This is a genomic window from Clostridium kluyveri (genome assembly GCF_001902295.1).
GTDB classification, from domain to species: Bacteria; Bacillota; Clostridia; order Clostridiales; family Clostridiaceae; genus Clostridium_B; species Clostridium_B kluyveri_B.
In genome coordinates, this window is record NZ_CP018335.1 from 1 (window position 1) to 230686 (window position 230686).

Consider the following 230686-nt stretch of genomic DNA (forward strand, 5'->3'; position numbering starts at 1 on the left):
ATGAATGCCCATCCAAAAGAAATATGGGAACAATGCTTAAACATAATAAAAGGTGAGACTACTGAAGTAAGCTTTAATACGTGGATCAAAAGTATTACTCCTATATCTATTGAAAATGATACATTTATGTTAACTGTACCAAATGACCTTACCAAAGGTATACTAAGCAATAAATATACTGATTTAATAATTAGGGCGCTGCAGATGGTTACTTCACAAAAATACAATGTTAAATTTTTAATTTCATCTGAATTACCCGAAGAATTTTTAACTTTAGATACTATAAATGAACAAAATATAAAAGGTTCAATAATAGTAACAGATGAAATGTCAGCTATGTTAAACCCAAAATATACTTTCACCTCATTTGTCATAGGTAACAGTAACAGATTTGCCCATGCAGCATCTCTTGCTGTAGCAGAATCACCAGCAAAAGCATATAATCCTTTATTTATATATGGAGGTGTAGGTTTAGGTAAAACCCATCTAATGCACGCTATAGGACATCACATATTGCATAATAATACTAGCTGTAAAGTAGTATATGTTTCTTCTGAAAAATTCACTAATGAATTAATAAATTCTATAAAAGATGATAAAAATGTTGAATTTAGAAGCAAATATAGAAACATAGATGTTTTACTTATAGATGATATTCAATTTATAGCTGGTAAAGAAAGAACTCAGGAAGAATTTTTTCACACTTTCAATGCACTATATGAAGCTAACAAACAAATAATTCTATCAAGTGATAGACCCCCAAAGGAAATACCTACACTGGAAGACAGACTTAGATCTAGATTTGAATGGGGGCTTATAGCTGATATCCAACCCCCTGACTTTGAAACAAGAATGGCTATATTAAAAAAGAAAGCTGATGTTGAAAAATTAAATATTCCAAACGAGGTAATGGCATACATAGCAACAAAAATCAAATCAAATATACGGGAACTAGAGGGAGCTTTAATACGAATAGTTGCCTTTTCATCACTTACAAATAAAGAAATAAGTGTAGATTTGGCAATAGAAGCACTAAAAGATATAATATCAAGTGGACAGTCAAAACAAGTTACAATAGAATTAATACAAGATGTAGTATCTAACTATTATAATTTGAAAGTATCTGATTTTAAATCATCAAGGAGAACCAGAAATGTGGCTTTTCCAAGACAAATAGCTATGTATTTGTGTAGAAAACTTACAGATATGTCCCTACCTAAAATAGGAGAAGAATTCGGTGGAAGAGATCACACAACTGTAATACATGCTTATGAAAAGATATCCAATAATTTAAAAAAAGATGAAAGTCTTAAAAATGCTGTGAATGATCTAACTAAAAGATTAGATCAACAATAATTATTAACACACATTGTTGATAACTATGTTAATATTAAATAAAAAAGATATTACACTTATTATTTTTTTTTAATAATGTGGATAATGTGGATAATATAAATTTTATCCACTTACTTATCCACACTTATTTTTTATTCTTTTTTAAGTTATATCAACGTTTTTAAGACTTATCAACATATCCACAGCCCCTACTACTACTACTACTAGATATAATTATCTATCTATATAAATAATACTAACAAAAAAGGAGGTACTTAGATGAAATTCCTATGTACAAAAAACAAATTACAAGAATCCATATTTACGGTTCAAAAAGCAATAACTGGTAAATCCAGTATGCCCGTATTAAATGGCATACTTTTAGAAGCTCATAACGATACAATAAAACTAACGGGTTCTGATATAGACTTGAGTATAATAACAACCATACAAGCAGAAGTACAAGAAGAAGGATCCATAGTAATTGATTCTAGAATATTTGGAGATATCATACGAAAATTACCAAACGATAATATATATATATCCACAACTGAGAATAACTCTGTAGAAATATTATGCCAAAAATCAAAATTTAATATTATTCACATGAATGCAGAAGATTTTCCTGAAATACCTAACATAAACGAAAATATATTTTTTTCTATACCTCAAAATACATTAAAAAATATGATAAAAAGTACTATATTTGCTACAGCACAGGATGAGGCAAGACCTATACTTACAGGTATTTTATTTGAAATTAAAAATAAAAAATTAAATCTAGTAGCTTTAGATGGATATAGATTAGCTTTAAAATCTGAATTTTTAGATAATGAAAATGTAATAAATGCTGTTATTCCAGGAAAAACGTTAAATGAAGTTTCAAAGATTTTAGATGATGATAATGAAAGCGTAAATATAACTTTCACTCCCAATCACATATTATTTAATTTAATAAATACAAAAGTTATATCCAGACTGTTACAAGGAGAATTTATAAAATATAATTCTATAATTCCTGAAGAATATAGTCTTAGAGTAACAGCTAATAAAAGTGAATTGTTAGATTGTATTGAAAGAGCCTCATTAATGGCCAAGGACAGTAATACAAATTTAATAAAGCTAAAAATAGAACAGAATAATATGATTATAACTTCTAATTCTCAGATAGGAATGGTTAGGGAAGAGCTAAACATACTGTTAGAGGGAGATACACTTCAAATTGCATTTAATTCAAAATATTTGATAGATGTACTTAAGATAATGGAAGATGAGGAAATTGTGATGGAATTTTCAGGTAGTGTAAGCCCTTGTATTATAAAAAACAGCAAAAAAAATAATTGTATTTACTTAGTACTGCCAGTTAGGCTATTAAATAATTAAAAATAAATAAATTGGAGATAATGTAAAATGGATGAAATTAAAATTAATACAGATACAATAAAGCTGGATTCTTTTTTAAAATGGTGTGGAGCAGTTTCCCAAGGATCTGAAGCCAAGATATTTATAAAAGACGGTATGGTAAAAGTAAATGGAGAAATAGAAACAAGGAGGGGACGAAAGTTATTTAAAGGCTATATAGTTGAATTTGGAGTAAATACGTATAAAATTATATAATTTATTATATATAAACATTAAGAATTTATTATTAATTGTCAAATATACATTTGTGATATAATTATAAATAGGTGTTTTTGATGTATATAAAATATTTAAAACTAATCAATTTTAGAAATTACAAAGAGTTAGATATAGAGTTTGATAAAAATGTAAATATATTCGTAGGAGATAATGCACAGGGAAAGACAAATATATTGGAAAGTATGTATTACTGCAGTATAGGTAAATCACCCAGAACAAGCAAGGATAAAGAATTAATAAATTGGGACAATAAAGAGTCATACATAAAAGTCCACATATTAAAGAAATCATTTAACAAGAAAATAGAAATAAAAATATTTAAAGAAGGTAAAAAAGGAATAAATATAAACTCTATAAAAGTAAGTAAATTATCTGAGCTCATGGGAGTTCTTAATGTAGTTATGTTTTCACCGGAAGATTTAAAAATAATAAAGGAATCTCCTGTTTATAGAAGAAAATTTTTAGATATTGAACTTTGTAAATTCAGTAAAAAATATTATTATAGCTTAGTTCAATATAATAAAGTATTAACTGCGAGAAATATTATTCTTAAAAAGTGGAACAAAGGTAATTATATAGATATTCTTCAGGTATATGATAAACAATTAGCAAAGTATGGTGAAGTTATAATAAAACTTAGAAATGAGTATTTAAAAAAACTTAGTGAAAAAGGAAAAGTTATTCACAGTGACATAACTTCTGGAATTGAAAATATAGAATTTAGATATATAACATGTTTAACAAATTTTGATAATATAGAAGATAATCTATTTGAAATTTTGGAATTTAATAGAAAAAAAGATATATATAAAGGCATTACACTCTATGGACCCCATAGAGATGATTTTATTGTGAATATAAATGGAATTAATGTCAGAAATTTTGGTTCTCAGGGACAGCAAAGAACTTCAATATTAACTATGAAATTTGCTTCTCTTGAAATAATAAAAGAAATTATAGGAGAATATCCTGTATTGCTTTTAGACGATGTTTTATCCGAATTGGATAAAAATAGGCAAAAATATATATTAAGTTCTATAAAGGAAATACAAACATTTATAACTTGTACTGAAATTGGTGATATAAAAAAAAATATAATAGATGAAGCTCAATTATTTATTGTAAAAAAAGGAAAAGTTAGCAGAATTTAATTTTGAAAGGAGATTACTCATGTTTCTACACTTAGGCGAAAATATAGTTGTTCCAATAAAAGATGTAATTGGTATATTTAATGTTGAGACTTCAACATATAGCTCTGATACGACTCAATTTTTAAGGATGGCTGAAGAAGATGGATTTATACAAAAGATTACAAATGATAAACCTAAATCTTTTATTATTGCAGAAGTAAATAAAAAAAGTAAAATTTACTTGTCACCTATATCTTCATCCACATTGACTAAGAGATCGGAAATTCTATACTATGAACTTTAAGATAAGATAAGGAGGATAGGTATGCCACAAGAAAAAAAACAGACTTATGATGAAAATCAAATACAGATATTAGAAGGATTAGAGGCAGTTAGAAAAAGACCGGGTATGTATATTGGAAGTACCAGTTTAAGAGGACTTCATCACCTAGTATATGAAATAGTAGATAATAGCATTGATGAAGCATTAGCAGGATATTGCGATAAAATAGATGTGGTTATACATGAGGATAACTCTGTAACAGTCGCAGACAACGGTAGAGGAATGCCGGTTGGTATACACCATAAAATAAAGAAACCTACAGTAGAAGTAATAATGACAATATTACATGCAGGTGGAAAGTTCGGCGGTGGTGGCTATAAGGTTTCAGGTGGCCTTCATGGAGTTGGTGCATCTGTAGTAAATGCTTTATCTGAAATTTGTGAAGTTGAAGTAAAAAGAGAAAAACATATATGGAAACAGGTATTTAAGAGAGGTAAGGTAGCTACAGGATTAGAAATAATAGGGGATAGTGAAGAACATGGAACAAAAACATACTTCAAGCCAGATAAAGAAATATTTGATGAAGTAGATTTCGATTATGATATGCTTTCTCAAAGACTCAGAGAACTGGCATTTTTGAATAAAGGTATAGCCATAACCTTAAAAGATGAAAGAAGTGGTAAAGGAGAACTATTTCACTATGAAGGAGGAATAAAATCTTTTGTAACCTACCTTAATAGAAATAAACAAACAATTCACAAAGAGCCAATATATGTAGAAGGCATTAAAGGTGATTACTCTGTAGAAATTGCTTTTCAATACAATAATGGATATTCTGAAAATATTTTTTCTTTTGCAAATAATATAGATACAATAGAGGGGGGAACTCATCTAGCAGGGTTTAAATCCGCCTTAACAAGAGTTTTTAACGATTATGCAAAAAAATTTAACATATTGAAAGAAAATGATAAAAATTTATCAGGAGAGGATATAAGAGAAGGTATTACTGCAGTAATATCTATAAAACTTGTAGATCCTCAATTTGAAGGCCAAACTAAAACAAAACTTGGAAATAGTGAAGTTAGGGGTATAGTTGATAATATAATGGCAGAATCTTTAAGCGATTTTTTACAAGAGAATCCTCAAGCTGCAAAAATTATAATCGATAAATCACTGGTTGCGTCACGTGCAAGAGAGGCAGCGAGGAAAGCAAGAGAACTTACAAGACGTAAAACTGTACTTGAAAATACATCTCTTCCAGGAAAACTTGCAGATTGCTCATCTAAAGATCCATCTGAATGTGAAGTATATTTAGTTGAGGGAGATTCAGCAGGTGGATCAGCCAAACAGGGTAGGGATAGAAGATTTCAAGCTATACTTCCTCTGAGGGGTAAAATAATGAATGTAGAAAAGCAAAGACTTGATAAAATACTGGGATATGAAGAAATAAGAGCTATGATAACGGCATTTGGAGCAGGAATAGGAAAAGATTTTGATATTAGTAAGATAAGATACAATAAGATAATAATAATGACAGATGCGGATGTAGATGGTGCACATATAAGAACATTACTGCTCACCTTTTTTTATAGATATATGAGAGAACTTGTTGAAAAATGTCATGTTTATATAGCTCAACCACCTCTATACAAAGTAGCTAAAAATAAAAAAGACTATTATGCTTACTCAGATAAAGAATTGGAAATATTACTTAATGAAATAGGAGGAAAAAATAGTAATGTAAATATACAAAGATATAAAGGACTTGGAGAAATGGATTCTGAACAGCTATGGGATACTACTATGAATCCAGAAACAAGAACTTTAATACAAGTTAATGTGGAAGATACAATTGTTGCAGATGAAATTTTTACTATACTTATGGGTGACAAAGTAGAACCTCGTAAAGATTTTATAATAGAAAATGCAAAGAAAGTTGTTAACTTAGATATATAGTAAAGAGGTGTAATTGATGTTTGATGAAGGAAAAGTTTTACCGATAGACATAAGTCAAGAGATGAAAAAAAGTTATATAGATTATGCGATGAGTGTTATTGTCAGTCGTGCACTTCCAGATGTACGTGATGGGTTAAAACCAGTTCATAGAAGAATATTATATTCTATGTATGAACTGGGAATTACTCCTGAAAAAGGATATAGGAAATGTGCAAGAATTGTAGGAGATGTTTTAGGTAAATACCATCCACATGGAGATTCATCTGTTTATGATGCTCTTGTTAGAATGGCTCAGGACTTTTCTATTAGATATACTTTAGTTGATGGTCATGGAAATTTTGGCTCTGTAGATGGAGATAGCGCTGCAGCTATGAGATATACAGAAGCCAAAATGGATAAAATAACTGTTGAAATGTTAAGGGGAATAAATAAAAATACAGTAGACTTTATTCCAAATTTCGATGGTGAGGAAAAGGAACCAGTGGTTTTACCTTCAAGATTTCCAAATTTACTTGTAAATGGTTCTGCAGGAATAGCAGTAGGTATGGCTACCAATATACCACCACATAATCTTGTTGAAGTTATAAATGGGGTTATAATGATAATAGAGAATCCAGAAGTTACTATTTACGAACTTATGACATCTATAAAAGGACCTGATTTTCCAACAGCGGGAATAATAGTTGGTACATCTGGCATAAAAAGTGCTTATGAAACCGGAAGAGGAAAAATAATAGTAAGGGCTAAAACTGAAATTCAAGAAGAAAAAGGCAAAAATAGAATAGTAATAACTGAGATTCCATACCAGGTAAATAAATCTAAACTTATAGAAAATATGGCGGATTTAGTTAAAAATAAAAGAATAGATGGTATATCAGATATTAGAGATGAATCAGATAGAGATGGAATGAGAATTGTTGTAGAATTAAAAAGAGATGCCAATGCTAATATAACTTTAAATCAGTTGTATAAACATACAAGAATGCAGGATACTTTTGGAGTTATAATGCTAACACTTGTGGATAATGAGCCTAAAGTTTTAAATTTGAAACAGATGCTTGTACATTATTTGAAATTTCAAGAAGAGATTTTGACCAGAAGGACTAAATTTGAATTAGATAAAGCAGAAGCAAGAGCTCACATTCTCGAAGGGTTAAGAATAGCATTGGACTATATTGATGAGGTAATAAATCTAATAAGATCATCTAAAACTACAGAAATCGCACGAAATGGTTTAATAGATAAATTTAATCTTTCTGAAAAACAGGCACAGGCTATTTTGGATATGAGACTTCAAAGGCTTACAGGACTTGAAAGAGAAAAAATTGAAAATGAATATAATGAACTAATGGATATAATAAAACACCTTAAGGAAATATTAGAGAATAAATCAATTCTATTAAATATGATTAAGGATGAATTAATCGAAATAAGAGATAAATATGGTGATGAAAGAAGAACTGAAATACAAATAAGTAATGATGATATAAATATTGAGGATCTTATCGAAGAAGAAGAAGTGGTTATAACTTTAACTCATGCAGGATACATAAAAAGAATTTCTGCAGATACTTATTCTTCTCAGAGAAGAGGTGGAAAGGGAATACAAGCCATGACTACAAAAGAAGATGATTTTGTAGAGCATATATTTATTACTTCCACTCACAGTCATATTTTATTTTTTACCAATAAGGGGAAAGTATACAAATTAAAAGGTTATGAAATTCCTGATGCAGGTAGGACAGCTAAAGGTACTAATCTGGTTAATCTGTTGCCTTTGGATGGAGATGATCAAATTCAAGCAGTTATATCTTTTAAAGAGATTGATGATGATAATTATTTTATAATGGCTACTAAACAGGGATTAGTTAAAAAGACTGAAATAAATCAATATGCATCTATAAGGAAAAATGGGTTAAATGCTATAAATTTAAGAGATGGAGATGAACTTATAGGTGTTAAAATGACTACGGGTGATAGTGAAGTGTTAATTTTCACTAAAAATGGATACGCTATAAGATTTAGTGAAAAAGATGTAAGGCCCACTGGAAGAAATACGACAGGAGTTAAAGCTATAACCTTAAGAAAAAAAGATATTGCTGTTGCCATGGATATTGCAAGTAATGATGAAGATATTTTGGTAGTTAGTGAAAATGGATTCGGAAAAAGAACTCCAGTAACTGAATATACTATTCATAAAAGAGGCGGAAAAGGAATTATAACCTATAAATCTACGGAAAAAACAGGCTTAATAGTAGGTGCTAGAGTTGTAAAAGATGAGGATGAGATGATGCTCATAAATAGTAGTAATGTAGCTATAAGGCTTAATGTATCTGATATTTCTACTACTAGTAGAAATGCTATGGGAGTCACCCTCATGCGTACAGAAGAGGAACAAAGAGTTGTAGCTATAGCTAAAATAAATTGTACTGAATAATAGATTTAGTTATTAAGAATTGTTTTAAATAAAATCAAGGATGTCTTTTTCTGGATGAAGTTCCTAGATATTCTTGATTTTAGACATTTTACTGCAAAAATTGAAAAATAAAAAAATTATTTGTCTATATGTAAAAAAAATATTTTAAAATGTATTGACGACATTAAATTTAAATGATAGAATGTAAAAGTCGCAAGGGGTTGTAACAGTTTTACTTGCAAAGATTCACTACATTTAATAGTACTTAAATGGCGTTACAACATAATGTAAAAAATATTGATCCTTGAAAATTAAACAGAATAAGGAAGATAGGTAAACTTATTTATTAAGAATAAACCAGCAATTCTTTTGAGCTGCGAAAGCAGTAAAGAGAGTAATTTCGTAATGTAGTATATTCAAGCAGTATTCTGCTGAAAGAGATATACTAAAATTGCTAGTAGCGAGTACAGCGAGGAAAAGGCTGAATGAGGAGCGGAACTTACTTATGTAATTGAGCACCGGAATGAGGCATATGAGGTCGCTGGGCGAAGCTAATGGTAATTTTAAAGATGAGTCAAAAACTTTTAAATTAAGAGTTTGATCCTGGCTCAGGACGAACGCTGGCGGCGTGCCTAACACATGCAAGTCGAGCGAAGAAGTCCCTTCGGGGATGGATTAGCGGCGGACGGGTGAGTAACACGTGGGTAACCTGGCTCAAAGAGGGGGATAGCCTCCCGAAAGGGAGATTAATACCGCATAAAAGGTAAATATCGCATGGTAAATACCTTAAAGGAGAAATCCGCTTTGAGATGGGCCCGCGTCGCATTAGCTAGTTGGAGGGATAAAAGCCCCCCAAGGCGACGATGCGTAGCCGACCTGAGAGGGTGAACGGCCACATTGGAACTGAGATACGGTCCAGACTCCTACGGGAGGCAGCAGTGGGGAATATTGCACAATGGGGGAAACCCTGATGCAGCAACGCCGCGTGAGTGAAGAAGGTTTTCGGATCGTAAAGCTCTGTCATCCGGGACGATAATGACGGTACCGGAAGAGGAAGCCACGGCTAACTACGTGCCAGCAGCCGCGGTAATACGTAGGTGGCGAGCGTTGTCCGGAATTACTGGGCGTAAAGGGTGTGCAGGCGGATATTTAAGTGAGATGTGAAAGACCCGGGCTTAACCCGGGCAGTGCATTTCAAACTGGATATCTAGAGTGCAGGAGAGGAGAATGGAATTCCTAGTGTAGCGGTGAAATGCGTAGAGATTAGGAAGAACACCAGTGGCGAAGGCGATTCTCTGGACTGTAACTGACGCTGAGGCACGAAAGCGTGGGTAGCAAACAGGATTAGATACCCTGGTAGTCCACGCCGTAAACGATGAGTACTAGGTGTAGGGGGTATCGACCCCCCCTGTGCCGCAGTAAACACAATAAGTACTCCGCCTGGGAAGTACGATCGCAAGATTAAAACTCAAAGGAATTGACGGGGACCCGCACAAGCAGCGGAGCATGTGGTTTAATTCGAAGCAACGCGAAGAACCTTACCTGGACTTGACATCCCCTGAATAACTCGTAATGGAGGAAGCCCTTCGGGGCAGGGAGACAGGTGGTGCATGGTTGTCGTCAGCTCGTGTCGTGAGATGTTAGGTTAAGTCCTGCAACGAGCGCAACCCCTGTCGTTAGTTGCCATCACGTAAAGGTGGGCACCCTAACGAGACTGCCGCGGTTAACGTGGAGGAAGGTGGGGATGACGTCAAATCATCATGCCCCTTATGTCCAGGGCAACACACGTGCTACAATGGGCAGAACAGAGAGAAGCAATACCGCGAGGAGGAGCAAATCTCAAAAACTGCCCCCAGTTCGGATTGCAGGCTGAAACCCGCCTGCATGAAGTTGGAGTTGCTAGTAATCGCGAATCAGCATGTCGCGGTGAATACGTTCCCGGGTCTTGTACACACCGCCCGTCACACCATGAGAGCTGGCAACACCCGAAGTCCGTAGTCTAACCAAAAGGAGGACGCGGCCGAAGGTGGGGTTAGTGATTGGGGTGAAGTCGTAACAAGGTAGCCGTAGGAGAACCTGCGGCTGGATCACCTCCTTTCTAAGGAGTCGAAAGGCTGGGAAATAACCTGCCTTAAAAGCTGGAATTTGAGATAAATAAGTTACCCTTTATTCTGTTTAATTTTGAGGGATCATAGTAAGTTGGCAATGAAAGTTGACAACTAAAAGCTAGATTCCGCTTTCATTTTAGGGTGTAAGTTTTAGATAAGCACTGTAGGTTGAAAGAAATTGTCCTTTGAAAATTGCACAGTAAATAAAAGAAGTAAAGCTAAGGTTAGAAATAACCTTTGTAGTATTAAGTATAATTAAAGTTATGCTTATAGATAGGTTATAACAAACAGTTATAATAATTAACTAAGGATAAAAATTGATAATAACGAGTACAGCAAGGAAAAGGCCGAAGGAGGAGCAGAATTTACTTATGTAAATGAGCACCACAGTGAGGCATTTGACGCAGTTGTACAAAATTAGTAGCAATTTTTAAAAGAAAATTAGTGATAACGAGCAGAGCGAGGAAAGACTTGAGTGAGGAGCAGAGTTTACTTGTGTAAATGAGCACCGCAGGGAAAGGCTTGACGAAGCTGTGCGAAGTTAGCAGTAATTTTCGGTAACAAGGTCAAGCTACAAAGGGCGCATGGAGGATGCCTTGGCACCAGGAGCCGAAGAAGGACGTGATAAGCTGCGAAAAGCTCTGGGTAGGCGCAAATAGCCAGAGAACCAGAGATGTCCGAATGGGGAAACCCACCTATAAAACAATAGGTACTGCATGCTGAATATATAGGCATGGAGGGGAAAACCCGGGGAACTGAAACATCTAAGTACCCGGAGGAAGAGAAAGAAAAATCGATTTTCTAAGTAGCGGCGAGCGAAAGGGAAAGAGCCCAAACCGGAAACTTGTTTCCGGGGTAGAGGTCAGGTAATAAAAAATGTGGAAGCTTAATTGAATTCAACTGGAAAGTTGGGCCGCAGAAGGTAAAAGCCCTGTAAGTGAAAAGCAGAAACAAAAAAACCTGTACCGGAGTACCACGAGACACGAGAAACCTTGTGGGAAGCAGGGAGGACCACCTCCCAAGGCTAAATACTACCTGGTGACCGATAGAGGAGGAGTACCGTGAGGGAAAGGTGAAAAGAACCCCGGGAGGGGAGTGAAATAGAACCTGAAACCGTGTGTCCACAAACAGTCGAAGTACGTTAAAGTACGACGGCGTGCTTTTTGTAGAACGAGCCAGCGAGTTACGGTATGCAGCAAGGTTAAGTACTTAAGGTACGGAGCCGAAGGGAAACCGAGTCTGAAAAGGGCGGGGAGTTGTATGCCGTAGACCCGAAACCGGGTGACCTATCCATGGCCAGGTTGAAGCGGAAGTAAAATTTCGTGGAGGACCGAACCACGTTGGTGTTGAAAAACCATGGGATGAGCTGTGGATAGCGGAGAAATTCCAATCGAACTCGGAGATAGCTGGTTCTCCTCGAAATAGCTTTAGGGCTAGCGTCGGGAGTGAGTAATGGAGGTAGAGCACTGACTGGGGTAGGGGCTGACAACAGTTACCGAACCTTATCAAACTCCGAATGCCATATACTTGAATCCCGGCAGTCAGACTGCGAATGATAAGATCCGTAGTCAAAAGGGAAAAAGCCCAGACCAACAGCTAAGGTCCCGAAGTGTAAGTTAAGTGGAAAAGGATGTGTGATTTCGAAGACAACTAGGATGTTGGCTTAGAAGCAGCCATACATTTAAAGAGTGCGTAATAGCTCACTAGTCAAGAGGTCATGCGCCGAAGATGTCCGGGGCTAAAACTTACCACCGAAGCTATGGGCCTGAAAGGGCGGTAGAGGAGCATGCTGCACAGGCAGAAGCCATACCGGAAGGAATGGTGGACAGTGCAGGAGAGAGAATGCTGGCATAAGTAGCGAGAAATAAGTGAGAATCTTATTGGTCGAAAACCTAAGGTTTCCTGGGGAAGGTTCGTCCGCCCAGGGTAAGTCGGGACCTAAGCCGAGGCCGAAAGGCGTAGGCGATGGACAACCGGTTGAGATTCCGGTACCACATTTTTGCGAAAAAGAACAGAAGGGATGACGCAGAAGGATAGGATGTGCACACGAATGGATGTGTGTCCAAGGAGTGAGGGAGGACATAAAGGAAAAACCGTATGTCCGATAATCCTGGGCTTTGAAGGGGAGTCCGCAAGGACGAGTATCTGATTTCACACTGCCAAGAAAAGTCTCTATGGAGCAGGAGTGTGCCCGTACCGCAAACCGACACAGGTAGGTGAGGAGAGAATCCTAAGACCATCGGAAGAATTGTTGTTAAGGAACTCGGCAAATTGACTCCGTAACTTAGGGAAAAGGAGTGCCTCGAAAGAGGCCGCAGAGAAAAGGCCCAAGCAACTGTTTATCAAAAACACAGGTCTCTGCTAAAGCGAAAGCTGAAGTATAGGGGCTGACGCCTGCCCGGTGCTGGAAGGTTAAGGGGACTGCTTAGCGTAAGCGAAGGCAAGAACTTAAGCCCCAGTAAACGGCGGCCGTAACTATAACGGTCCTAAGGTAGCGAAATTCCTTGTCGGGTAAGTTCCGACCCGCACGAATGGCGTAATGATTTGGGCACTGTCTCAACAACAAATCCGGCGAAATTGAAGTGCAAGTGAAGATGCTTGCTACCCGCGATTGGACGGAAAGACCCCGTAGAGCTTTACTGCAGTTTATCACTGAATTTTGGTATTGCCTGTACAGGATAGGTGGGAGGCAGAGAAGGAAGTGCGCCAGCATTTCTGGAGTCAACGTTGGGATACCACCCTGGCAGTACTGGAATTCTAACCGGAGTGCATGAAACTGGACACGGGACAATGATAGGCGGGCAGTTTGACTGGGGCGGTCGCCTCCAAAAGAGTAACGGAGGCGTACAAAGGTTCCCTCAGAAGGGTTGGAAATTCTTCGGAGAGTGCAAAGGCAAAAGGGAGCTTGACTGCGACACACACAGGTGGAGCAGGGACGAAAGTCGGGCTTAGTGATCCGGTGGTACCTCGTGGGAGGGCCATCGCTCAACGGATAAAAGCTACCTCGGGGATAACAGGCTGATCTCCCCCAAGAGTTCACATCGACGGGGAGGTTTGGCACCTCGATGTCGGCTCGTCGCATCCTGGGGCTGGAGTAGGTCCCAAGGGTTGGGCTGTTCGCCCATTAAAGCGGCACGCGAGCTGGGTTCAGAACGTCGTGAGACAGTTCGGTCCCTATCCGTCGCGGGCGTAGGAAATTTGAGGGGAGCTGTCCCTAGTACGAGAGGACCGGGATGGACTGACCGCTGGTGAACCAGTTGTTCCGCCAGGAGCACAGCTGGGTAGCTAAGTCGGGAAGGGATAAACGCTGAAAGCATCTAAGTGTGAAGCCCACCCCAAGACAAGATTTCCCATGGCGAAAGCCAGTAAGACCCCTCCGAGAAGAGGAGGAGATAGGTCAGGGGTGTAAGCATGGCAACATGTTAAGCTGACTGATACTAATAGGTCGAGGGCTTGACCAAATAATATTTACTGTGCAATTTTCAGGGGATAAAGTCTTCTGAACAAGAGAATACAAATCTGGTGGCAATAACGTGGAGGCAACACCCCTTACCATTTCGAACAGGAAGGTTAAGTTCCACAGTGCCCATGGTACTGCAGGGGAGGCCCTGTGGGAGAGCAGGTCGCTGCCGGATAAAGAATAAGGATCTTTAGCTCAGTTGGTTAGAGCAACCGGCTCATAACCGGTTGGTCCGGGGTTCGAGTCCCTGAAGGTCCACCATATGGGGGTATAGCTCAGCTGGGAGAGCATCTGCCTTGCACGCAGAGGGTCAAGAGTTCGAATCTCTTTATCTCCACCAAGAAAAGAACTACATAGTAGATGTAGTTCTTTTCTTTATATCTTAATTTTTAATATATACTGTCTACTCTGCATTTGAAGGGAGATGAACACATATATTTTATAGAATAAAACAGTTTTATTGGGCTATTACGTCTAAGGTTAATGAAAATGATATTAAATTTGTAACAAATATTTTGAATGTAAAAGAATTAGAATTATTTAACAAATTATCTATACAAGAACAGAAACATTCTATAAAAGTGGCATATGATATAAAATTTTTTTGTAAAGAAAATAATGAAATTGATATGGATTTATTATTGAAAGCGGCACTTCTACATGACATAGGCAAGATATATAGAAAACTGAATTTGATAGATAAATCTATAATAGTATTATTGAATAGTATATCTAAAGGAAAAATAAAAAGTTTTTTTAAAAATGAAAAAATAAATGTATATTATAATCATGGTAGAATTGGAAGAGAATTATTGGAAAGAATAAAATGTGATAAAAAATTACTTTATTTAGTAGAGCATCATCATAATTTTGAAATATACAATAATCTGGAATTAAATACACTTAGATTTTATGATAAAAAAAATTAAATTATAGTAGATACACTTTGACCTTACTTGGGAATCGTTTGATATAATTAAATAAATTGTTCATATATGGAAAAGTATTTAAGTTTTTATTATATAATGTTAGAATATAAGTAAGATCATTATTTATATTTTGGAGTATAGTATTGGAGGTTATAATGAATTCTAAAGAAAGAAGAATATATATTAGAGAAATTTTAGAGAAAAGTGATATGCCTCAAAAAGGTCATATTTTATCCGAAAAGTTAGGTGTTACCAGACAGATAATAGTTAAAGATATAGCTATTCTAAGAGCAGAAGGCACAGATATAATAGCAACTCCAGAGGGATATTTAATTCCAAAATCCGAAAAAAATTTAGTAAAACAGGTAATAGCAGTTTCTCATAAAACCACTGAAATAGAGGATGAACTTAAAGCTATAGTTAAATTTGGCGGTAAAGTTCAAGATGTAATAGTGGAACATTCTATTTATGGAGAAATAAAAGCCATGCTTATGATAAAGACCTTATATGATATAGAAAATTTTATGAATAAGGTGAAAGAACATAGGGCAGAACCGCTGCTTATATTAACAGGAGGAGTTCATTTACATACTATAGTGGCAGAAAATTATGATATACTTGAAAATATAAAAGGTGAATTAAAAAATAAAAATTATATAATCTATGATTAAATTATATCGATTATATTTATAAAAAAGAGGTGATATTGTGAAGAGGAAAATGCTGTGGAGTAGTTTAATAGTAATTTTATTTGTATGTATTTTATTTTTGAATAAAATTGTAGATTTCATAATCAATGTAGAATGGTATAAAGAAGTGGGATATTTAACGGTTTATTTTACAAAGCTTATAGCCATATGTAAACTTATGATACCTTTATTTATAATAATTTATATAAGTATAGTACTTTATTGGAGAAGTTTAAGGTTAAGTATTATAAAGTATAGAAGGGCTTTTGAAGTAAATAATAATAAAGTTAAAAATGAAAAAAGGATATTTATTATTGTAAATTTTATTGTGTCATTTTTATTTTCCTATGCATTTGCAGCGACTTATTGGTATAGAATTTTACAATTTAATAATTCCGTTCCTTTTAATATTAAAGATCCAATTTTAAATTTAGATGTATCTTTTTATATATTTAAATTGCCACTTATACAATCCTTACATAGTATGATTTTAAGTCTAATAATTTTTTTAGGATTGATAACTCTAGTTACCTATTTTATATTAAGTGTCAAAGATAAGGTAATATGGAGAAATTTTAAAAAGGATTCCGGTAAAATAGATATTTTAAATAGTGGGATAACCAGGTTCGCTGGGAAACAGTTAGCAGTTTTAGCTGCACTTGTAATGATTTGTGTATCCATAGGATATATTTTAAAATGTATTGGACTTGTATATAGCCAAAAAGGTGTAACTTTTGGTGCAGGCTATACAGATGCTCATGTAAGTTTATTATTATATAAGATAATAGCAGCAGCATCAATTATTTCAGCTGTAATTATATTTATAAGTATACTTGTAAGTAAAGTTAAACCTATAATAGTATCCATAACTGTAATAGTAGCCTTAATTTTAATTAAAAGTTTGTCTTATACTGTAGTTCAAAATTTTATTGTAAAATCTAATCAAAAAACATTAGAGCAACCTTATATAAAATATAATATTGATTATACTCGTAAAGCATTTAATATTGAAAATATTGATGCTAATCCTTTTCAAGTTAAAGATAATTTAACTTCACAGGATATAGATAACAATATGGATACAATAAATAATATAAGGATAAATTCTTTTGAGCCTACTTTAGAATTTTACAATCAGGTTCAAATAATAAGATATTATTATAAATTTAATAATATTGACGTGGATAGATATAATATAAATGGAAAATTCAATCAGATATTTATAGGTACTAGAGAAATAAATACTAAAGCTATAGATCCTAATACCTGGCAAAATAGACATCTTATATATACCCATGGTTATGGCATAGTAATGAATAAAGTTAATTCTGTAACTTCAGAAGGACAACCTAATTTTGTTATAAAAGATATGCCTCCTCAAAACTCTACAGATATAAAGCTTGATAATGCAAGAATATATTTTGGTGAAAAAACTGATGATTATGCTATAGTTGATACCAAGTTAAAGGAGTTTGATTATCCAAAAGGCAGTGAAAATGCAACTAATAATTATGATGGTAGTGCAGGAATAAAATTAGGATTTATTAATAGAATATTGTTTGCAATAAATCAAAAAGATATAAACTTTCTTTTATCTCGTGACATATTAAAAGAAAGTAAAATATTAATAAATAGAAGTATAAAGGATAGAGTAAGTAAAATCGCACCATTTTTAAATTATGATTCGGATCCTTATATAGTTATGAGTGGCGGTAAACTTTATTGGATATTAGATGGATATACTGTTTCAGATAGGTATCCTTTCGCACAACCACAAAATAATTTAAATTATATAAGAAATTCTGTGAAAGTTACTGTAGATGCTGAAAATGGAAATGTTAATTTCTATATAATGGATAAGAGTGATCCTATAGTACAGAGCTATGCCAAGATATTTCCAGATTTATTTAAAGATATGAATAAATTATCACCGGATATAGTTCAACATTTTAAATATCCAAAAGATTTATTTAATATTCAATGCAGTGTACTTGGGAAGTATCATGTAACAGATCCTGGGGTATTTTATAGTGGTGAAGATCTATGGGAAGTAGCTAAAAATCAAAAGCAAGTCAGTGGGGAAAAATATTCAATGGATTCTTCATATATGGTTATGAAACTTCCAAATGAGCAGAAAGAGGAAATGATATTATTACAGTATTTTAACATGAGAGATAAAGATAATATGGTAGCATTGTTTGGCGTTAGAATGGATGGGGAAAATTACGGGAAGATGGTTCTCTATAAATTTCCTGCAGAAAAAACTGTATATAGTCCTTATTTATTTAAGCAAAAGCTAAATCAAGATACTACAATATCTAGTCAGTTATCTCTTTGGAATAAAGATGGTTCTGAAGTTCAATTTGGTGACACCATAATAGTTCCTATTAATCAATCTCTTGTTTATGTGGAGCCTATGTATTTAAGAGCTAGTGGAAAAGAAGGCATACCAGAGATGAAAAGAGTTATAGTATCTTATAGTGATAAAATGGTATTAGCTGAAAGTATAGATGATGCACTGCAGCAGATATTCAGTTATAAACAAGATTACAATCAGGAAAATTCCAGTGAATCTCAAATAGAAACGCCTTCTTATGATATTAATGCAGAAAAGTTAAAAGAGGCGAAAAGTTTGTATGAGCAGGCATTGGAAGCTCAGAAAAATGGGGATTGGTCAAAGTATGGAGAAAATATTAAAAAACTTGGTGATATAATAGATTCGTTACAAAAATAAAAGATGTAAAATTAAATAATCTTGTTTTTGTTGAAGGGAAGATTTAATATGGATTATGATGTACTTATATTAGGCGGTGGAATAGTAGGATGTGCGGTTTCATATGAACTTTCGAAATATAACTTAAATATAGCATTGATTGAGAAAGATTATGATATAGCAGATGACGTAGCTTTAATAGATTCTTCTATAGTTTACGATGGACTAGAATGTGAGGATACTCTATTATCAAAATTAGAACTCATGGGGAATAAAATTATGCCTGAACTTGCCTCCAAGTTTAATATATTCTTTAAAAAAAAGGGATATTTATTATTAGCAGACAGCAGAAAAAGTGAAGAAAAATTAGTTAAGATGTATGATACAGCGTTAAATAGGGGTATAGAAAATATATATTTACTCAATAATTCTAAAGATATATATAATTTAGAACCAAGTTTAAATAGAAATATAAGAAAGGCTATTTATTCTAAAAATACAGCAGTTATTTCACCATATGACTTAGCAATTTCATATGGTGAGATTGCTTTTGATAATGGTGTGAATTTTAAATTAGGAGAAGAAGTCTTAGATATAAAAAATATATCTAAGGGATTTAGAGTAATAACTAATAAGAATAAATTTACTTGTAATATGGTTGTAAATACTACTCCAAGAGAAAGTTATAGCATAGATAAGGAAAATAAATTTAATAAAAAAAAGAAGTATTTAAAATATTTTCTTTTGGAAGAAAACTCATCTAAAGCATATAAAAATATCATATCTGTTATTGGAGAAAATGATGAAAAAATATACACTATTCCTACTAAAGAAAATGGGATATTAATAGTTTTAAAGAACAATAGAAAAATAAGTAATGAAGAGGGATTAAGGAAAATTAAATATTTTATAAAAAATGTATCAGAGAAGAATATAATACCATTTTATGAATCTACATTTTATGATGATTTTTTAATTATAGATGATAGTCTAATTGATAAAGGCTATATTAGGATATTTGGAAAACATTATGGTCAAGTTACCATGACTCCGGCGATTACAAATATAGTATGTGAAACTATAGTTAGTAATTTGAACTGTGTTTTAAAAAAAGATTTTATAGATAAAAGAAGAGAAGTCTATAAATTTAGGGATCTCTTAAATATAGACAGACAAAATATAATAAATTTGGATAAAAAGTATGGGAAAATAATATGTTATTGCAAGAAAATTACAGAAGGTGAAATTATAGATTCCATAAGGAGACCTCTTGGAGCACGTACTATAGAGGGAATAAGGCGAAGGACAAATGCTACTTTTGGAAATTGTAAAGGATCTCAATGCCTTTGTAAAGTTGCATCAATTTTGGCCAGAGAGATAAACAAAGATATGACAGATATACTTAAGGATTCTAAAGATTCTAATATCATATTGGGTAGAATAAAAGAATTTGACGAGATGTGATCAGGAGGAATTATAAATTGGTTAAAGAAGTAATTTGTAGTGAGTGCAATGAAAAGTTTGATATAAATGATGATTTAAAAATCAATAATCATTTATATAGTGAAAAGGACAATCTCACCAAATTAAATATTTATAGTGAATGTGGCATATTTACCACTATTGTTAGAATAAAGGGTTCAAATTATAATGTAGTACCAGTAAAGAGTTCCAGACCTTTAAATAAGAATTTATGGGTAGAATGTTCAAAGGTTTTAAGTAGGATACATGTTGGAGCACCTATAAAAATGGGAGATATAATTTGTAAGAATATATTAAATACTGGAGTTGATATAATCTGCACTAAAAGTATTGATAAAAGAAAGTAATAAATTTTTAGTTTTTACTTTATTATTTTCTACATGTTGGTTATAATAAATGATGGATATGTAGTTATATATCAATATTAGACTAATTTTGTGTAATCTAAAAATAAAATTAACTGATAAATAGATTATTAGCTTTATATAATTATTTAGGGGAGTCAGTGTTTTGGTGTAAGTTGATATAATGATATTGTTAATTTGTCTTTGAAATATTAATAAATCATATTATATCGTCATAATCTTTGAGAATAATCATTAAGTGGTTATTGGGTAATTGGAGTGTCAACACGGAGTCTTTGGTCCTTGAGAGGTATAAGGCTCCATTTGTTTTGAATAGAAAAATAGAAATTATGCATAAACTAAGGAGGATTAACTATGTTAGATTTAAAAAGGATAAGAAATAATCCAGAAGAAATAAAAAAACAACTTTTAAATAGGGGAGAAGATTTTGAACTGTCAATTATTGATGAAGTAGTATCTTTAGATGAAAAAAGAAGAAAAATTTTAGTTGAAGTAGAAGCTTTAAAAAATAAAAGAAATCAAGATTCTGGAGAAATAGCTAAAATAAAAAGATCTGGTGGAAATGCAGATACTTTAGTTGTAGAAATGAAACAAGTTTCAGATAATATAAAACAATACGATATTCAGCTATCAGAAATAAATGATAAAATAGAGTACATAATGCTTAGAATACCTAATATTCCAAATCCAGCAGTTCCAGAAGGAAAGCTAGATGAAGATAATGTAGAAATTAGACGATGGATGGAACCTACTAAATTTAAATTTCAACCTAAAGCTCACTGGGATATAGGTACGAATCTTAATATACTTGACTTTGAAAGAGGAGGAAAAGTAGCAGGCTCTAGGTTTACTTTTTATAGGGGGTTAGGAGCAAGACTTGAAAGAGCTATTGTATCTTATTATTTGGATTTTCATACTGAAAAACACGGATATGAAGAGATATTGCCACCTTATATGGTAAATAGAACCAGCATGATTGGTACAGGACAACTTCCAAAGTTTGAAGAAGATGCTTTTAGGGTAGCAAATAATGATTTTTTCTTAATTCCAACTGCAGAAGTGCCAGTAACTAATTTTTATAGAAATGAGGTATTAAAAGGAGAAGATCTTCCAATAAAACATGTTGCATATAGTGCATGTTTTAGAGCTGAAGCAGGTTCAGCAGGAAGAGATACTAGAGGAATTATAAGACAGCATCAATTCAACAAGGTTGAACTTGTTAAATTTGCAAAGCCTGAACAATCTTATGATGAACTTGAGAAATTAACTAATGATGCGGAAGATGTACTTAAAGGATTAAAAATTCCCTATAGAGTAGTTAAGATATGTAAGGGGGATCTTGGATTTACAGCTGCCCTTAAGTATGATATAGAAGTTTGGATGCCAAGTTACAATAGATATGTAGAAATATCAAGCTGTAGTAATTTTGAAGATTTTCAAGCAAGACGAGTTAATATTAAATACAAGGAAACTCCAAAAGACAAACCCAAATATATTCATACATTAAATGGTTCTGGAGTAGCTATAGGGAGAACTGTAGCAGCTGTTTTAGAGAATTATCAACAGGATGATGGAAGTGTATTGATTCCTGAAGTATTAAAACCATATATGGGTGGAAGAGAAGTAATAAAATAGTTTTCATAAAAATTGAATTTACCTAAGGGGTAGTTAGTTCACACACTAACTTCATCAAAATGGAGATAAGAAGTGTTACATACTAAGGTCCAGATGGAAAAGGCATTTGTTGTGAATAAATTTCATCTGGACCTGAAAATGAAAATAGTTTGAGGGTATAAAACTTTTCCTCATTTTTAATGGAAAGTCTATTGACAGCTAAAAAACTTCATGTTATAGTATTTAAGGTGAACGAAAGAATATCATGCAGCATTAATCAATAGAGGTTATTATAACTTAAAGATAACTGTGGAAAGATGGTCGAGTTGGTTTAAGGCACCGGTCTTGAAAACCGGCGTACGGGTGACCGTACCAAGGGTTCGAATCCCTTTCTTTCCGCCACTAATATATTTAAATGGTAGGACATGGAGAAATACTCAAGTGGCCGAAGAGGCGCCCCTGCTAAGGGCGTAGGTCGGGTGACCGGCGCGAGGGTTCAAATCCCTCTTTCTCCGCCATGATATTTATTAAGATGTGTTAAGCTTCAAGAATAGCTTAAAATCAAGGATTTAGGAAATTTGAGTTTCAATAAGAGTTATTAAAATGCAATATAATTGTAGCAAAATAGAAGCAATCAATCTAAGAAGTTATCCAGTAAGTTGGCAACTTCTTTTTTCTTTGTCTCAGATACATGTACATAAGTTTTTCTTGTGATGTTTATGTCTATATGACCTAATAAAGCCTGTATCACATTTTTTGTATTTTTCAGGACTTTCAATTTTATTTTTTAAAAATTCTTTATGCATAGATTTTAATAAAGGAATTATTTTTCTAGAAATAGTACATATCTAACCTCATCATTTTTAGTTTCCGCAAGTATTTTTTTATAGCCTATAACTTTATTATTCTCATATATGGCTTGTTTGCTATAAGTTTTATTGATATATATGGTATTATTTTTAAAATTAATTTTATGCCATTCTTCACCTTCTCTTAATCCCCCCATGCACGGCGGTCGGATAAAGGCGTAGGTGTATAGAAAACGGTTGCACAATTTCGAAGCCGACTGATTTTCGCATCTTTTTCAAGTTGTAAATTGTAAAAGTATACCTTGGCTGTCTATGAAAGAATTGCATTTCACATGTCAGTCCTTTATATTAGTATGGGAAATAGATTAAAGCCTATATTAATAAAACCTTAAGGTTTTCATAAGAAAATTATTATGATATAAATTTTTGTTTTGCAGTATTATAATAATAATGAGTGCTTAATCAGGAAGAAGGGATAGAACTTATGAGTATGAATATTTTGGTTGTAGACGATGAGCAGTCCATAGCGGACCTAATTGAAGTTTATTTAAAAAATGAAGGTTTTACAATATACAAATTTTATAACGGTCAAGATGCGTTCCGGTGTGTTGAGTCGGAACAGTTAGAGCTTGCGATACTTGATATCATGCTGCCGGATATTGATGGCTTTACTCTCTGCCAGAAAATTAGGGAAAATCATAATTTTCCTGTTATCATGCTGACTGCTAAAGAAGAAGAAATTGATAAAATTACCGGATTGACACTAGGTGCGGATGATTACATAACAAAACCGTTTCGGCCTTTGGAGCTTGTTGCCCGTGTCAAGGCGCAGCTCCGGAGATTTACCAAATATAATTATGCGGAGCCAAACCAGGAAGAACACTTGATTGCCTTTTCCGGATTGATATTGGACATGGGTACCCATGAATGTACGCTGAATGAGAAAAAGATATCTCTCACTCCTAAAGAGTTTTCAATTCTTTGGGCCCTTTGCTCCAATCGCGGACGGGTGGTAAGTTCGGAAGAATTGTTCCATGAGGTATGGGGAGATAAGTATTTTACTAACAGCAATAATACAGTAATGGTTCATATCCGTCACTTAAGAGAAAAAATGCACGACAGCGCGGAACATCCTAAATATATCAAAACGGTATGGGGGGTTGGCTATAAAATTGAAAAGTAAGAGAGATAAAAGAAGGAATGATTATACAAAATTAAAAAGGAAAGTATTTTCTCAAATGCTTCTTATTACAGTTGCCGCCGCTGTGACTGTTTATCTATTGCGCCATATCCTGCGTGGACAGATCGGAGATCGTATCGTTCGATTTTTAGTCAACGCTTTTAAATTTAAAGATTCGGAAGCGCAGACAATCTATCAGTTGGTGATTCGCAACAATATGGACATGATCCTTTTTGTTGTAATCCTAATATTTTTAGTTATCCTTTTTCGATTTTCTGTTTCTTGGTTTACTAAATATTTCGATGAGGTCAGTGCCGGAATGGATAAACTTGCTGAGGAATCTGATGAAAAAATTACATTATCACCGGAATTGGATTTTATGGAAAATAAGCTTAATCAGATAAAAAACAACTTGGAAAAGCAAGAAAAAGCTGCCCTTAATGCCGAGCAGCGCAAGAATGATTTGGTAGTTTACCTGGCTCATGATATAAAGACACCTCTGACCTCCGTTATAGGATACTTAAGTCTTCTGGATGAAGCTCCTGATATGCCTCCGGAACAGAAGGCAAAATATGTGGGTATTACCTTGGAAAAAGCTTATCGATTAGAGCAGCTTATAAATGAGTTTTTTGAGATCACAAGATTTAATCTTCAAACGATTGTTTTGAATAAAGTAAAAATCAATCTACTGTTCATGCTCCAGCAGATGGCGGACGAATTCTATCCAATGCTGACTCCACAGGAAAAGCAGGTGTCCGTCAATGTGCCTGACGGACTCACTCTGTGGGGAGATGCAGATAAACTGGCCCGTGTGTTCAATAACATTCTGAAAAATGCGATAGCCTATAGCTATGAAAACAGCGTCATTGACATTTCTGCTAAGCAGCAGGACAAAAATATTATTATAACTTTTACGAATCAAGGTAATCCTATCCCACGACAAAAACTGGAAACAATATTTGAGAAATTTTTTCGGCTGGACACATCCCGTTCTACCAATACAGGCGGTGCCGGGCTTGGACTAGCTATTGCCAAAGAAATCGTAAACGCGCATGGAGGCAATATTTTCGTGCAAAGTAATACAGAAAAGACAGTTTTTACTGTGGTGCTTCCACAAAAGCAAGAAAAGGATAGGTTATCTGCTTAAGTCAGATAGCTTGTCCTCTTATAAATAAAGATCTTCTGCAATTTGTAATATACAATTTATATATTAACTTTAATTTTAAGTACGAATTGCAGTAAAGATATTAAAAATGGGTAAAACACAAAGAGCATACTGGTGAATGCTGTTTTCAATAACACTTCATACTTTTTCCAAATACATGGAAGCATAAATTCAAGAGGTATAAAAAGCAATATATTTTCTATGTATGAGCGAATACCAGTAAAACTTAGCATAACAGTAAGGTAGTACACAAAGATATATACGATTATAATATGTTCAATTGACAGTTTATAGCCAATCTTTTTGCTTTGAGAGGTCAGTGTATATGGTATGGAATCAAGAATAGCAAAGAACATGTATGTCATAGTGAAACTCCAGATACCAAGATAAGAAAATCTTAAGAAGTTCATAAGAAGTTCATAAGATGGAATTCCAACATAGCTCTTTTTTCTGTGGTTAAATAATATCAGTACAGAATAAGGAGCTGTTTTATTATGGTACGAAAAGTAGAAAAGAAAAACTCAGGAATATGCATATTTGTAACATTTCTATTGATGGCTGTCATTACCGCTAGTGTTTATAAATCCATCATTACCCCGGAAAACCAACATATTTTAAAGATAGAACCGGATTCAACTGTCTCTATATCTCCCGATAAGCTGAACAGCTCCAATGTGATTCTGATCCGTTTAAAAGATCATGCTATCCTAATGCAAAAAAATAGCGAAGAAAAAATCTATCCTGCTTCTTTGACTAAAATTATGACGGCCATTGTTGCAATAGAAAATTTACCTAACCTGAAGGAAGAAATAAGACTTACCAATTCCACATTTCAGGGGCTGTACGAAGCAGATGCATCAATGACAGGTTTTCAGCCGGGTGAGAAGGTAAGTGCTATTGACCTTTTATATGGAGCACTGCTTCCAAGTGGGGCAGAGTCTTGTATTGGGCTTGCAAATCAAATTGTGGGTTCGGAGCAGGGATTCGTAAAGATGATGAATCAAAAGGCGGTAGAGCTTGGTATGGATAACACTCATTTTGAAAATGTGACAGGGCTTCATAATGAAAATCATTATACAACAGTCAAGGATCTGGCTATTCTTCTAAGCTATGCATTGCAAAATGATACTTTCAGGGAGATTTTTACTTCGTACCGTCACTCCACGCAACCTACGAATAAGCACCCTGACGGGATAACCTTTTATAGTACCATGTTTGAAGAACTCAACAATCAAAACATTATTGATGGGGAAATTTTAGGAGGAAAAACTGGATATACCGATGAAGCCGGTCTATGTCTTGCGAGTCTCGCCAAAGTGGGTAGGCAAGAGTATATTCTGATTTCAGCTGGTGCGAAAGGGGATCACCATTCAGAACAGTATAATATTACTGATGCATTAGCTGTATACAACAGTATGGGAAAATAATAAGTTCTTCATAAGAATTTATTAAAATTTAATATATGTTACATGTATTAAATTAAGTTCATTAAGGTAACTATTCAACAGTAATATGCATTAAAGGTTATTGGGAATGTAGTATTAATTGTAGTAAAATAAACACAAAAGTTATAAATTAAGAACTTAATCTATTATTTTATGCTATATTTTTATAAATTATCCACAGGTTATTCACATTATCCACAATATTCCATTAGCTAAAATTTTAAAATAACTTTAGAAATAAGTTTTTAAGCAGTAAAAAGAAGTAAAATAATATACTTATATCTCTTAAATTATAAGATTTAAAGATTAAGTGAAGAAACGGGGAAATATCATAGAATGAACGGTAAAAAAATACAGTGCTATAAATGTAAATATTATTACATTACATGGGATATAAAGTTTCCTTACGGATGCAAATTATATAAAGTAAAATCTAAGCAAGTTCCATCTATAATTGTTTTTAAATCTATAGGAACAGTGTGTGATAAATTTGTGAAGAAGTTATGATAAAAATATGAAATTCAAAATATCTTTATATTCAGAATGTGCAATTTTTGATAGGTTGATGCTCGTATATTAAATAAAAATTACATTTATTGGTTGTAAACCATTTACTTTAGCTCCATATTTCACAAAGGATATATTACTTCAGCAAGGATAAAATATTAATGAATTGAAAATATGTACTTATAGGAGGTAATACTTATTATGGGTTTATTTAACAATGTTTTGGGAAATAACAATGATAATAAGAAAAGTGAAGATGAAGGAAGACTTACACTTCATAAGGAAGAACTTGATATAAACAAAAACAAGATTAGAAAAGGTGAAGTTGAACTAAGTAAAGAAATTGTTGAAGAACAAAAAACAGTTGATGTTCCAGTTACTCATGAAGAAGTTGTTATCGAAAGAAGAGCAGTAGATAATCAAACCAGCGATACACCTATTGATGATAAAGAAACCATACGTATTCCGGTCAGTGAAGAACAGGTCAATGTGGATAAACATACTGTGGTGACTGGAGAAGTATCTGCCCATAAACGTGAAGTTGGAGAAACAAGGCGAGTAGATGAGAAACTAAAAAGAGAAGAAGCTCGTATAAACACGAATGGTAATGCGGATATAGTGGATGACAATACAGATAATGGCTTCCGTTAGAAAATTCATAAAATAAATTTAAAAACACCTCTCAAATTATATGTCAGATTTATGAGGTGTTTTTTAGACCATCTACGAGAAACCAATAGAAAATTGAAAAATCATTTTGTATTGAAAAACCATATGTAGAGATATAAATATTTATTATGTTATATATGATGGGGTAAGTATTAGAACTACTTGCTTATAAATAATAGAATTCTATGAAAATAGAAGTAAATAAAAGATAATTTTAAGTTATTGATATAGGAGGATAGAACATGTTAAACAAATATGTGCCTAGTATAGAAAGTGTTCAAACAGTTTCAAATAAGATTCCTCATAATGTAGACAGTAGTGTAAATATGCAACTTGGCAAGGAACAAATGGAAATATCTAAGGACAAAATAAAAACTGGTGAGGTATCCATTCGCAAGGAAGTCTCAACTGAAGAAAAAAATATTACTGTACCTGTGAAACGGGAGGAACTTGTTATTGAAAAGACTGTTTTTGATTCCCAATTTCATGATAAATCAGATGTTCATACTGAAACTATTCGAATACCTATTAGTGAAGAACGTATCGATATATATAAACAGCCAGTAACTTTAGAAGATGTTTCAGTTAGTAATCATCAATATAATCAGGTGAAGTATGTAACTGAAACACTAAGAAAGGAAGTGCCTCACATTAGTACTAAGGCGGAAGAAAAAATTGTGGATTATGAAAGCAATGAATAATTCTTGTACTTATTTTCTAAACCTAAAATAAGCACCCTAGATGACGAGTGCTTATTTTTAACAATATTATTTTTTTCACTTATTATTAATTATTGATTTAATCATAGCTCGATTATTTATCTCAAAAGCATAATCTGGTTGATATAACTTGTACTCTTCATCTCTAAAAAACTTTTCAAATTCTTTAAAAATTTTATCTTGATCAAATCCTAATGTGAATAATTTAAGTACAAAATTTCTGGTTTTATTTGCGGCTTCAATGCATTTTTCCCAATATGTAGGCGTTTCACTTTTATCAACCAAGCCAAAGTGAGGAGATATAATGTATCGTGGATTCGCTTTTCGGCATTTATTGATGGAGTCTATTGTTTGTTTATAACTAATTATAAATGCAGAATTAATTTTTCCTGACTTATTCATACATCCAGTTGTTTCGCTTGGAAAGATAACCTCATTATTAACTAGAAATGATAATGAACACTTTGTATGACCAGGCGTTTCTAATACATTAATACTTATATTACCTAAATTTAATGAATCTCCCTCTGAGATTTTATGATCTACTTTCATTAAAGTATCATCATAGTCTATTAATTGGCTGGATCCATAATATAGCGCAGACTGATTGTTTAGCTCTTTAATTGTTTTTAACGCACTTTTTTTATTTAAAATATTTTGTGCATGTTCTGCTGCCATCACTTTAACATCAGGCCATATTTTTCTTAAGTATGGTACTGCACTAATATGATCGTAATGGGAGTGACTAAGAAGTATATAGTCTAACTTTCTTTCATCATTAAGCACTTGCTGAATATTTCCTATAAGGCTAGAAGCGCAATACGCCATTCCGCAATCAATTAATGCTGTTTTGTTTTTTCCAAGTATCAAAAATGCAGTGCTGCTACCTTTCCCGCTTGTTACGTTTATTATATTCTTCATTATTTAATCAGCTTTAAAAAATCTATAAGAACCTAAATAAATACATAAAGATTATAGATTTAATTCATACACTCAATATTGCTATTAGTGTACATAATAACATTTCTCTATAATGTCATACCGCAAGCTGACGGTACTTTTGCCACTTCCCTTCTAAAATTAAGCAACTAATTTCCCATTTTGAAAATATAGAGTAGTTACTTTATTTATATTCTTATAATTCAATTGTTGATTTTGTTTATATCTATTAAGGATATTTATTGTAGAATTGGAAACAGAACTTGTAATAATTGCAATAATCACAGCAGAACTTAATAAACTTAATACAACCTTAAATTTATTTTCTCTTTTATCACTATTTTGTTTTTCCATTTAAATCATCCTTTTATAATTCTAAATTCCATCTTAAAAATAAAAAAGATGGCAGTATATGCCACTATATTAATATATAAGAGGAATTATCTACAATTAATAGTTCCTCTATTGTAATTTAAATTTAAATATTGAATATTAATTTTAATGTCACTTTTTCACCGACTCTAATATTAAATGAAGAAATGAGTAATTCTTTTATTACTTCTTTTTTATTGTCGCATAATTCATTGACTATTGTTTCTCATTGATTAAGGTTGAGAAAAAGTTTTTAAAAAATGCCTTATACCGCCTTCACCTATATTGATTTTCCCATATTCTTCTTTCTTAAGTCTTCTAGCTATTTCATTGTTAGATATGCCTAAAATCTTCCAATAAAGTATGTTGTTTTTCTGAGCTAAAAGCTTAGAATCAAATTTTTCACCTTGCCTTTTATGTATATCCCCCTTATTCAGCTCTTTTTTTAAGTTTTCATTTTCAACTTGTAATTTCATATTTTCACGTCTAAGATGTTGCATTTGTTCATCTAGAGTGTTATACATACTTGTAAACTCAATTATGGCATTTTTATACTGATTAATTACATCATTAATGGCTCTGCGTATACCCACAATTTTTGAATCTTTTAGAAGCTTTTTTAATACTATCAGTTTATTTTCTATTCCATTTATTTCAAGAGCAGGTTTGTCTTTCCTCTCTTTGTCTTTCCAATATATAACCACTCAAAAATCACCTTTTTTCTCGTATTTTAAGCTTATACTACGAATTTTTTATTATATTATAATACCTTATATAAGATAAGTAAAGTATAGAAAATATTTAAAAAATAAGCACCAGTTTTACCTAATGCTTAAATCATTTTGTAATTTTAAATTTTGGTTCAGGTATGTATAATTCTTAACATTATAGGGCTTCCTTTTTCTATTTTTGATATCTGTGATTGACTTAATCCTGAAATTTCTGCTAGTTTATATTGAGATATGTTTTTCTTTGTTCGTAAAAACTTAAGTCTATTTAGTATTATCTTATCTCCTCCTTTAATTCTATTATATAATTATATAAATAAGCAATTGATTATATAATAGAATTAAATTTACAGTTTATTTTAAATTATCTTTCTATATCTTTAAAATACTTGAAGTAATTCTATTTTAGAATTATAATTCTATTAAGAAGGAGGTATTATCATTTTGGACATTGGAGACAGAATAAAAAAAATAAGAGAAGAAAAAGGGCTTTCAACTTATAAACTCGCAGACATAATAAGTAATAATGGTTTTAAAATAAGTCAATCAGCAATTAGTAAAATAGAAAATGGAAATAAAAAACTGGATATAGATACAATTAAAGAAATTAGTAAAGCGCTTGGAGTTCCTGTTACTGAATTGATAGAAAATAGCGAAATATTTGGCAGAAGATTAGGTCAGTTAATAAAAGATAGAAATACAAACAGAGATAATTTAGCTAAATCCATAGGAATTTCAATAGAAGAAATCTTACAATTTGAGGGTGGAAAAGAACCAGATATCACTACATTAAATAAAATAGCTATGTTTTTTGATGTTACAACGAATTACCTTATTGGTAAGAGCAATTTTCAAACCTGAACCGATAAAAATTTAATAGAATTTGCTGAGAATAGAATTAAATTAGGATGTTTTAATACTTCTAGAGAAACAGATATAATGCAGGCATATAACACCGAAGTAAAAAAAATAATAGATGAGCGTACCTCTAAATTAAATGAGGTTTTAAATAGCTATTATAAATCCCACATAAAAGTTAATCATGATGAAGTATTTGGAGTTTTAATAGATGTTATTTCTAACTTAATTCACTTTACAGACTTCATTGTGAAACTATCAAAGGATAGAAATTTTAAATATTCTGTAGGATATAATTTAATGGGAGAAGATATACAAAATGGTATTATAAGTCCAGATGAGAACGGTGAAGAACTTTTTAGGTTTTTTGAAAAGATAGAAGCTATACCATATATTAGTGAAAAGATTTCTTCAATGTTAAGAGAACTTGAAAATGAATATAGTAGAAGATTTCATAATAATGCAAGCATATTTTTTGAATACCAAAGACTCCATAAAAAGTGATATTAGAATTCCATGATACCATAATTAAAAGTAGTTACTATGGAATTATTTGAAGTAACTACACCATAAAACCAAATAAAAGGTTATTATAAATTATTTTATAAGGAGGAATAAACTATGTTACCTGAATCTAAAAAGTATACTTATGATGAGTTTTTACAGTTAACCAAAGATACGGAAAGAACTGAATTTATAGATGGTGAAATATATATGCTTGCATCACCAACGCCAGAGCATCAAAGAATATCAGGAAATATATTTTTTCAACTGAAAAATTATTTTAAAAATAAAGAATGTGAACCTTTCGCCGCTCCTTTGGATATAGTTTTAGAAAATGATAGCGGAGATAAAACCGACATAGTTCAACCGGACTTAATGGTAATTTGTGATAAATCAAAGTTTACCAGCAGCAATTACAAAGGTATTCCCACTTTGATAATTGAAATTCTTTCTCCTTCAACCGCTGCAAAAGATACCATTAAAAAGATGGATTTATACATGAGATTTAAATTAGCTGAATACTGGATTGTACGGCCTAAAAGTAAGACAGTTGATATATACGTGTATGATGAGAATTTAAGAGCTTATACGGAACCTATGGCTTATTCAAAGGATGATGTGGTTAAGTCCAGTATATTTAAAGATTTATCTATTAAACTGGAAAATATATTCTAGTAAAAGGGAGGTAATATTCAATGGACAACACAGCTAAGAACAAAACATACACTTATGCTGACTATATGAATTACCCTGAAAATGAACGTATTGAACTTATAGAAGGTAAAATATATGCTATGTCTCCAGCTCCATCAAGAATACATCAAGAATTAATTTCTGAATTAATAACTATATTTAATAATTACATTAAATCCAATAATGGTAATTGCAAGGTATATCCTTCACCTTTTGATGTATTTCTCACAGATGATAAAAGTCTTGATAACTGTAAGAACATTGTCCAGCCTGACATATCGATAATATGTGATAAAACTAAATTAAATGATAAAGGATGTATAGGCGCTCCTGATATGATAATAGAGATAGTATCACCCCATAATCCATCTAATGACTATGTAAGGAAACTAGGACTATATGAACACTTTAAAGTAAAAGAATACTGGATAATAAATCCTATGAATAAATCCATATTAATTTATAGACTTAATGATACAATGCACTATGCCGCTCCTGAAACTTATAATTTCACAGATACAATAAAAGTTGGGATATATGACAGTTTAGAAATTGACTTTAATACTTTAGATGTGTAGGTACTTTATAATATTTCATAGTAACCACAATATATGAATGAAGGATGGTGGATGTTATGCCAACTAAAAAAGCAAACGGAGAGGGGTCTATACAAAAATATTATAAAAATGGTGAATTTAAAGCCTGGAGATGTACTATTACTATTGGTAGGGATGATATGGGAAAACTCAAAAGGAAGTCCTTTTATGGTAAAACCAAACTTGATGCTATAAAAAAGAAAGATGAAGCAGTAAAAGAACATTATATAATATTTAATCCATGTGACAATGTTACTCTTCCAAAACTCCCACCTAAGAAAGAAATTCAAATATTCACTGTTGAGGAGGAAATAACCTTTATAAAATCTTTAATTAACCACAGAAATAGAGCATTATTTATATTAGTCCTTGGGACTGGGTTAAGGATTGGTGAAGTAGTTGCCCTTAAATGGTCCGATATAAATTTTAAGAATTGTGAGCTTAAAGTTCAGAGGACATTTAAAAGAGTTCATTTGATAAACAATGAATCATCTTCTAATAAAACTGCAATAATAGAACAACAGCCTAAAACTGTAAATAGTATCAGAACTGTAAATATCCCCTCAAATATTATAGAAGAATTGAGAAGGCACAAAACAAGGCAGCTTGAAGAAAAATTAAAAGCTGGTGAAACCTATATAGATAATAACCTAGTATTCCCCAATGAAATAGGCCAACCTACAGATACAAGAAATTTAACTAGAAGTTATGCCAGGGCACTAAAGAAAGCTAACATACCTTATAAAAATTTTCATGCCATGAGACACACCTTTGCCACCAGATTATTTGAAAGAAAAGTAGACCTACCTGCTGTTCAAAAACTTCTTGGTCATAGTAGCATTAAAATTACAAGTGATATTTACACGCATGTATTGCCTGATGTAAAAGTAAAAGCAGTTGATACATTAAATGATTTATTCGCAGATTTGTAAAAGAGGTTGTTCAACATATAAAAATTATACGCGGTAAAGGAGAGTTTAAATGATACTAAGTGGAAAAGAAATAAAGAATAAATTAGGCAAGGAAATTATAATAGAACCTTTTAATGAAAAACAACTCAATCCTAATAGCTATAATTTAAGGCTTCATAATAAATTACTTGTTTATGAAGAAAATATTCTTGATATGAAAAAAGTTAACTCTGCAAGAGAGATTATAATACCTAATGAAGGATTCTTACTAGAACCTAATAAGCTTTATTTAGGTAGAACGCTAGAATACACAGAAACTGATAAATATGTTCCTATGGTTGAGGGTAGAAGCTCTGTAGGAAGATTAGGTTTATTTATACATGTTACTGCTGGATTTGGAGATATTGGTTTTAAAGGGTATTGGACCTTAGAAATGTTCTGTATACAACCAATAAAAATATATCCAAACGTTGAAATATGTCAAACTTACTACCATGCAATAGAAGGAGAATATGATAGATATAAAAGTGAAAAATATCAAAACAACAAAGGTATTCAACCTAGCTTATTATATAAAGATTTTTTAAAATAAAAGGTTGTAATTAAATAATTTTCCCAAATAATACTTTTTAAATAATTTAACTTTCTTATAAAACTACCCTATGAACTCATAGGGTAGTTTTATATTTATCACTTTTTATTGTGTTACTGGTTGTGTTATCTTAAAAAAACTTCTGTGGGTTGTGTTATTTTGCATTAAAAAAGACCTTTATATGTTAGTAAAAGTCTTGATATTGGTGCATCAGAGAGGACTTGAACCCCCGGCACGCTGGGACGTAATAAACAATTTTACATAGTTCCTCACTATCCCTAAACCCTGTTATACTGTCATTTTATTTCTCGTCTTGTCCCTTATTATACCTTTTTATTCTATCCTATAAGGGGTAAAAAAGGGGGTAAAAATTCTTGCAAGTAATTATTCATATTTTATAATCTCTATATATGTACACATTAAATTATGTGCATCTGTGCAAGATATACAATATAAAAACATGAACTTTGTAAAAACATCTGTACTATCTGTACTGATCCCCTTAAACCCTTCATATAAAAGGAAAGTACAGATATTTTATGTGTACTTTCAATCTGTACTATGTGTACTATCTGTACTTTTGTGGTATAATATTGTAAATATATTGAGAATATTATAAAAAATATTATTTTACATAGAAATAAAAAGATTACAAGGAGCGATCTAATTAGATAAAACTTAATAAGCAAGAAAAATATTAAAGGAGGTGTGACATTGGATCAACTTTTAACCAAAAAGGATCTCGCTAAGAGATGGCAAATATCAACGGCAACTATAGACAGGTATATACAGGACAAAATATTAGTTCCAGTCAAAGGTATCACAGTAATAAGATTTAATCCGCAGTATATTAGAGAACTTGAAGGAACAAAGCTTGAAAAGTTTTCACCAGTAGAAAGAAGAAGACTGGAGAGAGAGCTGGAAGACCTTAAACGAGAGAATGAAATATTAAAAGGAGTTATAGCTAGGATTCAATCAATAACATCAGAATCTATGTATCTAATGTCTAAGGAGCCACCATTTCAGGTATAAAAAGAGAGCTTTAAAATATAAAGCTCCTTACTTATTTATGAATAACATTAAATATCTTCTCAATGTTGCTTCAAATACTCAATTATGCCTTTTCTGAAATCATTCATTGTATAAAATACTTGCTTTGAAATCTCCTCCATATGAGATTTATTTAATGATCCATCAGTATTATTTGCATTGACCTCCATTTCATATGAAAAATCACCCAATGATTTTCTAAGAGCCTTATCCAAATCATTAATATTCATTTTTAATCCCCCTAATTATTTTCATTATAGTTATCTTTAGTATAGGCAGTAATTTTTAAATCTGATTTATAACCTTCTAAATCGTCTATATCTGTTATATAGTATTTTTTACCATTATACTCTATGATACAATCCAGATCTATATCATTACGCCAGTTTATTTTAAATACAGCTTGCACTTCAGTATTTGCAATAATTGCCTGTTGAGTCTCTTTTGTAGTTGCATGTCTATAATATGCCCATATATTTTTAACTAAATAATCAAGTTTTTTATCAGTTTCTCCTAATTCATTCTCATATTCTACATAATGTAATATATTAATTTTCCTATTTTTCATATCATTCATATTTACCACATCCTTATTGTATAGCCCTTAAAAATTCCTCATAATGTTCAAATAGTCCAGTATAGGCATCTAGCATTGAAGCCATACCATCTATTCTCATTTTAGCCGATTGATTTTTGATAGGTACTATATTACCATTTCTGTCTGTTTCAACTCCTGTGTTAGTTAAACACCATTTTAGCATTGGATTATTATTATAATTAATTTTCTTGGCTTGTAAATCTGCCCCCATCATTTGCATTGGTAATGACAGGGTCTTAGCTCCTTGAATACATCTTTCCATTTTGAAGCCATTATTTTTCATTTCTTCAACCCAGTATTTAGCTGAATAACTGTCATAATATATCCATAATGGAGTTATTTCCTTTTCGTTTAACATTTCAAGAAACCACGCTGTAACATCCCTATAATCAATACTGTTACCCTCGCATAGTCTTAATAAGCCACGTTCAAGCCATTTATCATATGGTATTTTATCCTCATAAACTCTTTTATTAAAACTCTCTTTAGGGAGCCAATACATTTGTGTTATATATCTCTTTTGAGTTTCGGCATCCATCAGTAACAATGTTGCTGCTGTTAAATCTGTGGTAATACTGAGGTCTGCCCCTCCTATAGCATAGGAATTACAGAAGTTATTTATATTAAAAGTTTCCTCATTGTTTATAGCATCAAATGTAAGCCATGCAGTTGATACAGTACACCTTATATTAAAATCTTTTGTGAGAATACCAGAAACATCCTTAGGGTTATTCTTTGCTCTATCAACTTTTATTTCTAAATCATCAAGCTTTTTAATATTTCCTAATCCTGGGTTAGCCTTTGGCCAACATTCTGGATTTCTCCATTCTTCTTTACTGTCAAGTTCATAAAGAATAGGTAAAAAGGTATCATCTTCGAAATTTCCATCAACTACATTGCAAGCATATTCATACATATCATCAAAAATATTCTCTCGCACTGTTCCTGCTGTGGTTATCATAATCAATAATGGTTCCCGCCTTGCACTTTGAGACTGTTTCATAACTTCATATAAGTTCCTATCTTTAATACTGTGTAATTCATCTATAATGACGCATTGAGAATTTAATCCATCAAGTGTATCTGAATTTTTACCTAATGCCTGAAATTTTGACATTGTAAGGGGGAAGTATAAATCTGTCTTACGTTTCTTTAGATGTTTTGATAAATATGGACTTTGATTTACCATATTTAAAGTTTCGTCAAAACATATCTTAGCTTGGTCTTTTTTACTTGCACATGAGTACACCTCTGCCCCTGCTTCACCGTCTGCAACTAACATATATAACGCTATGGCTGATAACATTACCGTTTTACCATTCTTCCTACTCACATAAAACATACTTTCTCTATAACGCCTTAAACCTGTATTTTTATCAATAAATCCAAATAGAGCCGATATAAAAGCTTTCTGGAATAGCTCTAATATTACCGATTTTCCTGCCCATTCACCTTTTGAATGTTTACAAAACTTTTCTATAAATTCTATAGGCCTATTAGCTTTATTTTCATCAAATATATATTTATTAGGGTTGTCAATATCATCAACCAGCCTTTTATATTCCTTTTCTATCCTTTTAGATACAATATATTTTCCTGATTTAATTCCTTTGTAGTATTCTTTTATATAGTTCATATAATCACTTCGTTTTTATAAAATCTATTAATTCATCTTTTGATTTATTATCGTCTTTAGGAAGTAAATCAATAATTTGTTTATATATTAGGCTGTATCTCTGGATAGTAGTATTATAAGCCTTTAATGAAGGATTTTCCCTTAAAAACTCTTGTTTACCTTGTTTAAACATTGCAGTAGGGCCTTTTGTGTCAACTTCATTTTTTAATGTTTCTAATGTCCGTTGCATAAATTCAAGTTCATTATATAAGCTCTCTGCAATAACTTTTTTATCTCTTGGTAATTTTCCTAATATAGCTTTAACTTTTTTCATATCTTTAGAAATATCTATAACTTTCGTTTTTTCCATGAAACTTCACCTTTCTTTAAATGATATTTAATACTGCTTTATATATTTTCCCACCCTTAATATAAAATCAATGGGAGGGGTTTAGAAATGGCGGGCATATGGTCTTAGCCACAGCGTTGTTTTTCGGTCTATTGGGGGGACTTTATAAGGTTTCCATTTTCATCAAATATAGTTTCCTTAGTGGTTACTTGATGATTTCTATTGTGTATCTTATTATGACATTCTATACACAAGGCTTCTAGGTTATCCCAATTCAATGTTATTTCTGGATTATTTATATTTCTGGGATTTATAAATTTTTTATGATGAACTATCGTTGCAGACCTTCCGCATCTCTCACATATACAGTATTTACTCTTTATATACCCCTTTCTACACTTAATCCATTCTTTACTTTGATAAAAACTCTTAGCATATTCTTTACTCATTGTCCATACTTCTTCCTATTGCCTGTAATGCAACCAATAATGAATCAATAGCATTTCTCAACTTATCTGTATCCTTGTCTTTAGGTTGAAACCATAACTGTAATATAAATGATGCTGCGCTCTTTGCTAATGGGTGTATAGTTGCATCATCTATCCACGTTCTACCTGTAGTAGCCTCTAAGTATGGTGGTATAGCATCTATCAATGGTTGCACTATATTAACATCAAGGTCATTCCCATCAACCCTTAATATGTCATGTGCTTCTGGTATGGTAAGTATATTCATACATATTCACCTCTTTAATTAAAGGGGTTGCGTATAATACGCATACCCCTATCTTTTACATTTGACTTGCCATTACTGCTAATTCACTAATTGTCTTTGCAATTTTAAGATACTCGTCAATTGCAACTGGCTTACCTTCTAATTTCTTTTGCCTTTTTTGTAATTCTTCTATTTGTTCATTAATAACTTTTATATAATCCATTATTTATACCTCCTAAATTATTCATACTTTGTAAGTTTTAAAAATGCTTCTGGTACTATTGGCTTACAGTCAGCTATTGCCAGTGCCCTGTAATCTATAAGCCCGGATTTAAAGCTTGATTCTCTGCTTACCTCAAGTAATATACCTTCTGGTATGTTATATCCCATATAATTAAAATCTCCTAATAGTATGGTATCATCTGGTATATTGTCGTCTACGATTATTGGCTTCCCTAGAATAAACCCTATTTGCTGCTGTTGAGGATCTGCTATAAATAAAGGTCTCTTGTTATCATCAGTCAAACTGTATATAAGATTATATAGACTAGCATTATTCATACCAAACTTTGCGTTAACTCCATATCCTCTTTTTAACATTCCCAGTATCTTAGTGAAATCTGTATATGCTGGCTTATCTGTATATGTGAGACTATTACTTGTATCCCATGTAATGCCTGATAATATTCCGGTACCTTGCCCTGAACCTGTACCACTTACTATAGCTTCGTTTATAGTATCAATAACACAATTATTAAGTTCTGTTTCAAGATAATTTTCAAAGGCTCCTAAACTCATTTTATTTGCTACTGCTGACATACTGAATATCTTTATTATTTCATATGCTGAAAAACTGACTGATGCAGTATCTACGGTTTCACTTTCAACATCTGCACCCTCTATATGCCAATTAGCCTTTGAACTCGGTGTACCCACTGGCACTTTTAAATTACTTGGTATATTGAAGTTCCTACAAGCTGATATTAGTCCACCCTGTTTTCTTGCCTTTTCAATAATCTCATTTAATGTCTGTGTTGGTAATACTGCTGCTGAATTAGTCATTGTTGAAAAACTACTGGCTCTTTTTTCTATTCTTGCACGGTCATATATATTTTTTTCAGTTTCAGTTAACTTCTGCCCTAACATTGACTTGAAAAAAGCACTTCTATATTCTTTTGTTTTAAATAAGTCCGTTCCTTCTGGAATATCAACACCTTTATTGAATTCCATCCCTGTTATAGGATTAAATCCTTTATTTGATTTACTTCTTTTCTCAATAATATTTTCTTTGGCCTGCTTCAATCCATCAAGTTCAATATTTAATGCTTCTATATTGGCATCCGGATCACTGTCTATCAATTTTCCTATTTCTAATGCTCGTGTTTCAATTTCCTTAATATCCTTGGCTCTATAATGATTAAATGCTTCTTGAATTGTTTTAAATTCCATTTTAAATTCTCCTTATCCTATTATTGATTTCAAATTTTTTTCTATAAAGCTTTGTCTTTCTTTTTCGGTTTTAAACATTAATTTTTCTTCATTACTTCCCATTACAAATCGTATTGTATATATACCCATATTAGGAATAATAATTTTATCTACACGATCTAAATTTATAAAACGACTTTCTTTAATTTTCAAAAACATTTATTTACCTCTTTTCAAAATTTGATTTACCTTAATTTTCAATTCTTTTCTCTTTGGATCTTTAAGTTTATTCCATGTACCCTCTATCTGAGACCTTGCTTCTACACTTGTCTGCGGATATGCTGGGAATGGAGTTAAACTTACTTCATACAATCTTTCAATTTTATTTATTGTTCTTGTATTGGTTTCAGGATCATATTCATCTCCACCCTTTGGTACTTTAAAAGCAAAACTCATACCTGATAAGTCCTGTCTTTTAACTGCTGCATATATTTCTTTTCCTGTTTCTGTATCAGGTAAAGATGCTCTCATATTTATTCCATTAGGTGTTTTTTCTAATTTCATAGTCCTAGGTGTTCTTGCCAGTGGCACTTTGCTTAAATCATGGTTATACAGTAAATGAGTATCATTTAGGTCTGTATCTGCCAATGCTGACCTTTTAATAATCTCTGTATAATCCCCAAAAATATCATGTATTGTAGTAGGTATATCAAATACTATTGGTGTACCCACTAAAGTAAGACCTTCATCTGCCGAATCAGTCCTTATCTGTGCTGTTCTGATTTCCTTCATCTGGATTTTTACCTCCCATCTGATATTTATTAACAATATTTGTATCAGCCACATTCAAAGTCTGTAATCTCCTGTCACCATCTTCAATTCCAGGTAAATTCAATATCTCAAGTGCCTGATTTATTGTAAGTAGACCTAGTGGCATCAATTCTTTAAGTGCTGTTATCTTAGTTGTATTTGATGTGAATTGTAATTTATCAGATTCAAGCAATATTGAATTTCCAAAGGACTGTTCACGTTGAGTAAATAATTTCCCTGTAAGCTCTAGGCTCATTTGAGTTGATAAAGGTTCTATTGTGCTTTCATAAAATGCTGACCATTCATCCTCCGTATATGTGCAGTTTATAATACTTTCACTTACACCTAGATAACTGTATATTCTATTTTTAATTGCATCCAATTGTTGTCCATTTATAAGTACAGGTTTATTTTCTATTGGTTGGTAATCCATTTTAGTATCTAATGCAGCAATACCACCATTATTTTCAATACTTAAATAATCTTTTATAAAGTCTTCTTTTGCCTCTTTCAGCTTTTCACTAGATAGAACTTGATTGTATTTCAGTAATCCACGTATTTGTGCTGAAGTCTTAATTGAATTCTCCATACCTTGATTTTGAGTATGTGCTAAATCCAGAGTTGGCATTATTGCTTTGTTATCATCGCCTAGCAGATCATTTGAGTTATAGAATCTTCTTAATAAAACCACTTGACTATATTCCACTATGAATTCTCTGCCCTTTAAAAATAGGAACTTACAATATAATGTCCCTGTTACATCTATAACAAATTCCATACTTAACGGTGATAGTGGATATATACCTGAAAGATTGCCTTTACCATCTAATGACAGATATGCAAATGAATTATTATATAAAAAATAATGTGTTGCCATTTTATAAAGGAAATCATAGGTGTTCATATATGGATTAGGTCTTGTCTGTAATATATAATTTAATGTGGAATCTCCATCTTTTCTCTGTCCTGATTGGGTAATTACATGAGTAGGAACTAATTTCGCAAAATTCTTTGCTATAGCATCAACGCCACTTCTATATAAATCATTTGAATAGGCATCTCCTGAAAATGGTGTAAATATTGGTGGACTGCCATTCATGACATCAATTCTTTGAATATTTGACTTATTTGCAGGGCTTTTATTTCTATTGAATAATTTATCTAATATATTCATTAAAATCTCCTTTCAAAATATAAAAGCACAGGAAAAATGGTTCTCCAGCTTTGGAGTTTCATAACTTTCCCGTGCCTTTTACAGCTTCCACTATTTTTAGTGGGGTACTTCCTATATTTAACTATAGTGTTATTGTACCATATCACTAATACTATGGCAACCCTACCCTTATAAATCATCCTTTTTTATTTGGGTGTATGGTGTAGGTGTATCCTTTATTGGTGTAACCTTACAATCTAATATCTACACCCTGCCGTATAGTACCATATTTATTCCTCTTCTTTGATATTCCTAGTAGTAAAGCTATATCTTTAAATTCTAGTGAAAACTTAGTATTAGAAATATTACTTCCATTCCAAACATTAAAAGATTGTACTAGTTGTTTATTGCTTATAGATAAATCTCTTTGTAATATGCACTTCTCTTCTATAAATAGTTCTATAGAATTGTCATTCTTTTTGGATTGTTTTGCCTTCCTTTCCCAATAAGCCTCATTGTATCTCAGTACTTTATCCTTATTTTTAGCTCTCCATCTCCTGTTATAAGCATTAAATTGTTCTTTATGCTGTCTTCGGTACTCTCTCTGATATGCTGCTTTGGCTTTTCTTGCTTCATCACTTAAATGCATGTACTCACACTCCTGGAATTATATGAATAATTTTTCTCTTGAATTTGATTTTTTACTTAAAAGGAAGTAAACTTTAATTGCATGTGATAACCTTACTTCCTTTGGTAAGCAAGGTTTTATTTATTTAAGAGGTCCATTCTTATATGTTTGTGTGGACCTTCTTTTTTATATTCTTTTGGCTCTTTTTTGAATTTAAAACCACTTTTTATAAGTGCTAAAAGTTTATCTCTCTCCTGTTCCGTAGAATATGAAATTTTTAATTTAATCATGGTCATTTTCCTCCAAAAACATCCATATAACTAATATTTTCTACTTCTTTTAGAAAACTTAAATTAGTAAATCCTGCCACTACACCCTTTTTAAAATAATATTCTGCTTCTAAACAAGTCATTTCCGTAACTTTAGAATCAAATTCATCCAATAAATTTTGACATTCTTTTGGAAGCTGATTGCGTAAGGTATGGTACATTTCATCACGTTCAGAAGTTAATTGATCCCATTTATCAATATTCTTTATATCAGTTATATCTTCTGAAATATGCTCAAATTCATTTCTTATAGCCCCATCAACAACATTCTTCAACGTTCTTTCTTTAATTTCAATTACATCATTATTTTTCATAATTTATTTATTCCTCCTTGACATTTGCTGCTAAAAGAAGTAAATTAAAACTGTGGGGTTTGCTTCTTTCGGCAAACTTATTTTTTTATTTAAATTCTTATTCTGGCCTTTATTCCTTCATTAAGTGGAATATTTTCTTCATCATAATTATAGAAATAATATCCACCATACTTGGAGCTATGCTCTATTCTTCCATCTTCCCACACACCATATTTAGTATTGTAAATCTCTAATGGGTATCCACATGTCAATTCCACATCATTTAACATATATCTACTACTAGAATTTAATTGCAAATAACCCTGTTCTGTTTCCTTTGAATAATGCTCTATATCCCTTATAAAGTCTCCCATATCTTCAAGCACTTTTTCCAATGCCATGTATGCTTTGCCATCTTCAAAACTTTTTACTTCAGACCTTCCATATATTCCTTTAAGTTGTATTAAAGCATTTTCAGCTATTGCCATTGCCCTTAAATAGTCTTTATTCATAACTTACCTCCTTCAAATGGATTTATATTGTCATTAACTTCTTCAAAGTCAATAATTTCTATATCAAGCCAATATCTTAGACTGTTACTTACTTTGTCTTTTACTCCAAAGCTCTTAAACTGTCTTCCAAATTGTACCTTATTCATTGGCGTAATTTCATTTAGATAACACCAGTTAAGATAACATTTATATACATCATCTTTTAAAATCCTAGTGCCTTTTGTAGATGATATTTCTATCTTGGATTTAAAGAAAGAGTATGCACTGTCAACCTCCTGTCTGTATTCTTCCATTTCCTGTTCTGATACTTCACTTGTTGTAACTTTCCACTTATTAGCCTTAACTCTTTGCAACCCTTCATAGCTCCACATAAAAACAATATCTAATTCATTGGCAATAATTCTATCTGAAATACCTGTATCTTTAACCTTATCCCTTACCCTTTCTGAAACTTCTTTCTCTGTTCCAAAAGATACATTGAAAGGTATAATCACAGGCCGCCTGAAAAATCCCGTAGATTTATCTGCTGCACTTGGCATCCTGTTTAATCCGAAAAACATAGTCATATTGAATCCCATTCTAACTAAATCTTTATTTTTCCTATTTACCAATACAGGTTCCCCGCAACACATAGATTTAAAAAATTTATGCACTGTTTTTCCTGAGAGTTCGTCATCCCTTACTGAATTTATATGTTTTCCCTCGGCCATAGATATTACAAAAGGCTCTCCAAAATCACCTAGTCCGATAGTACAAATATATCTATTATCATTTATTAGAGCTTCCTGTATATCAAATGCGGCACTTTTTCCATTGCTGCCTTCACCTTTATATATGAAACACTGCTGTACTTCTCTGCTGTGGGGAGATAGCATAAGTCCCCATGATTCTTGAAGTGTTATTATGCTGCCTTCATCCAGTGTACTTTCTAAAAACTTTTTAAATTCTGAATTATTAAACTGATCTTTCCAATCTTCTATATAGTTAGCCTGAAATTGAATTTCTAGCTTATATTTAGGGTTGTGAGGTAATAACTGTCCTGTTTCTATGTCAATTACACCATTAAGGCAGTTAATATATCTTTTTTCATCATGGATATTCCTTGCATCCTCACTATTTAACATTAATAATTCTGCAAAGTTTTTTGACCTTGTAACTGTCTTATCCTTGTTATTTATTGCATACTTGAAAAACATTCTCTGGACTTCTCTTAGCTCCATATAGTCGTAAAATCCTTTTTTGGCATTATATAAGTACCATAGATTACCCTTTGTATAACTTGGCTGTTCCTTAATTATATGTTGAACTAAACTCCAGTTATCAATATTACCTTTACTGTCACAATAGGGAGGAAAAGCATATTTAAGAATACTGTCAACTTTTTTTTCTACTTCCTCATTACTTAATGGTGGAATAAACCAACTCCTATTGTATGTGATTGTATGGGGCAATAGAGCTTCCTTAGTTCTCATATTAGGGTTATTTTTAATCATTGAACCTAGCCAACTTATCAGTGTTGTATCTCTATCTCCTTCATTTACAGGTCTATAATATTTACTTTTTGACATAATAGTGGCTCCATCAAAAGACTTATCAGATATGGCATTTATGTTCCTTTGTTGCACTTTATCCAGTTCTATTAGTTTTTCAAATAGCACCTGCGGTATATCCTGAATAGTTTGTTTTAATGCTTTATACCCTCTAACTTCATCATCAATTTTTACCTTGCTATCAGGTACTACTATTAAACCACCATCAGTTCTTATGTCCACACCTGGTATATAATTGGCTCTACTTTTCAATCCTTCTCTATAATTGAAATATAAATGAGTACCGCCTCTAGGGGTTATAACCTTAAAAGTATTAGTTATAATATCCTTTTGCTCTGTAGGGAAATCTTTTATAAAATCATTAAAGCTATCATATCCATTAATATTACTATGGTTGCAATCAATGTCTATAACAATGATGCCGCTATCCTTACCACATATTAATGACATTCCTGTTAAACTGCCACCTTTTATTTCCCCATTTACCTCTCTCTTATATATAGATTCTAAAACTTCAAGCTCCTTGATATTCTTAATCCAAAAATCCTTATTCTTCCACGGGAATACTGGAATCTTAGAATAATTTACAAGAGGAACTGCTGGAAATAAATTTTTCTCTATTGTTGAAGTAAATTCTTTCCCTGTCACCTCGTTTTCACCTACTTTTATTACATTCCTTATCTGCCCATTTTTGAAGTAACTCGGCATTTACAAAATATTTTGTACCTATTTTAAAGGCTGGAAAATCCTTTCTCTTCAATAAATCTTGATACATTGTGTTTCGGCCAACTCCTAAGAGTTCCATAGTTTCTATTGGAGTAACTAATATAACCTTTTTATTATCATGCTTCAATTTATCAGCAATTTTATAATCTTCCATTAGTCTAAATCCCCCTTATCAAGTAAATTCTTTTTTTGTTTCAGCAGTTCAGTAAGTGCTTTTTGATGTATCGCTTTATCTTTAGGACTATCTTTAGGTATAATTGTCTTTAGAGCCTTTATAGCTCTATCTAGCTTCCTTAAGTCATTTGGTGGTATAAATTCTAGCATCTTACCCCATCTCCTTTTTAAAATTAAGCCGCTATGTCTTTAGCAAATACCTTATTAAATCTATTTCTTAAATTTGTAAATCTAATCTTACAAGTATTCTTAATCATTACTTTCCTAGATTTATAATCCATGTTGTTTAAAATCAAACTGCCATTTAATATCTGTAACTCTAATAGAGCTTTATTACACTCCAACTGTAAGTTATCTCTAGTTGCATCCTTCTGATCTACCTCTAAAATAGTTTTTAGTTTCTTAGCACTATATCCCAATAAAGCTCTATTTATCATATTTGCTTCATTGCTATATACATAATTTGGAGCTTTTTTAACATCTGGGTGATTTTCTAAGTAATTAGCATCAATAACTTTACACATTTCCTTATATCCCTGTTTTTGAGGAAATCTTAATTTTTCCCATTCAATACCGTCTTTAGTGGCTTTCTCTAACTTAATGAAATAATCACAAACTAAATCTCCATAAACTGTATTTTCTCTCATTGCAATTTTCTTAGCACAATTAAGGGTTAGGGTATAATCAACTTGTGGCCTTTTTAAATTTCCAACCTCGACAAATCTGTCGACCTTAGAAAAATCTTCATTTTCCTTATAATTTTGATTTAACAATTTTCGTTCTATCCATTTATTAAATTCCCTGTGAGGTTTCGCTAATTCTTCCCATAACGTCCTAGCGTTAACACAAGCTCCTTCTCTATCTTCAATCATTATTGATGGAAATTTTCTTTGTGCCTCTATAACTAACTTAGTATCAGTTTCATTCATTCCTAAATTATTCTTTAAAAAACTCATTGTAAATTTTTTCATTACTTTATCCCTCCTTTTCTTCATCATTGAAAAATAGTTCTTTTGGATCTATGTCAAGTTGTTTGCAAATTTTTTTCATTACTTTAACACTTGGATATTTACTTCCATTTTCTATTTGATAGTAGTATGATTCTGATATTCCTATGTCTTTTGAAATTGTAAATACCGATATTCTTTTTTCTATTCTTTTAATTTTTAATTTTGAATATTTCATTTCACCACCTCTTTACACTTATAGTATACTATTTTATGATATTAGTGCAATGGGCAAATACCGCGATAATTGGTGGTTATATTTAATTATGTATCGTATACTTTATTTTTCATACTATTATACTATAGGTGCAATTTTTGTAATTATAATGTATAATAATATTGGAGGTTGAAGTCATGATTAATACGAAACTTATAAAAGATATAAGAGAATCTGCAAAAATGTCTATAAAGCAACTAGCTGATCATACAAAGCTCAGTACATCATATTTATATCAAGTTGAACGTGGAGATAAAGAGCCATCTTTAAGTGCATTAAATAAAATATCGAAAGCCCTTAATACACCAACTAGTGCCTTTTTAGGTAACCATGAGGCGGTAAATAATTTTTTTATTAACAGAGTAGATCCTAAAAAAAATAAATCAACTTATGTTCACAATCTGGAGCATTACCATAAAGTATTTCCTGGTGCCAAAGACTTAAGTGACATAATGGATAGAATTAAATCTGGTGATGAAGTTCTACCAGATGAAATAATGGCCATATATAATAAATACAGATTACTTTTACATGAGAATAATCCCAGACTCATATTTGAAGAACTATTAAAAAGTATGAAATATGATGTAAATAATATTGATATCACTTACTTATATGATAAGATAAGAGAACAAATTAGATTGGAAATTAAATTTATGGAAGATAGAAATAGAAACGCCATTAATAACACTAATTCTAATGATAATTAATCTAAAGTACAGAATGTGTACTGTTATAAATTCAATCTGTACTGCCTTTAAACCCTTGAAAATACTCAATTAGTACAGATAGTACACATAGTACAGATAAAAAAACAAAAATAAAAAATACACTTGCACATCTTGCACACTGCACATAATTCATTTTGGAAGGAGAAAAGCTATGGCTAAAACTACATACAGAAAAAGAAAAATCAATGGCAAGGAATACTACTTTTACAGGTTAAGACATAAGAATTTAAAAAAGCCTAAAGACATGTATGGCACCACTGTTAAGGAGCTTAATACTAAAATAAAAAGTGCTGTAAATGAGCTTGATAATGGTATTACTGATAATAGAGAATACTTTGGAGCCTTTATAAAGGAATGGCTGTATAATACACATCTAGTAAACAAAAAGCCCTCTACTAGAGAGAGGTATGACAGTGTATTCAGAAATTATATTGATGACAGTCCTATATATGATATTAAATTAAAGGACTTAACCCCATTAGATATACAGGACTATTATAAAAAGCTGGTGGCAGCGGGGAAAAGTATAGCAGCCATAAAGAACCTTCATAAGTTAATAGCTCCTGCAATCAGATACGCCTATGATAGTAATAAAATTGTAAAAGACTTTTCAAGAGCCATAGTATTACCACAGGACAATGAGCAAAAGAAATTGAATAAAATTAATGATGTAAGGCCATTTACTATAGATGAACAAATGAAATTTATCAAGGCCATAGAAGGAGAGCCTTTGGAGATGCTTTTTCTTACCGCCATTGATACTGGACTAAGGCAAGGAGAATTATTTGCTCTTACCTGGAAGGATATAGATTTTAATAATTCATGTATTAGAGTGAATAAGTCTTTTAAAAGCATCAGGAATATTGATAGCGGGACATATGAAAGTATTACCCAGACACCTAAAACCATCAATGCTATTAGAGTAGTACCTATACCAGAACATTTAATACCTAAATTAAAACAGTACAAATTACAGCAAAAGAAATTGAAATTCAAATTAGCTAATTTATATGAAGATAATAACCTCGTGTTCTGTAATGAGTTTGGCAAGCATTTGGATAGCAGCAATGTTCGTAAAAAGTTAAAGAAAATACTTGAAAGCATTGGCCTTCCAGATAGGAGATTTCACGATTTAAGACATACCTTTGCCACTAGATTATTTGAATTAGGTGAAAATCCTAAAACAGTACAGGAGTTACTCGGACATGGTAATATTTCCATAACTTTAGATACATATACTCATGTATTAGCTGATATGAAAGTAAAGGCAGTATCAAAATTGAATGATTTATATTCAAGTATGAGGGAAAAATAACCCTCTATTTTTTTATTTTATAAAAATCTATAAGGGGTAAAAAAAGGGGTAAAATTTAATTTAAAGACAAAATAATAACCGTTGAAACTTAGTGTTTCCAACGGTTTCTGGTGCATCAGAGAGGACTTGAACCCCCGGCACGCTGGAACGACCACATACAAAAAATAACTTCAGATAATTTTGCATATCTGTTGATAGTACTTAATTTAATGTATTTATTTGACTATAAAATATAATAAATATTGATATGTATATATAACTAATGTGTTAAAAATGTGTTAAACAAATAAGTCATTTAATGTCTCCACAGTATCCATTTTTTGCTTAGGCATAACGTGAGTATATATATCAGCTGTTATAGAACTACGACTATGGCCAAGAAGTCTTTGAACAGTTTCTAATCTATTATTACGCTCAAATAGTTTAGTTGCGTATGTATGTCTCAAACAGTGAAAATTACGATAAGGAATATTAGCCTTTTTTAAAGCACGTGAATAAGCTCTAATCAAATTTCTTGAATCTATAGTGCCTCCTGTTGATGTTGCAAAAACATAATTGTTATCAATATATGAGTCGCCAGCAAGTAATTTTTCTTCTTTCTGTTGTATTTTATGCCTTTTTAATGCAGGGATTAATTTTGAAGGTATTGGAACAGTTCTTATGCTACTTTGTGATTTAGGAGTTTGCTCTATAGTTTTATATGTTCTAACATTATCAGATTCTATCATGCTAACTTTTTTGAGAGATGTTTTTACGTGGAGCTCCATTTTATCCATGTCAATATTGTACCATTTTAAAGCCAGTAATTCTCCTTGCCTCAATCCTGTACCGAGATCAAGTAAAAATAAGGCTTTCAGTCGATTATTATTTAAGGAATCTTTAAATTTTATAATCTCATCATCTGTAAAGACTTGTATTTCTCGTTTTTGTACGTCTTTTTTACCAGGGATAGATAATCTATAACAGGGATTCTTAGCAATATAGCCCTCATCTACAGCATAATTTAAAAATTCTCTCAGTAATTTATTGAGATTTTTAATGACATTACTGCTTTTACCTGACTTGTACAATTTATTATAATATCTTTGAAGTTGTATACTTTGCAAATTGCAAATTTTAACACCATAGATATTATTATTTTTAATATAATTTCTATATATTCCTTCGTATCTTTCAAAAGTAGATGGTTTCAATTGATCTTTCATTACTTCAAATAACCACAGATGCATTAAATTTCCAAAACCTACATCTTGAAAATTTACAGCAAGTCCATTCTTTATACCATTTAAATATTCATCTTTCTTGTCTTCAGCCTCTTTTTTTGTTTTCCCATAGAATTGTTTTCGTATTACTTTTCCATTCCCGTCACGTCCTACTACGGCTGTAACTCTGTAATATTCAGAACCATTAATTTTAGTATTAGTTTTTCTTGCCATTTAAAATCCTCCTTAAACATAAAATTATACTGAAAGGAGCCTTAAAGCCCCTTTGATTAATCATTATTCTTTAAAGTGTGATAAATCTTTTTCAGTAACCTTTTCAATCGCCTATTTTTTTCAGTTAGTTTTTCTATTTTATTTTGTAGTGCTAATTCTCTGTTATTAAATTCTCCTTCCATACTTAGTTCCCCCTTGCCTTTTATTAATAATATGCCTTTTGTACAGAACATCCGTTCTAATTCGTTACTACCATATTACCATAAAATTGTTAGCATATCCACTTTTCTTAAAGTTTCCCTCACTATCTGAGAGGCCTCCTTTATTATTAAATTTAAACAGTGCACCTTTTATTGCCTATATTATAACCCGATTCTTGTTTGCGGGCAGCGTAATTTAGGACAATCGTATGTCAATATTTGAAGTTTTCCAGCATTTTAATATTTGTTTCGACATTTAATATATTGTACTATGTAATAAATGTCAAAACAAAGGTGGGAAATAATTAAAAATGATGCTTTTTATAAAACAATACAGAGAAGACAAAAATATTGATTTAAGAAGTCTTGCCATTCAAGCAAATTGTTCATATAGTTATTTAAACCAATTGGAAAACAATATAAAAAAGAATCCAGGATTAGATATACTTGTTAGAGTAGGATATGCCCTCCAGGTATGCCCTATAAGATTATTAGGAGGTTGCTATGGGGGCTACTGTAATCCTAAATGCTATTATTATAAATCTTATTATATCATACCTTAATCATGACGTCATAACGGTATGATGTTTTACCTCCATTCTTTAAAATTGGGATGAGGTGTTGTTTATGAATGAAAAGACGACAATATACTTAGAACCTGATTTGAAAAAGGCTGTTAGAATAGAGCTTGTTAGAGATGGGGAAAATCAAAGTTTGAGTAATTTAATAAACCAGTTATTATACAAATGGCTATCTGAAAAAGAAAAAAATGATTTCTAAATAAAAAATAAAGCCTAAATAATATAAAAGGCTTTATTTTTTCTAGCTTTGCTCATTGTTAGATTGTTTATCGATTAGAGCATTAAAATTAATAGGAGGTAGAACTATTGGAGGGATTTCTGCTTGAACTGTTATGTTTGTAACTAAGCTTCTTAAATATGGGAATAATATTGCTAAAGATTGTTTTATAAAGAATTTTTCATTTTCTTTGTCGTTAGGCTCCATACTAAAAATACCGCACAATGATACATTAATGGTCAGTGCATCATCTTTTTTATCAGCTATTTCTATTTTAATAGTAACTTTAGTTTTTGAATTATTTTCAGAATGTGCAGTTTCATATCCAACTTTGACCTGAAATTTTGAATTTTTTTCAGAATAATTATCGCTTCTGTTAAATGAAATATTTGGAACATATATTTTATGCAATTTTAATTTACATTTATCAGTACCAGCTTGTACATTTTCCATTATGCAGCATCCTCTTCCTTATTATAAATATAATAAACGTCATAGCTTTCAAGTTCTAATAATTTATTTAATTCTGTTGACTTAATAGTTTCAAAAAAAAGCATATTTCCAGATTGTGAAACTGCTCCTGAAAATTTTTCATTTACAGTTTCAGAATTAGTTATGCACCCGCAAAATATAGGTTCTCTAGCGTCATCGTCCAAATCATAATCATATAAGCAAACTTTTCCGATACTGCCAGGTGCATAATTGGTAACTCTTATACCATCTTCTTCATAATGTTTAATTACCTCATCATCAGTCATAGATTCTAGTTTATCTAATAATATTTTTAGCATTTCATTTTTATCCATAATTTGATCCTCCTTTTTGAACTTTTATAGAATTTTTGTCTATCAAGTTATTATTCCTAGCACATAATATAGTACAATTTGGTATTTCAGAGTTAGGGACTCCCTTATCTTCTAAAACAGATATATATCTCTGTTGCTTTGATGCTAAAAATCCAAGTGTATCACAAATATCATTAATTACCTGGCAATCAAATTTAATTTTATTTGTTTCTATGTCTATGCCTCTTTTTTTAGTATCTTCTACCTTTTTATGTCTATATTCATGGTATAAATCTCTCAAGATTTCATTATCAAAATCTAATATTTTGTTGCTATCAATAGTTATAACAGATTTTAATATTCTATAAAATTTAAAATGCTTATAATTTTTTGTCCATTTATGTGCATTAGTAATTGCTTTATTTTTATTTTTATCTATAAAAAAATATATCCCAGTGCCCAACCATTCATTATCGTTACTACTAAGATTAAAATTCTTAAATTTTAATATGCACTGAGCTCCTTCATAATCGGTTCCATGGTATCCAATAAAAGTTCTTTTTTCATTATCCATGTATATTCAATCCTATCTGAAATCATTACCAATTTATTTAAATTTATACAAACCATAACTTGTAGTTCATAAATGCTTGTCCTCAATGCTTTCTTGAATAATATAAGTCTTTTACTAATATGTTATATTTATTTTGATGTACCTATATTTATCTTATTGTGTATATATTTATCTTATTGTAACTAATATTATATATTTAAATAATGCAAATGGCAAAGTTAATATATAGCAAACTTTGCCATGAAATCGTAACCATTCTTAAAAATGCATAAAAAACAATAGCTTAGGATAGTTTTTTACTATTCTAAGCTATTATTCATCTTCATCCTCTTCAAAAAGTTCTATCATCTTTAAGATTTTCTTTCTTTTGCTCGGAGAAATGTTTTTCATTTTATCCTTTAGTTCTTCAAATTCTTGTTCTAATTTGTCTACTTCATCCATTTCAGAGGAATCTTTTTTAGTGGGGTTATATTTATCTGTAGGTTCTTTTACAGTAATGTTTTCATCTTCATCAAAAAAATCATTTACTGATACATCTAAAGCGTTAGCAAGTTTTTGGAGTGTTCTAATTGTTGGACCTGCATTTTTGCCACTCAATATATCATGCAATGTAGAATGAGCCAATCCAGATTCTTTTGCTAACTTGTATTTAGACCAACCTTTAGCATCTATTATTTTTATGATTTTATATTTATTAAACATTTTTAAACCTCTATGAAATATATTTCGTTATATCTACATAATATACAAAATATTTCGTAATGTCAAGATAATGGTGGAAATATTGAGAAAATTAGAGATATATTCACTTGATATGATTATTTAACGAAATATAAAAATTGATTATTACGTTAAATAATCGTATTATAGAAATAACGAAATATGTAGTAAAAAACGATATAAAAATTTAAGAAAGCAAGTATAAAAAGATTTAACAGGATATCGGGTGTTCGTGGATAGGTTATTGGTATCATTCCTCACTATCTATGCGTTGCACCTTCTATGGTACACAAAGATGAATTCCCATAGCTTGGCTCATAATTGTCCATGTAGGAGTTCCTATGAATTTACCCGATTCGATTTCATAAATTGCTTTATGAATGGGCAGTAAACTACCAACGACCTGAGTTGATGCATTATTTGGTGAATATCCCATCATTTTTTTAATTCCTGCTACTGGTGAAACCACTCCCTTTACCAAATTGTCATTTGTTATTTTAGTAATTTGAGTAAATGCGTTAAGTCCGTTAGGTACAGGGTTTAATTTTGGTAATGCTACTACATTATTAGCAAGAGCTGCACTCATACTTGTTATCGTAATGACTTTTTATTCATTACTTCTACATGTTGCCATGTAGCTCAGCATATTTCTTTATCCTGTTAAATCTATATAAATTTTACCATACGAAAAGTGTTATATCAATACAACGGAAGGAAGCGAAAAATATGCTAGGAGATAACATAAAAAAAATAGCTGAAAGTAAAAACATGACAATATATCAAGTTATGAAAAAAAGTAAAGTTTCAGCTGGACAACTTTATGACATTGTAAATAATAAACAAACAAACCCAACAGTAAACACAGTTAGAAAAATAGCTAAAAGCTTAGAAGTATCAATAAGCAAATTGCTGGAATCGGATGGAGTAAAGGAGGTCGTGTGATGGATGAATACGATAGTTTTTTCCGTTATATGCTACATTAATGTAATCATATTCGGACATATCCTGTATTTCTTCATCAACATACGTTAAAGGTCTCCTTTGATGTAATAAACCAGATTCAGTTATATCAGTCCATTTACCTAACAAGTTAGCATAAACACGTTTCACAGAATCACCTCCCTTACTTGAAACTATCTATAAAGATCTTAAGAGCTTCAAGTTGGGAAGGAGTTAAATCTTTTGCACTGTTTAAAAGTTCTTTGAGTTCAGAAGTAAGAACTACATGTTCTGAATCGTCATTAAAAAATTCAGGGATAGTAATATGGAATATATTACATAACTTAAATAAATTATCCATAGAACATTTCTTGGTATTATTTTCTAATCCCGAAATGAAACTTTGGTGAACATCCATTTTACACCCAAGTTCTTTGGTAGTTAATTTATTTAATTTACGTAATTCACGAATTCGACCGCCAATATCAAACATAATTAAAGACTCCCTTTATAACCTTTAGGTAATTATATAATATATTTTATTTTTACATAATTCAAGTTATATAAAAAATATTACCTATGGGTATAAAAAAGTACTTGACGTTATTACCTTAAAGTAATAAGATTATATTAAATTAATGACTAGGAGGTATTAAAAATGCTCAGAGAAATAGTTGATGAACTTACTTCCATAAGAATAAAAAACAAAATAACAATGGATGAACTTTCTTTAAGATCAGGAGTAAGTCAAAAACATATTAGCAATATAGAGAACCATAGAGCCACTCCTACAATTGAAACTTTGAATAAGATAGCCAATGGCTTAGGAGTGGACATTCAACTGAAAATTAGTAATCACATCCCACGAAATCAAAAAGAAGTAGTGTAAATACTTCATACATTAATTCTACTACCAAAAGAAGGTGAAATAAATGGTACAAGAGTACAGAAATATCTACCAAATAGCGAGGGAAAGTGCAGGTTTTACCCAAGAAAAATCATCAGAGTTAATGGACATATCTGTGGATAGCCTTAGGGCCTATGAAGGTGGCAAGAGAATACCTCCAGACAAAGTGGTTATCAAGATGATAGAAATTTACAACACACAGTATTTGGCATATCAACATCTAAAGACGAGTGCAGAGGTAGGGCAAAAGTATTTACCTCATATTGAAATCACAGATTTATCAACTGCTATTTTGAATTTACAGACACAAGTAGGAGACTACATCAATTGTGAAAAACTACTTATTAGGATTTGCTCTGACGGAAAAGTAAGCAAGGATGAAGAATGTGATTTTGAAAGAATAGCTAAAGAACTTAATGATGTGGTTGAAGCAATTTATGCTTTTAAATTTGCAAAACAAAAATCTGAATAGAAAGGAGGGACAACCATGGAAATGCCGCAGAATGTTAATTTCAAAGAAATAATTAAGGATGCTATAAAGGAAGCTTTAAATGAAATTAGCAAGCCCACGTTAACACTAGATGAATGTAAGGAGTACTCAGGGATAGGGCGGAACAAACTAATGGAGCTTGTGTACGCTGAAAATTCTGATTTTCCGTACTTTAGAAATGGCGTTAAGATTTTAGTGAATAAAAAGAAGCTAGATTTATGGTTAGAGAGAGTTGCAGAAGAAAACAGAGCTTTATAGGAAAGGAGCGAAAAACATGCTTGAAATGCCGCAGAATATAAAACAAAAGCTAAGGAATTTAAATTTAGTGTGTTTAAAGGTCAATAACTTAGAAAAGCAGCTAGAAAAGGATTTTATGAGTTTTGGTGTAAATCCAGATGTTTTAAGAGGTGTTGGAAATGCAAAAGTCAGGACAGAAGCTTTTTCAGGCATAGTCAACTGCTCTGGAGACATAGAAGAAAACATAAAAGAAATTGAAAAAGTGTTTTTGTACTATGTTGGGAAGCAAAAATAAAAAACGAAAGGATGATCTAAGTTGGCAAAATACACGTTGACAGTTAAAAATAGTGTATTTGCAGGAGCACAGGTAACACGCAAGGAATTGGCTCAAACTATTATTCAGGAACTATGTTACCCGCATGAAAATATTGATTACTATACTAATAATTTAGGGAATTTACCCCTAGATGAATATTCAGAGGAATTGAAGAATATGGAACGACCATGTAGGAGGAGAAGGAGGTAAGAAGGATGGCAAAGACTTATAGTTTATCAGAAGCAATACAAATGTTGGAGAAAAATCATAAATTGGAGTTTAAACAGTATACGGATGTGGATGGAGTTGTTTTTCTTAAATTAAACGATAGAGGTTGGTTAGTTAGTAGGAACGCTCATGGAGATGAAATAATTATTGATATAGAAGGAAAATGGGAATTAGTTCAGAAACCAGTAACTTTTATGGAAGCTTTAGAGAGTGGGAAATGGGTTAAAGTTGAGCATGAGATTATACAACCAGAAAGATTCCTGAGTGACTATGGAGATACAACACATTGGAACTCAATAGATCATTTGTTATATCTCTTATCTAATGTTTTGGGTACAGCAGAATTGAGAGAAGTCATTTTAGAGGGCAAATGGTATATAAAGGAGGATTAAGGATGAATGATTTTAACGAGGTATTATTGGAATCTATAAAGTACAATCCAGACATAAAGGTTAAGGTGGAGCACCCTTTAATACAGAAAGAAGGGCTAAAAAATATATTTGATGGCTATATGATGTTTTCATGTATCATGTATAATTTAAGTCTTTGCTTCAAGAATGAGCAACTAGCAGAGATAATCAAAAACGGACAATGGTATTTGAAAATTTAGGAAGGGAGGTAAAGTAAATGTTTAATGCCGAGGAAGTTAAAGGATTTAACAAATTAAGTAATGCAGACAAGGACCTGTTCACAAGATTCTGTAAAAAGTTTTATGATGCATGGGAATATCCAGAGAAGCATAAACCGGTAAAAGTGCAAAAAATGAAGGGGTATTTGAAGGTGACTTTGATTGATGGTGTGTGGCTACACATTACAAAGAATTGTGAGTGGTATTAGGTATGGAGAGGGAGAGGAGGAGGAAAGTAAATGAGTAAATTAAACGGAAGCATGAAATCATTGGAAAAAGTATGTAAACCTGTAGTGGATTATATCAGAGATAACTATAACCCACACGTTACAGTGGTTATTACAGATAGCCAAATCAAGTTACTGGAAGACAAGATGAGTATACCGATAGAAAGTGATGGAAGGGAGGATGAAGATGTTTAACCAGAGATACAGAGCATATTTAAAAGCCACAGGTACAGACCCAAGCAAGGTAAGGGGATACCAATATATGGCGTGGCTTGAAGATATGTGGGATGAATTTTGGAAAGAGAAAGGCATAAAAGCAGATTTTGACTTTAACGGAGAACATAATAACGCATTTGATAATTGGCTGGAAGAGAAAGTTGGGAAGGAGGAAGCTAAATGCTAAATGTAATAATCCCAGAGGACAACATAAAGTTGGACAAACAGATTGCGGCTCTTGAATGGCAATTGAAGTACGACATCAGAGAGAAGGATAAGGAAATCCATCAGGCAGCTTATAACAGGCTGGTTGAGGAAAGGGAGAGGAGGAAGAGGAATGAGTTGTAGTTGTGCAAGGGTAACAGATGAATGGCATGGATGGGCATGTACTATTACTGGAGGTGCTTGTGAATTTTTTATGCCTGATAGTAAATTATGTGCTGAACTATTTGGAGAGGGACCAGATGCAAATAATAAGGAGGATGAAAATTAAATGAATGGATATTTACAGTGCTTGATAGACCAGTATGGAAAACTTGCTAAAAAAGCTCTGATACCTACAGAGAGGACTATTTACATTAAGGTTGTGACAGATTTAGTTGGATTACAGAACTTTTGTAAAAGCGAAGGTGAAACTGTAGCTGAAGATACTCCAAAGAAACATATGGTTGCCGAGTTTGTTGGTACAATGCCGGACTTAATGGAGTATTTGAAGAATCTAAATTCTAAGGGAGGCCAATAGATGCGAGATAAGGAGTTTATGAAGCTGCAGAAAGAAAACAAGAAGCTTAGGGAACTTTTAAGAGAAGGTATTCAACTTGCGGAAGTTTGCGTGGAAAAGGTTAAGTGTCAGGAGGATGTGTGCAAGCCGTTGGAGATTAAGAAGGGTTAGGAGGTGGAAAGAAAGTGAATTGTAACACCTGTAACCATTTAAAGGACAACCTGGAATATGACTATTATAAAAATTACCCAGCAGACTTATGCTACTGTGACATAGAAAGTGAATTTTGGGAAGGGGATATATCAGCAGCATTAGGAAGCCCAATCGACTGTCCAGATTATAAGGAAAGAAGGTGAGTAACATGGATGCACTTACAGTAAAGAAACTTAGAGAGTGCGAACTGGATAACAACGGGGAACTTTACGATCCGTTATCTGGAGAGACTTTTAAAGATATTGATGCACTGACGGATGAGGAAGTAAAAATATTTATGGAGGGATAGAATATGTGGATTAGAAGCCAGAACAGGAAAAGACTTGTAAATGTTGGGATGCTGGATATTTGTGATACTAGAATTTTCGTTAGTGAATTGCCAGGCCAAATCCCAAAATCGGGTATTTGTATTGGAAAGTATGAGAGCGAAGAAAAAGCAGTTAAGGTATTGGATGCAATACAAAAACATGTTGAATTGATAGAACATAATAGAATGTTTATTAATCAACCAGAAGAACAATACAATTATGAGTATTATATTTTTGAAATGCCAGAGAAATAAAAAAAGCCCTCGCCAAAGGGCACAAAATTAAAACTTCGTTATCCCCATTCTACCGCAGAATGGGGGAAAAATCAAATATGGGAGGAATTAAAATGGCAAAATTTGATATTAATGAATCTATAGAGGCTCAAGCAAAATTATGTGAAGATAAAGACTATCCACATTTTGCACCAAGTTCAGGAAAATGCTGGTGTTGTAATCAAAATATCTACGAACAAATTGGCTGGAAGCGTGATGAATTTGGTGATGGAATAAGAGTTGATTTAGAAAAGGCTGATTTTAAAACAGGGATATCCACTGAAAAGGCCGGTAAAGAACTTATAACAGGTTGTCCACATTGTAATAGGACTTATTGTGATTAGGAGGTAGAACATGAGTAAAACAATAGTTTTAGAAAAACTGACTCTTAAGAATTTCAAAGGTATCAAGGACTTAACAATAGATTTTTCAAACATAACCAACATCTACGGTGACAATGCCACAGGAAAGACTACGATATTTGATGCCTTTACATGGCTTTTGTTTAACAAAGACAGCCAGGATATAAGCAAATTTGATGTACAACCACTTGATGGGGACAATAAAGTAGTTCATAGGGTTGATACGGAAGTGGAAGCAGTACTTGAGATAAATGGTGTGAACATGTTGTTAAGGAAACTCTTGAAAGAAAAGTGGGTTAAACCAAAGGGAAAAACTGAATCAGAGTTTCAGGGTGCCACTGCTTCTTACTATATTGATGATGTACCCAAGAAAGAGAAAGAGTATAAGAAGAAAATAAATGAAATCATCCAGGAGGATATATTTAAGCTCCTGACAAATCCAATGCATTTCTCAACTAAAATGACATGGCAGGAAAGAAAAAATATACTCATGGGAATGATAGGTGAAATTACAGATCAGAATGTTATTGATTCAAAGGGAAAATTGAAACCTCTGGAAGAACTTCTTGTAAACAAGGATATAGATGAACTTAAAAAAAGCATAAATGCATCAAGAAAGAAATTGATCAAGGACAAGGAGTCAATACCTCCTAGAGTTGACGAACTTAGAAAAAGTATAAGAAAAGAAGATATTGACTTTAAAGCCTTGGAGTTTAGAAAACGTGGAATAGTTGCAGGAATGAAAAGTGTGGAGGAGCAGCTCCTTGATAAGACAAAACTTGATGATGAACTATTTATGAAGAAAGATAAACTTTATGGACTTAAATCCAAATTAAAAGATATTGAACATGAGGAAGTTGAAAAGGCCGAAAGTGGAAGAGATAAAATAGCCCAGGATATAAGCAGCTTGAATGGGGAAATAGCTGAACTCAAGTTTGATATTAAATCCCTTGAAATGGAGAAAAACAACAACCTTAAAATAGCCAGCAACTTAGAAGTAGAAGTTAAGAATTTAAGGGACAAGTGGTATGAGGAAGATGCAAAAGTTTTTGAACTTCCAGAAGATGCACGTATATGTCCTACCTGCCACCGTCCTTTTGACGAGGAGGATATTGAAAGCCACAGGCAAGAGATGGAGGGGAACTTTAAACAGAATAAGTCCAAAATCTTGAAAAGTATAAAAGCTCAAGGTTTAGAAAAATCTAATGAACTTGAAAAGTATAAAGAGAGAGTATTGAATAATGAAACTGCCCTGAAAAATGCTAGGGATTCTCTGGAAAAGCTCAATAATGAAAAAGATAAACTTCAATCTGAAATAGATAACTTCAAGGTGACCATAGACCTTGATAGTAATATGGAATATCAGGAGATATTAAAACAGGTGGAAGACCTTGAAATGGAACTCTCAAAACCAGTGGAACGGGATACCCAGATAAGAGAACTTAAAGAGAGAAAAGAAAGTATAGAAAAAGAACTTGAGGAGGTCAACTACAAGCTGGGATACAGGGAAATGAATGATAGAACAAATGCCAGGATTGAGGAACTTTTGAACAAAGAAAAAGAGCTAAGCCAGCAGATTGCCAACTTGGATAAAAAAGAATCTCTGTGTGATGAATTCATAAAAACCAAGGTTGAACTTATGGAATCAAGTATTAATTCTAAATTCAAATATGTTAAGTTCAGATTCTTTAAAACCTTGGTTAATGGAGGGATTGAAGAGGGCTGTGAACCCCTTGTAGATGGAGTTCCATTTTCTACGAACTTGAATTCAGGTGCCAGAATTAATGCCGGTATAGATATTATAAACACCTTGTCTCAGCACTACGGAATTAATGCACCAATATTTATAGATAACAGGGAAAGCACCACAAAACTTATAGATGTAGAGAGTCAAGTAGTCAATCTAGTGGTAAGCAAGTCAGATAAAAAATTAAGAATTGAAAATGGTGAACTTGTGGAGGAAAAGCAGCTTGCAAGTTAAATTGAGAATAAGGGAAGGTGATATAAATGGAAAATAAAAGCACTGCAATAACACTAGCCAAAGAGGATGCCCTAAATCAGATAACGGAAAAGATAGGGGAACTTAGAAAAAATAATGATATAGCATTTCCTCCTAATTATTCAGTTGCCAATGCCCTAAACAGTGCATGGCTCCAACTTCAGGAAGTCAAGGACAAGAGCAATAAACCGGCACTTGAGGTATGTACCAAAAATTCAATTATAGGTTCTCTTTATGATATGTGCCTGCAGGGACTGACACCTGCTAAAAAACAATGCTATTTTATAGTCTACGGAAACCAGCTGCAGCTTATGAGAAGTTATATGGGAACTGTAGCAGTAACAAAGAGATTAAAAGGTGTTAAAGATATAAAAGCTTATTGCATTTACGAGGGTGATGAATTTGAACAGACATATGATCTGGATACAGCAACTTTAAAGATTAGTAAATTCAATCCCAAGTTTGAAAATATAGATACAAATAAAATCAAAGGTGCCTTTGCAGTAGTAATCGGAGAGAATGGTCCCATCCATGTAGAGGTAATGAATATCGACCAGATTAGAAAAGCATGGGGACAGGGTATTGCCTATAAAAGTGGAAAATCTACAGCCCATAATAATTTTACAGATGAAATGGCAAAGAAATCGGTGATAAACAGGGCTTGCAAGATGTATGCAAATACTTCTGACGACAGTGACCTTTTGATTGAAGCTTTTAACAATACGGACAAGACCTATGATGAGGAGAGCATGGTAGGTAATGTTGAATATGAAGTTAAGGAAGAGATAAAGGAAAAGGCCAATAAGAAGTCTATAGATATAAAGGCTTCTGAGGAAAAGACGGAAAAGCAGAATGTAATTGATGTGGAGCCTGAGAAGGTGGAAGAAAAACATAATTCAACCCCTACAGAACAAACTGAAACGGAAGGGCCAGGATTTTGATGAAGCTCACAGTATTGGGGAGTGGTAGCAGTGGTAACTGCTATCTACTCCAGAATAAAGACGAAATCTTAATTGTAGAATGTGGATTGTCCTATAAGACTATTTTAAAAGGACTGGATTTTAATTTGATGAATGTTGTAGGGTGTTTGGTCACCCATTGTCATAAGGATCATTCTAAGGCTATAAAGGAGTTTATCAATAACGGAATAGATGTTTACAGCAGCAGTGGAACATTAAAGGCAGTAGATGCTGGGGATTATAGAGCACAAGTAATTGAATCTGAAAATCAGGTTTCTATAGGGTATTTTACTATACTTCCCTTTGAAACTGAACATGATGCAGTAGAGCCTTTAGGGTTTCTTATACAACATAGTGATATGGGTAAACTGCTCTTTATTACAGATAGTTACTACTGCCAGTATAACTTTACAGGACTTAATCACATTATGATTGAGTGCAACTACAGTATGGATATTGTAAATGAAAACTTTGAAAAGGGATTAATACATCCTGTGCTTAGAAACAGGCTTTTGAAATCTCATTTTAGCCTGGAGAATGTAAAAGAATTTTTAAAGGTCACTGATTTAAGTCAGGTTAAAGATATTGTGCTTTTACATCTTAGTGATAGCAATAGTAATGCTGCACAGTTTCAAGAAGAGATAGAAAGGCTTACAGGAAAGCCTACCTATATTGCGGATAAAGGTTTGAAGATAGATTTATTTTAAGGAGTATTGGATTATGGGAGAAGGCAAAGGATGGATAAGTGTACACAGAAAAATTCAATACAGTTGGTTATGGCAAGAGAAGCCTTTTTCTAAAGGCCAGGCTTGGATTGACCTTCTCCTGTCAGCCAACCATAAGGATAAGAAAACTTTACTTGGTAGTGAATTAATAAATGTAAAAAGAGGAAGTTTTATAACGTCACAAAAAAAATTAATGGAAAGATGGGGGTGGGGTACAGAAAAAACTAGAAGGTTTTTAAAGCTCCTTGCTACCGAAGAAATGATAAAATTATCAACTGATAAAAGAAAAACTATGATTACAGTAGTGAATTATGAAGAGTACCAAAATCAGAACGGTTTAAATGAAGATATATCAACGAGTTCCGCCGATAACCAGAACGATAATGGATTACAAACAGATTACAAACAGAATGATAATGGATTACAAACAGAGACAAACAATAATGATAATAAAGATAATAATATTACTACTACTGAAAAAGAGCCATGGGAAATAGCATTAAAATATTTTTGCCAAAAATCAGGAAAGCTGGATCTGAATTTAAAACCTCGTGAACTAGAAGCCGCCCAGAAGATTTGTAATGAGGTGCCGTCCCTCAATACAGTTCTAAGAGGTATAGATCAAGCCTTTGATAGATTCAAGCCAGATACTGAGAATGATAAAATAAACTCTTTTTGCTACTGCATAGGCATTATAAAAGATTTATGGAAACGTGAAAATATCAAGAATGGGGGTAAAAGTCATGATAGAGACCCAAAACAAGAAAATACAGAAAAGGGGATCGACAGCTCCGGGATTGGTTTCCACTTCTGAAACAGAACTAGACAATTGTCCTGTTTGTGGTGAACCTACAGGAAAAGTGGTCAGGCTAATGGGGAGAAATTATATAGTCCCAAGGATGTGTAAGTGTAAAAAAGAAGCCTTTGAAGAAAACGAGCGTATATCTCAAGCCAGAGAAAAGCAGATTAGGCTTGAGAGAATATTTAATAACAGCTTAATGACCAGGGAGTTTAGGGAGTTCACCTTTGAAAGCTGGGACCATACTTTGGGCAATGAGAGCATGTATGAACTAGGAATAAAGTATGTGAAATGTTTCAAAGAAAAAGCCTTGAAAGAAAACGTAGGCCTGCTTATTTACGGAAAGCCAGGTAACGGAAAAACATTTTTATCGGGGTGTATTGCTAATACACTTATAAAACAGTTTATACCTGTGGTTTGTGTTTCTGCTATTGGAATTTTGGAGAGGATAAAGAGCAGTTTCAGAAGCTACGGTGATGAAGGAGTGCAAAACATACTCAATTGCTTGGATAACGCAGATTTGGTGATTATTGACGATATAGGAGTTGAAAATAATACGGATTGGTCCAGAGCTACCATGTATCAAATATTGGATTCAAGATACAGGAAGAAAAAACCATTAATTATAACGTCAAATCTGTCAATGAATCAGCTTAAGAGAAGATATGACAGGGACTGTGAATATGATATTGGCAGAACTGCAGATAGATTAATCCATGATATGTGTTCCCCTATTGAAAATACAGGTTCAAGTATACGGATAAAGAATGGGATTAGAAAAACCCAGATACTCAGAGATATACTAAACAGTTAGAAAGTAAGGAGGAATAATGTGAAACTTAAGAATTTAAGCAACATAAAGTGGATTGGTGGCAAACATGGAAAGGAAGAACGGTACCTGGAACTTATGCCTAAACATAAAATATTTGCGGACTGTACTTTTGGAAGTGGAGCTGTGACTTTTTACAAGAGTGTCAAGTCTCCGGCCAAAATAACAGTTGTCAATGATAAAAATGACGAGCTTATAAACTACATGCTTGTTTTAAGGGATAGACCGGAAGAATTATTCCATGCATGTGATGGGCTGCCATACAGTGAAGCACTTTATAAAAAATATAAATGGGACCCTCTACCTGAGGATAGTTTAGAAAGAGCTGTCAGGTTTTTTTACAAGATGCGGTTGACATTCTCAGGAGGAGGCCACAAATACAGGAATGGATTAGGGCTTTCAAAGACTCAAGACAAGGCTGGGACTTATAGGTCTGCAGTTAACTTAATACCTAAGATGGCCCAAATAATCAAGACATGGAATATACTCTGCAGGGATTTTCAGGAGGTAATTGATTTCTACGATACGGAAGATACATTGTTCTTCCTAGACCCTCCCTATGTGGGATATGAAAATATTTATGCGGGTGGATTTCAACCAGAGGACCATTTGAGGCTAAGAAGGAGACTTGAAAAAATAAAGGGAAAAGCCATGGTCTGCTACTATCCGGATCCGTTGATTGATGAATTATATTATGACTGGCACAGGGTTGAATACAATACAGCTTCACAGATTGAGGTTAGAAGTGATGGAGATAAGTGTCCGATCCGGACTGAATTAATTCTCATGAACTATAAACCTCAGGTAGAGGAACAGATGAAAATTGTTTGATTGAGGTGATAAAAATGGCAGTTGCATTCGAAAGAAAAAAAGAAACCCTGGACTTTGTAAGAGATAACTGGGAAATCATGTACAAAAAGGACATAGCAAAGAAATTGGGCTGTAGTGCTTCAACCGTGAGCATAATAGGAACGGAATTGGGGTTGCCTATTCAGGGTAGGTCGAAGGAATCATTCTATCGCATAGATAGCATCAAGAGGATGAAAAATGATTTTAGACTGGGGGAGAAAATAACTTTAAGAGTAAGTTATGGTAAGGGTAGACGCAAAATCGTAAAAGGTATTGTGACCGATAAGACAGACTATTTGGTGCTGGTAAAGTGGAAAAAGTATGGAGAAGATAGGCGTGAAAGTTTTAGATATGATGAGTTCTGTGTGGGAGAAGTGCAGGTTGTTTCGCGAAATGAAAAATATATGACAGAAAGTTTGTGAGAAAATGAAGCAGATTAGTATACTGGATGAAATTATAGTAGATAATTTCGCTGGAGGTGGCGGAGCATCAACTGGAATAGAGATGGCCACCGGGCATAGCGTAGAGATTGCAATTAACCATGATCCTGCAGCAATAGCCATGCATAAAGTGAATCATCCTCAGACAGAACATTATTGTGAATCTGTTTGGGAAGTTGATCCGGTGAAAGCTGTAAGAGGTAGAAGAGTTGGTTTAGCTTGGTTTAGTCCCGATTGTAAGCATTTTTCAAAGGCAAAAGGAGGAAAACCATGTGATAAAAAAATAAGAGGTTTAGCATGGATTGTACTGAAATGGGCTGCTCTAGTCAGGCCACGGGTGATTATGCTTGAAAATGTAGAGGAGTTTCAGACTTGGGGACCTTTGAACAGAAGAAGGCATCCTATAAAAAATAAAAAGGGAGAAACTTATTGGAAATGGAGAAAGCAACTTGAAGCCTTAGGATATAAAGTTGATTCAAGAGAATTGATTGCAGCTGACTATGGAACTCCAACAAAGAGAAAGCGTTTTTTTATGGTTGCAAGATGTGATGGTCAACCTATTATATGGCCTAAGAAAACTCATGGAGATAGAAATAGTGAGGAAGTTAAAAACGGAATACTAAAGCCGTATGTTCCAGCAGCTGAGGTTATTGATTGGAGTATCCCTTGCAAAAGCATATTTGGTAGAAAAAAGCCACTTGTGAAAAATACTATGAAACGCATAGCAAGAGGAATACAAAAGTTTGTAATTGAAAATCCTGAGCCGTTTATAATGCAAATTGGTCAAACTGGATTCACGAAAGATAGAAATAAATCAATTCATGAGCCGTTAACAACTATAGTAAGTAAGGCAGAACATTGTTTAGTAACACCTTACTTAATTCAATATCATTCAGAAACCACTAAAGATGGAGTAAGAGGACAATCTATTAAAGAGCCAATTATGACATTAGATAGTTCACCCAGATATGGATTAGTAAGTGCGTTTATTATACAGATGAATAAAAATATGATAGGAACAGATATGAAAGAACCTATTAATACCATTGTTGCAGGACCAGGACACATGGGAGAAGTAAGAGCTTTCTTGATTAAGTATTATGGTCAAGGTGTGGGGCAGGATATTAATGAACCATTAGATACTATAGTCAGTAAAGATAGATTTGGATTAGTTACAATTTATGGACAAGATTATCAAATAGCTGATATTGGAATGAGAATGCTAGAGCCTCATGAACTATTTGTAGCTCAAGGGTTTCCAAGTAACTATATTATAGATCATGATTATGAAGGGAAAAGATATCCGAAAACAGCTCAAGTAGCACGTTGTGGCAATGCAGTACCTCCACCCTTTGCAGAAGCACTGGTAAGAGCAAATCTTCCAGAGTTATGCGAAGGCAATGGAAGGTTTAGAGAAGTAGGTTAATACGTGATGCAAACTTAATTTATATAAATAACAGCCAATTTAAGCCATAGGTATAGCAAATCTCAAAGAAGAGGGGACAAGTAGTATAATTAATCGTCTTGAAATTAGGATGGGTTTAAAAGGACTATATTAGAGTTTTAGAATATTAGTGTAGTAGGTGAGAAAGATGAAAAAGAAAAGTCCTAAGATGTGCAATCATTACTGGAAAAGTGTTGGTAAAACTAGGTCGGGTGGAATTATTAAAAGATGTTTGATATGCGGTGAATATTGCATTGTTAAATAAAAAGGAGTGAATATTAATGAGCTATAAAGAAAAGTGCTTTGGATATTTTAGCAGTAACAAAGGACAAGAAAAAGGAGATTTATTAAAAGGTGCAGTTAGTAAATTTGGAATAACTAGGTTGACAGCAGAGAACTATTACTCCAGGTGGAAAGCTCAAAATCCAAGTTCCGTTGATGAGGTGGCAGAAAAGGCAGTAGATTATATTTTTGGAGAAGGTGAAGGGGAAGAAATAGAAAAGAAAAAACCAAGTTTAACAGATGAGATGATACTTGAGGAATTAAATAAAATTGGGTTCAGTTATCTTTCGATAAGTACTAATATGATTAAATGCATTGCAAATAAATTTAACTTGGAAGAACATACTGCAAAATTTAGGTTGGAGGAATTGGCTAAGAAAAGAAAAGTTAAAAAAGAGGAGGTGAAACCGAAGCTATCGGGGGATGAAATAAATGAGTTATGTGAAAATACGGAGTTTGAAAAAGAGACTGTTGCTGTGGACGATAAGCCGGCGAAGCCAGCCGATAAACCCTCGAAGGACTGCGAAGAATCGGCGAAAGATGTTAATAAAAAATTTGGGCAAAGACTGAAAATAGCGTTGCTCCAAGGGAAGGTAATGAGTTATGAAATTCAAGAGGGTGGATTTCTTTTAAGGCAAAAATCTTATATTAATAGCATACCAGTAGATTTCAAGGATATTGATGATTTTATTGCAGAACTTAGGGAGCTTAAGGAAGTGATGGCATGATTTTAGCAATAGATCCGGGTAATAGAGAAAGTGCCTATGTGGTGATGGATTATAATTTAAAGCCTATAGAGTTTGGAAAGTTTGGAAATGAAGATGTTAGGCAGGAATTGAGAAGAAATATTAAAAAATATGGACATGAATTAAGAATAGCAATAGAAATGGTAGCAAGTTATGGTATGGCTGTGGGGCGTGAAGTATTTGAAACCTGCGTATGGATTGGCAGATTTACTGAGATGGTAGAACAATTCAACATGAATACAAATTATATATATCGTAAAGATGAAAAGCTGAATTTGTGCAATTCTCAGAGAGCAAATGATAGTACTATAACACAAGCTCTAGTGGATAGATTTGCATATGGAACACGGAACCATGGCAAGGGCACGAAAAAGGCTCCAGGGTGGTTTTATGGATTTAAGAAAGACATATGGCAGGCTTATGCAGTGGGAGTTACTTATTTTGATTTGTATTTGGCTAGAGATGGAATATGGGAGAGGAGGGCAAAGTAAATGCAAAATAATGATAAGAACAGTGTTAATAATGTCGATACTAGCAGTCCAATATTTAAAAAAATACTTAGTCAGCTGGATGTAAGAATAAAGGCTATAATGGATAAAGTTTATGACAATAAGGACTTTCAAAGTGGAGATATAACTTTAAAGATAACATTAGGTACAGTAACCAATGCAAAAGAATTTGTGGTGATGAAGGAAGGCAGATTAATTAATAAGGAATACGAATATAAAAGCTTAGATATAAAACATGCCATTACGACAACACTAAAACAAACAGATAAAACTGATGGAGAATATATAGGGCAAAAAGAATTAATTAAAAATAGTGACGGGGATTTTATAGAAGTTCCAATTAAAGATGGGCAAATGAATATGTTTGATAGATAAGAAGGTGGTTAATATGCTTGATACTGCAACGGTAACATTGTCATATAAGGAATTTCAAGAGTTAATAAATAAGAATAATGAAGCAGAATGTTATAGGCAAAAAGTTCATGCTTTAAGAAAAAAACTAGAAAGTAGAGACGAAAGAAAAGCGTTAGATAGTATAGTAGATATCTTATTTAAGGCTAATGATAGTAAAACAGCTAAAGAGAAACAAGCTTATATTAGAGAATGTTTGGAAATATATTGTAAGACGTTTGATATATCCATAGAGGAATTACTTAGATAAAGAGGGTGAATACATTGAAACTAAAGCTAATGGTGCTTAGGAAGCTGATAGACCGAAGAGGAAATAAGATAGACAATCGTACAATGTCTTGGCAGGATTGGAAGGATAAAGTTTTAGAGGAAGCAGGAGAGCTGTGTGAGGCTCTCTCCTCTGGAGATAAGAAAAAGATAATGGAAGAGGTGCTGGATGTTATTCAAGTGGGTATTGGGATTCTGGCCAAGCTTTTTAGAGAGAATTTTGACATAGTTCAGGGATTTCACAGGCACAACAAAAAGTTGGTTGACAGAGGCTGTGAGGCTTGCGGGGAAGTTGGGGCTAATGTGTGTAGGAAGTAGAATGTAAAGTGATAATATTATGTATTTGAAAGAAGGGATTAAATATGACTAACTATGAATGCTATTTTGGATCACCGGAAAGGGCATTAGATTCTTTAACTCTACTTCTTGAATTTCCAGATCATCCAAGGCAAGAGGTAAGAGAATTCCAAAAAGAAGTTAAAGAAATGGGAGCAGCTAGATGGCTGGAAAGTGAATGTATAAATCAAAGGTGGTGGAAAAATACACCATTTATAAAAAATAAATAGTTCGTAATCCAAAGACTTTGTAATAAACTCAAATACCAGGGATTTAATAACCCCTGGTACAAAGAGTAACTATTCGAAAGTAAAAAATAAATATGGAGATTAAAATAATGCTTTATGAATAGTATGTCCTGAATTGGATTTATTATACAGGGAATTTGATATAAATTATAGATTAATTGAAATTTCAAGCAGAATTAAACACCGGGGATTATCCATCCCCGGTATAATGAAAAAAATGATGGCTATATTCAGGAGTAAATGCAAAATATAAAAATATTCATACGAAAGAGGTTTCGCATGAATAGGGTATGTAAAATTAGGTTTATTATACTGGAAATTTAAAGAAGGTGAGTAGATGGAGCATTTAATAAAATTAGGTTATACGTTCATAGGAGTATGGGTTCTGTTGAGTATAGTTGGGATAATAGGCTTTTATATAGTTGTTAGGAATTGCAAGAAGGAAAGTGCTAAGAGTTATAAGAATCTTAAAAAGGAGTGGGACAGGCATGGGAGGTAAATAAGTTAAGGAGGAATAGCTTATGTGCCAATATTGTGACGGTGAATATGGAAAAGGTATTCTTGTAAATAAAAGCCCTGACAGTAAAAAAACACAACCTAATGAAGCTGTAATATTTCAACTGAAAGGTGATAAACCCAGAATAGTATTATTTAGGCATAGACTTGCACAAGGACATTTTAAGATAAAGTATTGTCCTATATGCGGTAGAAAGTTAGTTTAAAAGTGAATGGGCATGGAGGGATTGTATGGAAGTAATGGCAGAACGTAAACATATAGATTTAACCAAACACTGTAAAGTGAGATATGTAGAAAGAGTGAAAGGTATAACTGGTAACTTTGCTGTCCAGGAATATGTAGCAGCCAATAATGAAAGGATAATACAGGATGTAAATAAGATATTTACTTATTCTGATTTCTTGACAGAAGACCAAATAGGAGGAGATAAAACCACCAAAAGGTTTTATATAAAAGATGATATACTCCTTGTTTTGAGGAGTGATGAATCGGCAATAATTACCTTGATTAAAGTTGACTTTGGTTTTCCAGTAAAAACTAATAGAAATATTGTTAAGGACCTTCTGGTGGAAATAAATTTATTGAAAGAAGATTTAGAGGAAAATGAAAGGTCCATAGTCGATTATGTAAATGCCAGAACTCTGGAAAGGGAAAGGTATTTTGATAAAATCCAACTGCTGCAAGAAGAAATTAATTCTCTTAACCTGACCATAAAACAGATTGATGTTGATATAGAGAAAAAGAAAGAGAGCACCAAGGTTTCAAAACTTAAATTAAAAGAATATGTCAATATGATTTGTAATTCTAGGGCTTTTAAGGATGATTTGAAGCAGATGGGTAAGTAGAGGCGTAACATAATCAACAATAAGATTTTAGGGGAGGAATTAAATAATGGATGAAATGAAATTCATTGAGATGGAAGAAAAACTCCGGAACTATTTTAATAAGGATAAGAAAATTAGTGTACTGAATAAAAAGTTAGAAGTTTTAAAAAGTCAGATAGATGTAATAGAGTACAAACTTAAGAATGTTGCAGTAGACCTCCCCGAAGAATCACGTTCAATGGTATATGAAGAAAGAGTCCAGACAAGTCCTACAGGTGAAAGTTATGCCGAGAGGACTTTGCTGCGTATAACGGATAAATTGATTAAGGAGCAGTCATGGAAGAGAGAACAGGTTGCAAATATAGAGGAAACTTTAAGGAATATGGAAGCAGATAATGCTGTTATTGAAGCTAATATTAAAGATTTAAGAATTGAGGACCAGGAGTTTTTGAAATATAAGTATAAGTACAAGAAAACAGATTTGCAGGTTGGAGTAAAATTTAATATGTCTCCAGGGGGAGTTACAAAGAGAAGGCATAGGTTGATTGAGAATATAGTTAACTGGGATATGTGGATTAGTGCCTAATTACTAAGTCGACATAGTTATTAAAATTTATAAAACAATTATTATATGTATAAGAATAAAAATAATTTACAATACTAATTTTATAAATATTTTTATGTTAGGAGGTTATATAAATGGGGAACACCACAAAAACGCCATTAGTTGCATCAGAAATATCAGGTATTTGGAACTCTTATATGGCTGGAAATCTAGTTGGACGCATAGTTAGATATTTTTCCAACAGAGTTGATGATGATGAAATTCGTGATATTTTACAGTATGCTCTAAATTTATTTAATCAGCGTATTGAAGTATTAACTAATTTATTTAATCAAGAGAAACTACCTTTACCAGAAGGTATTACAGACAGCGATATTGATGTAAATGCTCCACGTTTATTTTCTGACACTCTCTACTTGCAGTATATAGCATATGAGGCAAAATCAGCAGTGCGTAGCTATAGTGTGATTTTAGGTCATGTGACACGTCCTGATATTAGAGATTATTTCTCAAAATGCATTCAAGAAAGTACTGACGTCTATAACAGGGCGGCAGAACTGGGCTTATCAAAGGGTATTTTTATTAAAGCACCTCGGATAGAAGTACCTAAAAAAGTTGAATATATAAAAAGTAAAAGTTTTATTTTAGATAGTTTTGGAAAGAAGAGAGCTTTACTTGCAGATGAAATAACGGACATTGTTTCTATCACCAATGATACCGTGATAAGAAGAGCTTTACTAGTTGGTTTTAATCAAGTGTGTAAAGACAAAAAAGTTTGTAATTATATATCAAGAGTTATAAATCTTGCAACTAAACAAAATGATGGTTTTAATTCATTCTTAGTAGATGAAGTTATTCCAATTGGAAGCTCTTCGGATTCATATGTAACTGACTCAACAATTTCACCATTTTCAGAGAAACTTATGTTAAGTAAAGTTTCTCTAATGTATAGGTTAAAGATAGGTAGTATAGGGCTAGCATTGGCAAATATAATGAGAAGTGACTTGAAGGCTACATATAGAAAATATTTAGATGAAGCTATGGAGTATTCTAAAGATGGTGTAAATATCATGATTGATAATGAATGGTTTGAACAGCCCCCACAGGCAATAAACCATGAAAATTTGGTAGGAGTTTGATATAGGAAAATGTAGTAAATATAAATATTAGTATGGTATATTCAGATTACAATGAAATTTTATAAATTATAATGTCTGTATTGATACTAAGAACTAAATGATTTTTTAAATACTGTATTATTCAAAACTGAATTTTACAGTGTCTTTATACTTGTAAAACAGAAATATTAGGAATTATTCAGGAATTAAGGTGGAATTAAACAGGAATTAAAATGGAATTAGATTGGAATTAAAATATTGAAAAAATGTAGTATAATAGTTATAATGAGAATGTCAGGGATTATACTGATAGTAACTTATAATAAATCTTTCAATTTACTTATGCCTCTAGCCCCGAGGTTAAATAGGGCTGCCAATGCGGGAAACTGCAAATAAAAATTATACTATATATGTGTATATATCGGAAATAAGCACTGGTAGGAACTAGTGCTTATTCTTATTTGAAATTTGTACCGGTTTACACTTAGTACATTTATGGAGTTTTCAATACTCTTTTAATACCAATCCCAATACCATTCGTAATAGCATGGGTAAGGTGGGTAAGGTCTGCATCTTCTACGTCTACGTCTTCTACGTCTACGTCTTCTACGCCTGCGCCCTCTTTGTCTATAAAAGTCATCATCATCAAAATCATCGTCATCAAAATCATCATCTATATCTGAGTCTAAATATTCATCGTCTATTGATCGATTATAAGGTGTTGATAAGTATGGACAATATATAGGAGCGTTAAAGTCATAGGAATTTTCAACTGTTTTGTTATTTTTGTTGTCACTAGAGTTGCTAATACTCATGAAGTACCTCCGAAAATTTATTTACAATGCATACTATGAGTAAAATATCAAATCTGTGAATAAGAGTTAAGAATTATTAGAAGGTGTATAAATATTAAAATTAGAGCATATATATAAATATAAGTGTAACTAAACTCCGGATAGTTACTTGCTATGAGTATATCTGTTTAACATATCTCCTTTTTACACTAATATTTAAATTTCAAATATACTCTTTTTACGTAAAAAAGAAATAGGTGATGGATATGAAGATAAGAGACATTATAGAAGAAAAGCTTAATCAGGATAAAAAACTAAATAAAGATAAATTAAGGAGAGGCGAATACCTCTCCTTTTCTGATATAGAAAAATTAATGCGGCATGAGTGTTACAGGAGGGTTAAGGGTGCTGTTAGGAGGATGAGGTAGTAATGGAAATAATACAGGGAATTATAGAAATAATTGACACTAGATGGATGAAGTGATATACTTACTAAGTTACGCAAACGTAATTACTTAGAAAATCGTGTGGAATAAAAGTTTCTGCATAATGAGGATGAAATCATGAATATGGTCTTTATGCTTGTGGTTGTAGGGCATGTAAAATATAAATGCAACTACCATTAAATTTTTAGATATCTATTAATTTAGATATCTATATTTTTATATAGAAATAAATCTTATAAGTTGATACATCCTATTATATGGTAAGAGGTGATTTACTTGGGACGTAGAAATAATAAAGGGAAGAATAAAGAATTAACTGATTTTAGTTATTTACTTAATAAAGATGAAAAGAAGAATGATAATAATAAAATAGAAAAGGGCGATAAAAAGGACGATTAATTTCGTTCTTTTCTTATGTCCAAAACAAAACGAATAGGCAGGTGGTGACAATGTAGAGATGGCAGATAAGGAAACCGTAAGAAAAGAGTATGAAACTGGAAAGTATACTTTTAAGCAGCTGGCAAATAAATTTAATATAAGCCAGGGAACTATAAAAAGTTGGGCTAAGAGGGATAAAGATAATGGACAACCATGGAAAAAGGTTGCAACCAAAACAAAAAACCAAAACAAAAAGGTTGCAACCAAAAAAGAAGTTGCAGAGAAAGAAAAAGAGCCTGTTTTTGAGGAAGTTGAGGAGGTATTAAATAACCCTGAACTTACCGATAAACAAAGGCTTTTTTGTATTTATTACTCCAAACGATTTAATGCCACCAAGGCCTATCAGAAAGCATATGGATGTGATTATATAACTGCTAATACCAATGGACCTCGGTTGCTTGTAAATGCTTGTATAAAAGAAGAAGTACAAAAATTAAAACAAGGGAAACTTAACAGGGCAATGCTAAGTCCAGATGATATATTTCAGAAGTATTTAGATATAGCTTTTAGTAATGTGACCGACTATATTTCATTTGGACAAAAAACTATGACTATGAGAGATAAGAAAACAGGAGAGCCTTTATTGGATAATGAAGGCAATAAAATAGAATATCAATACAGCTATGTTGACTTTAAAGAATCCGACCAGGTAGATGGCTCCTTAATAAGTGAAGTTAAGCAGGGCAAGGATGGCGTAAGTATAAAACTCCATGATGCAATGAAAGCCCTTGACTGGCTGTCAAAGCATATGGATATGGCAACAGAAGAACAGAGGTTGAGAATGGAAAAACTTAGGGCTGAGATTGAGAAGGCTAAAGGTGATGGTGAACATGATGAAGCTAAGACATGGGCTGATAAAGTTCAAGAAATAGCATCAAAGAGGCGTGGCCAAGATGGATAATGGACTTATAACTCTACTTGATAATTATTGGGATAATCCTGTATGGTTCGCTGAGGATATGCTTAAATTCCATGCTGACAAATGGCAGTCTGACGTACTTATGGCACTGGCCGGCAATCCAAAAGTAAGTGTAAGGTCAGGACAAGGAGTAGGAAAAACAGGACTTGAGAGTATAGCTGTTACCTGGTATTTATGTACAAGACCATTCCCAAAAGTTATAGCTACAGCACCTACAAGACAACAGTTGTATGATGTGCTTTGGGCAGAAATATCAAAGTGGCTATCTGGAAGTATGGTTGATAGATTACTCCAGTGGACCAAAACAAAAGTATATATGAAAGGTTATGAGGAAAGATGGTGGGCTACTGCAAGAACTGCTGTAAAACCTGAAAACATGCAGGGATTTCATGAGGATTATATGCTCTTTGTTGTTGATGAAGCTTCTGGTGTTTCTGATCCAATTATGGAAGCTATACTTGGTACTCTTTCAGGATATGAAAATAAACTTCTCATGTGTGGAAACCCTACTAGAACCAGTGGAACATTTTACGACAGCCATAACAGAGACAGGGATTTATACAGGACTTTTAAAGTATCATCCTTAGATAGCCCTAGAACCTCTCAGGATAACATTGAAATGCTTAAAAGAAAGTATCTTGAAGATTCTGATGTGTACAGAGTCAGGGTGCTTGGAGAATTTCCAAAGGGTGAATCTGATGCACTTATTCCACTTGAATATGCTGAAACTGCTACAAGTACAAAGGTGAGTATAAAAGACTGTTTTACTTTTAACCTAGGAGCCGATATTGCCAGGTTTGGTAATGATAATACTGTTTTGGCTCCACGAATAGGGAACAGGGTATTTCAACTAAAGGAATATAGCAAGAAAGATACTATGGAAACCAGTGGGAACATATTGAGAACTGTAGATAATTTTAAGAATGAATACCACCAGATTAATAAAGTTAGAATTAAGATTGATGATGATGGATTAGGTGGAGGAGTAACTGATAGGCTAAATGAAGTTATAAGACAAGAAAGGCTTGGTTATGAGGTTATTCCTATTAAAAATGGTGCAAAGGCAGATGATGATGAACATTATTCAGATAAATCTGCAGAGATGTGGGGAAATATGAGAGATATTCTTGAAGAGAATTTTACTAATTTTGTACAAGGAAGAACTCCTACTATAGAGCTTCCTAACAATGAGAAATTAATTAAGCAGCTGTCAAATAGAAAATACAAGATTGACTCAAAAGGCAGGATAGATCTTGAACAAAAGGAGCAGATGAAAAAGAGGATAGGAGAATCTCCTGACTGTGCAGATGCAGTAATATATTCATTCGCTGAAAATGGCAATAGTGATTTATCTTTGTTGAAAGGGGTGAGAATATGGGGTTAAAGTCTTTTATTAAAAGTGTAAAATTGAAACTGCTGAATCCGAAGGGTGAGCAGATGCGTATATCTGGTGGAGCTGCTACATCAACATATCAATTGGATAGTTCACAGGTGGATTATGAACTTGCAAGGCAATTATATCAGAATAATAATGACGACTATAAATTGGGTGCTCCTTTTGTAAGACCTATAATAAATTCCACTGTAGGTTTTATGGGGGTGCCTCATTTTGATTGTGAAGATGATGCAGCTCAAGAAATACTGGATAGTTTTGCACTTGATAATACATCTAATATGCTTAAGACCCATACTGATGCCTTGAAGCTTGGGGATAGTTACGTATGGATTACAAGGGAAGAGGCTGTAAATCCACTATACCCCGATAAACCTAATAGATTGGTTTATAATTTTATCCCTCCAGAGCAAATTAAGGATATATTACTTGATCCAACTACCGGAGAACCAACCGCATATATTTTAAAAAGCCACCAGGAATGGCAGGATATAGAGAGCAATAAATTTAAATGTGATATTAATCAAGCCATAACAGCAACGGAGAGGACGATACAAATAACAGGAGATACTCCAGAAGGAATACAAGCAGGTACAATACCTAATCCTTGGGGTTTTGTCCCTATAATCCATTTTAAAAATGAACCTGATGAAACACTAAAGTATGGGCAGAGTGATATTGAGCCTATAGAACCGTTACTAAAAGCCTATCATGATGTTATGCTCCATGCATTAAAAGGAAGTAAGATGCACAGTACACCTAAGCTGAAATTGAAACTTAAAGATGTAAAAAAATTTCTTGCTAATAACTTTGGTATAGAAGATCCGGAAAAGTTTTCAAAAGATGGTGGAAAAATAAACTTAAATGGTAATGAAGTTTTATTTATGACAAGTGATGAAGATGCAAGTTTTGTAGAGGTTAATAGTGCCACAGGTGATGCAAAGGTACTCTTAAGCCTCTTATTTTATTGTATTGTTGATGTTAGTGAAGTCCCTGAATTTGTATTTGGGGTACATACTCCAAGTGCTCTTGCCAGTGTAAAAGAGCAGATGCCTATAATGGCCAATAAGATAAGGCGTAAAAGAGAACAATTCACAGAGCAATGGCGTATGCTTGCAAGAATGGTACTTATAATGTTTGCTCAATCTACGGGTGGTAGTTTTGCAAGTTATGATGTTACCTTAGGATGGGATGAAGTCACTCCTAAGGATAATAAGGAAAGTGCTGAAACTCTTAACTATATTGCAACTGCACTTGAAACTGCACTTACAGGAGGATTTATTTCTGTTGAGTCTGCTGCTAATTTCCTTTCAGGATATGTTGATACCATGAGTGATTACATATCTAGTGATGAGGGGATAGTTGGAGAGAGAGAAAAGATTATTAAAGACAAGATGCTTAATTTCAGGATGCAGGATTCAGGCGGCCTTGAGGATGAAAAGAAAAAACTTGATGTTGAGATAAATAATTCAAGTACTCAGGAGGGTACTGTAGATGAGTAAGGAAATAGACGAGCTTAAAAAGATAGCAGGCGATTACAAGACATGGGCACTTAAAGCTAGAAGTAAGTATATAGACCTGAGACTTAACAATGAAACTGAAATAAGAGCATTGTATGTAAGACTTGTCCATGATATATCTAATGAGCTTAAAAAAGAAGGTACCTCTAAGATTAGGAGAAGACAACTGGAAACTCTCATTACTGCTCTTAAGAAACAGCAGGATAAACTGGAAGGCCAGCTCACTATGAATCTTGAAAAATATATCAAGGCAAATGCAGAAGCAGCTACAAAATATGCAAAGGCGATAGATATTAAAGTAGTTCAGGAAGCTGGAGTATCTAAGGTATCTACATCCAAGGTTAGGGAACTGTATTTCAGTTCCAACCAAAGAGCTATTGAAGCATGTTGGGCAAGGTTACATAAGGGATTATATCTTTCAGACAGGATATGGACAAAGTCAAAGAGATACAGGGAGAATATAACTGAGATAATCCAGAGTGCAGTAGCCGAGGGGCAAGATTGTGTAAAGACTGCCAGGATGCTTGAGAAGTATGTGAGAACTGGCAAAAAAACATTGGCAAAGCAATATCCTAACATGATGAAAAGAATGGGAAACAGGGTACCAGAGGATATATGTTATGAATCTCTAAGACTTGCAAGAACTGAAATGACTGCTGCATATGGCGAGGCTACAATTCAAAGTGCTATGGTAAGTCCTTCATGCAGTGGAGTAAAGTTTATATTATCAGGTTCTCACCCTAAGTATGATATATGTGACCATATATGCGGTATTGATGATTATGGACTTGGAATTGGTTGTTATCCAGTTGATAAAGCTCCTGCATATCCTTTTCACCCGAATTGCCTTTGCGTAACACTTACAATAAATGAAAACCCCAGTGATTTTGTTGACAGGCTTAAAAGGTGGAATAAGAATCCAGGAAGTGAACCGGGACTTGAGCAGTGGTATCAGAATATTTATAAGAAATCTTCTATGTATATTGATGATATTAGCAAAATACCTTATAATGGTATTAAGAGAGTAGATAGCAAAGGTAAGATTCCGGCAGAAACTACACCTAATTCTGTTATAGATAAATTAGGTAAAGATGGCAAAGTTAATAATAGAACTATATATGATAATGAAGGTAAAATGAAAACACAAATAAATCCAACCAATCATGGAAATCCCAAGATGCACCCATATGGTAAAAATGGAGAACATGCGCATGATATCATCTGGGAGAATGGTAAGATAGTCGGAAGACATGCGAGAGAATTAACCGAAAAGGAAAGAAAAATTCACAAAGATATATTGGAGTGATGTTTATGAATGCACAATCAATTAAAGATTTAATATTGTCACTAACACAGGATATAGAGTTTAGTTATAATAATGTGAATGGTTCAATTATTCCATTAAGTCATGACAATATTTCAATGTCGTATGGTGACGTTAATAAAGGTTACAATGACGTAGATATACTGTTAACAGATCCATTCTTTAATGGGAAATCTCTAAGTGAGATTATTAAAGAAATAGAAATTATTTAGGGAGCACTTACTAAGTAAAAAATAGTGAGTGCTTTTATTGTGCTTAAAATTAAGGGAGGGATTGTGTTGAATATACCTGGTAAAATTAAAATTGGTGGCATGATTTTTTCAGTAGCTTTAATTGATAATCTTATGAGAAATGGTTCAAGTTCGGGAAGAAGCTGTGGGAATTCACAAGAAATACAGATAGATAAAAGTGCATCACGTCAGTATAAGGAAACTACATTTATACATGAGGTTCTTCACCAAATTAATTTTGTTTACAATATTGGTTTAGAGCATAAACAAATTTATGATTTAGAAGCAGGAATTTATGCTTTTATCAAGGATAATCCAAGTGTATTCAATGAGAAATTGACTCAGAGTAATATATGCGCTGATGTAAAAATAGATGATGATGTCTTTGTAGATGATTTAGTCGATAAAGCTATTAATAAATTTGCTGCAGAGTTTAGGAAGACACTTCAAGATATGAAAAGATAGGAGGGAAAAGAATGCATCATTACATTACAAAGTATGAGTAAAATGGAAAAAGATATGCGGAGGCTTGGATACAAATTAATATATTTAATTTATGTCTATGTACGTGGAAAAAGAAAATAGAGATATAAAAATAGGTAGGTGGTAATAATGTTTCTATACAAACCTATAGGAGAGATAGATAATGAAGTTTATGGAGAAATAGATCCCATAAATGCAAGCATATCACAAATTAAACCGGGTACTATTTCAGCAGCTCCTGGAGTAGATGTGGATTTAATGAAATCAATGGACAAAGATCCTCTGGAAGTAGTTGTTGAAATACCTGCTGCTAAAAGTAAAAGGGGCTGGAACTATAAACCCGAAGCCCTGCAGGATATAGTAAACTATGTAAATCAAAATACATTAAGTGGCTTTTTAGGGCATCAGAAACCAGAAAACTTATCTAATGAATTCAAGACCCCTGTAACACATTGGGTAGGGGCAGAGATGAAAGACAATAAGGCGTATTTTAGGGGGATAGTTGATGCATCTGCTCCTGACCTTAAGAGATGGATAAGAACCAAAAGAATTAAGGAGGTCAGTATATTTGGTTATCCAAAAATAAAGAGGGACAATAAAAATATAAATGTAGTTGGATACAATCCTTTGAGTATTGATTGGACACCACTTCATAGGCCAGGTATGCCCACAAATATAGTAGGTATGGAGATGGATAATTTAAATGCGAAAGGAGAGCAGCTTGATGGTACCTTTGAACAACTTAAACAGGAGTTAAAGGAATCTGTTAAAAGTGTTTTAAACGTAAAAGATGGTCAAGACTATGTGTGGGTTAGAAATATCAGATATGATAATAATACTGTTATAGTAGAGCATGAGCAAAGGGATCAACCTACAAAACTTTACAGCATACCATTTTCAATAGACAAAGATAATAAAATAGCCCTTGGAGATAAGACGGAAGTTATGGAAAAAAGGATATATGAACCTGTAACTTCGAGTGAAATGGATAATAAAGGAGGAAATTTAAACATGGAATTTAAAGAGATTATGGCGAATTTAAATGGATTATTACAGACTGGAAAAGTTACCTATTCCCAGGTACTTGGGGAGATGGGCCTTACAAAAGAAAAGATAGCCGGAGAAATGGCAGATGTTAAAAGTGCTGTTGATGCTGAAAGTTTACTTGATAAGATTAAAGACAATCTTAAAATAACTGGTGAGATGGATATAGTAAATACTATTAAGAAGGAAAATGAGACGCTTGAAAAAGTAAAAGAAGCTTTAGGGGTTACTGGAGAAATGGATATAGTAGATGCAGCTAAAAAAGCCCATGAAGCTATAGAAAATTCTAAAAAAGCAGAGTTTCAAAAGACTATTGATGATGTTGTCAAAGAAAAAGTTGCAGGTGAAATGGCTCAGAACCTGGTAAAAAAGATGCTAAAGGTTGAAGATGGAGCTACAAAGGAAGTTATATCAGGTGAGATTGATAATATACTAAAAGATGATTTTGTAAAGAGCTTTATATCTGGTGAACATATTGACATGGCACCGGGGATAGGCACTTCAACTGACAATAAAACCGAAACATCAGGTATATTAAAAACAAGAAGGATATCAATATAAGGAAGGTGAGTATAAATGGCATTTACAGGACAACCTACACCAAGTACGATAATAAATATATCAAGTGGAAAAATTAGTGATGGTAAATCGGTCAGACTTACAGCCACTGAGGAAGTTGCACAGGGGAACTTTTATCAGATAGGAGGATTCTTCGGACTTGCCAACCAAGATGCAGCAGTGGGAGAAGAAGTGGTACTTGCGATTGAACAGGCAGAGTATGAAACAAACCAGATAAAGACTGATGAGGAGTTTGCAGTGGGTACATTAATTTACTTTGATGCTGCTAGTAAAGTTTTAACTGAAACTGCTGGTACCAATAAAAAAGTTGGGATTATATCGGCTGCCAAAGACAGCAATAATGTAATATGGTTCATATTAGGACCACAAGTATAAGGAGGCTTATAAAACATGGTAAAAATTTATAGTATAGATTCTTTAAGGGAAGCAAAAAAAACACAGACTATAGATACTGTAATACCTTTTAAATTAAATGGGAAAGAGTATTCAGCACCTAAAAAGATAGTCAATGGTGAGATGGAAACTTATGTTCTCACAAAACCTATAGGGGAAATGCTAAGAAGTAACAGCTTGGCACAATATAAGGATTTGTTAAAAAAAGTGGTACTTGACGTTGAACTTGGACGTGAGCAGGTACCACTTTTATATTCTCCTATTTATGATTTGCTTTCAGATCCAACTATGCCTAAACTTATAGATGCAAAATGGGCTTTAACCGGAACAGTAGTATTTACAGAACACATGGAAGGGGAAGAAGTTAAATTTGGTTCTCTGCAGGTTGAATATGGGCCAACTGCAAGACTTTTAACTTACACAGCTGGTTTTGAATATACAAAAGAGATGAAGGATTTTAATGATAATTTCTCTGTGGATATACTGAACAGGTCTATGGGTGAAGCATATAATGCTCTTCTTAACCACATATATCTTTCTCCGATAATCAACTATACTTACAAGACAGCTAATAAAACTCCATATCAGGGGTCAACTGATGAGGACGTGTGGGTAAGGTACTATAAAACATTGACCCAGGCTATAATTGATTGTAACAAGGCTAAAAGACCAGGCACTGTTTTACTTGCATCCAGTATGAATAAAGATAATATTGAAATGGCTCTTAAAGGTGGATACCAGATAAACGGTACTACTTATCCTGCTGTTAGTGGAATAAGCTCAATAATTTATTATGACGGATGGTCTACTCAAGTTGGAAGAAAGAGCTATTCATATCCAGGAGTAGCTGATGGAAAGTGTTACCTGATAAGACCTAAGAGAGGATTCAAGGAACTTTTAAAACAGGATCTTCAAATAGAATCACATGCAGGAGATCTTTCAAGATTAGTGGAACAGCAAATTGTAGGATATGCTTACAGAGGTTGTTATGCTGCATTAGATGAAAATGTACAGGAAATAACTTTAGGATAGGGTTCATTGCTTTTAAATGGGCTCTATTTTCATGGAGGTGATATTGTGACACCCACTGATAGTTTAAGAACAAAATTAAGAATGGTACTAAATGATAGGGACAGCAAGACGTTCACTGATGATGAACTAGATTCTCTAATATCTGATGCTGATTGTATATATTGTGCTGCCAGTGAAGGATGGATGATGAAAGCTACTATGCAGGAGAGTAATGTAGATAATCCTAATGTATATCAGGTAGGGCAGGAAAGGTATCAATATTCAACTGTGACTGATATTGCAAATCTATGTTATAAAAATGCAGAGACATATAAAGCTAAATGCGCTGGAAGGTCAAGCTTTATGATTGGTGCAGATGTGGAGGTAAATTTATGATTACAGCAGAGAGAAGGAAAAGGGATATAAACTGGAGTATAGCTCAGAATCCTACAGAAATATCTTTTACTAAGGTTGGTAAAAAGCCCGTAAACGGACATTTTGAAGAAGTAACAGAGGATGTAATTCTAACAGTGAGGATATTTCCACAGAAAACTTATGACAGCAGCATAACAGTTTCTTCAGGTACAATAGGTACGTCTTATAAAAATACAGCTTATGGAATGCTTGCTGACAGTGAGGCAGATTTGAACGTAGATAGTAAAACTTCCATAGAATTTAACTGTCCTTATGGCCACATGAAAGTAAAAAATGTATACCCTCAGATTATAAAAGGGGAGATATGTGGTTATGATTGCGGCTTGGAGAAGGTGATGTAATGGCTTTTAGCGATAACGTACTAAATTTTATAAATAGAAAAAATGCTATGATGTATTCTTTCTGTGACAATTGGGCAAGGGAATTAGAAAACCAGGCTAAAGTAAATGCTCCGTGGAAAGATAGATCAGCACATGCAAGGCAGTCACTTCATGGAGATGTGAAAGTTGAAAATAAAGAATATACTATTTCTTTAAGTCATGGAGTGGAATATGGGGGAGTGCTTGAAGGGGGTTCAAAACCACATATAATAAGGCCAAAGAATAAGAAAGCCCTATATTGGAAAGATGCAGATCACCCTGTTAAACTTGTACATCACCCAGGTACCAAGAAATATGCAACAGTAGGTCCTACTATGGAAAAGAATAAATATAAAATCAAGGATACTGCAATTAAATTATGGGAGGATTGATTAGATGAGTGATGAAAAAAGAATACAAGCACCAAATCATGATGAAAGGTTCCCTGACGTTGAAATAATTTCAGATGGTACGTCAGAACAGTGTAAAATTTTTATAGATGGCGTTGATTATACAAAGAAAATATTTATAAAAAGTGTAAAGGCAAATATTGAAGTTGAAAAAGTGCATACAGTTGCTGTAGAATTTTATGCAGATAATGTAAATATAAAAACTAAAGCAAAGGTAGAAAAACAATGCGTGACGGAATAAGGGAGAAGTTGCTAGATAGTATTCCAGCACTTAAAGAGTGTTATGAGCCTACTGTTCCTGATAAATCCACAGAAAAGCCTTATGCGGTAATACTTCAAGGGTCTGATGATAAGCAGAACAATCCTACATCCTATAACAGAGGTATACAAATATGGTTGTACGATAAAAGACTTACGTTTAATACACTGGATAGTTTAATGGATAAGGTTATAGCAGCATTGGATTTACAGACCATAATTGAAGATACAGGAGAAAGTTATACATGCGTTTTTAATGGCACTGTAGGTGATGATTTTGCAGACGAAGAGTGGGATGCTATTACAAGAGGACTGAATTTTAATGTCATAGCTCTGCATGAAGAAAATGACTCTTATGTGGATGCATGGGCTGGTGCTGTGGCTGCTTATATAAATAATCTTATAAATATTCCGGCGTATCCTTCTGAGTATTGGATAAAAAATTTTGCAGCACCTTCTGTATTATGTAGGATAATTAAAAGTAATTTATCTCCTGCGACACTTGGAGCTAACAGGGTTATGAAGACTATAAGATGCCATTTTGTAAGTAAAGATAAAAGTATGGCCAATAAATTAATTGATACTGTAGAGAATCAATTAATTCAGGACACAAAGATACCTTTAGATATAGAAGATAGAAGGTATTTGACCATAAGCAGCATAAGAGAAGACAGAGAAGCAGATCCATTTACAGTGGGTCAACTTAGTGTGGATTTTTTTAGATTAGAAAATATTAAGAGAAAAAATATTCCTGTCATGAATAAAATTCAAGGCAGAGGTTCAATGAAGGAGTGATAATATGGCAGATACTGAAGTTAAAAATAACGATACTGAGAAGGAAACTGTAAATTCAACTGTAAGCTCAGATACTAAGACTTCATCAATTAGTAGCAAAGATTTAACACCGGTTATATCTGTAAATAATGTTATAGAGGATAGAAGATCGACAATACCATCAACTACGATTAATATAAATATACCTCGTCAGGAAATTAAATATTCGGTTGAGGAGTTAATTAAAAACAGTAAAGCACTTACAGGCCATAAAAGAGAAGTGGCAGTGGGTGCTTTATTTGATTGCCAAGAAAAAGAATTAACTAAAGATGATTTTAAAAAGGCAATAGAGGTATTTCTAAAAAGGAAGGTGAAATAAATGGCAGGGACATGGAGTGAAACAAATAAACAAACCATACCAGGTTTTTATAACAGGTTCAAATGGATGGCTGAAAACAGGCTGACACAAGGCACTAAGGGAGTTGTGGCTATGCCTGTAAAGTCTGATTGGGGTCCTATGGGAAAAGTTACTTCTGTAAGTGCAGAACCTGAATTAAAAAAGGCGTTTGGAAACAACAGTACTTTGAGTGCCTATAAACTTGGAAAATTAGTTCTTTTGGGGCAGCCTTCAGAACTTTTTTTATACAGGATGGGTGATGGAGAAGAGAAGGTTGCAAGTATTACGCTAAAAGATACTGCGGGAACTCCGACAGATGTTATAAAACTTGAGACTTTATATTCTACAACTAGGAACTTTAATGTTTCAGTAAAGCCTGATATTGCAGATGAAACCTTAACAGATGTAACTTTATATGAAGGAACTGGACAGTTATATACATTCAAGGTATCTGGAACAATACAGGAAATGGTTGAATCAATAAATAACAATGAAGAGAATCTGTGGCTTAAAGCTACTAAAATTGCAGATGGCAACGATACTTTGGCAAGCATAGTAAACCAACCACTGGAAGGTGGAAGTAATGGAACTGAAAATATAACAAATGAAAACTATGTGGATGCTATGGCAGCTTTTGAACAATACAAGATAAATGTATTTACATTGGATGGTATAGCAGATACTGCTCTCCAGACAACTGTACAGGCATGGATAGACAGAAATAAAGCTGTAGGCTATGACGTTATAGGTTGCTTCGGTGGTTTGTCAAGTACATCTATTGATGCTGCGAATACACAATCAAAGGCATTTAATAATGAATGCGTAGTAAATGTAGGTAATGGAGGTATTTATGAGGGCATAACTTATACTCCTGGTGAAAGCGCATGTTATGTAGCAGGAATAATTGCAGCCGCAACTATGAAGGAAAGTATCTGCAATAAAGAAACTATCTTTTCAGATGTATCCCCAAAACTAACCAGGGAACAGATAGAACAATGCTTAAATGCAGGTACTTTGATATTTGCAGGAGATGGTATTGCTACAAATGCCATAGTGGTTGATGATGTGAACACATTAAAATCCTATGGAGAAGACCAGAGCGAGTCTCTTGGCTACATTAGGGCTGTAAGATTCATGCACACAGTAAATGCAGATACGACTATTACAAAGAGAGACTATATAGGAAAAATTCCTAATGGGGATTTGGGGCAGAAAGTTGTTTTATCGGCTCTAAAACAGTATTTTGAAACATTGCAAGGTGATGGTGTAATAGGAGACTTTACTGTGGAGGTTGACGCTGACCTGCAGGCCAATGCAAAAGATGATGAGTTCTACTGGAAATGGGCTGCAGACTATATAAATGTAATGAAAAAGATATACGGAACTGGCTATATAAGTTAGGAATAGGAGGGATAAAATATGGATGATGTATTAGAACCAGGAAGACCGATACATGGGCGTTTTGGAGAAGTGTTAGTTGATGGTACCAAGCAAACCTATCTACAGGAATGTACAGCAGATGTGGAAATAGATGTTAAAGAACTTAATCTTTTGGGATCAGATTGGACTCAATATAAGGCAGGTACAAAAAAGGGCTCAGGCAATATGAAAGGATTTAAAGTAACCTCTGCCATGATAAAAAGAGGGTTTAAAAGGTTTGAAATAATAACTAAACTTGATGACCCGGAAGCCTATGGGTATGAATCCATAAGGTTAAAGAATTGCATGGCTACAAAGCTGCAGTTAGTAAATTTAAAAGCAGGGGACCTTGTAGAAGAGGAAACACCTTTCAATTTCATTGGTTTTGATCTTCTGGATGCAATAGAAGCTGAGTAGATAAAAAATAAGCAAGTTCAGGTATATATTAATATCCCTTGACACGCATAAACAACACGCTGGTGGCTAAATAAAATAGCTGAAGAAAATAAAATTAACTTTTCATAGGTATTACAATCAGCCATTAAAGAAAGGCTTAATATTAGAAATTAATAGTTAATAATTTTAAAAGAATCGCTTAAATGTGGTTCTTTTCTTATGTTTTAAAATAATTATTTAGGAGGAATTTAAGAAATGGATATAGAAAAAATGCAAAACATGAGTGAAGATGATGTTATAGATGCTCTTTTAGGTGAAATAGAGGTACCTACAAGGACAGTTGTTATACAGAGGCTTGGAATACCAATAAAATTAAAGGCTCTAACAGGCAAGCAGATAAGTAAAATAAGAAAGGACAATACACATTCAGAAAAGGTAAAAGGCTCTAAGCTTGAAAAAGATGTATTTGATGATGAAAATTTCAATGCGGAGACAATTGAAAAGGCTACAGTGTCACCTAATTGGAATAATGAGAAACTAAAAGCTGCATTAAAAGTCAGCAATGGAAAAGAAGTTATAAAAAGGCGATTACTTGCAGGAGAAATGGATGATTTAATAAACAAGATCTTTGATTTAAGTGGATATAATGATGAAGCTGAGGATATAGAAGAGATAAAAAACTCATTAGAACCAGATACAGACTCTATTTAATGAATTTCTTATGGGTAAGACATAACTTGAAATTTAGAGAATTTCGTAATATGTCTGAATACGAGCAAAAACTGTATCTGGCCAGTGCTGAACTTGAAATAGAAGCAGAAAATAAGCTTACAAAGAAGTAGTATAATTAAGGTTCTTTTAGGTGGAATATTGATACATGTATATCAAAAATACATTTTAATAGAAATTCCCCCATAAATCTTGTATTATGGAATAGGTTGGACAAAATATATACAATTTGTTACAATATTGTTGATAAAGTATGAATTAAGGGGGAGATTATGTTGAAAAAATTACTTTCTAAATTAGCAATAATGTCAATAGTAATTTTATCAGTTGGATTTGTGGGGTGTGCACCTAAAGGAGATCCTGCTCAAGTTTTGAATAGTTATTATGACAATATTAAAAATGGAGATGCAGAAGCAGCTTATGATACCTTGGCAGAGGCAAGTAAAAAGAATTTTCAAAAAGAAGATTTTATTAAATGGATTAAAACCCAAAGTGAAACTTATACTTTTAAAGGTGCAAAAGTAGATAAAGGTAATGAGTACAAAAATAAAAAATTAGATAACGTTACTTATGAAAATGCTGTTGAATTTAATGTAGCTGATAGTAGCCATGATAATTATAATAATAAGGATACGTCAGTAAATTATAAAAGATATGTTGTTAATGACAATGGTGAATGGAAAGTATATCGGGAAAAAGAAAACGGAAAAGATGTGTTAACAGATTCTATGAACGATTTAGCTTGGATGTATATTGAAGGGAAAGGAAAAGATAAAGACTTGAATCAAGGAGCAACAATCCTAAATGAAGCGATTAAAATATCTCCTAGTTATAATGAAAGTTATTATGCTTTATCATATGTTTATTCACATTTAGAAAGATATGATGAATCAATTAGTGCTGCAAATAAATATATAGAAAATACTAAAACTAATGAAGAAAAATCAAATGCATATAATATATTGGGGTTAGGCTATGAAGGTAAAAAAGATTATGAAAATGCCAAGAAGTATTTTAATCAAGCTATACAATTAGATTCTAACAATCAATATGCTAAGACTAATTTACAGCAATTAGAACAGTTGGAACAGCTAAGTAGTGTATTTGATTAAGAATATACAGTAATAGTAAGAAAAAGAATCACTCATGTGGTTCTTTTTTATATTGTTCAAAAATGATAAAAAACACCTTTTGGGGCGTTTTTTATTTTAGAGGTTATGGCATGTCGCGAGATATCCCCTCTAACCTTCCAGGAGAGAAGCATGACCGGGTATGTTCCGGTCGCTCCTGATTAAATAAATCTTGGGAGGAAAATTAAATGAAAGAATTAATAGATTTAGGGTTATTTACAAAGAGAGAAAAAGTATTAGTAAGCAGTAGAATTATTGCCGAAAATTTTGATAAAAGGCACGATCAGGTATTGAGAGATATTGAAAATATTATTAAGGGTCTCCACAAAATTGAGGAAACCCCTATAAGGAATTATTTTATAAAAAGTAGTTATTTGCATAAGCAAAATAATCAGAAATACCCAGAATATATTATGACACGTGATGGATTTAGCTTGCTTGTTATGGGATTTACAGGACAAAAAGCCTTACAGTGGAAATTAAAATATATAGAAGCTTTTAATAAAATGGAAGCCTTTATTAAAGAAAAGTTATCCAGTGAATGGCTCCAAACAAGAAAGAATGGAAAGCTTGTAAGAAGAAATGAGACAGATTCTTTAGATGAATTATTAAAATATGCAATTAATCAAGGTAGCAAAACATATGAAAAGAATCCAGATTTAATATTTACTAATTATTCAAGGTTGGTAAATACCCAAGTAGGTATTAAAAAAGGACAAAGAGAATATGCAACCAGAAAGGTATTAGACACTATAGCGTTTATAGAAGATATGATATTGAATACAGTAAGAGAAGAAATGGAAAATGGTACAGAATACCATGATATTTATGCTATATGCAAAGAAAGAGCAGAGCAAATAGTTAAATATGCTTACTTACCAATGCAGAGATTGATAGCTTAAAGGGATATGCAAAATACATATCCCTTTAAACAGTAGAAAGTTAGATGCTGATTGTTTTTTGTAAGCTTTTAAAAATATTATTTTCTAAGTCATCTTTTTTAATAACACCCTTTGTCAAGAAAGGCAAGCCTGAATGGCTATAAACTTTTTTACTTGAAGTATCTATAACCCATGAAATGCTCCATATTTTCTTCCAAAGGTGAAATATTTTAAATCGCCTTTGAAAGTTATTTATAAAATCTTTTGCCATATTCGAATCATGAAACACCCAAAAAATAATACCCGTTACACCTAATTTCGATAAACCTATTGTTGCAGCATGTTGTCTAAAGTTCAAAATTGCTTTGTCAAATTCCTCAAAAATACTTTTAAATTTATAATTCTCAATTGAATTTGAGTCTATAATTGTTGCTATTACAGGTTGAGATAGGATAAATTTGTAAAGGACAATATCTGCAAAAGAATAAATTTTGTAGATATCATTTTTAAAAGCCTCTTTTTTAAAAATAGGGTGTATTCTCATACTTATAGGTGAATGGGAAAAATGGCTTACAATTGGAGTGCTTATTTTAAGAGCTAATGCAAGTAAACTGTTGTCTTCTATTTGCTCTTTTGAAAAATTCTCTACGTCAAAATAAAAACCTTGTCGTAAAAATTCGGTTATTAATTTTGAATAGAAATCATCATGTTTCATAAATATAAAAAACCTCCAGTTCATTGAATATTTAAGTATGGTTATATGTGATGTTACCGTATAGCTTAAATAAAGTTATTTTTCATATAATTCCAATAAGTATAAAATTCTACAAAATTTAAAAATTTCCTGCTACTTTCTACAGAATTCAAAAATAACTGAAAGACAAATAAACCGCAGAATAGTATAAAAGTTACTCTGAGGTTAATAAGGGTATTCTAATTTAATTATAGAGTAAAACGTGGTTCTTTTTTAATAGAAAAACACACCCGTTTTAAAGGCGGGTGTGGGTATTAATCTTCTTTGATTTCATCAAGAACAAATTTAATATAACGCTGAATCCTTGAAATAAAGGTAGAATACTGTCCATTATCTAATTTTAGTAGAACGGATAAATCTATTTCACTGTAATCATTAAATATTCCATAATCAATGAGCGAAGAAATAAGAGACTTTCTTAATTCAATTAAATCATCTAGCAAGCTAGTATAATTAATAGTAATTTCAGCATTAGGGATATGTTCATTCTCAATATTTTTTAATAAATTGCAGTCAATATTTAATAAGCTAGAAATCTTTTTTAAGCTTATACCGTTTTTGATTCTGGCTTGTTTCAGTTCTGAAATTGCGTCTTCAAGAGTATTTTTATCCATGTAGAGTGTACTATAATTTTTTTCATCATTATATCTATGTAATTTATTATTTGATATTAATTCAGTTATAGTTGTTTCAAGGGCTTTAGCTATTTTATTTAAAATTTCTAGGTTAGGCTGTCTTTCGTCTCTTTCATATTGAGATATAGCTTGCTCTGATAAGCCAACTTTATTGCCAAGGTCTTTTTGGGTTAAATTTTTATGTTTTCTTAATTCACGTATTTTTGAACCTATTTGCAAAATAACACCTCCATTTACATTATAAACACATTGAGTAAAAAAACAAACAAATTGAATAAAATAGTTGACATTACTCAATATGAGTAGTAATATTTAAATATAAACTAAACAATATGAGTATTAAATAAACGAAAAGGGAGGGTTTAAATGTTAAAAATTAATTGTAATAAATTTTTATTGGCTCTTGCAAAGTCAGGAATGACAACCACAGAACTTAAAATTAAATCAGGGGTAGGTAGAAATACAATATCAAAAGTTATGAATAATGAAGCAAATGTTAGACCCACAATAGCAGGAAGACTGGCAAAAGCTTTAGATGTTGATGTAGAAGAAATTGTTTATATTAAGGAAAACTAAAACCAGCTTGTTACCGCAAATAACAAGCTGGTTGCCGAATAAGCTTTATAATACAATCGCTATATGTATTATAACTTATTCTGGCGATAAAATCAAAGGAGGATTATAATATATGAATAATTTAGTAAGATTTTTTCAGAATGACATATTTAATCTGGCCGTAAAGTTGGAAAATGGAGAATGGGTATTTGATGCCGAAAGAGTTGCTAGGTGCTTAGGAATTATAGGAGTTTCCACCAAAAGTGGTGGAAAAGAATATTCATGGATTAGATGGGAAAGAGTTAATGAATATTTAGGAGGTTTTCAACCACAATTGGGCGAAATTAAAAAAGGAGATTTTATTCCAGAACCGGCAGTATATAAACTAGCATTTAAGGCAAGTAATGAAATAGCAGAAAAGTTCCAAGATTGGCTTGCAATTGATGTATTACCACAGTTAAGAGAAACAGGTAAATATGAAGATAACAATGTAATAAACCTTGATGAAAAGTTAGAAAAACTAAAAATGGAGCAGTTACAGCTGGAATTTACTATGAACAGGCTGAAAGTAAGTAAGGCTAGTGAAGTTAAGATGATAAAAGATTTTAATATCTCACAAGGCTTAAGTGTTGCATATCTCCCTGAATATGTGGATGAAGAGATCGGAAGGTCTGCTACAGAATTATTGAAAAAGTTTAATTTGCCCCATACAATAAGAAAATTTAATAAAATTATGATAGAAAATAGGTTTATGGAAGAAAGAACCACAAAATCAACTAACAAACAGGGGTACAAAGGATATAAGGTATTAATTGGACAAGGATTGAAATATGGTAAAAATGTTATTTCTTCCAGAGGAACAGAAAAGGAAACCCAACCTCTGTATTTTGAAAGTTCATTCTTAGAACTTGTGGAGCTATTAAGTTCTTTACAGGGGGTAATGTGATATGAGTGCTAATTTAATGTTGTTTGAAGAACAACAAGTAGAAGTTTTTGAACTTAATGGCATGGCTTATTTTAATCCATATCATGTGGGGAAATGTTTGGAAATGGCAGATAGCACGGTTAGAAATTATTTATCTAAAATGAATAATAATCAAGTTAGATTGTTAAAGAATTCGGATGTCCACTTAAAGGACATCCGAAAGTTAAATAATGCAGGTGAAAAGTTTCTCACTGAAAGTGGAGTATATAAATTGGCATTTAAAAGTCATAAACCTAATGCAGAAAAGTTTTCAGATTGGGTAGCTGATGAGGTTTTACCATCCATAAGAAAAACAGGCTTCTACTCAACAGAGAAAGCAGAGCAACCCAAAATTGAAGCTCCACGCAACCTAGTTAAAAAGTTTTACAATGGCAATCTTGTTATGGTACTTAAAGATTTGGAGAGAATTCTAAATGTTCCGGCTGGCAATTTGAGTTATTACCTTAGAAATAATAGTAGTTTTAAAAGAGGGATAGATTACTTTTTATTGGAAGGTAAAGAACTTAAAAGATTTAAAGAGTATAATAATGTTTCTCCGTTTATAGGTAATTTAATCATTATGCCTAAGCAGGGTGTTGATAAGTTAGTAAAATTATTGGTTCTCAGGGAGGAAGATATACAAGAAATTGAGAACTATTTCAAGACAGAAACTCAAGAAACACATAATAATATGCCAATCCTGGAACAACTGCAGGTTTGTAAATTTATTGCTGATGATTTTAAAATAAATGAAGCTATAAAGATGTCCATATATAAAATGATTTGTGAAAAGAATGGAATTGGTTCAGAAATTATAGATATGATAAAGTCTGATGAAGATGATGTTGAAGAATTTGCAAAGAAATTATTAGAGCTTTTAAGACATTATTTAAAAACTTACACAGTAGATGAAGTGGTATCCATAAAGAAAAAGTGTATTTCAAGAAATGACTTTAAATTTCTACCCACAGAAGGGAAAGAAATTATTGTAGGCTTTTTAATATTACACTTAAAATTTTAAGACAAAGTACAAAAATAGCTTAGAACATAAATAAGCACTTGCTGCAATGAACCGACCCCCAGAAGTTAGACATAAACGCTAGCTGATGGGAGGCCGGTTTTTATATGGCAAGTGCTTTTGTTATGGGTGAAAGAAGGGGGGAGGAAGAGGTGGAGCAACAGATTAAAGAATTGGAGAAGTAGCTACGCTTGAGAAAAGTTCAAGGACAATTAGATATATTAATTTATAATGATAAGCGTAATTATAAAAGCCATATAATATATGGCTTGTTACATTCTATAGAGCTTTTCTTTATTCTCGTGTTGACAATTTGTAATATTTTCTTTGTTTAATTCAAATATTTTGGTTTTAAATTTTAAATTTTTATCTGGGGTAAATAAAGTCAAAACAATTTCTATGGGTTTGCAATTATTATCAACATAAACTTTAAATAATTCGTCAGCAAAAGGAAATATTAGTGAACAATTAATAATTTGCATTGGCTCAATTATTACTGGGAAATCAAGTTGTTTGTCAATTAGATAGCTCGTACCACTTGATTCGCTATGCTTGATTGAAATTTCATTTATCTTATATCTAGGATTTGGTCTAAGAATTATAGTGTTATATTTTATGATGGCGTTTTTTAAAGATGCTGGAACAAGGGAGATATTGCTTATTCTTAAATTTATAATTAAAATTTTATGACATTTAAAGCTTTCTTTGTTGTTATTGAAAAAACCATTTAAATAGAGGCTATAGTCTTCAAGTTTTATTCGTGGTTTTTCAGATAATATTTTATAAAAATTCAAGACTAAACTACATACCCCAGTTATACAACCAATTAATGCAATTATTTGAGTAAATAAATTGTTATTTATAATTAACACCTCACTTTCTTATAGTGATAATTCTATAAATAAATATTATAACCTTTAGAAGATAATGGGATAAGGAGGTGAGTGCCAAAATTATAGTGCTTTGAAATATAAAAAATAAAGATCATTTAGGAAGGAGGCGAGATTATGGCCGAAAGAGAAATATATCACTTGGATATAGTGATCGGAGTGCAGGGGGATGAATCAAGTAAAAAGAAGATAAGTGCTCTTGACAGGTATTTTGAGCAGACACAAAAAAGAGCAAATATATTGGACAAGATGTCAGTATCACCTTCTGCAAAGATAAACGATAGAGCTACCAGCAGGATTGAAAAAATCAATTCAACTTTAAACAAGTTAAATAGGCTTGTAGCTTCTCCTACTGTAATGATTAAAGATAAAGTATCTGGCTCATTAAGTATAATGAGAAGTGGGATAAATAAAGTAATATCTGCAGCTACATCACTTGAAGGAGCACTTTTGGGAGTTGGCAGTGCGTGGGCGGGAATAATAAAACCCATGCAGCTATCTGGGGATTTTGAACAGACCCAGATAGCCTTTACTACAATGCTTAAAAGTGCAGAGCAGGCAAATTCATTTCTAACACAAGCTCAAGATATGGCGAATGCAACTCCTTTTGAGTTCCCTCAGCTTGCTAATGCAAGTAAAAAAATGCTTGCTTTTGGGTGGGATGTTAAAAGTATTCTGCCTGATTTGGCTACAATAGGAGATGCTGCATCCGGACTAGGACTTGGCGCTGAAGGTATAAACCAGATAACCTTGGCTTTAGGTCAGATGAAGGCAAAAGGCAGAGTTCAAGGTGATGAGATCCTACAATTAACAGAAGCAGGAGTTCCTGCAGCTAAAATACTTCAGGAGCAGCTTGGGTTGACAGCTGAACAAGTAGGTGAAATAGGTAAGCAAGGACTTGAATCAGATAAAGCTATAAAAGCATTGCTTACGGGAATGAATCAAAGATTTGGTGGAATGATGCAGAATCAAGCCAAAACAGCACTTGGATTAATGTCTACCCTTAAAGATACTCTTGATAACAAATTTTTAACTCAATGGGGCACTGGCCTTTGGAGTGGAATTAAGCCAGGACTAACTAAAGTCACAACATGGCTTGATAAAAACGATAAAAAGGTAACTGAACTTGGCAAGCTATTTAGAAAAGCAGGGGAAAACGTAAGTACTTTTATAGGTGGTGGGCTTGAGAAAAGCCAACAGAGGTTAAGTAAATTAATGGATAGCAGCCAATGGAAAAATGCTGACTTTGGAGGAAAGATAACGCTTGCTTGGGATAAGGTTATAGCTGAACCTCTTTCGAGTTGGTGGAGTGGTGATGGTAGACCAAAAATAAATAAAGTCGCCAGTGAAATGGGTTCTAGTATAGGAAGTGTACTTGGAGGGGGTATAATAGCTGTATTGGATGCTTTCTCTGGTGGAGATGATATAAATAAAACTGGAAATACAGCAGGTAAATCCTTCTTAGATGCATTTCTCAAAGCTTTTAATACTGATGAAATTATAAAGAAACTTTTAACTGCCTTTAAGGATACTAATTTGAACGCTGTTAAAAATCCAAGTGCTGAAAGTATTGCTAAGGCTGGAATATTAGACTACGGGTTATACGCATTGGGTGGAGGAGCTTTAATAAAAGGCGGTGCAAAAGCTGCAAAAGGTGCATTTAAATTAGGTAAATGGGCTGTTGGCAAGAAAGGAGTAAAAACTGCAGCAAGTGCAGCCGAGGAAATGGCAGGTGCAGCCGGAAGTGCTTCAAGTACTTCCAGTAAAGCATCTAATCCTTTTTCAGAAGAAATCAATAGATTAAAGGCTAATATCGAAGATGCTAAAAAAGGAGTTATAAACTCCAGTAAAGATGTGAAAAATAAGCAGAAGTCATATACTACTACCAGAGATACATTTAAAGAAGTGAGAAACACTAAAACTTCTTCTGAATTAAGTAAAGCTGCAAGTGCATTTAGAAAGGCAGCAGATGAATCAAAGGCTGCAGAACAGTTAAGAAAATCCAGTCAGGAAAAATTGAATCAAGCTATAAAAAATTATGATAACCTTATAAAAAGATCACAGAATGTAGGAAAGGGTAAAAATGTACCTGAATCTTTATCGAAGCAAATAAATACAGCACAAACAAGAGTTGATAATGCTAGAAAAAAAGTTAGAAGTGCCGGCATAAACGAAAGTAAGAAAAAAGAAACTTATAATAAGGCCAGAGATACATTTAAATCTGCTAAAGATGTTGGTAATACTTCCGATTTAAAAAAAGCAGCAGAAGATTTCAGAAAAGCGGCAAATGACTCTGCAAATGCAGAAAAATTAAGAAAGGCAAATCAAGACAAATTAAATAAAACTGTAAAGGAATATAATGATTTTGTAAAAAAGTCTAAGGATGTTAAAAATGTTGGCAAAGGGGTATCAGAAGGGACATTTGCTGGCATATTTAGTAAAATAGGAAAGTTAACCGAAAGGGTACCTTTGCTCGGTAAAGTAGGGAAGGTTGCTAAAAAGGTTCCTTTGCTTGGTGCAGGGCTTACACTTGCGGGTGCAGGACTTGACATAGTAACATCTTCTGATAAGAAAAGAGCTACTGTTGGTGCAGCAGGTAACATTGCAGGAGGATTAGTAGGAATGAAAGCAGGAGCTACTATTGGTGGGACTATAGGTTCGATTTTCGGACCAGTAGGAACAGCAGTAGGTGCTGGTGTTGGAGGTATTGCCGGAGGAATAGCAGGTTCAATAGGAGGAGAAAAAGCCCTTGATTGGATATATGATAAGACAGGACCAGCAGTTAAATATCTAAAATCAGGTTTTAATGATGCCAAGAAATCAGTTCAGACCTCATGGAATGGACTCGGGAAATGGTTTGATAGTAATGTAAGTACACCAGTTTCTAGTGGATTTAATAATGCTAAAAAGTCCATTGAAAACAAATGGTCTAACACCAAAACTTGGTTTGGTAATAAAGTAGGTACTCCACTTAAAAATGGAGCTATAAATACTATAAATTTCACTGTTGGCGCCTTTGAAATGGGGAAAGATGCAGCTGCTAAAGCTTGGTCGCCATATGGACAGTGGTTGAATACTAATGTGTTTACTCCGGTTAAAAATAAAGCTTCTGAAACAGGTAAATGGCTTGGCGATAAAGTAGGAGAAGGCAAAACATGGGCTTCAAATAAGTGGTCTGATTTTAGTTCATGGTGGGGTAGTAATGTGGCAACTCCTGTGAAAGATGCTGCATCAAGTGCCGGACAATGGATTGCCGAAAAGTATGGAGAAGCTAAAACCTGGGCTTTGAATAAATGGAGTGATTTCTCAATCTGGTGGGGAACTAATGTGTCTGAACCAGTAAAAGGATATGCTTCATCCGCCGGTCAATGGATAGGAGAAAGATTTAATGATGCTAAATCTACAGCCCATACTGCATGGACAGGTTTCTCGGGATGGTGGAGTGAAAATATTGCTGAACCAACAAAAAGTGTAGCTACCACTGTTGGAGACTGGATAGGATCAAAATTTAGCGCAGCCAGAAAAACAGCAGAAACTGCATGGACTGACTTTTCAGAGTGGTTTGAAAAACATATAAGTGGACCAGTTAGTGATTTTATAAAAAAGGCAGAAAAGAGAGGGGAACAAACAACAGGATTAAGTACTGCTAATGGTAAGAATAATGGTGGTAAAACACCAGGTAAAAATGCCAATGGAGGCATTACATCAGGACCTGAATTAAGTTGGGTCGGTGAAGCAGGAACAGAAGCCATAATTCCATTATCCAGTGGCCGAAGAAGCAGAGGACTACAGCTATGGCAGCAGGCAGGAAGAATGTTAGGAGTAAAAATGTTTGCTAACGGTGGTATTGTAGGAAATGGTTCTGCCGGTGGATCTAAAGTCGCAAAAGCTACAGCCAATATATCAACTGCCATAACATTAGGAGATGATGCACTAACTCAATTTAAAAAATATGGTAATAAAATAAATGATAATTTAAGTAGTGGAATATTAGATAATAAAAAAGTATCAACCAATTCAGTGAATAGAGTTACAAATGAATCTGGTTCGATACTTAATTTATTCTCGAGAACTGGGCATGTGTATGGCGGTGCCATAATGAACGACTTTGCACAAGGTATAAGGGCTGCAACGTCAGATGTAACAAGTGCAGTAAAAATTCTCACAGATAAAGTAATTGAGGAATTCAAGACAGGCTTTGAAATACATTCCCCATCTGCGGTTATGACTAGACTATCTAAATTTATCCCACAAGGAGTTATAAAAGGAATGACATCTATAGATATTAAAGCATTTATAAAAAGCTGGATTGGAGATATTTCATCCATGGCCGGTGGCATGAGTGGTAATGTATCTGGATGGTTAAGTGCAGCTATGGCCATAACAGGAACACCTATGAGTTTCTTGCCAATGCTCCAAAATATCGCAATGCATGAATCGGGCGGGAATCCTAGAGCCATTAATCTATGGGATAGTAACGCCGCCGCAGGACATCCAAGTAAGGGAATTATGCAGATGATAGACGAGACATTCAACCGTTGGGCTTTACCTGGAATGAATGATATATGGAATCCTATCCATAATATCGTATCTTCTATAAGGTATATGATAGGCAGATATGGGAGTATAGCAAATGTACCAGGAATTCGTTCACAATTAGCTGGTGGATCATATGTAGGCTACGCAACCGGTACAGACAACGCAAAGAAAGGACTTGCTAGAATAAACGAAAGAGGTTGGGAATTTGTGGACTTCGCTGGTGGAGAAAATGTATTAACTCATAATAAATCTGTAAGTTTGATGGATAGGGCTGCAAATTCAATAAACAGGATAAAAAATGCTGTATCTGGACTAAGTTTAACAGATACTGAAAATAAGGATATTCCTGAAAATTTAAGTTATTATACTTCTCAACCACAGGTGGCTATGGCCGGAGCTAGTTATGGAGATATAAATGTTGATGTGGAAAATAATTTTAACAGTGACCCAGACATTGACGAAATAGTAATACAAGCCACAAAGAGATTTGCTACAGAGTTAAGAAAAACACTACAAAATACTAAGAGGTGAGGATGATGGAAAATCAAGATTTAAATAAAAAAGAGACTGCTTCTGAAGTACCGGTTCAGAAGCAGTTCCAATTTACTGAACATGAAATATTCTGTGTAGCAAGTCATTTACAAATGTATATAGATCGGGTCGAAAATAAACTTGAAGATTATAATCCATGTAATACATGTAAGTTTATTAAAAGTTGTTTTAAGAATAACGATCCTGTTTATCCTGATGTAATGAATAAATTAGTCAATATAACAGGGCTGGATTATCTTATTTGGGCCCGCACTAAATAGCCCTTGGAAATTTGTCCTTCAGAGGGCATTTATTGCGGCATGTACATTTTTGAGAATGAATGCACGATAAAGGCCCAATGTATATATATCTTGGGGCATTGCCATCAAGCATAGCTACTTTTTTATATTTGGCAGTTATTGTGTTTTCATCATCAAGATAAGGGCAATACCCAGTTACTTCTTCAATCATATATTCCATAGTTTATCACCTCCCCAAAGATGATAATTCTACAAGATACTGTAAATACCTTTAAAAAATGATGTAAGGAAGTGAAATAAATGAGAAATCAAAACTCAAGAAATGAAATCAAGGCATTGAATAAGAGAATAATTGAGCTTGAAGGACAGCTCCAAGCTCAACGTGATTCTGAAAAAAGAGCACAAGAATTAAGTGTTGAAAAATCCTGGTATTGCACTGCAAAACACTTTAAAAGTTTACTGGAAGATGCAATGCATTGTCGTATTGCTGATTTTGCAAAGCCATGTCAAGATTGCAAGTATAATTTTGGACTTAATGGTAAATTAAGATGCGACATGGATTATGCATATGAAAGATTTCGTGTTCTGACAATAGCAACAGGGATACAGTTTAGTCCTCTGGGCAAAGAGCAAGAATAAATTAGGAGGTAGTAGGATGGGTACAGAGCAGCGAATTGAAGAACTGGAACAGAGGGTGGCTGCACTTGAAGGGCAAGTTCAAGCACAGTCGGTAGAATTAAAAAAAGTGTTCGCATTCTTGTTTGATAGGTCTGAATATAAGGGACTAATCAAACAAGGTAAAGCTGAATGGCCTAAAATGCTTACTGAATCATTAGAAAAATATTTTAATGCTTAATGCTCGTTTAAGATATTCAAATAATATAGAAAAAACTTTTGTTCATAAAAGGAGTGAGGATATGTTAAATTTTACTATTCAAGAATTAAAAAAATTAAGCTCACTTATTCAAATCGAATTGATAAGAATAAGTGAGAATTTTAACAAAGGAGAAATTAATATCTGTATAGATGGCAACAAAATGCAATGTAATAAATTTAAAAAGATTGTTGCCAAAAATAAACCGCCACATCTAATTGTAAATGTTACTTATTAAAGACTTTTAAATTAGCAGTTATAGAAATTAATTCTTTCCCTAGTTTTTGAATATTAGATAATTCTTCTTCATTTAGCTTAGAAGAAGTTTCAATACCAATTACACCTGGAGATAATGTAAAGGAGTGATGCCATGGATCTTACAAGTTTTGCAAATGCCATAGGGAATATAGGCCAGTCTGTAGTGGATGCAGTGGAAAGAGTGATAAACCTTAACTTTGATGTGTACCTAACAAATACAAAAGATAGTGAGACTTTCCATTTTCCAGTCAACCCCTTAAGTCTCACAGTCAACAGGGAGAAGAAATATAGCACTGCCGATATAGTGGACATAGGAGAAATAGATATAAGCGATAAAGGTACTAAAATAAAGGAAATAAGTATGGAAACCTTAATTCCAGATGTCTATGAACCTTACTGCAGGTATACAGATATAGCAGACTCCAAAGAAACCGTTGAAAAACTTGAAAAGTGGAAAGATCAAGAAGAACCTTTGAGGCTTATCATAACTATGATAGGCTTTAACAGTCTTGTGAATCTGGCTGTTATGAATGAAGAAATAAGGCCAGAGGGATTGAATAACAACAGGTATTTTACATTTACATTCAGAACGCATAGGGATTTTAAAATAAGTCAGGTTGATTCCACTCTTCAAGATAATAGGCAAACTACAGAAAGTAGTGGTGCAAAGTATTCACACAGAGAAGGAGAGTGGATAATAGTTACCGCAGATGTTTTGAATGTGAGAGATGGTCCTGGAGAGAGCTATGGAATAAGGGGAACAGTAAAAAAAGATGAGTGCTATAAAATTGGAAGTATACAGGGTAATTGGGCAGATATATACTGGTCTAACCATGGCGGCTGGATTTGCACTGATTATGTTAGGTAGGTGATACTATGATAAGTATAATTGCAAAGGATAATTATAAAATAGAAAATTTAAATAAAGGCATTACCCTGCAGGAAAGCATAGATTCCATAGCATATATGGCCACAGTCAAGCTGATTGAAACTGAACAGCTTCAGAGTATCCAGTTTGTTAAAGGTAATGGCATTGAAATATGGGATACTCCCTTTAATGGAACCAGTGATGTAAGAGTTTTTAAGGGTGTTGTATGGGAAAGGGAAAGAAACAGGAAAGAGCATTATCTGAACCTTGAGTGCAAGGAGAAAACAGTCTATCTTGAAAATTCAGAAGATGAATATTTACATCCAGAAGGACAGACCGCCACCCAGAGGATAACAAAGTATACCAATGACTGGAATATACCTATAGGAACTTTTGTGGATACAGGTATAGGTCTTGCAAAAAAACCTTATAGGGGTGATAAAATTCTTGATATGATAGTTAACGACCTTAAAGAAACAGCTCAAAAAGGTGGTAAGCTTTATAAAGTCAGAATGCAAGAAGATAAACTGGATCTGATTGAGATAGGTACAAATACTACTGTATGGAAATTAGAATCCATAGCAGAGGAAATAGAAGAATACAGCTCATTGGAAGGTGCTGTAACCCAGGTAAAAGTTCTTGGAACCCAATCAGATGAAAGTCTAAGTCCTGTTATTGGTATCTATGAAAAAGAAACCAGAGGATATGGCACTCTAAGAAAGATAGTCCAGGATGATAAAGTGACAAATGCAGATGAAGCCAAGAAAAGAGCAGATTCTATATTTAGCACTGGTGAGGACTATATAAATATAAGCTGTGGCATTGATATAAACACCATAAGGGCAGGAGATAAAGTAAGCCTTGATGGTGTTGGTTTGTATGTAGCAAGTGTTACCCATACTTTGGGAAGCAGTGGAAAGATGGAGTTAACTGTTGGAACTATGGATTATATAAGGAGGAAGTTTTATGCGGGAGATGGGGGAACTAGTTAGGGTTGTGAAAGATGAAACCAGTAAATCCATAAATGGTGCTGTTTCAGGATTAGGAGTTGAATTTGGTACCATGACAGAAACAGGGTTGAAACTTGATAACTTTAAAGATGTAATAACAGATTACAAGGTGCTGGACTATTTAACCATGGATAAGGATTATTTTACTAATACTAATAGTGCCGGTGAATATAGCCATTCACATAATGTAATAACACCAGATGGATTGAAGCCTTTAAAAAGTGGTGACAGGGTATTGGTTGCCCAGGTAGGAAGTGAATTTATCGTTATAGGGAGGGTGAGATAAATGCCTAATCTATTCCCTGATAGTTATTATACGGATGATACTGGCAGTAGCACAACTAACACTAATACTGGCATTGAATATAAAGGTTCCTATAAGTTTAATTTTGCGAAAGGTGAATTTGTAAAGAATCCTGATGGAACTATAAAAAAGTGTGATGATTTGGAAGCTTACGCACAGTGGTGTCAGATGGCACTTTTAACAGATAGGTATAAGTATATATACAGTAACTTATTTGGCCAGGAGTTCTCAAGTCTTGAAAATGGTCAGTATTCGAGGGATGCCATAGAGCTTGAAGTAAAAAGAATGACAGTGGAGGCTTTAATGGTGCATCCAAGAACTAAAGATGTTACAAACTTTACTTTTAAATGGCAAAATAACGGAGAATTGTATTATGAATATACGGTGATTACTGTAGACGGTAAGAGTGTGGGGTTAAACAATTCTGTGAATGTGGGGTGATAATATGGCAGATACAATGCCTGCAGTACCTGATTTTTTAAAGGAAGATACAGACACTATACATGCAAGAATGCTCTCTAAAGCTCCTTCTGATGTAAGTACAATGGAAGGAGACTTTTTCTGGAGTATCACAAGGCCAGTGGCAGAAGAAGAATACAAACACAGGCAGCTTATGATAGCTTTTATAAAGTTAGTGTATTTGGGAACTAGCTATGATGGATATTTAGACCTTGTAGGTGCTGCTATAGGAGTCATAAGAAAAGATGCTACCAAAACAAAGGATACAATAAAAATCAGGGGAGTATCTGGCACAGTTATTCAAAGTGGTAAAATAGCCAGTACAGTTTCAACGGAAGATAACCGGAGTATTGAATTTCAATTTCTTGAAACAAAGACTATAGATGATACTGGAATAGTTGAAATACAGGTGGAATGTACTGAAGCCGGTACTGTAGGAAATGTAAAGGCAAACACCATAACTATACTTACAACCCCTATAAATGGAGTACAAAATATAGTTAATGACCATGATTTCACAAGTGGCACTGATGTTGAAAGTAATGACGATTATAAAGAAAGGATTTTAGAGAGATTGCAAAAGCCAACAACTAGTGGCAATAAGTATGACTATGTAAAGTGGGCTAAAGAGGTACCAGGAGTAGGAGATGCAAAACCATTCCCACTCTGGAATGGAAATGGTACCGTTAAGGTAGTAATAATAAACAGTAATAAAAGGGCAGCAGATAATGAATTAGTTCAGAAAGTAAAAGATTATATAGATCCGGAACCAGAAGGAAAAGGAGAAGGCCAGGCTCCTATAGGTGCAGTTTGTACAGTAGTATCTGCCACAGAAAAAGCAATGAATATAACAGCTAAAGTAGTTCTTGCAAATGGATACACTTTGCAGCAGGTACAGGATAATTTCAATGAAGCCATACAGAAATATTTGAGCGACCTGGCCTTTAATTCTACCTATATAAGCTATGCAAAAGTTGGAGGTATTTTATTAAGTACAGATGGAATAGTTGATTATGATAGTGATAGCTTAACTTTAAACAATGGAACTTCTAATATAGCTTTAGCAGATGAAGAGATACCAGTGGTAGGGACTATAAGTTTAGGGGTGTGATAAATGGCATATCCAGAAAGTATAGATAAATTTACAGAGAAATTAAATAAACTTGATAATAACACCTATGTAATTGAGGAAGAAATACAAGTTACAGATGGTGTATATGAAGGTGAACTCCATCATGACAATGTAAGTTTGCCTTCTATTAATGTGTATACCGGAAGTAAATTAACAGGAACCAAGATAGAAAATGTTATAGTATCTACTCCAAGCCTTACACCTTGGAAAAAGACAATTAAGATATTCTCAAGTGTATCTCCGGTTTATATAACCTACCAGACACAGGGAGATACGGTTGAGGCAGAGGATATAAACAAGGTTCAGGACAGCATTGTAAATACTCAAATAGCTTTAAATGCAGAAAAAGATAGGGCAATAGACAGGGAAGACACGATAGAAGATAATTTAAATATTGAAATCAATAGAGCTAAAAATAGGGAAGATGGTATAGAAGATGACTTAAACAGTGAAATTAGTAGGGCAGAAAATGCTGAAAATACCTTGACCAATAATTTAAATGCCGAAATCAATAGGGCTAAAGGTGCCGAAAATGTACTGACTAATAATTTAAATAGTGAGGCTAACAGGGCAACTCAATCTGAAAATAATATAAATACAGCACTCACCGGCGAAATAAATAGAGCAAAACAAGCCGAAAATGCCATATCAAATACAATTAATACAAATAAACCTAATTGGGATGATAAATATACTAAAAATGAAATTGATAATAAAATAAGTCAGGTAATTACGGATCTTGATTGGAAGGAAGCAGTTTCAACTTTTGCAGATATAGCAACAACCTATCCAAGTCCTGAAGACGGTTGGACTGTGAATGTAAAAGATACAGATATAACCTATAGGTATAGTGGGACTGGTTGGGTGGCAATATCAGCTAATTCTATTCCACTTGCTACTTCTTCAGTAGATGGAAAAATGTCTAAACAGGATAAGATAAATTTAGATGATACTAATAGTAAAAAACATACTCATAATAATTTATCTATATTGCAGACAATAACTCAAGCTTTAATAGATGCCTGGAATGCTGTAAGTCATAAGTCGGATGTGGGGCATAAACATGTAAGAGTAGATATAACAGATTTTCCAGATGTTTATACGAAGAATGAGGTAGATACTTCTATAGATGCTATACAAGTAGGTGGAAGAAATTTAATAAAAAATGGTGATTTTTTACAAAGTTTCTCTAATTGGACTAAAAATGGATCTGATACTACAATAGAAGTAATATCTGATAGTAGATTTGGGCAATGCTGTAAAGTAAGTACACCAACAACGGTACATGGCATATATAATGTTGCTAATAATTATGCTGCTACTGTAAATGAAGAAGGTCAATATACCTATTCTGCCTGGCTAAAAGCAGATGCCCCTATGCAGGTGAATTTTGGCTTAGATAGTAGTAAAGTAGCTATAAATATAACTACGGAATGGGTAAGATACACATGTACTGCTATCAAGGCTGTGGGTAAAAATAATATATTATGTGTATATAAAAATGGAGCTAATACTGGTGAAACTTTAACCTTTTATGTTGCTAATGCTAAATTAGAAGTTGGTAATAAAGCCACAGACTGGACACCAGCTCCTGAGGATATTCAAAATCAGCTGGAGAACAAGTCAGATGTAGGGCATACCCATGATGATAGATATTACACTGAAACTGAAAGTAACAATAAGTTTGCTACCAAAGATGAAATATCTAATGCTGGTTATGGTGATATGTTAAAAAGTGTATATGATACTAATGGCAATGGTATTGTGGATAAGGCCGAGGACAGTAATACAGTAGGAGGTAAAAGTGTAAATGATTTTACAAAAAGAGTTATTTTAACGGGGCAATTGCAAAAAAACAGTTATAGACGATCTGTTATCGCTCTATGCGAACTTACTAATACAAATCCTAGTTTAAATTCATACAGTACAGGTATTATCAGCTTTAAAAGAGGTAATGGTATTACAGAATTAACCTCTTTATATGTAGGAGCCGAGAAACTATATAATTCTTCTACTATGCATTATTTTGGTTTAGGACTAGGGAGAAGTCCTGATTTAATACGTCCCTGTACTTTTACTTATAATGGGAATGTATATGGTGGAATAGAATTTAAGTTTTCAAACGCTGAATCTAACCAGGTAGAATTTAATGGTTCTTCAACTTTTAACATATTTGGGTTAGATTATTATGATACTCAAAATAATGTACCCCTTAATGAAGAAGTAAATAACTCATTGAATTTTGATACCACAATAAACAAACTACCTAACTTATTATATAACAACGATAAAATTTCATTACAAAAAGATGTAGTTTCTAAAGGTTGTACATGGAACGACCTCAAGGGGGTGTAACTTATGTATGGTACTGAAAAATACGGAACAACCGGATATTCCCAGGAACAACAGATATCTGATGAAGAAATTAAATCTTACAAGCCTGATTTACTATATAGGTTGCCTCCTCATCTAAAGGAGATTCCTGAATTTAAGTCCTGGGGTGATGTATCAAGTTATGAACTTGGACTTTCTGCCTGGCAGGAAGAAGATATTCTAAACCAGTGTTTTATAGATACTGCAACCTGGGGACTTGTATTTTGGGAGAGTATATTTAGCATTCCCACTGACCTGAATAAATCTTATGAAGACAGAAGAGCAGTCATAAAAGCAAAACTAAGAGGTTCAGGCACTACTACAAGACAGATGATAAAAAACACCGCAGAAGCTTTCAGTGGCGGCGAGTGTGATGTAATAATGCATCCAGAGGACTACAGCTTTACAGTTCAATTTATAGGGATTAAAGGGATACCTAAGAATCTTGAAGATTTTAAACAGATGCTTGAAGATATCAAGCCTGCTCATTTAGGCTATTATCTCAAATATACTTATACAGTTTGGAATTTCTTAAAGGACAAAAACCTTACGTGGAATCAGGCCAAACCTAAGACATGGAATGATCTAAAAGTTTATGATGGATAGGAGGGAACTAAATGAAGACAACAGCAAATTTAGGACTTAAAAAGCCAGAAGGAACTGATGTAGTTAATATTGATGATTTAAATTATAATGCAGATGCTCTTGATGCAGAAGTGATAAAAAAAGCATCTTCTACACAAGACGGAAGAATGGCTAAAGAAGATAAAGTAAAATTTGATGGCATAAGTGCAGGAGCCAACAAAGTGGAGCAATCCAGTACTAATGGAAATATAAAGATAGATGGGGTAGAGAAAAAAGTGTATACTCCTCCGACTGGTACTAATCCATATGGCACTACTAAAACAGATGTAGGATTGGGAAATGTAACAAATGATGCACAGGTAAAAAGAACAGAAATGGGAGCTGCTAGTGGAGTAGCTACATTAGATAGTTCTGGAGTAAATGCACAGGCACCAAAGGCTCATACTCATACAAAATCACAGATAACGGACTTCCCAAGTTCATTACCTGCAAACGGAGGGAATTCAACAACGGTAAATAACCATACAGCAAATGGTACACCTGCGACTACAGAGAAAACTGATATTATTAAGATGATAAACGAGGTTTTTCAGTCTGGCACTAACGTAAAATCTGATGCGATTAGTGCCGTTAACAGTAAAGGAGGCAGTTTAGGGAGTGATGCCACATGGGATGATATTATAGCTGCCATTAATGCCATAGCAAGAGGACAAGGAAATGCTGTGGAAAGTCAGGTACTTAGTGGAGTAAAATTTAGCAATTCTGATGGACAGCTTAGAACAGGAACCATGTCAAATAAGGGAGCCATAACAATAACTCCTTCCGGTTCAGATCAAACGATACCTGCGGGATATCATAATGGAAGTGGGAATGTAAGTGCTGTGGCAGTTCCAGTGGCAAATGTTTTATCTGGAACAACTATTGCAGGACAGACCGGGACCATGCCGAATAGAGGGGCAGTGACACTTACACCAGGAACAGCCGATCAAATTATTTCGGCAGGATATCATAATGGTAGTGGTAAAGTTAAAGGTGAGCCAAATTTGAAACCTGAGAATATTAAAGAAGGAATTAGTGAATTTGGTATAATGGGAACATTAAAAGAAAAACAAGATATATTCAATTATTTGTTAAATATACCTTCAGGATCTTCTTATGATAAATTAACTCCTATTGGTTTTGTAGAAGGAGAAGGTATGTGGTTTATGCAAGGAACAGATAGTAACGGAACAGCTATACTGCTTAATTCAAGTGGAACTGTCACAAAAACGCTTACTATAGGAGGCATGGGAGTGTTCTTCCATGCATCTAAGAATTATATCATGCGACAGACATATCCAGATAAAAATATAGAGATCACTAATAAATCAGGAACGGTTATAACAACAATACCGACTACTTATTATGGAACAGGACTTTTTGGATGTATAAATCAATATAATAATCAAATATATTTTGCACATGCTACTACTTGTGATATTTATAATTTAAGTGGAACATTACTTTATAGTGCTACAATTCCTACTATTTCAACTAATGCTAGTTCTGTATCCTTAATACCTTGTAAAAGTGGTGCAATATTATTAGTGGATAATTCAGATGGTACATCTTCTATAACTACAATTTCTGATGGAGGAGTTGTTAATACAAAAACTCTTAATAAAAGCAATAGTAAAGAAAATAAAGTATATGGCGTGCTATTAAATGCATTAATTTAAGGAAGGTGATCAAATGAAATATATAAAAATAAATAATTTTTGGAATCAATTTAATCAACCAGATTATAAAGGGTTAGATATAGATAAATTTATAGCCGGAAGTCAAAGGTGCAATTTATTTATAACATACTCTGTATGTGCAACAAATGAGGAATTAACATCATTACTAATAGATGTAGAAGAAATTACAGAAGAACAATATAAAATAGAGACTCAAAATATACAGAATATAAATCAACAGCCTAGTCAAAATGAAGTTTTAGCCCAAACCGTAGCAAATTTAACTCTCCAAAATGCAGATCTGGCAAGCCAGGTCGAAACACTAAGTCAAACAATTGCACAAATGCAATTAGGATAAGAAAGGATGATATAAGATGAGTAAATACTTTAATTTTTGGAACATGTGTTATACAAATAGTTGGGTAAATTTAGATATGGTAAAACAGGCAACAAGTAAAAGTATTATAACTACAGATGAATTTAAAACCATAACCGGACAGGATTACACAGAATAAAATACAAGGCAAAACAGGAGCTAGGGATAGCTTTTTTATTTTGCCTTGAAATAGGGAGATGAGAGAAGTGGGGCAATGTGAGAAGTGTAAAAATAGGACCATATGTAAATTTACAGATAACTTTACTGAATTGCAGGAGAAGTCAAAACAGATAAACCAGTCAATTGATACTAGTTATCCTTTCAAGATAATAGCTAGTTGTAGATTTTATAATCAGGATAATGTGGGCACATGCATTAATAATATAACGATGCCTGATAAGAACAATATGATCCCTACCGGTTACTATTAAATTTAATGTAACTTTAATACAAAGAGTTTTGGAGAAATCCAGGACTCTTTTTTAGTACTTAAAAATACTTACAAGGAGGCTCAAAGTGGAATATATTATAAGTTATTTTAAAGAATTTACAGGGAAACTAGTGGCCATAGGGTTTACAAGTTCTACGCTGGGGGCATTATTTACCTGGTGCTTTGGTGGGTGGGAAATGGGGATAAAAGTATTAGTGTCCTGTATGGTTTTGGACTATATTACAGGTCTTATGTGTGGATGTAAAGAAAAGCATCTGAATAGCTCCAAGGGATTTAATGGGCTTAAAAAGAAGTTTACCATACTTTTAATTTTAATATTGGCAGTACTTTTAGACAGGCTTCTGGGGCAACAGTGGATTTTTAGAACTATGGCCATATATTTTTATGTGGCAATGGAGGGCATAAGTATATCAGAAAATGCAGTTAAATTAGGCATTCCGGTACCTGAAAAGTTGAAAAATGTACTGGAACAATTAAAAAATAAATAGGAGGAAAATCATATGCTCAAGGGAGTAGATATAAGCAATCTAAATGGATCAATTAGTATAGACTCAATTAAAAATGCAGGTAATTCTTTTTTAATAGCCAAGGCCACAGAGGGAAGTACCTTTATAGATAAATATTACAATGATAATATTGCTAAAGCTAAAGCCCTGGGACTTATAACCGGGGCTTATCATTTCGCTAGATTTCAGACAAAGGAGAAAGCTATCCAGGAAGCTAATTTTTTCAAGTCTATTGCAGCAGGTGCTAGTCCTGATTTTGTAGTTTTGGATTTTGAACAACAATGTAATGGAGACATGACAGAAGCATGTCTAGCTTTCTTGGAGATAGTAGCCACTATAGCTCCAGCACTTATTTATTGTAATCCAAGCTATATAAAGGCATATTTAAACAGCAGTATAACAAAGTATCCTTTATGGGTAGCCCATTATGGAGTAAGCAGTCCAAGCACTGTATTATGGCCTGATTATGCAATGTGGCAGTATACAGAAAAAGGGCAGATACCAGGAATAAGTGGTTATCTTGATTTAAACTATATGGCAGAACCTTTTTATAATAGCATTGCTACAGGTGAACCAGTAAAACCAGATCCACTTATAGAGCAAATTAAATCCCTTCAATATAACTTGAACATAGATTATAATGCAGGGTTAGTTGTAGACGGGATAGCAGGTCCGGCTACTATGGCAGCACTTAAGGGAATTCAGGATATCATTGTAAAAGGCCACAAGTCTCATGTAGTCCTATGGATTCAACAGAAACTAGAACAATATGGATATCTAAAAGAAAATTCCTATACTTCAATGTTATATGACGAACCAACTTTCCAAGCTGTAACTGAACTCCAGAAGAATTGGGAAAGGCCGACTGATGGAGTTTTAAGACCTGAAACTTGGAGTATATTTTTGAATAATTAGGGAGAGAGCTTGAAAGAGCTTTCTTTTTAAATGTAATGGGCAAGGTGATTATATGCGGGATATAACATTAATACATGGTGAGTGCTTAGAGGTAATGGATAGATTGATAGAGCAAAATGTAAAAGTAGATGCAGTAATTACAGATGAGCCTTATGGTACAACAGCTTGTAAATGGGATGAAATAATTCCTTTTCCTGAAATGTGGAATAGGTTAAAACTATTGCGAAAAGATGAACACACACCTACTATATTATTTGGAAGTGAGCCATTTAGTAGTAAATTGAGATTAAGTAATATTAAAGAATATAAATATGATTGGAAATGGAACAAAATTCGAGGAGTAGGTCATTTAAATGCTAAAAAAAGGCCTATGATGTGTACTGAAGATATAATAGTGTTTTATAATAAGCGAACATTATATAATCCTCAAATGAGAGAAAGAAGCGTACCAAGAGTTAGCAAAAATAATGCTACTCAAAAGGTTTATGGGGAAAGCAAAAAACATTTTGTGGGTAATAAGTTAAAGAAAAAATATCCAGTTAATTTAATAACTGTTTCAAAATCATCTCAAAAAGATATGATATATCATCCCACACAGAAACCAATAAAACTTATAGAATATCTTATAAAAACATATACTCAAGAAGGGGATCTGGTATTGGATTTTACCATGGGAAGTGGAACAACAGGAGTTGCTTGTAAAAACTTAAATAGAAAATTTATAGGAATTGAAAAAGAACAAAAATATTACAATATTGCTGTAAAAAGAGTATTAATTTAAATTCTCATTTTATCAAGGAAAAGATAGAGTGAGAATTTTCTTATGCAAGGCTAGTAAAATAGCCACTTCTTAAATTATCAAATTATAAAGATTATGGAGGTAATATAAATGAATGAATTAGAAAAATGCTTTTATCAAGCAAGTAGATTAGATGCAAAATATGTTGGTGTAAAAATTAAAATGCAAGGGTTTCCAAAGCCAGAAATTATAATAAATGAAAATGCTAATTTTGATAGTAAATTTGCATATTACAAAGGAGCTTACAACGAAGATCTGACTCTAAAATCTTTTAATGGAATTGAGATAATAGATTTTGCGTATGGCAATAGTTTTAATGATATACAAAAAGCTTTAATTAGATGAACTTAAAAAAAATAAAAATTCTCATTTTGCTGAATAAAAAGTGGAATGAGAATTTTCTTATGTAAGGCTAGTAAAATAGCTATTTTTTAAATTATCAAATTATAAAAATTATGGAGGAATGAGAAAAATGATAAATATAAATGATGTTGTAGCAGTAGGTGGGGTTTTAGTGGGTGTAATTGGAGTTATATTTGGATTAGTACCATATCTAAAGAAGAAAGGTATTGATACTGAGAAAGTATTGGATACTACAGGAAATGTTTTAGAGGCAACAGAGCCATTTATACAATTGGCAAAAACTATTCCCACACTGAAACCCGGTGCAACTTTAATAGATTGGATAGAAAAGAAGGCAGTGGCCGGAGTAAAAGCAGCTGAACAACTAGCTCATGCTGGAAGTTTAAAAACTAATGAAGAAAAGTTTAATGCTGCACAAAATACCGTATATGCTGCGCTTAAAGAAATTGAAGTAACCCCTACGCTTAACCAGAAAAAACTTATCTCTGATTTTATACAAGAAGCAGTAAATGACTTGGGACATGCCGGTCCTACAGAGTCCGAAAAGGATACACAGATTACAAAGATACAACAGGACTTGGCAGCAGTACAGGCTGAAAACACTCAATTGAAGCAGACTATTGCTAGTATACAGAGTGCTGCAGGTGCTGTACAGAATATAGATACTTCCGTAGCTGTCATAAATGCAGAGGACAAAGCAGCAGAAAATGCTTCTATTGCTCAAACCGAGTAAAACATTAACATCACATTAAAATAACATGAATTTTATATATGTTTGTCACAATATACAGTTACAATTATAATATATTATACCTGTGTATAATAAATATTTGGGGTCTTGAGAGTGACTGAATATAGTGGTCTTAACAGGCCACTATATTTTGCAAAGAGTGCAGTTGAGCACTCTTTATAAATTTCTTTAATATTTAAACTTTATACTTGATGCATCATATGATGCATAAGGGACATTCCAACAATTCTACTTAAATATTCTCTTGCTTGATTTATTGACATGCCGCAATTTGTTAATATCTTTAACATATCAGGATGGTGCTGCTCGAACATCATTACAATTTCTTGTACATCTGATTTCATTTTTTCCATATCTTTTTTTGACATATCCATCATATCCGGCGTTTCTTGTTTCATGCCTGATTTCTTCTCCATAGAGGGCATTATACTTCCTTTATTAATTTTGTTTTCTTTAAATTTTTCTTCCCCCTTGAATAAAGGTTTAGGTTCCTTGCGCATTACAGGCGGATACATAGTTCTGTTAGCCATCATACAGTAACAACACATTGGTGGTGTTGTTTCTAATGGTGGATACATGTATTTATACATGAAAAGCCTCCAATAAAATTTTTTTCACAATAGTATACTATTCAAAAAACTGTCATTTGGAATGTTTACATTTCGATTTTTCCTAATACATCTCTTAACCTTAGAAGTAAATTTCTATAATAAAAGCCCTGGCAGCACCAGAGCTTTCATGAATTAAAACATATTGAAACGATATTAAAGAGATAACGATATTAAAGAGATAACATTAATTATTATACCCAATTCAATAAATTCAAAACAAAAGAAAGATTTATGTCTTGAAACCATTTACACGCCTTATAAAATCATATATCATATACTTATAAGGCTAACCCCCTTAATTAATTTTCACAACCTAAAATAAGTTTAATTTTTTTTAAATCCACACTCCAAATAGTATGATTATCAACCAATCATACTATTTTTTTGACAGTTCATACTTAATTTTAAAAGTAAATTATTTTGAGCCTATTGGTATTTTTCTGGCAGGTTTATTTTTTATAACTAACTTTGGAAGGATTTTATAAAATAATGAAGAATTTATTATATAAAATAGTTTACCAAAAGATTAAAGACATTAAAAGGGGATAGCGATGGACGAGCTTAAGATGAGAACTAAAAGCAAAGTTAACAGTAATATAGAAATTATAGGTGAATTATTTCCTAATACAATAACGGAAGTAATAAAAGGGTATGATAAAAACCATAATCCCATAATTGAGAAAGCAATAGATTTTGAAATATTAAAACAAGAATTATCAAAAGATATAGTTGAAGGAAGAGAAGAAAGGTATCAAATGAACTGGCCAGGAAAAAAAGAAGCAATATTAAAAGCTAACACACCTATAAATAAAACGCTTAGACCATGTAGGGAAGAAAGTGTAGATTTTGATAAAACTGAAAATCTTTATATTGAAGGAGATAATTTAGAGGTATTAAAATTGCTTCAGGAAACTTATCTAAATAAAGTTAAGATGATTTACATAGATCCCCCTTATAATACAGGGAAGGATTCTTTTGTATATCCAGATAATTTTGCTATGGATGACTATGAATTTAGTGAGGCAAGTGGTCAGTATGATGAAGATGGGAACATAATTTATGATATTAGAAAAAATAATGAAAATAATGGTAAATTTCATACTGATTGGCTTAATATGATGTATCCAAGGTTAAAATTAGCTAAAGATTTGTTAAGTAAAGATGGAATAATATTTATTTCAATTGATGAGCGTGAGTTTGATAATTTGAAAAAAATATGTAATGAAATATTTGGAGAAAAGAATTTTGTTGGAATAATAACTTGGGAAAAAAGGACTAAGGCACAAAATACTGAAACTGCACGAGAACAATTTCAATCAAAGACAGAATATATTTTTGTATATAAGAAAAAGATTGATAAAATGACGTTCAATTTAGAAGTAACAGGGGAAAAGCTATATAATTTGCGAGATGATAAAGGATATTATCGTGAGAAAGTTGTTGAAGAAATGTCTGCACTGGGCATGAGAGGAAGAAAAACTATGATATTTCCGATAATGGGTGTATTTCCGTCTGATAATAAACAATGGAAGGTAGGGGTGGAACAAGTAAAATTTTATAAAGAACGAGGGGATATATTTATTAGAGATAACAAAGTTTATTTTAAAGTAAGGCCGGGTGATGAAAGCAATAAAAAATATGCACCATTTTGGTCACATTTTTTTAAAAAAGATGTGTATGGAACAGCAGAAACCGGTAAAGCGGAATTATCCGAAATTCTTAAAACAAAATTTCATGGATTTGAAACAGTAAAACCTGTAGCGTTAATTAAAAAATTATTATTTCATGTTAAAAAAACTAATAATGTAGATCTAAAAAAAGATGATATTGTTCTTGATTTCTTTTCAGGTTCTGGAACAACAGCCCAAGCAGTTATGGAAATAAATAAAGAACATAATAATAATATTAAATTTATTTTAGTACAATTATCAGAGCCAATAGAGGAAAAACAATCTAAATATAAAAATATATGCGAAATAGGAAAAGAACGTATTCGCAGAGCAGGTAAAAAAATTAAAGAAGAAAATCCAAATGAAGCAAATAATTTAGATATTGGGTTTAGGGTACTTAAAGTAGATTCAAGTAATATGAAAGATGTATTTTATAATCCTGCTGAATATAGTCAAACTTTACTTGATAATGTAAAAGAAAATATAAAAGAAGATCGTTCCAGTGAAGATTTATTATTTCAAGTAATGTTAGATTTAGGTGAACTATTATCTAGTCATATTGAAGAGATAGAAATAGAAGGTAAAAAAGTGTTTAATGTTGGACAAGGTAATATTATTAGTTGTTTTGATGATAATATTACAAATGAAGTTGTAACAGAAATAGCAAAAATGAAACCTTTTTACGCAATATTCAGGGATAGTTCATTAAGTAATGATTCTGTAGCTACTAACTTTGAACAAATATTTAAGACATATAGTCCTAATACAATAAGAAAGGTATTGTAGGAGGGGACAAGACATGAAGTTTAAATTTAAAATACAGTATTATCAGACTAAGGCAGTGGAAAGTGTTATAAATGTTTTTAAAGGACAACCATTTAAAGGATATGTTAAATACACTAGGGACTTAGGTATAAGGAAAAATAGAAATGAACAACAAGTTTCATTCTTAAATAGTGCCGATAATAGGATAAAACCAAAAGAAATAGAAGATAATCAGTATAGTGATGGGTTTGAAAATCCAGAAATTATCCTTAGTAACGATGAAATATTAAGCAATATAAAAGATATTCAATCTTTAAATAATATAAAAGTATCTGATAAACTAATTAAGCATTTAGGAAAATGCAGTCTTGATGTTGAGATGGAGACGGGTACCGGTAAAACCTATGTATATATAAAAACCATATTTGAGTTAAATAGAAAATATGGTTTTAGCAAGTTTATTATAGTAGTTCCTTCTATCGCAATTAGGGAAGGTATAAAAAAGAGCTTTGAAATGACAGAAGAACATTTTATGGAATACTATCATAAGAAGGCGAGATATTTTATTTATAATAGTAAAAACTTAAATGCTCTGGACAGCTTTAGCAGTAGCTCAAATATTAATGTAATGATAATAAACATGCAAGCTTTTAATGCAAAGGGAGCTGATGCTAGAAGGATTTATGAAAAACTTGATGAGTTTCAAAGCAGACGTCCTATTGATGTTATAGCAGCTAATAGACCAATTTTAATAATTGATGAACCACAAAAGTTAGGCGGTAAAAAAACACAAGAATCACTAAAATTATTTAATCCACTTTTCTGTCTAAATTACTCGGCTACCCATAAAGAAAAACATAATTTAGTTTATGTACTAGATGCACTAGATGCGTATAATGAAAGATTAGTAAAAAAAATAGAAGTAAAAGGTTTTGAAGTGAAAAACTTTAGAGGAACAGGAAAATATTTATTTTTAGATGATATTATCGTTTCTTCAAAAAAACCACCTAGGGCAAAGATAGAATTGGAAATTAAGTATAGTAAATCAATTAATAGAGAAGCACGAATATTTGATGTAGGTGATAATCTTTATATAGTTTCAAATAATGCGGAGCAGTATAAAGAAAATTTTGTAATCAATGAAATTAATCCTATAGATGGAACTGTTACTTTTACTAATGGATTAATTATTACTAAAGGTACTGTAGTTGGAGATATTTCTGAAAAAGATATGAGAAGAATTCAAATAAGAGAAACTATTGCTTCTCATTTTGAAAAGGAAGAAAAATTATTTAATAAAGGCATTAAGACCTTATCCCTTTTCTTTATAGATGAAGTAGCTAAATACAGAGTTTATGATGAAAATGGCGAAGAGGAAAACTCAGAATATGCAACGGTCTTTGAAGAAGAATATATAAATATTTTGAATGACTATATTACTTTGATAAACACCCCATATACTAAATATTTAAAAGATATTGATGTAAAGGATACACATAAAGGGTATTTTAGTATTGATAAGAAGACAAAAAGAATAGTCAATTCAATTACAAAAGGAAAGAGTACAGAAAGTGACGATATATTAGCTTATGATTTAATATTAAAGAACAAAGAACGTTTATTGAGTTTCGAAGAACCTACAAGATTTATATTTTCACATTCAGCTTTAAGAGAAGGTTGGGACAATCCTAATATATTTCAAATATGTACTTTAAAACATAGCGATAGTTCAACGCAGAAACGACAAGAAGTAGGAAGGGGTCTCAGATTATGTGTAGATCAAAATGGTGATAGAATAGATGAAAATTACTCTGGAATCGACAAAAACAATATTCATGATATAAACAAATTAACTGTAATTGCAAGTGAGAGTTATAAAAATTTTGCAGAGGGATTACAAAAGGATATTAAAGAAGTTTTATATGATAGGCCGAAGAAAGCAACACAAGAATATTTTATGGGAAAGAAAGTTTTAGTTAATGATGAAGTAGTGGAAATTAATAAAAGACAAGCTAAAGAAATCTATAGGTATTTAATAAAAAATGATTATGTTGATGCAAATGATAATGTAACTGAAAATTATAGATTAGATATAGAAAATAAATGTATGGCTCCTTTACCTGATGACTTAATTTCAATAATGGATGGGGTACAAAAGCTTATTCAAAGTATATTTGGCGAAAGTGTATTAGATACTATGATAGAAAATGGAAATAAAACAAAAGTTAAAAAGAATGAACTTAATGAGAATTTTTATAAAGAAGAATTTCAGGCATTATGGAATTATATTAACCATAAATATGCTTATACTGTAGATTTTAATAGTGGGGAACTGATTAAAAAATCAATAAAACATATTGATAAGCATATGTTTGTATCAGAGTTACAATATACTTTATCTCAAGCTGAGCAAAAGGATAATCTCGATATTAATGAATTGGAAAGAGGGGAATCTTTTAAAAATGTATCTTCATCAACAAAAGAATTAAAACATTCAGAGTTAAGTGCAATAAAATATGATTTAGTAGGAAAGATTGCAGAAGGAACAGTGTTAACAAGAAAGACAATTGTAGAAATATTAAAAGGAATACAACCTAATATATTTTCAATGTTTAAATACAATCCAGAAGAATTTATAATAAAATGTATTAAGTTAATCAGGGAACAAAAAGCAACAATGATAGTAAATCACATTACTTATAATCAAATTGATGGTACATATGATAGTAGTATATTTACAGCAGAAAATAAAGGAAAAGATTTTAGTAAATCATTTTTAGCTAAAAGGCATATTCAAGACTATGTTTTTACTGATGGAACTGCAGAAAAAAGTATAGAACGTAAATTTGTCGAAGATCTTGATGGAGCAAAAGAAGTTAGTGTGTATGCTAAGCTACCAAGAACTTTTCGAATTCCAACACCAGTTGGAAATTATTCTCCAGACTGGGCAATTGCTTTTAAAGAAGGTACGGTAAAACATATTTATTTTATAGCTGAAACTAAGGGAACTATGGAAAGTATGCATTTAAGAAAAATTGAAGAAGCTAAAATTACATGTGCAAAAAAACTATTTAATGAATTATCTACAAGTCATGTTAAGTATCATGAAGTAGATAGTTATCAGTCACTTTTAAATATAATGGGAAGTTTATAAATAGTAAGACAAATAAATTTGGAAAAAGATATTTCTTGCGATGATAAAGAAATTAAATATGATCTAAGAGATAGGAATGATTAATACAAGAAAATGATTAAAGCCTATAAGTTAATATAAACTTAAAACACAAAAGCCCCAGGACCAACCCCAGGGCTTTCACCAATTAGAACAATAATGAGTGACTTTAAAGTATTCTTATGAGCATTAACCATTATACCCAACTTAAAACATTTTATATTTACTTCTTATATGCCTTATAGATTTTAGATTACCTATAAGGAAAATATAAGACCTCCAACCTTGGAGTTTTAATTTATAACAAAAAGCTGCCCTACGGACAGCTAAAGAGAATTTAAGAGAGACAATTATATTTATATTATGTCCAAAATTTTAAAATTTCACGCAATATATAGAAAATAAATAATTAGGTGTAGAATGTATAGTGATAAACTTTTATATTCAAAAAGCTCTGGAATTACCCAGAGCTTTTATAAATTGAGGTAACACATAATGAGTAAGATATTAGAAGGATTCTAGTTATGCATTAGTATTATACCCAATTAAGCTTACTTTTATATTTATTTTACAAATATCCATCCAATTACCGAGGCCACTGAAAAACTAAGAGTATTGACCATTATATCCAATTGACCCATACTTATACATAATGTATAAACCCGACCAATTCGCCAAAATCACTGTATATTTTGCAATTTCTATGCTAAGACTTATTCTAGTAAGATTAAAAATATGGGATAGCACAGGACTGTTAGATGAGTATAAATAGAATGTTGTGTCATAACAATTAAACCTGAAGATTCTCCTTAAGCCTAAGGATAAAGGAATGTTTTGCTACTTTTTTTGAAGAATTGGTTCATTTATAGTTACAAAGAATAAAGAAACCTTGCTGTACTTATATTGTGAATAATTTTTGATATAGTGGAAAAGGTATAATATTAAGAAGATGTTTGGAGATGTGGAGACTTTACATAGATAAAGAACAATAATATCACTTTTTTTATTTTTATTGAGGGGCTTAGTCTTATATCTAAAAAAGGTACATTTTAATACCTAAAGTATATTTTAATTTCACAGCAGGGATAGAAAGGAGAAGATATAGTATGTCAGTGAACGAATTAATCGCACATGATAAAGGCCTTGATAACACTCTCGATCTACTGAAAGAGGGCTATTTGTTTATAAAAAACAGGACCGACCAGTATCAATCTGATTTGTTTGAAACTCATTTACTAGGACAAAAAGTAATTTGCATGACCGGAGAAGAAGCAGCAAAGGTGTTTTATGATCCAGAACGGTTTCAACGAAATGGTGCAGCACCCAAGCGAGTACAAAAAACATTATTTGGCAAGAATGGAATTCAGACTATGGATGGAGAAGCACATATCCATCGTAAGAATCTCTTTAAGTCACTGACTACTCCACTGCATCAAAAGAAGCTGGCTGAACTTGTATTGGAGAGATGGCAAGCTTCTGTTGACAAATGGGAAGGTACAAAGAAGGTTGTACTCTTTGATGAAGCAAAGGAAATCTTATGTCGGGCGGTATGCCAGTGGGCTGGGGTTCCACTGCCGGAATCTGAAGTAAAGGATAGAGCTGAAGACTTCGGTGCAATGATTGATGCTTTCGGAGCGGTTGGACCGAGGCACTGGAAAGGTAGAAGAGCAAGGAATAGGGCTGAAGATTGGATAAAAGGTATTATAGAGAATGTCCGAGATGGTAAGATAAAGGCTGAAGAAGGTTCAGCACTTTATGCTATGGCTTTTCATAGGGAGCTTGATGGCAGTCAGATGAATACCCAAATGGCTGCTGTAGAACTTATTAATATATTGCGACCAATTGTTGCTATTTCAACCTACATTACTTTTGCAGCTTTAGCACTACATGAGCATCCAGAATGCAAAGAAAAGCTAATTTCAGATGACAATAACTATTTTGAAATGTTTGTACAGGAAGTTCGTCGCTTTTACCCCTTTACACCTTTTCTTGGTGCAAGAGTTCGAAAAAATTTTATTTGGAATGAATACGAATTTAATGACGGAATACTTGTGTTACTTGACATATACGGTACGAATCATGATCCATGTATATGGAAGAATCCTAATGAATTCCACCCAGAGAGATTTAAGGAATGGAAGGGTAGTTTGTTTGATTTCATACCACAAGGTGGAGGTGACCCTGCCAAGACACACCGATGCCCAGGGGAGGGTATCACTATTGAAATTATGAAAACCAGTCTGAATTTCCTTATCAATAGGATTGAATTTGAAGTTCCAGAGCAAGATTCAAGCTATAGTTTGGTAAGAATACCGACATTCCCTGAAAGTGGATTTGTTATGACTAATATTAAAAGAAAAATTCAAACTATAGATAAATAAATTTAATGATTGATAATCTGGGTAGCACAAGCTGGACTGGTTTATAGTAAGTTAATGACATAAAAATTTACACTTATGATGTAAGTTAAAAAATATAGTAGAGAGGGGAGTTTAGTATTCCTCTCTTCATATTTACAAGATGTACAATAATAGTTAAACTAGCATTTATATTTTTCTCTTATGTTCTTTATATGTTCTTCTATCTCTTTAGCAGCTTCAGGAGGCAATTCATTGTTTTCACGACCACAATATCTACATGTGTTGTCGTTGTCCTTATAACATCGATAGCATATTAGGTCTTTTACACATATACCATATTTGGGTTTGATTTCATCTATGGGAATGTGATCAAAGTCTTTTTCACTTTTTATTTTACCTGTCTTGATTAACTCATTTATCTGATCTTTTACCTTTTTATGATCCATTAATTTCTCACCACTTTTCATTTTATAAGTATTCTATAAAAATATCCTATCATGTAATGGAAAAGAAATATATGCATAAATATTGTAAAATGTATGGGGTATTAGATTTGAAAACTGTAAGCTAAAGTTAACAAGACGAATATACCTTAGATAAGGAATTATTACATAAATTAAATGAGCTTAGATTAGAAGGGGTAAAGTTATTGTTGCTCTCAATAAACATTGAGTTCTAGTATATACAAATATATACAAACTTTCTCGTTTGGGGTTGCGGCTGTATTTATTAGTGCTTTATTAATAACTAATGTGTTAAAAATGTGTTAAATTAAAAATATAAGCAAATTCCCAACACTGAAAACCCGCTTATATCAATGAATTTGGTGCATCAGAGAGGACTTGAACCCCCGGCACGCTGGTTCGTAGCCAACTGCTCTATCCAACTGAGCTACTGATGCATGTTACAGGTATTATATTAACACAAATAATATTTAAAATCAATTTTAATATTTTTACGTTTTTAAGGGGCATATGTGCAAATTCTTGAAAAAGAAAAGCTCATTGCAGTACTAATTTATCACTTTGAAAAGTTTAGATTTTGTTTATAATTAGTTTAGATAAAATAGAGATACATATTTTACAATATAATTAGGAAGTACTTCCCCATAAAATATAAAAAGGAGATGAAAAGATGAAACTTAAGAAAAAAACAGCTATGGTAATAAGTTTTACAGTGGGAATTATGATGTTTACCACCACTGCTATGGCCGAAGTAGCATCTAAAAGTGGTTATGATCAACTAAAAGATTCTTTAAAATATACTGCAGAAAATTGTACTAGCACTCTTTCAAACTTCACCATAGATGCATCTTTTGTGGTAAAAGATAATGGAAATACCATAATGTCAGAGAGTTCAATTAATAAGTATGATATATCTAAAAATTCAGAGGAAAGTACAAATACCAGTATTAAAGGTTCTACTAAGACAGAGAGTTATTCTTATAGAGATAAAAGTGGTTATATAACTAAAAGTCCCAATGCCAATGAAAATGTGTACTATTTAACTGAGTATTCTAATGAGAAAGATAAAAATCGTAGTGTGCTTGAAAATCCTTTTAAGGAAGATAAGGCAGCTGATATAGAAAAAATAGCAGATGCTCTTGTAGGAAGTTTAAAAGATTCAGTAACAGTTACTGAAAAGCAAGATGGAACTAAAGAAATATCTGGTTCTTTAAATAATACTCAAATTCCTACTCTTATAAATGCCTTTACATCTTTCCAGTTTAAAAGTTCCTATGGCAATACAAATAACAGCGAAGATGTTATACCTAAACTAACAAAGAATATTTTCGTAAATGGTATAAAAGGCAATATGACTACTGATAAAAATGGTTTAATTAAAACTATTTTAGCTTCTGGAACTTTAAATGGTGCGGATAAAACTGGTGCTGAACATCAGGTTACTTTAGAGGTTTTAGTAAAAATAGAAAATATAAATTCAACTACTGTAACAAAACCTGATTTATCTAAAGAAAAAGTAGTAAAAAACATAGAAAGAGATTATACTAAGTTAACTAATCCTCAGAAATATGAAGGAAAATATACATCAGATATTATAGTAGAAGATGATGATAAATTTACAAAAATAGGAGAAGCTATTGTTAACATTGAAAAAATAGATAATAAGACTATAACTGGAAGTTACTCTAAAGAGTATTTAAATGGATATGAAAATTACGCAAATGGTAATGAAAGTGTAAAATTCACTGGGACTTTAGGTGAAAACAAGGATAACTTTAGTGGTAAATTCAATGGTACAACAGAATCCAATGAAAAGGTATCTGGAGATATTTATATTCAGCCTAATAATGCAAGTATATATTTTAACATTGGCAACTATGAAAATCCAAATGTAATATTAGATGGCACCTATAGAAAAGTATTAGACTAAATCTTAGGATTAAGTATATATTAAAAACAATTTGCTGGAATATTGTCGGCAAATTGTTTCCAAATCAAGTGACTCAGAGGTTCAGTTGGAGTTTACTATAGAGAAATGTTTTTCTCCATCTGAACCTTATTAACAGTGTTCTTAGTGTCTTTAGCACTTAGAATACGTTATCCTTTAGGGGGAAGAACTTATTCAGGTGCATAGCAGTATTTATCTCCCACTTTGAGGAAAATGTGAATATTAGTAATGGCAGTGTTGGGATAAATAAGACCAAATTTTAGGAGGAATTTAAATGGAAAAAGTTATTGAACTAATTAATTTATCTAAAGTATATAAAAATGGAAGGGGTATACAAAATGTTAATTTAGATATATATAGAGGACAGATTTTTGGTTTTTTAGGGCCAAATGGTGCAGGAAAAACCACAGCCATGAAAATAATGACAGGACTTGTAAAACCAGATAGAGGAGATGTGAAAATATTAGGTTATAGTATATTGGAAGAATTTGAAAAGGCTATTCATAAAGTGGGGTGTATTATAGAAAATGCAGAAGCTTATTCCTATTTAACGGCTTTTGAAAATTTAAGACAATTCTCCAGATATTACAACAATATAGATGATGCTAAAATCGAAGAGGTGTTAGATATGGTAGGGCTTCTAAAATATAAAGATGAAAAACCTGAAAAATTTTCCTTGGGAATGAAACAAAGGCTTGGAATTGCATCTTCAATTTTATGTGATCCTGAAATTGTAATTCTGGATGAGCCCTTAAATGGTTTGGATGTGGAAGGGATGATTGATGTAAGAAACATAATAAAAAATTTAGCAGAAAATAAAAATACTACTTTTTTTATTTCTAGTCACCTAATACATGATATCGAATTAACTTGTACACATATTGGTGTTCTGTATAATGGAAATCTTATCAATGTAGATACTACTAAAAATATATTGAATAACTATGCTTCCTTGGAAAATTATTTTATAAGTGAGGTAGATAGAAATGACAGGAATTAAAGCAACACTAATAAATGAATTGGAAAAATTATATAAAAATAAAAAAGTTTTAATAGTAGCTGTACTGTCCATAATATTTATTATAATTGGACAAGTTTTTATTTTAGTGGTAAGAAATAATTTTGGACTTAAAGGTGTTTCTAGTACGGAGTTTCCCCTGCTGGTTCTTTCAGTATTTATAAACACACTGCTACCCTTGTTTATAGCTCTTATTACTATTGATAGTTTTTCTGGTGAGTCCTCCAGTAACACTATGAAAATATGTTTAACAAAACCTGTCTCAAGATTAAAACTTTTTATTGTAAAAATAAGTGCAATAGTTATAATTATATTTATAACTTTAATGATTATAATGGTTTTTTCTATAATATCAGGACTAATTTTTAATTCTAATTCTTTTACTTCGGAGAACATTATTAAAATAATAATTTCATACATAGTAACTTTGATACCTATGATAATCCTATGCCTTATGATTGTTTTGTTTACAAATATATTAAAAAGTGGAATAGCTGTATTTTTTCTTTCTGTGTTAGTGTTTATTTCATTTAAAGTACTTGCTATTTTCTTTCCATCATATTCTGGAATTTTATTTACATCCATTATGGGATGGCACACTTTGTGGCTTATGGATAATATACCATTTATAAAGATATTTCGTAATTTTATAATGATGTTAAGTTATATTATAATATTATTTACAACAGCTTATTATATGTTTGATAAAAAAGATTTTTAAGGTGTGGATTTATATGAATATAAAAAGACGAATGATTCTTTATAATACTTTAACAATAATAATTCCCTTTATAATTGCAAGCATAATTGCAATTATATTTGTATCATTATCTTCAAAATTTTTTGATACTAGTATAAACTATGATGAATTTAAAGAATCTGCATACGTAAGATCTGAATTATTGAATACAGTAAGAGAAATATCCAAATCTAATATTAAAAATATAAAAGGTACAGAATTTGAAAAGTTTTTAAATGAAAAACTTGCACTTATAGATGGTAAAATTATAATAATAAAAAATGACACTATTATATTTTATTCTGACAATATGGATAAGATGGATATAGAAAATTCCTTAAGTGAGGCAAATAATAAGTCTTCAAAAAATCTAGTAACCATAGGAAATATTCATTATTCTGTAAAGTCTTTTCCTCTTCAGTTTAATGATGAGCTGCAAGGAAAAGTAATATTTTTAGTTCCTGTAAAAAAAGAAACAGATGTTTTAGAAAACTTTATAATAGCCATTTTAGCTATATTTTTGATTTCCTCTGTTCTAACAAGTATTCTTGTATCGTATATATTTTCAAAAAAAATATTAACTCCCATAACATTATTAAAAGAATCCATGTCAAAAATACGAGATGGAGAATTAAATTTTGAAATTGCAGAAACGGGAGATAAAGAAATAAGAGAACTTTGTACTGATTTTGAACAGATGAGGATAAAATTGAAAGATTCAATTAATGCAAAAATGAAATATGATGATAACAGAAAATTACTTATTTCCAGTATATCTCATGATTTAAAGACTCCAATAACTTCTATAGAAGGATATGTTCAGGGGATTTTAGATGGTGTAGCTAACACTCCTGAAAAACTAGAACATTATTTAAAAACCATACATAAAAAAACAATACAAATTGACAATATGATAGATGATCTGCTTTTATATTCTAAGTTAAATTTAAAACAGATTCCCTTCAACTACGAAAAGACAGATATTGTGGACTATTTTAATTACTGTATTCTTGAAAATGAACCAGAACTTAATAAATTTAACATAAAAATAAACTTACAAAATCACTTGAAAAATTCAAAATATGTTATGATAGATAAAGAGAGATTCATGAGGGTTATATTAAATATAATTGATAATTCGAGAAAATACATGGATAAAGAAGAAGGAAAAATAGTTATATTTCTCAGAGAAACTGCTTCAAGTATAATAATTGAAATAAAAGATAATGGATGTGGCATTAATGAAAATGATGTAAATAAAATATTTAATAAGTTCTATAGAGGAGATTCTTCAAGAAGCAATGCTTCAGGAAGTGGTTTAGGCCTTGCAATATCAAAACAAATTGTAGAAGGCCATAATGGTAAGATATGGGCTGTGTCTAATGAACTTAAAGGAACAAGCATACTAATATCCATTGGAAAAGTTAGTTAAGAGATTTATATTAGGACAACCTTTCCTTCAATCAATGTAAAAAACAAATTAAATACATAATACCAGAGTATGAAAGAGGTTATTTATGAGAAAGATTTTAATAATTGAAGATGATTTAAGTATAGCAGAACTTCAAAAGGATTATCTTGAATTAGAAGGATTCCAAGTTACCATATGTACAGAAGGAGTAAAAGGACTAAATACCTTAAATAATAATAAATTTGATTTATTGATTCTAGATATAATGCTTCCTAAAATTAATGGTTATAGTATTTTGCGTAGTATACAGGATAAGAAGGATATTCCTGTGCTTTTAGTTTCTGCTAAAAAAGAGGAAATTGATAAAATTAAGGGATTCACTTTAGGAGCAGATGATTACATTACAAAACCTTTTAGTCCTGGTGAACTAGTGGCAAGGGTTAAATCACATATTCAAAATTATGAAAGAATAAAAAGTAAATTTAATTTTAAGCATAATAAGTTAATAATAAGAGGGCTAGAAATACTAAAGGATTCCAGACAGGTTTTCGTAAATGGCAAAGAAATTACTTTAGCCCAAAAAGAGTTTGATATTTTACTTTATATGGCAGAAAATCCTAATAGGGTATTCAATAGAGAAGAACTCTTTGAAAAAATATGGGGCCTTGGCTCTATGGGAGACAATGCCACAGTTACAGTACATATAAGAAGGATACGTGAAAAGATAGAACCTTATCCGTCTAAGCCTCAATACATAGAAACAGTGTGGGGGGCAGGTTACAGGCTTAGAGTTTAATATGAAGTTCTTCTATGGGTTCAGTTGAAGCTTGCTATAGAGAACTTATCCAGGCGTGTAGCAGTGCTTAATTTCACTTTAAAGAGGATAGGAATATTAGAAATGATAATATTTAGATAAATATAGTAAACACATTAAATATTTTTGAGAGTGGGTGTATTAAACTGACTTATTATGTATTAACAAGTGTATTCATATTATTATTTGGAACCTTGAATTATTATATAGGACTTTTGGGATGGCATCTACTTAGTATGAATATGTCTTTTTTGAATCAAAATACTTATTGGATATTTTTTTCTATTATAGTTATATGTATACTTATTGGGATTACTGCAAATAAGTTTCTACCCTATTTTCTCCGAAGCAGTTTTTATGTTCTGGGTTACTATTGGCTGGCCGCTTTATCTTACTTTATAATAGCCATTATAATTTTTAATGTTATTGTTTTTTCAAATAAGATCATACATTTTTCTAAAAATCTAATTAGTAATAACTTGGTTTTCACTAATTTATTTATAGTATGTGTTGTTATAGTAACGATAATTTTACTTATATATGGCACATTTAATGGTAAAAAGCTTAGAATAAAAACATATAATGTAAATGTGTCTAAAGATGAGAGTATTTTAGAAGAACTTAATATAGTTATGATATCTGATATACATATTAGTAATATAGATGACGAGAGACAGAATAAAATAATTAATGTTATAAACAATTTAAATCCAGATATTGTTTTTATTGTAGGAGATATACTGGATGATATAATGACTTTTGCGGAACATAAAGTGATAGATGATTTTCATAAAATAAACAGTAAATATGGCGTATATGCCTGCTTAGGAAACCATGATTACTTAAATGGAGATTTATCATATGTGATAGATAAACTTAATGAGTCAAAGATTAATGTACTTAGAGATAGTGTGGTAGAGATAGCACACAGTTTTTATATCATTGGACGTGAAGATAAGTCTTATGAAATGATAAGTAAACAAAAACGAATAAAATTGTCAAACCTTATGAAAGGGATAAACAGTAAATTACCAATAATTATGTTGGATCATCAGCCAATAAATATTCCTGAAGCAGAGGATGCTGGAATCGATTTACAGTTATCCGGTCACACTCACAAGGGACAATTTTTTCCTTTTAATTTTATAACAAATAAGCTCTTTAAAGTTCATTACGGATATCTGAAAACGGGAAGATTACAGGTTGTAGTATCATGTGGTGCCGGTACATGGGGACCTCCTATACGTATAGGTTCAACATCTGAGGTAGTAAATATTATTGTGAAATTTCAAAAGCAGATATTTTAATTAATCTATTAGTATTTATTCCGGGCTTAAATTCACTGATATTCCACACCAAAGCTTCTTGAAAGAGAAATATACACTGCTTTGTATCCTTGGATAAATTTTAGGTTCACTTGATTAAAATGGTATTTATATAGTCAAAAACAGAACGCGAAACACCATTATAATTAGGAAATAAGGTTGCACCTGAAATACCATATAATTTACATAGCTTCAGTATCTCCACAGAATATTTAACAGGAAGTGTTATTTTCCACAAAGGTGTATCTGGTGTATTTTCAAACTCATTTTCTAAAAATTTAGGAGAAAATATATCCCCCATTTTACCCGGTTGTTTTAGAAAGGTAAATAGACCAGATTGAGCAGCAAGGTTGTTGCTAGTTGAACCTGGAACTTTAATTAATTTAATATTTTTGTATAACTTAATCTTTTCTATATCTAAAGCCCATACTGCTAATTTTTTATCATTATTTTCCTCATAATGTTTCAAGGATGATGAAGCAGCAAAATATGCAGCTACATATGAACGTTTTGACCAGTCAATAAGACTGGTTGGTACTCCACAATGCTGTGCTAATGCCATTAACTCTAATAATTCCTCACTGGGCCAATTTGATGGATCAATAAAAGATTTATCATTGCCATCCCCTACTTTAAAATCTAGATACTTTTTTCGAAATTCCAGAGAATCATTTATAATACTGATTCCTATAGAATCACATTGATCCACAAAATAGTTTAATATCATAAGTTCATTATGTACTTGCTCTTCACATTTTATGTGGATCTTATGATTGATTTTTTTATTGATTCTCAACATACTGGGAATTAAGGGCCATGTATCATCTCTTTGACCTCTGTAAATAAATCTTCCCCTTTTATTTCCTAAAGGTTTTTCGGGACATAATTCCTTCCAAAATTCATCAATATTATTACATTCTTTCAAAAGGTATCTTTTATATTGATTTATAGACATATATACACATCTCACTCCGTTGATTTACACAAGTATTTAAGAAAATGTCCATACTTTATTCATTATGTAATTAAACATACCTGTAGAAATGGTTGATATTAACTGTGAAAGAACGCTATCTAAGCCAATATTATTTACTAGTGTAAATAATATTATAGAATTAAACAAGAGAGAAATTATATTCACAATAATAAATTTACTAAATAATATGACAATCTTCTTATTAGACTTAAATACCCAAATTTTATCCAGTATAAATCCATTTATAATTCCAAGAAAATATGCTATAACATTTGATATCATATAATTAACACCAATTTGTATGAGAATATTATAAATAAGTAATGTTATTAATGTATTTATTGTTCCTGAAATAGCATATTTTATAAATTTTTCTTTTTTTAATAATAACTCCAATATCATAGCTATCTCCATAGTTTATAATATTATTATAAAAATATTATACGAACCTTAATAATTACTTAAAATTAAATGTTTAATATAACTATAATATTATAACTAAATACAAAAAATAGGAACCACTAAAATAAGTTTTATTATTTTAGGCTTTCCTATTTTTTTGAAAATATTCCTGTGAATTTAAATGTCTTAAAAATTTATATTTTTATTAGGAGGTAGTTTTATCATACTGATTTTATATCTTATGTTTTGTTATTGTATTATTTATCTTTAAAAATATGAAATATTATTAATGCCGTATATATTAAACGTTTTGATATTTATAATAAATATTATTGAATAATATACATTAAATATAAAGCTGCAACTACAACTAATATAATGCCTATAGTACTTAAAAATTTTTTCATAAAAATTCCCCCTTAAAATATGCATTTTATTATATTTCAATGTAACATTAATTACTTATGGTTACAGGTAATAACCTAGTTTTGTACATAAAAAGCAATTCTACCTCCTAAAATATTCAATAAATTCAATGTAAAAAGGGCATAAAAGATAATTAATACCTATATCAAAGGGTATAGTGTAATATATCTATAATTTATAATTACGTGTAAAAATACAAAATAATTACTTTATGATGCAGACTTAAAATCTAAACTATAAAAAATTTTAAATAAATAGTTCATAGTTATAAATATAAAAGATTGTTGTGCTTGAAATCCTCTTATTTCTAATGTAGCATAAAATATGTATGGTGATAAGTCGATTATTTTAATTAATTTAATCTGTTTTTACGATTGGATGTGATTTAATGGATATTAAACAACTTCAAACATTTATTACTGTTGCTAAATTATTAAATTTCAGAGAAGCTGGAGAAGAACTTAATTACTCTCAATCCTCTGTTTCTGATCATATACGTAATTTAGAAAAAGAACTTGGTACAAAACTTTTTGAACGTCTTGGAAAAAAAGTGTTTCTAAATGAAAGTGGGAAAAAATTAATTTCTTTAGCTGAAAAAATGATTCAAGATGAAAAGGAAATTCAAGGGCTATTTAACAAAAATGAAAAAATTTCTGGATTACTTAGAATAGGAGCTGCTGAAACCCTTTCCGTTTTCTGGCTTCCTCCTATACTCAAGGAATATCGTATTATATATCCAGATGTTAAAGTAACACTTAGGATGGCCGATTGTGCTGAATTTCCTAAAATGTTATCTCATAATATGATTGATGTGGCTTTTAGTCTCCATGATCAATCACAGCATGAATATATTTCCCAAATTAATATTTTTAAAGATTCTACAGTTTTTATTGCAGCACCTGATCATCCCCTTGTTAATTTAAAGAGAATAAAGATACATGAACTTGAGAACCATTCTTTTATTCTTCCAGAAGCTGAATGCTGCTATCGTGTGGAATTAGAAGAATTATTAAAAGAACATAGCATAAAAATAGATACCATTATGGAACTTAGTAGTTTAGAGGCTATAAAACAATGTGTAAAAATAGGACTTGGAATTTCTCTGTTACCTAAAATTGCAGTTCAAAGGGAAATTAATAAAGGTGAACTTGCCATTTTGACCATAGAAAATTGTGATATTTCCATATGTGCTAAAATGATATATCATAAACAAAAGTGGATATCTCCCCCTTTAAATGCTTTAAAAAATATGATATGTACAAATAATAAAGAGGAGGAACATAAAATATCATAAAAATCTACTGTATATTTTTTAGTTATTCATTATTTATGACAGAAATAAAAAATAAGCACCTGGAATTAAATCAAATGCTTATTTTTTTCTCTAAGTTTTTACCTTAGGACAAGTACTATTATATATGTAAAATAATAGTAAATCAAGTATTAAATAGTAATTTCTTATTATAAGAAATTAATTAGAGTAAAAAGAATATATAATGAGATATTTTACAGTTACTAGATTAAATTGACATTTTATACTTTTTTTATTCCTATATTATTTATATATGATTCATATTTATATAATAATTAGCGTTTATCATTAATATATAAATGTACTTTAAATTCATTGGATAAAAAAATAGAAAATTGTAAGTAAAAATTAAATCTAATTTTTTACTTACAATTTTCTTAAATTAAGGTACAATATAAATAGCCTATCTATTTTCTAAAGAAATATAATTCCTTCTTCTAGAAACACATTTAAAAGCAGGTCTGACAATTTTACCATTGTTCACGATTTCTTCAATGCGATGTGCACTCCAACCTACTATTCTTGAAATAGCAAAAATAGGTGTATACATTTCAATTGGTATATCAAGCATTCTATATACAAAACCGGAATAAAAATCAACATTTGCACTGACATCTTTATTGACTTTTGATAGGTTTTTCATTAATTTAGATGCAAGTTTTTCCACTTTTGCATAAAGATTATATTCAGCTTCTAAGCCTTTTTCTTTAGCAAGCTTTTCTACATATTTTTTAAAAATAACTGCTCTTGGATCTGAAATAGAATATACAGCATGTCCTATTCCGTAAATAAGACCAGACTTATCAAATGCTTCCTTGTTAAGTAATTTAGCAAGATAATTTTCAACTTCTTCATCATCATTCCAGTCTTTTAAATTTTCCTTCATGTCATTAAACATCTCAACTACTTTGAGATTTGCACCTCCATGTCTTGGGCCTTTTAAAGAACCAAGAGCTGCTGCAATTACTGAATAAGTATCTGAACCTGAAGATGTTACAACGTGGGTAACAAAAGAGGAATTATTGCCTCCTCCATGTTCAGCATGAAGTACCAATGCAAGATCTAGGAGCATGGCTTCAAGCTTAGTATATTTACAGTCATTTCTAAGCATATGTAAAATATTTTCAGCTGTACTTAGATGTGGTTCAGGACTGTGAATAATAAGACTCTTATTTTTATGATAATGGGAAAAGGCATGATATCCATAAACACCAATCAGAGGAAAACAAGCTATAAGTCTAATACATTGTTTCAACACATTATCTGTGGAAGTATTATCAGCATTATCATCAATACTGTAAAGAGCCAGTACGCTTCTTGCCATTGAATTCATTATATTTTTACTTGGCATTTTTAATATCATATCCCGAACAAAATCTTCAGGTAAATTTCTATACTTTGAAACAAGCTCTGTAAACTCATTAAGTTCCTTCTTATTAGGTAGTTCTCCAAAAAGCAACAAATAACAAACTTCTTCAAAACCAAAACGGTCATCTTTTAAGAAACCATTTACTATATGCTGTATATTAACACCTCTATACATTAAGGTACCTGGAATAGGGATAACTTCATTTTCGTCTATAATGTATGAATGTACCTCTCCAATTTCTGTTAATCCCACGAGTACTCCCCTGCCATCTGCGTCCCTAAGACCACGTTTAACCTGATATTTGTTATATAACTCAGGATCAATAGAATTCCTTAATTTTTTAGATAGCTCTTGTTCAAATTTCTCTAAATCCATATTATCCATAATATATTACCTCACAAAATTATTAATTTATAGCTCTACCTATAATAATAAAGTTTTAATTTTAACATATTGAAAAGTGTTGCTCTACGTTAATATTAACCTTTAAAATAAATAAAAATACACATTAAGGAGTATTAATGCAATCAATAAAATTAAGTTTCTGTATAATAATTTTTACCTAAATCATATAAATATATAATACAGTCAATTATACAGAAGAAAGTTACACTTTTCAATTAATTTTTAATAATTAACTTTAATCTACTAAATTTGTAAGGTGATAGTTTGATACATCGAATTGATTAATCAGTTTAGTATATTATCACAGTCATAAAATCGTAATAAAAATTTAGTTATGCATGTATATAAGCTGTATTTTATTAATTTTTAATATTGTCTAAAATTCTAAGTCTATATGCATTCATACTGGTGTTCCCCAATTTATCCATAAGCTTGTAATTAGCATAAGCACCAACTACTGCACCAATTCCAGGTACCATTTGAAGCATCTTTGCAATATCTATATAGTCTCTATATTCCTGCTGGAAAGTCCTCCAATCAAAATCATCTTTATTCATTGGAAGAGATTTAGAATGATCGTTCCAATGAGACATAATGTTATAGATTTCATTTCTTCTCTTTTGACTTGAGAATGCTATTTGAAATATATATAAAATATATAATCTTTCCTTATAATTCTTTAAATCAAAGCCGTAAATACCTGCTATATCAAATAAAAATTTTATCTTTAAGCTTAAAAGAATAGGGAAATCTGCTAAGCTTAAAAGAATACCTCCTGCTCCGGTTCCTGCGCCGCTTAACATCGCAGCTTTTCTGTAAGATTCTATTTTTTCCCTTGCTATACTTTCCCTATTCTTTAGATTTAAACTGTGAAGTGGATTTTTTGAGATATATTTGCAAGTGAATATTACCCCTTTTACCATGTTTTTTATGGAGCCGGTAATTATAATGTTGGCTTTTTCAGGAACAATGCTATTTAATTTTTTCTGGATACCCTTGGTAAAATTATTTGTCAAACTGGCATTTTTAGTCATCTCTTTCTGCCAAGCTAATAATTCTTCTAAAACTTTACTTTCATATGAATCCATATATTCTCCTTATAACAATCAATTTTATATACTATATTTAATATAACTTAAAATTTATCTAAGTTCTAGTATAATTGATTTTTATACTGGTCGTTACTTATTTTTTCTATAGGCTCAACATATTCTTCATCTTCATCCTCATATTCTTCAATTATATTTTTTCTTCTATTAAATTTTCCTACAGATTGGTAACTATCCTCTGCATCAAATTCTGTCTGACTATCATATCCCAGATCAAGGGTATGTTTAATAACTTCTTCTTCTGCAGGCCTATTTCTTTTTTCAGCTGGTTTTATATTATCAATAGTTCTTTGACAGTCAATACAATACTCAGTGTAGGGAATAGATTCTAACCTATTTTCGTTTATATTTTTTCCACATTTTTTGCATATACCATAGGTGCCATTTTCTATGTTTTTTAAAGCATCTTCTATTTTTCTTATAATGATTTTTTCATTTTTTTCGAAAGCTATTCCTCTTTCCTTATCATATATACTGCTGGCGCTATCTGCAGGGTGATTGTCATAAAAAGATAATTCCGCAGACATTTCAGTATTGGATTTTATGGTTTCATTTTTTTCCATTTGTTTTAATAAATTATACGCTTCATTCTTTTGTGATTCTAATTTGTATTTTAGATTTTTTAGCAATTTATCATCCATATTAGCATAACACCTTCCATTTATATTTAGACATATACTTATTTTAACTTAAAAAATATCATTTATTCCGTAATTATAAATTATCATGTAAGAACAATAAAATTCTCTTGATAAGGAAGACTAAATAATGTAAAATAAATACAACATGATAATAGGATAAAGGATATGAAAAGGAATAGTACTTATAGTCTAAATTTTAGAAAGCTGTTGGCTGATGTGAAACAGTATGAGGAATATATGGAACTCACCTTGGAAACTTCTATTTAAAATTCAGAACTAGGCTATATGCGACTTCTGAAAAGTAGATATAGACAGAAACCCTCTGTTATAAGGGAAAGACATAAAATTTATTTAACTTGTGTCTTTAAAATATAAACTTGAATTTATAAATTGGAGTGGTACAGCGAAGATTTAATCTTTCGTCTCTAACTGCAGTATTGGCAGAAGACGAAAGATTTTTTTATTACTATGAAAAAGGAGAGAAGGAATATGCACAATTATAAAAAATATAAAAAAAATTATTTTTTACCACCGGTACCATCAACAAATTGGGTGAATAAAGATTATATTGATAAAGCACCTATATGGTGCAGTGTAGATTTACGGGATGGCAATCAGGCATTAATAGAACCTATGGATTTAGAAGAAAAACTTGAATTTTTTCAAATGTTATTAAAAATAGGTTTTAAGGAAATTGAAGTTGGATTTCCAGCAGCATCTGAAACAGAATATCAATTTTTGAGAACAATTATTGAGAAAAATATGATTCCAGAAGATGTGACAATACAAGTTCTGACGCAAGCAAGAGAGCATATTATAAGAAAAACCTTTGATGCCATAAAAGGTGCTCCTAAAGCAATTGTTCACTTGTATAATTCCACTTCCGTTGCACAAAGGGAGCAAGTATTTAAAAAAACAAAAGAAGAAGTTAAACAATTAGCTATAGAAGGAGCTAAATTATTAAAAGAATTATCATTGGATACAGAGGGTAATTTTTCCTTTCAATACAGTCCTGAAAGTTTTCCTGGGACTGAAGTAGATTATGCACTTGATGTGTGCAATAATATACTTGATATTTGGCAGCCAGATTGTGGACATAAAGTAGTTATCAATATCCCTACAACTGTTGAAAATGCTATGCCTCATGTATTTGCCAGTCAAGTGGAATATATAAATAATAATTTAAAATATAGAGAAAATGTTATTTTATCCTTACATCCTCATAATGATAGGGGCTGTGGAGTTTGTGATGCAGAACTTGGATTATTGGCAGGTGCAGATCGAATTGAAGGAACCTTATTTGGAAACGGAGAAAGGACAGGTAATGTAGATATTATTACAGTTGCTATGAATCTTTATTCTCACGGCGTTGATCCTAACTTAGATTTTAGCGATATACCAAATATTTGTAATAAATATGAAAAACTCACCAAAATGAGTGTACATGAGAGACAACCTTATGCTGGTTCACTGGTATTCACAGCTTTTTCTGGCTCCCATCAGGACGCCATTGCAAAAGGTATGAGCTGGCGTGAAGAAAAAGATTGCAGGCATTGGACAGTACCTTATTTACCTATTGATCCTAAAGATGTAGGAAGAAAATATGACTCAGATGTGATACGCTTTAACAGTCAATCTGGAAAAGGTGGTGTCAGCTATATTCTTAAACAGAATTTTGGCATTCAATTACCTGAAAAGATGAAGGAAGAAATGGGTTATATATCCAAATCAATTTCCGATGCCCAGCATAAAGAGTTAACTCCAGAATGGATCTATGAAGTGTTTGAATCAGAATATATGGGAACCAGTCACACTTTCAGAATAGATGAATGTCACTTTAAGCAGCAAGATGGTATAATTGCAGAAGTTACAATTGAATATAATAAGCAGCATAAAGTACTAAATGGCAAGGGAAATGGAAGATTAGACGCCGTCAGCAATGCCTTAAAGCAATATTTCTCTGTGAACTATGAAATATTCGGTTATGAAGAACATGCTCTAGAAAAAGGTTCTTCTTCAAAAGCTATATCTTATGTAGGAATTACCTGTCATGATAAATTGTATTGGGGGGTAGGGGTAGACCCAGACATTATAAAATCTTCTATTCAAGCTTTAATTGCTGCAATTAATCGTTCGGGACAAATATCATAAATTAATAAATCACTTGTAAAATAATCTTAATCTTTCAATTTTAAATTATATAAATTGAAAGATTACATAGATTATTTTATTTCTATTGGTATCTAATACCAATACTCTCTCCCATAAGTACTTTAGTTTCATAGCCTATATTTGATTGTTCCAATAAGTCTTTATGAATTCTTATTTTATTTTGTTCAAAAAATAAGATAATTGTAGAACCACCAAATTTGAAATAACCCTTTTCATCACCTTTTGATATGTGTTTTCCTGGAAAATAAGTCTGTACTATGCTTCCTACGCAGGTAGCACCTACTTCTATGTAAAGTATGTCTCCAAAATTTTTCGAATGAAAAATACTCCACTCTCTCTTATTCCTACAAAAAATATTGGAGATGTTTCTTAAAGCAATTGGATTCACAGAGTAATAATATCCTTTAATTTTATAAGTAGGATCACATATTCCCTGATCTATAAAGTGAAATCTATGATAATCGGTTGGGCAAAGTCTTAATATTAAGCAGGTACCTTTATAGAATCTTTTAGCAATTTCAATGTTATTTATGAGATTATATAAACTATATGTAAACCCCTTGATTTGAACGATTTTGTTTAAATCTATATTTTCATAGACTTGTAATCTTCCATCTCCAGGAGATATTAAAACTTTTTCATCCATATCAATAGATCTGGAGTTATTTTTAAGGGCTCGTGAAAAAAAATCATTGAAACATTTAAAATCATCTGTATGTTCCACATAATCACCCATATTTATATTAAAGTTTTTTATGAAATGATAAATATTTTTTCTACTGTATCTACTGTTACAAAAATAACCATATAATTTAGAAAATATTTTTTTCTTAATTATAAGTTCTAAAAGTTTCATTCCAACAGGAGAGCAGTAGGTCCATTTTAAGTATTTTTCACCTGCCACTTGTTCAATTTCATATTGTTTTGTTTTTCTATTAAAATATTTAATCATTTTTAACCTGCCTTTGGAATTGTTTTAATTCCCATTTTAAATCTTTTATAATTTATTTTAGCATTATAAGTATTATGTATAAATAGTTTACACAGCTAATATTTAAAAAGTTATTGAGTTGTTTTAGTAACATAAGTATAATGAAGTTGTATATAATTGTACTCACCGGTCGATAATTAATAATAGAAACCTGGGGTGGTCTTCGTGAATAATACAAAGAGGATAATTTTCGAATCTGCTATAAAAATTTTTTCAAAAAATGGATATAATGGAGCAACTATGGATGCAATAGCTGCAGATGCTAGTGTAGCAAAGGGAACGTTATATTATCATTTTAAAAGTAAAGAAGAAATATTTAAATATATAGTAGAAGAGGGAATGAATGTACTTATAGAAAAAATAGAAATTGATTCTAAAAAGGAAAAAAATGCTTTAGATAAGATAAAGATTTTATGTAAGGCTCAATGGGGGCTGGTTTATGAAAATAGAGATTTCATTAAGGTAGTGATGAGTCAACTTTGGGGACAGGAAATAAGACAACTGGAGTTGAGAGAATATATAAGGTCCTATATAATTTATACACAAAACTATCTGAAACAATGTATGGAAGAAGGCAGTATAAAAAAATGTGATTCATTATTTTTGGCCTATACTTTATTCGGAACTATTTGTTCTGTTGCGGTTTATGAATTATTAAATGAGGATAAAAAGGATTTAGATGATATGATAGAAAATCTTATGAATTATATTTTAGATGGGATAAAAAAAGGAGAGTGATTTAATCTCCTTTAAAGTTTACCTGATTTTAGTATGGAAATTATAAGTGTAATACCAATAAATATAAAAAGTATGAAATCTACGATACCGATTAAAGGTATATTGTAAATTTTAGGACCTATATTTAGATTTAATATCAAAGAAGAACTTATAATCATAGAACATACTATAAGAGAAATTGATAATCTGTTTACCATTCTATTTAATTGATTTATAGAGTCATCAATTTTATTGAATTTTAGCTGAATTTTAGCTCTTCCATTTAGTATACCATCTATTAATTCCACAGTTTTCATTGGAAGTTTTGAAAAATTTTTAGTAAAACTATAAGAGTTTATAAGAATATCCTCTAAATTTATTCCTTCAAAATAATAGAATCTGTTATTTTGTTTTAAAAAGGGTATAGCTACGTCTAAAATGTTAATTTCAGGTGAAATTTCTGTTATTAAACCTTCTATTATTATTAAACTTTTTACTAGTAATATTAAATCTTTGGGCAAAACTATATTGTTATTTTTTGCACACTTAAAAATTTCTGTCATCAACACTGAAATTTTTATATTTTTAAGTGATGTAGATAAGTAATTTACTAAGAACATTTCTATATCTTCATATAGTTTATTTCTGTCTATGAGTTCTTTTTTTACGCCTAAGGATATAATTGAGGATACAAGCTTATCTATATCTTTTTGTACTATGGCTATAATAATTTCATTTAAAAGTGATTTAAGTCCAGGCGAAATTATACCTACTATACCAAAGTCTATAAAACATATTTTTTTATCAAGTATCATTAAATTACCAGCATGGGGATCACCGTGAAAAAATCCATCAGTAAATACTTGTTTAAAGAAAAATAATGCGAGTTTTTCACCCAAATCTTGTAAATCATATTTTTTTTCCCTTAATTTAGCTATATCATTTATTTTAAATCCGTGAATTTTTTCCATTGTCAATACTTTAGTTCCGGAGAGAGATTTTACTACATAAGGTACATAACAAAAGTTAATATTTTTATTTAGTTCTTTGAATTTTACCATATTTTCATATTCTAATTTAAAATTTAGTTCTCGTTCGGTGGAGAACAATAATTCATCTAAAGCTTCTTCAGGATCTATTAAAACATTTTTAAATTTATTTCTACTAAATTTTATAATTTTATATAATAGATTTATATCAGTTTCTATTTTTTCTTTTATTTCAGGCCTTTGTATTTTTACAATAACTTTTCTTCCATCCATTAAAGTAGCATTATGTACTTGGGCTATAGAGCCAGAAGCCAAGGGAGTTTTCTCAAAATATAGAAAACAATCCTTTATATTTTTATTAAACTCATTAAAAAATACTTTGTCTATATGTTCATATCTTTCAGGAAATACTCCATCTTGAAGCTTTGAAAGTTCTTCAATATATTTCAAAGGTAGTATATCCGGTCGTGAGCTTAGTATTTGGCCTATCTTTATGAATGTAGGTCCTAAAGTTTCAAATGCTTTTCTAAGGTTTTCGGGAGATTTTTTGTCTTTAGAGCCTTTATTGTCTATTAAAAATTTAAAACCATATTTAGTTAGTACTTTTAATATCTCTTTAAATCTTTTTGCAGATTTCTTATTCATAAATATATTTGATAACTAAAGCCAAAGGCTTTAGTTATCATTATTTATTTTACTTTCAAGTTTATCTAATCTTTCATTTATTTTTGATATATCATCTTTGGTTGCAAAATTCATACTATCTAATATGGATGTGAGCTGGGTTTTATTTAGAGGTTTTATTTGTTCTTTTTTAGCTAGGGCAGTTTTTTTTAGTTCTTCGGACAACTGTTTTCCTTCATCAACTGTTATTCTTCCTTTTTGAACCATTTCCTGGATTAGTTTTGATGCCTTTTCATAAGTGTATGCAGCAGAACCAATTCCTGCTAAAAATAATTTTTTTAATTCATTGATCATGTAAAATCCTCCTTTATAATAGTTTTAATTTTAGGGGCAAATATATACATTTTTATAAATGATATATTAAAATAATTAGAATATGAAATATCTATTTTAATATTTATTATACAAGAGCAAAAAGAAATTGACAATTATTATAAACTATAATAAAATGTTAAGGTAGCAATTGTACATAAATATGCGCTCGTAGCTCAGTAGGATAGAGCAGCGGTTTCCTAAACCGCGTGCCGGGGGTTCGATTCCTCTCGGGCGCACCATAAGTCTTGTAAATGGTGAATTTACAAGATATTTATTTTATAAAGGATTATGCTTTTATTTTATATTTTATTTAATGTTAGTAATTTATATGTACATTTATCATAAAAGTAATTTGTATTAATTTTAAATTATTAATTTTCAGAGGTATTTATGGATGGTTTTATGTTTGAGGCTATAAAACAAGCTGAAATGGCATTACAATTAGGAGAAGTTCCGGTAGGAGCTGTGGTAGTAAAAAATAATAATATAATATCAAGAGCTTATAACTTAAAAGAAACATTGAAAGATAGTACAGCTCATGCAGAAATACTTGCTATAAGAAGTGCTTCAAAAGTGGTTAAAAATTGGAGATTGAAAGATTGCAGCATGTATGTTACATTAGAACCCTGTCCTATGTGTGCAGGAGCTATATTGCAGTGTAGAATAAGTAGGTTATATATAGGAACATTTGATCCTGTCATGGGTGCCTGTGGTTCCGTAGTTAATATACTGCAAAATAACTTTCTAAATCATTGGATAGATATTCAATGGCTATATAATAATGAGTGTAGCAATATGTTAAAAAAATTTTTTAAAAATAGAAGATAGAAGAACTTATCAGGGGTATAGCATATTTATTATCTACTTTGAAGAAGATGGGGTATCAGCTAATTGCTGCCTTTGGAGTCTGAATCAGGACAGATCTATGAGTTGTTCTATCCAAGTTCTGTCCGAGGTGCTAAAATAAGTTTATAATCTGGAGAAGTACCCAAGTGGTTGAAGGGTCCGCACTCGAAATGCGGTAGGTCGGGAGTTCCCCGGCGCAAGGGTTCAAATCCCTTCTTCTCCGCCATAGTGTTTATTAAGATGTGTTAAACTCCAAAAATGGCTTAAATTAAGGCTTTAAGGAATTTTAGTTTAGATAAGAATTATTAAAATGTAGTACGATTGTAGTAAAAATAATCATAGTTAATCCAAAAAGTTGTCTAGTAAAGCAGGAGGCTACTGAAAAACCTAGGTGTTTCAGTAGCCTCCCGCTTTACTAGGGCTCTTTTCTTGTGTATAAAGATAAGGAGATAGGCAGGTGGGGATGAAGTTTAATATGTCTCAAAGAGCTGTCACGAAAAGGAGGTATAGGTTGATTAAAAATATACTGTTTTATCTAATTGTTACGAAAAGCAGTATATTTTTGTTGACTAATATTTTTTACTATAATAGGATAAGAAAATTATAGTTATAATAATCTGTGCAATTAGAATGGTGGCAATAGTTATAGAAGCTTCTTTTAACCTTAAAAATCCTAGTATGATAGTTGTTATTGATTCAAGAAAAATTATTATGGTATAGGCAGATGAGTGAGATTTCATTCTTATTAATTGAGTGCGTTCTTCATTTTTAGCGATTTCGATTCGTTCTGCTTTTTTGGGGTTGTTTATTAGTCTAATGCTAGAAATAGTACCTAGTATTCCAGTGGCTGTACACGCTCCAGCTATGCCATAAATAAGTCCATTGCTGTAGTTATAGGCAAAATTATGAAATAGAGCAACTGTAAATGCAACAATACCAATAACGGTATATACAATAAAAAATACAAACTGTTTTTTAGCATAATTCATGGGTTATTCCTCCTCAAAAATAAATACTTCTTCAATTGATAATCCGAATATTTTGGCTATTTTATAGGCAAGAAAAATTGATGGATTATATTTCCCACTTTCGAGGGAAATTATTGTCTGTCTGGTAACTTTACAGAGTTCAGAAAGTTCTTCTTGTGTCATACGTTTTTTCTTGCGTAAATCTTTAATATAATTTTTCATAATTCACTCCTTATAAAAAGTATAGTAAACTTTACAATTTAAAGTATAGTAAACTTTACTTTAAATGTCAAGTCAATTTTACATTAAAATATACCTCTGATTCCAGGGTTAAATGGAGCCTTGCTTTTACTTAAAAGAAATAGTACTATATATTAGGATAATATTAAAGAGAATGTATGGGGGAAGCCCAAAAGTAAAGGCGTAGCAGAATCAACAATTGAGCTTTTCGAGTGTGGTTATGATGCCGGCGTAAAGTCTATTGCTCCGATGGTCACGATAACAGAAGATGGAGTTTTGGAGATTAGTTCTAAGAACAAAGAATTGATTTTTAATTTTAATAACGGTATCAAATATAGAATTGTTCTTTTTAAATTATACAGGTTTGGCTATAGCTTTTAAATATAGCTACCAATGTGGGAAACCACAAATAAAAATTATACTACATATTGTGAAAGGCATTTGATTAAGTTCAAATGCCTTTTGATATGTGTAAATATTTATTTAACCTGTACAAAATAATATCGTAACAATTGATGTATATAATACATAATAAGACATACATACCATCCTCTGGGCATTGAGGATACATAAGGCTGTGTCCATGGTTGCAGGGCACATTAAATATAGATGCAACCACTATAAGTTATGTTTTTACTGCATCTTTAAAATAAAAGAACATTGAAAATAGGCACTGTTAATGCAGTGTCTACTTTTATATTATTTACAAATAGTTATTACATAGGACATTGGATTGTAACAAATGCTGTGTATAATAAGTATTGTGAATGGCTTATGAATTAGTTTCCCACCATATACATATTTACGTTAGTGTCCTATAAGCTGCAGGGCACGTTAAACTCAAATGCAACTGACAGAAGTTTATATGTTAAATTGATCTCCTTTTAGATAATGATTAACAATATTATCAAAAGTAAGTACCCGTCACCTGGGTGCTTGTTTTTATATCTTTTAACATATGTGTAATGATATCATAACAATTGGTGAATATAATATATTTAAAGGTAATCCATAATGATACCAAAAGCAATACCCATAATTAAGCATAGGTAATTATTGATTATATATAATTATACTCATCAACTAAAAACTCTTAATATCACACAAAGTACCAATATTATTTTGGTACTTATTTTTTTATTTCAAAAAATTAATGGTCAATGGATTAATAGGAACTGAGGTGGCATTGATGGGAAAATTAACGTCAAAACAAAAAATATTTGTTAATGAATACTTAATGGACCTTAATGCCACTAGAGTCTATAAGATAGTTTATCCTAGGCGTAAAAAAGATGAAACAGCAGCACAGGCAGGAAGTAGATTGTTGAGAAACGTCAGGGTTAAAGATTATATAGATAATACAATCCAGGGATATACTGCAGCACTTGGTAAGTATGCTGTAAATGCTATTGATACTATTCTAGGTGTTAAAAATGAAAAACCGGCTAGTTTTTTACAACAAATTCCGGGATTAAAAGAATTCTTGGTTAATCCATATTCACAACAAAGAACCATTGAGGATTTTTATTCACTTAAAAGTGATATATATTCAAAATACCAGGAAGCAGTTAAAAAGTTTAAAGCAGAAAATCCTGATATAGAATATAATGACTGGCTCAGAGCTTTAAAGAACAATATTACACCTATTAAAAATCCTAAGGAAGAAGTAATAAGTTTACCTGATGAACTTTCAAAATTGCACAAACAGCAATATCAATATAATAAGGTATTGACAGTATATTCTAAAAAGTGATATATTTATAACATAGGTTAGAAATATATCACTTTGGGGGTACACCATGAAAAAAAAGATTAATTTGAAAATATGGATGATTGTAAATATTATGCCAGCGTTGTTCTTACTTTTATTTTATTGGATAAATGTAAAAATAAAGCATAATCTGACATATGCTTTGACATACACACTTCTCCAATATATTATACTAGTATTTATGGGTGTAAGTTTGTATTTTGTAAAAAAGAATCGCGATATAGTGGACGAATACACAAAAAAAATTCTTGGAATGGTGGATACTATTTGTTTCAAACTGTCATATGTCATTTTTGGATTTTTGCTTTTATCATGTTTATTAATTGGTGCGAGTCCAATTTTTATAGGCTATGAAATAGCTGGAGCCTTATGTCTGCTTTCTGTAGTGCATAGCATAATTTTTTGTGTTCTCGATTCGAGGGGGATTCAATAATGTCAAAATTGACAACCAGGATTAGAGAGTACAGGGAAAGTAAAGGAATGAAGCAAAGTGAATTAGCTGAATTAGTTGGAGTAAGACGAGAAACAATAGTTCATCTGGAAAATGGAAGATACAATCCATCACTTAAACTGGGAATGGATATTGCGAAAATATTCCATACGACGGTTGAAGAATTATTTAAGTTTGAAGAGTAGTCTTTTTATTTTGCCTGAAATATAAAATATGGTAATATTAAAGTATTATTAATAGTAGTAAAACACGATATTGGTAACTAAATGAGAGGAGTATAAAGAATGTCAGGCGAATCTAATGGACACAGTAAAAGTTTCATTGTTCTAATAATATTAATTGCAGTGTATTTTATCCAAATGGGAGTAGTTAATTATAAAAAGCATCAGGTATACAATAATGTAAGAGCTTATTTGATAGACACAGAGGGACATAAAAGCCATAATATTAAAGAAATTAAAGTAACGCATACTTATTTAGGTATTATTTTAGGACCTTCTAGCTATCCTATAAGTGTAGTTTTTACTGATGAACCAAATGCCTTATATCAGTATGCTGGTTATGATAAGATATATCAAATAGGGGTAGCTGGGAAGCCGAATGAAGGTAAAGATTTCAAATATTTTGAAAGATAATAAGTCTAGATAATATAATGGAAACTTTAGCGTGATAGATATTTATTGCGATGCTAAGAACATTTATTTTTGGGCATAATCTATCTATATGATAACTCATAGAAAAGAAACAGTCTATATTTTTTAAAAATTTATCCATATAATTATTATTGTTGCAACAAATAAATAATTGGATTGGAGAAAGAATATGATAAAGAAGAAAATAGCAAATATCCCTTTTGGACCATTTATTACAATTTTAGCAGGGGCGATGGTTAATGGAAAACCAAACTATGCCACACTAGGTGCATATGGGGTTGTAAGTCAGAAACCTGTACTCTATATTTCATTGAAAAATTCCCACTATACGACTTCAGGCGTAGTGAAAAATGGATTCTTTAGTGTAAACATACCATCCTCTGAATCTATTGATAAGACTGATTTTTGTGGGTGTGTCTCTGGTAATAAAGAAGATAAATCGAATGTTTTTGATTCATTTTATGATGATACAGGAAATGCGCCAATGATAAAAGAATGTCCTGTAAATTACCTTTGTAAGGTAATACAGACAATTCCTATATTTGATTTTACGATGTTTATTGGAGAAATTGTTGCAGTATATGCGAATGAAGACTGCTTGGAAAACGGAAGACCAAATGCTCTAAAAGTTAAACCAACGGTAATGATGGGTTCAGGGTACTTTGATCTAAAGGATAGAGTTGGTTCAATATTTAAAACATATCGTACCATAAGTACTGATGATCCTAAATAATAGGTATTAATATAAGGATGATACAGAATTCTATTATTACACAATATCTTCCATAGTGAGACACAACACATTCAGAGTTTTGGAGAAATCTAAGACTCTTTTTACTTTGCTCCACTTTTTAAAGAAGGGTATCTATCTAATGGCAGAGGAAGCATTAATGGTGTCAAAGGAGAAAATGTAAAGATATATAGAATTGAATATGATGTGAAATATAAAAAGGGAGCAATTGTGGCCGAAGAAAGTGGAACGCACCAAAAATGGTGTACACTTATTAGAAAAGACAAAAAATCACCTTGGTTAATTGATGAAATCGGAGAAGGTTAATTTATCATATAATGTTTAATTTAAATTCAGAGCTTTAGAGAAATCCAAAGCTCTTTTTTAGGTGCGCCCAGCTGGACGACAGCTTGACGGTGAAAGTCCGTTGTGGGGCTTGGTAGTAGCAACCATTAGCCAAAGACAAGGGTGTCCATCGTGAGGTGGAATCTGAAGGAAGTCGGAGGCAAAGTCTCGGTCTGAGGAACACAAACCATGTAAATATTACAATGATAATATTGCTAAAGCTAAAGCCTTGGGACTAATAACCGGGGCTTATCATTTTGTCAGATTTACAACAAAAGAGAAGGCCATCCAGGAAGCAAACTTTTTCAAGTCTGTTGCTGCAGGTGCCAATCTTGATTTTGTAGTCCTGGATTTTGAGCAGCAGTGCAGTGGTGATATGACAGGAGCATGTCTGGCTTTTTTAGAAATAATAGCCACTATGGCATATGGCACCTGCACACTTATTTATTGTAATCCAAGTTATATAAAATCATAGTTAAACAGCAATATGGCAAAGTATACTCTATGGGTAGCCCATTATGGAGTAAGCAGTTCAAGTACTGTATTATGGCCTGATTATGCAATGTGGCAGTATACAGAAAAAAGGCAGATACCAGGAATAGGTGGATACCTTGATTTAAACTACATGGCAGAATCATTTTATAACAGTTTTGGTACAAGACAACCAGTAGAACCTAATCCACTTATAGAGCAAATTAAAGCACTTCAATATAACTTGAATATTGATTATAAGGGTTAGTTATAGATGGAATAGCAGGTCCAGCAACTATGGCAGCATTGAAATGGATTCAGGATATTATCATAAAAAGTCACAAGTCCCACGTAGTCCTATGGCTTCAGCAGAAACTAGAACAATATGAATATTTAAAGGAAAATTCCTACACTCAAATGTTGTATGACGAACCAACTTTTCAAGCTGTAACTAAACTCCAGAAGAATTGGGAAAGGCCGACTGATGGAGTGTTAAGATCGGAGACTTGGAATATATTTTTGATAATTATAGGCTTTTATTATGGACAAAGTACTGCTAGGAATACAAATAAATAATTATTTCACTGGGAAACCAGGGCTTTATTTTTTTATGTAAAATTGGAATATTGAGCGGGAATATACATATTATTGTAGAAGTACTTTTATATATAATAATTGAAAGGAGAAAGAAATAAATGAAAATCATAGGAATAATTCTTATTATTGTAGGAATTGCTGGAATAATAGTGGGTTGTGTTGTGCGCGGTAACATAGGAATAGCTGCTATAATAGGAGCTTTAGCAGGCTTAATATCAGGAATAGGATTTATTTTGGCAGACAAAAAGATTGAATTATTATCGAATAATAAGAGTTCTTAATTTATTCTATACTGGTAGAAAGAGATCAAATATATAATTACTCCTAAAAGAGATAAAAGCTCTGGTGTATACCAGGGCTTTTATTGAGGTAATACATAATGAGTAAAATATAAAAATATTCTTATGATATTAACCATTATATCCAATTCACTACATTTAAAACAAAAGAGGGCTTTATGTTCAAAACCTATTTACATATATTGTAAAATAGTATATCATATACTTATGAGGTCAACATTCCTGAGTTTATTATTATTTACAACCAATATATTCTCCAAGCCTACCAGAAAAATCTCTGGTAGGCTTTACTTTTATACCTAAATATGGACGAACTGTTACTATATTGTTACAATCAAATAAAATGTACATAAATGGGGAGGGAATTATAGTGGAAAATAAAAATTTAGTAAAATGTAAAGCTTGTGGTGCAGATATTGCAAAGAGTGCTAAAAAGTGTCTACATTGTGGAGAAGACCAGAGAAATTTTTTTATGCGACATAAGGTATTATCTATAATAATTATTTTAATAGTATTGGCTGGTATTGGTTCTGCATTGAATAATGGGGATGATAAAACCACTACTACAAATTTTACAAGATAGGATACTGCCAACACAAAAACTTCTACTTCAACTTTAAGCGGCAAAGATTTCTGAATGATCCCAGCTTTTTTTCTTGAACTGGTATTCTAAATAGCCATAGGTGCTGATGGTCGTCCGAATTGTTGGAATTATTGTCTACTCTTAATATCCAGTTTTCTATAAAATGTGCCTCCTTTCTGAAATGTAGGATCTATCATACAATTTCTCATTACTTGATAAAGGTCAGCAGTATCTTAAACCGTTCTCTTGCTGCCAAGGCATGTGGAACATTGGCCGGCATGACCACAGATTCTCCTTTTTTAACGGTGAGGGTTTTCTCACCGATAGTGATCTCTGCAGCGCCATCCAAGATCTGTAACAGAGCGTCCCCTGGAGCGCTGTGAGCATTAATCGCTTCCCCCTGCCCTTGGTCTATAGCAAGCAATATAATGTTGATGTTGGGCAATTGAGCAATTGGTAAGCTAACCAACTTTCCCCTTTGATACTCCACCAAACTTTCCAGGTTCACGTTCTCCTCATTGGGAATATTCATGATAAACTGGTTTTTCTCCAAATTAGCTCAGTCCTTTCTTGTGTTTTAAAATATTAAGCCCCGCATGCCAGTTTCTAAGTGGGGTCTCCTGCTGTTCGCTGAAGCGCGGCCGGGTATTCTACTACTTTTTTGTAAACGTCATCCCAAGTTTTACAGGGAATAATGTTCAGAGTACTTTTGGGGTAATCCGTTTGACCATACAGAAAAATGGTTCCCTTATAACTGCTTGGTAGATAGTTAAAAATATCAAGGGTATTGTCAATCGAACTGATGACATGAGGATAGAGATAAGCTAACGTATCTGCTTTCCATTTCATTCCTTCCTCAAGCTTTAAATTGTTAGGCCTGGTTATTACCGGTACATCGGGAAAGCCATGTTTCTTCAACCATCTCTTTGTAGAACCTCTGATTGACGTCTGTCTTAAAGTGAGGTAACCTACTACAGGGATAACATGATCTATTTTTTCAACCGCTTTATCAGAACCTTTAATGATCGGATACTCTTCCGTCATTTCTTCCGATTCCAGGGCTTGCAGCCCCCACTTTCGAATTTCTTCAACATTCCAAAAGGGAACATCATGAGCAATCATTCTTGCACATAGTTCTTCTACAGATAGATCTTCAGGATTTCCATAGCGCTTTGCAAGTTCGCCGGCCATGTAATAGACTGTCCATGAAAGTGTCTCATCAAGGTCTATTACTAATCCTTGCGTTCCACTATCCTCCAGTTGTTTCTTGAAAGCAATTGTGTCAGCGTTCATTTGTTACATCCTTTCTTCCGAGATTTTCGGACTCTAATAAATATCGTCTCAGCCCTTTACAGGATTTCCACATACCCTTTCGTTCCATTTACCCGAATTTTTTGTCCGTCTTTAATGAGCCTGGTAGCGTTTTCCACGCCTACAACCGCAGGCAGGCCGTATTCTCTGGCAACCACAGAACCATGGGTCATCATGCCGCCCACTTCCGCCACTAATCCGCTAATGGACACGAAAACCGGCGTCCAGCTTGGGTCTGTGAATCTTGTCACTAAAATGTCGCTTTTTGATAGTTCGGCGTCCTCTAGCCGGAGAATAACACGAGCGCGGCCTTCCACAACCCCCGACGACGCGGGTATTCCAATGAGCGCCCCTTTTGGTGCCTTTCCCGAGTCGTATTCGCCTGGGATTATCTCGCCTTCGGAAGTCATCAGCCTCGGTGGCGTCAGTTTTTCGTAAACTTCGAACTCATCTTCTTGCTTCAATATTTTGTTATAATCAAATTTCTTCGTCCGGGCGGCCTCCCGCAGTTCCTCAAAAGACAGATAATAAATATCCTCTCTCTTGCGGAAAACCCCGCATTGAACCAACTTTTCGGCCTCCCGCAGGAGGGCCTGTTTGACTATCCAATAGCGACAAACCATGACGTACTTGGGATACTCCCGATAGCCGATGAAGTTGCGTATGCGGCTGATCATTTTCTCCGCTTTTTTCGCTTTGCCCTTCGAAAGGCGGCTTAGAATTTCCCGCCGCTTTTCCTCGGCTTCTTTCAGTCCCCGTTCAAATATCTCTTTATGTGCGCCTGGTGTGAAGTTTTCGATATTGCTCAGAATCATCGGGGCGAGCGCGGACGGCTCCTCTATCCAGCGCGGCTTTGTGATGTCTATCTCACCGGAGCAGCGTACGCCGTATTTTGCTAAAAATTCCCGCATAGCTTTGCTTACGGCCTCGCCGCCCTCCAATTTGCCAAGATCATTAAAAAACACGTCCGCCCCCTCAGGTTTAACTGTTTTTAGGTATTCCGCTACCGCCGGGTACTGTCTCACCACATCTGAAACATCCAGCAGTTCAAGCCCCATCTCACCCGCTACATTGTTCGGCGCGGACTGTGTCAGTGTGTCCGCAGCACCTTTCTCGCCGAGCCATTTCTCCACGTTTTTGTTGACCCAGTTCACCGCGAGGGTCCCAGTCCAGACAGAACCCAAACCCTGAGGGTCGCCGATTGCCTTAATAAGCTGTTTTAATTCCATATCAACTGCGGCAAAAAGCTCATCGCCGGAAAGTGCGGCGAACTTTTTCTCAAGCTCCTTTATAGCTGCCTCATTTTTCCTCATCAAAGCGGGGACTACGCCCACGTCGCCCGACCGGTAGATTTTTATGAACTGCGTGACCAATGCCCACGAAAAATACCCCGACCCCATGCTAAGAAACCGCTTGCCGCGTGAAAGCGATTTTATGAACTCTTTCCGCTTCGTTAAGTTTTTTAGCGCGCTATCGATCAGCGGGTCGACTTTCCCCATTGCCGCGACCGCAAGCGTCCGCCCGAAAGTTGACGCCATATCGTGAGAGAGATCCATGAAAAGCCTGCCTCCCGCTTGGATCATCAACGTTTCGTCGCCCCCGCTGTACTGGAAGCAGGAAAGCCCCAGCGGCTTCATCGCGTCTGTCATCATCTGCTGGTGCCCAAACGACATATACACGTGGTTTTTTCCATCCCGCACGTCTGGTATGGGGTATAAGGTAGTGATGGGACGGCTCTGGACGATAAAGAATTTATTTTCATATAGGCACCATTCGATATCCTGCGGACGGCCAAAATAGGCTTCAATCCGTCTGCCTGTTTTCTCAAGCTCCAAAATCTGCTCGTCTGTCAGCGTCTGCCTGTTCTGACGGTCGGACTGTATTTTTTTCTCCTCCGTTCCACCTTCTTTTAAGGCATAGATCGCCAGCTCTTTTGTGGATATCTTCTTATCAATGATCCTGCCGTCACGCACCTTATAGTTGTCCGCGTTTACTAGGCCGGAGACCAGAGCTTCACCGAGCCCAAAGCTTGCATCGATGGAGAGTACCTTCCTGTTAGCATTGACAGGATCGGCTGTAAACATAATTCCTGCCTCCTCCGGGAAAACCATCTTCTGGATAACCACAGACAGATGGACCTTACGGTGATTGAAGCTGTTTTGGATGCGGTAGGTCACGGCACGGTCAGTAAACAGCGATGCCCAGCACCTGCTGATGTGTCTGAGGATTGCTTCCTTTCCTATGATGTTCAGATACGTATCCTGTTGTCCCGCAAAGGAGGCTGTCGGCAGATCCTCTGCCGTAGCGCTGGAACGTACGGCATAGGCATTTTTTTCACCAAGTTGGGCAAGATGACGGGTAATCTCATTATCGATGCCTTTCGGAAGAGTTATTCCTTCGATGACCTTGCGGATTTTTGCGCTGATTTCACCAATGCCTTCTCTGTTGTCTGCTTTTATAGGGGACAATTGATTCAGCAGTGAATTAAACTCCTCGCTATTCCTAATAATTTCTTTATATGCTTCGGTAGTAACACAAAAGCCCTCCGGCACTTGTATCCCCTCAATCCTGGATAGTTCCCCCAGGTTGGCGCCTTTGCCCCCGACCATCGCAAGCTTGGTTTTATCGATTTCACAAAAACCAAGTACATATGAGTTCATACATATTCTCCTTTCTTTTTGCGTTTTTATTTCTCATTAATGAGAAGTATTTTTGAGTAAATCAGACTATACGTTATAAATATTTTTCTTTATAAAAATTTTTTTTAAATAGGTTTATACATTCATCAATTTCTTCGCATAGAGCATCAAGATCAATCCTTGCTTTAGTTGGCATTTTACTTAAATACCCATCGACAAGCTTATTGAGTATTTTCATAACAAGCTTTGGATCAATGTCATCTTTAAATTTTGAAATGTCAGTGCCTTCAAAAGCAATTTTGCTTCTCAAACTTTCACTTTCACTATTTGCAAGAATAGCTTTTATGTTCGCTTTAACTTCATCATCATTTTCAAAATACACACTGTCTAAGAAAGAAAGGATGGCAGGATGTTTTTTCATAACTGAAATTTCAATGCTAGCTGCAAGCTTAATTCTGTCAAAAAAATCAGTAACGGCATTATCAAACTTTTCATAGAGTTCATTCAGGATAATACGAGTGCATAAATCAATTAGGTATAAATACAAAGCCTTTTTTGTGCTAAAGTAATGAAATACCAATGCTTTTGAAATCCCTGCTACAGCAGCGATATCGCTTATAGATGCTTTTTTGTAACCGTTAGTTCCAAAGCATGTAAGAGCGGCATCAATAATTATATTTTGCTTTTCTATGGGTAAACTTAAAAATTTCTCCAAAAGACTCACCTCGTAAATGTTATTAACCGAAACGGTTAATAACATAATAACACAATTAACCGTTTCGGTCAATAATATTAAAAACTTTAACACCTACTATAAGTAGTGTTTTATATGATGGTTGTTTTAAATTAATTGCAAAAAGGACATAATATCCATTTGCTTTCTTCCATATGATACCTCCGCTATCATTTTCACAACTCATACTTTCTAAAAACAAAGAGGCCTAATATGGTGGCCATCAGCATAGTAGCAACTGAATTGATTACAATTAAAATTCTGGATTAATCCCGTAAGGATACGGATAAGGGTTGTTTTTCCAGAACTGTTTTTCCCAACCAGCCCATAAATATCACTATATTCTACATATATAGAAACATCTTCTAAAATAGTACTTGCCTCATACCGCATTTTGATGTTTTTTGTTGTTAAAATGTGATTATTCAATTTACAATCCTTCAATCAATAGGGTTTTGGTAAAGCTCGTATATCCATAAACAAATACAAAACGAGAGCAATGGCGGCAATCACTAAAAGTGTAATTAAGACACCTTCTAGTAAAGATCTTATCATTCCTTTTTTCCATCTCCTTGACAGTTTTCTTACTGCTTCGGCTTCTTTCAAGTTTTGATCTTTGTGATTTATAAAAAGATCCCCTTTCATTGTTTGCAGTTCGGTCTTGCAGTTATCGCATTCAGCAAGGTGTTCCTCAATCAGCGCCTTGCTATCATTACTGCATACCCCGTCGAGGTACAACGGGAGCAGGTCTTTTATGATCTCGCAAGATATTTTCATTTTATTACCTCCTGTAATTGCTTTTTGGCCCTATAAAAAATCAGTCTTGCCCAACTGTCAGTTTTTCCGAATAGTTCCCCGATTTGTGAAAATGGCAGTTCTCCAAACACCCGTAAAGTAAAAACCTCTTTGTATGGTTCAGTTAGATTATGCAACTCAATGTGCAGCTGTTTCGACGTATCCTTGTCAAGATAATCCGTTTCTAAGTTGAAAGATATATCCGGTATGCCTGTATCCAGGTCTGATACAATACGCTTTTTCTTTTTATAAAGTGTAAAATAGGTGTTCTTTGCTATTTGACAAAGCCAAACATACAGCTTACAAGAACCATTAAATTTATCTATGTGCTGCATTGCCTTAAAAAAGGTTTCTTGCGTTATTTCTTCTGCAACAGCCTCATCCATATAAAGGGATAGTACATATTTATAAACGTCGGAAAAGTATTCCGAATATATCTCACCGAAATCCGCCACTTTCTCACCTCCTTACTTATAAGACTTGCATTGTATAAAAGTGTTTCAAACTTTTTTATTTTCTTTCCGGCGTCCGTCTGCGGGCTTTTCAGCGTCTTTCGGTATCAGCCACATTTGACTGAATCTTATCACACCAGATATGCAGTTTTCCTCACAAAGTTTTTGTACGCACCGTTCTGAAATACCCAACTTCTTCGCTGCTTCCGGGGCAGAAATATAATCCATATTTACCTGTCCTTTCTTTTCTGTTCTACTTTATATTATATACGACAAGCCGAATAGTAACGAGAAAAATATGACTTATTTAAGTCGTATGTATGATTAAGGAAACGGACAAATCCACGCAGAGCAGATAGCTTGAAAGCTCGCTTGACGATATGAGCGATGCTGACCTTTGGACAGTGAAAAGGGCATGTTAACCAAGGGTTAAATTATTTTTTAACAGACATAGTAGTGTTAAGTTACGTGACTGGCAAAAATTAAAAATGACAGGCTTATCTTTCGAAGATACTCCTGTCGTTTTTGTTCTTGTATTTAAATGATTTTTCTATACACTCCAGCCTAGACTTTCCTGCTGAATATTGTATAGTCTTTCATATAGGCCTTTATTTTTGATCAATGTATCATGGGTACCTTCCTCCACTAGTTTACCTTCATTTAAAACAATGATTTTATCCGCCCCTGCAACTGTTCTCAGTCTGTGTGCGATTACAATAACCGTTTTTCCCGAAATCAATTTAGAGATGGCCTGCTGAATCCATACCTCATTTTCAGGATCTAAAGAAGCTGTAGCTTCATCCAGCAGTACGATAGGTGCATTCTTTAAAAGTGCACGGGCAATTGAAATTCGCTGTCGCTCACCGCCTGAAAGGGTACTGCCGTTTTCACCGAGCGTTGTTTGATAACCGTCAGGTAATTCATTTACAAACTCGTCGCAGCAAGCTGCTTTTGCAGCCTCCATCACTTGATGTTCTGTTGCCTCTAGATTTCCGATGCGGATATTATTGTATACCGTATCGTTAAAGAGAATAACATCCTGAAATACAAAGGACATATAGCTCATAAGATATTCCGGATCCAGTGTTTTAACATCCACGCCTCCAATTTTAATCCTTCCCTTGTTTACATCCCAAAACCGTGCAATTAGTCTTGAAATTGTGCTTTTTCCGCATCCTGAAGGACCTACCAGAGCTGTAATAGCATCTGAGGGGATGGATACTGTAAGATTTTTGATTACCACATCTTCCTGAGGATTCTTATTATTATAGCTGAAGGACACATTTTCAAAATCAATATTCCAGTTTGTAATCTGTGTTTGAGTATATCCTTCCATAACCGGTGTATTTATTAAAGTACGCATTCGCTTTGTAGCAATGCGATGATAAAATAGCTCTGGTAATAAAGTAAGTTCAACAACAACTGGTCCATAGATTCTTACAACGATGAGCAAAAACATTAATAATGGGATGAGCTCAATTTTACCCCCTGTCAGTAGATAAACGCCGACAAAGACTGTAAGTCCCACACCAGCCTGTATAATCATCTGAGCCTCTGTAACAAAAATCCCGGTGCCAAATTCCATTTTAATAGCCATTTTTTTCATCAAACGTAAAGCGCTATCTAATGATGAGAACTTGGAACCGTCCAAACCGCATGCCTTGATAACCTTGATACCCTCCAAATATTCCTGCACCTGTCCGGATGCCTTTAGCTTTGCATCCACATGTTTTTCTCCCAATTTATTCTGAATCTTTTTACTGCCTAAAATGACAAGAAGCGCAATGGGTACAGTGCAGAATATAGAAAGTGCAAGCCTCCAGTCAAATATGGCAAGCATGGCACAAATAATGGTGATAGAAATAGCATTGGCGTACAATTGCGGAATTATATGACTCAATACATGTTCAGTAGTAGAACAGTCTCCCATGATATTCGTGGTAAGTTCTGATAAATCCTTGGAATTAAAAAAGCTCATGGGAAGTTTTCGTATATGCTCAGAGACGCTGATTCGCGTATTCTCAGCCTCCATATAAGAGGTTACATAGGTTTTTTTATAATCATTTTTGCTGGCGATAAACACCAAAATTGCCGATATGATACCGGCTCCAAACAGTATCCACATTATTGTCCATGAAATTTTCTGACCCATGAGCGGCTTTAATAGTTCGGTAAAAATTCCAATGGTCACGCCAAAGGGCAGCATTAGTGAAAGATTGGTAATAGTACATGCTATTATGGCCTTCTTTAAATCGGAATAGCCTTTATCTGTAAGCATCAACATCTCCTTGAGATTAAGCATTTGTTTCGCCCCTCTTTCTGTTCATCTTCCAATCCAACATTTTGACATACATATTCCACATGGCGAAATATTTTCCTTCTTTTGCAAGTAGTTCATCATGGGTGCCCTGCTCGATAAGATGGCCCTTGTCAATTACCACTATTTTATTAGCACTCCGTATGGTAGACAAACGGTGTGCAATCATAACCACTGTTTTGCCATGCATTAGCTTTTTAAAAGCCCTTTGGATAAGATGTTCATTCTCGGGATCCGAAAATGCAGTTGCTTCATCTAGTATAATAATTGGTGCATTTTTTACAATGGCCCTTGCAATGGCAATACGCTGCTGCTCCCCTCCTGATAGATGAATTCCTTTTGTGCCAATCACAGTATCATATTTATTATGCAGCTTTTCAATAAATTCATGGCATTGGGCGGCTTTGGCCGCAGCAATTATTTGTTCATTTGTTGCATTTTGATTTCCTATACGGATATTATCCATAATACTCTGTTTAAAGAGAAATACATCCTGGAATACAAAGCTAACTTTTTCCATCAAATAATTTGTATTCATATGACGAATATCCACCCCGCCAATTCGGATGCTTCCTTCCGTTACATCAAAAAAACGTGGAATCAGATGGGCAATGGTACTTTTTCCTCCCCCGGAAGGTCCCACAATAGCTGTAATTTGATTTTCCTCCGCGCTGAATGAAATGCGGGACAGGGCGTCAACTTCTTGTTCTGCATAAGAAAAAGACACATTTTCAAAAATAATTTCATGCTTTTCAGTTGTTCTTGGATTTTTGGGCTGAGACAGTGATTCAGTGTGCAGAATTTCATCCATTCGTTCCACTCCACCGATGATTTGGATGCCGCTGGTAGAAACATACATAATTTTCGTCATAATGGTTGCGATGGAGGGTACAAAGATCAAATAAAAAATAAATTTGCTGGCAAATGAAACATAATCTGTTGTATTGAGTCCAATTAGAATACCTACTGGTATTAAAAATAAATAAATATTATTTACAATTGTGATAAAGGCCGACATATAATTTTCCCAGCTTAATGTATAGGGAATCACCATATTAGTATATTCCTTTATTGCTTTATGCATCCTGCGAAAGGAATATACGGTTTGTTTGAAGGCTTTGACTACGGTAATGCCTCTTATATATTCTACAGATGCATTGTTCATATCTTCTAGTGAGGTTTGATATTTTTTCATCATGGTCTTTGCTCCATCATTTCCGTAGGCAATCATCTGAATAACAAAGGCAATGACAATGCCTACGATTGCTGCGAGACCAAAGCGCCAGTCCACAACAAGTAAAATGACGAACATGACAAATGGTGCAACAAAGGATGCTACCATATCAGGAAGTTGATGGGCCATAAATCCTTCGATCTTTTCAATGTTCTCATCCATAATCTTGCGTAGTTTACCACTGCCCACTAAAACGTGAAAGCCCAGTGGTACTTTAGCGAGATGTGATGCAAAATTTACCTTCAATTCGTACAGTGTACCAAAGGCTGCAAGATGTGAACACATCAGAGCTAAAAAGTACAATAGGATATTCAGAATAATACCTCCAAAAGCAATCCAGCCGAATCCAATTGTCCTTTCTACGTCAAGGGCTGAAAATTCGGGATATATTCCCATGATCTCTAAAACGATATAGTAAATAGCAATATACGGAATAAAAGAAGCAATGGAGGCCAGTGCGGATAAAATCACTGAAGTAATCATAAGCGGTTTTTTTGTGGCTGCAAGTTCCATTAGCCTTGCCATTCCAGTTTTCGGTTTTTTGGCTATTGCAGTTTTTTGTTTCATGGGTAACCTCTCTTTTCTAAAAAATATAGTTTCATTTCTAAACTCTGAAAGCGTATAACGTTTGAAAGCTTTAAGTAGTATCACTGAGTTAGTCTTAACTAACTTAATAATACTCCCTTTTCTCTATTTTTTCAATCCCTTCAAATAAATTTGATAGAGCTGTTAAAGGAGTATTCCTATGCACACCTGATCAAGATGACGTATAGACATATATATAGTTATAACAAGTTAATCTTCTAAAATTTTCAATAAGTTCTCTTTTATAAAATGCTATATGGTTTTAATTTACATTGTATTTTGACTCTGATAGTATACTGTATCAATCTCACATGGTTATATATTCATATAATTAAATATTATGGGCATAAAAAAGTATAGACTGCTTTTATTTTTATGTCACTCAATTTTTCATTCCGAGCTTATTTGCAATCCTAACATTTGTAGTTGATATACATATGGCTGAATTGTAAATCGAATTGTAACCCTTCGATTACATTTGGGTTGTAAATTCTTTGATTAAATATATATGCTAAGGAGATTGCATCCTGGTTTTCCTTATAATGCTTGAAAAAAATCTTGGTGATGAACTTTTTCAAAAACTATTTCCTGTTATTCCTGCAGATAATGGCAGTGAGTTTTCCAACCCAAAAGCAATTGAGTACTGTTCTGCGCCAAGATTTGGTCTAAGAACTCATGTGTTTTACTGTAATGCTGGGAGTCTGTTTCAGAAAGGAGCTATCGAGGTCAATCATGAGCTGATATGTAGGACTCTTCTAAAAGGAACTAGTTTTAACAACCTGATGCAGAAAGATATTAGCTTGATGATGAACCATATTAACTCATACAAAAGAAAAAAGCTAAATAATCGTAGTCCCTACGAAACATTCAGCTTTTATCATGGAGAAGAAGTTTTACATAAGCTTGGATGTGCACCAGTTGCCCCCAGTGATATCATGTTAAAACCTGCTCTTCTCAAAAAATAATAAATTTGCGTGCCGCCAACCATCTATTTGTCTAAGGAATAAAGGGGTGGATTCTCCGATTACAAAAAAATCGAGAGGGAGTTGACTCCTCTTTGGCATGCCTGTGATTATTATAATACTCCAATAAAAGTTGAAGATCAAACTGCATTTGGTTTACAAAAGTGGCTTCTCGTTTACAAAAACTGCGATTCGAGTACAAAAGTGGCATTTCGTTTACAAATATTCAGTTGTCGTTTACATATATTGCTTCTCACTTTACAAAGTGGCTTCTCACCTTACAAGTAAGTTTTGTACTCTGTATTTAATATCTTAGTCGTATAATATTTAATGTTATACATTAAATATTAGTTGAAAAACATAAAATTATATGTTAATCTAGATTTAGAAAATATAAAGGAGGTTTTTTATAAAAATGCGAGCGAAACATGAAATCGAGACTACCAGCGTAGCTCTACAAATTATTTTAGCAATCACGTCAATACTTACGATTATTGCAGAAATATTTTCAATCAGAGAATTAATAAATGCTGTTGAAGGTAACGCAATTTTAACGACTCAAATTAAGCAAGTCATTTATTATGTATTTTTCATAGCAATTCAGCTTGTTGCATTTCTGATTTTTCATGCCATTTCTAAAAACAAAACACCATTTTTGCCAGAAGTATCTAGAAATATAAAAATCATTGGTGGACTTATCATGTTTTCCAACGCTATAGCACAGTGGACAGCAAGTATCATTTCGTCAATTATGAGCAACCATATAAAAATTACAATTATTGATGAATCTGTCCTGTTAGGATTGTTACTGGGATTAATCTTTGCCTGTTTAGGAGCAATTTTTGATTATGGCTGCGTTCTTCAAAAACAAGATGATGAAACTCTTTAGAGAGGGAGGAGAAAATGGCAATTATATTAAGGTTGGATAGGGTAATGGCTGATCGTAAAATATCAGTTAACGAATTGGCGGATAAGATTGGTATTGCAAACGTCAATCTATCGAAGATAAAAACTGGCAAAATTAGCGCAATACGTTTTTCTACGCTTAATGCAATCTGTGATATATTGGATTGTCAACCTGGAGATATCCTTGAATTTCAGAAAGATGGAAAAAAAACATAGTATATCTTTTCGTTTTTTCCTTTTTGAAGAAGAATAGTATCTATTGCTTCTTTTATACCGTATATTGCTACCTATAAGGTGAATTTTGCATTCCATATTGCCAAGGTACCACTAGGTTTTCACATTTTAGTGAGCAGCGGCAAATTGTATGAGATTAAAGAATATACCAATATGGTGATTCCCTATACATTAAGCTGGGAAAACTATATGTCTGCCTTCACTACTATTGTAAATAATATTTATCTATTTCTAATACCAGTGGGTATTCTAAAGGGAATTAAAAACACAGGTACAAGTTGACTCTTTTCATTCTCGCAGTAATTTGATATAATATAAATAAGTTAGATTATTCTAACTTATTTATATTGAGATAATTGATATATTAAATAATACTTTGTTGCAAGAAAGGGGTTCAATATGAAAAATAAACCAATACTACAGGTGCAGACAGTACAAAACACAATGCTTATCCCGCTTTGGGGACGTGCTGTAGCTAGTGAGAAGAATCCTGAAATACTGTATGATAAGCAAGCCATTGACATTATCAAAAACTATGATTATGATTTTAAAAATGTTGCAAAAACCTTTGGGGAATTTGGTGGTATTTGTTATATAGTACGTGCACGTAAAATTGAGGATGCTATTCGGGAATTTATACGAAAGTATCCTCGAGGGACAGTAGTAAATATTGGAGCAGGTCTGGATACCTCCTTTTCCAGAGTTGATAATGGAAGTATACTATGGTATAATCTGGATTTACCTGATTCTATTGCTTTTCGCAGGAGTTTTATTCCAGATTCTGAGCGTAATATTAGTATTGCAAAATCTTTGTTTGATACTACATGGTTTGATGATGTAAAATTCACCTTTGAAGATGGCATATTTTTTGTTTCGGGAGGGGTTTTCTATTTTTTTAAAGAACAACAACTTCGTGAAATATTCAGGATAATGGCAAGGCGTTTTCCAGGAGGAGAATTGTATTTTGATGCTGAGTCCAGAACGGCAGTCAAAAGATCAAATAATATGATTAAAAAAACAGGGAATAAAGGAGCCATAATGTATTTTTATGTTAATGATGCGAAGAAATTTCAAAGTTGGTCATCAGCTATCAAATTGGTTTCCTGTGAAGGTTATTTTAAAAATATTCCATTTAATAAACAATGGAGTCTTAGACTTCGTTTGATGATGAGGATGTCGGATTGGACGCATATGATGAAATTTGTTTATCTACGTTTTTTAAAATAAGTGTAGTTAGAATTTCTGAATAACTTGATATAAGGAGGAAAAAAAATGATTTCGTTAAACGGTGTGCAGGAAACTCTGTTAATACCCCTTGCCATTAAGGCGAGTGAAACCAAACGATCCAATGCAAGGATACATGATTTAAAAGCTGTGGAAATCATAGAAAAGTTGAATTTGGACACTTCCAAATATGATAAATTTATGAGCCACGAAGGTGTTGTGGCAAGAACCATTCTTTTTGATGATGCCGCTAAGTACTATTTGGAAAAATACCCTAAATCCGTTTGCATTTCTATTGGATGTGGTTTTGATTCAAGATTCTCAAGAGTCGATAATGGAATATTAATTTGGTATGATTTAGACTTTCCTGAAGTAATTTATGCTAGAAAACAATTTTTCCCAGAGCATAAAAGAGTGCATTTAATAGAAAAATCTGCATTAGATGCCTCATGGCCTGATGAAATAAAAAAAGGTTATAAAACTATTATCATTATAGAAGGAATGCTAATGTATTTAAAAGAAGAAGAGGTAAAGCAACTTTTACGAATTATAAAAAACAATTTTAATGACGTCATATTACTGGCAGAACTTATGCCAGCTATTTCATCAAAAAGCAGCAAATTTCATGATACAGTCAAAAATACAGATGCAACATTTAAATGGGGTGTTAAATCGGGAAAAGAAGTCGAAAAACTCTGTGATGGTCTGAAACTTGTTTATGAAGAGAGTTTTAATTGTGAAATGAAAAAACACTCCTTCAGAGGCAAACTGTTTGCTTTCATTCCCATCATTCGAAATTTTAATGATCGTCTTGCTGTTTTTACATTGAATAAATTTTAAATGGTATTTTAGTAACTATTAGTGTACATTTATGACTGTTATTGTGTTGCCTACCTTCTTTTTAAATACAATGGTATTTTCTGCCGAAAGTTTGTCAGGGAGTGGCAATAGCTGTGAATGTTTTTCATTAAATAATGATAAGTTTTATCCTAAAGCTGCCACCCCTTTGATTTAAGAATTTCTGGATGTCTAAAAATATTCATATAAATTTATTTTAAAGACATGTATTACATGCGTTTTTTGCCATTTGTTCTATGCAGTTCAAGAAAATTTTTTGTGATTCCACTGGAATACCTGTCATGATTTGTTTATTCCAATCTGCAATTGCAGATTGAATTTCAGGAACAAGAGCCAATGCTTTTGGAGTTAAATAGACCTTATTGACTCTTTTATCAGTCACATCTTCCTCGCGTCTTACATAATCTTCCTGTTCTAGTTTTTTTATTGCTCTTGCGATGGAACCTTTATCCACTTTCAACAAATCCGAGATTTGTTCTTGGCTAATTCCATCATTTTTGTAAATCGATAAAATCAGTAGAGAAGAACCACTTGCTCCACCATATGCCTCCAACTTTTTATTCATATAGTTTTTACGGTAACGGTATAGTATAGATATCCAAAGATTTAAGAAATTTTGGTTACGTGTCATTTTAATTCTCCTCTCTTACAGGTATCATGATTCGTCATGCACATACTGCTTGCCGCGCATGTAGGATGCAACTGCAGCAATGGCAGACATAGCAGCCGAAATATAAAATGCAAGGCGTAAACTCGACATTACCGCAGGTGCTATAGTTAATGGAAAAAAATGATTACCCAAAATAATTGTTTTAGTAGCACTTGGAATGGTAGAAAGAGTCTGTTGATCAATGAGCGCTCCCATTGGATTATATCCTAGAAATGCTGCAAACAAAGCTGATGTAGGAGGCATATTGGAAATCTGCTGTGCCATTGTGGATGGAACGCCAACATTAATCAATCCACTGTATAAAATAGAGGGTAAGTTATGTGCAAGTCCAAGGATAATAATTGCAAAATAAAGTGTCATACTTAAAGCCATTCCAGTATTCTGAAAGGTTGATCTCATTCCCGAGGTAGCTCCTCTTTGAGAAGCAGGAACGGAATTCATGATTGCAGTGGTATTTGGTGCGGCAAACATGCCCATACCACAGCCTAGGATTAACAAAATTACAATAAAAATGTTGTATCCAAAATTAGCTGGTAAAAGCGTCAAAAGGATAAAACCAAGAACTGAAAATAACATCCCGCCTGTGGCAAAAAATCGAGCACCATATTGATCTGATAGTTTTCCACATAATGGTCCCATTATAAAGAAGCCAATCATCATGGGCAGCATATAAATGCCCGCCCACAATGGGGTAGATTCAAAACTGTAGCCATGCAATGGAAGCCATATTCCCTGTAACCAAATAATTAGCATAAATTGTAAACCGCCTCGTGCGATAGATGATATAAACAGACTTAAATTACCAAAGGCAAATGCACGATTTTTGAATAATTCCAGATGGAACATGGGCATCTTGACTTTTCGTTCGATAAAGACAAATACAATAAGTAGTAATAAACCTAAACTTATTCCCAAAATCACAAATGGATTGCCCCAGCCCATTTTGGATGAACCATACGGCATGATTCCATAAGTTAGTGCCAGCAACAGTAGAGTTAGACCAACAGCGAATGTACTATTTCCTAACCAGTCAATCTTTTGTGTTTTATCTGGTACGGACTGTTCTTTGAGTTTGATATACGCCCATATGGTTCCAAATAATCCAACAGGTACACTTACAAGAAAAACAAGGCGCCAGTCAATTTCAGCAAGGACTCCTCCGATAACAAGACCAAGTAATGATCCCCCGATACCGGCAATTTGGTTGAGTCCCATAGCCATACCACGCTCTTTAGAAGAAAAAGCATCAGTAAGAATAGCAGTGCTATTGGAAAACAAAAATCCTGCTCCTACTCCTTGTAGAAGTCTGAACAAAATCATTAAAATGATGCCATTTGATCCGTTCCCAGGAGTTAGATACAGTAAAATGGAAGCCGCTGTAAAAATCCCAAAACCTAAATTGTACAGACGTACACGGCCATAGATATCCGAAATCCTACCAAAGGAAACCAGTAATGTGGCGGTTACCACAGTAAATCCCATCAGCATCCACAGCATATATGAAGTACCATTTGCCGATAATGGATCCACATTCATTCCTCGAAAGATCGCAGGAAGTGAAATTAGAATTATATTATTATTTAATGAAGCCATAAGTACGCCAAGGGTTGTATTAGAAAGAGCAATCCATTTATAATGTTTTTTATTATGTTTTTGTTTCATTGATTTGTTTTGTCCAGTAATAAATTGTAGCATTTTTTTTACCTTTCTTAAATTTAATTATTATTAATAATATTACCCTTGATAAGTAAAGGATAATCTATTTTTAATTCATCTTTTATGAAAGATTATATCAAAAAATAGTTGCCTAGTCAACCATTTTGGCTTATGGAAATATAATGCTTGAACTTCTCCCATAAGCCAAAATACATTTTGTTGAACTTGCTGAAATGCAATTTTAAATTTTGATTTTAATGCTAATTTAATTAAACTTTTCTATCATACAATCTAGCGGCATTCATTACCACTAACACGGAACCAACATTATGCACTAATGCCCCTGTAATAGGATTTAATATTCCTAGCAAAGATAGTGTAATGGCTATGGCATTAATTACCATAGATATTGAAATGTTGACTTTGATATTATGTATGGTAGCATTGGATAATCGTTTTACATAAGCCGTTTTAACAATATCATCTCCCATAAGGGCAATATCGGCAGCATCAATGGCAATATCGCTGCCCATTGTTCCCATTGCCATTCCTATAGAGGCTGTCCTTAATGCAGCTGCATCATTGATTCCATCGCCAATCATACATATGTAATCACCTTCATTTTCTATTTGTGATATAATGCTAACTTTATCTTCGGGAAGAAGAGAAGAATTTACTTCTGTAATACCTGATTTTTTGGCGATATACTCTGCTGCATTTTTATTATCTCCTGTTAAAAGTATGGTACGGTGTATACCAGCAGAGTAAAGAGAATATATTGCTTCTTTGACATTTTCTTTAAGAACATCACAAAGTGCAATAAGACCTATTACCTTATAATCTCTAGCAATAATTACTACAGCTTTTCCTTGACTGTAAAGTTTATCAAGTGTAAGTTTTAATGAATCTTCATAAGAAACATGAAAGTCTTCAAGCAGTTTTTCATTTCCACAAAGTATGGGTTCTTCTTGTATGATTCCATGCACCCCTTTACCTATAGACATTACAAAATTTGAAACTTTATGAGTTGGTATTTTTTTTTCACGGACATAAGATGTAATGGCCTTTCCTATGGGATGTTCAGAATGGCTTTCACAGGATGCAGCAAGGGATAATAATTTATTTTCTTCTATATTAAATAATATAATATCGCTTACCTCAAGTATTCCTTTTGTTAAAGTACCTGTTTTATCAAAAGCTACTACAGATACCGTGCCCATTTTTTCTAAAGCTTCTCCAGATTTTATAACTACACCAAATTTAGTTGCTTGTCCAATAGCAGCCACAATAGAAACTGGCGTAGCCAGTGCTAATGCGCAAGGGCAAAAAACCACTAATACCGTTACTGCCTTGGTAAGATCTTTAGTAATAAAATATCCTACAATAGCTATAAGGCAAGCTATGGGAACCAGCCATTGAGCCCATTTGTCCACAATTTTTTGCATGGGAGCTTGTTTGTTCTCAGCTTCCTTAGCAAGTAATACCATTTTTTTTAGGGAAGAATTCTGAAGGGTTTTTGTTACAGCTACATCAATAGAGCCAAAGCAATTTAGAGTTCCTGTAAATACAACATCTCCCACAAATTTGTCAACAGGAAGTGATTCTCCAGTTAAAATTGATTGATTAACGGAGGTTTCTCCTGAAATGATTTCTCCATCGGCAACAATAATTTCACCAGGTAGTATGCGAATCACATCTCCAATTCTCAGATCGGATACGTCTACAATTTCTTCTGCAAGAGAATTGTTATCTGATTTTTTTATTTTTTTGGCTTTGTCTGGAATTAGTCTTAAAAGACCCTCAATCCCTTTTTTTGCTTTTTCAACGGTCCTATCTTCAAGCCAGGCACCAATGGCCATAATAAAAACAACTTCACCTGCTGCAAAGATCTCACCGATATATATGGATGCAAACATGGCAATTGAGATAAGCAAAGCGGAACTTATAAAAAATTGGGTAATAATCCGTTGTAATGCTAAAACTACAAGTGGTGTTCCGCAGATAAGTATGGTTATCCAGGCAGGATCCACGGGAAATATATGAAAAAAGATATTTAAAATACTTAGAATTAAAAATAACCCTGCTATAATGATCATTGGCAATCGGGATAAGGAATCATAAATTTGTTTGAGAATATTCATTGTTATACCTCATTTCATGAATTTTCCGATAGCATCAGAAAATTTTTCAAGTTCAGATTTATCACCGGTATTTATTGCCTCTGTAATGCAGTGGTTTAAGTGATCTTGTAAAATGAGTTTGCCAATATTGTTAACTGCAGATTTTACAGCTGCCACCTGAATTAATATTTCACTGCAGTCCCGTTCATCCTGTACCATTTTTTTTACTGATTCGAGATGTCCTATGGCACGTGATAAACGATTTATAACTATTTTGGTATTTTCGTGTTTATGTTTTTTTTCTTCTGGAATATCTTATCTCTCCTTTCAACATCCCCCCATGGGGGATATTGAAATTATAGCAAGACATTTTATTTCTGTCAATATTTCCTTTTGTGAAATTCAATCCTAAAAGTATGAAAACAAAAGGTTAAGTCAAATTAAAAATTATAAAATGTTTTGAAGGAATTCATTGCATATACATAATCCTTTACACCTGCCAATTCTCTTATAGAATGCATAGATAATATAGGAATTCCCATGTCTACACATGTCATATTAATGTGGCTGGAGGAAATAGGTCCTATAGTTGAACCTCCTCTTTCGTCTGAATGGTTCACAAATATTTGCACTGGAATGTTAGCCCTGTCACATATGCTTTTATATATAGCACCAGATACACCGTCGGTAGTATAACTTTGGCTGGCACTTATTTTTATAATGGGTCCTTTATTTATAATAGGTCTATTTGCAGGATCTGATTTTTCTATATAGTTTGGATGGAGTGCGTGCCCAAGATCACAGGATATCATAAAGGATTTTGATATGGATCTATAGAATTGATCTTTATTTTTACCTAAGTTAAAGGCTATCCTTTCCAATAAAGATAACAACATAGGAGAATTTGCGCCTTGCTTTGTGGTACTCCCAACTTCTTCGTTGTCAAAGCATACCATTACATTTGTATTGTTTTTAACTTTAGTATCTGAAATGGATTTTATGCCTGAATATACCATACTCAAATCGTCCAATCTACCAGAAGATATAAATTCTCTATTAGCTCCCATTATAGTTCCTTTGCCAAATTCGTACAAAAACAAGTCAAAATCCAGAATATCTTCTTTAGCTATAGATAATTCTTCGCATATAATTTCAATGAGACAATGTTTATTTTTAGAATTGTTATTTACAAGGGTCAAAAGAGGAAGCATATGTTTTTGTTTACTCAATTTAATACCTGAGTTCACATCCCTATTCATGTGTATGGCTAGATTTGGTATTATCATAAGGGGTTCAGCTATATTTATTAACTCTGTGTGTGGATAAAAAGGATCTTTGCTTTTTAATACAATCCTACCTGCCATGGCAAGGGGTCTATCCATCCATGTATTTAATATAGGGCCGCCATATACTTCTGTGTTTATTTTTATATAGTTATTTTCTACATTTATATCTGCATTGGGTTTTATTTTAAAGCAAGGAGAGTCAGTATGAGCTCCTATTATCCTAAATCCATCTTTCTCTATTTCTCCATTTCCCACTGTAAAAGCAATAAGTGCAGAATCATTTTTGGTTATAAAATATTTTTCGCCTTTTTTTAAATTCCATGAATTCTCCTCTTTAATTTCAATAAATCCTGATCTTTTAAGTAAGTTTACAGCATTTTTCACTGCATGAAACGCTGTAGGGCTTTCATAGATATAATTTATAAGCTCTTTTGCTTCTTCAATTTCGTAATTCTTCATAATTCCTCCTAAAATAATTTCTATATTTAATTTATATTCTATTATCCAATTTAAAAATATTCAATATAAAGTTTTTTATCCCAACTATGAAATTAGCTGATACTTCTATCTTATTTAAAATGGGAGATAATATATAGTTAAAATATTATTTATAAAATATTAAAAAAGTAAATAACTATTTAATATATATGACATAAAATTGTCACAATAATTATATAAAATAATTACATTAATATAGAATTTATCAGAAATTTAAAATAGTATAGATCTCCCTTATTAAAAATAAGTGCTGGCAAATTAGCTGGTACTTATTTTTTTTATATGGGAACTTTTTAAATTAAAAGAGAAGGTTTTTACCAGCATTTCACGAATTTTGATAGAAAATTTGTGAAAAATATTCGTATTGTTTATTGACTGTAACATTCAATTTTGATACCATGTTGTAGGAGGGATGCTACTTGAAGGAAAAATATGATGTTGTGATAATTGGAGCAGGTCCTGCTGGAATATTTGCTGCACTGGAAATCACAAAGCTAAATAAGAACTTAAGCGTACTTATAATTGATAAAGGTAGAAGTATAGAAAAAAGAAAATGTCCTGCAAGAGTAAATGGAAAATGTATAAATTGTAGTCCTTGTGGTATTACTTCCGGCTGGTCAGGAGCGGGAGCTTTTTCGGATGGAAAACTTTCTTTAAGCCCGGAAGTGGGAGGAAGATTATTAGAGTATTTTTCAGAAGATGAGTGCATGGAATTAATAAAATATTGTGATGATATATATTTGAATTTTGGTGCTAATAAAACTGTGTATGGATTAAACAATGAAAAAATAGATAAAATAAAATACGAAGCAAGTAAATATAATATTCGTCTTATAGAATGTCCTGTAAGACATTTAGGAACGGAATTAGCTTATGAGGTATTGAAGAAAATGTATCATTATATTTTAAAGGATACAAATACAGAATTTAGTGAACTTACAGAAGTAGAAGATATATTAGTAGAAGATGATGCAGCTGCAGGAGTTCTGGTTAAAAATAAACAGGGACAAAAAAAGATTTCAGCAAAATATGTAATAGTTGCACCAGGCAGGGGTGGAGCGGAATGGTTTTCAATTCAATCTAAAAAGTTAAATTTAAAAACTAAAAATAATGCTGTGGATATAGGCGTAAGAGTAGAGGTACCTAATTCTATAATGGATCATTTAACTAAAGATTTATATGAGGCAAAACTTGTTTACTATTCGGATACTTTCGATAATAAAGTCAGAACTTTTTGTATGAATCCAGGAGGAGTTGTATCTGAAGAACATTATGATGGAACTATAGCAGTTGTAAATGGGCACAGCTACTCGGAAAAGGAACTGAGAACTGAAAATACGAATTTTGCCATGCTTGTTTCTACTTCTTTTACAGAACCTTTCGACCAACCTATAACTTATGGTAAGTATATTGCAAAGCTTGGTAATATGCTAACTGGGGATGGTATAATGGTTCAAAGATTGGGAGATTTATTAAATGGTAGAAGAACTGATTATTCAAGAATTAAAAAATCTACTACTATACCAACTCTTAAATCAGCAGTACCAGGGGATTTAAGTTTTGTATTGCCTCAGAGGTGTTTAACTTCTATAGTTGAAGCATTAAAGGCTTTTAATAATATTGCACCGGGGCTTTACAGTAAAAATACATTACTTTATGGTGTGGAAGTTAAGTTTTATTCAAGTAAATTTGAAACTAATGATAAATTTGAAACAGCTATAAGAAATTTATATGCTATAGGAGATGGGGCTGGTATTACAAGAGGTCTTATGCAGGCTTCTGTAACTGGTGTAGTAGTTGCAAGAGATATAGCACATAAATAGTTTAAATATTATTTTAAAGTTGAAATTGTATTAATTGTAAGTTTCATGATATGTAAAAAAGGGGAGGAAGTTCTCATGTCAGCATTTATTGTTTTAGGTTCCCAATGGGGCGACGAAGGAAAGGGTAAAATGACCGATTATCTTGCAAAAGATGTAGATGTAGTTGTCAGATTCCAAGGTGGTAATAATGCAGGTCACACAGTTAGGGTAGGGGATAAGGAATATAAACTTCATATTATACCCTCTGGGATACTTTATAAAGATAAAGTAAATGTAATAGGAAATGGAGTAGTGCTTGACCCAGAAGCATTATTTCAGGAAATAGATTATTTGGAAAAAGCGGGGGTAGATATTCAGCCTGACAATTTGATGATAAGTGACAGAGCTCAGCTTATTATGCCTTATCATAAGATATTGGATGGGATAAAAGAAAGATCCAGAGGGAAAAAAGATATAGGTACCACTGGAAAGGGAATTGGCCCTTGTTATACAGATAAAATGGAGAGAAGTGGTATAAGGGTTTGTGATCTTATAAACCAGGATGTTTTTAAAGAAAATTTAAAAGAAAATCTAAAGATTAAAAATGATATAATAACAAAAGTTTACGGGGAAAATGCTTTGGATTTTGATTCAATATATGATCAATATATTGAATATAGAAAGAAATTGGCACCTTATGTTAAGGATATCTCTGTAGAGGTGTATAATAGCATTAAGAGTAACAAAAAGGTATTATTTGAAGGGGCTCAAGGTACTTTATTGGATATAGATTATGGAACTTATCCCTATGTTACTTCCTCAAGTACCATTGCAGGGGGAGTATGTATAGGTGCAGGAATAGGACCCACACTTATAACAGGTGCCATAGGTGTTGCAAAAGCCTATACCACAAGAGTAGGAAAAGGACCTTTCCCAACAGAACTTTTTGATGATACTGGAGGTTGGATCAGAAAAAGTGGACGTGAATATGGAGTTACTACAGGAAGAGCTAGAAGATGCGGATGGCTGGACCTTGTGATACTTAAAACCAGCAGTAGAGTTTCAGGACTTACTAATTTTGCTATTACTAAAATAGATACTTTAGGGGGACTTGAAAAGGTAAAGGTATGTACAGGATATAAATTTAATGGAAAAATTATAGATTATGTACCCGCTAGTTTGCAGGATTTAGCCAAGTGTGAGCCTGTATATGAAGAATTTGATGGATGGGATAAAGATATTGAAAATGCTAAGACATATGATGAACTTCCGGAAAATGCTAAAATATATTTAAATAAAATAGAAGAGTTTACTAATACTAAAATATCTATAGTTTCTGTAGGACCAGGAAGAGAGCAAACAATAAATTTGAATAATATGTAATTTCAATTTCACCTTTAAATAAACTTCTAAAATTAATAGAACTTATTTAAAGGTGAAATTTTTATTCTATGGAAAAAATAAAAATTATGTTATAAAATAAGTTTATAGTAAATTATAGGAGGGAGAATATTGGATAAATCAACTTTTGAAAAGGAATATGAAGTTCAATATCATGAAATAGATTTTAAGGGAAGATTACTTGTTACAAGTCTTATAAATTATTTTGGGGATGTGGCTACAAAGCATTCTGAGGCTATAGGAGGAAGTCTTAAATATCTAAAAGAAAAAGGCATTGCATGGGTTCTTTATAAATGGAATATACATATAAATAAAAGTCCCTATTATGGTGAAAAAATTACTATAAGAACCAAGGCTTGTTCTTTTAAAAAGTTTTATGCTTATAGAACTTTCCATGTTATAGATAAAGAGGGCAATGTTGTAGCTTACGCAAATTCTCTCTGGATTTTGATAGATGTTAGTAGACGTAAAATAATTAGAATAACACAGGATATGTATAAGATGTATGGTATAAGTGAAAAAAATAAGGGCTTAATGGATATAAAAAAAATAAAGCTTCCAGAAAAATTTTCTATAGAGAAAAGCTTTGAAGTAAGGTATAGTGATATAGATACCAATAGACATGTTAATAATGTTAAGTATGTGGATTGGATGATAGAAACCATTCCTCTGGACATAGTACTTAACTACTCCATAGAAAATTTAAATATAACCTATGAAAAAGAAGCCAGATATGGTGAAAACATAACAATATACACTGAATTGAATAAACAAGATGAAGGTTACATATCTTTACATGAAATTGTAGATAAAGAAGGCAAAAGGCTGTCTGCCATAGAGGCTGTTTTGCAAAAAAAGTAAAAGTGCTAATGAATTATTTTTCAGCAGCACTTTTTCCTGCCGTAAATCCAGAGCTCCAGGCCCATTGCAGATTGAAACCACCACAATCTCCATGTACATCTAATATTTCACCGGCAAAATATAAGTTTTTTATCTTTTTAGATTCTAGAGTTTTTGGATTTATTTCGCATACGTCAATACCACCGGAAGTGACCTGTGAGTTTTTAAAGGAATTGGTGTCGTATACTTCGAATTTCCAAGATTTAATTAATTTATATATGTTGTTTTTTTCTATCCAGGTTAATTCATTACAGGGTTTATGGATATTTTTTACTGAAGCTTCATTTAAAAGTATAGGTATCATTTTTTTATTTATTATTCCTATTAAAGAATTATGTATACTTCTGTAATTAAAAATTCCCCAATGATTTTCCAGAAATTCTATTAACTCTTTTTTACTAAACTGTGGAAGCATATCAATTTCTAATTCAACTAACCTTTTATTAAACAAATTATAAGAGGCTGTGCCGCTTATATTCAATATAGGGGGACCTGATATTCCATAGTCGGTAAATAGTAATTCACCTTCATCCTGTTCTTTTATTTTGTTATCTACAAGTAAATTCACATTGCCATTAAATTTTACTCCTGACAGGGCTTTTAAGCGGGTGTAATGCAGTTTTAGCTGTACCAGTGCAGGGATAGGAGAAATTATATTATGACCTAATTTTTTACATATATTAAGACCAGAACCATCAGAACCGGTATCCGGAGCAGATTTACCTCCAGTGCATAAAATAATTTTTCTGCATTCATATATTTTATCTTCACAAAATATTCTAAAATATTTCTTTGTATATACAATGTCTTTGACTTTTGAATTTAAGTAAATAGGAATATCTCTATCTTCAAGGGACATTTTTAGTATGTCTAGTACGGAGGATGCCTGAAGTGAAAGTGGATACATCTTCCCTTTTTCTAAAGTTGTAAGAGGTAATCCTAAAGAATTAAAAAATGTAACTGTATCATTTAAAGTAAAATTATCTAAGGTATCTTTAAAAAAATCAGGGTTTTTACTGTGATACCTAGAGTAATTTATATTCTCATTAGTTATATTGCACCTTCCATTTCCGGTGGATAATAATTTTTGACCAATTCTTTTTTTCGACTCTAAGATTCCAACATCTTTTCCATTGTCTTTTACAGTGATTGAAGCCATTATGCCAGAAGCACCAGCGCCAATTACCATTATCTCATGAAACAAAAACATACCTCCCTAAGTTAAAATGAATGTACTACATAAATATTTTAACTCACTTATATTTTTTTTAATATAGTTTGTGACTAAAAATTATATATTTACTTTAAATTTGTATATACTATAATTAATAGAAGGTAGTGTAAAAAGTTTATGAAAAACTATAAAATAATAAATTTTTAGGGCACCCATAAATGTAAGTTTGTTACAAATAACCGCAGTTGCCCTTGACAAACATTATCCAAATTTTGTTTTACCTTGAAGAGGGCGAAGGGAAAAGATATAAAGACATGACAAAAAGCCCTCTGAAAACCAATTTTAAAATTTGTCTAATTCGGTTTGTCAAGGGTTCGCTGACGGCAACAGCTGCTTTAGGGCTCAGCTAAATAGATATAAAATCTTAGGAGGTAGCCTGTGATATACAATAGTCTTGAGCTAGTTCAACAAGCTTACACCAACGAGCTGGCATGGTTTGAAGACTTTGAAGTACAGGTATTTGAACTGGAACCTTATGATTAAGTGTTGAATGAGTTCTTAGAAAATTAAAATATGCAGCAAATAATGTTACAAATGCTATAGAACCATCTGAACTATTAAAACCACAGGTTGTCCTATAACTGCCTTTAAAGGTTCTATTAAGACGTTCAATTATCTGTTTTAAAGGTCTGTATTCCTTTGAAACGTCATCATTGTTTGTAAGACCTATGACTTGAGTAATATCGAAGTTAATGTCTTCGCTTGCGAAAAAATGTTGTGCCAACAAGTAGATTGGATTACCATCAACAATGAAATTTAGTTTTTTAGGTATATCCTTAAGCTTTGATAAAACGTCGTCTAAAGCTTTAACTGCTGAAAGAGTATCTCTATTTGGTGAAACTCTATAAGAAAGAATAATTTTCTTAACAGAGTCAAAGAAAAAGAAGATATACTGCCATTTACCGTTAACTTTTATGTATGTTTCATCACCACAAAAAGAATTAGATAACTCATAATTGTAGTTATCAACAAAGGGCTTTACCACATGGGATACAGCATCAGCGTAGTTTAAAACTGTTTGATGAGATATTTTAATACCGTGAATATCCCTCATTATTGAAGCCGTCTGTCTTGAAGACATATGGTAGTTTACGTAGTAAGACATAATTAATCCTAAAGTATGAGACGAAACCATTATTTTAGGCAGACTAATTTTAGATTTAACAGGGCTTTTACTGCTAAAAGGCTTATAGTCAAAAGTAAATTCCCTAGTTATATATCTAACTTTATAGTTGTGAGGGTTATTTTTAAAGTCTTCTCTTTCTTTTTTAGTCATTGAAGCTAAATTGGTTTTATAAAAATCACACTCATCATTCTTACATTTATGCACATAAAAGTCCTTGCGAGTTTTGATTTTTTCAAGTGTTTTACCACAGTAAGGACATTTTAAAATAACGGACTTTTGAAAATAATTTTTAGGGTTAAATACTGTGTTGCATACCTTACAAAGGTATTGACCTCTGCCACCATTATTATCGTAAAGATACTGGTGGGGAGCACCACATTTAGGACACTTAACTTCTTTAGGAATGATAGTTTTATTCTTACGTGGCTTAACAGGTGTAAGTTCTTTCTTGTGACTTTCAAAATAGTTATGTAGAAGAACTTTATAATCAAGCTTTTCAGGTATTTCAAATATAGGTATTTTGTCTACCTGAAGCTTTCTATATTCCTTTTTTACTGGTTCGTCAGAGGCAGGGGTAAACATGGGTTTGCCAACTAAAAGAATAAATAATAGGTTAATCATATTGTGTAGGTAAATAATGTATTTAACAAGAAACTCGTTAATCATGCTTGTAGCTTGCTCCTTTCTTCTTTGCTGGAAATTATGACTTTGCAAATCACTAATTTACCCTAAAAGTTTGGGGGGAGCAAGTTATTTATATAAAATTGTTGAAAATAAAAGGGTTACGTCAGAAATTATATTAAAATTTTTGACAATACCTAATAGAAAAGGGAGGGATATTTATGGCAGCTTCTGAGTTCTTGAATTATAAAAATTGGGTGGTAGTGGGTAGTGTAGCCAATAACAAAAAATATGCTTTTAGAATATTAAATTGTTTGAAAGATGATGGATTTAATGTAGCTGGGGTAAACCCTAAAAGTGCCGAAGAGGGTGCCTATAAATCCTTGGCAGAGGTACCTTTTAGCATAGATGTATTAGATCTATGCATAAACCCTGTACTTGGAATAAACATAGTTAAGGAAGCCAATAAGTTGGGAATAGATAAAATATTAATACAACCTGGTGCAGAAAGTGATGAAATATTCAACTTTTGTAATAATAATGGAATAAATTTTGTAGAGGGATGTGCACTTGTTGAACTTTCTCGGAGATAGAGTATAAGCCAAAATCTTAATTTTAATTCAGTATAACTAAAAACTTATATAATTTTCAAATTAGCGTAAAGTGTTGAGATGTAAGGACTTTAGTAGAAATATAGAAAAAGATATTTAAGAATATAAAAAAAAGTGTTGACACTTCAGAGAATATTTTGTATTATAGACTATGTCAGGCCGCTGGATAGGTTTGATGCATAAGTAAAGGCCCCTTGGTCAAGCGGTTAAGACACCACCCTTTCACGGTGGTAACAGGAGTTCGATTCTCCTAGGGGTCACCATTATTACATGGGCGCATAGCTCAGCTGGGAGAGCACCTGCCTTACAAGCAGGGGGTCACAGGTTCGATCCCTGTTGTGCCCACCAACATAAGGCTCAGTAGCTCAGATGGTTAGAGTGCCGGCCTGTCACGCCGGAGGTCGAGGGTTCGATCCCCTTCTGAGTCGCCATGCCTTGCAACATTTATTTGTTGATAGGCCTTTAGCTTAAATTGGGAAGTCTACTCTAACATGAGAGAGTTACTTAGTTTAAGTTAAAATACTAAATTTGTTCTAGGCCCCTTGGTCAAGCGGTTAAGACACCACCCTTTCACGGTGGTAACAGGAGTTCGATTCTCCTAGGGGTCACCATTATTATATGGGCGCATAGCTCAGCTGGGAGAGCACCTGCCTTACAAGCAGGGGGTCACAGGTTCGATCCCTGTTGTGCCCACCATGTACCATATATTACGTATAGGGCTCAGTAGCTCAGATGGTTAGAGTGCCGGCCTGTCACGCCGGAGGTCGAGGGTTCGATCCCCTTCTGAGTCGCCATTTTGCTGGCATAGCTCAGCTGGTAGAGCAACTGACTTGTAATCAGTAGGTCGTGGGTTCGAAGCCTACTGCCAGCACCAAGAACCCCATGATACAATATCATGGGGTTTAGTATTTTTTGCTATTTAAAGTTTTTGCTTTTTATATTTTTACGTATTCTTATATCCTCTCCCCAAAATTTAAATAAGGTAAATTCACCTAATAATCTGGAAGAAATTCTCTCTGAGTAATATTTTAAAAGTTCTTCCAAATCACAATTAGTAGATATAAGCATTTTATTCTGTTTTAATAATTTCCTATTTATAAGATTAAATAATTCTGTTTTAGAAAAATCCGTTATCTGTTCTGAACCTAAATCATCTATTATTAATAAGTCACAATTTATTATAAGATCTTCTAATTTATTGTTCTCCTTAAATCTTATGCTTTTTAAGTCTTGAATTAAAGCTTCAGAAGTCCTATAGACTACTAGAAATCCTCTATCTAAAAGTTCTTTTGCTATGCAATTTGATAGAAAAGTTTTTCCTGTTCCTGGATTTCCATAAAATAATAAATTTTCTTTGGAAGAAGAAAAATTTTCTATGTATTTCCACGATGTAGAAGCTATCTTTTCTATATTTTTTCTGGGGCTGGTTGGTTCTCCTTCATTTTTTAAAGGGGAATATAAGTGAAAATTAAAACTATCAAAATTGTTTTTACTTAGTATATTCATCAAATCGGAATTGTTATAATATAATTTAATTAACTTCTGTTTATAGCATAAACATTTTTTAGTGCCTATAAAACCAGTATCTTTACATTTATTACATTTATAAATCATATCTAGATAATTTACAGGATAATTATTGGCCAGCATAAGTTGAGCCTTTTTTTTTCTCAGATTTTTAATTTTTTCTTTAAGTTCCTTCAAATATTTATCCTTATATTTTACATTGTTTAATATATTTATTGATAATTTTATACAAAGTTTACCTATTTCACTTTCAATATCCAATATTTCAGGAACAGTTTTTCTGATTTCTTCTTTTCTCAGGTTTAAAGTTTGTTCATTCTTCTGCCTTATGTTTTCATAAATTTTTGTTATGTTTGAGTGATAGCTTTTAATCATTTCTATCCCATCCTAATAGTTTCTTTTCTAAATCTTCAAAATCATAGTTTCTCTGTTTAAAATTATTAAAGGATCCCTGATTTGAGTTATTTCTTAAGTTTTTATAATTAGTAGATGTATTTTTTTTCATATCTTTTTTTCTTATATCTTTAGTGGTTTTTATATTATCTCTATACCAACTTGCAAGTATACCATCAATATATTTAAAGTCTGCTTTATTTATTCTTTGAAAGCATATATCGCATGCTTTGTATATAATGTCTATAGAAAAGTTATAGCTTTCTATCCATTTAGAAAGCAATTCTTCTTGAGGCTTCATTATTTCTGCATCTTTTATGCCAAGGTAATTCAGAATTTTTCTTATGCTTATCCATTTATCCTCATGTTTTTTTATAAAGGCTTGAGCATCATCTACATTCTTTATTTTAGCATCGAACCAGGATAGGGCGGTTTTTTCTATATACCTTATATTAGTCTTCCCTTTTAAAGTGCAATATTGCACTAATAAGAGTATTATTTCAGGAGAAAAATTTAGATCATTTAGCCAACTTATATACATCATCATTTCTTTTGAAGATAATGGTCTTCCCATAGATTTTTCTATATCTTCTAACATGTCTTTTACAGAATGATTATTTAGTTCCTCCAATAAATTTATATTACTTTCTTTTTCAATTTCTATATCATCATTATATAAATCTAAAAATTCTATATTGTAATTTCCCATATTATCTATAGGAACTAATTTTATTACATTCTCTTCATTCCAATAATTCCATGCATTTAATACATCCGTTTCCAAAAGATGCAAAGTATTTGCTATTATTTGAGAGTTTACTCCTATCTCTCCTGATTTGCAATATTTTAATCCAAGAAGATATACCTTTACAAATTCTCCACGGGCCTTAGTCATGTATTTATCTATGAATATATTGCTTACAGGAGTATAGTTACTTTCTTTAGTCTTAAACATATATGTACTCATATTCTATTTACCTGCCTTTATTAAATAAGGTTTTAAAAGCTGTATTACTAAATTATTATATCAGACTAAATACAAAAAGTATAATGTAGTAAAAGGGTTACAAGTGTGATAAATTTACGGAAGATTTTAACATACTGGACAGTTAAAAGTTTTTAATATATACTTTGATTATCAAAATATTTGATAATCAAAAATTAAAAAAGGAGAGAGTTAAATGAGATTACCTTCATTGATTATAGGAGATTTAAAGGCTAATATACCTATTATTCAAGGTGGCATGGGTGTGGGTATTTCTGGATATAATTTAGCGCAGGCAGTAGCAAATGAAGGTGGAATAGGTGTAATCTCTACTGTTCAAATAGGTTATAAGGAATTAGATTTTGAAACTAATTCTAAAGAAGCAAATATTAGAGCTTTAACAAAACAAATAAGAAAAGCTAGAGAATTAAGCCCAAAGGGTATAATTGGTGTAAATATAATGGTAGCTATAGAGCAGTATGATGCAATGGTAAAAACCTGTGTGGAAGAAAAAGCAGATATAATAATATCGGGAGCTGGGTTGCCTCTTAATTTACCTAAACTGGTCCAGGGAAGTTCCATAAAAATAGTACCTATAGTTTCTTCTGGAAAGGCTGCATCTATTATAATTAGAAATTGGCTTAAAAAATACTCCAGAATGCCAGATGCAGTTGTAGTAGAAGGGCCTGAGGCAGGGGGACACCTTGGATTTCATCTAAAGCAACTTCAAGAAGGTAAAGAATTACTGGAAGATATAGTTGTAGAAGTTATTAAGGTAGTAAGAGGCTTTGAAAATGGAGATAATGTTCCAGTTATAGCTGCTGGAGGCATATATACAGGATGTGATATTGTAAAATTTTTAAAACTAGGGGCAAACGGGGTTCAGATGGGAACTCGTTTTGTAGCCACTGAAGAATGTGATGCACATATAAATTTTAAAAATGCCTACATAGATGTAAAAAAAGAGGATATAAGTATAATAAAAAGCCCTGTAGGACTTCCAGGAAGGGCTATAAGAAATAAATTCATAAAGCAAACTGAAACCACTGATATAATTACTCCTGATAAATGTTATAATTGCCTAAAAAAGTGCAATCCGTCTAAAACACCGTACTGTATATCTAAAGCTTTAATAAATTCAGTTAAAGGAAATGTTGAGGATGGACTTGTATTTATAGGAAGTAATGGGTATAGGGTAAATAAAATTGTAAAAGTTAAAGAGCTTATAAAGGAACTTGTAGAGGAAGCAGAAAAGTGCTAAATATATGTTGAAATACATTATTTATTTAAAGTGGTGATTTAGTGAATAAAAGTATAAATGTCATAAATGAATTATTGGTGGACATTTTTAATGACATTTTAGAAATAGAACAAAAAGCCCTTCAATATGCAGCATTTAATGATTTATCTATTACAGAAATACATACCATAGAAGCTATAGGTATGTATAAGACCAGAAAAATGACTGAAGTTGCTTGTCAGTTAGATATAACGTTAGGTACCTTGACTAAAGCTGTAGATCAATTGGTAAAGAAGGAATATGCCCTAAGAAGACGCAGTGAGGAGGATAGAAGAATTGTATATGTACAGTTAACTAAAAAAGGCAAACTTGCGTTTAGAGTACATCATAAGTTTCATTCTGATATGGTTAAAGAAGCTGTGAAAGGATTTACAGAAGAAGATGAAAGGATTTTAATTAAATCATTAGAAAAACTTAATAATTTTTTTAAATCAAAATATAATCTTAAAATTAAACCAAAGGAGAATAACAATGAATAAAGTGAAAATTGCAGGTTTAGGAAGTTACGTTCCACCTAAAATTTTAGATAATAATGATCTGTCTTTAATAGTGGATACCAATGATGAATGGATAAGATGTAGAACAGGAATAAGACAAAGGAGAATATCACAGGGAGAAAACACTTCAGAAATGGCTACAAAAGCAGCTATAAATGCTATGAAAAGTGCAAATATAAAGGCAGAAGATATTGATCTTATAGTGGTTGCGACCATTACACCGGATAATTTTATACCTTCTACAGCATGTATAGTACAAAAAAATATTAAAGCTGTTAATGCTACTTGTTTTGATATATCTGCAGCCTGTTCTGGACTTATATATGGATTAGATATTGGAACACAGTTTATACGTTCAGGAAGATTTAAAGTGGTACTTGCAATAGGAGCTGAAACTCTTTCTAAGATACTTAACTGGCAGGATAGAAGTACCTGTATTTTGTTTGGAGATGGGGCCGCTGCTGCTATTTTACAAATAGGAGAAGAGGAGAGTATACTTTCTATGTATACAGGATCTGATGGATTTCAAGGAGATGCCTTAACCTGTCCTGCAGTTCCGGTAAATAATCCCTGTACTACATCAGATTTTCAAAAAAGTGTGGTAACTATGGATGGTAAAGCTATATTTAAATTTGCAGTAAAGATTTTAGTAAAGTCTGTGAAAATGTTACTTAAGGAACAGGAGGTTACCTTAGAAGAAATTAAATATATAATTCCTCATCAAGCTAATTATAGAATAATAGAATGTGCTGCTAAAATATTAAAGGTAGATATAGATAAATTCTATATTAATCTAGACCTATATGGAAATACATCTGCAGCTAGTGTAGGAATAGCTCTGGATGAGGTATATAAAAAGAATTTGGTAGAAAAGGGAGATAAAGTTCTTATTATAGGTTTTGGAGGAGGATTAACCTACGGAGGATTATTGATTAATGTAATTTAATGATCGGTATTCTGGAGGGTAAAAATGATTTTTAATAGGATAAAGAAGATTATAGTAGAACAGCTTAATTTAGATGAAAAGGATATAGAAGAAAATACTTCTTTTAAAGAGCTTAAAGTAGATTCTTTAGAATTATTTCAAATAATAATTGATATAGAAGAGGAATTTGATGTTCAAATAGAAGATGCGGAATCAATAAAAACTGTTCAAGATGCAGTAAAGATTGTAGAAGAAAAAATTAATATAAAATAGGAGGTCTAGTTTATGATTAATACTGTATTTTCCAATATGATGGGAATAAAATATCCAATTATCCAGGGAGGAATGGCCCGTATTGCAGATAGTTCTTTAGCAGCTGCAGTATCTAATGCAGGAGGAGTTGGGATAATTACAGGGAATGCACCTCTTGAGTGGGTAAGAAATGAGATACGCAAGGCTAAGGAACTTACGGATAAACCTTTTGGTGTGAACATAATGTTACTTTCAGAAACCGCTGAGGCTGTGGCTAAAATGGCATGTGAAGAAGAGATAAAATTTGTTACTACAGGGGCAGGTAATCCAGGAAAATACATAGACATGTGGAAAAGGTACAATATAAAGGTTATACCTGTGGTTGCATCTGTGGCATTAGCCAAAAGAATGGAAAGAGCGGGAGTAGATGCTGTTATTGCAGAGGGATGTGAATCAGGAGGACATATAGGAGAACTCACAACCATGGCATTAGTTCCTCAGGTAGTAGATGCTGTAAGTATTCCTATAATTGCAGCAGGAGGTATAGGTGACGGGAGAGGAGCAGCAGCAGCTTTTATGCTTGGAGCAGAGGGTATACAACTTGGAACCAGATTTTTAGTTGCAAGAGAGTGTACAGTTCCAAAAAGCTATAAAGATAAGGTATTAAGATCGAAGGATATAGATACTCAAGTTACAGGAAGAGCTACAGGTCATCCTGTACGTGTTTTGAGAAATAAACTTACTAGAAAATTTCAATTGCTGGAAAAGCAAGGGGCATCTCTTGAACAATATGAAGAATTGGGAAAAGGAGCTCTTGCAAAGGCTGTAGTAGATGGGGATGTAGAAAATGGTTCTGTTATGGCAGGACAGATAGTAGGACTTGTAAATAAAGAGCAAAGTTGTAGTGAAATAATAGAAGAAATATTTAAGGAATGCAAAAATAGTATTGAGAAGATAAACAATATGTTTGAAAAATAGTATTTGGAGGTAAACATGGGCAAAATAGCATTTTTATTTCCGGGCCAGGGAGCACAGTATCTAGGTATGGGAGAAGATCTCTTTGAAAATATAAACGTATGTAAAGAGATATTTCAACAGGCAGATAATGAATTAGGAGTTTCCATAAGTAATATATGTTTTAAAGGACCGGAAGAAGATTTGAATAGGACTGAAAATACACAACCGGCAATTTTAACAACTAGCATAGCAGCGTTGAAAGCTTTAGAAAGTTTTGATATTAAGGCTGATATCACTGCAGGGTTAAGTCTCGGAGAATATTCGTCACTTGTATATAGCGGTGTTATGAAATTTGAGGAAGCTGTAGTTTTAGTAAAAAAAAGGGGAAAATATATGCAAGAAGCAGTCCCAGAAGGTAAAGGCACTATGGCTGCAATTATGGGATTAAATTATTTGGATGTGGAAAAAATATGTAATGACTGCAGTTACTTGGGAACAGTAGAACTTTCAAATATTAATTGTCCAGGTCAAGTTGTAATCGGTGGAGAAGTAGAAGCAGTGAAAGCTGCTTGTAGTGCAGCTAAAGATAAGGGTGCACGCAAGGTAGTAGAGCTTATTGTTAGTGGCCCTTTTCATACATCTATGCTAAAATCTGCTTCGGAAAAGCTAGAAGAAGAATTAAAGAATATATCTATAAATCAGTTTTCTATGCCAGTTGTAACAAATGTCACCGGAGAAATAATTGAAAAGGTTGATTATATAAGGCCTTATCTCAAGAGACAGGTTATGAGTACAGTACTTTTTGAAAAAAGTATAAATACTATGATAGAATTTGGAGTAGATACTTTTATAGAGATAGGCCCTGGAAGAGTATTAAGTGGATTTGTAAAGAAAGTAAATAGAAAGGTACGTGCTTTAAATGTTCAGGATATAAAAAGCCTAAATAGTACTGTGGAAAAATTAAGAAATAGATAGGAGAAATGCAATGGATAATTTAAATAAAAAAGTGGCTTTAATTACAGGAGGAGCCAGGGGAATTGGAAAGGCTATTTCACTTAAATTGGCAGAACAGGGATTTTATATAGTAGTAAACTATAGAAGCAGCTCGAATCTTATAGATGAATTAATAAATGAGGTTGAGAAAAGAGGAAGTAAAGCTATTGCTGTTTGTGGAGATGTAAGTATATTTGAAGATGCAAAAAATATCATAAAAGAGGCAGTTAGTGCTTTTGGAAGGATAGATGTATTGGTAAATAATGCAGGCATAACTAAAGATGGATTAATACTTAGAATGAAAGAAGAAGATTTTGATCAGGTTATAAATGTAAATTTAAAAGGAACATTTAATTGCATAAGACATGTAAGTCCAATAATGGTGAAACAGCGAAGTGGAAAAATAATAAATGTATCTTCAGTAGTAGGTATAGCAGGCAATGCAGGTCAGGTAAATTACTCTGCGGCAAAGGCAGGAATAATAGGAGTTACAAAATCCACGGCCAGAGAATTGGCATCAAGGGGGATAAATGTAAATGCTGTGGCACCAGGATTTATAAAGACAGATATGACAGATACCTTATCAGAAAAAGTGAAGGAAAACACATTGAATGGCATACCATTAAAAAGATTTGGAACGGCTGATGATGTAGCAAATGTAATAGCTTTTTTAGCTTCTCCTAGTGCGGATTATTTAACAGGACAAATAATAAATATAGATGGTGGAATGGTAATGTAAATTTTTGAAGGTTAGGTGAAATATATGAAAAAGAGAGTTGTAATTACAGGACTTGGGGCAGTTACCCCTCTAGGAAATGATGTGGATACTTTTTGGAATAATGTAAAAAATGGTGTTTGTGGCATAGATTTTATTAAGTCATTTGATACAGAAAATTTTAAATCAAAGTTAGCAGCAGAGGTGAAAGATTTTATTCCTGAAAAATTTCTTGATAAAAGAGAAGTTAGAAGGCTGGATAAATTCTCACAATTTGCCATGGTGTCAGCAGAGGAAGCCTTAAAGGATTCAGGACTTGATCTTGATACCTTAGATAAATATAGATTTGGGGTTTTAGTAGGTTCTGGAATTGGGGGAATAGGTACCATAGAGAAAGAACATGTTACCCTTATGGAAAAAGGACCTGGAAGGGTACGTCCTATATTTATACCTATGATTATAGGAAATATGGCAGCAGGAAATATTGCCATAAAGTTCGGGGCTAAAGGAGTATGTACTACTGTTGTTACAGCCTGTGCTACGGGTACAAATGCAATTGGTGAAGCTTATAAAATGATTGAGGGCGGGAGAGCAGATGTAATGATTGCAGGAGGTACAGAGGCATCTGTAACACCTCTTTCCATAGCAGGATTTATATCTCTTACAGCACTTAGCAGAAGTGATGATCCAAAAAGAGCATCTATTCCTTTTGATAAGGAAAGAGGTGGATTTGTTATGGGGGAAGGATCAGGTATTGTAATACTTGAATCGTTAGAACATGCAAAGAAAAGAAATGCTAATATATATGCTGAGGTAGTAGGATATGGCTCAACTTGTGATGCTTATCACATAACAGCATTAGATCCTGAAGGAGAAGGGCCTGCAAGAGCTATGGAAATTGCAATAGAAGAGGCAGGAATTGATAAAGAGGAAATTTCTTATATAAATGCTCACGGCACAGGTACTCTCCCTAATGATAAGGCTGAAACAAAAGCTATAAAATTAGTATTTGGTGATAAGGCAAAAGATATACCTATAAGCTCAACTAAATCTATGACAGGACATCTTTTAGGAGCTGCAGGAGCCATAGAGGCTATAGTATGTGTTAAATCCATTAAAGATAATTATATTCCGCCTACTATAGGCTATAGAGAGGCAGATGAGGAATGCGATCTTGATTATGTTCCAAATGAGGGAAGAAATGCAGAGGTTAAATATGCCATGTCTAATTCCTTCGGATTTGGAGGTCATAATGCAGTAATCTTATTGAAAAAGTGGAGTGATTAATATGGATGTTAAAGCAATTGAAGGTATTATAAGAACTATGGATAATTCACAATTGGGATATTTAGAAATAAATTGGCAGGGAATATCTATAATAATGAAGAAACAAGGGGAAGAAGGCAATATAAAAAATATAAATATTATGGGAGAAAATAAAGAAAAATTAAATTCTATTTCACAAAATTGTGAAGATAAAATAATAAGAACAAAAGAAGAGAAAATTAATGAATCAGAAATCACAGAAAGTGAGATAGCTACTGAAAAGGACGATTCTATAAAAGAAATAACAGCACCTATAGTAGGTACTTTTTATAGTTCACCTAGTCCTGATAAACCTCCTTTTGTAAATGTAGGTTCTAAAGTTAAAAAAGGAGATGTGCTTTGCATAATAGAAGCTATGAAACTTATGAATGAAATCCAAAGTGAAGTAGAAGGGGAAGTAGTAGAAATCCTGGCTAAAAATGAACAGATGGTAGAGTATGGACAGCTTATTTTCAAAATAAAAGTTAGTAATTAGAAAGAAGGGAAGAGCGCATATGGAAGAACAATTTAAAGTGGATTTTGGAGTGCAGGATATAAAAAATATTATTCCTCATAGATATCCTTTTTTATTAATAGATAGGGTAAGTTATATAGAACCTGGGAAAAAGGTTGTAGCTTATAAAAATGTTACTTCAAATGAATATTTTTTTCAAGGACATTTTCCTGAAATGCCTGTAATGCCAGGGGTACTTATAATAGAAGCACTAGCTCAAGCAGGAGCTGTGGCCATTTTGAGCCAGGAAGAATTTAAAGGCAAAATAGCTTTTTTTGGAGCCATAAATAAAGCAAAATTTAGAAGAAATGTGGTACCCGGAGATACTTTGAAATTAGAAGTAGAAATAATAAAAATTAAGGGTTCTGCAGGAATAGGCAAGGGAACTGCTTATGTAGGAGAAAAAAAAGCTGCTGAAGGAGAATTGATGTTTATGATAGGAGACAAAAATTAGATTGTCAGGAGTTGAGTTTTAAAAGTGTTTAGTAAAATTTTGATTGCCAACAGGGGAGAAATAGCAGTTAGAATAATTAGGACCTGTAGAGAAATGGGTATAGAGACTGTGGCAGTATATTCAGAAGCGGATAGGGACGCCCTTCATACACAAATGGCAGATGAAGCTATTTGTATTGGCCCTGCTGCGCCTGGGGAAAGTTATTTAAATGTACAAAATATAATAAGTGCTACGGTATTATCTGGTGCAGAGGCTATTCATCCTGGGTTTGGTTTTTTATCGGAAAATAGTAAATTTGCTAGGATATGTGAAGAGTGTAATATTACTTTTATAGGGCCTGGTGCAGAGTGCATTGAGAATATGGGTAATAAATCTAATGCCAGAAGTATAATGAGTAAAGCAGGGGTTTCAATAATACCAGGCTCCAAAAAAGCTATAAATTCAGACGAGGAACTTTTAGAAGTGGCAAGAAATATAGGATATCCTGTTATGATAAAGGCTTCTGCTGGAGGGGGTGGAAGAGGTATAAGAATTGTACGCAGTGAAGATGATCTCATAAGAAGTTATGAAAATGCCAAAGCTGAGGCAAAGATAGCTTTTGGAGATGATACTATATATTTGGAAAAATTCATAGAATCCCCAAAACATATCGAGATTCAGATACTTGGAGATAATTTTGGCAATATAGTCTATTTAGGGGAAAGAGATTGTTCCATGCAAAGGAGAAATCAAAAACTTTTAGAAGAGGCTCCAGGAAAAGTCATAATGGATGAACTTAGAATATCTATGGGAGAAATGGCTGTAAGAGCTGCTAAAGCTGTAAATTATAATAATGCTGGAACTATAGAATTTCTTTTAGATAAAGACGGGAATTATTATTTTATGGAGATGAATACCCGTATACAAGTAGAACATCCTGTAACTGAAATGATAACAGGAATAGATCTTATAAAAGAACAGATAAAAATTGCCTTTGGAGAAAAATTAAGTTTTTCACAAGAGAATATAAAAATAAATGGACATTCCATAGAATGCAGAATAAATGCAGAAAATGTGGAAAGAGGGTTTATGCCTTCTCCGGGGAAAATAACTGAATTATATGTTCCTGGAGGACCTAATGTTAGAGTAGATAGTGCAGTGTATTCAGGATATAATATACCACCCTATTATGATTCTATGATAGCAAAACTTATTGTATATGGTAAGGATAGAGAAGAAGCTATATGCAGGATGAGAAGAGCTTTAGGAGAATTTATCATAGAGGGGGTAAATACAAATATAGATTTTCAGTTTGAATTAATAAGCAGTGATGAGTTTATAAAAGGAACCTATGATACAGCATTTATAGAAAAAAATTTTAAGTACTGATAAAATTTGAAGTTTAGTGATAGATAGTAAATAGAGTTTATTTTTGCAATGTTTTACTATATAATAAATTAAATGGTAATTTAGTTAACTGGTGATTTTATAAAAGAGGTGATAGCGAACTTGTTAAATAAATTCTTTAAAAAAACTAAGTACATTACAGTCAGCCAGCGAGCTTTAGGGGATATTCATGATGATTTTACGAAGAAGCCAAGTATACCAAATGGTATGTGGGTAAAATGTGATGGTTGTGGTAAGGTATTATATAAAAATGATATGGAGAAAAATAATAAAGTATGTTATCATTGTGGATATCATTTTAGGATGAATGCACTGGAACGATTAGAACTTATATTGGATAAAGAAAGTTTTTATGAATTTGATAAAGATATGACTGCTGCCAATCCCATAGAATTTAAAGGGTATGAAGATAAAATTAAAAATATGCAAAATAAGACCGATATAAAAGAAGCTGTAATAACAGGTAAAGGTACCATAGGACGAGAAGAAGCCGTAGTATGTATTATGGATAGTAATTTTATGATGGGAAGTATGGGTTCTGTGGTGGGAGAGAAAATCACAAGGGCAGTGGAAAAATCTATAGAGTTGAAATTACCATTGATCATTTTTACAACTTCAGGAGGAGCAAGAATGCAGGAGGGGATTTTTTCACTAATGCAAATGGCAAAAGTAAGTGGTGCAATTAGTAGATTGAATGAAGAGGGACTCCTGTATTTATCGGTACTTACAGATCCTACAACAGGTGGAGTAACAGCCAGCTTTGCTATGCTTGGAGATATAATTTTAGCAGAACCAGGTGCCCTTATAGGATTCGCAGGAAAAAGAGTGATAGAACAAACTATAAAGCAAAAACTTCCTGAAGGATTTCAAAAAGCAGAATTTCTACTACAACATGGATTTATTGATAATATAGTTTCCAGAGAAAATTTGAAAGAAACTTTAAAAAAAATATTAGTTATTCATGGTAGAGGTAACTAATATTAAAAAATTGTTTATAATAAATTACTATTTTATTATAAATTTGTTGGATGAAAGGAAGTTGTTGTATGGAAAGGTTAGGAAAGGTGCAAAAAGCTCTTAATAAAAAATTTGAAAGTAAAAGTGTATGGAATAGGGTGACTTTAGCAAGAATGGTTGATAGACCTACTTCTTTAGATTACATATACAAGATATTTGACTCTTTTATGGAATTCCATGGAGATAGATATTTTGGAGATGATCCTTCTGTAGTAGGTGGAATTGCATTATTAGAGGGAAAACCTGTGACTGTAATAGGCCAACAAAAAGGCAATAATACTAATGAAAATATAAAAAGAAATTTTGGAATGCCGGAACCAGATGGATATAGAAAGAGTTTAAGACTTATGAAACAAGCGGATAAGTTTCATAGACCAATTATATGTTTTGTAGATACTCCTGGGGCTTTTTGCGGTGTGGAGGCAGAAGAAAGAGGACAGGGAGAGGCCATAGCTGGAAATTTAATGAATATGTTTAAATTAAGAGTGCCTATAATATCTATAGTAATCGGAGAGGGTGGAAGTGGAGGAGCACTTGCCTTTGCCGTTGCAGATTCAGTTTGGATGCTTGAAAATTCTATATATTCTATTTTATCTCCTGAAGGGTTTGCAGGCATACTTTGGAAGGACGCATCTAGAGCTAAAGAGGCTGCAGAGGTTATGAAGATTACAGCTCAAGACTTAAAAAACTATGGGATAATAGACCAAGTATTAAAAGAACCTTCAGGAGGAGCACAAAAAGATGTAGATACTATGGCTAAAACTATAAAAGAAGAACTTATAAAAAAATTAGGTATACTTAAGAAATTTGATATAGATGAGTTACTTAAGCTTAGATATAATAAATTTAGAGGTATGGGTGAATTCATAGAATAGTGAAAAGTTTAATAATAAAAATAACTACAAAGAATAGATTAAATATTTTTCAGTGTAGTTATTTTTATTTATGTGAATTTCTATGGATTATACGGCAGCAGGGGGAGTAAAAGTTCTACTTGCCAGTTCCTGATCATACAAGTAAAGTGCTGCAGGATTGTCACCTATCCTTTTTAATGTTTGGATAGCATTGTTAAAAGTATCTTCTTCTTCAACTTGTTCATCTATAAACCATTGAAGAAAACCTAATGAAGCATAATCTTTATCTTCTCTAGCTATTTCCATTAAATTATTAAATCTTTGTGTAACTTTTTGTTCATGAGCTAAAGCGGCTTCGAAAGCTTCAAGAGGTGATGCGTAATTATTTTCAGGATCTGGAAAACCTTTAATAATAACTCTTCCGCCTACTTGATTTAAGTAATTAAAGAGTTTTGTAGCATGAAAGTTTTCTTCTTCTATTTGGACTTTAAAAAAGTTTGTAAAGCCGTTTAGACCTTGTGATGCAAAATATGCCTGCATAGCCAAATAGATATTAGCAGAGTAGTACTCAAAATTTATTTGATCGTTTATAAAATTTACTAATCTTTCGCTTATCATAATAGCACTGTTATTAAAACTGTTTTTTATAATTGTTTTAAAATAACAGTTTACACCTCCTTATAAATTTTAATTATTAAATAAAAGTATATATTCATAATAGCATATTTTAACTAAAGTTTAAATAGTTTGTTAAATTTTAGATTCACCTATGGTAATAATTTCTCCAGATCCAGCATGCCAGAACCCTGATAGTACTTTGGTATATCTAGAGAATTACAGCATACCTTTAAAAGAGAAATAAGATCCTTAAAAGTAAGTGATGGATTATTTTGGTACATAAGAGAACACACACCACTTATATAACCGGCAGCACAGGAAGTTCCGCTGTAGCATGTATAAGGCTTTTCTAATATTTTAGGGTATAATTTCATGCCATTTCTTTCAGAAATATAACTGGTATTTGTATTTATAGAGCATATGTTTACACAAGCAGCGGCTAGGTCAGGCTTCTCTGTTTTGTTAATGGGTCCGCAAGAAGAGTATTTATAAGGTTTTGGGACTTTATAGGTTGTATCCATGCCTGCCACAGTTATACAATTTCTTAAGGTGGCTATACCCCTTATACTACCCTCTGAATTACCTCGATGTCCTGTGGGAACTACAACAGCTATATTTAATTTTACAGCTTCTTCAAAAAGTTTTTCAAATAGGGATAGTATGAAGTAATCAGCCATTTCTAGTTCCAAAGGCAGGCAAATTACTTTTATATTTTCGTTAATACTTTCTTGTATTAATAATTGAAGTGAAAATAAGATATCAGATATATAACCTTTCCCAAGAGAATTAAAAGCTTTTACAGAATAAATACTGCTGCCCTCTGCAATACCTCTATACATACCCTTAGATTGGATACCATTTCCACATATGATTCCACTTATAAAAGTGCCGTGACCATTATCGTCATAAGGATATTTGTAATTGCCTATTAAATCTATAAATTTTTTTATTTTATTTTTGGGACTTAAAAGATCTGCATGGGGATAAGTGCCTGAATCTACTAGTCCTATACATACATCTTTTCCTGTGAGTTTATATCTTCCTTGAAATGTTATGCCGTTTGAAGCAAGAACTCCCTTTTCGCCGCAAAGCAAAGCAAAATAATCATTTGTTATAAAACTTACTTGAGGAAATTCAATTATTCTATTTATAGAACGAGGGGTCAAGATGGCACATATACAGTTTATCATTGAAATGGAATGTATTATATTACCACTGTATGTTTTTATTTTTTTTTCTATGGCCTCTGGTAAGGAAGTACATTTTATTATCACCCTGTAATTTTTATACAGTCCTTTATCTAAGGATATTTTCAGGTTAGTTTCTAATTTATTTTTGATAGAAAACATATTCTTCCCCTTAAAATTAATTACAATAATATTATAATATTACTTAATAATATATGTGATATGAAGTGCAATAATTAATATATAATTAAAAAATATACATCTATCCCTTCCATTTCAATATAACAATGCCTATTATCATTACTGCAATGCCTATTATTTTATTCAAAGAAAAATTAATCTTTGGAGAATCGAATAAACCGAAAAAGTCAATTACAGCTGCAGCTATAAGCTGTGCTGTTAGGATTATAGCAATACAGTGGGTTACCCCTAAAAGTTTAATTCCCTGCATTACAGTAAAAATTATAATCACTCCTAAAGCTCCTCCTAAAAAGTACAATTTTCTGCAGCAGCTTAAATTTGATAAATTTTTATCTTTAATCATAAAAACTATTATAAGAGTTATTATAAAACCAATGCCTTGTACTATTGCGTTTGTTAACCACAATCCTATTTTTTCACTAAGTCTTGTATTGAACACACCTTGTAAGCTCATACTGACTCCTGATACTATTGCATATAATATGCCAAGCATAAATACATCACCTTCCTGAAGATTAGTTTAACCATAAAGATGATATATTATTAAGCTATAATATGAAAGTTTAATTAGTTGAAAGACTATTCTCTGTATTAAATAACATACAGAGAATAGTCTTTCAACATTTAAATTTTTCTTTATAGATAAAATGGTTATAGCAGTAAGCAGTTTCTATTTCCTTCATAGACAATCCTATTTTTTTCCCTAAACTTATAAAATCTTCAAATAAAGTAATATAATGGTCTTTTGAGGAACAGACTATAAAATCATTTATATCAATATATATGTTTAAAAATTGTGATGTAATAATATCTTCATTAACTTTTATGTTTACTTTAATATCTGTAAACCCTTTTTCAAGTCCTAAAGTCAATATGAAGTATAAGCAATCTACATAACTCTTTAAAATTAAATCCTTATTGGTAGGTGCATTGTCAGTCCAAAATTTGAAACATTGAGTTTCATTAGCCAGCTCAGCTATTTTTACTTGAAGTGCAAGAGTTTTTTTTGAAAGTAAATCCTTTTTTTCTATAAAAATATTTTTTTTAGTTCTTTCATCTAAGTTTTCTTGTAATTCAAATAATTTTACAAGATCCATAAACAGACCGCCTTTCCATATTGATATAATTATTGTAAAAAAAAATTTTTTCACCTAATAATATTTTAGCTAAAATTGATATATATTAAAACAATGTGCAACCGGTTACACTAAAAATTTATTTTAAATTTTAAAAATAAATTGATTTATAACGATTACTGTAGATTATAGTGAAAATATAGGACTGTTTTTATATGGTAAAATATATATTATATGTATATAGAGGTAAGGCTTCTATAGTTTGATATAAAATCATAGAAGCCTCGTTAAATGAAGGTATGTTATTTTAAGTTAGATATTTTAAGAAAATTATTTTTTTGTAATAGCTGTTTTTACATTTATCCCATTTATTCTCCCCAATTTTCCAGTCATAGAACTTATTTCATCAGAAGTTCCATCTACTATTATTGATATAACAGAAATATTTCTTTCTCTATAGGGAATACCTAGTCTTCCCACTATAATATCTGAAAAAGAATGAAGTATACTATTTACAATTGGAGAATTATCAAGATCTTCTACAACTATCCCAACCACAGCAATTCTTTTTTCCAAAGGTTTTCCCCCTTCAATTAATATTTTAAAATTCAGCAGAACCTGGTGTTCTAGGAAATGGAATTACATCTCTTATGTTAGACATACCTGTTATATACATAAGTATTCTTTCAAAACCCAATCCAAAACCAGAGTGTTTGGTTTCACCATATTTTCTAAGTTCCAGGTACCACCAGTAATCTTCTTTATTAAGTCCAAATTCTGATATCCTTTTTTCAAGGACCGATAATCTTTCTTCTCTTTGACTTCCTCCCACTATTTCTCCTACTCCTGGTACTAAAAGGTCTGCAGCGGCTACTGTCTTTCCATCTCCATTTTCTCTCATGTAGAAGGCTTTTATAGCTTTTGGATAGTCTGTAACAAATATAGGCTTTTTAAACACTTTTTCTGTTAAATATCTTTCGTGTTCTGTCTGAAGATCAATACCCCATTCTACTGGATATTGAAAAGATGCACCACTTTTCTGTAAAATGTCTACAGCTTCGGTGTAAGTTATTCTTCCAAATTCTGAATTAGATACGTTATTTAGTCTGTCAAATAGAGATTTATCAATGAATGAGTTAAAAAAGGCCATTTCTTCAGGAGCTTTTTCAAGTACATAATTTATTATATATTTTACCAGTTCTTCCGCAGTATCCATATAATCTTTCAGTTCAGCAAAAGCCATTTCAGGTTCTATCATCCAAAATTCAGCTGCATGCCTTGACGTATTTGAATCTTCTGCTCTAAAAGTAGGACCAAATGTATATACATTTCTAAAAGCAAGAGCCATAGTTTCAGCAGACAACTGACCACTTACGGTTAAATTTGTTTCTTTACCAAAGAAATCTTTAGAAAAGTCTATGGAGTTATCTTCTTTTTTAGGAACGTTATTTAAATCCATTGTAGTTATTCTGAACATTTCGCCGGCTCCCTCGCAGTCACTGCCTGTGATTATAGGAGTATTTACATATACAAAATCTTTTTCCTGAAAGAATTTATGTACTGCATAAGCTGCAATGGAACGAACTCTAAATACAGCAGAGAAAGTATTACTTCTTGGTCTTAAATGAGCTATAGTTCTTAAGTACTCGAGGGTATGCCTCTTCTTTTGAAGAGGATATTCTGAAGATGAATTTCCTTCTAAAGATATCTTTTTGGCTTTAATTTCAAAAGATTGTTTTGCATTAGGAGTTAAAATTAGGGTACCCTTCACACACAATGACGAACTAATAGGTAACTTTATTATTTCCTTAAAATTTTCAATTTTGTCCTCTAAGACTACTTGAACATTTTTAAAAAATGATCCATCATTTAATTCTATGAAAGCAAAGGATTTAGAATCTCTTATGGTTCTTATCCAGCCTGAGATTTCAATATCTTTATTTATAAATTTTTCAGTTTCTCTGTAAAGAGATTTTACTAATGTTTTTTTCATGTTGTTTTCCTCCGTAAATTTATTATGTTATTAATAAAAGTCTTTCATCCCTAAAGGGACGAAAGACTTAATTCGCGGTACCACCCAATTTGTCATAAATATGACCAGCTTTTAGGATAAGATAAATACTTTATCCTTCAATTTTAAGGTATTGAATACCTCTAAGCCTAATTCCATAGTGGTTTCGGTTAGAAACTTCGAGATGTTCTTCAATATAGACTTACATTGGACTTTCACCATAACCAATTCGCTTTAGAAAGTTCCTATATTTACTCTTCTCATCATAGTCTTTAGTTTATAAATAAAAATTTATCATAATTTAAAGCTTTATTTTAAAATTATAATATTTATGAAATTTATTGTCAATGATTATGAAAAAATATGTTGATATCAGTTATATTTTTGTTCATGTTCTAAAAGCCATTTTTTTCGCCATAGTCCACCGCCATATCCGGTTAAATTCCCATCCTTACCTATAACCCTATGACAGGGGATAATTATACTTATTTTATTATGGTGGTTTGCACCTCCTACAGCTCTAACGGCATTTTTATTATTTATTGAATTAGCTATATCATAATAGGAACAGGTGTGGCCATAGGGGATTTTTAAAAGTTCCTTCCATACTTTTTCTCTAAAGGGGGTACCTGAAATATGCAGTTCAATTGAAAAATTTTTTCTGGTGCCTTTAAAATATTCATCCAGCTGGGTTATACAATTTTTTATATGTATACTGTAGTTATTAGTTATAATTTCTGGTTCATAGTTTAAAAACACTATAGAAGTTATTCCTATGTCATCACTGTCTATTTTCATGGTTCCGATAGGGGAAGAATAGCAGCAGGTGTGTGGAGTTTCCATAATTAATCACTTCTTTCTATCTATTATAAAAATTTTTATTTTCAATTTCTTACTTCAAATTCGTCTATAAAAGTGTAGTGATTGGCTTTAGTAACAGAGAATAGCCTTACATATCTAGCATTTATAGGAGTATCAAGTGTGAGGTATAAAGGGTATTTAGAACCATATCTATCGGAAAAAGGGATAGATGGAATTCGTATAGAGCCTACTGGAGTAAAATTTATGCCATCTTGTGATATGGAAATAGAGGCCCTATCAGGTAGTTCAGACCATGGAATGGGATCTCTAAGGTAACTTACCATAAATTGCTGAACAGGTATTACTTTTCCCAAGTCTATAGTTATATCTAAGGGATCGTTGTACCATCCTATAAAATTTTTATCTTTCACTGAATTTATAGAAGAATATTTACCATCTGTAATTTTAGTAAGTTTGGGGTCATTATAATTTTCATGGGGCATTGGGGATAGAGTATAGGTACAATTTTTAGAAACTATATTAGGCAGTTTCTTGATGGAATCCACATTAACTGTTACCAGATCAGATGGTTTTGATAGATTGCCTGAAAAGTCTAAGGCTCTTACTTTATAGGTATAGGATTTTACATTTTCTTTCAGTGTAGGTATATCTACAATAGTATTAGAAAATACTTTAGGATCACCGCCATATTTTCTTTGAACCATAATTCTTGAAATTAAAATATTATCTCTGTAAACTTCATATCCACAGATATTATCGGTTTTTTTTGGAGCCTGCCAGGTTATCTTAAATTTATTTTTTTCTATGGCAGCCACATTTAGATTTTGGGGCATACTTAGTTTTTCATTAGGAAGTTTTCCGTTTTTTACATAGTAGGAGTATGCTTCATTAAACCCACTGGATATATTGTTTGGACTGTAGTAATGGCTGTATGAAAAACAGATTATATTATCTACAGTAGGCTGTTCTAATTTGAGCTGCTTTAAAAATCTATCTAATGGTACAGTAGAATTATTAACATAGTCAAAGGTTTCGGTATTAGCCCAAAATAACATTCCAGGTTTTTTAGATACCGCTTTTCTAAGAGCTGTATACCAGGAATTAACTTCGTCCAGTTTTAGTCTGCCACTTCCTATAGAATCTTGGGGGCAAAATATATCTCCACTTTTGAAATTAGTTTTTGAAAATAAATATTCCCAGTTCGAAGCATATTCTTTTGCAGTACCTACAGAAGAATTCATAAATGGTGATAGTAAGATTGGCAGGCGTTTATGGTTTTTATCAAGGTAATCCAAATGGATATTAAGGGCGCCAGCCAGGGTATCAAAGTCACTAAGTTTATTGAACTTAGCATTGTCCACTTCATAAGGAAAATACCAGCCATAAAATGCATTGGGGTATTTAGAGTGATAATTTTCATATAGTTCACTGGCTATAAGATTGGCTCTTTCCATTTGAGAATTTAGCCATAAGGAATCATTTCCTGATATCTGCCACCATTGACTATTGAAATTTGTATCTATGAAGACTTTAATATTTAATTTTTCAGCATTTTTTAGACATAATTCTACAGGGTCTATATTGCCATATAGTTTTTGAAAACTTTTATTCTTACTTTTATAACAGGTCTTAGTAATATCTCCCTCTGTTTGAGAAACATTTGTTATTACAAGGTAGTTCATTTTATTTTCTTTAAGATAGAGCAATTCTTTTTCCCATTTATCTGAATTCCAGTTTTGTGTTAAATCCAATTGTATAAAAGAACCGTCTACTATAGGATAATTTTTATTATTTTTTAAAGGGCTATTAAAATACATTAATGTAAAAAGTAAAACTACTAATATTAAAATTATTGATATGAGTTTTTTATTCCACATATATTATGAGCGTTCCTTTCTCAATTTTTAAGTAATTTAATTAACTTTTTTCTATTCTTACTTTACTTCCCCCCATTCCAGATTCAGCAGTAGTTACTATAAGTTTTACAGGCATCCTTTCTTTTATAATTTCAAGATGACTTATGACTCCTATGGACAATTTGTCATTATGTATTTTTTCCAGTGAGTCCATCACTATTTCCAGTAAATTGTCATCCAGAGTTCCAAAGCCTTCGTCCAGGAAAAACAATTCCAAAGGTGACCTGCCTTTTAATTGTATTTGAGATGACAGTGCCAGTGCCAGTGCTAAAGATGCGACGAAAGTCTCACCCCCTGATAATGTAGAGGCATCTCTTTCCTTCCCTCCATTTTTATAGTCCCTAATGAAAAATCTTCCGTCTTCATCCACTTCCAGTCCATAATTGCCGCAGGTAATCTCCCTCAATTGTTTATCGGCTTCTAAGGATATATATTTCAATTGATTTGCTGCTATAAACTCTACAAACTTTTTACCTTTAAATAATTTTTCTAGATCACTTAGGAGAGCTAATTTATGTTCTATTTTTTTCTTTTCATTTAATAAATCCTTTAGTTCCAGTAATTTTGTATTCATAGAAGTTACTTCTTTATTTAATGTTATTTTATCCTCATATAATTTATTTAGTTCATAACTTTTTTTGTTTTTATCATTTTGTGTTTTATCCCACTGCTCTTTTGTTAGAGTTCTTCCCTTCATATTTTTATAAATGTTTTCTACAGCACCTTTTATTCTTGAAATAGAATTCCTATATTCTTGTATCTCTTTATTTAATTTTTCTATTTCTGATCTATTCATAAAAAACTTTTCAGCTTCATAAATATCTTCAAACCCTTGTTCATACAGTATACTTTTAAGATTTTTTTCTTCTTTTATATTTCTTTCATTTAAATTAACTAGATTACTTTGAGCTAATATTATCTTATTATTAATTTCATCATATTCTTTTACTATTTCCCTGGCGGTTTTTTCAGTTTTTATATATTCACTTTCAATTTTTTCTATAAGATTACATACTTCTCTATTGAAATGATTAAGATCTGTTATTTCACCTACTTTATTTTTTATGCTATATTCTTTTTCAACTATGCTTTTATCCATTTCTCGAATTCTTGTTTGTTTTTCACTTAGTTTTTCTTTGAGTTCTGTAATATAACATCTAATTTCATCTCTTTCACTTTGCTTTACTTCTATGGTTTTTCTTATTTTCTTTACTTCACTTTCCAGGTTGGATATACGTCTTTGTGTTTCTATTATTTCATTTGCTTTGCTTTTCAAATCTTCTACAGATAAATCAGCTTTTAATAAAGATAATTGGTTCTTTATTAATTTTATTTGTTCTTCTTCTAATTTTAAATCCTGCTGTAATTTTATGAGTTGGGTACTGTTTTCAATTTCTATTGTAAGTTCCTTATTATAGTCAATATCCAGAGAATTCTTGTTGTCTTTTAACGTTTTTATTTCTTCTTCTATAAGATTTTTTTCCCTTTTAAATTCATATATTTGCTGCTTTAACTTATAAAATTTATCTTGAAGAATTTTTATAGGTGTTGACTTGAAATCTTCCCCCAATTCCTCAATTTTCCTTTTGTTTTCCTCTATATTTTTTCTTTTTAATGCTATGTTAGTTTGAATTTCTATTGCTTCTTTAGTTGACTTCTCTATTTTGTTCTTTTTTTCAAGGTAATGTGATTTTAATTTTTCAAGATTATCCCTATCAATTTTACCGATTTCTTTTTTTGGATGATATACAGAACCACATACGGGACATGGATCACCTTCTTGCAGAGTATGTATCAGCATAATTGCCATATTGTCTTTTTCGAATTGGTGAATTTTTTTCTCTAATTCTTCTATAGAATTTCTCATGTTAGATTCAAAGGTAGTTATATTTATTAGGTCTTTTTCCAAATTCTCAACCATGCCTTTATTTTTATCTAACAAATCCATATACTCATAATATTTATCCCATTTTGTTTTGAAATGGGACAAACGCTGGTGAAAATCTAATAGTGTATTTTCATCTCCAGGGCAGGTTTTAACTAGTATATTTAATCGTGTATTACAGTGATATAAGGTCTTTTCTATTTCATTTATATGTTTTAACAATATTTCTTTTCTATAGACTGCTGTTTTTATATTTTCTTCACAATTTTTTATACTTTTAATTGATTTGTCCCTTTGCAGCATTCTATTTTCATAATTAGCTAAAATAATCATGCCTTCATTTATTTTTTTTCTATATTCTTCAGATATTTTTAAAGTCTCTATCAATTTTTCTTTAGTTTTCATTTCATTTAACAAATTAGAGGTATGATTTTCATTTATCATTATCTGGCTATTTTTATTACTGAACTTTTCCTTTAAAGATCCAATATCGTTCTCAAGAAGGGTTTTTTCCTGCCTTAGCTTTTCAAGTAGTTTTTGTTCTTCAATAGCATCTTTAATTTTTTGTTCTTTTACTTTTAATTCAGGTAGTTTTTTATCTTTTTTATCTCTAGCCTCATTTAGTAACATTTCTATCTCATTTTTATTCTTTTTTATACTGTTTATTTTAGTATTTAAATTTGATAAGTTATCTTTAGTAATTTTTATTTGTGCAGATGTATTTTTGAAATTATCTGCATAAGGTTTCACCTTTAAAGTACCTTCTGCCAATTTGATTTTTTTCTCATAATTCTTTATTTCATTTTCTCTTTTTGTTAACATTTCTAGTTCATAAGATTTTTGCTCTAATTCCAATTGAAGTTTCCATAAATCCCTTTCATTATTATATTTCTTTTCTAAATCATCATATTCCTTTTTAGTTTTGTTATAATTATCCTCTAGATCTTTCATTTGTATTACTTTAGCTTCCAGAATTTCTTCATTGATGCCTTCATAACCTTTAAGTTGTCCCTCAAGTTCATGAAACTTCATTTTTTCCTCTTTATTTTTTAAATTCAATTTAAATGAAAGGTTATCTCCATATTTTTGTAGGCCAAATAACCTTTCAAGCATATTTCTTCTATCTTTTCCTTCTAGTCTTAAAAATTCACTGAATTTACCTTGGGGAAGTACTACAGTTCTTGTGAAATCCTCCAGTTTCAGCCCCAGTATTTCCTGACATTTTTCAGTTACATTTTTGGACCCTTCCTCCAGAATTTTTTCTATATTATCTTCAATACTTATTATTCTGGCTGTTCTACTTCTTACACTGCCACTTTTTTGGTCTCTTCTAAATTCCCTTTCTACTCTATAAGTTTTCACCTTTTTTTCAGATATCTGAAATTGATAACTTACATATAAGTTGTTGCAATTCACATTTATAAAATTTGAACTTTTTCTAGCTACTTCCCCATATAGAGACAAGGTAATGCCATCAAGCACAGTAGATTTTCCACTGCCGGTAGGTCCAAATATGCCGAATATACCTCTTTCTGTCAATTTTTCAAAATCAATTTCTTGACTGTTCTCAAAGCTATTTAATCCTTTTATTTTCAGACTGATAGGTTTCATCCTCTTTTTCCTCCTTCATAATAGACAATAATAAATCTATTACCTCTGATTGAGGCTCTACTTTTCTTTCTTTAAAGTAGAATTCTCTAAAAATTTCTTCAAAGGATTTATGGGAAAAATCATGTATATCTATATTTCTAGAAGAACTATCTTCTATTTTTGGTACAATTTCAATTATGTCCCTTTTTGTAGTTTTCATAAGCTTTATTTCATCTTCCCTTATAAACCTATCTGTAACTACCTCTAAATAGACCCAACAGTTTCTATCCTTGTTCTTAGTACATCTTTCTATGGCATCTTCAATGCTGCTGCATTTCCAGACTTCTATGGGTTTATACACCTTGAGTTCAATTTCCTGGACATTACACTCCTTCCCAGCCTCTACATCTACAATAAAACACTTTTTCTTAAAATTGATTTCTTTTTTATTATATTGAATAGGTGAACCGGAATATCTGGCCTTTCCATTAGTTCCTGGTACTATTTGAGGTTTATGGATATGACCCAGGGCTATATACTGTGCATTTTCAGGAAAACAATCTTTATTTACAATAAAACTTCCACCAAGCTGTACATTTCTCTCAGAGCCGGCTTGGTCACTTCCTAGAGTGAACAAGTGAGAAACGAGAATATTTATAGTGTCTTCTCTATAATTTTTACTTAAGTTATAAAATAATTTTTTAATTCTGTCATTGTATGATTTTATTTGTTCTTTTTCTTCTTCCATACTATTGTATAAAACTTCATTCAATCTCTTTTCACTGGGATAAGGTACTGCTATAATTATGGCCTTTTCTTTATTTAGCTCAATTTCAATAAAACCCTGGCCGGAATTTATTACTTTGTTATTTCCGTAATCACCCCGGGGTACTATGGATTTTGGAGTTCCCATCATTATGATACCATGATCTCTAGCGAGAGGTCCTGCCGCCACTAATCTGTCAGGATTATCATGATTTCCTGCGATAATCAGGGTCAACCTTTCTCCTTTTGAGGATAACTTTTTTAATGTGTGGTAAAATATTTTTTCAGCCCTTGCAGGTGGATTTGCATTATCATAAATATCTCCTGCGATAATTACCAAATCTACATGATTCTTCTGGACTATATTTATAAAATCTTCAAGAAATGCCTCCTGTTCCTCCATACGACTGTGGCCTTCCAAACTTTTTCCAAGGTGCCAGTCGGAAGTATGTAAAATTCTCATTAGATTCTCCCTTCAAATTCAATAATAAGATTATAATATACGCCACTAATAATTGAGATACTAGTGGCGTTCGTGTAAGTTTTATGTAATTTATGAAAATTTTAATAGTATCATTTATTTCCACAGCAGTGTTTATATTTTTTGCCGCTTCCACAGGGACAAGGATCATTTCTACCTACTCTATTTTTATTTACTATTGTTTTAGAATTAAGCCATTTTTTACGGATTTCTTTTCTTTTTTCACTGGAGAATATAGAATTCCATTGAGAAAGCTTATATAAATAATCTGCTTTTGAATCTAGCATATTATAGTACAATTTTTCAAAATTAATACTTATATTGATCTTAGAGCTTTCTTCCAAATCATCTAGTTCAAGAGGAACATCTAAGCTAGTATTCACACCATCTAGAAAACCCATAAAATATATTGTTGAGGTTTCAAATTTTTCTGCTAGTTCTTCTATGGTTCCCTCCAATAAATTTCCATGCTCACATAATATTTTTGTATAAATATTTTTTTCAATTGTGCCATATTGTTTCCAAAATGCATTTTCTCCGTTAGTTTTTACGAAGTCTACAACCATATCTGTCCAATCTTTATACAAACTCATAGTTTTATTCTGCTACTGTACTTTTGTAGCAGTACCTCCTTTCAAAAATTTTTATTTTAAGGTTTCAATTTTAAAATGTATTTAGCTTCCTTATCACAATAAGTGCATTTGTGGTTCTCAGTACTTATTAAATAGGGAAAAGTTTCATTGTCTAATATAAAATCATCAAAAGATATATCTATATGTTCAATGCAGCAGTATTTATTTTTTTCTGGCATTTTCAATATCGTCCTTTCCAATAGGTTTCGATAAGTCAAAATTATTACTCCAAATATCTGAATCTTTATTATTTATGGAAATTTTAACTTTGTTTATAGTCGAAATTTGTGTAAGGGAAAAAACTATACTTTTTAAACAAGTTTCTTCTTTAATTGAGGTCATTTCAATGTTGGCTTCTTCGCTTAAATTTAAATAAGCAATATTATCTTTTATTGACATGCTTATGATTCTAGTATTTTTAGGAAGTATGGGAGTCAGGTTACTTTTAACAGAGGGACCTTTTATCAATTCATTTATTATGGTTTCTGCAAATAATTCATCTTTTTTTATTATGCGGCTTTCTTTAGATATTTCAACTGTATTTGGATCTTTAGAAGAATTAAAATAAATATTTAAATCCAAAAGGTTATCTGTCTCTTTTGAAAGAGCTATAATTTTTTCTTTTTCATTATTGTTTATACTTAAATTGTCCTTTTTGTCACAAGCAGATAATATTAAAATAGAAAATGTAATTATAAAGCATAGAAATATAATAAAAAATTTTTTCATATGTCTCACCTTTTTCTATTTAAATTTTATATAATTACTGGGTTTATCACGTCTTGCCATAGATATAGTTACATCCATATTTAATTTTACACCAGCTTCAATTAAAGTATTTATTACGGTCTGGTATGCTAGTTCAGGATAATTATTTGTTTTACTTAGATGTCCCAAAATAATTTTTTTAAATTTGTTATTTATAATATTTAATATAGCTTTTCCACAGTCATCATTAGATAGATGTCCTATTTTGCTTAGAATTCGTCTTTTTAGATCATAGGGATATGGTCCGAATTTTAACATCTCAACATCATGATTGCTTTCTAGAAGTATTACATCGGAGTCTTTTAAAATATATTCAATTTCATCTGAAATAAATCCCAAATCTGTTGCTACACAGGCCCTTTTATTTTTACAATCGATAGCATAGCCGTAAGGATCTACAGCATCATGAGATGTACTAAAGCTTGTTATGTCCATATCTTTTATACTTATGTGATTATTATAAATTACTTTTATATTATGTTCTTTTATTTTCCCAATATGTTTTGACATACATTTCCAGGTAAGAGCATTTGCATAAATAGGTATATTATATTTTCTAGATAAAACTCCTACTCCTTTGATGTGATCAGTGTGTTCGTGTGTAACAAGTATAGCATCTATCTCCTTTGGATTGAAGCCGATTTTTAAAAGGGCAGTTTCTATATTTTTACCTGAAAGACCTGCATCTACTAGAATTTTGGTGTTATCTGATGCTAAAAAGGTGCTGTTTCCACTGCTTCCACTGTATAAAGGACAAAAAATCATAGCAATATCTCCTAAATTTTAATTATTCCACGTAAGATACTCTTTTTATGTTAGCACCTAAAGCTTTAAATTTATCTTCTATATTAGGATATCCTCTGTCAATATGATCAATGCTTAAGACTTCAGTAGTGCCGTCTGCAATAAGACCCGCTATAACCATTGCTGCGCCGGCTCTTAAGTCCGTAGCTTTTACTATAGCTCCACTGAGTTTATCTACACCATCTATAATAGCAATTCTTCCTTCTACTTTAATATTTGCACCCATTTTTTTTAATTCATCTATGTGTTTAAATCTACTTTCCCATATACTTTCATTTATAATACTTCTTCCTTCTGCAACTGTTAGAAGAGCACTTAAAGGTTGTTGTACGTCAGTAGGGAAACCCGGATAGGGTTGGGTTTTTATGTTTATACCTTTTAATCTCCCCTTGGATTTCACAGTTATAGAATCGCCATTTTCTATTATTTCAACGCCCATTTCTATGAGTTTTGCAGATATGGACTCTAAGTGTTTAGGTATAACATTTTCTATTATTACTTCTCCACCACAAGCGGCAGCTGCAATCATATATGTACCTGCTTCTATTTGATCTGGTATAACACTGTAGGAACATCCTTTTAATTCCTTTACTCCTACCACACGTATTATTTCAGTACCTGCACCTTTAATATTTGCTCCCATACTGTTTAAAAAGTTTGCTACATCTACTACATGGGGTTCTTTTGCTACATTCTCAAGGGTTGTTATTCCTTCTGCTAGGGTAGCGGCTAACATCACATTTATAGTGGCACCTACACTTACTACATCAAAAAATATACTTGTGCCAATTAATTTTTCAGCACTTACCGACACACAGCCATGTTTGATTTCTACTTTGGCACCTAATGCTTCAAAACCTTTTATATGTTGATCTATAGGTCGTACTCCTATAGGACATCCTCCGGGTAGTTCAACCCTTGCCTTTTTAAATCTGGCAAGCAGTGCACCTATAAGGTAATAAGAAGCTCGCATTTTTCTCACATCATCAGTATCTGCATCTATTTTATTTATGGTGGTACTGTCTATAACTACTAAGTTTTTGCCAGTTTTCACCTTGCAGCCTAAGCTTTTTAAGATTTTTTCTATACAATGCACATCTTCTATGTCAGGTATATTATCAATGGAACATATACCACTGCTGGCTAGTATTGATGCTGGTAATATTGCAACGGCAGCATTTTTAGCACCGTTAATCTCTATAGAACCGGAAAGAGGATTTCCGCCATTAATTACTAATTTATTCATTTATGTATCCATCCTTATCATAAATTTAATTTATATAAAGTTTTAGAAAATATTAAATTTAATTCATATTGCACAAAGTTTATTATAACATAATTCTATATTATTTTAATAATAAATTTAAAAATATGAAGGGTGTGTTAAAATTATTTATTTATCAAGTGATTCTTAGTTGCAGGTGGAGTTTGTATATGAGAAGTGATTTTCTTCTCTGAACCTCATTAACGTATTCTTTTAGCACTTAGAATACGTCATCATTTAGGGGAAGAACTCATCCAGGTATGTTGCAGTGTTTATTTTCGACTTTGAATAAAATGAGAAAATCACCTAATTCTAGCATTTAGATAAATTTAAAACCCAGCTTTAAACAATAAAGCTAGGTTTTTTTAGTGTAATTTGTGTTTTTTAGAATATACTGTGGAAGAAATTATTCCTTTTTAAAACTTCCACAGTCGGTACATTGTACGTCTTTAGCCATTGCTTCATGTTTTGTCACTTCTATTTTATCAAGTGTGCAGTAATCAGTGTCTTTTGCATGAAATCTACATTCGTTAACTATACATCCTATACTAGAATTTCTACCATTATTCATAATTTTACCTGCTTATAGAAATATCGTATTTTTAGTAAGCAGGATTTGTCACCTCTTTCTCTATATAATTTTTAAACATTAATAGTATTGTCTTTTTATAAAGTTTGTATTCTATAAATTAATATAAATATTTAATACTATATATGGTGGTTTTATGTTATAATAGTACCTAAACAAAATGTATATTTTTAAATTTATCTGGGGGATTGAAAAAATAATGAAATATTATTTGGTGGCTTTATTTGATAAAGATTCTTATTTCTATATTCAACGCATACAAAAGAATATATGTAGAAAATATAAATTATATAAAAATGTACCCATGTTACATATAACTCTTGAAATTATAGAAAATCCCGACTTAGAAAAACTCACTAAAATTATTTCGGATATGTTAAAACCCTATAAGAAATTTAAAGTACAGATCGATGATGTTAGTGTTGATTCTTTTTATAAATCTATCAATTTAAAAATTGAGAATAAAGGATATATTATAAGATTAGCTAGACAAATAAATGAAATTCTAAAATTACATAAATTTAATGTAAAAGAAAATTTAAATGATATCAATTTAAAAGTTTTACTGGCAAACACTAATTATCAAATGAGGGAATTGAATTTTAAAGAACATAATAATACATTTCATGAAAACATTAAAGTAGAAAATACCTGTAAGATGGTTAAAATAGATAGAATTGAACTTTGGAAAGCTGTAAACAACAAAAAAGAGGTAATATTAAAGAATTTTCCGCTGAGAGATTTTTAAATTATATATAAAACAGAGTAAGCCCTGCAGGGCTTACTCTGTTTTATATTAAATATCAAGTAAATTTTTCTTGTATATAGAGTATAGTTCTCTTAATTCTGACATTTTTTGTTCCACTTCTATTTGAAGGTTAGATACTTCTTCATAGTTTTCTTCCTCTGATGCAATCCTTATCTTGGAGAATAAGCTTTTATTAGCATAAGAGTCTTTCATTAAATAGCATTTTAAAGCGTCTATTTTCATCCAAGTAGCTACATCTAAATCTAAAGCTTTATCCACAGAGTGAAGCAGTTTATAACCTCTTATTTCATTAATGTATTCATTTAAAATTCTATGATTTAGTTCTACTAGCCATCTTTTTATAGCACCCAATTTAAAACTGTTTATTAATTTGTCGTTTAATACATCAGCTTTAGTTAATACAGCTTTCTTTTCTGGATATTTATCAATGGCGGTTAAGTTTTCGTATACAGTTGCAGGAGCTTTACCGAAGAACTTAGCTCTTTCTTCATCAGTAAAGTCTTCAAATACATCTTCTTCACTTCTATAAGCTCTTTCTTTTTCTAGATATGACGCATCTTCTCCAGGTTTTTTGGATAACTCAGCTAAAAGATCATCTTCTGTTTTATTATTAGTTACAGCATAGGTTATTCCATCTAACATAGCCATATATAGTCCTGTTACAGCCAGATAAGTATTAGTACGAGGATTTGGTGCTCTAAGTTCAAATCTTGTACCTAAAGGATTTTCTAAATCTCTTACAACTCCTATAAGTACAGATCTGTTTCTCGAAGGTATTTCAACAGAATGTCCTATAGATGTTACAATACAAACAGGTGCTTCAAATCCAGGCTTTAATCTTCTTAAGGCATCAGTTGTAGAAGAAACGAGAGGATTTATAACCTCGTAGTTTTTAAGTATTCCCATTACTGAAGCATAGCCAAAAATACTTAAAAAGTGATTTTCAGTAGAAGAAAATAGATTTATGATTTTACCACTTTTGAGTTTTAATGCTATACCTATGTGAGTATGTTCTCCACTACCAGCAACCCCTTCTATAGGTTTAGCCAGGAAAGTAACCTCTAGTCCGTTATTTCTGAAAGTTTCTTTAACTATACTCTTTGCAAGTAATTCATTATCAACAGATTGCACTGCAGTGGAATATTTCCAGTCTATTTCAAGCTGTTCCATTATATGATTAAATCTTCCCTTATCATCAATGTTGGATTTTATTCCTCCTACTTCTTTATGACCCATTTCAGGTTCCAATCCGTACAATTCCATAGTTGAAAGTGTTTGTTCCAAAGCAGTTCTTACTGCACCTTTAGTTCTGGTCCAATATTGTTCTTGTAGTGTTTGGGATGTGGATAATTCTTCGATTTCAGCAGGGTTATTAGGAGTATTTACCCAGAATTCTAGTTCTGTTGCACATGTAGCAACTACATCATCTATATCTTCATATTTTAGTCCGAAAGAAGAAAGGGAACTTGGATATTCTTTGAATAAATTTAGAAGATTTGTTTTAAAGTGTTGTATACAATTTTTTAGTACATATCTAGAATCTACAGCTTTGTGCTCATGATAGAAAAAGCATGGAATTCTAAGTGTTCCCACAGGTTTATCTGTTTCAGGATCGATATTATTAGTATTATAGTCTATATACCAATTCACATCACAATCACATACCATATCGACTTTTGCATTATTTAGTGTAGCTATACCTGGAAGAACTACAGATGAACCATCAGTTTGAATTGATCCTTTTAAAAATCCAGAGATATCTTTTAGAAAAATTTTAATAGGGATTTTCTCGTCAGTGTCATTTCCTGAAAGATCTATACCTACAAGAGATACAAATTTTATTTCAGGGTGAGAAGTTAATAGTTCTTTTAAGCTATCTTCAGATTGCATAGTCTTAGGTATTACATAGATTAAATCTTTTAACATAGTTTTTTCCTCCTATAAATGAGTTAGAAGAGCATAGATTTTTAATACTCTGTCAGTGTATAGTCAATTTAATTTATATTCTAGTTGATAAAATATAAATTATTTATTAATTATTTAAATTTTATATATTTATGATTTTATAATTAATATTCATATATGTCAATAGATTTTGAATAAATTTATGGGTCAGGTTGCAATAGTTAAAAAATATAAAATATAATATTTAATTTTAAGGATAAAGCTTAAAAATTAAGGTTATTTATTCATGTTTTTAAAAATTTGTGTAGTTTAAATCTATATTATATAATAAAATGTATAACATTTTTATTAAGTGATGAGGTGATAGAGTGGATTCTGAGGATAGGCCAATTGGTTTTTTTGATTCAGGAGTGGGGGGAATAAGTGTATTAAAAGAAGCTGTTAAGATCTTATCAAATGAAAATTTTGTTTATTTTGGGGATTCAAAGATGGCACCTTATGGAGTGAGAACAGTGGAAGAGGTTAAAAAGCTCACATTTAATGCTGTAGAATTTTTATTAAAGAAAAATATAAAGGCCTTAGTAGTAGCCTGTAATACTGCTACTAGTGCAGCTATAATAGATTTGCGAAAGGCATATAGTAAATATATGCCTATAGTAGGTATAGAACCGGCCTTAAAACCTGCAGTAGAATGTAATAGAAAGGGAAATATAATAATAATGGCAACACCTATGACTCTAGCAGAAAGTAAATTCAATAATCTTATGAAAAGATATAGCAATTCAAATATCTTGCCCCTTCCATGTAGTGGTCTAGTAGAACTTATTGAGGAGGGAAAAACAGAAGGAGAGGAAATAGAACATTATTTGGAAGAAAAATTAATTCCTTTAAAAGGAAACGGAATTGCAGCAGTAGTACTTGGATGTACCCATTATCCTTTTATAAAAAAAAGTATATCTAAAGTTTTAAATCAGGATGTTCTAATACTTGATGGAAGTAAGGGGACTGTTAGGCAGTTGAAGAGGCAGCTTATTAAATATCATATAGAAAGCAATAAAAGTAAAATTGGAAAGATAAAGATATTTAATTCTATGAATAGTCAATATATAATAAAATTAAGTTATAAACTTTTAAAAGAGTAAAGCTTTCAAATTCTGTACAGAATTTGAATTATTATCTACAAGATTAAATCAGGAGGAAAAAATGAGTAGGGTAGGAGAAAAAATAAAATCTGCAAGAATAGAATTAGGGATTAGTCAAAAATCATTGGGCAAAAAATTAGGTGTATCAGAAAAGTTTATTAATGAAGTAGAATTAGGAAGGAAAATAGCAAGTCAAGGTATAATTGATAAATTATCTAAAATTTTAGGTAAAAATATAAATGATATAACCATGTCTTTCGAGGAACAGGCATATGAAGAAGAAAAAAATGAAAAATTTTCTCCTGTACCTAAAAAAGAAAAAATCCAGGTTCAGGATGTTTGGAGTGAAGCATTTAGTTCAGTTCTAAAAAAGATACCTATTTATGGATATGATATAAATAAAGTAATTAATTTTAAGCAGTTACCTATAATAAATAATAAAGTAGAAGGATATGCTCAAGACAAAGTAATTTACTTACAAATAGAAAGTAATGATATGGAAGGTTTCAGAATACAAGATGGAGATCTGGCTTTGGGGCATATAACCGGAGAAATAGAAAATAATTCCATATGTCTGGTTGAATATAGTGGAAAAAGGGAGGTAAGACAAATAAAAAAATTGGATAACAAAAAAGTTTTACTTATAAGTGGCAGAAATAGTATAAGAACTGAAACAATAGAAATTAAGGATTTAAAAATAATTGCAAAATTAGATAAGTTGGAAATAAAGTTATAATAATGAAAAAACTATTAAATACATGATTAAAAGTTCTAATCTAAAAAAGAGTTATGGTTAGAACTTTTGTTTCATAATCATTCTTTGGAACAAATTAATAAAAATTTTGAAGGGAGGAGTAAAAAATGAAAGGTACTGTTATTGCTACATGGATGAGAACCTGCAGAAAATTATATAATGATGAAATTGTAAATGATGCTATGAATTCAGTTGGGTGGGGGTCATCTAAGATATTTTCCCCTGCTGAAAATGTAAATGACAGAGAAGTAAAAAAGGTAATAGAATATATAGCAAAATTTAATAATGAAGATACAAAAGAGTTATGGAGAAAAATAGGTGTTGATAACATAAATGCCTTTTATAAAGATTATCCAGCCTTTTTTAGACATGAAAATTTATATTCATTTTTAAGATCAATGTTTGATGTTCATGTAGCTATGACTAAAAAATTTCCAGGGGCCAAGCCGCCTTTGGTGACGATTAATCCTATATCTTCAAAAACTGCTGTATTTGAGTATAAATCTGAAAGAGGTATGTTTGATTATCTTATGGGAATGATAGAGGGAAGTGCTAAGTTTTTTGGTGAAAAATTGAAGATAGAAGAAATAGAGAGAAATAATAATTCAGTAAAATTTAAATTTATTTTTGAGAAAGAAATATATTATAAGAGGGTATATAAGTTTAATAAATTTCTTTCATTTGGAATTATAAATAATCTGGGCTTAAAAATAGGAATAATTAATTTTATATTTTGTTTAATAATTTCTATTTTAATATTTGGATTAAATGATTGGTTTAAATCCATAGTTATTTCAATATTAGTTTTTTTTGCATCATATATTTCTGGCTCTGTACTTATGAGACCTAAATACCTCATAATAGAAGCTATAGATAAAATTAATAATGGTAATTATATTGAAGATGGAGATATAGAGACAAATGATTTTTTTGAAGATATATTTAATCTTCTTAAAAAGCATAAAAGTATTATTAAAGCGGACTTTACAGGATTTAAAGGTGTAACCGATGAGATGAGTACTTTTGTATCTAATATAAATGAAATATCTAATTCTATGAACAGTACTTCAAATGAAATATCGGATGTGGTGGAACAGGTGGCCAATTGTGCTGTAGAGCAGGCGGAAAATACCCAGAATGTGGTGTCTGTATTAAATGAGAATATAAGACATTTAAATAATATAGTGGAAGATGAAAACAATAATAAACTGGAATTAGAAAAATCAATAGATAAAATAAATAATAGTTATGAGAATATAGATAATACCAGCAAGAATATATTGACTACATTGCAGAGTTTTAAAGAGGTTAATGATAAAGGATTAGAGCTTCAATCAAAAGTGAAAGATATTACCAGTATAGTTTCAGTGGTGTCAGAAATTTCAGAACAGACTAATTTATTGGCACTGAATGCTTCCATTGAGGCGGCTCGAGCTGGAGAACAAGGGAAAGGATTTGTAGTAGTAGCAGAGGAGATTAGGGTTTTAGCAGAACAGTCTCAAGGTGCAGTTAAGGATATAAATTCTAATCTAATTAAATTTGTAGATGAAATAAAAGTATTGGTAGATAAAATAGAATCGCAATTTGATGTGCTTAAAGGGGAAAGTGAAAATTTAAAAGATGTTAGAAATATAAGCTATGAAGCAACTACTGCAGCGACAGCGGTAGCTGAATCTATGATAAAAACTATAGATAAATTAAATGTACAATCGGAAGCTATATCTGGAATATATGAAAATATGGAGTCTTTAGCTGCAATTGCACAGGAAAATTCAGCATCTTCTGAAGAAGTAAGTGCCAATGTATCAAGTTATACTAATGAAATTAAAAATCTTATGAGTAATATTCATGAATTTAAGAACATAACAGAGTCCTTTAAAACCGAATTATATAAATATAAAATATAATAAGAAAACTGGCTAGAGATATTGGCCAGTTTTCTTATTATATTTTATATTAAATTCCCTGTAAATCAAAATTAGGTACGAAATTTTTAGAACAGGTTCCCGTGCTTTGGATAAATGAATTTTTTATACCCAATGAAAGGCAATAATTTATAAAAGAATTATAGTGTTTTGAATTTAAAGGTTTATTTATTTCAGGAAATTTATAAGCATTATAAAGAGGAGTATATTGGTTCATAATGCTTATGTATACTGAATCACCAAAGGTATTATAAATATAATCTATTATTTTTTTGGAATCAAATAATAGTCCGGGAAGCATAAGATGTCTTATTATAACCCCCCTTGTTATCAATCCATTTTTATCAAATGTTACACTGCCTACCTGGTTAAACATTTTTTCTATAGCTTTTGTGGCGTGAATAAAATAATCTGGAGCATTAGAGTACTTAATGGAATATTTATTGTTAAAATATTTTAGATCTGGTAGATATACATCTATATATCCTTTTAAAGCCTTTAATGCAGATATAGTTTCATAACTATTTGTATTAAATAACACCGGCAAATTAAGACCTTGTGATTTTGCTATGTCTAAAGCTTGAGTTATTTGAGGAATATAATGGGTAGGCGTAACCAAATTTATATTGTGTGCTCCCTGATTTTGTTGAAATAGAAAAATTTCACTGAGTTTTTCTACAGATACTTCCTTTCCAAAACCATTGTCACTTATTTCGTAATTTTGACAAAAAGCACATTTTAAATTGCAGTTGGAAAAAAATATAGTTCCAGAACCATTACTTCCAGAGATACAGGGCTCTTCCCAAGTGTGTAGACATACCTTGGCTATTTTTATATTTTTACCTGCATGACAAAATCCAGTATTTCCATCAAGTCTATCTATCTTACAATATCTATGGCATAATTGGCAACTTTTAAGATGATTTATCATAAAAAGCACTTCCTTAAATAATATATTATTTAGGAGTAATAATAGAATTTTATTGGTACTTTTTAAGTATATTATGATTGCATGGATGTGTCCAGGTATTATCACACAATATTATTATGAAATTAATTCTTAAAATAAAAAATTATGCATTGTATTATAAATATAAGACTGACTACTCCAAAGGCCGGGTATAGAAAAGAAATAAGATTTACAAAACCAATCTGAGATATAGGAATTATAATAAGAATAATTATAAATATTGATTTTTTATAAGATATATTAAATATTTCTTCAAAATTTTTTCCTACACTATATACATTGGATACTTCAGTAGAGAACATTTCAAGCCAGATTATAATAAGTATCATTATTTGAAGTGCTTTCCCAAAACGGTTGGCTATATAAAGCAGAGGAATTTCATATTTAAAAATATAAGGTATGTTTAAAAGTAATAAAAAATTTATAATAAGAGCTAATATAGTAAGACCCAGGGAGCCTATGATGGAACCGGCTATAAGGCTTTTCTTTTTATTTATAGAAAGTGTGAGAGGGATTAACACTCCACTATAACATAATATGTTAAATCCTGCGTATATCAATGAAGAAAAAACCCAATTATTTTTATAATGAGGTATACTTTTTAAGTAAGAGATATTTATGTTTTTATAAAAGGCCAGATATAATATGAATAAAGTAAGTATGACTAATATAAGGGAGGGTACTATAATTGAATTTATTTCCATAAGGCCTTTAATATTTCTAGATAATACGATTATAGATATAGTAAGCATTAATAATATACCTACCCATCTAGGCAGGTTAAAGTATTGGTGTATCAAAGCACCACTTCCAGCCAGTATTATTGCTGAGCTTCCCATTAAAAAAAAGGTAGTTAAAAAATTAGTAGCCATCCCTAGAAATCCAGGACTAACCAGCTTTATAAGGCCATCATAAGAATTTAATTTATATTTTATACTTATATTTATTATTATAATAGACATTATTATGTACATAATAGAACAAGCTAGTATACCTATAAAACTATTATAACCATATTGTGTGAAGAATTGGCTAATTTCTTGTCCAGATGCCAGACCTGCTCCAACCACAGTTCCTATAAAAACTGTGGATATTTGAAAAATTAAAATTATTTTTTCTTTCAAAAATATCCCTCCTCATAAAATACTTTTAATAAAACTATTCCAATATTAAAGTATATAAGTATTAAATAAAAATAATGAATTATAAATTAAAATTTTATTTGAGGGAAAAATAAGATTTGTAAAATGAAATATCATTTTTGATAAAGGGGGTGAATTTCTACTAAAATTGACTAGTGGAAAATTTATGAAAAAAATATATATATTTAAAATCATAGTTATTGCCATTTTTTTTTCAGGTATATTGTTCGGGTGTAGTTCATATGAGAGACCTAATACTACTGATATAAACGGAAATTTTGATATGAAGGCTGCAGCTAGTACCGTAGATACCTATATGAAATATCTTATGAAGAATGATATTGAAAATATTAAAAAGTTATATTCTAAAGAACTTTTAAAGAGTCCTGTAATGAATGAAAATCAAAATTTAAGTATTATGGGTTATAGTTTAAATGATAATAGTGAAGTTGGTAAATCAGGAGTTTTCAAAGTGAAAATTGTAAGATCTGATTTAAGTAAACCTTTTTCGACTTTAGATGAATACTCAGTAAAAGTTATAAAAGAAGAAAATGATTATAAAATTGGTGAAATTAGCAGCATTTTAGATAGAGAAGTTTTTGTTGAGAAAAATAGAATAAAAATGAGAAGTAAAGATAACATAAACGTAAATGTAATAATAGGTATAAATAATATGCCACAGTATGTATTTTCTAAAGATGATGAAGCGAATGTAAATAAAATGTCCGTGCCAAGAAGCAATTTTGGAATACTTGATTTTTCTTACGGAGGTGATTATTTAGCCTTAGTTACTTATGATAAAAATTCATATATAGGGGTAGTAAAAATAGATGAAAGCATGGAAGTACAATCTGATAATTCAGGCTCTTCAGATGAACAGGGAAATAGTGGAGGCACACAGCAGGAGCAAATAGATGAATATAATCAAAAAATTATAGGTAAAAATATAATAAACTTAGATATTCTAAAAAATGCCAAAGTAGAATTTTTAACATTTTCTTCTGATGAAAAGTTCATTGTAGCTCAGTATACAAATGATAGTATAGGTCACTGTATAAGAATGTATAAAATGGATTCCGGAGATATAATAAATTTTAAATTTGAAGATAACTTTCCACTTAATAAAGTAGATGTAGTTTTTTCTTCTTTTGATACAGATACATTGAACTTTGATGTTATATCTAAAGCAAACAATAGTGAATCTCTTCCTGATATAATTGGGAAATGGAGGCTGAACTTAAAAGATTTTAAGGCAGTTAAAATATGATATAATAAGCCCTAGTAGTTATGTATTATTGAAAGGATGAAAATTTATAATGCAGTGGGGAGATAAAGCATACTATAATTTAAATTATTATTTAAGAAAAAAATTTGGTTGTAAAGTATTTAAAATATCTTTAGATGGGGGATTTTCCTGTCCTAACAGAGATGGCAAGATAAGCAGTGGAGGATGTATTTTTTGTAGTGAAAGAGGAGCAGGGGATTTTGCAGGAAATAGAAATCTTTCTATAACAGAGCAATTTTATAATATAAAAAAGATGATGAATAAAAAGTGGAAACAAGGGAAATATATAGCCTATTTTCAAGCCTATACAAATACCTATGCTCCTATAGAAATTCTTAGAGAAAAATATGAAGAAGCCATGAGTCAGGAAGGTGTAGTGGGCATGGCAATAGCCACCAGACCTGATTGTCTTGAAGAGGATGTTTTAGAGCTGTTACATGAGTTTAATGAAAAAACTTATATTTGGGTAGAACTTGGACTTCAAACTTCCAATGAGTATACTGCCAGAAAAATAAATAGAGGGTACGATCTATATGCTTTTGAGAAGGCTGTATATAATCTTAGAAAGAAGAATATTGATGTAGTAACACATGTAATAATGGGTTTGCCGGGAGAAAATCAAAGTGATATGATAAATACAGTAAAATATATTTCAGATCAAGATATACAGGGAGTAAAATTTCATCTGCTTCATTTAATGAAACATACCCCTATGGTTAAATTATATAATGAAGGTAAACTGAAATTTATGAGGCAGCAGGAATATGTAGATATAATATGCATGGCTTTATCAAATATTCGTTCTGATATTGTAATCCATAGATTAACAGGAGATTCTCCTAGAGATTTACTTATAGAACCTAAATGGAGCTTAAAAAAGTGGGAAATTTTAAATGAAATTGATAAAGCCATGAAAGATAAAAACATATATCAAGGAATATATTGTAATTAGTATATTATAAAGTTATTTTTGGAAAGGCTGATGTCCAATTGAAAATAGACATAATAATATCAGCAGATGATATAAAAAAAGAAAAGATTTTACATAAATCTGTAATAGTAGTAGATATGCTTAGAGCAACCTCCGTAATAATTACTGCTATTAATAATGGATGCAGGGAAGTAATACCGGTGTTAACTATAGAAGAGGCCTTGGAAATATACCATAAAAATAAAGAAAAGTATGTAATGGGAGGAGAGAGGAAAGCTTTAAAAATAGAAGGATTCCATTGCTCTAATTCTCCTCTGGAATATAGTAGACAGATTGTAGAAAATAAGACATTAGTAATTACCACAAGTAATGGTACTAGAGCTATAAAGGGAAGTGTAATGGCTAAAAATATATTAATGGGGGCTCTTATAAATGCAGATGAAGTAGCAAATAGAAGTATAAGTCTAAATAATGATGTGGTAATAGTTAATGCAGGTACCTGTGGGCAACTTTCTATAGATGATTTCATATGCAGTGGATACATAATAAATTGTATAATAAAAAAGATAAAAGTCGATCTTACAGATATAGCCAAAACTGCATTGTATATTTATGAACAGAATCCAGATATTATAACATTTATAAAGAAAGCCTCCCATTATAAAAGAATAAAAAAATTAAAATTATATGATGATTTAGAATACTGCTGCAGGAAAGATATAATAAAAATCGTTCCAGAATATATAGATGGAATAATCAAATGTACATAAATCAATTTATTGATAAAAACCCCAGCCTATACAGTGCTGGAGTTTAGTCAAGTTATTTTTATATAATTAGATTTTACCCATCCTTTAGAATTTATTCTAGATGATCTGTTAATTTGATTTAAAGATATTTCATACCACAACTGGCTTTGAATTTTAGCAGTATCTTCAATCTTTAGTGGAGTATTTTCCTCTAAAATATTTACTATACTAGATTTTAAAGTAGGAGCTAAATAAAGGCTAGTCTTTATAGTAACTACTGCATTTGAATTTTCAGGAGTAATATAGCTTATATCTACTCGTTTTGGAGATTCTTTTGATAATTTTGATTTTAAAGAATCATTTTCATATTTTAAAGAAATTATTTGTCTCCGTTGTGATGAAAACTTGTTTGAAAAATGATACAAAATAATCCCATTTCCTATTATTAGTAGTAAAAATAAAAAAGTAAGCATTTTTAATTTCTCCATTAATATTTCTATAACATTACATTATATTCAACAACTCACTTAAAGATGAAAATTTTACACTGCCTTCCGTTAAATCTTTATATTTAAATATATACATATCAGCATGTTTTATTACATCATCCCATTGATAATCTGAATAGAAATCATATACTCCAACTACAGACATACCAGCAGCTTTGGCACCTTTGACCGCAGGTAAAATATCCTCAAATACTATACAATCTTTGGGAGATAAATTCAATTTTTTAGCAGTTAAAAGAAATATATCGGGAAAACTTTTACCTCTTTTTACTTCAGATACTGTGGTTATGGCATCAAAAAGATCATATACCTTATTTTTCCTAAGGCTTATTTCTGTTAACTCCCTAGAATTACTGGTAGCTAGGCCTATTTTAATGTTTTTTTGTTTTAATAAAAGCAAAAATTCTCTGGCACCATGCTTTAATGGTATGTTTGTAGAATATTCATAAACACACGTGTCATAACATTCATTTTGAATTTCCTCTATACTTTCAGGTAGATTAAATCTGTTCTTAAAATATTTAGCAACTTCATAAAAAGTCATAGTTTGTATAGCCTGTTTCAAATTTTCGGGCATTGGTATGTTTCTTTTATTTAAAATTTTTCTATCAATACTTTCCCACAACCACATAGAATCTACAAGGGTTCCATCCATATCAAAAATAACCCCTTTAGTGTTTTTAAGCATTATGATCACCTCATATTTAAGTATAACATCCAAATAAGGTAACATAAATACTAAAGTTTTATAAATGTAATAGCAAAATAATTTATATATAACAAAATTAGCATAATAAGGTTACAAATACAGAGTTACAAGTATATTTTAAAAACGTCTTTCTAATAGCTCGATTTTTTCCACATTTTTAAAATCTTCTAAAGAATTAATATCTAAAAGTTCCAGTATTTTATCCATACATTTACTATCTATGGAAACTTTGATTTCAGAGTTTTCGGCAAAGGCATCTATTTTATCTCTTCCCTTTTCTTTTGGTATAAGTACTTTAGGCCCGCCTACACAACCTCCAATACATCCCATTCCTTCAATAAAATTAGCTGAGATTTCCCCTTTTTCAGCACGACTTAATAACTCTTTACATTCCTTTACACCGCTTGCCTGAACTGATTTAAATAATTCCTTCTTTTCGGGGAACATCTTTTCCACAGCTTCTCCCACAGCAATAGATACCCCGCCGGTACGTGCATATAACCTTCCTCCCTTAGAAGCATATTCAGTTGAAACATCACCTTCTATCTTGGAAGGATCTATATTAAGTGCATCAAAGATATCTTTTGTTTCTGTAAAAGTAAGTACAAAGTCTATATCACCAATTATATCTTTTTCTTTTGCCTCTGCTTTTTTTGCTATACAGGGACCTATAAAAACTACTTTACATTCAGGATTTAATTTTTTAAGTACTCTTCCACCAGCGGTCATTGGTGATACAGAAGGAGATACATGCTTTACTAGATTATTGTATTTTCGTCTTAACATGCCCACCCACATAGGACAACAGCAAGAAGTTATTATAAGATCCTTTTTATCCTTTACATGGCTGTCAAATTCTACTGCTTCTTTTAAGGTTAACATATCTGCAAAGAATGCCACTTCGATCATATCTGTAAAGCCTATTTTTTTAAAAGAAGCTCTTAATTGTTCCATTGTAACGTTATCTCCGAATTGACCTGTTATGGCAGGAGCTACTATGGCTATTACAGGAGAATCACTTTTCAAGATATTAGCAAGTGGTAGAAATTGAACAGTATCCATTATAGAACCGTTAGGACAGGCATCTACACAAAAACCGCAGTCAGTACATTTATCCTTATCTATGGATGGACGATTTTTCCCCTTGTGAATAAATATAGCATCAAAAGGACAAGATTTTTCACATAGAGTTTTATCTCCATCTTTGCATTCCTGAGAACAATTGGTAACCTTATTTATTATTTTTTCATCTTTATTATAAGATTTTATTGCTTTCTTTAATTCTTCCATGAAATTTGAGCTGTAAGTTATGTTAGTGCCGCATAATGAAGATATGATTTTACAAAATTCTTCCTTATCCAACTTATGCTCGGATAGAATTTGTTCTACTGTCTCTTCAAAGTTTTCATCATAGTAGGATTTCACAATTAACTTAAATAGATCCCTATATTTGTCTTTCATAATTTTAACAACTCCTTTTCAAGCTTTTTATTCTACAATTATAACATATTTAGACACTTACAGAATAGTGCGTGATTTCCAAATTTTCAGTAATATATCTTTCATGAATAAAAAGGTAGCTAAAACCTAAAACATGCTATCATTTTAGGCTTTAGCTATTTTTAATAAACATAGATACTGGATTTGTGTAAGAAAGTATTATTTTACAGGGAGATTTTCATTATCCCCCTCACCCCTCGTAGGTACTGTTGACATTAAGAATCCTACTAATATAGAAATTAAAGCTGGGGATATTATGTTTATATAAGCTATGTAAGAAGTTTTATATAATATGAAAGCGGTTATACCAGTTATAAGTATACTTATGATAAATATATAAATTACAAATTTAGCAAAAGAACTAAAAAATTTTTTGTATAATTTATGTCTTGTGGGGCCATTGATTATTTTTACAAATAAGAAATAGGATATTAAAATCAAGAAAATATCTACAGCGGCAGATATTAAAAAATTTTTCATATTAACACCTCCAATAGGATATCGAATATAGTATTACCCTATTAGAGGTATTTTACACCTAATTATGAATTTTTTCATGGAGTTATTGATTTAAATATAATTCACCAACTTGAAAAACGTCTCCTGCCCCTATTGTTAAGAGTACATCTCCTTCTGTTAAAATGTTATTTAAATACTGAACTATTGAATTGAAGTCCTTTATGTTTCTGCACTTAACCCCTCTTTTTATAATTTGCTCACACAGCATAGCTGAACTTATTTCACCTGTGTCTTTTTCTCTTGCAGGAAATATGTCTGCTAGTATTAGTTCATCTACATTATCAAAAGCAGCAGTGAATTCTTTAAATAAACTTATAGTTCTTGAAAAAGTATGGGGTTGAAATACACAAATTATTTTTTTATGAGGATAATTTGTGGCAGCATTTAAAGTTGCTTTGATCTCTGTAGGGTGATGTGCATAATCATCTATAACCACTACACCTTTCCTCTGGCCTTTAATTTCAAATCTTCTATGGGTACCTTTAAAGTTGTTTAGTCCATCCACTATATTATCAACGGATATATTTAAAATTAAAGAAACGGATATACTGGCTAGTGCATTTAATATATTATGTTTGCCTGGAACACTTAAATTTAAGGAAAATAATTTTTTATCGGATTTATATACTTCAAAGAAAGCACGTCCTTCTTTGTCAAAGCATATATTTTTAGCAGTAATATCTCCATTTTCTATGCCGTAACTCATTACATTGCAATTTACATTTGATATGATTTTTTCCATTCTTCTATCATCGGCACAGCATACCAAATATCCTTCATTAGGAATTAGTTTCCCGAACTTTATAAATGCATTTTGTATTTCTTCTATATCTTTATAATAATCTAGATGATCTGCATCAATATTTAAGATTATACCTATAAAGGGAAAGAATTTAAGAAAGGATTCTTTATATTCACAAGCTTCTGTAATAAAGTAAGGACTATTTCCAATACGGACATTTCCACCTATTATATCTAAATTTCCACCCACAAGTATAGTAGGATCCAGATTAGCTTCAAGTGTTATGGAGGATAACATGGAAGTGGTGGTAGTTTTACCGTGAGTACCAGATACTGCTACATTATATTTATGTCCTTTCATTATTTCACCTAAAAATTCAGCCCTGTCCATAAGGGGAATATTTAAATCTTTAGCTTTTAATAGTTCTTCATTGTTTTTTGAAATTGCAGCAGTGTACACTACAAGATCTATGTCAGACGTTATATTTTGGCTTATCTGTCCTATATACACTTTTGCTCCCTTTACTTTTAATCTTTCTGTGGTTTCAGAAGATTTCACATCTGAACCAGAGACTTTAAAGCCTTTTTCCAGCAGAATTTCTGCTAGTGCACTCATACTTATTCCGCCTATGCCTATAAAATGAACTTTTTTATTTTTTATAAAATCAAATGACAATTAAATCACTCCTTATAATTAACTTAACCTATTTACTAATTATATACAAAACCTAGTTAAAAAACACACAAAATCGTACTTTTTAAAATAAAAACATGGGAAAACTCCATTTGAACTCAAGAATGACTTGATAATAAGCGTTGTTTTAGTGAGAGTTGAAATGGAATGAATTTTTGTGTATTAGTATTAGAATTAAATAAGAGTTGATTATTGATTACTTTTAGAATACAATATGAATAATAGAATAAAATCTCAAGATATTATTCGTAAAATTTATAGATAGGTGATAAGATGCAGAAATTCAGTAGAAATCATAGAATAGCGGCAATAACTAAAATTTTGCTGGAAAACCCCAATAAAATAATGAGCCTGAATAATTTTACTCTTATGTTTAATACAGCTAAGTCCACAGTAAGTGAAGATATATTAGTAGTGAAAGATACTTTGAATAAATTTCAAATGGGAAGAATAGATACTATATCTGGAGCCTCAGGAGGGATAAAGTATGTCTGTGGAATATCCAGTGAAAAGAGAAGAGAATTTGCTGAAAAATTATGTATTATTTTGAAAAATAGAGAAAGAATAATACCAGGCAATTTTTTATATATGACAGATATAATGTTTAATCCTGCTATAATATATATTGCAGGAGTGATCTTAGCATCTATTTTTATAGAGAAAAATATTGATTATGTGGTTACTGTTGAAACCAAAGGGATTCCTTTAGCTTATGAGGTGGCTAGGATGATGGGAGTCCAACTTGTAGTTGTAAGAAGAGAACAAAAGTTTACTGAAGGGTCTACTTTAACTATAAATTATGTTTCAGGTTCTACAGGAAGAATTCAAACTATGTCCTTATCTAAAAAGGCATTAAAGAAGGGGAGTAAATGTATTTTTATAGATGATTTTATGAGGGCAGGAGGAACTGCCATAGGAATAATAAATCTGTTGAAAGAATTTGAAAGTGAACTTTTGGGTATAGGGTTTTTAATAGATAATGTAGAAACCCCTAAAAAATTAGTACAGGATTATAAATCTATAGTAGATTTTAAAGGTATCGATGAAAATGGTAATGCATTGTTATTTCCTTCTGGGAATATTTAACTAATAAAATTTTCAAAAAATTTATTAGTTTTTCAAAAAACAAGAAGGAAAAATATAAGATATAGAGAATAGTATATACATAAGCATCTTGGAGGTGGATTATATGCAAATTACAGATGTCAGAGTGAGGAAAATTGCTGCCGAGGGTAAGATGAAAGCTATTGTTTCAGTAACCTTTGATAACGAATTCGTTGTTCACGATATAAAGGTTATAGAAGGTCAGAATGGTCTTTTTATAGCAATGCCAAGTAGGAAAACTCCTGATGGAGAGTTTAAGGATATTGCTCACCCAATAAATACTCAAACAAGAGAGAAGATACAAAAAGCAATTCTTGGTGAGTATGAAAAAGTAAAAAATGAGGAAACTGTTACCGAGGAAAAGGTAGAGGAATAATAAAAAGGAGTAATTACTCCTTTTTATTATTTTCAGCTATTTTATGCTATTTTTATAAGGTTGCAAATAGTTTTCATATAAAATATAATATTAAGGGATGTTTAATGACATATTGTAGAAAAGTGAAGATTTATAACCATTAAAGAGGTGTTGAAATGTATAATTGTGCTATAATACTGGCTGCAGGTGAAGGTAAAAGAATGAAATCTTCTAAACCTAAAGTACTTCATAAAATTTGCGGCAAAGAAATGATAAATGTAGTTATTGATGTTGTAAAAAAAGCACAAATAAATGATATAAATGTGGTAATTGGGAAAAATGCAGAAAAAGTAAAAAAAGCTACAGAGGTTAAAAATACAAGTTATTCTTTTCAAGATAAACAACTAGGTACAGGACATGCGGTTATTTGTGCTAGTGATTTTTTAAAAAACAAAAGAGGAATTGTAGCTGTATTTACAGGGGATTCACCTTTGATAAAAGAGGATACTATAAAAAATATGCTTGATTTTCATAGAGATGGAGGTTATGGGGTTACCATACTCACATCTATAGTACAAAATCCTTATGGATATGGAAGAATCATAAGAGGGAAAAACGGGCAAGTACTTAAGATAGTGGAACATAAGGATTGTCTACAAGAAGAGCTTCAGGTTAAGGAAATAAATTCGGGGATGTATTGTTTCGATATAGAAAGTTTAATTGAAAGCTTAGGTAAAATACATAATAATAATGCTCAAGGGGAGTATTATTTAACAGATGTTATAGAGATATTAAAGCAAGAGGGAAAAAAAATAGGTGCACTTCCCATTCCTTTTGAGGAAACTATGGGAGTCAATTCAAGGGTACAGCTTGCAGAGGCTGAAAAGATTATGAGAAACAGAATAAATAAAATACATATGGAAAATGGAGTTACGTTAATTGACCATAATAATACTTACATAGACTTAGATATTCAAATAGGAAAAGATACAATAATATATCCTGGGAATGTTTTTCAAGGGAATACTGTTATAGGCGAAAATTGTATTTTTTATCCTAATTCTAGAATACAAAGTAGTATAATAAAGGATAATGTAACAGTGGAGAATTCTGTAGTATTAGAAAGTACAATAGGGGAAAATACTAGTGTAGGGCCTTTTGCTTATATAAGACCTGAAACTACAATAGGAAAATCTGTGAAGATAGGTGATTTTGTAGAAGTCAAAAAGTCTACAATAGGTGATAATACAAAAGTATCTCATTTG

General features: G+C 32.1%; 260 protein-coding genes, 14 tRNA genes, 3 rRNA genes, 4 pseudogenes and 1 other annotated feature (1 of these 282 cut by a window edge). Of the genes and pseudogenes, 186 read left to right on the top strand and 95 right to left on the bottom strand.

Translation table 11 applies throughout. The features are described 5' to 3' along the window. From dnaA to BS101_RS00100, 20 genes are all read left to right on the top strand, one after another. Positions 1 to 1356 carry a chromosomal replication initiator protein DnaA gene (gene dnaA / locus BS101_RS00005; RefSeq protein ID WP_073536985.1) on the top strand — a complete coding sequence of 452 codons (1356 nt, stop codon included), beginning with the start codon at positions 1 to 3 and terminating at the stop codon, positions 1354 to 1356. Positions 1357 to 1614: 258 nt separating this feature from the next. Beyond that, positions 1615 to 2718, top strand: a complete 1104-nt coding sequence (dnaN, locus tag BS101_RS00010) for a DNA polymerase III subunit beta (protein ID WP_073536986.1) — start codon at positions 1615 to 1617, stop codon at positions 2716 to 2718. A gap of 27 nt (positions 2719 to 2745) precedes the next feature. Beyond that, positions 2746 to 2952: a S4 domain-containing protein YaaA gene (yaaA, locus tag BS101_RS00015; protein ID WP_011988616.1), complete on the top strand. Its 207-nt coding sequence runs from the start codon at positions 2746 to 2748 to the stop codon at positions 2950 to 2952. Positions 2953 to 3032: 80 nt separating this feature from the next. Then, entirely contained in the window at positions 3033 to 4127 is a 1095-nt protein-coding gene (gene recF, locus BS101_RS00020; RefSeq protein WP_073536987.1) for a DNA replication/repair protein RecF, read from the top strand. A gap of 19 nt (positions 4128 to 4146) precedes the next feature. Beyond that, the gene (remB, locus tag BS101_RS00025; protein ID WP_011988618.1) at positions 4147 to 4410 is read left to right on the top strand and encodes an extracellular matrix regulator RemB; all 264 of its coding nucleotides are present in this window, start codon (positions 4147 to 4149) and stop codon (positions 4408 to 4410) included. 21 nt (positions 4411 to 4431) lie between these two features. Beyond that, positions 4432 to 6345: a DNA topoisomerase (ATP-hydrolyzing) subunit B gene (gene gyrB, locus BS101_RS00030; protein ID WP_073536988.1), complete on the top strand. Its 1914-nt coding sequence runs from the start codon at positions 4432 to 4434 to the stop codon at positions 6343 to 6345. A 16-nt stretch (positions 6346 to 6361) separates the two neighbouring features. Beyond that, positions 6362 to 8782: a DNA gyrase subunit A gene (gyrA, locus tag BS101_RS00035; protein ID WP_073536989.1), complete on the top strand. Its 2421-nt coding sequence runs from the start codon at positions 6362 to 6364 to the stop codon at positions 8780 to 8782. 564 nt (positions 8783 to 9346) lie between these two features. Further along, positions 9347 to 10859: ribosomal RNA gene (locus tag BS101_RS00040) — 16S ribosomal RNA — on the top strand. Between the two features lie 574 nt (positions 10860 to 11433). Beyond that, positions 11434 to 14330: ribosomal RNA gene (locus BS101_RS00045) — 23S ribosomal RNA — on the top strand. Positions 14331 to 14387: 57 nt separating this feature from the next. Next, positions 14388 to 14504: ribosomal RNA gene (gene rrf / locus BS101_RS00050) — 5S ribosomal RNA — on the top strand. The 16S, 23S and 5S rRNA genes sit together here with 2 tRNA genes alongside, the layout of an rRNA operon. Before the next feature lie 9 nt (positions 14505 to 14513). Continuing rightward, positions 14514 to 14590, top strand: a tRNA-Ile gene (locus BS101_RS00055). Positions 14591 to 14593: 3 nt separating this feature from the next. Further along, positions 14594 to 14669, top strand: a tRNA-Ala gene (locus tag BS101_RS00060). A 175-nt stretch (positions 14670 to 14844) separates the two neighbouring features. Continuing rightward, a complete protein-coding gene (locus BS101_RS00065; protein ID WP_083585609.1) occupies positions 14845 to 15258 on the top strand; it encodes an HD domain-containing protein in 414 nt (137 codons plus the stop codon). Positions 15259 to 15413: 155 nt separating this feature from the next. Further along, positions 15414 to 15929, top strand: coding sequence for a transcription repressor NadR (locus BS101_RS00070; RefSeq protein WP_073536991.1), 516 nt, complete (start codon positions 15414 to 15416; stop codon positions 15927 to 15929). Between the two features lie 37 nt (positions 15930 to 15966). Then, entirely contained in the window at positions 15967 to 18681 is a 2715-nt protein-coding gene (locus BS101_RS00075) for a UPF0182 family protein (protein ID WP_073536992.1), read from the top strand. Between the two features lie 48 nt (positions 18682 to 18729). Next, the gene (locus BS101_RS00080) at positions 18730 to 20124 is read left to right on the top strand and encodes an NAD(P)/FAD-dependent oxidoreductase (protein ID WP_073536993.1); all 1395 of its coding nucleotides are present in this window, start codon (positions 18730 to 18732) and stop codon (positions 20122 to 20124) included. Between the two features lie 17 nt (positions 20125 to 20141). After that, on the top strand, positions 20142 to 20489 hold the full coding sequence (locus BS101_RS00085; protein WP_073536994.1) for a DUF1667 domain-containing protein: 348 nt from the start codon (positions 20142 to 20144) through the stop codon (positions 20487 to 20489). 372 nt (positions 20490 to 20861) lie between these two features. Continuing rightward, a complete protein-coding gene (gene serS / locus BS101_RS00090; protein WP_073536995.1) occupies positions 20862 to 22142 on the top strand; it encodes a serine--tRNA ligase in 1281 nt (426 codons plus the stop codon). 290 nt (positions 22143 to 22432) lie between these two features. Continuing rightward, positions 22433 to 22523 (top strand) — tRNA-Ser (locus tag BS101_RS00095). 25 nt (positions 22524 to 22548) lie between these two features. Continuing rightward, positions 22549 to 22639, top strand: a tRNA-Ser gene (locus tag BS101_RS00100). A 116-nt stretch (positions 22640 to 22755) separates the two neighbouring features. On the opposite strand, the gene BS101_RS24485 is transcribed toward BS101_RS00100, so the two are convergent. Together BS101_RS24485 and BS101_RS23120 are read right to left on the bottom strand one after the other, a co-directional pair. After that, the gene (locus BS101_RS24485) at positions 22756 to 22872 is read right to left on the bottom strand and encodes an integrase (protein WP_431732547.1); all 117 of its coding nucleotides are present in this window, start codon (positions 22870 to 22872) and stop codon (positions 22756 to 22758) included. A gap of 72 nt (positions 22873 to 22944) precedes the next feature. After that, positions 22945 to 23127 carry a hypothetical protein gene (locus BS101_RS23120; protein WP_073536996.1) on the bottom strand — a complete coding sequence of 61 codons (183 nt, stop codon included), beginning with the start codon at positions 23125 to 23127 and terminating at the stop codon, positions 22945 to 22947. A gap of 287 nt (positions 23128 to 23414) precedes the next feature. Between BS101_RS23120 and vanR the strand changes: the two genes are divergently transcribed. The 5 genes and pseudogenes from vanR to BS101_RS00140 all read left to right on the top strand — a co-directional run. Beyond that, positions 23415 to 24113, top strand: coding sequence for a VanR-ABDEGLN family response regulator transcription factor (vanR, locus tag BS101_RS00110; protein WP_073536997.1), 699 nt, complete (start codon positions 23415 to 23417; stop codon positions 24111 to 24113). Beyond that, complete coding sequence (gene vanS, locus BS101_RS00115) at positions 24091 to 25257, top strand: vancomycin resistance histidine kinase VanS (RefSeq protein ID WP_073536998.1); 1167 nt, start codon at positions 24091 to 24093, stop codon at positions 25255 to 25257. Before vanR ends, vanS begins: the two co-directional genes overlap by 23 nt. 512 nt (positions 25258 to 25769) lie before the next feature. Further along, positions 25770 to 26702: a D-alanyl-D-alanine carboxypeptidase family protein gene (locus tag BS101_RS00125; RefSeq protein ID WP_073537000.1), complete on the top strand. Its 933-nt coding sequence runs from the start codon at positions 25770 to 25772 to the stop codon at positions 26700 to 26702. A gap of 726 nt (positions 26703 to 27428) precedes the next feature. Then, positions 27429 to 27878: a YsnF/AvaK domain-containing protein gene (locus tag BS101_RS00135; RefSeq protein ID WP_073537002.1), complete on the top strand. Its 450-nt coding sequence runs from the start codon at positions 27429 to 27431 to the stop codon at positions 27876 to 27878. A gap of 317 nt (positions 27879 to 28195) precedes the next feature. Beyond that, a pseudogene (locus tag BS101_RS00140) lies at positions 28196 to 28597 on the top strand (YsnF/AvaK domain-containing protein); the annotation flags it as partial. Positions 28598 to 28672: 75 nt separating this feature from the next. Here BS101_RS00140 and BS101_RS00145 read toward each other — a convergent pair. The 4 genes from BS101_RS00145 to BS101_RS24490 form a co-directional block, all read right to left on the bottom strand. Beyond that, the gene (locus BS101_RS00145; protein ID WP_073537004.1) at positions 28673 to 29536 is read right to left on the bottom strand and encodes an MBL fold metallo-hydrolase; all 864 of its coding nucleotides are present in this window, start codon (positions 29534 to 29536) and stop codon (positions 28673 to 28675) included. Positions 29537 to 29695: 159 nt separating this feature from the next. Then, positions 29696 to 29908 (bottom strand): hypothetical protein, encoded by a 213-nt coding sequence (locus BS101_RS00150; protein ID WP_073537005.1) that lies wholly within the window; start codon positions 29906 to 29908, stop codon positions 29696 to 29698. Between the two features lie 251 nt (positions 29909 to 30159). Continuing rightward, entirely contained in the window at positions 30160 to 30630 is a 471-nt protein-coding gene (locus tag BS101_RS00155) for a hypothetical protein (RefSeq protein WP_073537006.1), read from the bottom strand. Between the two features lie 158 nt (positions 30631 to 30788). Then, positions 30789 to 30950, bottom strand: a complete 162-nt coding sequence (locus BS101_RS24490; protein ID WP_083585800.1) for a helix-turn-helix domain-containing protein — start codon at positions 30948 to 30950, stop codon at positions 30789 to 30791. Between the two features lie 148 nt (positions 30951 to 31098). On the opposite strand from BS101_RS24490, the gene BS101_RS00165 reads away from it, so the two are divergent. From BS101_RS00165 to BS101_RS00195, 7 genes are all read left to right on the top strand, one after another. Beyond that, positions 31099 to 31515 carry a helix-turn-helix domain-containing protein gene (locus BS101_RS00165; RefSeq protein ID WP_073537007.1) on the top strand — a complete coding sequence of 139 codons (417 nt, stop codon included), beginning with the start codon at positions 31099 to 31101 and terminating at the stop codon, positions 31513 to 31515. A gap of 78 nt (positions 31516 to 31593) precedes the next feature. Next, positions 31594 to 32016, top strand: a complete 423-nt coding sequence (locus tag BS101_RS00170) for a hypothetical protein (protein WP_073537008.1) — start codon at positions 31594 to 31596, stop codon at positions 32014 to 32016. A 117-nt stretch (positions 32017 to 32133) separates the two neighbouring features. After that, entirely contained in the window at positions 32134 to 32691 is a 558-nt protein-coding gene (locus tag BS101_RS00175) for a Uma2 family endonuclease (protein WP_073537009.1), read from the top strand. A gap of 20 nt (positions 32692 to 32711) precedes the next feature. Continuing rightward, positions 32712 to 33287, top strand: a complete 576-nt coding sequence (locus BS101_RS00180; protein ID WP_073537010.1) for a Uma2 family endonuclease — start codon at positions 32712 to 32714, stop codon at positions 33285 to 33287. Between the two features lie 56 nt (positions 33288 to 33343). Next, complete coding sequence (locus tag BS101_RS00185; protein ID WP_083585611.1) at positions 33344 to 34237, top strand: tyrosine-type recombinase/integrase; 894 nt, start codon at positions 33344 to 33346, stop codon at positions 34235 to 34237. Positions 34238 to 34286: 49 nt separating this feature from the next. Continuing rightward, complete coding sequence (gene dcd, locus BS101_RS00190) at positions 34287 to 34808, top strand: dCTP deaminase (RefSeq protein WP_073537011.1); 522 nt, start codon at positions 34287 to 34289, stop codon at positions 34806 to 34808. A gap of 714 nt (positions 34809 to 35522) precedes the next feature. After that, the gene (locus BS101_RS00195; protein ID WP_073537012.1) at positions 35523 to 35840 is read left to right on the top strand and encodes a histidine kinase; all 318 of its coding nucleotides are present in this window, start codon (positions 35523 to 35525) and stop codon (positions 35838 to 35840) included. Between the two features lie 59 nt (positions 35841 to 35899). Here BS101_RS00195 and BS101_RS00200 read toward each other — a convergent pair whose 3' ends face one another. The 20 genes from BS101_RS00200 to BS101_RS00280 all read right to left on the bottom strand — a co-directional run bounded on the left by BS101_RS00200 (position 35900) and on the right by BS101_RS00280 (position 47922). Continuing rightward, the gene (locus BS101_RS00200) at positions 35900 to 36088 is read right to left on the bottom strand and encodes a hypothetical protein (protein ID WP_073537013.1); all 189 of its coding nucleotides are present in this window, start codon (positions 36086 to 36088) and stop codon (positions 35900 to 35902) included. Positions 36089 to 36099: 11 nt separating this feature from the next. Continuing rightward, on the bottom strand, positions 36100 to 36435 hold the full coding sequence (locus BS101_RS00205) for a phage head closure protein (RefSeq protein ID WP_073537014.1): 336 nt from the start codon (positions 36433 to 36435) through the stop codon (positions 36100 to 36102). Between the two features lie 13 nt (positions 36436 to 36448). After that, positions 36449 to 38092, bottom strand: coding sequence for a terminase large subunit (locus BS101_RS00210; protein WP_073537015.1), 1644 nt, complete (start codon positions 38090 to 38092; stop codon positions 36449 to 36451). A gap of 4 nt (positions 38093 to 38096) precedes the next feature. Further along, a complete protein-coding gene (locus BS101_RS00215; RefSeq protein WP_073537016.1) occupies positions 38097 to 38441 on the bottom strand; it encodes a hypothetical protein in 345 nt (114 codons plus the stop codon). A gap of 128 nt (positions 38442 to 38569) precedes the next feature. Then, the gene (locus BS101_RS00220) at positions 38570 to 38869 is read right to left on the bottom strand and encodes an HNH endonuclease (RefSeq protein ID WP_073537017.1); all 300 of its coding nucleotides are present in this window, start codon (positions 38867 to 38869) and stop codon (positions 38570 to 38572) included. Next, a complete protein-coding gene (locus BS101_RS00225) occupies positions 38862 to 39083 on the bottom strand; it encodes a phage gp6-like head-tail connector protein (protein WP_242951358.1) in 222 nt (73 codons plus the stop codon). Before BS101_RS00225 ends, BS101_RS00220 begins: the two co-directional genes overlap by 8 nt. 127 nt (positions 39084 to 39210) lie before the next feature. Continuing rightward, positions 39211 to 39357, bottom strand: a complete 147-nt coding sequence (locus tag BS101_RS22515; protein WP_156875975.1) for a hypothetical protein — start codon at positions 39355 to 39357, stop codon at positions 39211 to 39213. A gap of 17 nt (positions 39358 to 39374) precedes the next feature. Next, positions 39375 to 40583 (bottom strand): phage major capsid protein, encoded by a 1209-nt coding sequence (locus BS101_RS00230; protein WP_073537019.1) that lies wholly within the window; start codon positions 40581 to 40583, stop codon positions 39375 to 39377. Between the two features lie 12 nt (positions 40584 to 40595). Next, positions 40596 to 40781 carry a hypothetical protein gene (locus tag BS101_RS00235; protein ID WP_073537020.1) on the bottom strand — a complete coding sequence of 62 codons (186 nt, stop codon included), beginning with the start codon at positions 40779 to 40781 and terminating at the stop codon, positions 40596 to 40598. Next, positions 40782 to 41354, bottom strand: coding sequence for an HK97 family phage prohead protease (locus tag BS101_RS00240; protein WP_073537021.1), 573 nt, complete (start codon positions 41352 to 41354; stop codon positions 40782 to 40784). After that, the gene (locus BS101_RS00245; RefSeq protein ID WP_073537022.1) at positions 41320 to 42546 is read right to left on the bottom strand and encodes a phage portal protein; all 1227 of its coding nucleotides are present in this window, start codon (positions 42544 to 42546) and stop codon (positions 41320 to 41322) included. Before BS101_RS00245 ends, BS101_RS00240 begins: the two co-directional genes overlap by 35 nt. Positions 42547 to 42775: 229 nt before the next feature. Then, positions 42776 to 43174 carry a hypothetical protein gene (locus BS101_RS00250; RefSeq protein ID WP_073537023.1) on the bottom strand — a complete coding sequence of 133 codons (399 nt, stop codon included), beginning with the start codon at positions 43172 to 43174 and terminating at the stop codon, positions 42776 to 42778. Positions 43175 to 43290: 116 nt separating this feature from the next. Further along, on the bottom strand, positions 43291 to 43443 hold the full coding sequence (locus BS101_RS23125) for a hypothetical protein (protein WP_198039535.1): 153 nt from the start codon (positions 43441 to 43443) through the stop codon (positions 43291 to 43293). 2 nt (positions 43444 to 43445) lie between these two features. Next, positions 43446 to 43796: a hypothetical protein gene (locus BS101_RS00255; RefSeq protein ID WP_073537024.1), complete on the bottom strand. Its 351-nt coding sequence runs from the start codon at positions 43794 to 43796 to the stop codon at positions 43446 to 43448. 89 nt (positions 43797 to 43885) lie between these two features. Continuing rightward, positions 43886 to 44287 (bottom strand): DUF5348 domain-containing protein, encoded by a 402-nt coding sequence (locus BS101_RS00260; protein ID WP_073537025.1) that lies wholly within the window; start codon positions 44285 to 44287, stop codon positions 43886 to 43888. Beyond that, positions 44284 to 46485, bottom strand: coding sequence for a phage/plasmid primase, P4 family (locus BS101_RS00265; RefSeq protein WP_073537026.1), 2202 nt, complete (start codon positions 46483 to 46485; stop codon positions 44284 to 44286). The genes BS101_RS00260 and BS101_RS00265 overlap by 4 nt, the downstream gene beginning before the upstream one ends. A gap of 7 nt (positions 46486 to 46492) precedes the next feature. Further along, positions 46493 to 46717: a helix-turn-helix domain-containing protein gene (locus BS101_RS00270; protein ID WP_073537027.1), complete on the bottom strand. Its 225-nt coding sequence runs from the start codon at positions 46715 to 46717 to the stop codon at positions 46493 to 46495. Next, on the bottom strand, positions 46717 to 46887 hold the full coding sequence (locus BS101_RS23130; protein WP_198039536.1) for a hypothetical protein: 171 nt from the start codon (positions 46885 to 46887) through the stop codon (positions 46717 to 46719). Before BS101_RS23130 ends, BS101_RS00270 begins: the two co-directional genes overlap by 1 nt. A 23-nt stretch (positions 46888 to 46910) precedes the next feature. Continuing rightward, positions 46911 to 47708 carry an antA/AntB antirepressor family protein gene (locus BS101_RS00275; RefSeq protein ID WP_073537028.1) on the bottom strand — a complete coding sequence of 266 codons (798 nt, stop codon included), beginning with the start codon at positions 47706 to 47708 and terminating at the stop codon, positions 46911 to 46913. A gap of 4 nt (positions 47709 to 47712) precedes the next feature. Then, positions 47713 to 47922, bottom strand: a complete 210-nt coding sequence (locus tag BS101_RS00280; RefSeq protein WP_073537029.1) for a helix-turn-helix domain-containing protein — start codon at positions 47920 to 47922, stop codon at positions 47713 to 47715. 176 nt (positions 47923 to 48098) lie between these two features. Here BS101_RS00280 and BS101_RS00285 point away from each other — a divergent pair, with 176 nt between their 5' ends. Together BS101_RS00285 and BS101_RS00290 are read left to right on the top strand one after the other, a co-directional pair. Beyond that, positions 48099 to 48671: a helix-turn-helix domain-containing protein gene (locus BS101_RS00285; protein WP_073537030.1), complete on the top strand. Its 573-nt coding sequence runs from the start codon at positions 48099 to 48101 to the stop codon at positions 48669 to 48671. A 172-nt stretch (positions 48672 to 48843) separates the two neighbouring features. Beyond that, positions 48844 to 50007 carry a tyrosine-type recombinase/integrase gene (locus tag BS101_RS00290; RefSeq protein WP_073537031.1) on the top strand — a complete coding sequence of 388 codons (1164 nt, stop codon included), beginning with the start codon at positions 48844 to 48846 and terminating at the stop codon, positions 50005 to 50007. 278 nt (positions 50008 to 50285) lie between these two features. On the opposite strand, the gene BS101_RS00295 is transcribed toward BS101_RS00290, so the two are convergent. After that, on the bottom strand, positions 50286 to 51443 hold the full coding sequence (locus tag BS101_RS00295) for a tyrosine-type recombinase/integrase (protein ID WP_073537032.1): 1158 nt from the start codon (positions 51441 to 51443) through the stop codon (positions 50286 to 50288). A 56-nt stretch (positions 51444 to 51499) separates the two neighbouring features. Then, positions 51500 to 51625 carry a hypothetical protein gene (locus tag BS101_RS24130; RefSeq protein ID WP_278335256.1) on the bottom strand — a complete coding sequence of 42 codons (126 nt, stop codon included), beginning with the start codon at positions 51623 to 51625 and terminating at the stop codon, positions 51500 to 51502. A 329-nt stretch (positions 51626 to 51954) separates the two neighbouring features. On the opposite strand from BS101_RS24130, the gene BS101_RS00300 reads away from it, so the two are divergent. Beyond that, positions 51955 to 52206 (top strand): helix-turn-helix domain-containing protein, encoded by a 252-nt coding sequence (locus BS101_RS00300; RefSeq protein WP_073537033.1) that lies wholly within the window; start codon positions 51955 to 51957, stop codon positions 52204 to 52206. Between the two features lie 64 nt (positions 52207 to 52270). Continuing rightward, on the top strand, positions 52271 to 52423 hold the full coding sequence (locus BS101_RS23135) for a hypothetical protein (RefSeq protein ID WP_198039537.1): 153 nt from the start codon (positions 52271 to 52273) through the stop codon (positions 52421 to 52423). Positions 52424 to 52465: 42 nt separating this feature from the next. Here the strand turns inward: BS101_RS23135 and BS101_RS00305 are convergent, their stop codons facing one another. The 5 genes from BS101_RS00305 to BS101_RS00325 form a co-directional block, all read right to left on the bottom strand. Then, the gene (locus BS101_RS00305; protein WP_073537034.1) at positions 52466 to 52894 is read right to left on the bottom strand and encodes a protein-export chaperone SecB; all 429 of its coding nucleotides are present in this window, start codon (positions 52892 to 52894) and stop codon (positions 52466 to 52468) included. Next, entirely contained in the window at positions 52894 to 53247 is a 354-nt protein-coding gene (locus BS101_RS00310; RefSeq protein ID WP_073537035.1) for a hypothetical protein, read from the bottom strand. Before BS101_RS00310 ends, BS101_RS00305 begins: the two co-directional genes overlap by 1 nt. Then, positions 53240 to 53800 (bottom strand): hypothetical protein, encoded by a 561-nt coding sequence (locus BS101_RS00315; RefSeq protein WP_073537036.1) that lies wholly within the window; start codon positions 53798 to 53800, stop codon positions 53240 to 53242. Before BS101_RS00315 ends, BS101_RS00310 begins: the two co-directional genes overlap by 8 nt. Positions 53801 to 54112: 312 nt before the next feature. Next, entirely contained in the window at positions 54113 to 54502 is a 390-nt protein-coding gene (locus BS101_RS00320) for a helix-turn-helix domain-containing protein (RefSeq protein ID WP_083585614.1), read from the bottom strand. 298 nt (positions 54503 to 54800) lie between these two features. Beyond that, positions 54801 to 55106, bottom strand: a complete 306-nt coding sequence (locus tag BS101_RS00325) for a hypothetical protein (RefSeq protein ID WP_073537037.1) — start codon at positions 55104 to 55106, stop codon at positions 54801 to 54803. A 140-nt stretch (positions 55107 to 55246) separates the two neighbouring features. On the opposite strand from BS101_RS00325, the gene BS101_RS00330 reads away from it, so the two are divergent. Then, positions 55247 to 55462: a helix-turn-helix domain-containing protein gene (locus BS101_RS00330; RefSeq protein ID WP_073537038.1), complete on the top strand. Its 216-nt coding sequence runs from the start codon at positions 55247 to 55249 to the stop codon at positions 55460 to 55462. A 181-nt stretch (positions 55463 to 55643) separates the two neighbouring features. On the opposite strand, the gene BS101_RS00340 is transcribed toward BS101_RS00330, so the two are convergent. After that, the gene (locus BS101_RS00340; protein WP_073537040.1) at positions 55644 to 55952 is read right to left on the bottom strand and encodes a helix-turn-helix domain-containing protein; all 309 of its coding nucleotides are present in this window, start codon (positions 55950 to 55952) and stop codon (positions 55644 to 55646) included. A gap of 165 nt (positions 55953 to 56117) precedes the next feature. On the opposite strand from BS101_RS00340, the gene BS101_RS00345 reads away from it, so the two are divergent. The 37 genes from BS101_RS00345 to BS101_RS00495 all read left to right on the top strand — a co-directional run bounded on the left by BS101_RS00345 (position 56118) and on the right by BS101_RS00495 (position 74472). Beyond that, positions 56118 to 56348 (top strand): helix-turn-helix domain-containing protein, encoded by a 231-nt coding sequence (locus tag BS101_RS00345; RefSeq protein ID WP_073537041.1) that lies wholly within the window; start codon positions 56118 to 56120, stop codon positions 56346 to 56348. A 43-nt stretch (positions 56349 to 56391) separates the two neighbouring features. Next, positions 56392 to 56838, top strand: a complete 447-nt coding sequence (locus BS101_RS00350) for a helix-turn-helix domain-containing protein (protein WP_073537042.1) — start codon at positions 56392 to 56394, stop codon at positions 56836 to 56838. 15 nt (positions 56839 to 56853) lie between these two features. Further along, on the top strand, positions 56854 to 57114 hold the full coding sequence (locus BS101_RS00355) for an excisionase (protein WP_073537043.1): 261 nt from the start codon (positions 56854 to 56856) through the stop codon (positions 57112 to 57114). Positions 57115 to 57130: 16 nt separating this feature from the next. Further along, entirely contained in the window at positions 57131 to 57388 is a 258-nt protein-coding gene (locus BS101_RS00360) for a hypothetical protein (RefSeq protein WP_073537044.1), read from the top strand. Positions 57389 to 57409: 21 nt separating this feature from the next. After that, complete coding sequence (locus BS101_RS00365; protein WP_073537045.1) at positions 57410 to 57619, top strand: hypothetical protein; 210 nt, start codon at positions 57410 to 57412, stop codon at positions 57617 to 57619. A gap of 5 nt (positions 57620 to 57624) precedes the next feature. After that, a complete protein-coding gene (locus BS101_RS00370; protein WP_073537046.1) occupies positions 57625 to 58029 on the top strand; it encodes a hypothetical protein in 405 nt (134 codons plus the stop codon). Between the two features lie 2 nt (positions 58030 to 58031). Next, positions 58032 to 58247, top strand: a complete 216-nt coding sequence (locus BS101_RS00375) for a hypothetical protein (protein WP_073537047.1) — start codon at positions 58032 to 58034, stop codon at positions 58245 to 58247. 17 nt (positions 58248 to 58264) lie between these two features. Continuing rightward, the gene (locus BS101_RS00380; protein ID WP_073537048.1) at positions 58265 to 58474 is read left to right on the top strand and encodes a hypothetical protein; all 210 of its coding nucleotides are present in this window, start codon (positions 58265 to 58267) and stop codon (positions 58472 to 58474) included. Between the two features lie 30 nt (positions 58475 to 58504). Then, positions 58505 to 58687, top strand: a complete 183-nt coding sequence (locus BS101_RS00385) for a hypothetical protein (protein ID WP_073537049.1) — start codon at positions 58505 to 58507, stop codon at positions 58685 to 58687. Continuing rightward, on the top strand, positions 58680 to 58895 hold the full coding sequence (locus tag BS101_RS00390; RefSeq protein WP_073537050.1) for a hypothetical protein: 216 nt from the start codon (positions 58680 to 58682) through the stop codon (positions 58893 to 58895). The genes BS101_RS00385 and BS101_RS00390 overlap by 8 nt, the downstream gene beginning before the upstream one ends. After that, on the top strand, positions 58889 to 59056 hold the full coding sequence (locus BS101_RS23140) for a hypothetical protein (protein WP_198039538.1): 168 nt from the start codon (positions 58889 to 58891) through the stop codon (positions 59054 to 59056). The genes BS101_RS00390 and BS101_RS23140 overlap by 7 nt, the downstream gene beginning before the upstream one ends. Beyond that, positions 59046 to 59201, top strand: a complete 156-nt coding sequence (locus BS101_RS23145) for a hypothetical protein (protein ID WP_198039539.1) — start codon at positions 59046 to 59048, stop codon at positions 59199 to 59201. Before BS101_RS23140 ends, BS101_RS23145 begins: the two co-directional genes overlap by 11 nt. Next, positions 59202 to 59450 (top strand): hypothetical protein, encoded by a 249-nt coding sequence (locus tag BS101_RS00395; protein ID WP_073537051.1) that lies wholly within the window; start codon positions 59202 to 59204, stop codon positions 59448 to 59450. Further along, positions 59451 to 59600, top strand: a complete 150-nt coding sequence (locus BS101_RS22520; RefSeq protein ID WP_156875976.1) for a hypothetical protein — start codon at positions 59451 to 59453, stop codon at positions 59598 to 59600. Between the two features lie 14 nt (positions 59601 to 59614). Continuing rightward, the gene (locus BS101_RS22525) at positions 59615 to 59785 is read left to right on the top strand and encodes a hypothetical protein (RefSeq protein WP_156875977.1); all 171 of its coding nucleotides are present in this window, start codon (positions 59615 to 59617) and stop codon (positions 59783 to 59785) included. After that, positions 59782 to 59931, top strand: coding sequence for a hypothetical protein (locus tag BS101_RS22530; RefSeq protein WP_156875978.1), 150 nt, complete (start codon positions 59782 to 59784; stop codon positions 59929 to 59931). The genes BS101_RS22525 and BS101_RS22530 overlap by 4 nt, the downstream gene beginning before the upstream one ends. A gap of 3 nt (positions 59932 to 59934) precedes the next feature. Further along, on the top strand, positions 59935 to 60204 hold the full coding sequence (locus BS101_RS00400; RefSeq protein WP_073537052.1) for a hypothetical protein: 270 nt from the start codon (positions 59935 to 59937) through the stop codon (positions 60202 to 60204). A 92-nt stretch (positions 60205 to 60296) separates the two neighbouring features. Continuing rightward, positions 60297 to 60566 carry a hypothetical protein gene (locus tag BS101_RS00405; protein WP_156875979.1) on the top strand — a complete coding sequence of 90 codons (270 nt, stop codon included), beginning with the start codon at positions 60297 to 60299 and terminating at the stop codon, positions 60564 to 60566. Positions 60567 to 60576: 10 nt separating this feature from the next. Further along, entirely contained in the window at positions 60577 to 62565 is a 1989-nt protein-coding gene (locus BS101_RS00410; protein ID WP_073537054.1) for an AAA family ATPase, read from the top strand. Positions 62566 to 62591: 26 nt separating this feature from the next. Further along, a complete protein-coding gene (locus tag BS101_RS00415) occupies positions 62592 to 63524 on the top strand; it encodes a recombinase RecT (RefSeq protein ID WP_073537055.1) in 933 nt (310 codons plus the stop codon). Beyond that, positions 63524 to 64249 (top strand): MBL fold metallo-hydrolase, encoded by a 726-nt coding sequence (locus BS101_RS00420; RefSeq protein WP_073537056.1) that lies wholly within the window; start codon positions 63524 to 63526, stop codon positions 64247 to 64249. Before BS101_RS00415 ends, BS101_RS00420 begins: the two co-directional genes overlap by 1 nt. Before the next feature lie 13 nt (positions 64250 to 64262). Further along, a complete protein-coding gene (locus BS101_RS00425) occupies positions 64263 to 65081 on the top strand; it encodes a hypothetical protein (protein ID WP_073537057.1) in 819 nt (272 codons plus the stop codon). After that, positions 65011 to 65880: an ATP-binding protein gene (locus tag BS101_RS00430; RefSeq protein WP_073537058.1), complete on the top strand. Its 870-nt coding sequence runs from the start codon at positions 65011 to 65013 to the stop codon at positions 65878 to 65880. Before BS101_RS00425 ends, BS101_RS00430 begins: the two co-directional genes overlap by 71 nt. An 18-nt stretch (positions 65881 to 65898) precedes the next feature. Then, positions 65899 to 66726 carry a DNA adenine methylase gene (locus BS101_RS00435; RefSeq protein ID WP_073537059.1) on the top strand — a complete coding sequence of 276 codons (828 nt, stop codon included), beginning with the start codon at positions 65899 to 65901 and terminating at the stop codon, positions 66724 to 66726. Between the two features lie 14 nt (positions 66727 to 66740). Continuing rightward, the gene (locus BS101_RS00440; protein ID WP_073537060.1) at positions 66741 to 67166 is read left to right on the top strand and encodes a hypothetical protein; all 426 of its coding nucleotides are present in this window, start codon (positions 66741 to 66743) and stop codon (positions 67164 to 67166) included. A gap of 4 nt (positions 67167 to 67170) precedes the next feature. Next, a complete protein-coding gene (locus BS101_RS00445) occupies positions 67171 to 68610 on the top strand; it encodes a DNA cytosine methyltransferase (RefSeq protein ID WP_198039540.1) in 1440 nt (479 codons plus the stop codon). A 299-nt stretch (positions 68611 to 68909) separates the two neighbouring features. Further along, the gene (locus BS101_RS00450; protein ID WP_073537061.1) at positions 68910 to 69638 is read left to right on the top strand and encodes a hypothetical protein; all 729 of its coding nucleotides are present in this window, start codon (positions 68910 to 68912) and stop codon (positions 69636 to 69638) included. Beyond that, positions 69635 to 70147: a hypothetical protein gene (locus BS101_RS00455; protein WP_073537062.1), complete on the top strand. Its 513-nt coding sequence runs from the start codon at positions 69635 to 69637 to the stop codon at positions 70145 to 70147. Before BS101_RS00450 ends, BS101_RS00455 begins: the two co-directional genes overlap by 4 nt. Beyond that, on the top strand, positions 70148 to 70540 hold the full coding sequence (locus BS101_RS00460; protein ID WP_073537063.1) for a hypothetical protein: 393 nt from the start codon (positions 70148 to 70150) through the stop codon (positions 70538 to 70540). 13 nt (positions 70541 to 70553) lie between these two features. Then, positions 70554 to 70826, top strand: a complete 273-nt coding sequence (locus tag BS101_RS00465) for a hypothetical protein (RefSeq protein WP_073537064.1) — start codon at positions 70554 to 70556, stop codon at positions 70824 to 70826. A gap of 29 nt (positions 70827 to 70855) precedes the next feature. Further along, on the top strand, positions 70856 to 71161 hold the full coding sequence (locus tag BS101_RS00470; protein ID WP_073541012.1) for a MazG-like family protein: 306 nt from the start codon (positions 70856 to 70858) through the stop codon (positions 71159 to 71161). A gap of 44 nt (positions 71162 to 71205) precedes the next feature. Beyond that, positions 71206 to 71409 carry a hypothetical protein gene (locus tag BS101_RS00475; RefSeq protein WP_073537065.1) on the top strand — a complete coding sequence of 68 codons (204 nt, stop codon included), beginning with the start codon at positions 71206 to 71208 and terminating at the stop codon, positions 71407 to 71409. 355 nt (positions 71410 to 71764) lie between these two features. Continuing rightward, positions 71765 to 71926: a hypothetical protein gene (locus BS101_RS22535; RefSeq protein WP_156875981.1), complete on the top strand. Its 162-nt coding sequence runs from the start codon at positions 71765 to 71767 to the stop codon at positions 71924 to 71926. Between the two features lie 22 nt (positions 71927 to 71948). Then, positions 71949 to 72149, top strand: a complete 201-nt coding sequence (locus BS101_RS00480; RefSeq protein WP_073537066.1) for a hypothetical protein — start codon at positions 71949 to 71951, stop codon at positions 72147 to 72149. A gap of 25 nt (positions 72150 to 72174) precedes the next feature. After that, positions 72175 to 72789, top strand: a complete 615-nt coding sequence (locus BS101_RS00485) for a hypothetical protein (protein WP_073537067.1) — start codon at positions 72175 to 72177, stop codon at positions 72787 to 72789. 46 nt (positions 72790 to 72835) lie between these two features. After that, entirely contained in the window at positions 72836 to 73354 is a 519-nt protein-coding gene (locus BS101_RS00490) for a hypothetical protein (RefSeq protein WP_073537068.1), read from the top strand. A 113-nt stretch (positions 73355 to 73467) separates the two neighbouring features. Next, entirely contained in the window at positions 73468 to 74472 is a 1005-nt protein-coding gene (locus tag BS101_RS00495) for a DUF3231 family protein (RefSeq protein ID WP_073537069.1), read from the top strand. Positions 74473 to 74944: 472 nt separating this feature from the next. On the opposite strand, the gene BS101_RS22540 is transcribed toward BS101_RS00495, so the two are convergent. Further along, complete coding sequence (locus tag BS101_RS22540) at positions 74945 to 75112, bottom strand: hypothetical protein (RefSeq protein ID WP_156875982.1); 168 nt, start codon at positions 75110 to 75112, stop codon at positions 74945 to 74947. 399 nt (positions 75113 to 75511) lie between these two features. Here BS101_RS22540 and BS101_RS23150 point away from each other — a divergent pair, with 399 nt between their 5' ends. From BS101_RS23150 to BS101_RS00600, 23 genes are all read left to right on the top strand, one after another. Then, complete coding sequence (locus BS101_RS23150; RefSeq protein ID WP_198039542.1) at positions 75512 to 75673, top strand: hypothetical protein; 162 nt, start codon at positions 75512 to 75514, stop codon at positions 75671 to 75673. Positions 75674 to 75967: 294 nt separating this feature from the next. Continuing rightward, complete coding sequence (locus tag BS101_RS24135; RefSeq protein WP_278335257.1) at positions 75968 to 76090, top strand: hypothetical protein; 123 nt, start codon at positions 75968 to 75970, stop codon at positions 76088 to 76090. Between the two features lie 58 nt (positions 76091 to 76148). Continuing rightward, positions 76149 to 77030 carry a DUF1804 family protein gene (locus tag BS101_RS00505; protein WP_073537071.1) on the top strand — a complete coding sequence of 294 codons (882 nt, stop codon included), beginning with the start codon at positions 76149 to 76151 and terminating at the stop codon, positions 77028 to 77030. Then, positions 77023 to 78432, top strand: coding sequence for a terminase B (locus BS101_RS00510; protein ID WP_073537072.1), 1410 nt, complete (start codon positions 77023 to 77025; stop codon positions 78430 to 78432). The genes BS101_RS00505 and BS101_RS00510 overlap by 8 nt, the downstream gene beginning before the upstream one ends. Then, on the top strand, positions 78423 to 79943 hold the full coding sequence (locus BS101_RS00515) for a phage portal protein (RefSeq protein ID WP_073537073.1): 1521 nt from the start codon (positions 78423 to 78425) through the stop codon (positions 79941 to 79943). The genes BS101_RS00510 and BS101_RS00515 overlap by 10 nt, the downstream gene beginning before the upstream one ends. After that, on the top strand, positions 79936 to 81267 hold the full coding sequence (locus tag BS101_RS00520) for a hypothetical protein (RefSeq protein ID WP_073537074.1): 1332 nt from the start codon (positions 79936 to 79938) through the stop codon (positions 81265 to 81267). The genes BS101_RS00515 and BS101_RS00520 overlap by 8 nt, the downstream gene beginning before the upstream one ends. Before the next feature lie 5 nt (positions 81268 to 81272). After that, positions 81273 to 81497: a hypothetical protein gene (locus BS101_RS00525; protein ID WP_073537075.1), complete on the top strand. Its 225-nt coding sequence runs from the start codon at positions 81273 to 81275 to the stop codon at positions 81495 to 81497. Between the two features lie 63 nt (positions 81498 to 81560). Then, on the top strand, positions 81561 to 81980 hold the full coding sequence (locus tag BS101_RS00530) for a hypothetical protein (RefSeq protein ID WP_242951456.1): 420 nt from the start codon (positions 81561 to 81563) through the stop codon (positions 81978 to 81980). A 147-nt stretch (positions 81981 to 82127) separates the two neighbouring features. Then, positions 82128 to 83603 (top strand): hypothetical protein, encoded by a 1476-nt coding sequence (locus BS101_RS00535; RefSeq protein WP_073537077.1) that lies wholly within the window; start codon positions 82128 to 82130, stop codon positions 83601 to 83603. A 15-nt stretch (positions 83604 to 83618) separates the two neighbouring features. Next, positions 83619 to 83996 (top strand): DUF2190 family protein, encoded by a 378-nt coding sequence (locus tag BS101_RS00540; RefSeq protein WP_073537078.1) that lies wholly within the window; start codon positions 83619 to 83621, stop codon positions 83994 to 83996. Between the two features lie 15 nt (positions 83997 to 84011). Further along, positions 84012 to 85046 carry a hypothetical protein gene (locus BS101_RS00545; RefSeq protein ID WP_073537079.1) on the top strand — a complete coding sequence of 345 codons (1035 nt, stop codon included), beginning with the start codon at positions 84012 to 84014 and terminating at the stop codon, positions 85044 to 85046. Positions 85047 to 85091: 45 nt separating this feature from the next. Further along, positions 85092 to 85421: a hypothetical protein gene (locus BS101_RS00550; protein ID WP_073537080.1), complete on the top strand. Its 330-nt coding sequence runs from the start codon at positions 85092 to 85094 to the stop codon at positions 85419 to 85421. Then, positions 85418 to 85801: a hypothetical protein gene (locus BS101_RS00555; RefSeq protein WP_073537081.1), complete on the top strand. Its 384-nt coding sequence runs from the start codon at positions 85418 to 85420 to the stop codon at positions 85799 to 85801. Before BS101_RS00550 ends, BS101_RS00555 begins: the two co-directional genes overlap by 4 nt. After that, positions 85801 to 86211 (top strand): hypothetical protein, encoded by a 411-nt coding sequence (locus tag BS101_RS00560; RefSeq protein WP_198039543.1) that lies wholly within the window; start codon positions 85801 to 85803, stop codon positions 86209 to 86211. Before BS101_RS00555 ends, BS101_RS00560 begins: the two co-directional genes overlap by 1 nt. Before the next feature lie 4 nt (positions 86212 to 86215). Further along, the gene (locus BS101_RS00565) at positions 86216 to 86470 is read left to right on the top strand and encodes a hypothetical protein (protein WP_073537083.1); all 255 of its coding nucleotides are present in this window, start codon (positions 86216 to 86218) and stop codon (positions 86468 to 86470) included. After that, the gene (locus BS101_RS00570; protein ID WP_073537084.1) at positions 86455 to 87282 is read left to right on the top strand and encodes a hypothetical protein; all 828 of its coding nucleotides are present in this window, start codon (positions 86455 to 86457) and stop codon (positions 87280 to 87282) included. The genes BS101_RS00565 and BS101_RS00570 overlap by 16 nt, the downstream gene beginning before the upstream one ends. A 4-nt stretch (positions 87283 to 87286) precedes the next feature. Continuing rightward, positions 87287 to 87640, top strand: coding sequence for a hypothetical protein (locus tag BS101_RS00575; RefSeq protein WP_073537085.1), 354 nt, complete (start codon positions 87287 to 87289; stop codon positions 87638 to 87640). Then, positions 87641 to 89059 (top strand): phage tail sheath family protein, encoded by a 1419-nt coding sequence (locus BS101_RS00580; RefSeq protein WP_073537086.1) that lies wholly within the window; start codon positions 87641 to 87643, stop codon positions 89057 to 89059. Between the two features lie 18 nt (positions 89060 to 89077). Further along, entirely contained in the window at positions 89078 to 89494 is a 417-nt protein-coding gene (locus BS101_RS00585) for a phage tail tube protein (RefSeq protein WP_073537087.1), read from the top strand. Between the two features lie 234 nt (positions 89495 to 89728). Next, positions 89729 to 90184 carry a phage tail assembly chaperone gene (locus BS101_RS00590; protein ID WP_073537088.1) on the top strand — a complete coding sequence of 152 codons (456 nt, stop codon included), beginning with the start codon at positions 89729 to 89731 and terminating at the stop codon, positions 90182 to 90184. After that, positions 90184 to 90315 carry a hypothetical protein gene (locus BS101_RS24140; protein ID WP_278335258.1) on the top strand — a complete coding sequence of 44 codons (132 nt, stop codon included), beginning with the start codon at positions 90184 to 90186 and terminating at the stop codon, positions 90313 to 90315. Before BS101_RS00590 ends, BS101_RS24140 begins: the two co-directional genes overlap by 1 nt. A gap of 159 nt (positions 90316 to 90474) precedes the next feature. Continuing rightward, entirely contained in the window at positions 90475 to 91314 is an 840-nt protein-coding gene (locus tag BS101_RS00595; protein WP_073537089.1) for a tetratricopeptide repeat protein, read from the top strand. Between the two features lie 206 nt (positions 91315 to 91520). Further along, positions 91521 to 92234: a Rha family transcriptional regulator gene (locus BS101_RS00600; RefSeq protein WP_073537090.1), complete on the top strand. Its 714-nt coding sequence runs from the start codon at positions 91521 to 91523 to the stop codon at positions 92232 to 92234. A gap of 40 nt (positions 92235 to 92274) precedes the next feature. Here BS101_RS00600 and BS101_RS00605 read toward each other — a convergent pair whose 3' ends face one another. Together BS101_RS00605 and BS101_RS00610 are read right to left on the bottom strand one after the other, a co-directional pair. Beyond that, a complete protein-coding gene (locus BS101_RS00605) occupies positions 92275 to 92928 on the bottom strand; it encodes a hypothetical protein (protein ID WP_073537091.1) in 654 nt (217 codons plus the stop codon). Between the two features lie 293 nt (positions 92929 to 93221). Beyond that, positions 93222 to 93821 carry a helix-turn-helix transcriptional regulator gene (locus BS101_RS00610; protein WP_073537092.1) on the bottom strand — a complete coding sequence of 200 codons (600 nt, stop codon included), beginning with the start codon at positions 93819 to 93821 and terminating at the stop codon, positions 93222 to 93224. Between the two features lie 147 nt (positions 93822 to 93968). Between BS101_RS00610 and BS101_RS00615 the strand changes: the two genes are divergently transcribed. The 3 genes from BS101_RS00615 to BS101_RS22215 all read left to right on the top strand — a co-directional run bounded on the left by BS101_RS00615 (position 93969) and on the right by BS101_RS22215 (position 96142). Continuing rightward, positions 93969 to 94178 carry a helix-turn-helix domain-containing protein gene (locus tag BS101_RS00615; RefSeq protein WP_073537093.1) on the top strand — a complete coding sequence of 70 codons (210 nt, stop codon included), beginning with the start codon at positions 93969 to 93971 and terminating at the stop codon, positions 94176 to 94178. Positions 94179 to 94290: 112 nt separating this feature from the next. After that, positions 94291 to 95103, top strand: a complete 813-nt coding sequence (locus tag BS101_RS00620) for a BRO-N domain-containing protein (RefSeq protein WP_073537094.1) — start codon at positions 94291 to 94293, stop codon at positions 95101 to 95103. A gap of 1 nt (position 95104) precedes the next feature. Beyond that, positions 95105 to 96142 (top strand): BRO-N domain-containing protein, encoded by a 1038-nt coding sequence (locus BS101_RS22215; protein WP_083585616.1) that lies wholly within the window; start codon positions 95105 to 95107, stop codon positions 96140 to 96142. Between the two features lie 269 nt (positions 96143 to 96411). On the opposite strand, the gene BS101_RS00630 is transcribed toward BS101_RS22215, so the two are convergent. Beyond that, positions 96412 to 96933, bottom strand: coding sequence for a hypothetical protein (locus BS101_RS00630; RefSeq protein ID WP_073537095.1), 522 nt, complete (start codon positions 96931 to 96933; stop codon positions 96412 to 96414). 213 nt (positions 96934 to 97146) lie between these two features. On the opposite strand from BS101_RS00630, the gene BS101_RS00635 reads away from it, so the two are divergent. Both BS101_RS00635 and BS101_RS00640 read left to right on the top strand, forming a co-directional pair. After that, the gene (locus BS101_RS00635; protein WP_073537096.1) at positions 97147 to 102099 is read left to right on the top strand and encodes a tape measure protein; all 4953 of its coding nucleotides are present in this window, start codon (positions 97147 to 97149) and stop codon (positions 102097 to 102099) included. 5 nt (positions 102100 to 102104) lie between these two features. Next, entirely contained in the window at positions 102105 to 102380 is a 276-nt protein-coding gene (locus tag BS101_RS00640) for a hypothetical protein (protein ID WP_242951359.1), read from the top strand. Here the strand turns inward: BS101_RS00640 and BS101_RS00645 are convergent. Then, entirely contained in the window at positions 102373 to 102579 is a 207-nt protein-coding gene (locus tag BS101_RS00645; protein WP_073537097.1) for a hypothetical protein, read from the bottom strand. The two genes, BS101_RS00640 and BS101_RS00645, sit on opposite strands and share 8 nt — an antisense overlap. A gap of 80 nt (positions 102580 to 102659) precedes the next feature. Here BS101_RS00645 and BS101_RS00650 point away from each other — a divergent pair, with 80 nt between their 5' ends. The 19 genes from BS101_RS00650 (at position 102660) to BS101_RS00740 (ending at position 116083) form a co-directional block, all read left to right on the top strand. Further along, positions 102660 to 102998 (top strand): hypothetical protein, encoded by a 339-nt coding sequence (locus BS101_RS00650; protein WP_073537098.1) that lies wholly within the window; start codon positions 102660 to 102662, stop codon positions 102996 to 102998. Between the two features lie 16 nt (positions 102999 to 103014). Next, positions 103015 to 103215, top strand: a complete 201-nt coding sequence (locus tag BS101_RS00655; protein WP_073537099.1) for a hypothetical protein — start codon at positions 103015 to 103017, stop codon at positions 103213 to 103215. A gap of 61 nt (positions 103216 to 103276) precedes the next feature. Beyond that, on the top strand, positions 103277 to 103471 hold the full coding sequence (locus tag BS101_RS00660; RefSeq protein ID WP_156875983.1) for a hypothetical protein: 195 nt from the start codon (positions 103277 to 103279) through the stop codon (positions 103469 to 103471). A gap of 132 nt (positions 103472 to 103603) precedes the next feature. Next, entirely contained in the window at positions 103604 to 104359 is a 756-nt protein-coding gene (locus BS101_RS00665; protein ID WP_073537101.1) for an SH3 domain-containing protein, read from the top strand. Positions 104360 to 104367: 8 nt separating this feature from the next. Next, entirely contained in the window at positions 104368 to 105351 is a 984-nt protein-coding gene (locus BS101_RS00670; protein WP_073537102.1) for an XkdQ/YqbQ family protein, read from the top strand. Further along, entirely contained in the window at positions 105326 to 105655 is a 330-nt protein-coding gene (locus BS101_RS00675) for a hypothetical protein (RefSeq protein ID WP_073537103.1), read from the top strand. The genes BS101_RS00670 and BS101_RS00675 overlap by 26 nt, the downstream gene beginning before the upstream one ends. Beyond that, a complete protein-coding gene (locus BS101_RS00680) occupies positions 105656 to 106114 on the top strand; it encodes a DUF2634 domain-containing protein (protein WP_073537104.1) in 459 nt (152 codons plus the stop codon). 4 nt (positions 106115 to 106118) lie between these two features. Then, positions 106119 to 107243 (top strand): baseplate J/gp47 family protein, encoded by a 1125-nt coding sequence (locus BS101_RS00685; protein WP_073537105.1) that lies wholly within the window; start codon positions 106119 to 106121, stop codon positions 107241 to 107243. Between the two features lie 3 nt (positions 107244 to 107246). Beyond that, positions 107247 to 109619, top strand: coding sequence for a hypothetical protein (locus BS101_RS23625; RefSeq protein ID WP_242951360.1), 2373 nt, complete (start codon positions 107247 to 107249; stop codon positions 109617 to 109619). Between the two features lie 3 nt (positions 109620 to 109622). Continuing rightward, entirely contained in the window at positions 109623 to 110243 is a 621-nt protein-coding gene (locus BS101_RS00695; RefSeq protein WP_012103584.1) for a YmfQ family protein, read from the top strand. Between the two features lie 11 nt (positions 110244 to 110254). Continuing rightward, entirely contained in the window at positions 110255 to 111940 is a 1686-nt protein-coding gene (locus tag BS101_RS00700) for a hypothetical protein (RefSeq protein WP_073537106.1), read from the top strand. Between the two features lie 13 nt (positions 111941 to 111953). Continuing rightward, positions 111954 to 112298, top strand: coding sequence for a hypothetical protein (locus BS101_RS00705; RefSeq protein WP_012103582.1), 345 nt, complete (start codon positions 111954 to 111956; stop codon positions 112296 to 112298). 16 nt (positions 112299 to 112314) lie between these two features. Further along, positions 112315 to 112455: an XkdX family protein gene (locus tag BS101_RS00710; RefSeq protein ID WP_073537107.1), complete on the top strand. Its 141-nt coding sequence runs from the start codon at positions 112315 to 112317 to the stop codon at positions 112453 to 112455. Between the two features lie 67 nt (positions 112456 to 112522). Continuing rightward, on the top strand, positions 112523 to 112747 hold the full coding sequence (locus BS101_RS00715; protein WP_073537108.1) for a hypothetical protein: 225 nt from the start codon (positions 112523 to 112525) through the stop codon (positions 112745 to 112747). A gap of 130 nt (positions 112748 to 112877) precedes the next feature. After that, positions 112878 to 113255 (top strand): phage holin family protein, encoded by a 378-nt coding sequence (locus BS101_RS00720; protein WP_073541014.1) that lies wholly within the window; start codon positions 112878 to 112880, stop codon positions 113253 to 113255. A 12-nt stretch (positions 113256 to 113267) separates the two neighbouring features. Next, positions 113268 to 114188 carry a GH25 family lysozyme gene (locus tag BS101_RS00725; RefSeq protein WP_073537109.1) on the top strand — a complete coding sequence of 307 codons (921 nt, stop codon included), beginning with the start codon at positions 113268 to 113270 and terminating at the stop codon, positions 114186 to 114188. A 52-nt stretch (positions 114189 to 114240) separates the two neighbouring features. Continuing rightward, positions 114241 to 114969: a DNA-methyltransferase gene (locus tag BS101_RS00730; protein WP_073537110.1), complete on the top strand. Its 729-nt coding sequence runs from the start codon at positions 114241 to 114243 to the stop codon at positions 114967 to 114969. 108 nt (positions 114970 to 115077) lie between these two features. Then, complete coding sequence (locus tag BS101_RS00735; RefSeq protein ID WP_242951361.1) at positions 115078 to 115332, top strand: hypothetical protein; 255 nt, start codon at positions 115078 to 115080, stop codon at positions 115330 to 115332. A 127-nt stretch (positions 115333 to 115459) separates the two neighbouring features. Continuing rightward, the gene (locus BS101_RS00740; RefSeq protein ID WP_242951362.1) at positions 115460 to 116083 is read left to right on the top strand and encodes a hypothetical protein; all 624 of its coding nucleotides are present in this window, start codon (positions 115460 to 115462) and stop codon (positions 116081 to 116083) included. A gap of 200 nt (positions 116084 to 116283) precedes the next feature. Here the strand turns inward: BS101_RS00740 and BS101_RS00745 are convergent, their stop codons facing one another. Continuing rightward, complete coding sequence (locus tag BS101_RS00745; protein ID WP_073537111.1) at positions 116284 to 116691, bottom strand: hypothetical protein; 408 nt, start codon at positions 116689 to 116691, stop codon at positions 116284 to 116286. A gap of 572 nt (positions 116692 to 117263) precedes the next feature. Between BS101_RS00745 and BS101_RS00750 the strand changes: the two genes are divergently transcribed. From BS101_RS00750 to BS101_RS00760, 3 genes are all read left to right on the top strand, one after another. Beyond that, the gene (locus BS101_RS00750; protein ID WP_073537112.1) at positions 117264 to 119168 is read left to right on the top strand and encodes a site-specific DNA-methyltransferase; all 1905 of its coding nucleotides are present in this window, start codon (positions 117264 to 117266) and stop codon (positions 119166 to 119168) included. A 13-nt stretch (positions 119169 to 119181) separates the two neighbouring features. Next, on the top strand, positions 119182 to 122301 hold the full coding sequence (locus BS101_RS00755) for a type III restriction-modification system endonuclease (RefSeq protein ID WP_073537113.1): 3120 nt from the start codon (positions 119182 to 119184) through the stop codon (positions 122299 to 122301). Positions 122302 to 123425: 1124 nt separating this feature from the next. Then, positions 123426 to 124700, top strand: coding sequence for a cytochrome P450 (locus BS101_RS00760; protein WP_073537114.1), 1275 nt, complete (start codon positions 123426 to 123428; stop codon positions 124698 to 124700). Positions 124701 to 124858: 158 nt separating this feature from the next. Here the strand turns inward: BS101_RS00760 and BS101_RS00765 are convergent, their stop codons facing one another. Beyond that, entirely contained in the window at positions 124859 to 125125 is a 267-nt protein-coding gene (locus tag BS101_RS00765) for a hypothetical protein (protein WP_073537115.1), read from the bottom strand. A gap of 378 nt (positions 125126 to 125503) precedes the next feature. Then, positions 125504 to 125580 (bottom strand) — tRNA-Arg (locus BS101_RS00770). A gap of 233 nt (positions 125581 to 125813) precedes the next feature. On the opposite strand from BS101_RS00770, the gene BS101_RS00775 reads away from it, so the two are divergent. The 6 genes from BS101_RS00775 (at position 125814) to BS101_RS00800 (ending at position 132380) form a co-directional block, all read left to right on the top strand. After that, positions 125814 to 127073, top strand: coding sequence for a hypothetical protein (locus BS101_RS00775; RefSeq protein WP_073537116.1), 1260 nt, complete (start codon positions 125814 to 125816; stop codon positions 127071 to 127073). Between the two features lie 292 nt (positions 127074 to 127365). Then, on the top strand, positions 127366 to 128091 hold the full coding sequence (locus tag BS101_RS00780) for an ABC transporter ATP-binding protein (RefSeq protein ID WP_073537117.1): 726 nt from the start codon (positions 127366 to 127368) through the stop codon (positions 128089 to 128091). Then, positions 128078 to 128830, top strand: a complete 753-nt coding sequence (locus BS101_RS00785) for an ABC transporter permease (protein ID WP_073537118.1) — start codon at positions 128078 to 128080, stop codon at positions 128828 to 128830. Before BS101_RS00780 ends, BS101_RS00785 begins: the two co-directional genes overlap by 14 nt. Before the next feature lie 13 nt (positions 128831 to 128843). Beyond that, complete coding sequence (locus BS101_RS00790; RefSeq protein WP_073537119.1) at positions 128844 to 130280, top strand: HAMP domain-containing sensor histidine kinase; 1437 nt, start codon at positions 128844 to 128846, stop codon at positions 130278 to 130280. Between the two features lie 85 nt (positions 130281 to 130365). Then, positions 130366 to 131055: a response regulator transcription factor gene (locus tag BS101_RS00795; protein WP_073537120.1), complete on the top strand. Its 690-nt coding sequence runs from the start codon at positions 130366 to 130368 to the stop codon at positions 131053 to 131055. Positions 131056 to 131315: 260 nt separating this feature from the next. Then, complete coding sequence (locus BS101_RS00800; protein ID WP_242951363.1) at positions 131316 to 132380, top strand: metallophosphoesterase; 1065 nt, start codon at positions 131316 to 131318, stop codon at positions 132378 to 132380. 106 nt (positions 132381 to 132486) lie between these two features. Here BS101_RS00800 and BS101_RS00805 read toward each other — a convergent pair whose 3' ends face one another. Both BS101_RS00805 and BS101_RS00810 read right to left on the bottom strand, forming a co-directional pair. Then, positions 132487 to 133353: an FRG domain-containing protein gene (locus BS101_RS00805; RefSeq protein ID WP_073537122.1), complete on the bottom strand. Its 867-nt coding sequence runs from the start codon at positions 133351 to 133353 to the stop codon at positions 132487 to 132489. A 36-nt stretch (positions 133354 to 133389) separates the two neighbouring features. Beyond that, positions 133390 to 133788, bottom strand: coding sequence for a GtrA family protein (locus BS101_RS00810; RefSeq protein WP_012620032.1), 399 nt, complete (start codon positions 133786 to 133788; stop codon positions 133390 to 133392). A gap of 802 nt (positions 133789 to 134590) precedes the next feature. Between BS101_RS00810 and BS101_RS00815 the strand changes: the two genes are divergently transcribed. Further along, positions 134591 to 135496, top strand: a complete 906-nt coding sequence (locus BS101_RS00815) for a LysR family transcriptional regulator (RefSeq protein WP_073537123.1) — start codon at positions 134591 to 134593, stop codon at positions 135494 to 135496. 421 nt (positions 135497 to 135917) lie between these two features. On the opposite strand, the gene BS101_RS00820 is transcribed toward BS101_RS00815, so the two are convergent. From BS101_RS00820 to BS101_RS00830, 3 genes are all read right to left on the bottom strand, one after another. Further along, complete coding sequence (locus BS101_RS00820) at positions 135918 to 137267, bottom strand: citrate/2-methylcitrate synthase (RefSeq protein ID WP_073537124.1); 1350 nt, start codon at positions 137265 to 137267, stop codon at positions 135918 to 135920. Between the two features lie 380 nt (positions 137268 to 137647). After that, positions 137648 to 138376, bottom strand: coding sequence for an EcsC family protein (locus BS101_RS00825; protein WP_073537125.1), 729 nt, complete (start codon positions 138374 to 138376; stop codon positions 137648 to 137650). Positions 138377 to 138441: 65 nt separating this feature from the next. Then, on the bottom strand, positions 138442 to 139038 hold the full coding sequence (locus BS101_RS00830; protein WP_073537126.1) for a TraR/DksA C4-type zinc finger protein: 597 nt from the start codon (positions 139036 to 139038) through the stop codon (positions 138442 to 138444). A 489-nt stretch (positions 139039 to 139527) separates the two neighbouring features. Between BS101_RS00830 and BS101_RS00835 the strand changes: the two genes are divergently transcribed. Further along, a complete protein-coding gene (locus BS101_RS00835; protein WP_073537127.1) occupies positions 139528 to 141189 on the top strand; it encodes a 2-isopropylmalate synthase in 1662 nt (553 codons plus the stop codon). Between the two features lie 82 nt (positions 141190 to 141271). On the opposite strand, the gene BS101_RS00840 is transcribed toward BS101_RS00835, so the two are convergent. Next, positions 141272 to 142162 carry a phosphatidylserine decarboxylase gene (locus tag BS101_RS00840; protein WP_073537128.1) on the bottom strand — a complete coding sequence of 297 codons (891 nt, stop codon included), beginning with the start codon at positions 142160 to 142162 and terminating at the stop codon, positions 141272 to 141274. A gap of 204 nt (positions 142163 to 142366) precedes the next feature. On the opposite strand from BS101_RS00840, the gene BS101_RS00845 reads away from it, so the two are divergent. Then, entirely contained in the window at positions 142367 to 142939 is a 573-nt protein-coding gene (locus BS101_RS00845) for a TetR/AcrR family transcriptional regulator (protein ID WP_073537129.1), read from the top strand. Between the two features lie 11 nt (positions 142940 to 142950). On the opposite strand, the gene BS101_RS00850 is transcribed toward BS101_RS00845, so the two are convergent. Continuing rightward, a complete protein-coding gene (locus BS101_RS00850; protein ID WP_073537130.1) occupies positions 142951 to 144552 on the bottom strand; it encodes an ABC1 kinase family protein in 1602 nt (533 codons plus the stop codon). A 30-nt stretch (positions 144553 to 144582) separates the two neighbouring features. Next, the gene (locus tag BS101_RS00855) at positions 144583 to 144885 is read right to left on the bottom strand and encodes a phasin family protein (RefSeq protein ID WP_073537131.1); all 303 of its coding nucleotides are present in this window, start codon (positions 144883 to 144885) and stop codon (positions 144583 to 144585) included. Positions 144886 to 145068: 183 nt separating this feature from the next. Here BS101_RS00855 and BS101_RS00860 point away from each other — a divergent pair. From BS101_RS00860 to BS101_RS00870, 3 genes are all read left to right on the top strand, one after another. Then, positions 145069 to 145145 (top strand) — tRNA-Arg (locus BS101_RS00860). 151 nt (positions 145146 to 145296) lie between these two features. Beyond that, the gene (tadA, locus tag BS101_RS00865) at positions 145297 to 145734 is read left to right on the top strand and encodes a tRNA adenosine(34) deaminase TadA (protein WP_011988658.1); all 438 of its coding nucleotides are present in this window, start codon (positions 145297 to 145299) and stop codon (positions 145732 to 145734) included. 150 nt (positions 145735 to 145884) lie between these two features. Beyond that, a tRNA-Ser gene (locus BS101_RS00870) sits at positions 145885 to 145978 on the top strand. Positions 145979 to 146321: 343 nt separating this feature from the next. Here the strand turns inward: BS101_RS00870 and BS101_RS00875 are convergent. Next, positions 146322 to 146741, bottom strand: coding sequence for a hypothetical protein (locus BS101_RS00875; protein WP_073537132.1), 420 nt, complete (start codon positions 146739 to 146741; stop codon positions 146322 to 146324). 3 nt (positions 146742 to 146744) lie between these two features. Then, positions 146745 to 146942, bottom strand: coding sequence for a helix-turn-helix transcriptional regulator (locus tag BS101_RS00880; RefSeq protein ID WP_011988660.1), 198 nt, complete (start codon positions 146940 to 146942; stop codon positions 146745 to 146747). Between the two features lie 1207 nt (positions 146943 to 148149). Between BS101_RS00880 and BS101_RS00890 the strand changes: the two genes are divergently transcribed. From BS101_RS00890 to BS101_RS00940, 10 genes and pseudogenes are all read left to right on the top strand, one after another. Further along, positions 148150 to 148713 carry a terminase small subunit gene (locus BS101_RS00890; protein ID WP_242951364.1) on the top strand — a complete coding sequence of 188 codons (564 nt, stop codon included), beginning with the start codon at positions 148150 to 148152 and terminating at the stop codon, positions 148711 to 148713. Between the two features lie 46 nt (positions 148714 to 148759). After that, a complete protein-coding gene (locus BS101_RS00895; protein ID WP_073537134.1) occupies positions 148760 to 149164 on the top strand; it encodes a hypothetical protein in 405 nt (134 codons plus the stop codon). Then, positions 149164 to 149367 carry a helix-turn-helix transcriptional regulator gene (locus BS101_RS00900; RefSeq protein ID WP_073537135.1) on the top strand — a complete coding sequence of 68 codons (204 nt, stop codon included), beginning with the start codon at positions 149164 to 149166 and terminating at the stop codon, positions 149365 to 149367. Before BS101_RS00895 ends, BS101_RS00900 begins: the two co-directional genes overlap by 1 nt. A gap of 99 nt (positions 149368 to 149466) precedes the next feature. Next, a complete protein-coding gene (locus BS101_RS00905; protein ID WP_073537136.1) occupies positions 149467 to 149817 on the top strand; it encodes a DUF3139 domain-containing protein in 351 nt (116 codons plus the stop codon). 187 nt (positions 149818 to 150004) lie between these two features. Next, positions 150005 to 150568: a flavin reductase family protein gene (locus tag BS101_RS00910; RefSeq protein ID WP_073537137.1), complete on the top strand. Its 564-nt coding sequence runs from the start codon at positions 150005 to 150007 to the stop codon at positions 150566 to 150568. 126 nt (positions 150569 to 150694) lie between these two features. Beyond that, a pseudogene (locus BS101_RS00915) lies at positions 150695 to 150892 on the top strand (DUF4829 domain-containing protein); the annotation flags it as partial. A gap of 247 nt (positions 150893 to 151139) precedes the next feature. Beyond that, positions 151140 to 151649, top strand: a pseudogene (locus BS101_RS23630) (glycoside hydrolase family 25 protein). A gap of 29 nt (positions 151650 to 151678) precedes the next feature. Beyond that, the gene (locus BS101_RS23635; RefSeq protein ID WP_083585619.1) at positions 151679 to 151957 is read left to right on the top strand and encodes a peptidoglycan-binding protein; all 279 of its coding nucleotides are present in this window, start codon (positions 151679 to 151681) and stop codon (positions 151955 to 151957) included. Positions 151958 to 152076: 119 nt separating this feature from the next. Then, the gene (locus BS101_RS00935) at positions 152077 to 152259 is read left to right on the top strand and encodes a hypothetical protein (protein WP_073537139.1); all 183 of its coding nucleotides are present in this window, start codon (positions 152077 to 152079) and stop codon (positions 152257 to 152259) included. 388 nt (positions 152260 to 152647) lie between these two features. After that, a complete protein-coding gene (locus BS101_RS00940) occupies positions 152648 to 152860 on the top strand; it encodes a hypothetical protein (protein WP_073537140.1) in 213 nt (70 codons plus the stop codon). Positions 152861 to 153068: 208 nt separating this feature from the next. Here BS101_RS00940 and BS101_RS00945 read toward each other — a convergent pair whose 3' ends face one another. The 10 genes from BS101_RS00945 to BS101_RS00990 form a co-directional block, all read right to left on the bottom strand. Then, a complete protein-coding gene (locus BS101_RS00945; protein ID WP_083585620.1) occupies positions 153069 to 153413 on the bottom strand; it encodes a cupin domain-containing protein in 345 nt (114 codons plus the stop codon). A 53-nt stretch (positions 153414 to 153466) separates the two neighbouring features. Beyond that, positions 153467 to 154153 (bottom strand): hypothetical protein, encoded by a 687-nt coding sequence (locus BS101_RS00950; RefSeq protein WP_242951365.1) that lies wholly within the window; start codon positions 154151 to 154153, stop codon positions 153467 to 153469. A gap of 56 nt (positions 154154 to 154209) precedes the next feature. Beyond that, complete coding sequence (gene ppsA, locus BS101_RS00955) at positions 154210 to 156831, bottom strand: phosphoenolpyruvate synthase (RefSeq protein WP_073537142.1); 2622 nt, start codon at positions 156829 to 156831, stop codon at positions 154210 to 154212. A gap of 73 nt (positions 156832 to 156904) precedes the next feature. Further along, on the bottom strand, positions 156905 to 157525 hold the full coding sequence (locus BS101_RS00960; RefSeq protein WP_073537143.1) for a TetR/AcrR family transcriptional regulator: 621 nt from the start codon (positions 157523 to 157525) through the stop codon (positions 156905 to 156907). Between the two features lie 210 nt (positions 157526 to 157735). Beyond that, positions 157736 to 157936 (bottom strand): ATP-binding cassette domain-containing protein, encoded by a 201-nt coding sequence (locus BS101_RS24145; RefSeq protein WP_265875008.1) that lies wholly within the window; start codon positions 157934 to 157936, stop codon positions 157736 to 157738. Between the two features lie 51 nt (positions 157937 to 157987). Beyond that, complete coding sequence (locus tag BS101_RS00970) at positions 157988 to 158320, bottom strand: zf-HC2 domain-containing protein (protein WP_011988672.1); 333 nt, start codon at positions 158318 to 158320, stop codon at positions 157988 to 157990. After that, positions 158317 to 158793 carry an RNA polymerase sigma factor gene (locus BS101_RS00975; RefSeq protein WP_011988673.1) on the bottom strand — a complete coding sequence of 159 codons (477 nt, stop codon included), beginning with the start codon at positions 158791 to 158793 and terminating at the stop codon, positions 158317 to 158319. Before BS101_RS00975 ends, BS101_RS00970 begins: the two co-directional genes overlap by 4 nt. A gap of 45 nt (positions 158794 to 158838) precedes the next feature. After that, positions 158839 to 159018 carry a helix-turn-helix domain-containing protein gene (locus BS101_RS23640; protein WP_073537145.1) on the bottom strand — a complete coding sequence of 60 codons (180 nt, stop codon included), beginning with the start codon at positions 159016 to 159018 and terminating at the stop codon, positions 158839 to 158841. Positions 159019 to 159340: 322 nt separating this feature from the next. Further along, positions 159341 to 161092 (bottom strand): ABC transporter ATP-binding protein, encoded by a 1752-nt coding sequence (locus BS101_RS00985; RefSeq protein WP_073537146.1) that lies wholly within the window; start codon positions 161090 to 161092, stop codon positions 159341 to 159343. After that, the gene (locus BS101_RS00990; protein ID WP_073537147.1) at positions 161085 to 162908 is read right to left on the bottom strand and encodes an ABC transporter ATP-binding protein; all 1824 of its coding nucleotides are present in this window, start codon (positions 162906 to 162908) and stop codon (positions 161085 to 161087) included. The genes BS101_RS00985 and BS101_RS00990 overlap by 8 nt, the downstream gene beginning before the upstream one ends. A gap of 563 nt (positions 162909 to 163471) precedes the next feature. Between BS101_RS00990 and BS101_RS00995 the strand changes: the two are divergent. From BS101_RS00995 to BS101_RS01015, 6 genes and pseudogenes are all read left to right on the top strand, one after another. Further along, positions 163472 to 163891 (top strand): annotated as a pseudogene (locus BS101_RS00995) (IS30 family transposase); the annotation flags it as partial. Positions 163892 to 164303: 412 nt separating this feature from the next. Next, positions 164304 to 164777: a hypothetical protein gene (locus BS101_RS01000; RefSeq protein ID WP_073537149.1), complete on the top strand. Its 474-nt coding sequence runs from the start codon at positions 164304 to 164306 to the stop codon at positions 164775 to 164777. A 14-nt stretch (positions 164778 to 164791) separates the two neighbouring features. Then, a complete protein-coding gene (locus tag BS101_RS01005) occupies positions 164792 to 165010 on the top strand; it encodes a helix-turn-helix domain-containing protein (RefSeq protein ID WP_073537150.1) in 219 nt (72 codons plus the stop codon). Between the two features lie 78 nt (positions 165011 to 165088). Further along, positions 165089 to 165310 carry a hypothetical protein gene (locus tag BS101_RS23160; RefSeq protein ID WP_083585621.1) on the top strand — a complete coding sequence of 74 codons (222 nt, stop codon included), beginning with the start codon at positions 165089 to 165091 and terminating at the stop codon, positions 165308 to 165310. A 117-nt stretch (positions 165311 to 165427) separates the two neighbouring features. Then, a complete protein-coding gene (locus BS101_RS01010) occupies positions 165428 to 166255 on the top strand; it encodes a class I SAM-dependent methyltransferase (protein ID WP_073537151.1) in 828 nt (275 codons plus the stop codon). A 45-nt stretch (positions 166256 to 166300) separates the two neighbouring features. Further along, the gene (locus BS101_RS01015; protein WP_073537152.1) at positions 166301 to 167092 is read left to right on the top strand and encodes a class I SAM-dependent methyltransferase; all 792 of its coding nucleotides are present in this window, start codon (positions 166301 to 166303) and stop codon (positions 167090 to 167092) included. A gap of 214 nt (positions 167093 to 167306) precedes the next feature. Here the strand turns inward: BS101_RS01015 and BS101_RS01020 are convergent, their stop codons facing one another. The 5 genes from BS101_RS01020 to BS101_RS01040 form a co-directional block, all read right to left on the bottom strand. After that, positions 167307 to 167741 (bottom strand): MarR family winged helix-turn-helix transcriptional regulator, encoded by a 435-nt coding sequence (locus tag BS101_RS01020; protein WP_073537153.1) that lies wholly within the window; start codon positions 167739 to 167741, stop codon positions 167307 to 167309. A 24-nt stretch (positions 167742 to 167765) separates the two neighbouring features. Next, complete coding sequence (locus BS101_RS01025) at positions 167766 to 169442, bottom strand: MFS transporter (RefSeq protein WP_242951366.1); 1677 nt, start codon at positions 169440 to 169442, stop codon at positions 167766 to 167768. 263 nt (positions 169443 to 169705) lie between these two features. Then, complete coding sequence (locus tag BS101_RS01030; protein ID WP_073537155.1) at positions 169706 to 171577, bottom strand: heavy metal translocating P-type ATPase; 1872 nt, start codon at positions 171575 to 171577, stop codon at positions 169706 to 169708. 9 nt (positions 171578 to 171586) lie between these two features. Then, the gene (locus BS101_RS01035) at positions 171587 to 171868 is read right to left on the bottom strand and encodes a metal-sensing transcriptional repressor (protein WP_073537156.1); all 282 of its coding nucleotides are present in this window, start codon (positions 171866 to 171868) and stop codon (positions 171587 to 171589) included. Between the two features lie 128 nt (positions 171869 to 171996). Beyond that, entirely contained in the window at positions 171997 to 173301 is a 1305-nt protein-coding gene (locus BS101_RS01040) for a M18 family aminopeptidase (RefSeq protein ID WP_073537157.1), read from the bottom strand. 458 nt (positions 173302 to 173759) lie between these two features. On the opposite strand from BS101_RS01040, the gene BS101_RS01045 reads away from it, so the two are divergent. The 3 genes from BS101_RS01045 to BS101_RS01055 all read left to right on the top strand — a co-directional run bounded on the left by BS101_RS01045 (position 173760) and on the right by BS101_RS01055 (position 177404). After that, the gene (locus BS101_RS01045) at positions 173760 to 175163 is read left to right on the top strand and encodes an NAD(P)/FAD-dependent oxidoreductase (protein WP_073537158.1); all 1404 of its coding nucleotides are present in this window, start codon (positions 173760 to 173762) and stop codon (positions 175161 to 175163) included. A gap of 75 nt (positions 175164 to 175238) precedes the next feature. Further along, the gene (locus BS101_RS01050; RefSeq protein ID WP_073537159.1) at positions 175239 to 176525 is read left to right on the top strand and encodes an adenylosuccinate synthase; all 1287 of its coding nucleotides are present in this window, start codon (positions 175239 to 175241) and stop codon (positions 176523 to 176525) included. A gap of 129 nt (positions 176526 to 176654) precedes the next feature. After that, positions 176655 to 177404 (top strand): acyl-[acyl-carrier-protein] thioesterase, encoded by a 750-nt coding sequence (locus BS101_RS01055; protein ID WP_073537160.1) that lies wholly within the window; start codon positions 176655 to 176657, stop codon positions 177402 to 177404. Positions 177405 to 177417: 13 nt separating this feature from the next. On the opposite strand, the gene BS101_RS01060 is transcribed toward BS101_RS01055, so the two are convergent. Both BS101_RS01060 and BS101_RS01065 read right to left on the bottom strand, forming a co-directional pair. After that, entirely contained in the window at positions 177418 to 178647 is a 1230-nt protein-coding gene (locus BS101_RS01060; RefSeq protein WP_073537161.1) for an NAD(P)/FAD-dependent oxidoreductase, read from the bottom strand. Between the two features lie 394 nt (positions 178648 to 179041). Next, positions 179042 to 180424, bottom strand: coding sequence for a DDE-type integrase/transposase/recombinase (locus tag BS101_RS01065; RefSeq protein ID WP_207649431.1), 1383 nt, complete (start codon positions 180422 to 180424; stop codon positions 179042 to 179044). 221 nt (positions 180425 to 180645) lie between these two features. Between BS101_RS01065 and BS101_RS01070 the strand changes: the two genes are divergently transcribed. The 8 genes from BS101_RS01070 (at position 180646) to BS101_RS01105 (ending at position 181909) form a co-directional block, all read left to right on the top strand. Next, positions 180646 to 181017, top strand: coding sequence for a CoA-binding protein (locus BS101_RS01070; protein WP_073537163.1), 372 nt, complete (start codon positions 180646 to 180648; stop codon positions 181015 to 181017). 206 nt (positions 181018 to 181223) lie between these two features. Next, positions 181224 to 181298, top strand: a tRNA-Glu gene (locus BS101_RS01075). Positions 181299 to 181307: 9 nt separating this feature from the next. Continuing rightward, a tRNA-Val gene (locus tag BS101_RS01080) sits at positions 181308 to 181383 on the top strand. A 6-nt stretch (positions 181384 to 181389) separates the two neighbouring features. Further along, positions 181390 to 181466 (top strand) — tRNA-Asp (locus BS101_RS01085). Between the two features lie 105 nt (positions 181467 to 181571). Beyond that, positions 181572 to 181646 (top strand) — tRNA-Glu (locus BS101_RS01090). Positions 181647 to 181655: 9 nt separating this feature from the next. Beyond that, positions 181656 to 181731 (top strand) — tRNA-Val (locus tag BS101_RS01095). 21 nt (positions 181732 to 181752) lie between these two features. Further along, positions 181753 to 181829, top strand: a tRNA-Asp gene (locus BS101_RS01100). Positions 181830 to 181833: 4 nt separating this feature from the next. Continuing rightward, positions 181834 to 181909, top strand: a tRNA-Thr gene (locus BS101_RS01105). 41 nt (positions 181910 to 181950) lie between these two features. Here BS101_RS01105 and BS101_RS01110 read toward each other — a convergent pair. Both BS101_RS01110 and BS101_RS01115 read right to left on the bottom strand, forming a co-directional pair. Continuing rightward, positions 181951 to 182937 carry an ATP-binding protein gene (locus BS101_RS01110; protein ID WP_073537164.1) on the bottom strand — a complete coding sequence of 329 codons (987 nt, stop codon included), beginning with the start codon at positions 182935 to 182937 and terminating at the stop codon, positions 181951 to 181953. Beyond that, positions 182930 to 183922, bottom strand: coding sequence for a DnaD domain protein (locus tag BS101_RS01115; protein WP_073537165.1), 993 nt, complete (start codon positions 183920 to 183922; stop codon positions 182930 to 182932). Before BS101_RS01115 ends, BS101_RS01110 begins: the two co-directional genes overlap by 8 nt. Positions 183923 to 184136: 214 nt before the next feature. Between BS101_RS01115 and BS101_RS01120 the strand changes: the two genes are divergently transcribed. The 13 genes from BS101_RS01120 to BS101_RS01180 all read left to right on the top strand — a co-directional run bounded on the left by BS101_RS01120 (position 184137) and on the right by BS101_RS01180 (position 195130). Next, the gene (locus BS101_RS01120) at positions 184137 to 185201 is read left to right on the top strand and encodes an NAD(P)H-dependent flavin oxidoreductase (RefSeq protein ID WP_073537166.1); all 1065 of its coding nucleotides are present in this window, start codon (positions 184137 to 184139) and stop codon (positions 185199 to 185201) included. 41 nt (positions 185202 to 185242) lie between these two features. After that, the gene (locus BS101_RS01125; protein WP_073537167.1) at positions 185243 to 185719 is read left to right on the top strand and encodes a MarR family winged helix-turn-helix transcriptional regulator; all 477 of its coding nucleotides are present in this window, start codon (positions 185243 to 185245) and stop codon (positions 185717 to 185719) included. After that, positions 185712 to 186683: a beta-ketoacyl-ACP synthase III gene (locus tag BS101_RS01130; protein ID WP_073537168.1), complete on the top strand. Its 972-nt coding sequence runs from the start codon at positions 185712 to 185714 to the stop codon at positions 186681 to 186683. The genes BS101_RS01125 and BS101_RS01130 overlap by 8 nt, the downstream gene beginning before the upstream one ends. Before the next feature lie 24 nt (positions 186684 to 186707). Beyond that, the gene (locus BS101_RS01135; RefSeq protein WP_073537169.1) at positions 186708 to 186935 is read left to right on the top strand and encodes an acyl carrier protein; all 228 of its coding nucleotides are present in this window, start codon (positions 186708 to 186710) and stop codon (positions 186933 to 186935) included. Between the two features lie 12 nt (positions 186936 to 186947). Continuing rightward, positions 186948 to 187892, top strand: a complete 945-nt coding sequence (gene fabK, locus BS101_RS01140; RefSeq protein WP_073537170.1) for an enoyl-[acyl-carrier-protein] reductase FabK — start codon at positions 186948 to 186950, stop codon at positions 187890 to 187892. Positions 187893 to 187907: 15 nt separating this feature from the next. After that, positions 187908 to 188846, top strand: a complete 939-nt coding sequence (fabD, locus tag BS101_RS01145; RefSeq protein WP_073537171.1) for an ACP S-malonyltransferase — start codon at positions 187908 to 187910, stop codon at positions 188844 to 188846. Positions 188847 to 188856: 10 nt separating this feature from the next. Then, positions 188857 to 189603: a 3-oxoacyl-[acyl-carrier-protein] reductase gene (gene fabG, locus BS101_RS01150; RefSeq protein WP_073537172.1), complete on the top strand. Its 747-nt coding sequence runs from the start codon at positions 188857 to 188859 to the stop codon at positions 189601 to 189603. Positions 189604 to 189627: 24 nt separating this feature from the next. After that, positions 189628 to 190866, top strand: a complete 1239-nt coding sequence (gene fabF, locus BS101_RS01155) for a beta-ketoacyl-ACP synthase II (RefSeq protein ID WP_073537173.1) — start codon at positions 189628 to 189630, stop codon at positions 190864 to 190866. A gap of 1 nt (position 190867) precedes the next feature. Next, entirely contained in the window at positions 190868 to 191380 is a 513-nt protein-coding gene (gene accB / locus BS101_RS01160; protein ID WP_073537174.1) for an acetyl-CoA carboxylase biotin carboxyl carrier protein, read from the top strand. Between the two features lie 19 nt (positions 191381 to 191399). Next, positions 191400 to 191852: a 3-hydroxyacyl-ACP dehydratase FabZ gene (gene fabZ / locus BS101_RS01165; protein ID WP_073537175.1), complete on the top strand. Its 453-nt coding sequence runs from the start codon at positions 191400 to 191402 to the stop codon at positions 191850 to 191852. A 24-nt stretch (positions 191853 to 191876) separates the two neighbouring features. Continuing rightward, complete coding sequence (locus BS101_RS01170; RefSeq protein ID WP_073537176.1) at positions 191877 to 193220, top strand: acetyl-CoA carboxylase biotin carboxylase subunit; 1344 nt, start codon at positions 191877 to 191879, stop codon at positions 193218 to 193220. Positions 193221 to 193340: 120 nt separating this feature from the next. After that, a complete protein-coding gene (gene accD, locus BS101_RS01175) occupies positions 193341 to 194216 on the top strand; it encodes an acetyl-CoA carboxylase, carboxyltransferase subunit beta (protein ID WP_073537177.1) in 876 nt (291 codons plus the stop codon). Between the two features lie 68 nt (positions 194217 to 194284). Next, positions 194285 to 195130, top strand: a complete 846-nt coding sequence (locus tag BS101_RS01180) for an acetyl-CoA carboxylase carboxyltransferase subunit alpha (protein ID WP_073537178.1) — start codon at positions 194285 to 194287, stop codon at positions 195128 to 195130. Between the two features lie 87 nt (positions 195131 to 195217). Here BS101_RS01180 and BS101_RS01185 read toward each other — a convergent pair whose 3' ends face one another. From BS101_RS01185 to BS101_RS01260, 16 genes are all read right to left on the bottom strand, one after another. Next, the gene (locus BS101_RS01185) at positions 195218 to 195727 is read right to left on the bottom strand and encodes a ferritin (protein WP_073537179.1); all 510 of its coding nucleotides are present in this window, start codon (positions 195725 to 195727) and stop codon (positions 195218 to 195220) included. Between the two features lie 149 nt (positions 195728 to 195876). Beyond that, complete coding sequence (locus BS101_RS01190; RefSeq protein WP_073537180.1) at positions 195877 to 197076, bottom strand: S8 family serine peptidase; 1200 nt, start codon at positions 197074 to 197076, stop codon at positions 195877 to 195879. A 100-nt stretch (positions 197077 to 197176) separates the two neighbouring features. After that, the gene (locus BS101_RS01195; protein WP_073537181.1) at positions 197177 to 197608 is read right to left on the bottom strand and encodes a DMT family transporter; all 432 of its coding nucleotides are present in this window, start codon (positions 197606 to 197608) and stop codon (positions 197177 to 197179) included. Between the two features lie 124 nt (positions 197609 to 197732). After that, positions 197733 to 198212 (bottom strand): dUTP diphosphatase, encoded by a 480-nt coding sequence (locus tag BS101_RS01200; RefSeq protein WP_073537182.1) that lies wholly within the window; start codon positions 198210 to 198212, stop codon positions 197733 to 197735. A gap of 309 nt (positions 198213 to 198521) precedes the next feature. Beyond that, entirely contained in the window at positions 198522 to 198767 is a 246-nt protein-coding gene (locus BS101_RS01205; RefSeq protein WP_073537183.1) for a TM1266 family iron-only hydrogenase system putative regulator, read from the bottom strand. Positions 198768 to 198792: 25 nt separating this feature from the next. Then, a complete protein-coding gene (asnS, locus tag BS101_RS01210; RefSeq protein WP_073537184.1) occupies positions 198793 to 200184 on the bottom strand; it encodes an asparagine--tRNA ligase in 1392 nt (463 codons plus the stop codon). Positions 200185 to 200235: 51 nt separating this feature from the next. Further along, positions 200236 to 200478: a binding site (T-box leader), on the bottom strand. A 96-nt stretch (positions 200479 to 200574) separates the two neighbouring features. Then, a complete protein-coding gene (locus tag BS101_RS01215; RefSeq protein ID WP_073537185.1) occupies positions 200575 to 201045 on the bottom strand; it encodes a methylated-DNA--[protein]-cysteine S-methyltransferase in 471 nt (156 codons plus the stop codon). Positions 201046 to 201086: 41 nt separating this feature from the next. Continuing rightward, positions 201087 to 202901, bottom strand: coding sequence for a DUF4434 domain-containing protein (locus tag BS101_RS01220; protein ID WP_073537186.1), 1815 nt, complete (start codon positions 202899 to 202901; stop codon positions 201087 to 201089). A 40-nt stretch (positions 202902 to 202941) separates the two neighbouring features. Then, on the bottom strand, positions 202942 to 206436 hold the full coding sequence (locus BS101_RS01225; RefSeq protein WP_073537187.1) for an SbcC/MukB-like Walker B domain-containing protein: 3495 nt from the start codon (positions 206434 to 206436) through the stop codon (positions 202942 to 202944). Next, positions 206399 to 207643 (bottom strand): exonuclease SbcCD subunit D, encoded by a 1245-nt coding sequence (locus BS101_RS01230; RefSeq protein WP_073537188.1) that lies wholly within the window; start codon positions 207641 to 207643, stop codon positions 206399 to 206401. The genes BS101_RS01225 and BS101_RS01230 overlap by 38 nt, the downstream gene beginning before the upstream one ends. A gap of 110 nt (positions 207644 to 207753) precedes the next feature. Continuing rightward, positions 207754 to 208254 (bottom strand): SEC-C metal-binding domain-containing protein, encoded by a 501-nt coding sequence (locus BS101_RS01235; protein ID WP_073537189.1) that lies wholly within the window; start codon positions 208252 to 208254, stop codon positions 207754 to 207756. Positions 208255 to 208310: 56 nt separating this feature from the next. Continuing rightward, positions 208311 to 208472 carry a CxxH/CxxC protein gene (locus tag BS101_RS01240; protein WP_083585622.1) on the bottom strand — a complete coding sequence of 54 codons (162 nt, stop codon included), beginning with the start codon at positions 208470 to 208472 and terminating at the stop codon, positions 208311 to 208313. Next, complete coding sequence (locus tag BS101_RS01245) at positions 208456 to 209022, bottom strand: GerMN domain-containing protein (RefSeq protein ID WP_073537191.1); 567 nt, start codon at positions 209020 to 209022, stop codon at positions 208456 to 208458. The genes BS101_RS01240 and BS101_RS01245 overlap by 17 nt, the downstream gene beginning before the upstream one ends. Before the next feature lie 15 nt (positions 209023 to 209037). Further along, complete coding sequence (locus tag BS101_RS01250; protein ID WP_073537192.1) at positions 209038 to 209826, bottom strand: MBL fold metallo-hydrolase; 789 nt, start codon at positions 209824 to 209826, stop codon at positions 209038 to 209040. A 22-nt stretch (positions 209827 to 209848) separates the two neighbouring features. Next, a complete protein-coding gene (locus tag BS101_RS01255; protein ID WP_073537193.1) occupies positions 209849 to 211111 on the bottom strand; it encodes a UDP-N-acetylglucosamine 1-carboxyvinyltransferase in 1263 nt (420 codons plus the stop codon). A gap of 424 nt (positions 211112 to 211535) precedes the next feature. After that, positions 211536 to 211700 (bottom strand): DUF1540 domain-containing protein, encoded by a 165-nt coding sequence (locus BS101_RS01260; protein ID WP_073537194.1) that lies wholly within the window; start codon positions 211698 to 211700, stop codon positions 211536 to 211538. Positions 211701 to 211917: 217 nt separating this feature from the next. Between BS101_RS01260 and BS101_RS01265 the strand changes: the two genes are divergently transcribed. Then, on the top strand, positions 211918 to 212466 hold the full coding sequence (locus tag BS101_RS01265; protein WP_073541018.1) for a hypothetical protein: 549 nt from the start codon (positions 211918 to 211920) through the stop codon (positions 212464 to 212466). A gap of 48 nt (positions 212467 to 212514) precedes the next feature. Here BS101_RS01265 and BS101_RS01270 read toward each other — a convergent pair whose 3' ends face one another. Next, positions 212515 to 214413: a glutamine synthetase gene (locus tag BS101_RS01270; RefSeq protein WP_073537195.1), complete on the bottom strand. Its 1899-nt coding sequence runs from the start codon at positions 214411 to 214413 to the stop codon at positions 212515 to 212517. Positions 214414 to 214760: 347 nt separating this feature from the next. Here BS101_RS01270 and murI point away from each other — a divergent pair, with 347 nt between their 5' ends. From murI to BS101_RS01285, 3 genes are all read left to right on the top strand, one after another. After that, on the top strand, positions 214761 to 215534 hold the full coding sequence (gene murI, locus BS101_RS01275) for a glutamate racemase (RefSeq protein WP_073537196.1): 774 nt from the start codon (positions 214761 to 214763) through the stop codon (positions 215532 to 215534). A 61-nt stretch (positions 215535 to 215595) separates the two neighbouring features. Continuing rightward, on the top strand, positions 215596 to 216270 hold the full coding sequence (locus BS101_RS01280; protein ID WP_073537197.1) for a S24 family peptidase: 675 nt from the start codon (positions 215596 to 215598) through the stop codon (positions 216268 to 216270). A 125-nt stretch (positions 216271 to 216395) separates the two neighbouring features. Next, complete coding sequence (locus BS101_RS01285) at positions 216396 to 218195, top strand: heme NO-binding domain-containing protein (RefSeq protein ID WP_073537198.1); 1800 nt, start codon at positions 216396 to 216398, stop codon at positions 218193 to 218195. A gap of 49 nt (positions 218196 to 218244) precedes the next feature. Here BS101_RS01285 and BS101_RS01290 read toward each other — a convergent pair whose 3' ends face one another. Both BS101_RS01290 and BS101_RS01295 read right to left on the bottom strand, forming a co-directional pair. Then, positions 218245 to 219144 carry a radical SAM protein gene (locus tag BS101_RS01290; protein WP_073537199.1) on the bottom strand — a complete coding sequence of 300 codons (900 nt, stop codon included), beginning with the start codon at positions 219142 to 219144 and terminating at the stop codon, positions 218245 to 218247. A gap of 122 nt (positions 219145 to 219266) precedes the next feature. Further along, positions 219267 to 220307, bottom strand: a complete 1041-nt coding sequence (locus BS101_RS01295) for a YkvI family membrane protein (RefSeq protein WP_073537200.1) — start codon at positions 220305 to 220307, stop codon at positions 219267 to 219269. A gap of 184 nt (positions 220308 to 220491) precedes the next feature. On the opposite strand from BS101_RS01295, the gene BS101_RS01300 reads away from it, so the two are divergent. The 3 genes from BS101_RS01300 to BS101_RS01310 are packed head-to-tail and all read left to right on the top strand — an operon-like array spanning position 220492 to position 223311. Then, positions 220492 to 221592 (top strand): hypothetical protein, encoded by a 1101-nt coding sequence (locus BS101_RS01300; RefSeq protein WP_073541020.1) that lies wholly within the window; start codon positions 220492 to 220494, stop codon positions 221590 to 221592. A 49-nt stretch (positions 221593 to 221641) separates the two neighbouring features. Continuing rightward, the gene (locus tag BS101_RS01305; RefSeq protein WP_073537201.1) at positions 221642 to 222562 is read left to right on the top strand and encodes a TIGR01212 family radical SAM protein; all 921 of its coding nucleotides are present in this window, start codon (positions 221642 to 221644) and stop codon (positions 222560 to 222562) included. Positions 222563 to 222600: 38 nt separating this feature from the next. Continuing rightward, entirely contained in the window at positions 222601 to 223311 is a 711-nt protein-coding gene (locus BS101_RS01310; protein WP_073537202.1) for a 2-phosphosulfolactate phosphatase family protein, read from the top strand. Positions 223312 to 223358: 47 nt separating this feature from the next. Here the strand turns inward: BS101_RS01310 and BS101_RS01315 are convergent, their stop codons facing one another. From BS101_RS01315 to murC, 5 genes are all read right to left on the bottom strand, one after another. Beyond that, positions 223359 to 223763 carry a hypothetical protein gene (locus BS101_RS01315; RefSeq protein WP_073537203.1) on the bottom strand — a complete coding sequence of 135 codons (405 nt, stop codon included), beginning with the start codon at positions 223761 to 223763 and terminating at the stop codon, positions 223359 to 223361. A 31-nt stretch (positions 223764 to 223794) separates the two neighbouring features. Beyond that, positions 223795 to 224487, bottom strand: a complete 693-nt coding sequence (locus tag BS101_RS01320; protein ID WP_073537204.1) for an HAD family hydrolase — start codon at positions 224485 to 224487, stop codon at positions 223795 to 223797. Positions 224488 to 224625: 138 nt separating this feature from the next. Next, positions 224626 to 225969 carry a [Fe-Fe] hydrogenase large subunit C-terminal domain-containing protein gene (locus BS101_RS01325; RefSeq protein ID WP_073537205.1) on the bottom strand — a complete coding sequence of 448 codons (1344 nt, stop codon included), beginning with the start codon at positions 225967 to 225969 and terminating at the stop codon, positions 224626 to 224628. Positions 225970 to 226167: 198 nt separating this feature from the next. After that, on the bottom strand, positions 226168 to 226488 hold the full coding sequence (locus BS101_RS01330; protein WP_073537206.1) for a hypothetical protein: 321 nt from the start codon (positions 226486 to 226488) through the stop codon (positions 226168 to 226170). 82 nt (positions 226489 to 226570) lie between these two features. Beyond that, positions 226571 to 227944: a UDP-N-acetylmuramate--L-alanine ligase gene (gene murC, locus BS101_RS01335; protein WP_073537207.1), complete on the bottom strand. Its 1374-nt coding sequence runs from the start codon at positions 227942 to 227944 to the stop codon at positions 226571 to 226573. 291 nt (positions 227945 to 228235) lie between these two features. Here murC and purR point away from each other — a divergent pair, with 291 nt between their 5' ends. The 3 genes from purR to glmU all read left to right on the top strand — a co-directional run. Beyond that, positions 228236 to 229048, top strand: coding sequence for a pur operon repressor (gene purR / locus BS101_RS01340; RefSeq protein WP_011988740.1), 813 nt, complete (start codon positions 228236 to 228238; stop codon positions 229046 to 229048). Between the two features lie 103 nt (positions 229049 to 229151). Then, the gene (spoVG, locus tag BS101_RS01345) at positions 229152 to 229442 is read left to right on the top strand and encodes a septation regulator SpoVG (protein ID WP_011988741.1); all 291 of its coding nucleotides are present in this window, start codon (positions 229152 to 229154) and stop codon (positions 229440 to 229442) included. Positions 229443 to 229597: 155 nt separating this feature from the next. Beyond that, positions 229598 to 230686, top strand: the 5' portion of a protein-coding gene (gene glmU, locus BS101_RS01350; protein ID WP_073537208.1) for a bifunctional UDP-N-acetylglucosamine diphosphorylase/glucosamine-1-phosphate N-acetyltransferase GlmU. It continues 282 nt past the right edge of the window; only the first 1089 of its 1371 coding nucleotides appear in the window; it begins with the start codon at positions 229598 to 229600; its stop codon lies off the right edge, out of view.

Coding starts and splice junctions, on each gene's coding strand:
- dnaA (WP_073536985.1), top strand. CDS start 1: ATGAATGCCCATCCAAAAGAAATATGGGAACAATGCTTAAACATAATA.
- dnaN (WP_073536986.1), top strand. CDS start 1,615: ATGAAATTCCTATGTACAAAAAACAAATTACAAGAATCCATATTTACG.
- yaaA (WP_011988616.1), top strand. CDS start 2,746: ATGGATGAAATTAAAATTAATACAGATACAATAAAGCTGGATTCTTTT.
- recF (WP_073536987.1), top strand. CDS start 3,033: ATGTATATAAAATATTTAAAACTAATCAATTTTAGAAATTACAAAGAG.
- remB (WP_011988618.1), top strand. CDS start 4,147: ATGTTTCTACACTTAGGCGAAAATATAGTTGTTCCAATAAAAGATGTA.
- gyrB (WP_073536988.1), top strand. CDS start 4,432: ATGCCACAAGAAAAAAAACAGACTTATGATGAAAATCAAATACAGATA.
- gyrA (WP_073536989.1), top strand. CDS start 6,362: ATGTTTGATGAAGGAAAAGTTTTACCGATAGACATAAGTCAAGAGATG.
- BS101_RS00070 (WP_073536991.1), top strand. CDS start 15,414: ATGAATTCTAAAGAAAGAAGAATATATATTAGAGAAATTTTAGAGAAA.
- BS101_RS00080 (WP_073536993.1), top strand. CDS start 18,730: ATGGATTATGATGTACTTATATTAGGCGGTGGAATAGTAGGATGTGCG.
- serS (WP_073536995.1), top strand. CDS start 20,862: ATGTTAGATTTAAAAAGGATAAGAAATAATCCAGAAGAAATAAAAAAA.
- BS101_RS23120 (WP_073536996.1), bottom strand. CDS start 23,127: ATGGGGGGATTAAGAGAAGGTGAAGAATGGCATAAAATTAATTTTAAA.
- vanR (WP_073536997.1), top strand. CDS start 23,415: ATGAGTATGAATATTTTGGTTGTAGACGATGAGCAGTCCATAGCGGAC.
- BS101_RS00125 (WP_073537000.1), top strand. CDS start 25,770: ATGGTACGAAAAGTAGAAAAGAAAAACTCAGGAATATGCATATTTGTA.
- BS101_RS00135 (WP_073537002.1), top strand. CDS start 27,429: ATGGGTTTATTTAACAATGTTTTGGGAAATAACAATGATAATAAGAAA.
- BS101_RS00145 (WP_073537004.1), bottom strand. CDS start 29,536: ATGAAGAATATAATAAACGTAACAAGCGGGAAAGGTAGCAGCACTGCA.
- BS101_RS00150 (WP_073537005.1), bottom strand. CDS start 29,908: ATGGAAAAACAAAATAGTGATAAAAGAGAAAATAAATTTAAGGTTGTA.
- BS101_RS00170 (WP_073537008.1), top strand. CDS start 31,594: ATGCAGGCATATAACACCGAAGTAAAAAAAATAATAGATGAGCGTACC.
- BS101_RS00175 (WP_073537009.1), top strand. CDS start 32,134: ATGTTACCTGAATCTAAAAAGTATACTTATGATGAGTTTTTACAGTTA.
- BS101_RS00180 (WP_073537010.1), top strand. CDS start 32,712: ATGGACAACACAGCTAAGAACAAAACATACACTTATGCTGACTATATG.
- BS101_RS00185 (WP_083585611.1), top strand. CDS start 33,344: ATGCCAACTAAAAAAGCAAACGGAGAGGGGTCTATACAAAAATATTAT.
- dcd (WP_073537011.1), top strand. CDS start 34,287: ATGATACTAAGTGGAAAAGAAATAAAGAATAAATTAGGCAAGGAAATT.
- BS101_RS00200 (WP_073537013.1), bottom strand. CDS start 36,088: ATGAATATTAATGATTTGGATAAGGCTCTTAGAAAATCATTGGGTGAT.
- BS101_RS00205 (WP_073537014.1), bottom strand. CDS start 36,435: ATGAATGATATGAAAAATAGGAAAATTAATATATTACATTATGTAGAA.
- BS101_RS00210 (WP_073537015.1), bottom strand. CDS start 38,092: ATGAACTATATAAAAGAATACTACAAAGGAATTAAATCAGGAAAATAT.
- BS101_RS00215 (WP_073537016.1), bottom strand. CDS start 38,441: ATGGAAAAAACGAAAGTTATAGATATTTCTAAAGATATGAAAAAAGTT.
- BS101_RS00220 (WP_073537017.1), bottom strand. CDS start 38,869: ATGAGTAAAGAATATGCTAAGAGTTTTTATCAAAGTAAAGAATGGATT.
- BS101_RS22515 (WP_156875975.1), bottom strand. CDS start 39,357: ATGGATTATATAAAAGTTATTAATGAACAAATAGAAGAATTACAAAAA.
- BS101_RS00230 (WP_073537019.1), bottom strand. CDS start 40,583: ATGGAATTTAAAACAATTCAAGAAGCATTTAATCATTATAGAGCCAAG.
- BS101_RS00235 (WP_073537020.1), bottom strand. CDS start 40,781: ATGTTTTTGAAAATTAAAGAAAGTCGTTTTATAAATTTAGATCGTGTA.
- BS101_RS00240 (WP_073537021.1), bottom strand. CDS start 41,354: ATGAAGGAAATCAGAACAGCACAGATAAGGACTGATTCGGCAGATGAA.
- BS101_RS00245 (WP_073537022.1), bottom strand. CDS start 42,546: ATGAATATATTAGATAAATTATTCAATAGAAATAAAAGCCCTGCAAAT.
- BS101_RS00250 (WP_073537023.1), bottom strand. CDS start 43,174: ATGCATTTAAGTGATGAAGCAAGAAAAGCCAAAGCAGCATATCAGAGA.
- BS101_RS23125 (WP_198039535.1), bottom strand. CDS start 43,443: ATGATTAAATTAAAAATTTCATATTCTACGGAACAGGAGAGAGATAAA.
- BS101_RS00255 (WP_073537024.1), bottom strand. CDS start 43,796: ATGAAAAATAATGATGTAATTGAAATTAAAGAAAGAACGTTGAAGAAT.
- BS101_RS00260 (WP_073537025.1), bottom strand. CDS start 44,287: ATGAATAAAGACTATTTAAGGGCAATGGCAATAGCTGAAAATGCTTTA.
- BS101_RS00270 (WP_073537027.1), bottom strand. CDS start 46,717: ATGGAAGATTATAAAATTGCTGATAAATTGAAGCATGATAATAAAAAG.
- BS101_RS23130 (WP_198039536.1), bottom strand. CDS start 46,887: ATGCTAGAATTTATACCACCAAATGACTTAAGGAAGCTAGATAGAGCT.
- BS101_RS00275 (WP_073537028.1), bottom strand. CDS start 47,708: ATGAAAAAATTTACAATGAGTTTTTTAAAGAATAATTTAGGAATGAAT.
- BS101_RS00280 (WP_073537029.1), bottom strand. CDS start 47,922: ATGAAATATTCAAAATTAAAAATTAAAAGAATAGAAAAAAGAATATCG.
- BS101_RS00285 (WP_073537030.1), top strand. CDS start 48,099: ATGATTAATACGAAACTTATAAAAGATATAAGAGAATCTGCAAAAATG.
- BS101_RS00290 (WP_073537031.1), top strand. CDS start 48,844: ATGGCTAAAACTACATACAGAAAAAGAAAAATCAATGGCAAGGAATAC.
- BS101_RS00295 (WP_073537032.1), bottom strand. CDS start 51,443: ATGGCAAGAAAAACTAATACTAAAATTAATGGTTCTGAATATTACAGA.
- BS101_RS24130 (WP_278335256.1), bottom strand. CDS start 51,625: ATGGAAGGAGAATTTAATAACAGAGAATTAGCACTACAAAATAAAATA.
- BS101_RS00300 (WP_073537033.1), top strand. CDS start 51,955: ATGATGCTTTTTATAAAACAATACAGAGAAGACAAAAATATTGATTTA.
- BS101_RS23135 (WP_198039537.1), top strand. CDS start 52,271: ATGAATGAAAAGACGACAATATACTTAGAACCTGATTTGAAAAAGGCT.
- BS101_RS00305 (WP_073537034.1), bottom strand. CDS start 52,894: ATGGAAAATGTACAAGCTGGTACTGATAAATGTAAATTAAAATTGCAT.
- BS101_RS00310 (WP_073537035.1), bottom strand. CDS start 53,247: ATGGATAAAAATGAAATGCTAAAAATATTATTAGATAAACTAGAATCT.
- BS101_RS00315 (WP_073537036.1), bottom strand. CDS start 53,800: ATGGATAATGAAAAAAGAACTTTTATTGGATACCATGGAACCGATTAT.
- BS101_RS00320 (WP_083585614.1), bottom strand. CDS start 54,502: ATGTTTAATAAATATAAAATCATAAAAATAATAGATGCTAAAGGTTGG.
- BS101_RS00325 (WP_073537037.1), bottom strand. CDS start 55,106: ATGAGTGCAGCTCTTGCTAATAATGTAGTAGCATTACCAAAATTAAAC.
- BS101_RS00330 (WP_073537038.1), top strand. CDS start 55,247: ATGCTAGGAGATAACATAAAAAAAATAGCTGAAAGTAAAAACATGACA.
- BS101_RS00340 (WP_073537040.1), bottom strand. CDS start 55,952: ATGTTTGATATTGGCGGTCGAATTCGTGAATTACGTAAATTAAATAAA.
- BS101_RS00345 (WP_073537041.1), top strand. CDS start 56,118: ATGCTCAGAGAAATAGTTGATGAACTTACTTCCATAAGAATAAAAAAC.
- BS101_RS00350 (WP_073537042.1), top strand. CDS start 56,392: ATGGTACAAGAGTACAGAAATATCTACCAAATAGCGAGGGAAAGTGCA.
- BS101_RS00355 (WP_073537043.1), top strand. CDS start 56,854: ATGGAAATGCCGCAGAATGTTAATTTCAAAGAAATAATTAAGGATGCT.
- BS101_RS00360 (WP_073537044.1), top strand. CDS start 57,131: ATGCTTGAAATGCCGCAGAATATAAAACAAAAGCTAAGGAATTTAAAT.
- BS101_RS00370 (WP_073537046.1), top strand. CDS start 57,625: ATGGCAAAGACTTATAGTTTATCAGAAGCAATACAAATGTTGGAGAAA.
- BS101_RS00375 (WP_073537047.1), top strand. CDS start 58,032: ATGAATGATTTTAACGAGGTATTATTGGAATCTATAAAGTACAATCCA.
- BS101_RS00380 (WP_073537048.1), top strand. CDS start 58,265: ATGTTTAATGCCGAGGAAGTTAAAGGATTTAACAAATTAAGTAATGCA.
- BS101_RS00385 (WP_073537049.1), top strand. CDS start 58,505: ATGAGTAAATTAAACGGAAGCATGAAATCATTGGAAAAAGTATGTAAA.
- BS101_RS00390 (WP_073537050.1), top strand. CDS start 58,680: ATGTTTAACCAGAGATACAGAGCATATTTAAAAGCCACAGGTACAGAC.
- BS101_RS23140 (WP_198039538.1), top strand. CDS start 58,889: ATGCTAAATGTAATAATCCCAGAGGACAACATAAAGTTGGACAAACAG.
- BS101_RS23145 (WP_198039539.1), top strand. CDS start 59,046: ATGAGTTGTAGTTGTGCAAGGGTAACAGATGAATGGCATGGATGGGCA.
- BS101_RS00395 (WP_073537051.1), top strand. CDS start 59,202: ATGAATGGATATTTACAGTGCTTGATAGACCAGTATGGAAAACTTGCT.
- BS101_RS22520 (WP_156875976.1), top strand. CDS start 59,451: ATGCGAGATAAGGAGTTTATGAAGCTGCAGAAAGAAAACAAGAAGCTT.
- BS101_RS00400 (WP_073537052.1), top strand. CDS start 59,935: ATGTGGATTAGAAGCCAGAACAGGAAAAGACTTGTAAATGTTGGGATG.
- BS101_RS00405 (WP_156875979.1), top strand. CDS start 60,297: ATGGCAAAATTTGATATTAATGAATCTATAGAGGCTCAAGCAAAATTA.
- BS101_RS00410 (WP_073537054.1), top strand. CDS start 60,577: ATGAGTAAAACAATAGTTTTAGAAAAACTGACTCTTAAGAATTTCAAA.
- BS101_RS00415 (WP_073537055.1), top strand. CDS start 62,592: ATGGAAAATAAAAGCACTGCAATAACACTAGCCAAAGAGGATGCCCTA.
- BS101_RS00420 (WP_073537056.1), top strand. CDS start 63,524: ATGAAGCTCACAGTATTGGGGAGTGGTAGCAGTGGTAACTGCTATCTA.
- BS101_RS00425 (WP_073537057.1), top strand. CDS start 64,263: ATGGGAGAAGGCAAAGGATGGATAAGTGTACACAGAAAAATTCAATAC.
- BS101_RS00430 (WP_073537058.1), top strand. CDS start 65,011: ATGATAGAGACCCAAAACAAGAAAATACAGAAAAGGGGATCGACAGCT.
- BS101_RS00440 (WP_073537060.1), top strand. CDS start 66,741: ATGGCAGTTGCATTCGAAAGAAAAAAAGAAACCCTGGACTTTGTAAGA.
- BS101_RS00445 (WP_198039540.1), top strand. CDS start 67,171: ATGAAGCAGATTAGTATACTGGATGAAATTATAGTAGATAATTTCGCT.
- BS101_RS00450 (WP_073537061.1), top strand. CDS start 68,910: ATGAGCTATAAAGAAAAGTGCTTTGGATATTTTAGCAGTAACAAAGGA.
- BS101_RS00455 (WP_073537062.1), top strand. CDS start 69,635: ATGATTTTAGCAATAGATCCGGGTAATAGAGAAAGTGCCTATGTGGTG.
- BS101_RS00460 (WP_073537063.1), top strand. CDS start 70,148: ATGCAAAATAATGATAAGAACAGTGTTAATAATGTCGATACTAGCAGT.
- BS101_RS00465 (WP_073537064.1), top strand. CDS start 70,554: ATGCTTGATACTGCAACGGTAACATTGTCATATAAGGAATTTCAAGAG.
- BS101_RS00470 (WP_073541012.1), top strand. CDS start 70,856: ATGGTGCTTAGGAAGCTGATAGACCGAAGAGGAAATAAGATAGACAAT.
- BS101_RS00475 (WP_073537065.1), top strand. CDS start 71,206: ATGACTAACTATGAATGCTATTTTGGATCACCGGAAAGGGCATTAGAT.
- BS101_RS22535 (WP_156875981.1), top strand. CDS start 71,765: ATGGAGCATTTAATAAAATTAGGTTATACGTTCATAGGAGTATGGGTT.
- BS101_RS00480 (WP_073537066.1), top strand. CDS start 71,949: ATGTGCCAATATTGTGACGGTGAATATGGAAAAGGTATTCTTGTAAAT.
- BS101_RS00485 (WP_073537067.1), top strand. CDS start 72,175: ATGGAAGTAATGGCAGAACGTAAACATATAGATTTAACCAAACACTGT.
- BS101_RS00490 (WP_073537068.1), top strand. CDS start 72,836: ATGGATGAAATGAAATTCATTGAGATGGAAGAAAAACTCCGGAACTAT.
- BS101_RS00495 (WP_073537069.1), top strand. CDS start 73,468: ATGGGGAACACCACAAAAACGCCATTAGTTGCATCAGAAATATCAGGT.
- BS101_RS22540 (WP_156875982.1), bottom strand. CDS start 75,112: ATGACGATGATTTTGATGATGATGACTTTTATAGACAAAGAGGGCGCA.
- BS101_RS23150 (WP_198039542.1), top strand. CDS start 75,512: ATGAAGATAAGAGACATTATAGAAGAAAAGCTTAATCAGGATAAAAAA.
- BS101_RS00505 (WP_073537071.1), top strand. CDS start 76,149: ATGGCAGATAAGGAAACCGTAAGAAAAGAGTATGAAACTGGAAAGTAT.
- BS101_RS00510 (WP_073537072.1), top strand. CDS start 77,023: ATGGATAATGGACTTATAACTCTACTTGATAATTATTGGGATAATCCT.
- BS101_RS00515 (WP_073537073.1), top strand. CDS start 78,423: ATGGGGTTAAAGTCTTTTATTAAAAGTGTAAAATTGAAACTGCTGAAT.
- BS101_RS00520 (WP_073537074.1), top strand. CDS start 79,936: ATGAGTAAGGAAATAGACGAGCTTAAAAAGATAGCAGGCGATTACAAG.
- BS101_RS00525 (WP_073537075.1), top strand. CDS start 81,273: ATGAATGCACAATCAATTAAAGATTTAATATTGTCACTAACACAGGAT.
- BS101_RS00535 (WP_073537077.1), top strand. CDS start 82,128: ATGTTTCTATACAAACCTATAGGAGAGATAGATAATGAAGTTTATGGA.
- BS101_RS00540 (WP_073537078.1), top strand. CDS start 83,619: ATGGCATTTACAGGACAACCTACACCAAGTACGATAATAAATATATCA.
- BS101_RS00545 (WP_073537079.1), top strand. CDS start 84,012: ATGGTAAAAATTTATAGTATAGATTCTTTAAGGGAAGCAAAAAAAACA.
- BS101_RS00555 (WP_073537081.1), top strand. CDS start 85,418: ATGATTACAGCAGAGAGAAGGAAAAGGGATATAAACTGGAGTATAGCT.
- BS101_RS00560 (WP_198039543.1), top strand. CDS start 85,801: ATGGCTTTTAGCGATAACGTACTAAATTTTATAAATAGAAAAAATGCT.
- BS101_RS00565 (WP_073537083.1), top strand. CDS start 86,216: ATGAGTGATGAAAAAAGAATACAAGCACCAAATCATGATGAAAGGTTC.
- BS101_RS00570 (WP_073537084.1), top strand. CDS start 86,455: ATGCGTGACGGAATAAGGGAGAAGTTGCTAGATAGTATTCCAGCACTT.
- BS101_RS00575 (WP_073537085.1), top strand. CDS start 87,287: ATGGCAGATACTGAAGTTAAAAATAACGATACTGAGAAGGAAACTGTA.
- BS101_RS00580 (WP_073537086.1), top strand. CDS start 87,641: ATGGCAGGGACATGGAGTGAAACAAATAAACAAACCATACCAGGTTTT.
- BS101_RS00585 (WP_073537087.1), top strand. CDS start 89,078: ATGGATGATGTATTAGAACCAGGAAGACCGATACATGGGCGTTTTGGA.
- BS101_RS00590 (WP_073537088.1), top strand. CDS start 89,729: ATGGATATAGAAAAAATGCAAAACATGAGTGAAGATGATGTTATAGAT.
- BS101_RS24140 (WP_278335258.1), top strand. CDS start 90,184: ATGAATTTCTTATGGGTAAGACATAACTTGAAATTTAGAGAATTTCGT.
- BS101_RS00595 (WP_073537089.1), top strand. CDS start 90,475: ATGTTGAAAAAATTACTTTCTAAATTAGCAATAATGTCAATAGTAATT.
- BS101_RS00600 (WP_073537090.1), top strand. CDS start 91,521: ATGAAAGAATTAATAGATTTAGGGTTATTTACAAAGAGAGAAAAAGTA.
- BS101_RS00605 (WP_073537091.1), bottom strand. CDS start 92,928: ATGAAACATGATGATTTCTATTCAAAATTAATAACCGAATTTTTACGA.
- BS101_RS00615 (WP_073537093.1), top strand. CDS start 93,969: ATGTTAAAAATTAATTGTAATAAATTTTTATTGGCTCTTGCAAAGTCA.
- BS101_RS00620 (WP_073537094.1), top strand. CDS start 94,291: ATGAATAATTTAGTAAGATTTTTTCAGAATGACATATTTAATCTGGCC.
- BS101_RS22215 (WP_083585616.1), top strand. CDS start 95,105: ATGAGTGCTAATTTAATGTTGTTTGAAGAACAACAAGTAGAAGTTTTT.
- BS101_RS00635 (WP_073537096.1), top strand. CDS start 97,147: ATGGCCGAAAGAGAAATATATCACTTGGATATAGTGATCGGAGTGCAG.
- BS101_RS00640 (WP_242951359.1), top strand. CDS start 102,105: ATGGAAAATCAAGATTTAAATAAAAAAGAGACTGCTTCTGAAGTACCG.
- BS101_RS00645 (WP_073537097.1), bottom strand. CDS start 102,579: ATGGAATATATGATTGAAGAAGTAACTGGGTATTGCCCTTATCTTGAT.
- BS101_RS00650 (WP_073537098.1), top strand. CDS start 102,660: ATGAGAAATCAAAACTCAAGAAATGAAATCAAGGCATTGAATAAGAGA.
- BS101_RS00655 (WP_073537099.1), top strand. CDS start 103,015: ATGGGTACAGAGCAGCGAATTGAAGAACTGGAACAGAGGGTGGCTGCA.
- BS101_RS00660 (WP_156875983.1), top strand. CDS start 103,277: ATGTTAAATTTTACTATTCAAGAATTAAAAAAATTAAGCTCACTTATT.
- BS101_RS00665 (WP_073537101.1), top strand. CDS start 103,604: ATGGATCTTACAAGTTTTGCAAATGCCATAGGGAATATAGGCCAGTCT.
- BS101_RS00670 (WP_073537102.1), top strand. CDS start 104,368: ATGATAAGTATAATTGCAAAGGATAATTATAAAATAGAAAATTTAAAT.
- BS101_RS00675 (WP_073537103.1), top strand. CDS start 105,326: ATGCGGGAGATGGGGGAACTAGTTAGGGTTGTGAAAGATGAAACCAGT.
- BS101_RS00680 (WP_073537104.1), top strand. CDS start 105,656: ATGCCTAATCTATTCCCTGATAGTTATTATACGGATGATACTGGCAGT.
- BS101_RS00685 (WP_073537105.1), top strand. CDS start 106,119: ATGGCAGATACAATGCCTGCAGTACCTGATTTTTTAAAGGAAGATACA.
- BS101_RS23625 (WP_242951360.1), top strand. CDS start 107,247: ATGGCATATCCAGAAAGTATAGATAAATTTACAGAGAAATTAAATAAA.
- BS101_RS00695 (WP_012103584.1), top strand. CDS start 109,623: ATGTATGGTACTGAAAAATACGGAACAACCGGATATTCCCAGGAACAA.
- BS101_RS00700 (WP_073537106.1), top strand. CDS start 110,255: ATGAAGACAACAGCAAATTTAGGACTTAAAAAGCCAGAAGGAACTGAT.
- BS101_RS00705 (WP_012103582.1), top strand. CDS start 111,954: ATGAAATATATAAAAATAAATAATTTTTGGAATCAATTTAATCAACCA.
- BS101_RS00710 (WP_073537107.1), top strand. CDS start 112,315: ATGAGTAAATACTTTAATTTTTGGAACATGTGTTATACAAATAGTTGG.
- BS101_RS00725 (WP_073537109.1), top strand. CDS start 113,268: ATGCTCAAGGGAGTAGATATAAGCAATCTAAATGGATCAATTAGTATA.
- BS101_RS00730 (WP_073537110.1), top strand. CDS start 114,241: ATGCGGGATATAACATTAATACATGGTGAGTGCTTAGAGGTAATGGAT.
- BS101_RS00735 (WP_242951361.1), top strand. CDS start 115,078: ATGAATGAATTAGAAAAATGCTTTTATCAAGCAAGTAGATTAGATGCA.
- BS101_RS00740 (WP_242951362.1), top strand. CDS start 115,460: ATGATAAATATAAATGATGTTGTAGCAGTAGGTGGGGTTTTAGTGGGT.
- BS101_RS00745 (WP_073537111.1), bottom strand. CDS start 116,691: ATGTATAAATACATGTATCCACCATTAGAAACAACACCACCAATGTGT.
- BS101_RS00750 (WP_073537112.1), top strand. CDS start 117,264: ATGGACGAGCTTAAGATGAGAACTAAAAGCAAAGTTAACAGTAATATA.
- BS101_RS00755 (WP_073537113.1), top strand. CDS start 119,182: ATGAAGTTTAAATTTAAAATACAGTATTATCAGACTAAGGCAGTGGAA.
- BS101_RS00760 (WP_073537114.1), top strand. CDS start 123,426: ATGTCAGTGAACGAATTAATCGCACATGATAAAGGCCTTGATAACACT.
- BS101_RS00765 (WP_073537115.1), bottom strand. CDS start 125,125: ATGGATCATAAAAAGGTAAAAGATCAGATAAATGAGTTAATCAAGACA.
- BS101_RS00775 (WP_073537116.1), top strand. CDS start 125,814: ATGAAACTTAAGAAAAAAACAGCTATGGTAATAAGTTTTACAGTGGGA.
- BS101_RS00780 (WP_073537117.1), top strand. CDS start 127,366: ATGGAAAAAGTTATTGAACTAATTAATTTATCTAAAGTATATAAAAAT.
- BS101_RS00785 (WP_073537118.1), top strand. CDS start 128,078: ATGACAGGAATTAAAGCAACACTAATAAATGAATTGGAAAAATTATAT.
- BS101_RS00790 (WP_073537119.1), top strand. CDS start 128,844: ATGAATATAAAAAGACGAATGATTCTTTATAATACTTTAACAATAATA.
- BS101_RS00795 (WP_073537120.1), top strand. CDS start 130,366: ATGAGAAAGATTTTAATAATTGAAGATGATTTAAGTATAGCAGAACTT.
- BS101_RS00800 (WP_242951363.1), top strand. CDS start 131,316: ATGTCTTTTTTGAATCAAAATACTTATTGGATATTTTTTTCTATTATA.
- BS101_RS00805 (WP_073537122.1), bottom strand. CDS start 133,353: ATGTCTATAAATCAATATAAAAGATACCTTTTGAAAGAATGTAATAAT.
- BS101_RS00810 (WP_012620032.1), bottom strand. CDS start 133,788: ATGGAGATAGCTATGATATTGGAGTTATTATTAAAAAAAGAAAAATTT.
- BS101_RS00815 (WP_073537123.1), top strand. CDS start 134,591: ATGGATATTAAACAACTTCAAACATTTATTACTGTTGCTAAATTATTA.
- BS101_RS00820 (WP_073537124.1), bottom strand. CDS start 137,267: ATGGATAATATGGATTTAGAGAAATTTGAACAAGAGCTATCTAAAAAA.
- BS101_RS00825 (WP_073537125.1), bottom strand. CDS start 138,376: ATGGATTCATATGAAAGTAAAGTTTTAGAAGAATTATTAGCTTGGCAG.
- BS101_RS00830 (WP_073537126.1), bottom strand. CDS start 139,038: ATGGATGATAAATTGCTAAAAAATCTAAAATACAAATTAGAATCACAA.
- BS101_RS00835 (WP_073537127.1), top strand. CDS start 139,528: ATGCACAATTATAAAAAATATAAAAAAAATTATTTTTTACCACCGGTA.
- BS101_RS00840 (WP_073537128.1), bottom strand. CDS start 142,162: ATGATTAAATATTTTAATAGAAAAACAAAACAATATGAAATTGAACAA.
- BS101_RS00850 (WP_073537130.1), bottom strand. CDS start 144,552: ATGAATAAGAAATCTGCAAAAAGATTTAAAGAGATATTAAAAGTACTA.
- BS101_RS00855 (WP_073537131.1), bottom strand. CDS start 144,885: ATGATCAATGAATTAAAAAAATTATTTTTAGCAGGAATTGGTTCTGCT.
- tadA (WP_011988658.1), top strand. CDS start 145,297: ATGGATGGTTTTATGTTTGAGGCTATAAAACAAGCTGAAATGGCATTA.
- BS101_RS00875 (WP_073537132.1), bottom strand. CDS start 146,741: ATGAATTATGCTAAAAAACAGTTTGTATTTTTTATTGTATATACCGTT.
- BS101_RS00880 (WP_011988660.1), bottom strand. CDS start 146,942: ATGAAAAATTATATTAAAGATTTACGCAAGAAAAAACGTATGACACAA.
- BS101_RS00890 (WP_242951364.1), top strand. CDS start 148,150: ATGGGAAAATTAACGTCAAAACAAAAAATATTTGTTAATGAATACTTA.
- BS101_RS00895 (WP_073537134.1), top strand. CDS start 148,760: ATGAAAAAAAAGATTAATTTGAAAATATGGATGATTGTAAATATTATG.
- BS101_RS00900 (WP_073537135.1), top strand. CDS start 149,164: ATGTCAAAATTGACAACCAGGATTAGAGAGTACAGGGAAAGTAAAGGA.
- BS101_RS00905 (WP_073537136.1), top strand. CDS start 149,467: ATGTCAGGCGAATCTAATGGACACAGTAAAAGTTTCATTGTTCTAATA.
- BS101_RS00910 (WP_073537137.1), top strand. CDS start 150,005: ATGATAAAGAAGAAAATAGCAAATATCCCTTTTGGACCATTTATTACA.
- BS101_RS23635 (WP_083585619.1), top strand. CDS start 151,679: ATGGCAGCATTGAAATGGATTCAGGATATTATCATAAAAAGTCACAAG.
- BS101_RS00935 (WP_073537139.1), top strand. CDS start 152,077: ATGAAAATCATAGGAATAATTCTTATTATTGTAGGAATTGCTGGAATA.
- BS101_RS00950 (WP_242951365.1), bottom strand. CDS start 154,153: ATGAACGCTGACACAATTGCTTTCAAGAAACAACTGGAGGATAGTGGA.
- ppsA (WP_073537142.1), bottom strand. CDS start 156,831: ATGAACTCATATGTACTTGGTTTTTGTGAAATCGATAAAACCAAGCTT.
- BS101_RS24145 (WP_265875008.1), bottom strand. CDS start 157,936: ATGCGGTATGAGGCAAGTACTATTTTAGAAGATGTTTCTATATATGTA.
- BS101_RS00970 (WP_011988672.1), bottom strand. CDS start 158,320: ATGAAAATATCTTGCGAGATCATAAAAGACCTGCTCCCGTTGTACCTC.
- BS101_RS23640 (WP_073537145.1), bottom strand. CDS start 159,018: ATGGATTATATTTCTGCCCCGGAAGCAGCGAAGAAGTTGGGTATTTCA.
- BS101_RS00985 (WP_073537146.1), bottom strand. CDS start 161,092: ATGCTTAATCTCAAGGAGATGTTGATGCTTACAGATAAAGGCTATTCC.
- BS101_RS00990 (WP_073537147.1), bottom strand. CDS start 162,908: ATGAAACAAAAAACTGCAATAGCCAAAAAACCGAAAACTGGAATGGCA.
- BS101_RS01000 (WP_073537149.1), top strand. CDS start 164,304: ATGCGAGCGAAACATGAAATCGAGACTACCAGCGTAGCTCTACAAATT.
- BS101_RS01005 (WP_073537150.1), top strand. CDS start 164,792: ATGGCAATTATATTAAGGTTGGATAGGGTAATGGCTGATCGTAAAATA.
- BS101_RS01010 (WP_073537151.1), top strand. CDS start 165,428: ATGAAAAATAAACCAATACTACAGGTGCAGACAGTACAAAACACAATG.
- BS101_RS01015 (WP_073537152.1), top strand. CDS start 166,301: ATGATTTCGTTAAACGGTGTGCAGGAAACTCTGTTAATACCCCTTGCC.
- BS101_RS01020 (WP_073537153.1), bottom strand. CDS start 167,741: ATGACACGTAACCAAAATTTCTTAAATCTTTGGATATCTATACTATAC.
- BS101_RS01025 (WP_242951366.1), bottom strand. CDS start 169,442: ATGAAACAAAAACATAATAAAAAACATTATAAATGGATTGCTCTTTCT.
- BS101_RS01030 (WP_073537155.1), bottom strand. CDS start 171,577: ATGAATATTCTCAAACAAATTTATGATTCCTTATCCCGATTGCCAATG.
- BS101_RS01040 (WP_073537157.1), bottom strand. CDS start 173,301: ATGAAGAATTACGAAATTGAAGAAGCAAAAGAGCTTATAAATTATATC.
- BS101_RS01050 (WP_073537159.1), top strand. CDS start 175,239: ATGTCAGCATTTATTGTTTTAGGTTCCCAATGGGGCGACGAAGGAAAG.
- BS101_RS01065 (WP_207649431.1), bottom strand. CDS start 180,424: ATGATTAACCTATTATTTATTCTTTTAGTTGGCAAACCCATGTTTACC.
- BS101_RS01070 (WP_073537163.1), top strand. CDS start 180,646: ATGGCAGCTTCTGAGTTCTTGAATTATAAAAATTGGGTGGTAGTGGGT.
- BS101_RS01110 (WP_073537164.1), bottom strand. CDS start 182,937: ATGATTAAAAGCTATCACTCAAACATAACAAAAATTTATGAAAACATA.
- BS101_RS01115 (WP_073537165.1), bottom strand. CDS start 183,922: ATGAGTACATATATGTTTAAGACTAAAGAAAGTAACTATACTCCTGTA.
- BS101_RS01120 (WP_073537166.1), top strand. CDS start 184,137: ATGAGATTACCTTCATTGATTATAGGAGATTTAAAGGCTAATATACCT.
- BS101_RS01130 (WP_073537168.1), top strand. CDS start 185,712: ATGAATAAAGTGAAAATTGCAGGTTTAGGAAGTTACGTTCCACCTAAA.
- BS101_RS01135 (WP_073537169.1), top strand. CDS start 186,708: ATGATTTTTAATAGGATAAAGAAGATTATAGTAGAACAGCTTAATTTA.
- fabK (WP_073537170.1), top strand. CDS start 186,948: ATGATTAATACTGTATTTTCCAATATGATGGGAATAAAATATCCAATT.
- fabD (WP_073537171.1), top strand. CDS start 187,908: ATGGGCAAAATAGCATTTTTATTTCCGGGCCAGGGAGCACAGTATCTA.
- fabG (WP_073537172.1), top strand. CDS start 188,857: ATGGATAATTTAAATAAAAAAGTGGCTTTAATTACAGGAGGAGCCAGG.
- fabF (WP_073537173.1), top strand. CDS start 189,628: ATGAAAAAGAGAGTTGTAATTACAGGACTTGGGGCAGTTACCCCTCTA.
- accB (WP_073537174.1), top strand. CDS start 190,868: ATGGATGTTAAAGCAATTGAAGGTATTATAAGAACTATGGATAATTCA.
- fabZ (WP_073537175.1), top strand. CDS start 191,400: ATGGAAGAACAATTTAAAGTGGATTTTGGAGTGCAGGATATAAAAAAT.
- BS101_RS01180 (WP_073537178.1), top strand. CDS start 194,285: ATGGAAAGGTTAGGAAAGGTGCAAAAAGCTCTTAATAAAAAATTTGAA.
- BS101_RS01185 (WP_073537179.1), bottom strand. CDS start 195,727: ATGATAAGCGAAAGATTAGTAAATTTTATAAACGATCAAATAAATTTT.
- BS101_RS01190 (WP_073537180.1), bottom strand. CDS start 197,076: ATGTTTTCTATCAAAAATAAATTAGAAACTAACCTGAAAATATCCTTA.
- BS101_RS01195 (WP_073537181.1), bottom strand. CDS start 197,608: ATGCTTGGCATATTATATGCAATAGTATCAGGAGTCAGTATGAGCTTA.
- BS101_RS01200 (WP_073537182.1), bottom strand. CDS start 198,212: ATGGATCTTGTAAAATTATTTGAATTACAAGAAAACTTAGATGAAAGA.
- asnS (WP_073537184.1), bottom strand. CDS start 200,184: ATGAAAAAAACATTAGTAAAATCTCTTTACAGAGAAACTGAAAAATTT.
- BS101_RS01215 (WP_073537185.1), bottom strand. CDS start 201,045: ATGGAAACTCCACACACCTGCTGCTATTCTTCCCCTATCGGAACCATG.
- BS101_RS01220 (WP_073537186.1), bottom strand. CDS start 202,901: ATGTGGAATAAAAAACTCATATCAATAATTTTAATATTAGTAGTTTTA.
- BS101_RS01225 (WP_073537187.1), bottom strand. CDS start 206,436: ATGAAACCTATCAGTCTGAAAATAAAAGGATTAAATAGCTTTGAGAAC.
- BS101_RS01230 (WP_073537188.1), bottom strand. CDS start 207,643: ATGAGAATTTTACATACTTCCGACTGGCACCTTGGAAAAAGTTTGGAA.
- BS101_RS01235 (WP_073537189.1), bottom strand. CDS start 208,254: ATGAGTTTGTATAAAGATTGGACAGATATGGTTGTAGACTTCGTAAAA.
- BS101_RS01240 (WP_083585622.1), bottom strand. CDS start 208,472: ATGCCAGAAAAAAATAAATACTGCTGCATTGAACATATAGATATATCT.
- BS101_RS01245 (WP_073537191.1), bottom strand. CDS start 209,022: ATGAAAAAATTTTTTATTATATTTCTATGCTTTATAATTACATTTTCT.
- BS101_RS01250 (WP_073537192.1), bottom strand. CDS start 209,826: ATGATTTTTTGTCCTTTATACAGTGGAAGCAGTGGAAACAGCACCTTT.
- BS101_RS01255 (WP_073537193.1), bottom strand. CDS start 211,111: ATGAATAAATTAGTAATTAATGGCGGAAATCCTCTTTCCGGTTCTATA.
- BS101_RS01260 (WP_073537194.1), bottom strand. CDS start 211,700: ATGAATAATGGTAGAAATTCTAGTATAGGATGTATAGTTAACGAATGT.
- BS101_RS01265 (WP_073541018.1), top strand. CDS start 211,918: ATGAAATATTATTTGGTGGCTTTATTTGATAAAGATTCTTATTTCTAT.
- BS101_RS01270 (WP_073537195.1), bottom strand. CDS start 214,413: ATGTTAAAAGATTTAATCTATGTAATACCTAAGACTATGCAATCTGAA.
- BS101_RS01280 (WP_073537197.1), top strand. CDS start 215,596: ATGAGTAGGGTAGGAGAAAAAATAAAATCTGCAAGAATAGAATTAGGG.
- BS101_RS01285 (WP_073537198.1), top strand. CDS start 216,396: ATGAAAGGTACTGTTATTGCTACATGGATGAGAACCTGCAGAAAATTA.
- BS101_RS01290 (WP_073537199.1), bottom strand. CDS start 219,144: ATGATAAATCATCTTAAAAGTTGCCAATTATGCCATAGATATTGTAAG.
- BS101_RS01300 (WP_073541020.1), top strand. CDS start 220,492: ATGAAAAAAATATATATATTTAAAATCATAGTTATTGCCATTTTTTTT.
- BS101_RS01305 (WP_073537201.1), top strand. CDS start 221,642: ATGCAGTGGGGAGATAAAGCATACTATAATTTAAATTATTATTTAAGA.
- BS101_RS01315 (WP_073537203.1), bottom strand. CDS start 223,763: ATGCTTACTTTTTTATTTTTACTACTAATAATAGGAAATGGGATTATT.
- BS101_RS01320 (WP_073537204.1), bottom strand. CDS start 224,487: ATGCTTAAAAACACTAAAGGGGTTATTTTTGATATGGATGGAACCCTT.
- BS101_RS01325 (WP_073537205.1), bottom strand. CDS start 225,969: ATGAAAGACAAATATAGGGATCTATTTAAGTTAATTGTGAAATCCTAC.
- BS101_RS01330 (WP_073537206.1), bottom strand. CDS start 226,488: ATGAAAAATTTTTTAATATCTGCCGCTGTAGATATTTTCTTGATTTTA.
- purR (WP_011988740.1), top strand. CDS start 228,236: ATGCAGAAATTCAGTAGAAATCATAGAATAGCGGCAATAACTAAAATT.
- spoVG (WP_011988741.1), top strand. CDS start 229,152: ATGCAAATTACAGATGTCAGAGTGAGGAAAATTGCTGCCGAGGGTAAG.